General features: G+C 72.7%; 208 protein-coding genes, 1 tRNA gene, 1 rRNA gene and 4 pseudogenes. 137 read left to right on the top strand and 77 right to left on the bottom strand.

All coding sequences use genetic code 11. From position 1 onward, the window contains the following. The first annotated feature begins 143 nt into the window (after positions 1 to 143). Positions 144 to 260: ribosomal RNA gene (rrf, locus tag IE118_RS26515) — 5S ribosomal RNA — on the top strand. Between the two features lie 86 nt (positions 261 to 346). Here the strand turns inward: rrf and IE118_RS33895 are convergent. Continuing rightward, positions 347 to 880, bottom strand: a complete 534-nt coding sequence (locus IE118_RS33895) for a hypothetical protein (protein ID WP_194545919.1) — start codon at positions 878 to 880, stop codon at positions 347 to 349. Between IE118_RS33895 and IE118_RS33890 the strand changes: the two genes are divergently transcribed. Both IE118_RS33890 and IE118_RS33885 read left to right on the top strand, forming a co-directional pair. Then, on the top strand, positions 870 to 1,670 hold the full coding sequence (locus IE118_RS33890; protein ID WP_194532080.1) for a hypothetical protein: 801 nt from the start codon (positions 870 to 872) through the stop codon (positions 1,668 to 1,670). The two genes, IE118_RS33895 and IE118_RS33890, sit on opposite strands and share 11 nt — an antisense overlap. After that, the gene (locus IE118_RS33885; protein ID WP_194545918.1) at positions 1,562 to 2,341 is read left to right on the top strand and encodes a tetratricopeptide repeat protein; all 780 of its coding nucleotides are present in this window, start codon (positions 1,562 to 1,564) and stop codon (positions 2,339 to 2,341) included. Before IE118_RS33890 ends, IE118_RS33885 begins: the two co-directional genes overlap by 109 nt. A 59-nt stretch (positions 2,342 to 2,400) precedes the next feature. Here IE118_RS33885 and IE118_RS26505 read toward each other — a convergent pair whose 3' ends face one another. Then, positions 2,401 to 3,690, bottom strand: a complete 1,290-nt coding sequence (locus IE118_RS26505; protein ID WP_189560560.1) for a DUF1015 domain-containing protein — start codon at positions 3,688 to 3,690, stop codon at positions 2,401 to 2,403. A gap of 72 nt (positions 3,691 to 3,762) precedes the next feature. On the opposite strand from IE118_RS26505, the gene IE118_RS26500 reads away from it, so the two are divergent. The 4 genes from IE118_RS26500 (at position 3,763) to IE118_RS26485 (ending at position 7,818) form a co-directional block, all read left to right on the top strand. After that, positions 3,763 to 4,791: an HAD hydrolase-like protein gene (locus IE118_RS26500; protein WP_189560559.1), complete on the top strand. Its 1,029-nt coding sequence runs from the start codon at positions 3,763 to 3,765 to the stop codon at positions 4,789 to 4,791. A gap of 71 nt (positions 4,792 to 4,862) precedes the next feature. Then, positions 4,863 to 5,906 (top strand): FecCD family ABC transporter permease, encoded by a 1,044-nt coding sequence (locus IE118_RS26495; protein WP_189560558.1) that lies wholly within the window; start codon positions 4,863 to 4,865, stop codon positions 5,904 to 5,906. Then, positions 5,903 to 6,940, top strand: coding sequence for a FecCD family ABC transporter permease (locus IE118_RS26490; RefSeq protein WP_189560557.1), 1,038 nt, complete (start codon positions 5,903 to 5,905; stop codon positions 6,938 to 6,940). The genes IE118_RS26495 and IE118_RS26490 overlap by 4 nt, the downstream gene beginning before the upstream one ends. After that, positions 6,937 to 7,818, top strand: coding sequence for an ABC transporter ATP-binding protein (locus tag IE118_RS26485; RefSeq protein ID WP_189560556.1), 882 nt, complete (start codon positions 6,937 to 6,939; stop codon positions 7,816 to 7,818). The genes IE118_RS26490 and IE118_RS26485 overlap by 4 nt, the downstream gene beginning before the upstream one ends. Here the strand turns inward: IE118_RS26485 and IE118_RS26480 are convergent. Beyond that, positions 7,802 to 8,149: a sterol-binding protein gene (locus IE118_RS26480; RefSeq protein WP_189560555.1), complete on the bottom strand. Its 348-nt coding sequence runs from the start codon at positions 8,147 to 8,149 to the stop codon at positions 7,802 to 7,804. The genes IE118_RS26485 and IE118_RS26480 overlap by 17 nt on opposite strands. Positions 8,150 to 8,191: 42 nt before the next feature. Between IE118_RS26480 and IE118_RS26475 the strand changes: the two genes are divergently transcribed. The 5 genes from IE118_RS26475 (at position 8,192) to IE118_RS26455 (ending at position 13,485) form a co-directional block, all read left to right on the top strand. Continuing rightward, the gene (locus IE118_RS26475; RefSeq protein ID WP_189560554.1) at positions 8,192 to 8,488 is read left to right on the top strand and encodes a hypothetical protein; all 297 of its coding nucleotides are present in this window, start codon (positions 8,192 to 8,194) and stop codon (positions 8,486 to 8,488) included. A 7-nt stretch (positions 8,489 to 8,495) separates the two neighbouring features. Further along, positions 8,496 to 9,311 carry a TlyA family RNA methyltransferase gene (locus IE118_RS26470; protein WP_189560553.1) on the top strand — a complete coding sequence of 272 codons (816 nt, stop codon included), beginning with the start codon at positions 8,496 to 8,498 and terminating at the stop codon, positions 9,309 to 9,311. Further along, the gene (locus IE118_RS26465) at positions 9,308 to 10,213 is read left to right on the top strand and encodes an NAD kinase (protein ID WP_189560552.1); all 906 of its coding nucleotides are present in this window, start codon (positions 9,308 to 9,310) and stop codon (positions 10,211 to 10,213) included. The genes IE118_RS26470 and IE118_RS26465 overlap by 4 nt, the downstream gene beginning before the upstream one ends. Positions 10,214 to 10,372: 159 nt before the next feature. Beyond that, on the top strand, positions 10,373 to 12,091 hold the full coding sequence (gene recN, locus IE118_RS26460) for a DNA repair protein RecN (protein WP_189560576.1): 1,719 nt from the start codon (positions 10,373 to 10,375) through the stop codon (positions 12,089 to 12,091). 272 nt (positions 12,092 to 12,363) lie between these two features. Continuing rightward, entirely contained in the window at positions 12,364 to 13,485 is a 1,122-nt protein-coding gene (locus IE118_RS26455) for a glycosyltransferase family 4 protein (RefSeq protein ID WP_189560551.1), read from the top strand. Between the two features lie 16 nt (positions 13,486 to 13,501). On the opposite strand, the gene IE118_RS26450 is transcribed toward IE118_RS26455, so the two are convergent. Together IE118_RS26450 and IE118_RS26445 are read right to left on the bottom strand one after the other, a co-directional pair. Beyond that, positions 13,502 to 15,130, bottom strand: a complete 1,629-nt coding sequence (locus IE118_RS26450) for a PucR family transcriptional regulator (protein WP_189560550.1) — start codon at positions 15,128 to 15,130, stop codon at positions 13,502 to 13,504. A gap of 37 nt (positions 15,131 to 15,167) precedes the next feature. After that, entirely contained in the window at positions 15,168 to 16,970 is a 1,803-nt protein-coding gene (locus IE118_RS26445; RefSeq protein ID WP_189560575.1) for a glycoside hydrolase family 15 protein, read from the bottom strand. A 460-nt stretch (positions 16,971 to 17,430) separates the two neighbouring features. Between IE118_RS26445 and pyrG the strand changes: the two genes are divergently transcribed. From pyrG to IE118_RS26390, 11 genes are all read left to right on the top strand, one after another. Further along, a complete protein-coding gene (gene pyrG / locus IE118_RS26440; protein ID WP_189560549.1) occupies positions 17,431 to 19,080 on the top strand; it encodes a CTP synthase in 1,650 nt (549 codons plus the stop codon). A gap of 110 nt (positions 19,081 to 19,190) precedes the next feature. Then, positions 19,191 to 19,817 carry an NUDIX domain-containing protein gene (locus IE118_RS26435; RefSeq protein WP_189560548.1) on the top strand — a complete coding sequence of 209 codons (627 nt, stop codon included), beginning with the start codon at positions 19,191 to 19,193 and terminating at the stop codon, positions 19,815 to 19,817. Between the two features lie 243 nt (positions 19,818 to 20,060). Continuing rightward, positions 20,061 to 22,118 (top strand): tetratricopeptide repeat protein, encoded by a 2,058-nt coding sequence (locus IE118_RS26430; RefSeq protein ID WP_189560547.1) that lies wholly within the window; start codon positions 20,061 to 20,063, stop codon positions 22,116 to 22,118. Between the two features lie 136 nt (positions 22,119 to 22,254). Then, on the top strand, positions 22,255 to 23,379 hold the full coding sequence (gene ald / locus IE118_RS26425) for an alanine dehydrogenase (protein ID WP_229846943.1): 1,125 nt from the start codon (positions 22,255 to 22,257) through the stop codon (positions 23,377 to 23,379). A gap of 412 nt (positions 23,380 to 23,791) precedes the next feature. After that, on the top strand, positions 23,792 to 24,928 hold the full coding sequence (locus IE118_RS26420; protein ID WP_189560546.1) for a ParA family protein: 1,137 nt from the start codon (positions 23,792 to 23,794) through the stop codon (positions 24,926 to 24,928). After that, positions 24,913 to 25,455 (top strand): hypothetical protein, encoded by a 543-nt coding sequence (locus tag IE118_RS26415; RefSeq protein ID WP_229846942.1) that lies wholly within the window; start codon positions 24,913 to 24,915, stop codon positions 25,453 to 25,455. Before IE118_RS26420 ends, IE118_RS26415 begins: the two co-directional genes overlap by 16 nt. Positions 25,456 to 25,473: 18 nt before the next feature. Beyond that, complete coding sequence (locus IE118_RS26410; RefSeq protein WP_189560545.1) at positions 25,474 to 26,700, top strand: segregation and condensation protein A; 1,227 nt, start codon at positions 25,474 to 25,476, stop codon at positions 26,698 to 26,700. Continuing rightward, positions 26,697 to 27,347: an SMC-Scp complex subunit ScpB gene (scpB, locus tag IE118_RS26405; protein WP_189560544.1), complete on the top strand. Its 651-nt coding sequence runs from the start codon at positions 26,697 to 26,699 to the stop codon at positions 27,345 to 27,347. The genes IE118_RS26410 and scpB overlap by 4 nt, the downstream gene beginning before the upstream one ends. Next, complete coding sequence (locus IE118_RS26400) at positions 27,347 to 28,462, top strand: pseudouridine synthase (RefSeq protein WP_189560543.1); 1,116 nt, start codon at positions 27,347 to 27,349, stop codon at positions 28,460 to 28,462. Before scpB ends, IE118_RS26400 begins: the two co-directional genes overlap by 1 nt. Before the next feature lie 74 nt (positions 28,463 to 28,536). Beyond that, positions 28,537 to 29,256, top strand: coding sequence for an NUDIX hydrolase (locus IE118_RS26395; protein WP_189560542.1), 720 nt, complete (start codon positions 28,537 to 28,539; stop codon positions 29,254 to 29,256). Then, positions 29,253 to 30,278, top strand: coding sequence for an ADP-ribosylglycohydrolase family protein (locus IE118_RS26390; protein WP_189560541.1), 1,026 nt, complete (start codon positions 29,253 to 29,255; stop codon positions 30,276 to 30,278). The genes IE118_RS26395 and IE118_RS26390 overlap by 4 nt, the downstream gene beginning before the upstream one ends. Here the strand turns inward: IE118_RS26390 and IE118_RS26385 are convergent. Continuing rightward, entirely contained in the window at positions 30,275 to 30,964 is a 690-nt protein-coding gene (locus IE118_RS26385) for a nucleotidyltransferase domain-containing protein (RefSeq protein WP_189560540.1), read from the bottom strand. The two genes, IE118_RS26390 and IE118_RS26385, sit on opposite strands and share 4 nt — an antisense overlap. Before the next feature lie 22 nt (positions 30,965 to 30,986). After that, complete coding sequence (locus tag IE118_RS26380; protein WP_189560539.1) at positions 30,987 to 31,388, bottom strand: Rieske (2Fe-2S) protein; 402 nt, start codon at positions 31,386 to 31,388, stop codon at positions 30,987 to 30,989. Between the two features lie 207 nt (positions 31,389 to 31,595). Here IE118_RS26380 and aroH point away from each other — a divergent pair, with 207 nt between their 5' ends. From aroH to der, 5 genes are all read left to right on the top strand, one after another. Further along, positions 31,596 to 31,958 (top strand): chorismate mutase, encoded by a 363-nt coding sequence (aroH, locus tag IE118_RS26375; RefSeq protein WP_189560538.1) that lies wholly within the window; start codon positions 31,596 to 31,598, stop codon positions 31,956 to 31,958. Further along, positions 31,955 to 33,040: a prephenate dehydrogenase gene (locus IE118_RS26370; RefSeq protein ID WP_189560537.1), complete on the top strand. Its 1,086-nt coding sequence runs from the start codon at positions 31,955 to 31,957 to the stop codon at positions 33,038 to 33,040. The genes aroH and IE118_RS26370 overlap by 4 nt, the downstream gene beginning before the upstream one ends. Positions 33,041 to 33,205: 165 nt before the next feature. After that, complete coding sequence (gene cmk, locus IE118_RS26365; protein WP_189560536.1) at positions 33,206 to 33,892, top strand: (d)CMP kinase; 687 nt, start codon at positions 33,206 to 33,208, stop codon at positions 33,890 to 33,892. Further along, a complete protein-coding gene (locus tag IE118_RS26360; RefSeq protein WP_189560535.1) occupies positions 33,889 to 34,536 on the top strand; it encodes a lysophospholipid acyltransferase family protein in 648 nt (215 codons plus the stop codon). Before cmk ends, IE118_RS26360 begins: the two co-directional genes overlap by 4 nt. Before the next feature lie 75 nt (positions 34,537 to 34,611). Next, positions 34,612 to 36,102 (top strand): ribosome biogenesis GTPase Der, encoded by a 1,491-nt coding sequence (der, locus tag IE118_RS26355; protein WP_189560534.1) that lies wholly within the window; start codon positions 34,612 to 34,614, stop codon positions 36,100 to 36,102. Between the two features lie 69 nt (positions 36,103 to 36,171). Here the strand turns inward: der and IE118_RS26350 are convergent, their stop codons facing one another. Beyond that, positions 36,172 to 36,582 (bottom strand): hypothetical protein, encoded by a 411-nt coding sequence (locus tag IE118_RS26350; RefSeq protein ID WP_189560533.1) that lies wholly within the window; start codon positions 36,580 to 36,582, stop codon positions 36,172 to 36,174. 98 nt (positions 36,583 to 36,680) lie between these two features. Continuing rightward, on the bottom strand, positions 36,681 to 37,463 hold the full coding sequence (locus IE118_RS26345; protein ID WP_189560532.1) for a DUF8842 C-terminal domain-containing protein: 783 nt from the start codon (positions 37,461 to 37,463) through the stop codon (positions 36,681 to 36,683). 406 nt (positions 37,464 to 37,869) lie between these two features. Between IE118_RS26345 and IE118_RS26340 the strand changes: the two genes are divergently transcribed. Next, the gene (locus IE118_RS26340; protein ID WP_229846941.1) at positions 37,870 to 38,910 is read left to right on the top strand and encodes a helix-turn-helix transcriptional regulator; all 1,041 of its coding nucleotides are present in this window, start codon (positions 37,870 to 37,872) and stop codon (positions 38,908 to 38,910) included. On the opposite strand, the pseudogene ctaD reads toward IE118_RS26340, so the two are convergent. Beyond that, a pseudogene (gene ctaD, locus IE118_RS26335) lies at positions 38,795 to 40,477 on the bottom strand (aa3-type cytochrome oxidase subunit I); the annotation flags it as partial. The gene IE118_RS26340 and the pseudogene ctaD overlap by 116 nt on opposite strands. 422 nt (positions 40,478 to 40,899) lie before the next feature. Between ctaD and IE118_RS26330 the strand changes: the two are divergent. Then, positions 40,900 to 41,115 carry an I78 family peptidase inhibitor gene (locus IE118_RS26330; RefSeq protein WP_189560530.1) on the top strand — a complete coding sequence of 72 codons (216 nt, stop codon included), beginning with the start codon at positions 40,900 to 40,902 and terminating at the stop codon, positions 41,113 to 41,115. An 81-nt stretch (positions 41,116 to 41,196) separates the two neighbouring features. On the opposite strand, the gene IE118_RS26325 is transcribed toward IE118_RS26330, so the two are convergent. Together IE118_RS26325 and IE118_RS26320 are read right to left on the bottom strand one after the other, a co-directional pair. Further along, entirely contained in the window at positions 41,197 to 42,198 is a 1,002-nt protein-coding gene (locus tag IE118_RS26325) for a phosphatase PAP2 family protein (protein ID WP_189560529.1), read from the bottom strand. Positions 42,199 to 42,423: 225 nt separating this feature from the next. Continuing rightward, positions 42,424 to 43,731 (bottom strand): glycosyltransferase family 39 protein, encoded by a 1,308-nt coding sequence (locus IE118_RS26320; RefSeq protein ID WP_189560528.1) that lies wholly within the window; start codon positions 43,729 to 43,731, stop codon positions 42,424 to 42,426. A gap of 264 nt (positions 43,732 to 43,995) precedes the next feature. Between IE118_RS26320 and IE118_RS26315 the strand changes: the two genes are divergently transcribed. Beyond that, entirely contained in the window at positions 43,996 to 45,606 is a 1,611-nt protein-coding gene (locus IE118_RS26315; protein ID WP_189560527.1) for an MFS transporter, read from the top strand. Positions 45,607 to 45,726: 120 nt separating this feature from the next. After that, the gene (locus IE118_RS26310) at positions 45,727 to 46,917 is read left to right on the top strand and encodes an acyl-CoA dehydrogenase family protein (RefSeq protein ID WP_189560526.1); all 1,191 of its coding nucleotides are present in this window, start codon (positions 45,727 to 45,729) and stop codon (positions 46,915 to 46,917) included. A gap of 52 nt (positions 46,918 to 46,969) precedes the next feature. Here IE118_RS26310 and IE118_RS26305 read toward each other — a convergent pair whose 3' ends face one another. Continuing rightward, the gene (locus IE118_RS26305; RefSeq protein WP_037941105.1) at positions 46,970 to 47,407 is read right to left on the bottom strand and encodes a cell division protein SepF; all 438 of its coding nucleotides are present in this window, start codon (positions 47,405 to 47,407) and stop codon (positions 46,970 to 46,972) included. A gap of 288 nt (positions 47,408 to 47,695) precedes the next feature. On the opposite strand from IE118_RS26305, the gene IE118_RS26300 reads away from it, so the two are divergent. The 5 genes from IE118_RS26300 to IE118_RS26280 all read left to right on the top strand — a co-directional run bounded on the left by IE118_RS26300 (position 47,696) and on the right by IE118_RS26280 (position 56,512). Next, on the top strand, positions 47,696 to 48,925 hold the full coding sequence (locus IE118_RS26300; protein ID WP_189560525.1) for a DUF5685 family protein: 1,230 nt from the start codon (positions 47,696 to 47,698) through the stop codon (positions 48,923 to 48,925). Between the two features lie 297 nt (positions 48,926 to 49,222). Beyond that, positions 49,223 to 50,128 carry a S1 family peptidase gene (locus tag IE118_RS26295; protein ID WP_189560524.1) on the top strand — a complete coding sequence of 302 codons (906 nt, stop codon included), beginning with the start codon at positions 49,223 to 49,225 and terminating at the stop codon, positions 50,126 to 50,128. 482 nt (positions 50,129 to 50,610) lie between these two features. Beyond that, entirely contained in the window at positions 50,611 to 51,693 is a 1,083-nt protein-coding gene (locus IE118_RS26290; protein WP_189560523.1) for a S1 family peptidase, read from the top strand. Positions 51,694 to 51,887: 194 nt separating this feature from the next. Beyond that, positions 51,888 to 55,475, top strand: a complete 3,588-nt coding sequence (locus IE118_RS26285; protein WP_189560522.1) for a DNA polymerase III subunit alpha — start codon at positions 51,888 to 51,890, stop codon at positions 55,473 to 55,475. Further along, a complete protein-coding gene (locus IE118_RS26280; RefSeq protein ID WP_189560521.1) occupies positions 55,472 to 56,512 on the top strand; it encodes a DNA polymerase Y family protein in 1,041 nt (346 codons plus the stop codon). Before IE118_RS26285 ends, IE118_RS26280 begins: the two co-directional genes overlap by 4 nt. 2 nt (positions 56,513 to 56,514) lie before the next feature. Here the strand turns inward: IE118_RS26280 and IE118_RS26275 are convergent, their stop codons facing one another. Beyond that, positions 56,515 to 56,889 (bottom strand): cupin domain-containing protein, encoded by a 375-nt coding sequence (locus tag IE118_RS26275; protein ID WP_189560520.1) that lies wholly within the window; start codon positions 56,887 to 56,889, stop codon positions 56,515 to 56,517. An 81-nt stretch (positions 56,890 to 56,970) separates the two neighbouring features. Here IE118_RS26275 and IE118_RS26270 point away from each other — a divergent pair, with 81 nt between their 5' ends. Beyond that, positions 56,971 to 57,417: a MarR family winged helix-turn-helix transcriptional regulator gene (locus IE118_RS26270; RefSeq protein ID WP_189560572.1), complete on the top strand. Its 447-nt coding sequence runs from the start codon at positions 56,971 to 56,973 to the stop codon at positions 57,415 to 57,417. Between the two features lie 175 nt (positions 57,418 to 57,592). Next, complete coding sequence (locus IE118_RS26265; RefSeq protein ID WP_189560519.1) at positions 57,593 to 58,456, top strand: esterase/lipase family protein; 864 nt, start codon at positions 57,593 to 57,595, stop codon at positions 58,454 to 58,456. 53 nt (positions 58,457 to 58,509) lie between these two features. Here IE118_RS26265 and IE118_RS26260 read toward each other — a convergent pair whose 3' ends face one another. Further along, a complete protein-coding gene (locus tag IE118_RS26260) occupies positions 58,510 to 59,568 on the bottom strand; it encodes a lytic polysaccharide monooxygenase auxiliary activity family 9 protein (protein WP_189560518.1) in 1,059 nt (352 codons plus the stop codon). A gap of 127 nt (positions 59,569 to 59,695) precedes the next feature. Between IE118_RS26260 and IE118_RS26255 the strand changes: the two are divergent. Both IE118_RS26255 and IE118_RS26250 read left to right on the top strand, forming a co-directional pair. Beyond that, a pseudogene (locus tag IE118_RS26255) lies at positions 59,696 to 60,216 on the top strand (GNAT family N-acetyltransferase); the annotation flags it as partial. 295 nt (positions 60,217 to 60,511) lie between these two features. Continuing rightward, positions 60,512 to 61,132: a class I SAM-dependent methyltransferase gene (locus IE118_RS26250; RefSeq protein ID WP_189560517.1), complete on the top strand. Its 621-nt coding sequence runs from the start codon at positions 60,512 to 60,514 to the stop codon at positions 61,130 to 61,132. A gap of 10 nt (positions 61,133 to 61,142) precedes the next feature. Here IE118_RS26250 and IE118_RS26245 read toward each other — a convergent pair whose 3' ends face one another. Continuing rightward, the gene (locus IE118_RS26245; RefSeq protein ID WP_189560516.1) at positions 61,143 to 61,643 is read right to left on the bottom strand and encodes a ribonuclease FAU-1 family protein; all 501 of its coding nucleotides are present in this window, start codon (positions 61,641 to 61,643) and stop codon (positions 61,143 to 61,145) included. Continuing rightward, positions 61,624 to 62,553 (bottom strand): GNAT family N-acetyltransferase, encoded by a 930-nt coding sequence (locus tag IE118_RS26240; protein WP_189560515.1) that lies wholly within the window; start codon positions 62,551 to 62,553, stop codon positions 61,624 to 61,626. Before IE118_RS26240 ends, IE118_RS26245 begins: the two co-directional genes overlap by 20 nt. Before the next feature lie 107 nt (positions 62,554 to 62,660). Here IE118_RS26240 and IE118_RS26235 point away from each other — a divergent pair, with 107 nt between their 5' ends. Next, positions 62,661 to 63,026: a GntR family transcriptional regulator gene (locus IE118_RS26235; RefSeq protein ID WP_189560514.1), complete on the top strand. Its 366-nt coding sequence runs from the start codon at positions 62,661 to 62,663 to the stop codon at positions 63,024 to 63,026. Positions 63,027 to 63,111: 85 nt separating this feature from the next. Here IE118_RS26235 and IE118_RS26230 read toward each other — a convergent pair whose 3' ends face one another. From IE118_RS26230 to IE118_RS26210, 5 genes are all read right to left on the bottom strand, one after another. Continuing rightward, the gene (locus tag IE118_RS26230) at positions 63,112 to 63,888 is read right to left on the bottom strand and encodes a DUF72 domain-containing protein (RefSeq protein ID WP_189560513.1); all 777 of its coding nucleotides are present in this window, start codon (positions 63,886 to 63,888) and stop codon (positions 63,112 to 63,114) included. A gap of 16 nt (positions 63,889 to 63,904) precedes the next feature. Next, positions 63,905 to 64,999, bottom strand: a complete 1,095-nt coding sequence (locus tag IE118_RS26225) for a DUF5925 domain-containing protein (protein ID WP_189560512.1) — start codon at positions 64,997 to 64,999, stop codon at positions 63,905 to 63,907. Between the two features lie 87 nt (positions 65,000 to 65,086). Further along, complete coding sequence (locus IE118_RS26220; RefSeq protein WP_229846940.1) at positions 65,087 to 65,887, bottom strand: polysaccharide deacetylase family protein; 801 nt, start codon at positions 65,885 to 65,887, stop codon at positions 65,087 to 65,089. Then, on the bottom strand, positions 65,880 to 66,890 hold the full coding sequence (locus tag IE118_RS26215; RefSeq protein ID WP_189560511.1) for a glycosyltransferase family 2 protein: 1,011 nt from the start codon (positions 66,888 to 66,890) through the stop codon (positions 65,880 to 65,882). Before IE118_RS26215 ends, IE118_RS26220 begins: the two co-directional genes overlap by 8 nt. After that, positions 66,887 to 67,708 carry a glycosyltransferase family 2 protein gene (locus IE118_RS26210; RefSeq protein WP_189560510.1) on the bottom strand — a complete coding sequence of 274 codons (822 nt, stop codon included), beginning with the start codon at positions 67,706 to 67,708 and terminating at the stop codon, positions 66,887 to 66,889. Before IE118_RS26210 ends, IE118_RS26215 begins: the two co-directional genes overlap by 4 nt. 601 nt (positions 67,709 to 68,309) lie before the next feature. Here IE118_RS26210 and IE118_RS26205 point away from each other — a divergent pair. Continuing rightward, positions 68,310 to 69,116, top strand: a complete 807-nt coding sequence (locus IE118_RS26205; protein ID WP_189560509.1) for an SGNH/GDSL hydrolase family protein — start codon at positions 68,310 to 68,312, stop codon at positions 69,114 to 69,116. 8 nt (positions 69,117 to 69,124) lie between these two features. Here the strand turns inward: IE118_RS26205 and IE118_RS26200 are convergent, their stop codons facing one another. The 4 genes from IE118_RS26200 to IE118_RS26185 form a co-directional block, all read right to left on the bottom strand. Continuing rightward, the gene (locus IE118_RS26200) at positions 69,125 to 70,753 is read right to left on the bottom strand and encodes a serine/threonine-protein kinase (protein ID WP_189560508.1); all 1,629 of its coding nucleotides are present in this window, start codon (positions 70,751 to 70,753) and stop codon (positions 69,125 to 69,127) included. Between the two features lie 39 nt (positions 70,754 to 70,792). Further along, positions 70,793 to 72,394, bottom strand: a complete 1,602-nt coding sequence (locus IE118_RS26195) for a HoxN/HupN/NixA family nickel/cobalt transporter (RefSeq protein ID WP_189560507.1) — start codon at positions 72,392 to 72,394, stop codon at positions 70,793 to 70,795. Next, on the bottom strand, positions 72,391 to 73,926 hold the full coding sequence (locus IE118_RS26190) for a tetratricopeptide repeat protein (RefSeq protein ID WP_189560506.1): 1,536 nt from the start codon (positions 73,924 to 73,926) through the stop codon (positions 72,391 to 72,393). The genes IE118_RS26195 and IE118_RS26190 overlap by 4 nt, the downstream gene beginning before the upstream one ends. A gap of 100 nt (positions 73,927 to 74,026) precedes the next feature. Next, on the bottom strand, positions 74,027 to 75,559 hold the full coding sequence (locus IE118_RS26185) for a DUF4331 domain-containing protein (RefSeq protein ID WP_189560505.1): 1,533 nt from the start codon (positions 75,557 to 75,559) through the stop codon (positions 74,027 to 74,029). Positions 75,560 to 75,760: 201 nt separating this feature from the next. Between IE118_RS26185 and IE118_RS26180 the strand changes: the two genes are divergently transcribed. From IE118_RS26180 to IE118_RS34515, 4 genes are all read left to right on the top strand, one after another. After that, on the top strand, positions 75,761 to 76,345 hold the full coding sequence (locus IE118_RS26180) for a sigma-70 family RNA polymerase sigma factor (protein WP_189560570.1): 585 nt from the start codon (positions 75,761 to 75,763) through the stop codon (positions 76,343 to 76,345). Continuing rightward, positions 76,342 to 77,160: an anti-sigma factor gene (locus IE118_RS26175; protein WP_189560504.1), complete on the top strand. Its 819-nt coding sequence runs from the start codon at positions 76,342 to 76,344 to the stop codon at positions 77,158 to 77,160. The genes IE118_RS26180 and IE118_RS26175 overlap by 4 nt, the downstream gene beginning before the upstream one ends. A 126-nt stretch (positions 77,161 to 77,286) precedes the next feature. Further along, positions 77,287 to 77,562 (top strand): hypothetical protein, encoded by a 276-nt coding sequence (locus IE118_RS26170; protein WP_189560503.1) that lies wholly within the window; start codon positions 77,287 to 77,289, stop codon positions 77,560 to 77,562. A 233-nt stretch (positions 77,563 to 77,795) separates the two neighbouring features. Then, positions 77,796 to 77,921, top strand: coding sequence for a hypothetical protein (locus IE118_RS34515; protein ID WP_268248970.1), 126 nt, complete (start codon positions 77,796 to 77,798; stop codon positions 77,919 to 77,921). 57 nt (positions 77,922 to 77,978) lie between these two features. Here IE118_RS34515 and IE118_RS26165 read toward each other — a convergent pair whose 3' ends face one another. The 3 genes from IE118_RS26165 to hmgA all read right to left on the bottom strand — a co-directional run bounded on the left by IE118_RS26165 (position 77,979) and on the right by hmgA (position 81,373). Then, the gene (locus IE118_RS26165; protein ID WP_189560502.1) at positions 77,979 to 79,178 is read right to left on the bottom strand and encodes a type ISP restriction/modification enzyme; all 1,200 of its coding nucleotides are present in this window, start codon (positions 79,176 to 79,178) and stop codon (positions 77,979 to 77,981) included. Between the two features lie 65 nt (positions 79,179 to 79,243). Continuing rightward, positions 79,244 to 79,993: a GntR family transcriptional regulator gene (locus IE118_RS26160; protein ID WP_189560501.1), complete on the bottom strand. Its 750-nt coding sequence runs from the start codon at positions 79,991 to 79,993 to the stop codon at positions 79,244 to 79,246. Between the two features lie 27 nt (positions 79,994 to 80,020). Then, entirely contained in the window at positions 80,021 to 81,373 is a 1,353-nt protein-coding gene (gene hmgA, locus IE118_RS26155) for a homogentisate 1,2-dioxygenase (RefSeq protein WP_189560500.1), read from the bottom strand. A gap of 176 nt (positions 81,374 to 81,549) precedes the next feature. Between hmgA and IE118_RS26150 the strand changes: the two genes are divergently transcribed. The 8 genes from IE118_RS26150 to IE118_RS26115 all read left to right on the top strand — a co-directional run bounded on the left by IE118_RS26150 (position 81,550) and on the right by IE118_RS26115 (position 92,394). Next, positions 81,550 to 82,227, top strand: a complete 678-nt coding sequence (locus IE118_RS26150) for a hypothetical protein (RefSeq protein WP_189560499.1) — start codon at positions 81,550 to 81,552, stop codon at positions 82,225 to 82,227. Next, a complete protein-coding gene (locus IE118_RS26145) occupies positions 82,227 to 82,844 on the top strand; it encodes a TetR/AcrR family transcriptional regulator (RefSeq protein ID WP_189560569.1) in 618 nt (205 codons plus the stop codon). The genes IE118_RS26150 and IE118_RS26145 overlap by 1 nt, the downstream gene beginning before the upstream one ends. 87 nt (positions 82,845 to 82,931) lie before the next feature. Continuing rightward, positions 82,932 to 85,196 (top strand): molybdopterin oxidoreductase family protein, encoded by a 2,265-nt coding sequence (locus IE118_RS26140; protein ID WP_189560498.1) that lies wholly within the window; start codon positions 82,932 to 82,934, stop codon positions 85,194 to 85,196. Between the two features lie 133 nt (positions 85,197 to 85,329). Further along, complete coding sequence (locus IE118_RS26135) at positions 85,330 to 86,817, top strand: CitMHS family transporter (protein ID WP_189560497.1); 1,488 nt, start codon at positions 85,330 to 85,332, stop codon at positions 86,815 to 86,817. A 29-nt stretch (positions 86,818 to 86,846) separates the two neighbouring features. Further along, on the top strand, positions 86,847 to 88,076 hold the full coding sequence (locus IE118_RS26130; protein ID WP_189560496.1) for an MFS transporter: 1,230 nt from the start codon (positions 86,847 to 86,849) through the stop codon (positions 88,074 to 88,076). Between the two features lie 365 nt (positions 88,077 to 88,441). Continuing rightward, positions 88,442 to 89,797 carry an ABC transporter ATP-binding protein gene (locus IE118_RS26125; RefSeq protein WP_189560495.1) on the top strand — a complete coding sequence of 452 codons (1,356 nt, stop codon included), beginning with the start codon at positions 88,442 to 88,444 and terminating at the stop codon, positions 89,795 to 89,797. Positions 89,798 to 89,903: 106 nt separating this feature from the next. Then, the gene (locus tag IE118_RS26120; protein WP_189560494.1) at positions 89,904 to 91,292 is read left to right on the top strand and encodes an aldehyde dehydrogenase family protein; all 1,389 of its coding nucleotides are present in this window, start codon (positions 89,904 to 89,906) and stop codon (positions 91,290 to 91,292) included. 16 nt (positions 91,293 to 91,308) lie between these two features. Beyond that, positions 91,309 to 92,394 (top strand): Zn-dependent alcohol dehydrogenase, encoded by a 1,086-nt coding sequence (locus IE118_RS26115; RefSeq protein ID WP_189560493.1) that lies wholly within the window; start codon positions 91,309 to 91,311, stop codon positions 92,392 to 92,394. Positions 92,395 to 92,422: 28 nt separating this feature from the next. Here the strand turns inward: IE118_RS26115 and IE118_RS26110 are convergent, their stop codons facing one another. The 3 genes from IE118_RS26110 to IE118_RS26100 all read right to left on the bottom strand — a co-directional run bounded on the left by IE118_RS26110 (position 92,423) and on the right by IE118_RS26100 (position 94,875). Continuing rightward, the gene (locus tag IE118_RS26110; RefSeq protein ID WP_189560492.1) at positions 92,423 to 93,379 is read right to left on the bottom strand and encodes a DMT family transporter; all 957 of its coding nucleotides are present in this window, start codon (positions 93,377 to 93,379) and stop codon (positions 92,423 to 92,425) included. A 56-nt stretch (positions 93,380 to 93,435) separates the two neighbouring features. Beyond that, positions 93,436 to 94,146 carry an ArsR/SmtB family transcription factor gene (locus IE118_RS26105; RefSeq protein WP_373303229.1) on the bottom strand — a complete coding sequence of 237 codons (711 nt, stop codon included), beginning with the start codon at positions 94,144 to 94,146 and terminating at the stop codon, positions 93,436 to 93,438. A gap of 87 nt (positions 94,147 to 94,233) precedes the next feature. Further along, the gene (locus IE118_RS26100) at positions 94,234 to 94,875 is read right to left on the bottom strand and encodes a TetR/AcrR family transcriptional regulator (RefSeq protein ID WP_189560490.1); all 642 of its coding nucleotides are present in this window, start codon (positions 94,873 to 94,875) and stop codon (positions 94,234 to 94,236) included. Between the two features lie 103 nt (positions 94,876 to 94,978). Between IE118_RS26100 and IE118_RS26095 the strand changes: the two genes are divergently transcribed. The 3 genes from IE118_RS26095 (at position 94,979) to IE118_RS26085 (ending at position 97,226) form a co-directional block, all read left to right on the top strand. Further along, entirely contained in the window at positions 94,979 to 96,130 is a 1,152-nt protein-coding gene (locus tag IE118_RS26095) for an acyl-CoA dehydrogenase family protein (protein WP_189560489.1), read from the top strand. Between the two features lie 60 nt (positions 96,131 to 96,190). After that, on the top strand, positions 96,191 to 96,478 hold the full coding sequence (locus tag IE118_RS26090; RefSeq protein ID WP_189560488.1) for a YiaA/YiaB family inner membrane protein: 288 nt from the start codon (positions 96,191 to 96,193) through the stop codon (positions 96,476 to 96,478). 109 nt (positions 96,479 to 96,587) lie between these two features. Then, positions 96,588 to 97,226, top strand: coding sequence for a TetR/AcrR family transcriptional regulator (locus tag IE118_RS26085; protein ID WP_189560487.1), 639 nt, complete (start codon positions 96,588 to 96,590; stop codon positions 97,224 to 97,226). On the opposite strand, the gene IE118_RS26080 is transcribed toward IE118_RS26085, so the two are convergent. Further along, positions 97,223 to 97,684 (bottom strand): MaoC family dehydratase, encoded by a 462-nt coding sequence (locus IE118_RS26080; protein ID WP_189560486.1) that lies wholly within the window; start codon positions 97,682 to 97,684, stop codon positions 97,223 to 97,225. The genes IE118_RS26085 and IE118_RS26080 overlap by 4 nt on opposite strands. 130 nt (positions 97,685 to 97,814) lie before the next feature. On the opposite strand from IE118_RS26080, the gene soxR reads away from it, so the two are divergent. Beyond that, a complete protein-coding gene (soxR, locus tag IE118_RS26075; protein WP_189560485.1) occupies positions 97,815 to 98,291 on the top strand; it encodes a redox-sensitive transcriptional activator SoxR in 477 nt (158 codons plus the stop codon). 82 nt (positions 98,292 to 98,373) lie between these two features. Here soxR and IE118_RS26070 read toward each other — a convergent pair whose 3' ends face one another. The 3 genes from IE118_RS26070 to IE118_RS26060 all read right to left on the bottom strand — a co-directional run bounded on the left by IE118_RS26070 (position 98,374) and on the right by IE118_RS26060 (position 101,915). Beyond that, positions 98,374 to 99,441 carry an RNA ligase (ATP) gene (locus IE118_RS26070; protein WP_189560484.1) on the bottom strand — a complete coding sequence of 356 codons (1,068 nt, stop codon included), beginning with the start codon at positions 99,439 to 99,441 and terminating at the stop codon, positions 98,374 to 98,376. 163 nt (positions 99,442 to 99,604) lie between these two features. Continuing rightward, on the bottom strand, positions 99,605 to 100,207 hold the full coding sequence (locus tag IE118_RS26065) for a hypothetical protein (protein WP_189560483.1): 603 nt from the start codon (positions 100,205 to 100,207) through the stop codon (positions 99,605 to 99,607). A gap of 454 nt (positions 100,208 to 100,661) precedes the next feature. After that, a complete protein-coding gene (locus IE118_RS26060) occupies positions 100,662 to 101,915 on the bottom strand; it encodes an exo-beta-N-acetylmuramidase NamZ family protein (RefSeq protein ID WP_189560482.1) in 1,254 nt (417 codons plus the stop codon). A 169-nt stretch (positions 101,916 to 102,084) separates the two neighbouring features. On the opposite strand from IE118_RS26060, the gene IE118_RS26055 reads away from it, so the two are divergent. Both IE118_RS26055 and IE118_RS26050 read left to right on the top strand, forming a co-directional pair. After that, positions 102,085 to 102,858 (top strand): SDR family oxidoreductase, encoded by a 774-nt coding sequence (locus tag IE118_RS26055; protein ID WP_189560481.1) that lies wholly within the window; start codon positions 102,085 to 102,087, stop codon positions 102,856 to 102,858. A 195-nt stretch (positions 102,859 to 103,053) separates the two neighbouring features. Then, positions 103,054 to 103,647, top strand: a complete 594-nt coding sequence (locus IE118_RS26050) for a TetR/AcrR family transcriptional regulator (protein WP_189560568.1) — start codon at positions 103,054 to 103,056, stop codon at positions 103,645 to 103,647. Between the two features lie 159 nt (positions 103,648 to 103,806). Here IE118_RS26050 and IE118_RS26045 read toward each other — a convergent pair whose 3' ends face one another. Next, positions 103,807 to 105,021: an acyl-CoA dehydrogenase family protein gene (locus IE118_RS26045; RefSeq protein ID WP_189560480.1), complete on the bottom strand. Its 1,215-nt coding sequence runs from the start codon at positions 105,019 to 105,021 to the stop codon at positions 103,807 to 103,809. Between the two features lie 6 nt (positions 105,022 to 105,027). Then, the gene (locus IE118_RS26040; protein WP_189560479.1) at positions 105,028 to 106,050 is read right to left on the bottom strand and encodes a phosphotransferase family protein; all 1,023 of its coding nucleotides are present in this window, start codon (positions 106,048 to 106,050) and stop codon (positions 105,028 to 105,030) included. A gap of 197 nt (positions 106,051 to 106,247) precedes the next feature. Here IE118_RS26040 and IE118_RS26035 point away from each other — a divergent pair, with 197 nt between their 5' ends. After that, positions 106,248 to 107,177 carry an NADP-dependent oxidoreductase gene (locus IE118_RS26035; RefSeq protein WP_189560478.1) on the top strand — a complete coding sequence of 310 codons (930 nt, stop codon included), beginning with the start codon at positions 106,248 to 106,250 and terminating at the stop codon, positions 107,175 to 107,177. Positions 107,178 to 107,235: 58 nt separating this feature from the next. Here the strand turns inward: IE118_RS26035 and IE118_RS26030 are convergent, their stop codons facing one another. The 3 genes from IE118_RS26030 to IE118_RS26020 form a co-directional block, all read right to left on the bottom strand. Continuing rightward, positions 107,236 to 107,571: a DUF202 domain-containing protein gene (locus IE118_RS26030; protein WP_189560477.1), complete on the bottom strand. Its 336-nt coding sequence runs from the start codon at positions 107,569 to 107,571 to the stop codon at positions 107,236 to 107,238. Continuing rightward, positions 107,568 to 107,960, bottom strand: coding sequence for a YidH family protein (locus IE118_RS26025; protein WP_189560476.1), 393 nt, complete (start codon positions 107,958 to 107,960; stop codon positions 107,568 to 107,570). Before IE118_RS26025 ends, IE118_RS26030 begins: the two co-directional genes overlap by 4 nt. A gap of 89 nt (positions 107,961 to 108,049) precedes the next feature. Beyond that, entirely contained in the window at positions 108,050 to 108,580 is a 531-nt protein-coding gene (locus IE118_RS26020; protein ID WP_189560475.1) for an NUDIX domain-containing protein, read from the bottom strand. Between the two features lie 300 nt (positions 108,581 to 108,880). Here IE118_RS26020 and IE118_RS26015 point away from each other — a divergent pair, with 300 nt between their 5' ends. Further along, positions 108,881 to 109,831: a hypothetical protein gene (locus IE118_RS26015; protein ID WP_189560474.1), complete on the top strand. Its 951-nt coding sequence runs from the start codon at positions 108,881 to 108,883 to the stop codon at positions 109,829 to 109,831. Between the two features lie 65 nt (positions 109,832 to 109,896). Then, entirely contained in the window at positions 109,897 to 111,438 is a 1,542-nt protein-coding gene (locus IE118_RS26010; protein ID WP_189560473.1) for an APC family permease, read from the top strand. A 104-nt stretch (positions 111,439 to 111,542) separates the two neighbouring features. Here IE118_RS26010 and IE118_RS26005 read toward each other — a convergent pair whose 3' ends face one another. Continuing rightward, positions 111,543 to 112,940: a GntP family permease gene (locus IE118_RS26005; protein ID WP_189560472.1), complete on the bottom strand. Its 1,398-nt coding sequence runs from the start codon at positions 112,938 to 112,940 to the stop codon at positions 111,543 to 111,545. A gap of 74 nt (positions 112,941 to 113,014) precedes the next feature. Beyond that, positions 113,015 to 113,521 (bottom strand): gluconokinase, encoded by a 507-nt coding sequence (locus IE118_RS26000; protein ID WP_189560471.1) that lies wholly within the window; start codon positions 113,519 to 113,521, stop codon positions 113,015 to 113,017. 137 nt (positions 113,522 to 113,658) lie between these two features. Between IE118_RS26000 and IE118_RS25995 the strand changes: the two genes are divergently transcribed. Continuing rightward, positions 113,659 to 114,360 carry a FadR/GntR family transcriptional regulator gene (locus IE118_RS25995; RefSeq protein ID WP_189560470.1) on the top strand — a complete coding sequence of 234 codons (702 nt, stop codon included), beginning with the start codon at positions 113,659 to 113,661 and terminating at the stop codon, positions 114,358 to 114,360. Here the strand turns inward: IE118_RS25995 and IE118_RS25990 are convergent. Together IE118_RS25990 and IE118_RS25985 are read right to left on the bottom strand one after the other, a co-directional pair. Next, complete coding sequence (locus IE118_RS25990; protein ID WP_189560469.1) at positions 114,357 to 114,728, bottom strand: YchJ family protein; 372 nt, start codon at positions 114,726 to 114,728, stop codon at positions 114,357 to 114,359. The genes IE118_RS25995 and IE118_RS25990 overlap by 4 nt on opposite strands. A gap of 65 nt (positions 114,729 to 114,793) precedes the next feature. Continuing rightward, positions 114,794 to 114,878 (bottom strand) — tRNA-Leu (locus IE118_RS25985). A 200-nt stretch (positions 114,879 to 115,078) separates the two neighbouring features. Between IE118_RS25985 and IE118_RS25980 the strand changes: the two genes are divergently transcribed. From IE118_RS25980 to IE118_RS34635, 3 genes are all read left to right on the top strand, one after another. Further along, the gene (locus tag IE118_RS25980; RefSeq protein WP_189560468.1) at positions 115,079 to 116,404 is read left to right on the top strand and encodes a M20/M25/M40 family metallo-hydrolase; all 1,326 of its coding nucleotides are present in this window, start codon (positions 115,079 to 115,081) and stop codon (positions 116,402 to 116,404) included. Positions 116,405 to 116,556: 152 nt separating this feature from the next. After that, positions 116,557 to 116,790, top strand: a complete 234-nt coding sequence (gene chpH / locus IE118_RS25975) for a chaplin ChpH (protein ID WP_189560467.1) — start codon at positions 116,557 to 116,559, stop codon at positions 116,788 to 116,790. A 164-nt stretch (positions 116,791 to 116,954) separates the two neighbouring features. Further along, complete coding sequence (locus IE118_RS34635) at positions 116,955 to 117,680, top strand: chaplin (protein WP_189560466.1); 726 nt, start codon at positions 116,955 to 116,957, stop codon at positions 117,678 to 117,680. A gap of 74 nt (positions 117,681 to 117,754) precedes the next feature. On the opposite strand, the gene IE118_RS25965 is transcribed toward IE118_RS34635, so the two are convergent. Next, positions 117,755 to 117,943 (bottom strand): DUF5703 family protein, encoded by a 189-nt coding sequence (locus IE118_RS25965; protein ID WP_004933366.1) that lies wholly within the window; start codon positions 117,941 to 117,943, stop codon positions 117,755 to 117,757. A 47-nt stretch (positions 117,944 to 117,990) separates the two neighbouring features. On the opposite strand from IE118_RS25965, the gene IE118_RS25960 reads away from it, so the two are divergent. Beyond that, complete coding sequence (locus IE118_RS25960; protein ID WP_189560465.1) at positions 117,991 to 118,683, top strand: hypothetical protein; 693 nt, start codon at positions 117,991 to 117,993, stop codon at positions 118,681 to 118,683. A gap of 64 nt (positions 118,684 to 118,747) precedes the next feature. Here IE118_RS25960 and IE118_RS25955 read toward each other — a convergent pair whose 3' ends face one another. Together IE118_RS25955 and IE118_RS25950 are read right to left on the bottom strand one after the other, a co-directional pair. After that, positions 118,748 to 120,790 (bottom strand): ATP-dependent DNA helicase, encoded by a 2,043-nt coding sequence (locus IE118_RS25955; RefSeq protein WP_189560464.1) that lies wholly within the window; start codon positions 120,788 to 120,790, stop codon positions 118,748 to 118,750. Continuing rightward, the gene (locus IE118_RS25950) at positions 120,787 to 121,773 is read right to left on the bottom strand and encodes an aldo/keto reductase (protein WP_189560463.1); all 987 of its coding nucleotides are present in this window, start codon (positions 121,771 to 121,773) and stop codon (positions 120,787 to 120,789) included. Before IE118_RS25950 ends, IE118_RS25955 begins: the two co-directional genes overlap by 4 nt. A 297-nt stretch (positions 121,774 to 122,070) precedes the next feature. Here IE118_RS25950 and IE118_RS25945 point away from each other — a divergent pair, with 297 nt between their 5' ends. Both IE118_RS25945 and IE118_RS25940 read left to right on the top strand, forming a co-directional pair. Next, on the top strand, positions 122,071 to 123,126 hold the full coding sequence (locus IE118_RS25945; protein WP_189560462.1) for an LLM class F420-dependent oxidoreductase: 1,056 nt from the start codon (positions 122,071 to 122,073) through the stop codon (positions 123,124 to 123,126). 217 nt (positions 123,127 to 123,343) lie between these two features. Continuing rightward, entirely contained in the window at positions 123,344 to 124,132 is a 789-nt protein-coding gene (locus IE118_RS25940; protein WP_189560461.1) for a ferritin-like domain-containing protein, read from the top strand. Between the two features lie 44 nt (positions 124,133 to 124,176). Here the strand turns inward: IE118_RS25940 and IE118_RS25935 are convergent, their stop codons facing one another. Continuing rightward, the gene (locus IE118_RS25935; RefSeq protein WP_189560460.1) at positions 124,177 to 125,172 is read right to left on the bottom strand and encodes a magnesium and cobalt transport protein CorA; all 996 of its coding nucleotides are present in this window, start codon (positions 125,170 to 125,172) and stop codon (positions 124,177 to 124,179) included. 84 nt (positions 125,173 to 125,256) lie between these two features. Here IE118_RS25935 and IE118_RS25930 point away from each other — a divergent pair, with 84 nt between their 5' ends. From IE118_RS25930 to mshC, 4 genes are all read left to right on the top strand, one after another. Further along, positions 125,257 to 125,943 carry a histidine phosphatase family protein gene (locus IE118_RS25930; RefSeq protein WP_189560459.1) on the top strand — a complete coding sequence of 229 codons (687 nt, stop codon included), beginning with the start codon at positions 125,257 to 125,259 and terminating at the stop codon, positions 125,941 to 125,943. 100 nt (positions 125,944 to 126,043) lie between these two features. Further along, the gene (locus tag IE118_RS25925; RefSeq protein ID WP_189560458.1) at positions 126,044 to 126,634 is read left to right on the top strand and encodes a DUF3090 domain-containing protein; all 591 of its coding nucleotides are present in this window, start codon (positions 126,044 to 126,046) and stop codon (positions 126,632 to 126,634) included. Next, positions 126,598 to 127,431: an SCO1664 family protein gene (locus IE118_RS25920; RefSeq protein ID WP_189560457.1), complete on the top strand. Its 834-nt coding sequence runs from the start codon at positions 126,598 to 126,600 to the stop codon at positions 127,429 to 127,431. Before IE118_RS25925 ends, IE118_RS25920 begins: the two co-directional genes overlap by 37 nt. 141 nt (positions 127,432 to 127,572) lie before the next feature. Continuing rightward, positions 127,573 to 128,802, top strand: coding sequence for a cysteine--1-D-myo-inosityl 2-amino-2-deoxy-alpha-D-glucopyranoside ligase (mshC, locus tag IE118_RS25915; RefSeq protein ID WP_189560456.1), 1,230 nt, complete (start codon positions 127,573 to 127,575; stop codon positions 128,800 to 128,802). A gap of 109 nt (positions 128,803 to 128,911) precedes the next feature. Here the strand turns inward: mshC and IE118_RS25910 are convergent, their stop codons facing one another. The 6 genes from IE118_RS25910 to IE118_RS25885 all read right to left on the bottom strand — a co-directional run bounded on the left by IE118_RS25910 (position 128,912) and on the right by IE118_RS25885 (position 136,262). Continuing rightward, the gene (locus IE118_RS25910; protein ID WP_189560455.1) at positions 128,912 to 129,898 is read right to left on the bottom strand and encodes a PAC2 family protein; all 987 of its coding nucleotides are present in this window, start codon (positions 129,896 to 129,898) and stop codon (positions 128,912 to 128,914) included. A gap of 162 nt (positions 129,899 to 130,060) precedes the next feature. Beyond that, entirely contained in the window at positions 130,061 to 130,732 is a 672-nt protein-coding gene (locus tag IE118_RS25905) for a FadR/GntR family transcriptional regulator (RefSeq protein WP_189560454.1), read from the bottom strand. 337 nt (positions 130,733 to 131,069) lie between these two features. After that, complete coding sequence (locus tag IE118_RS25900) at positions 131,070 to 132,686, bottom strand: glycerol-3-phosphate dehydrogenase/oxidase (RefSeq protein ID WP_189560453.1); 1,617 nt, start codon at positions 132,684 to 132,686, stop codon at positions 131,070 to 131,072. An 8-nt stretch (positions 132,687 to 132,694) separates the two neighbouring features. Next, positions 132,695 to 134,233 carry a glycerol kinase GlpK gene (gene glpK / locus IE118_RS25895; protein WP_189560452.1) on the bottom strand — a complete coding sequence of 513 codons (1,539 nt, stop codon included), beginning with the start codon at positions 134,231 to 134,233 and terminating at the stop codon, positions 132,695 to 132,697. A gap of 84 nt (positions 134,234 to 134,317) precedes the next feature. After that, on the bottom strand, positions 134,318 to 135,112 hold the full coding sequence (locus tag IE118_RS25890) for an MIP/aquaporin family protein (protein WP_189560451.1): 795 nt from the start codon (positions 135,110 to 135,112) through the stop codon (positions 134,318 to 134,320). Between the two features lie 385 nt (positions 135,113 to 135,497). Continuing rightward, positions 135,498 to 136,262, bottom strand: a complete 765-nt coding sequence (locus IE118_RS25885; protein WP_189560450.1) for an IclR family transcriptional regulator — start codon at positions 136,260 to 136,262, stop codon at positions 135,498 to 135,500. Between the two features lie 295 nt (positions 136,263 to 136,557). Here IE118_RS25885 and metH point away from each other — a divergent pair, with 295 nt between their 5' ends. From metH to IE118_RS25865, 4 genes are all read left to right on the top strand, one after another. Continuing rightward, positions 136,558 to 140,070: a methionine synthase gene (metH, locus tag IE118_RS25880; protein WP_189560449.1), complete on the top strand. Its 3,513-nt coding sequence runs from the start codon at positions 136,558 to 136,560 to the stop codon at positions 140,068 to 140,070. 118 nt (positions 140,071 to 140,188) lie between these two features. Continuing rightward, positions 140,189 to 140,890 (top strand): HAD family hydrolase, encoded by a 702-nt coding sequence (locus IE118_RS25875; protein WP_189560448.1) that lies wholly within the window; start codon positions 140,189 to 140,191, stop codon positions 140,888 to 140,890. Between the two features lie 444 nt (positions 140,891 to 141,334). After that, positions 141,335 to 142,942 (top strand): ABC transporter substrate-binding protein, encoded by a 1,608-nt coding sequence (locus IE118_RS25870; protein ID WP_189560447.1) that lies wholly within the window; start codon positions 141,335 to 141,337, stop codon positions 142,940 to 142,942. A gap of 64 nt (positions 142,943 to 143,006) precedes the next feature. Further along, complete coding sequence (locus IE118_RS25865; protein WP_189560446.1) at positions 143,007 to 144,593, top strand: ABC transporter substrate-binding protein; 1,587 nt, start codon at positions 143,007 to 143,009, stop codon at positions 144,591 to 144,593. A gap of 70 nt (positions 144,594 to 144,663) precedes the next feature. Here IE118_RS25865 and IE118_RS25860 read toward each other — a convergent pair whose 3' ends face one another. Continuing rightward, complete coding sequence (locus tag IE118_RS25860; RefSeq protein WP_189560445.1) at positions 144,664 to 145,335, bottom strand: response regulator; 672 nt, start codon at positions 145,333 to 145,335, stop codon at positions 144,664 to 144,666. Between the two features lie 14 nt (positions 145,336 to 145,349). Continuing rightward, positions 145,350 to 146,291 carry a RecB family exonuclease gene (locus IE118_RS25855; RefSeq protein ID WP_189560444.1) on the bottom strand — a complete coding sequence of 314 codons (942 nt, stop codon included), beginning with the start codon at positions 146,289 to 146,291 and terminating at the stop codon, positions 145,350 to 145,352. A 185-nt stretch (positions 146,292 to 146,476) separates the two neighbouring features. On the opposite strand from IE118_RS25855, the gene IE118_RS25850 reads away from it, so the two are divergent. The 3 genes from IE118_RS25850 (at position 146,477) to IE118_RS25840 (ending at position 149,854) form a co-directional block, all read left to right on the top strand. Further along, positions 146,477 to 148,093: a site-2 protease family protein gene (locus tag IE118_RS25850; protein WP_189560443.1), complete on the top strand. Its 1,617-nt coding sequence runs from the start codon at positions 146,477 to 146,479 to the stop codon at positions 148,091 to 148,093. Positions 148,094 to 148,143: 50 nt separating this feature from the next. Continuing rightward, entirely contained in the window at positions 148,144 to 149,046 is a 903-nt protein-coding gene (locus tag IE118_RS25845) for a tRNA (adenine-N1)-methyltransferase (RefSeq protein ID WP_189560442.1), read from the top strand. A gap of 229 nt (positions 149,047 to 149,275) precedes the next feature. After that, the gene (locus tag IE118_RS25840) at positions 149,276 to 149,854 is read left to right on the top strand and encodes a hypothetical protein (protein WP_189560441.1); all 579 of its coding nucleotides are present in this window, start codon (positions 149,276 to 149,278) and stop codon (positions 149,852 to 149,854) included. 81 nt (positions 149,855 to 149,935) lie between these two features. Here IE118_RS25840 and IE118_RS25835 read toward each other — a convergent pair whose 3' ends face one another. After that, on the bottom strand, positions 149,936 to 150,241 hold the full coding sequence (locus IE118_RS25835) for a ferredoxin (RefSeq protein WP_189560440.1): 306 nt from the start codon (positions 150,239 to 150,241) through the stop codon (positions 149,936 to 149,938). A 245-nt stretch (positions 150,242 to 150,486) separates the two neighbouring features. On the opposite strand from IE118_RS25835, the gene arc reads away from it, so the two are divergent. The 6 genes and pseudogenes from arc (at position 150,487) to prcA (ending at position 156,495) form a co-directional block, all read left to right on the top strand. Continuing rightward, positions 150,487 to 152,253: a proteasome ATPase gene (gene arc / locus IE118_RS25830; RefSeq protein WP_189560439.1), complete on the top strand. Its 1,767-nt coding sequence runs from the start codon at positions 150,487 to 150,489 to the stop codon at positions 152,251 to 152,253. 233 nt (positions 152,254 to 152,486) lie between these two features. Beyond that, on the top strand, positions 152,487 to 153,998 hold the full coding sequence (gene dop, locus IE118_RS25825) for a depupylase/deamidase Dop (RefSeq protein WP_351806586.1): 1,512 nt from the start codon (positions 152,487 to 152,489) through the stop codon (positions 153,996 to 153,998). 178 nt (positions 153,999 to 154,176) lie between these two features. Then, on the top strand, positions 154,177 to 154,395 hold the full coding sequence (locus tag IE118_RS25820) for a ubiquitin-like protein Pup (RefSeq protein WP_189560438.1): 219 nt from the start codon (positions 154,177 to 154,179) through the stop codon (positions 154,393 to 154,395). Positions 154,396 to 154,652: 257 nt separating this feature from the next. Then, positions 154,653 to 154,868: pseudogene (locus tag IE118_RS34770) on the top strand (endonuclease domain-containing protein); the annotation flags it as partial. Next, complete coding sequence (prcB, locus tag IE118_RS25810; protein WP_189560437.1) at positions 154,820 to 155,665, top strand: proteasome subunit beta; 846 nt, start codon at positions 154,820 to 154,822, stop codon at positions 155,663 to 155,665. The pseudogene IE118_RS34770 and the gene prcB, both read left to right, overlap by 49 nt. A gap of 59 nt (positions 155,666 to 155,724) precedes the next feature. Beyond that, positions 155,725 to 156,495: a proteasome subunit alpha gene (gene prcA, locus IE118_RS25805; protein WP_189560436.1), complete on the top strand. Its 771-nt coding sequence runs from the start codon at positions 155,725 to 155,727 to the stop codon at positions 156,493 to 156,495. A gap of 170 nt (positions 156,496 to 156,665) precedes the next feature. Here the strand turns inward: prcA and IE118_RS25800 are convergent, their stop codons facing one another. Next, positions 156,666 to 157,685, bottom strand: coding sequence for a LacI family DNA-binding transcriptional regulator (locus tag IE118_RS25800; RefSeq protein WP_189560435.1), 1,020 nt, complete (start codon positions 157,683 to 157,685; stop codon positions 156,666 to 156,668). A gap of 94 nt (positions 157,686 to 157,779) precedes the next feature. Between IE118_RS25800 and IE118_RS25795 the strand changes: the two genes are divergently transcribed. The 17 genes from IE118_RS25795 (at position 157,780) to IE118_RS25715 (ending at position 175,178) form a co-directional block, all read left to right on the top strand. Then, positions 157,780 to 159,039 carry an MFS transporter gene (locus tag IE118_RS25795; protein WP_189560434.1) on the top strand — a complete coding sequence of 420 codons (1,260 nt, stop codon included), beginning with the start codon at positions 157,780 to 157,782 and terminating at the stop codon, positions 159,037 to 159,039. 9 nt (positions 159,040 to 159,048) lie between these two features. Further along, entirely contained in the window at positions 159,049 to 160,410 is a 1,362-nt protein-coding gene (gene pafA / locus IE118_RS25790; RefSeq protein WP_189560433.1) for a Pup--protein ligase, read from the top strand. Between the two features lie 140 nt (positions 160,411 to 160,550). Then, positions 160,551 to 161,552 carry an FKBP-type peptidyl-prolyl cis-trans isomerase gene (locus tag IE118_RS25785; protein ID WP_189560432.1) on the top strand — a complete coding sequence of 334 codons (1,002 nt, stop codon included), beginning with the start codon at positions 160,551 to 160,553 and terminating at the stop codon, positions 161,550 to 161,552. 61 nt (positions 161,553 to 161,613) lie between these two features. Beyond that, a complete protein-coding gene (locus IE118_RS25780) occupies positions 161,614 to 161,985 on the top strand; it encodes an FKBP-type peptidyl-prolyl cis-trans isomerase (RefSeq protein WP_030835713.1) in 372 nt (123 codons plus the stop codon). A gap of 123 nt (positions 161,986 to 162,108) precedes the next feature. Next, a complete protein-coding gene (locus IE118_RS25775) occupies positions 162,109 to 163,062 on the top strand; it encodes a helix-turn-helix transcriptional regulator (RefSeq protein WP_189560431.1) in 954 nt (317 codons plus the stop codon). Positions 163,063 to 163,080: 18 nt separating this feature from the next. Beyond that, the gene (locus IE118_RS25770) at positions 163,081 to 164,076 is read left to right on the top strand and encodes a helix-turn-helix transcriptional regulator (protein ID WP_189560430.1); all 996 of its coding nucleotides are present in this window, start codon (positions 163,081 to 163,083) and stop codon (positions 164,074 to 164,076) included. 89 nt (positions 164,077 to 164,165) lie between these two features. Continuing rightward, positions 164,166 to 164,426 (top strand): hypothetical protein, encoded by a 261-nt coding sequence (locus IE118_RS25765; RefSeq protein ID WP_189560429.1) that lies wholly within the window; start codon positions 164,166 to 164,168, stop codon positions 164,424 to 164,426. 9 nt (positions 164,427 to 164,435) lie between these two features. Further along, entirely contained in the window at positions 164,436 to 164,630 is a 195-nt protein-coding gene (locus IE118_RS25760; protein WP_189560428.1) for a hypothetical protein, read from the top strand. A gap of 443 nt (positions 164,631 to 165,073) precedes the next feature. After that, positions 165,074 to 165,358 carry a Sec-independent protein translocase subunit TatA gene (gene tatA / locus IE118_RS25755; RefSeq protein ID WP_189560427.1) on the top strand — a complete coding sequence of 95 codons (285 nt, stop codon included), beginning with the start codon at positions 165,074 to 165,076 and terminating at the stop codon, positions 165,356 to 165,358. A 47-nt stretch (positions 165,359 to 165,405) separates the two neighbouring features. After that, positions 165,406 to 166,350, top strand: coding sequence for a twin-arginine translocase subunit TatC (gene tatC / locus IE118_RS25750; protein WP_189560426.1), 945 nt, complete (start codon positions 165,406 to 165,408; stop codon positions 166,348 to 166,350). Between the two features lie 31 nt (positions 166,351 to 166,381). Next, positions 166,382 to 167,272, top strand: coding sequence for a diacylglycerol kinase (locus IE118_RS25745; protein WP_189560425.1), 891 nt, complete (start codon positions 166,382 to 166,384; stop codon positions 167,270 to 167,272). 39 nt (positions 167,273 to 167,311) lie between these two features. Continuing rightward, positions 167,312 to 170,170 (top strand): DEAD/DEAH box helicase, encoded by a 2,859-nt coding sequence (locus tag IE118_RS25740; protein WP_189560424.1) that lies wholly within the window; start codon positions 167,312 to 167,314, stop codon positions 170,168 to 170,170. A gap of 419 nt (positions 170,171 to 170,589) precedes the next feature. After that, positions 170,590 to 172,200 (top strand): sensor histidine kinase, encoded by a 1,611-nt coding sequence (locus IE118_RS25735; RefSeq protein ID WP_189560423.1) that lies wholly within the window; start codon positions 170,590 to 170,592, stop codon positions 172,198 to 172,200. After that, positions 172,197 to 172,604, top strand: coding sequence for a roadblock/LC7 domain-containing protein (locus IE118_RS25730; RefSeq protein ID WP_189560422.1), 408 nt, complete (start codon positions 172,197 to 172,199; stop codon positions 172,602 to 172,604). Before IE118_RS25735 ends, IE118_RS25730 begins: the two co-directional genes overlap by 4 nt. After that, positions 172,601 to 173,011, top strand: coding sequence for a DUF742 domain-containing protein (locus IE118_RS25725; RefSeq protein ID WP_189560421.1), 411 nt, complete (start codon positions 172,601 to 172,603; stop codon positions 173,009 to 173,011). The genes IE118_RS25730 and IE118_RS25725 overlap by 4 nt, the downstream gene beginning before the upstream one ends. Beyond that, on the top strand, positions 172,992 to 173,612 hold the full coding sequence (locus tag IE118_RS25720) for a GTP-binding protein (protein ID WP_189560420.1): 621 nt from the start codon (positions 172,992 to 172,994) through the stop codon (positions 173,610 to 173,612). Before IE118_RS25725 ends, IE118_RS25720 begins: the two co-directional genes overlap by 20 nt. Before the next feature lie 57 nt (positions 173,613 to 173,669). Continuing rightward, on the top strand, positions 173,670 to 175,178 hold the full coding sequence (locus IE118_RS25715) for a cytochrome P450 (RefSeq protein ID WP_189560419.1): 1,509 nt from the start codon (positions 173,670 to 173,672) through the stop codon (positions 175,176 to 175,178). Here IE118_RS25715 and IE118_RS25710 read toward each other — a convergent pair. The 4 genes from IE118_RS25710 to IE118_RS25695 form a co-directional block, all read right to left on the bottom strand. Then, the gene (locus IE118_RS25710) at positions 175,172 to 176,122 is read right to left on the bottom strand and encodes an RluA family pseudouridine synthase (protein WP_189560418.1); all 951 of its coding nucleotides are present in this window, start codon (positions 176,120 to 176,122) and stop codon (positions 175,172 to 175,174) included. The genes IE118_RS25715 and IE118_RS25710 overlap by 7 nt on opposite strands. A 71-nt stretch (positions 176,123 to 176,193) precedes the next feature. Further along, on the bottom strand, positions 176,194 to 176,481 hold the full coding sequence (locus tag IE118_RS25705) for a hypothetical protein (RefSeq protein ID WP_189560417.1): 288 nt from the start codon (positions 176,479 to 176,481) through the stop codon (positions 176,194 to 176,196). A 91-nt stretch (positions 176,482 to 176,572) separates the two neighbouring features. Then, positions 176,573 to 177,418: a siderophore-interacting protein gene (locus tag IE118_RS25700; RefSeq protein ID WP_189560416.1), complete on the bottom strand. Its 846-nt coding sequence runs from the start codon at positions 177,416 to 177,418 to the stop codon at positions 176,573 to 176,575. A gap of 94 nt (positions 177,419 to 177,512) precedes the next feature. Further along, a complete protein-coding gene (locus tag IE118_RS25695; RefSeq protein ID WP_229846945.1) occupies positions 177,513 to 178,442 on the bottom strand; it encodes a 5'-3' exonuclease in 930 nt (309 codons plus the stop codon). 231 nt (positions 178,443 to 178,673) lie between these two features. On the opposite strand from IE118_RS25695, the gene IE118_RS25690 reads away from it, so the two are divergent. The 5 genes from IE118_RS25690 (at position 178,674) to IE118_RS25670 (ending at position 185,055) form a co-directional block, all read left to right on the top strand. Beyond that, the gene (locus IE118_RS25690; protein ID WP_189560414.1) at positions 178,674 to 179,765 is read left to right on the top strand and encodes a quaternary amine ABC transporter ATP-binding protein; all 1,092 of its coding nucleotides are present in this window, start codon (positions 178,674 to 178,676) and stop codon (positions 179,763 to 179,765) included. After that, complete coding sequence (locus IE118_RS25685) at positions 179,758 to 182,373, top strand: ABC transporter permease/substrate binding protein (protein ID WP_189560413.1); 2,616 nt, start codon at positions 179,758 to 179,760, stop codon at positions 182,371 to 182,373. The genes IE118_RS25690 and IE118_RS25685 overlap by 8 nt, the downstream gene beginning before the upstream one ends. A 439-nt stretch (positions 182,374 to 182,812) precedes the next feature. Continuing rightward, on the top strand, positions 182,813 to 183,382 hold the full coding sequence (locus tag IE118_RS25680; protein ID WP_189560412.1) for a helix-turn-helix domain-containing protein: 570 nt from the start codon (positions 182,813 to 182,815) through the stop codon (positions 183,380 to 183,382). Continuing rightward, positions 183,379 to 184,110: a helical backbone metal receptor gene (locus IE118_RS25675; protein ID WP_189560411.1), complete on the top strand. Its 732-nt coding sequence runs from the start codon at positions 183,379 to 183,381 to the stop codon at positions 184,108 to 184,110. Before IE118_RS25680 ends, IE118_RS25675 begins: the two co-directional genes overlap by 4 nt. Before the next feature lie 9 nt (positions 184,111 to 184,119). Continuing rightward, positions 184,120 to 185,055: a LysR family transcriptional regulator gene (locus IE118_RS25670; RefSeq protein WP_189560410.1), complete on the top strand. Its 936-nt coding sequence runs from the start codon at positions 184,120 to 184,122 to the stop codon at positions 185,053 to 185,055. A gap of 13 nt (positions 185,056 to 185,068) precedes the next feature. On the opposite strand, the gene IE118_RS25665 is transcribed toward IE118_RS25670, so the two are convergent. From IE118_RS25665 to IE118_RS25655, 3 genes are all read right to left on the bottom strand, one after another. Continuing rightward, positions 185,069 to 185,755, bottom strand: coding sequence for a gamma-glutamyl-gamma-aminobutyrate hydrolase family protein (locus IE118_RS25665; protein WP_189560409.1), 687 nt, complete (start codon positions 185,753 to 185,755; stop codon positions 185,069 to 185,071). Between the two features lie 5 nt (positions 185,756 to 185,760). Then, entirely contained in the window at positions 185,761 to 187,275 is a 1,515-nt protein-coding gene (eat, locus tag IE118_RS25660; RefSeq protein ID WP_229846937.1) for an ethanolamine permease, read from the bottom strand. A 96-nt stretch (positions 187,276 to 187,371) separates the two neighbouring features. Next, positions 187,372 to 188,106, bottom strand: a complete 735-nt coding sequence (locus IE118_RS25655) for a FadR/GntR family transcriptional regulator (protein WP_189560407.1) — start codon at positions 188,104 to 188,106, stop codon at positions 187,372 to 187,374. 85 nt (positions 188,107 to 188,191) lie between these two features. On the opposite strand from IE118_RS25655, the gene IE118_RS25650 reads away from it, so the two are divergent. Genes IE118_RS25650 through IE118_RS25635 form a run of 4 tightly spaced genes read left to right on the top strand, consistent with a single transcriptional unit; the run spans position 188,192 to position 192,681 of the window. Continuing rightward, positions 188,192 to 189,562, top strand: a complete 1,371-nt coding sequence (locus IE118_RS25650; protein WP_189560406.1) for a glutamine synthetase family protein — start codon at positions 188,192 to 188,194, stop codon at positions 189,560 to 189,562. A gap of 8 nt (positions 189,563 to 189,570) precedes the next feature. Then, on the top strand, positions 189,571 to 190,944 hold the full coding sequence (locus IE118_RS25645; protein ID WP_189560405.1) for an aldehyde dehydrogenase family protein: 1,374 nt from the start codon (positions 189,571 to 189,573) through the stop codon (positions 190,942 to 190,944). Between the two features lie 6 nt (positions 190,945 to 190,950). Beyond that, positions 190,951 to 191,733: a 3-oxoacyl-ACP reductase gene (locus IE118_RS25640; RefSeq protein WP_189560404.1), complete on the top strand. Its 783-nt coding sequence runs from the start codon at positions 190,951 to 190,953 to the stop codon at positions 191,731 to 191,733. Positions 191,734 to 191,760: 27 nt separating this feature from the next. Then, positions 191,761 to 192,681: a DUF2510 domain-containing protein gene (locus tag IE118_RS25635; protein WP_189560566.1), complete on the top strand. Its 921-nt coding sequence runs from the start codon at positions 191,761 to 191,763 to the stop codon at positions 192,679 to 192,681. A 4-nt stretch (positions 192,682 to 192,685) separates the two neighbouring features. Here the strand turns inward: IE118_RS25635 and IE118_RS25630 are convergent, their stop codons facing one another. After that, a complete protein-coding gene (locus IE118_RS25630) occupies positions 192,686 to 193,888 on the bottom strand; it encodes an amino acid deaminase/aldolase (RefSeq protein ID WP_189560403.1) in 1,203 nt (400 codons plus the stop codon). 1,108 nt (positions 193,889 to 194,996) lie between these two features. Between IE118_RS25630 and IE118_RS25625 the strand changes: the two genes are divergently transcribed. Both IE118_RS25625 and mycP read left to right on the top strand, forming a co-directional pair. Then, the gene (locus tag IE118_RS25625) at positions 194,997 to 195,971 is read left to right on the top strand and encodes a hypothetical protein (protein WP_229846936.1); all 975 of its coding nucleotides are present in this window, start codon (positions 194,997 to 194,999) and stop codon (positions 195,969 to 195,971) included. After that, on the top strand, positions 195,968 to 197,161 hold the full coding sequence (gene mycP, locus IE118_RS25620) for a type VII secretion-associated serine protease mycosin (protein ID WP_189560402.1): 1,194 nt from the start codon (positions 195,968 to 195,970) through the stop codon (positions 197,159 to 197,161). Before IE118_RS25625 ends, mycP begins: the two co-directional genes overlap by 4 nt. Here mycP and IE118_RS25615 read toward each other — a convergent pair. Further along, on the bottom strand, positions 197,158 to 197,892 hold the full coding sequence (locus IE118_RS25615; protein WP_373303227.1) for a serine hydrolase: 735 nt from the start codon (positions 197,890 to 197,892) through the stop codon (positions 197,158 to 197,160). The genes mycP and IE118_RS25615 overlap by 4 nt on opposite strands. A 158-nt stretch (positions 197,893 to 198,050) precedes the next feature. Here IE118_RS25615 and IE118_RS25610 point away from each other — a divergent pair, with 158 nt between their 5' ends. After that, positions 198,051 to 198,782, top strand: coding sequence for an SseB family protein (locus tag IE118_RS25610; RefSeq protein WP_189560401.1), 732 nt, complete (start codon positions 198,051 to 198,053; stop codon positions 198,780 to 198,782). A gap of 30 nt (positions 198,783 to 198,812) precedes the next feature. Here the strand turns inward: IE118_RS25610 and IE118_RS25605 are convergent, their stop codons facing one another. After that, the gene (locus IE118_RS25605) at positions 198,813 to 199,190 is read right to left on the bottom strand and encodes a DUF1844 domain-containing protein (protein ID WP_189560400.1); all 378 of its coding nucleotides are present in this window, start codon (positions 199,188 to 199,190) and stop codon (positions 198,813 to 198,815) included. A 393-nt stretch (positions 199,191 to 199,583) separates the two neighbouring features. Here IE118_RS25605 and infC point away from each other — a divergent pair, with 393 nt between their 5' ends. From infC to IE118_RS25560, 9 genes are all read left to right on the top strand, one after another. After that, positions 199,584 to 200,228 (top strand): translation initiation factor IF-3, encoded by a 645-nt coding sequence (gene infC, locus IE118_RS25600; RefSeq protein WP_189560563.1) that lies wholly within the window; start codon positions 199,584 to 199,586, stop codon positions 200,226 to 200,228. A 112-nt stretch (positions 200,229 to 200,340) separates the two neighbouring features. Then, complete coding sequence (gene rpmI / locus IE118_RS25595; RefSeq protein ID WP_003977225.1) at positions 200,341 to 200,535, top strand: 50S ribosomal protein L35; 195 nt, start codon at positions 200,341 to 200,343, stop codon at positions 200,533 to 200,535. Between the two features lie 96 nt (positions 200,536 to 200,631). Then, positions 200,632 to 201,015: a 50S ribosomal protein L20 gene (gene rplT, locus IE118_RS25590; protein ID WP_004933571.1), complete on the top strand. Its 384-nt coding sequence runs from the start codon at positions 200,632 to 200,634 to the stop codon at positions 201,013 to 201,015. Positions 201,016 to 201,264: 249 nt separating this feature from the next. Continuing rightward, on the top strand, positions 201,265 to 202,125 hold the full coding sequence (locus IE118_RS25585; protein WP_189560399.1) for a TrmH family RNA methyltransferase: 861 nt from the start codon (positions 201,265 to 201,267) through the stop codon (positions 202,123 to 202,125). A gap of 92 nt (positions 202,126 to 202,217) precedes the next feature. After that, a complete protein-coding gene (locus IE118_RS25580) occupies positions 202,218 to 203,354 on the top strand; it encodes a sensor histidine kinase (protein ID WP_189560398.1) in 1,137 nt (378 codons plus the stop codon). 163 nt (positions 203,355 to 203,517) lie between these two features. Continuing rightward, positions 203,518 to 204,639 (top strand): phenylalanine--tRNA ligase subunit alpha, encoded by a 1,122-nt coding sequence (gene pheS / locus IE118_RS25575; protein WP_189560397.1) that lies wholly within the window; start codon positions 203,518 to 203,520, stop codon positions 204,637 to 204,639. Then, positions 204,639 to 207,152, top strand: coding sequence for a phenylalanine--tRNA ligase subunit beta (gene pheT, locus IE118_RS25570; RefSeq protein ID WP_189560396.1), 2,514 nt, complete (start codon positions 204,639 to 204,641; stop codon positions 207,150 to 207,152). The genes pheS and pheT overlap by 1 nt, the downstream gene beginning before the upstream one ends. A gap of 198 nt (positions 207,153 to 207,350) precedes the next feature. Continuing rightward, positions 207,351 to 208,403, top strand: coding sequence for a PP2C family protein-serine/threonine phosphatase (locus IE118_RS25565; protein ID WP_189560395.1), 1,053 nt, complete (start codon positions 207,351 to 207,353; stop codon positions 208,401 to 208,403). A gap of 266 nt (positions 208,404 to 208,669) precedes the next feature. Further along, on the top strand, positions 208,670 to 210,010 hold the full coding sequence (locus tag IE118_RS25560; protein ID WP_189560394.1) for an NsdA family TPR-like regulatory protein: 1,341 nt from the start codon (positions 208,670 to 208,672) through the stop codon (positions 210,008 to 210,010). Between the two features lie 84 nt (positions 210,011 to 210,094). Here the strand turns inward: IE118_RS25560 and IE118_RS25555 are convergent, their stop codons facing one another. Further along, positions 210,095 to 211,150, bottom strand: coding sequence for a porin PorA family protein (locus tag IE118_RS25555; RefSeq protein WP_189560393.1), 1,056 nt, complete (start codon positions 211,148 to 211,150; stop codon positions 210,095 to 210,097). A gap of 339 nt (positions 211,151 to 211,489) precedes the next feature. On the opposite strand from IE118_RS25555, the gene IE118_RS25550 reads away from it, so the two are divergent. Beyond that, on the top strand, positions 211,490 to 212,035 hold the full coding sequence (locus IE118_RS25550) for an NUDIX hydrolase (protein WP_189560392.1): 546 nt from the start codon (positions 211,490 to 211,492) through the stop codon (positions 212,033 to 212,035). A 56-nt stretch (positions 212,036 to 212,091) separates the two neighbouring features. Here IE118_RS25550 and IE118_RS25545 read toward each other — a convergent pair whose 3' ends face one another. Further along, positions 212,092 to 212,952: a 3-hydroxybutyryl-CoA dehydrogenase gene (locus IE118_RS25545; RefSeq protein WP_189560391.1), complete on the bottom strand. Its 861-nt coding sequence runs from the start codon at positions 212,950 to 212,952 to the stop codon at positions 212,092 to 212,094. 167 nt (positions 212,953 to 213,119) lie between these two features. Between IE118_RS25545 and IE118_RS25540 the strand changes: the two genes are divergently transcribed. Beyond that, positions 213,120 to 214,367, top strand: a complete 1,248-nt coding sequence (locus tag IE118_RS25540) for a glycoside hydrolase family 10-like protein (protein WP_189560390.1) — start codon at positions 213,120 to 213,122, stop codon at positions 214,365 to 214,367. A 1-nt stretch (position 214,368) separates the two neighbouring features. On the opposite strand, the gene IE118_RS25535 is transcribed toward IE118_RS25540, so the two are convergent. Both IE118_RS25535 and IE118_RS25530 read right to left on the bottom strand, forming a co-directional pair. After that, positions 214,369 to 214,569 (bottom strand): DUF1918 domain-containing protein, encoded by a 201-nt coding sequence (locus IE118_RS25535; protein ID WP_189560389.1) that lies wholly within the window; start codon positions 214,567 to 214,569, stop codon positions 214,369 to 214,371. A gap of 12 nt (positions 214,570 to 214,581) precedes the next feature. Then, positions 214,582 to 215,499, bottom strand: a complete 918-nt coding sequence (locus tag IE118_RS25530; protein ID WP_189560388.1) for a DMT family transporter — start codon at positions 215,497 to 215,499, stop codon at positions 214,582 to 214,584. On the opposite strand from IE118_RS25530, the gene IE118_RS25525 reads away from it, so the two are divergent. The 3 genes from IE118_RS25525 (at position 215,498) to IE118_RS25515 (ending at position 218,125) form a co-directional block, all read left to right on the top strand. Continuing rightward, positions 215,498 to 216,934: an aminotransferase-like domain-containing protein gene (locus IE118_RS25525; protein WP_189560387.1), complete on the top strand. Its 1,437-nt coding sequence runs from the start codon at positions 215,498 to 215,500 to the stop codon at positions 216,932 to 216,934. The genes IE118_RS25530 and IE118_RS25525 overlap by 2 nt on opposite strands. A gap of 39 nt (positions 216,935 to 216,973) precedes the next feature. Further along, entirely contained in the window at positions 216,974 to 217,411 is a 438-nt protein-coding gene (locus IE118_RS25520; RefSeq protein ID WP_189560386.1) for a GNAT family N-acetyltransferase, read from the top strand. 120 nt (positions 217,412 to 217,531) lie between these two features. Further along, a complete protein-coding gene (locus IE118_RS25515; RefSeq protein ID WP_189560385.1) occupies positions 217,532 to 218,125 on the top strand; it encodes a histidine phosphatase family protein in 594 nt (197 codons plus the stop codon). Here the strand turns inward: IE118_RS25515 and IE118_RS25510 are convergent. Beyond that, a complete protein-coding gene (locus tag IE118_RS25510) occupies positions 218,107 to 218,550 on the bottom strand; it encodes a DUF6314 family protein (RefSeq protein WP_189560384.1) in 444 nt (147 codons plus the stop codon). The genes IE118_RS25515 and IE118_RS25510 overlap by 19 nt on opposite strands. A gap of 322 nt (positions 218,551 to 218,872) precedes the next feature. Next, on the bottom strand, positions 218,873 to 219,427 hold the full coding sequence (locus tag IE118_RS25505) for a DoxX family protein (protein ID WP_189560383.1): 555 nt from the start codon (positions 219,425 to 219,427) through the stop codon (positions 218,873 to 218,875). A 280-nt stretch (positions 219,428 to 219,707) separates the two neighbouring features. Between IE118_RS25505 and IE118_RS25500 the strand changes: the two genes are divergently transcribed. The 5 genes and pseudogenes from IE118_RS25500 (at position 219,708) to IE118_RS25480 (ending at position 226,609) form a co-directional block, all read left to right on the top strand. Continuing rightward, a complete protein-coding gene (locus IE118_RS25500; RefSeq protein WP_189560382.1) occupies positions 219,708 to 220,529 on the top strand; it encodes a TnsA-like heteromeric transposase endonuclease subunit in 822 nt (273 codons plus the stop codon). Continuing rightward, complete coding sequence (locus IE118_RS25495; RefSeq protein ID WP_189560562.1) at positions 220,529 to 222,817, top strand: transposase; 2,289 nt, start codon at positions 220,529 to 220,531, stop codon at positions 222,815 to 222,817. The genes IE118_RS25500 and IE118_RS25495 overlap by 1 nt, the downstream gene beginning before the upstream one ends. Beyond that, the gene (locus tag IE118_RS25490) at positions 222,814 to 224,097 is read left to right on the top strand and encodes a TniB family NTP-binding protein (protein WP_189560381.1); all 1,284 of its coding nucleotides are present in this window, start codon (positions 222,814 to 222,816) and stop codon (positions 224,095 to 224,097) included. Before IE118_RS25495 ends, IE118_RS25490 begins: the two co-directional genes overlap by 4 nt. A gap of 14 nt (positions 224,098 to 224,111) precedes the next feature. After that, entirely contained in the window at positions 224,112 to 225,929 is a 1,818-nt protein-coding gene (locus IE118_RS25485) for a TniQ family protein (protein ID WP_189560380.1), read from the top strand. 42 nt (positions 225,930 to 225,971) lie between these two features. After that, a pseudogene (locus IE118_RS25480) lies at positions 225,972 to 226,609 on the top strand (transposase). Here the strand turns inward: IE118_RS25480 and IE118_RS34830 are convergent. Together IE118_RS34830 and IE118_RS25475 are read right to left on the bottom strand one after the other, a co-directional pair. Beyond that, entirely contained in the window at positions 226,599 to 226,766 is a 168-nt protein-coding gene (locus IE118_RS34830; RefSeq protein WP_434100249.1) for a DUF7677 family protein, read from the bottom strand. The pseudogene IE118_RS25480 and the gene IE118_RS34830 overlap by 11 nt on opposite strands. A gap of 27 nt (positions 226,767 to 226,793) precedes the next feature. Further along, positions 226,794 to 227,213: a VOC family protein gene (locus IE118_RS25475; protein ID WP_189560379.1), complete on the bottom strand. Its 420-nt coding sequence runs from the start codon at positions 227,211 to 227,213 to the stop codon at positions 226,794 to 226,796. Between the two features lie 356 nt (positions 227,214 to 227,569). Between IE118_RS25475 and IE118_RS25470 the strand changes: the two genes are divergently transcribed. Continuing rightward, a complete protein-coding gene (locus IE118_RS25470; RefSeq protein ID WP_189560378.1) occupies positions 227,570 to 228,193 on the top strand; it encodes a hypothetical protein in 624 nt (207 codons plus the stop codon). Positions 228,194 to 228,272 lie beyond the last annotated feature (79 nt).

Below are 228,272 nucleotides of genomic sequence, written 5' to 3'. Positions count from 1 at the left end.
TGGAGTTGACCGGTACTAATAGGCCGAGGGCTTGTCCTCAGTTGCTCGCGTCCACTGTGTTAGTTCTGAGACAACGACCGTTGTCGGCTTTGAGCAGAACAGACAATAGAAGAGTGTGCTTGTTCGCTCGAAACCATTAGGGTTTCGGTGGTCATAGCGTAGGGGAAACGCCCGGTTACATTCCGAACCCGGAAGCTAAGCCTTACAGCGCCGATGGTACTGCAGGGGGGACCCTGTGGGAGAGTAGGACGCCGCCGAACAATCTTTGGAAGGACCCCTGGTCACCAGCGTTCAGCTGGGACCAGGGGTCCTTTTTTATTTATGCTTGCGGTACCGAAGACAGGAGTCACCGATGTCCACCAACTCTCCCGACGACCGACCGGAGCGCGACCAGCGGCGACGGGAGAGTGGCGAACGCTCGGACCGTGCTGATCGTGGCGGCCAGCGCGGTGGCCCTCGTCGAGGCAATGACCGCGACCGCGGCTTCCGCAGGGACGGTGACCGTCCGGCCTTCCGTCGCGACGACCGGGACCGTGGCGGCGACCGGGACCGCAGTGGAGACCGCGACCGTGGCGGCGACCGCGACCGCGGTTTCCGCAGGGACGACCGAGCCGGTGGCCGGCCGGAGCGCGGCGGCTTCCGCGGCCGCGAGGACAACCGCGGTGGCGAGCGCGGTGGTTACCGCGGTCGTGACGACCGCAGGGACGACCGCCGGGACGGTGATCGTGAGCGCGGAGACTTCCGTCGCGACGACAGCCGTGTCGGCGACCGGGACCGTGGCGGCTACCGCCGCGACGACAACCGCGGCGGCGACCGCGGTGGTTACCGCGGCCGTGATGACGACAACCGTGGTGGTGGCTACCGCGGTCGTGACGACCATCGTGGTGACCGGGGTGGCTACCGCGGCCGGGACGACCGCGACGACCGCGGTGGCTTCCGGCGCGACGACGACCGTGGCTACGGACGCCGTGACGACCGCCGTGATGACCGTCGTGACGACAGCCGTGGTGGTGACCGTGGTGGCTTCCGTCGTGATGACAGCCGTACCGGCGACCGCACCGACAGCCGTGGTGAACGCGGGGGTTTCCGCCGCGACGACCGACGTGACGACCGCGGCGACCGGGGCGGGTTCCGCCGTGACGACCGACGTGACGACCGCGGTGACCGGGGCGGGTTCCGACGTGACGACCGACGTGACGACCGGGGTGACCGGGGCGGGTTCCGTCGTGACGACAGCCGTGGTGGTGACCGTGGTGGCTTCCGTCGTGATGACAGCCGTACCGGCGACCGCACCGACAGCCGTGGCGAACGCGGGGGTTTCCGGCGCGACGACCGACGTGACGACCGGGGCGGCTTCCGCCGTGACGACCGGCGCGACGACCGGCGCGACGACCGCGGTGACCGGGGCGGGTTCCGTGGGCGTGACGACCGGGACCGTGGCCGTGGCCCGCGCCGTGACGACCGGGGCGGACGACCCGGCGGCTACCGTGGACGGGACGACCGGCCCGCCGGCGGACGCTTCCGCGACGACCGGGACCGCGACCGCGAGCCGATCAAGCGGCTGCCGATCCCCGAGGACGTCACCGGCGAGGAGATCGACAAGGACGTACGGCAGGAACTGCAGAGCCTGCCCAAGACCCTCGCGGAGGACGTCGCCAAGAACCTGGTGATGGTCGCCCGGCTCATCGACGAGGACCCCGAGGGCGCGTACGGCTACTCCAGGGTGGCCCTGCGGCTCGCCTCGCGTGTCGCCGCCGTGCGGGAGGCCGCCGGATTCGCCGCCTACGCCAACCAGAAGTACGCCGAGGCGCTCGCCGAGTTCCGGGCGGCTCGGCGGATGACCGGGACGGTGGAGCTGTGGCCCCTCATGGCCGACTGCGAGCGCGGGCTCGGACGGCCGGAGAAGGCGCTCGACATGGCCGGGGCGCCCGAGGTGCAGAAGCTCGACAAGGCGGGACAGGTCGAGATGCGGCTCGTCGCGGCCGGCGCCCGGCGTGACATGGGGCAGCTGGACGCGGCGATCGTGACCCTGCAGAGCTCCGAACTGGCCTCCCACTCCATCCAGCCGTGGACCGCGCGGCTGCGCTACGCCTACGCGGACGCGCTGCTCGCGGCCGGCCGGAGCGGTGAGGCACGGGAGTGGTTCGCCAAGGCCGTGGAGGCCGACCGCGACGGCAGCACCGACGCCTCCGACCGGCTCGCCGAGATCGACGGTGTGGAGTTCACGGACGCCCTCGACGAGGACGAGCCCGCCGAGGACACCCACACCCCCACCCGGCAGGACACGCAGGACGAGCAGGACACGCAGGACGAGCAGGACGCGCGGGACGACAGGGACTGACGTCCGCGACACCGATCGACGACGAAGGGGCGGGCCTCACCGGGAGGCCCGCCCCTTCGTCACAGGTCGAGCGCCCGCAGCACCAGACCCGACGCCGGCTTGGGACCGAACGACGTCGACTTGCGCGGCATCGTGACACCCTGCCGGGCCAGCTCGCGGACGACGTCCTCGTGCACCGGATGCATCAGCACCGCCGTGCCGCCGTCCCGTTCCGCCTTCTCGACCGTCGCCGCCGTGTCGTGGATGTACGCGATGTGCGCGGGGGAGTCGGGGACGCGCCAGACGTGGTCGAGGAGCGTCGCGTGCAGGACCGTGGCGTCCAGGGTGCGCCAGGCCACCGGGCGGTCAGCCGGGACCGTGCGGGCCAGCAGTGCCGGATCCGGCCGGTCCACGAGGTGGAAGGAACCGTCACCGGCGAGGAGGAAGGCATTGCCCTCCCGGGCCGCCTCGGCCAGGGCGTCCATCGCCCCGGACAGCGGCACGTCGAGACGCCGGACGCGGAAGCGGCCGTCGAGCGCCGCCACGGCGTCCGGGACCGGCAGGTCGTGCAGCAGACGGTGGATGGCACGGACCCGCAGCGGGTAGCGGGCCGTGTCGACGAGAAGCACCAGGCCGTGGTCCCAGGGACCGGGGGAGGCGTGCTCGGCGCGCAGGCGCCGGTAGGTCGCCCAGCGGTGGTGGCCGTCGGCGATGAGCGCCTGGTGTCCGGCGAGTTCCTCCCGGACCGCCGTCAGGTCGGCGGGATCGGTGACGGACCACAGGCGGTGGTGGAAACCGTCCTCCGTGGTGGTCGCCAGCACGGGCCGCTGCCCGGCGGTGCGTTCGATGAGTTCGGCCGTGGCGGTCGCCGTGCCGTCGCCGCGGTAGGTGAGCAGCAGCGGTTCCAGGTTGGCGGACGTGGCCCGCATGAGGTCGGCGCGGTCGGCGACGATGTGCGGCATGACGTCCTCGTGCGGCAGCACGAGCTGCTCGCCGGGGTCGGACACCCGCAGCAGGCCGATGATGCCGCGCTGCACCATGCCGTCCCCGTCACGCTGTTCGTAGACGTACAGGCCGGGGGCGGGGTCGGCGGTGAGGACGCCCTCGGCACGCCAGCGGCGCAGCGTCTCGGCCGCCTGGGCGTTGCGGGCCACGGGCGTGGCGGCTTCGGGAAGAATCAGCCGGACGATGTTGTACGGGTCGGCGGACTGGAGATGGTGCAGGCCGTCGGGGCGGACCACGACGTCGTACGGCGGGGATGTCACGGCGGCCAGGCTGCCGACCCGGTCGGGGTCGTAACGAAGGCCTCGGAACGGGGTGAGTTCCAGGCCCCGGGGCGTCCTTGCCTTCGAGTGACCTGCAGTGTTCATCCCGGCATCGTACGGGTGTCGGTGGCATGGGGGATGATCGGGGGAAAGCCGTCGAACGAGGAGCGATGCGGAATGAGCCGGAGCGTCAGGACGAGGCCCGCGAGCAGTGGGCAGGCCCTGAACGAGGCGTACGACACGGCGCTGCTCGACCTCGACGGTGTGGTCTACGCGGGCGGGACCGCGATCGTCCACGCGGTCGAGTCGCTCGCCACGGCCCGCGACGGCGGCATGCGCCTCGCCTACGTGACCAACAACGCCCTGCGCACCCCTGACGCCGTGGCGGCGCACCTGACCGAGCTGGGGATACCGGCGGAGGCCGGCGACGTCATCACCTCCGCCCAGGCGGTGGCGCGGCTGATCAGCGAGCAGGTGCCGCAGGGCTCCCGGGTGCTGGTGGTCGGGGGCGAGGGACTGCGGGTGGCGCTGCGCGAACGCGGGCTGGTGCCCGTGGAGTCGGCGGACGACGACCCGGTGGCCGTCGTGCAGGGGTACGGCGGGCCCGAGCTGCCGTGGGGCCGGTTCGCGGAGGCGTCGTACGCCGTCGCGCGCGGACTGCCCTGGTTCGCGTCCAACACCGACCTGACCATTCCCAGCGGGCGCGGCATCGCCCCGGGCAACGGCGCGGCGGTGGAGGTCGTCCGCATCGCCACCGGCGCCGAACCGCAGATCGCGGGCAAGCCGCTGCCGCCGATGCACCGGGAGACCATCCTGCGGACCGGTGCGGAGCGGCCCCTGGTGGTGGGGGACCGGCTGGACACGGACATCGAGGGGGCGTTCAACGGCGAGGTGGACTCGCTGCTGGTGCTCACCGGGGTGACGGACGGGGCGCTGCTGCTCGCCGCGCCGCCGCGGCACCGGCCGACGTACGTCGACGGCGACCTGCGCGGGATGCTCACCGGGCAGCCGGAGGTCACCCCGGCCGGCGACGGGTTCCGGTGCGGTGGCTGGACGGCGACCGCCGCGGCCGCGGAGCTGGACCTCGACGGTGAGGGTGCGGCACTGGACGGGCTGCGGGCGCTGTGCGCGGCGGCGTGGACGGACGCCGGTGCCGGGGTGTGCGAGCTGGACGGCCGGAAGGCACTGGCCAGGCTGGGACTGTGAAACCCCTGCGTCACCTGGGAGATGACGCCCACGGATCGTGATCCCATGCCAGGGTAGGCTAACCTAACCGGGTGTTGGTCGAGAGTCCCACCGAACAGCGCGCGGAGACCGCCCCCGCGCCACCGAACCGCCGGGCGATACGCGTCGCCGGGCTGCTCGTCTCCGTCGTGATCCTGGCGCTCGTCGCCCTGGCGAGCATCGCGGTCGGGGCGAAGGAGCTGACCCTGGAGCAGGTGTGGCACGGCCTGTTCCACGCGTCGGGCACCTTCGGCGACGTCGTCGTGGCGGACCGGCTGTCCCGTACCGTCCTGGGGCTGCTGGCCGGCGCCGCGCTCGGTCTGGCGGGTGCGGTGCTCCAGGCACTGACCCGCAATCCGCTGGCGGACCCCGGACTGCTCGGCATCAACGCGGGCGCGTCCGCGGCCGTGGTCACCGCCATCACCTTCTTCGGCGTCACCTCCCTGTCCGGGTACGTGTGGTTCGCGTTCTTCGGTGCCGCGGCGGTCGGCGCGCTGGTGTGGTTCCTCGGCGGCAGCAGGGGCGCGACGCCGGTGCGGCTCGTGCTCGCCGGCACGGCCATCAGCGCGGCCCTGTTCGGCTACCTCCAGGCCATCATGATCCTGGACGAGGCGGCGCTCGGCCGGATGCGGTTCTGGACGGTGGGCTCCCTGGCCTCCGGGAGCGACGAGGCCATCAAGCAGGTGGTCCCGTTCCTGCTGGCCGGTTCGCTGCTCGCGCTGGCGCTCGCCCGGCCGCTGAACGCCATGGCCATGGGCGACGACACCGCCAAGGCCCTCGGCGCCGACCTCAACCGCACCCGGGCGCTGTCCATGCTGGCCGCGACCGTGCTGTGCGGGGCTGCTACCGCCGCCTGCGGGCCGATCATGTTCGTCGGCCTGATGGTGCCGCACGTGGTGCGTTCCTTCACCGGCCCCGACCTGCGCTGGATCCTGCCGTACGCGGCGATCCTGTCGCCCGTGCTGCTGCTCGGCGCCGACGTCCTCGGCCGGATCGTGGCCCGGCCCGCCGAGCTCCAGGTCGGCATCGTCACCGCGATCCTCGGCGGGCCGGTCTTCATCTTTCTCGTACGACGGCGGAGGACGGCCCAGCTGTGAAGACCAACCGCGCGGTGCGGACCCCCGGCGGCCTGTCGGTCCGGCTGGACGTGCGTGCCTTCGCCGTCACCGTCCTGCTGCTGGCCGTGGCGCTCACCGCGAGCGTCGTGCTGATCGGCACCGGCGACTTCCCCATCCCCGCCGCCGACGTGATCAGGACCCTTCTCGGCGAGGGCGACGCCGGGCAGGAGTTCATCGTCAACGAACTGCGGCTGCCGCGGGTGCTGGTCGGGCTGCTGGTCGGAGCCTCCCTCGGCCTGGGGGGCGCCCTGTTCCAGGCCATCTCCCGCAACCCGCTGGGCAGCCCCGACGTGCTCGGCCTCGGCCAGGGCGCGACGGCCGGCGCCCTCACGGTGATCGTGCTGTTCTCCGGCAGCGCCAACGAGGTCGCCCTCGGCGCGCTCGCCGGCGGACTGGTGACCGGGTTCGCCATCTACGTCCTCGCCTGGAAGCGGGGCGTGCACGGCTACCGGCTGGTCCTGGTCGGCATCGGCGTCTCCGCGATCGTCACCGCGGTCAACGGCTACCTGCTCACCAAGTCCGACATCGTCGACGCCGCCCGCGCCGTCGTGTGGATGACCGGTTCCCTCGACGGCCGCGACTGGGACCAGGTGTGGCCGCTGCTCGCCCTGTGCGCCGTGCTCCTACCGCTGGTCCTCGCCAACTCCCGCGGGCTGAAGATGATGGAGATGGGCGACGACGTCTCCTACGCCCTCGGCGTGCGCGTGGAGCGCGTACGGCTGGTGCTGATGCTGTCGGCCGTGCTGCTCACCGCGTCCGCCACCGCCGCCGCCGGGCCGGTCAGCTTCGTCGCGCTCACCGCACCGCAGCTCGCCCGGCGGCTGACCCGCTCGCCGGGCCCGAACCTGGTCGCGTCGCTGTGCATGGGCGCGGCCCTCCTGGTCAGCGCCGACTGGGTCTCGCAGCGGGCCTTCGGCGCCGACCAGCTGCCCGTGGGCGTCGTCACGGGCGTGCTCGGCGGCGTCTACCTGCTGTGGCTCCTGGTCACCGAGCGCAGGGCGGGCCGGATATGAGCGACGGCAGCACCCGCGGCAGCGGGACGAACCACCGAAGGAGCACCGTGAACCGACTGTCCGCAGAGAACGTCACCCTGGCCTACGACCAGCGGGTCATCGCCGAACAGCTGTCGGTGGAGATACCGGACAACTCCTTCACCGTGATCGTCGGCCCCAACGCCTGCGGCAAGTCCACCCTGCTGCGCGCCCTGTCGAGGATGCTGAAGCCGAACGAGGGGCGGGTGCTGCTCGACGGGCAGGTCATCCAGTCGCTGCCCGCCAAGAAGGTCGCCCGCACCCTGGGCCTGCTGCCCCAGTCGTCGATCGCCCCCGACGGCATCACGGTCGGCGACCTGGTCGGCCGCGGCCGCTACCCGCACCAGGGCCTGCTGCGCCAGTGGTCCGCCGAGGACGAACGCGTCGTCCAGGAGTCCATGGCCCGCACCGGCGTCGCCGAGCTGGCCGAACGCTACGTCGACGAACTCTCCGGCGGCCAGCGCCAGCGCGTGTGGATCGCCATGGCCCTCGCCCAGCAGACACCGCTGCTGCTGCTCGACGAGCCCACCACCTTCCTGGACATCCAGCACCAGATCGACGTCCTCGACCTCTGTGCCGACCTGCACGAGGAACACGGGCGCACCCTCGTCGCCGTCCTGCACGACCTCAATCACGCCGCCCGCTACGCCACCCACCTCATCGCCCTGCGCGGGGGGAAGGTCATCGCCCAGGGCGCACCGAACGACATCGTCACCGCGGGACTGGTGGAAGAGGTCTTCGGACTGCGCTGCCAGGTCATCGACGACCCCGAGACCGGTACCCCGCTGGTGGTGCCGGCGGCCCGCACGGCACGCACGCGGCACACGGCGCAGAAGGTCGCAGCTACAGGAGCTTCCTGAGGTGGAACAGGTCACGCAGTCCCGCCTCCAGCCGGACCCGGCCCGCCCCCCACGCCCGGGCGAAGTGCAGCTCGCCGTCGACCAGCGCCACCAGGTCGTCGCCCGTCATCGCGAGCCGTATCTGCGCCCTCTCGCGCGGCGCCCCGGCGAACGTGTCGTGCACGTGGATCCGGCCGTCCTCGAGCCGGCCGGCGAAGGTGACGTCCAGGTCGGTGATGTGGCAGCTCACCGAACGGTCCATCGCCGCGGCCGCGCGGACGTTCCCCTCGGCGCCGCGCATGCTGTCCGAAAGCTTGTCGAGTGCGGCACGGCACTCCTCGATCGTGGCCATCGCGGACGACGGTACCGCAGCCGTACGCGGTAGCGTCGGGGCATGAACGACGCAGCGCCCGGGGTCGGGACCCCGCAGCCGGACACCGGGGAGCCGGAGCACACCGGGCCGCGGGCGCCCGACGACGCCCCCGCCCCGCCCGCTCCCCTGGACGTGCCGCGCACCCCCACCGGCCACCCGGAGGTCGACGCGCACGTGGAGCGGCTGGCCGACGCCGACCACCTCGCCACCGACGGCCATCTCGAGGTGTACGAGGATGTACACCGGGGACTGCGCGACGCGCTCACCGCGCTCGACGCCCGCCCGGGGCCCCCGCCGGAACACGCACACAGGAGCTGAACCCACCGTGGCAGGAGTCGCACGCCGCCGTCTCGACGCGGAGCTGGTCCGCCGTAAGCTCGCACGCTCACGCGAGCACGCCAGCCAGCTGATCGCCGCCGGGCGGGTCAGCGTCGGCAGGACGGTCGCGACCAAACCCGCCACGCAGGTCGAGACCGCCGCCGCGATCGTCGTCGCCGAGGACAGCGGCGACCCGGACTACGTCTCGCGCGGCGGCCACAAGCTGGCCGGCGCCCTGGAGGCGTTCGTGCCCCGCGGGCTGGTCGTCGGGGGACGGCGGGCGCTCGACGCCGGCGCCTCCACCGGCGGTTTCACCGACGTGCTGCTGCGGGCCGGGGCCGCGCACGTGGTCGCCGTGGACGTCGGATACGGACAACTCGCCTGGTCTCTCCGCAACGATGAACGCGTCACCGTCAAGGACCGTACGAACGTACGGGAGTTGACGCTCGAGGTCATCGATGGGGAGCCTGTGGATCTTGTCGTGGGGGATCTGTCCTTCATTCCGCTCGGGCTGGTACTGCCCGCCCTGAAGCGGTGCGTGAAGCCGGACGCCGACCTGGTGATGATGGTGAAACCGCAGTTCGAGGTGGGCAAGGAGCGGCTCGGCAGCGGCGGGGTCGTGCGCAGCCCGCAGCTGCGGGCCGAGGCCGTGCGGGGCGTGGCCGAGCGGGCCTGGGAGCTGGGACTGGGGGCGCGGGGCGTGACGGCGAGTCCGCTGCCCGGCCCGTCCGGGAATGTCGAATACTTTCTGTGGCTGCGGGCCGGCGCTCCGGAACTGGACCCGGCCGATGTTGACCGTGCTGTGGCGGAGGGGCCGAGTTGACCCAGAACCGAGCTCGTACTGTTTTCCTGCTGGCGCACACCGGACGGCCCGCGGCCATCCGCAGCGCCGAGCTCGTGGTCAGGGGCCTGCTGCGCTCCGGCCTGCAGGTGCGGGTCCTGGAGGACGAGGCCCGCGACCTGCCGCTGCCGGAGGACGTGGAGACCGTCAAGGAGGGCACCCCGGAGTGCCTGGACGACTGTGAGCTGCTGATCGTGCTGGGCGGCGACGGCACGCTGCTGCGCGGCGCCGAGTTCGCCCGTGCCTCCGGGGTGCCCATGCTGGGCGTCAACCTCGGTCGGGTCGGCTTCCTCGCCGAGGCCGAGCGGGACGACCTCGACAAGGTCGTCGACCGGGTGGTGAACCGGGCCTACGAGGTCGAGGAGCGGATGACCGTCGACGTGGTCGTGCACCGCAACGGCGACATCGTGCACACCGACTGGGCGCTGAACGAGGCGGCCGTGCAGAAGGTGTCCGCCGAGCGGATGCTGGAGGTCGTGCTGGAGATCGACGGGCGGCCGGTGACCGGGTTCGGCTGTGACGGGATCGTCTGCGCCACCCCGACCGGATCCACCGCGTACGCGTTCTCCGCGGGCGGGCCCGTGGTGTGGCCGGAGGTCGAGGCGCTGCTGATGGTGCCGATCAGCGCCCACGCGCTGTTCGCGAAGCCGCTGGTGACCTCGCCGGACTCGGTGCTGGCGGTGGAGATGCTGCCGCACGTCCCTCCGGGGGTGCTCTGGTGCGACGGGCGGCGGACCGTGGAGCTGCCGGTCGGGGCGCGGGTGGAGGTGCGGAGGGGCGCCGTGCCGGTGCGGCTGGCCCGCTTGCACCACGCCTCGTTCACCGACCGGCTGGTCGCGAAATTCGCTCTGCCGGTGTCGGGGTGGCGGGGCGCGCCGCACTAGCGGTCCCGGAGGGATGGTGTCGTGGCGTCGGCGGGCCGTTCGTGGCCGTCCGCGCGGTTCTCCGCGTCCCTGAGGTGCGCCCACTCCGGTGGGTGACACAGGCGGGCCGGTCGCACTCGCGGGCTTGGACCTCGTAAGGTCGGGTGCGTGCTTGAGGAGATGCGGATACGGTCGCTCGGGGTCATCGACGACGCTGTGGTCGAGCTTTCGCCCGGGTTCACCGCCGTCACCGGGGAGACGGGCGCGGGCAAGACCATGGTGGTCACCAGCCTGGGCCTGCTGCTGGGCGGACGCGCGGACGCGGCGCTCGTGCGGATGGGGGCGAAGAACGCGGTCGTCGAGGGACGGATCGCCGTGCCCGAGGGCGCCGCGGCCGTCGCACGCGCCGAGGAGGCCGGGGCCGAGCTGGACGACGGGACCCTGCTGGTCAGCCGGACCGTCTCCGCCGAGGGGCGCTCACGGGCGCACCTCGGCGGGCGGAGCGTGCCGGTGGGGCTGCTCGCGGAACTCGCCGACGACCTCGTGGCCGTGCACGGGCAGACCGACCAGCAGGGGCTGCTGAAGCTGTCCCGGCAGCGGCAGGCGCTCGACCGGTACGCCGGGTACGCGGTCGCCGTGCCGCTCGGCAAGTACGGCGAGGCCTACAAGCGGCTGCGGGCGGTCGGCGCCGAGCTGGAGCAGATCACCACCCGGGCGCGCGAGCGGGCCCAGGAGGCCGACCTGCTGCGCTTCGGGCTGGAGGAGATCGCCGCCGTGGAACCCCGCGAGGGCGAGGACGTGGAGCTGGCGGAGGAGGCGGAGCGGCTCGGGCACGCCGAGGCGCTGGCGTCCGCCGCCGCGCTCGCCCACTCGGCGCTCGCCGGGAATCCCGAGGATCCCGAGAGCGTGGACGCCGGGACGCTCGTCGCGGGCGCCCAGCGGGCCCTGGACGCCGTACGGGCGCACGATCCGGTGCTGGCCGCGCTGACCGACCGGATCGGTGAGATCGGCATCCTGCTGCGCGACGTCGCCGGGGAACTGGCGGGGTACGCCGACGACCTCGACGCCGATCCGCTGCGGCTCGCGGCGGTCGAGGAGCGGCGGGCCGCGCTCACCGGCCTCGTGCGCAAGTACGGCGAGGACGTCTCCGCCGTACTGGCGTGGGCCGAGCGCGGTGCCGCGCGGCTGACCGAACTGGACGGCGACGACGAGCGGATCGGGGAGCTGACCGCCGAACGCGACGCGCTCCGCGCCGAGCTGGGCGTGCTCGCCCAGGAGCTGACCGACGCGCGCACGGAGGCGGCGGAGCGGTTCGCGGCGGCCGTGACCGCGGAGCTGGCCTCGCTCGCGATGCCGCACGCGCGGGTGTCCTTCGACATCCGGCAGACCGAGGACCCCGAGGGCGTCGAGGTCGGCGGGCGCACCGTCGCCTACGGGCCGTCGGGGGCCGACGAGGTCGAGCTGCTGCTCGCCCCGCACCCGGGTGCGCCGCCCCGGCCCATCGCCAAGGGAGCGTCCGGCGGTGAGCTGTCGCGCGTGATGCTGGCCGTCGAGGTCGTGTTCGCCGGGACCGACCCGGTGCCGACGTACCTCTTCGACGAGGTCGACGCCGGAGTGGGCGGCAAGGCCGCGGTGGAGATCGGGCGGCGGCTCGCGCGGCTGGCGAGGACCGCGCAGGTCGTGGTCGTCACGCACCTGCCGCAGGTGGCGGCGTTCGCCGACCGTCAGCTGCTGGTGGAGAAGACCAACGACGGGTCGGTGACCCGGTCCGGTGTGAAGGTCCTCGAAGGCGAGGACCGCATCCGGGAGTTGTCCCGCATGCTGGCCGGCCAGGAGAACTCGGAGACCGCCCGCGCCCACGCGGAGGAACTGCTGGCGACGGCCCGCGCGGACGCCTGACCGGAACCGTGCCGCACGGGGTTCGCTCCGTGCGGCGGTCCGCCGGCGGCCACCGGCGCCGGCCAGGAAACGGAATCGGCCTCTCCGTCACTCGTACGGGTGATTCGGGGGTGCGGGTGGATTCGGATCCCCGTTTCGGTGGTTCACGTAACCCGCGCGCACCCTGGCATGCTTGACGGAGTACGCGTAGGAAACCGCGCGGTACACCCCCACCGCGCGATCCTTCTGTACGTTCTTCGTGACCGCCCGACCCGAACCAGGAGCCCGGCCACGTGACCCCCGTGAGCAGCCACTCGTCCCTGCGCACCGTGCAGGTGCTGGGCGGTGGCAACGCCGCCGGCGTCGCCCATGTGCGCTCGCTGGCCGCGGGGCTCGTCGCCAGGGGCGTGCGGGTCACGGTGTGCGCCCCCGTGGAGGCGGAACACACCTACGACTTCACCGCGGTGGGCGCCGAGCACGTCCACGTGCCGCGCAGCAGCGACCCCGGATCGGTGGCCGCGCTGCGGGCCGCCTGCACCGGCGCCGACCTGGTCCACGCCCACGGGCTGCACGCCTCCTTCCGCACCGCCCTCGCGCTCGGCGGGCGGCGGACACCCCTGATCGTCACCTGGCACGACCGGGCGCACGCCGACGGGCCCCGCGCGCACTTCCTGCGCGTACTGGAGCGGCGGGTCGTCAGGGCGGCCACCGTGGTGCTCGGCACGACGTCCGCCCTTGTCGACCGGGCGCGCCGCGCGGGAGCCCGCGACGCGCGGCTGGCCGCCGTCTCCCTGCCCGGCCCCCGCACGTCCCCCGCCCCGGACGACCCGGACCGGCTGCGGTCCAAGATCCGGGCCGAACTCGGCGCCATGGGGCGCCCGTTGCTCATCGCCGTCGGCGCGCTGGAACGCCACCGGGGCTACGACGTGCTGCTGGACGCCACCCACGCGTGGCGCCGGCGCGACCCGGCGCCGCTGGTGGTGCTCGCGGGCGAGGGGCCGCTGCGCGCCGAACTCCAGCGCAGGATCGAGGACGAGGAGCTGCCGGTGCGGCTGATCGGCCGGCGCGAGGACGTCGGCGAGCTGCTCGCCGCCGCCGACGTCGCGCTGCTGCCCAGCCGTTGGGAGGCGCGCTCCCCGCTCGCCCAGGAAGCCCTCCACGCGCGGGTGCCGCTCGTCGCGACCCGGGTCGGCGGCATCCCCGAACTCGTCGGTGACGCCGCCGAACTCGTCCCGTACGGCAACGCGCGGGCGCTCGCCGACGCCGTCACGGGGCTGCTGGACGACCCCGGGCGCCGCGAACTGCTCAGGGAGCGGGGCGTGCGGCAGGCGGCCACCTGGCCGACCGAGGACGAGACGGTCACCCAGGTGCTCAGCGTGTACGACGAGCTGACGCGGCCCCGGCCGCTGATCTGACGCCGGGACCGGGCCCTCACGGCACGTGCCGGCGGGCGCGCAGGGCGAGGCCCAGTGCCAGGACCGTCTGCGGGTCGTCGAGGTCGGTGCCCAGCAACTCACCGATGCGGGCGAGCCGGTTGTAGAGCGTCTGCCGGTTCAGGTGCAGTTCGCGGGCCGTCTCCGCCTTGCGTCCCGCGTGGGCCAGATACGTCTCCAGGGTGGGCAGCAGCGGCGGCCTGGAGCGCCGGTCGTGGTCCAGGACCGGCCCGATCGCGCGCTCCACGAACGCCGCCAGGTCCGGATGGTCCCGCAGCCGCCACAGCAGCAGGTCGATGTCCAGCCGGCGGGCGTCGTACCAGGGACGGTCGGGCAGGCCCTGGGCGGCTGTCGCCGTCTCCGCCGCGTGCCGCAGCCCCGTCGACGCCGCCGCCCAGTCGCCGGCCGGACCGACCACCACGACGGGCGGCCCGCCCCCGGGCCGCAGCAGCCCCGCCCGCTCCACCCCGGCCCGCAGCGCGGCCGCCACCCGGCCGGCGACGGCCGGCCGGTCCGCCTCCGCCCGCAGCCCGAGCAGCAGCGGCACCCGCCCCTCCACCGGCCGCACACCGAGCAGCACGGGCACCCCGAGCACGGCCAGTTCCTCGCCCACCGCCCGGGCCAGCACCGCCCAGCCGCCCCCCTGCGGGGACAACGCGTCACCGAGCCGCATCACCACCGGCAGCAGCGGCCCCCCGCCCGGCCGGAAACCCAGCACCCGCGCCTGGGCGGGCGCGTCCGACGCGCCGACGCGGCCCTCGGCGAGGTCGGTGAGGAAGTCACCCCGGCCGCGCGCCGCCAGCTCCTCCTCCTGCCGCGCCTGCATCAGCACCACGGCGAGGATGCCCGCCGCCCGCTCGGCCGCCATCCGGTGCACCGGCTCCGGCGCGCTGCGCACCGGGAGCAGCACCAGCCGCGCCCGCACCCCGCCGCTGCCGGGACCCCCGCCGGGCACGTCCACCAGGACCGAACCGGCCGGCGGATCGTCCCGGTGCCGGTCGCGCAGCCCCTCCCACACCTGGAGCGGATCCGCGCCCTCGGGGCCCTCGCCCGCCGCGTACAGCAGCTGCCCGTCGGTCGTCTCCAGGAACACCGGGTTGCCGCTGAACCCGGCGAGGATCTCCAGGACCTGCGGGACCCCGCCACCGCCGAGCAGCGCCTCGGTGCAGCGGCGGTGCACCTCCTCCGCGCGCTGCAGCAGGGCGTAGTGCCCGTTGACGATCTCGGTGTGGACCTCCTCGGTGACCGTCACGAAGGGCACCTCGCGGTGCAGCTGGACCAGCGGCAGCCCCGCCGCCCTGGCCCCGTCGACGAGGGCCGCGGGCAGCCGGCTGAAACGCGGCCCCAGCTCCACCACGAGCGCCGCGATGCCCCGCTCGGCCAGGGTGCGCACGAACGCCCGCTGCTCCGCCGGGCGGGTGCCGAGCCCGTACCCGGTGGTCAGCAACAGCTCGCCGCCCTTGAGCAGCGAGGCGATGTTGGGCACCTCGCCCGCGTGCACCCAGCGCACCGTGCGATCCAGCCGGTCGGCGCCGGTGAGGATCTCCGGTAGGCCGCTGCGCAGGCCGGGGAGGTCCAGGGCGCGCTGCACGGTGATGCCCGTGGGAGGGGGTGCGCTGGTGTTCATGCAGCGGACGGTACCCGGGGCGCGGGCAGGCCGGCTCTCAGCCCCCGTACGCCCCGGAGGCCGTCAGCCGCAGGGCGGTGTCGATGAGCGGGACGTGGCTGAAGGCCTGCGGGAAGTTGCCCACCTGGCGCTGCAGGTGCGGGTCCCACTCCTCCGCCAGCAGACCGAGGTCGTTGCGCAGGGCGAGCAGCTTCTCGAACAGCCGGCGCGCCTCGTCCACCCGGCCGATCATCGCCAGGTCGTCGGCCATCCAGAACGAGCAGGCGAGGAACGCCCCCTCGTCGCCCGGCAGGCCGTCCACGCCCTCGTCCTTGCCCTCCGTCGGGTAGCGCAGGATGAACCCGTCGGAGGTGGACAGCTCGCGCTGGATCGCCTCGACGGTGCCGATCACGCGCTTGTCGTCCGGCGGCAGGAAACCCACCTGCGGGATCAGCAGCAGGGAGGCGTCCAGTTCCTTGGAGCCGTAGGACTGGGTGAAGGTGTTGCGCTCCTTGTCGTAGCCCTTCTCGCACACGTCCCGGTGGATGTCCTCGCGCAGCTGCTTCCACCGCTCCAGCGGGCCGTCGGCGTCGCCGGACTCGATGAGCTTGATGGTGCGGTCGACGGCCACCCACGCCATCACCTTGGAGTGCACGAAGTGGCGGCGCGGACCGCGCACCTCCCAGATGCCCTCGTCCGGCTCCGTCCAGTGCTTCTCCAGGTAGCGGATCAGCTTCAGCTGGAGCAGCGAGGCGTAGTCGTTGCGCGCCAGACCCGTCATGTGGGCCAGGTGGAGGGCCTCGGTGACCTCGCCGTACACGTCCAGCTGGAGCTGGTGCGCCGCGCCGTTGCCCACCCGGACCGGGGCGGAGTTCTCGTAGCCGGGCAGCCAGTCCAGCTCCGCCTCGCCGAGCTCGCGCTCCCCGGCGATGCCGTACATGATCTGCAGGTTCTCCGGGTCGCCCGCCACCGCGCGCAGCAGCCACTCGCGCCAGGCGCGGGCCTCCTCGCGGTAGCCGGTGCGCAGCAGCGACGACAGGGTGATCGCCGCGTCGCGCAGCCAGGTGTAGCGGTAGTCCCAGTTGCGGACGCCCCCGATGTCCTCCGGCAGGGAGGTGGTGGGCGCGGCGACGATGCCGCCGGTGGGGGCGTACGTCAGGGCCTTCAGCGTGATCAGGGAGCGGATCACGGCCTCACGGTAGGGGCCGTGGTACGTGCAGTGCTCGACCCACTCGCGCCAGAAGTCCTCCGTCGCCGTCAGGGACTGCTCCGGCTCCGGCAGCGGGGGCGGCTCCTTGTGGGACGGCTCCCAGGAAAGGGTGAACGCGATCCGCTCGCCCTGCGCGACGGTGAAGTCGGAGTACGTGGTCAGCGACTCGCCGTAGGTCTCGGCGGGGGTGTCGTACCAGACCGAGTCCGGCCCGGCGACGGCGACCGTGCGCCCCTCGTGCCGGTGCACCCACGGGACGATCCTGCCGTAGGAGAAGCGCATCCGCAGCGCCGAGCGCATGGGCACGCGGCCCGAGACGCCCTCCACGATGCGGATCAGCTGCGGTGCGCCGTCGCGCGGGGGCATGAAGTCCGTCACCCGGACCGTGCCGCGCGGCGTCTCCCACTCCGACTCCAGGATCAGCGAGTCGCCGCGGTACCCGCGCCGGGTGGCGCTCGGCGGTTCGGCGTCGTCGGCGTGGGCGGGACCCAGCCGCCAGAAGCCATGATCCTCGGTGCCCAGCAGGCCGGCGAAGATGGCGTGCGAGTCGAAGCGGGGCAGGCACAGCCAGTCCACCGTGCCGTCCCGGCAGACCAGCGCCGCTGTCTGCATGTCTCCGATGAGTGCGTAGTCCTCGATGCGCCCGGCCACGTGCATCTCCAGTCGAACGGCCACGTCACCCCGCGAGGGGGTTGTCGCTAGTGCGGTCAGGGTTTTCTTGCGATCGTCGTCGAGCTTCCAGCACATCAGTCACTCGGCCGTGATGGCAAAGCGTCAATTGTTGCTCAACGAACTGACGAGCTCACGTTTTTCCGGAACTTACGGGCGGGGGTGGTGCCGTTCGGCCGGCCGGGCTCGGCAGCGAGTGTCCGAGCAGGATACGACGCACGTAGATGATCTGTGTGCCGCTCGGGGCAACCCGGCTCCGCCGAACGGGTGACCAGGAGGTGAGGGCCCGGTGCACGGTGCCTACCCTGTGCCGGCGCGTGCGCGGAGCGTGGCCGTGAGCCATCACCGCGCGGCGCTGTTACGCTGGTAGCCCGTGGACCGGTGGGCGAGAAACCCCGGAACCGCACCCTCAGACCGCGACCACGGGAGCCCCCTCTTGGCCATGCCGCCCAAATCTTCGACGACCAAGCACATCTTCGTCACCGGGGGTGTCGCCTCCTCTCTCGGCAAGGGCCTGACCGCCTCCAGCCTGGGAATGCTCCTCAAGGCCCGCGGTCTGCGCGTCGTCATGCAGAAGCTCGACCCGTACCTCAACGTCGACCCGGGCACGATGAACCCCTTCCAGCACGGTGAGGTGTTCGTCACCAACGACGGCGCCGAGACCGACCTGGACATCGGGCACTACGAGCGCTTCCTGGACCGCGACCTCGACGGCTCCGCCAACGTCACCACGGGCCAGATCTACTCCACCGTGATCGCCAAGGAGCGGCGCGGCGAGTACCTCGGCGACACGGTGCAGGTCATCCCGCACATCACCAACGAGATCAAGCACCGGATCCGCCGCATGGCGACCGACGAGGTCGACGTGGTGATCACGGAGGTCGGCGGCACGGTCGGCGACATCGAGTCGCTGCCGTTCCTGGAGACCGTCCGCCAGGTCCGGCACGAGGTCGGGCGCGACAACGTGTTCGTGGTCCATATCTCTCTTCTTCCCTACATCGGCCCCTCGGGCGAGCTCAAGACGAAGCCCACCCAGCACTCGGTCGCGGCACTGCGCAACATCGGTATCCAGCCGGACGCGATCGTGCTGCGCTGCGACCGCGAGGTGCCCACCGCGATCAAGCGGAAGATCTCGCTGATGTGTGACGTCGACGAGGACGCCGTCGTCGCCTGTCCCGACGCCCGCTCGATCTACGACATCCCGAAGACCGTGCACGGCGAGGGCCTGGACGCCTACGTGGTGCGCAAGCTCGACCTGCCGTTCCGGGACGTGGACTGGACGACCTGGGACGACCTGCTCGACCGGGTCCACAACCCCGACCACGAGATCACCCTCGCCCTGGTCGGCAAGTACATCGACCTGCCCGACGCCTACCTCTCGGTCACCGAGGCGCTGCGCGCGGGCGGCTTCGCCAACAAGGCCCGGGTGAAGATCAAGTGGGTCACCTCGGACGACTGCAAGACCCCGGCCGGCGCCCAGGCGCAGCTCGGTGACGTCGACGGCATCTGCATCCCGGGCGGCTTCGGCGACCGCGGTGTGCTCGGCAAGGTCGGCGCGATCAAGTTCGCCCGCGAGAACCGGATCCCGCTGCTCGGCCTCTGCCTCGGTCTGCAGTGCATCGTGATCGAGGCCGCGCGCAGCCTCGCGGACATCTCCGACGCCAACTCCACCGAGTTCGACCCGGCCACCTCCCACCCGGTCATCTCCACGATGGCCGAGCAGCTCGACATCGTGGCCGGTGAGGGCGACATGGGCGGCACCATGCGGCTCGGCATGTACCCGGCCAAGCTGGCCGAGGGCTCGATCGTGCGCGAGGTGTACGACGGCAAGGAGTACGTCGAGGAGCGCCACCGGCACCGCTACGAGGTGAACAACGCCTACCGCGCGGAGCTGGAGAAGAAGGCCGGCATCCTGTTCTCCGGCACCTCCCCGGACGGCAAGCTCGTCGAGTACGTCGAGTACCCGCGCGACGTCCACCCGTACCTGGTCGCGACGCAGGCGCACCCCGAGCTGCGCTCGCGCCCGACCCGTCCGCACCCGCTCTTCGCCGGCCTGGTGAAGGCCTCGGTCGAGCGGAAGATCTCGAAGTAACACACCCGGTTGTACGGTTGCCGGGGTGCGAACCTTCAAGGAGGGGCGCACCCCGGCCGCTTTTTTACCCAGGCACCGCGCACCAGAGCAGTACGTCGGGAAGGACAGGCATGACGATCAAGGACGCCCCGGAAGAGTGGGAGATCCGCGGGACCGAGACCCCGTTCACGGGCAACAAGACCTCCGTCCGCACGGACGAGGTGGTCATGCCCGGCGGTGCCGTGGTCCGGCGCGACTACCAGGTCCACCCCGGGTCCGTGGCCGTCCTCGCCCTCGACGACGCCGACCGGGCCCTGGTGCTGCGCCAGTACCGGCATCCGGTGCGCCAGAAGCTGTGGGAGATCCCGGCCGGCCTGCTCGACGTGGTCGGCGAGAACCCGCTGCACGCGGCCCAGCGGGAGCTGTACGAGGAGGCGCACGTCAAGGCGGAGGACTGGCGGGTGCTGACCGACGTCTACACGACGCCCGGCGGCTGCGACGAAGCCGTACGGATCTTCCTGGCGCGCGGGCTGTCCGAGGCCGAGGGCGACCGCTTCGCCGTCGAGGACGAGGAGGCCGACATGGAGCTCGCCCGGGTCCCCCTCGACGAGCTGGTGCGCGGGGTGCTGGCCGGGGATCTGCACAACAACTGCCTGGTGGTGGGCGTCCTGTCGGTCGTCGCCGCGCGGAGCGGTGACGGACTGGACGCGCTGCGTCCCGCGCAGGCCCCGTGGCCGGCGCGGCCCTTCGAGGCGTGAGCCGACGGGGTCGCCGCGCCGCCCGGTCGCCCGCCCGCCGGGACCGGCCGCGCGGCGTCCCGCGTCCCTCGTACCGCCCCCTCGACACCATCGGTCCTACGATCTGCTGATCCGATCGGGGGAGTCTCGCCCCCCGTGCCGCGCTCCTCACGGAACGTCGCAGAGAGTGAACTAGGCTCTGCGAAAAGCCCGGTCCGGAAGACCCGGCGGGCCTGCGCGTGCGGTGGGACGGGAGTGTGGCCCGTGACGGATCAGGCGGTGGACCCCGATGGTGTGCGGCTCCTCGAGGACGCTGCCCCGGAAGGTCGATTCCTGGGCCGCACCAGGGAGTTGAAGGAGCTGCGCGCGGACATCGAGCGCGCAGGACTGGACACGCTCTCCGGCCGCAAGGCACCCCGCGCGCGCGTCCTGCTGATCGCGGGCCGGCCCGGATCCGGGCGGACGGCCCTCGCCGAGGAACTCGTGCGCCAGGTCGCCGGACGCTACCCCGACGGGGTGCTGCGCGCCCGCCTCAGCGAACCGGACGGCACCCGCGTGCCCGTCGGGCGCGCGGCCCGGGAACTGCTCGACGTCCTGGAGACGCCCGTCCCGGCCGGAGCCCCCGAGGACGAGCTGACCGAGGCGCTGCGCACCGCCCTCGCCGACCGCCGTGCGGTGCTGCTGCTGGACGACGCGGCCGACGCGGAGCAGGTCGACGCGCTGCTCCCCGACAACCCGGACTGCCTCGCCGTCACCGTCTCCTCCGGACCGCTCACCGGCATCGCCGACGTCCGCCCCTGCACCCTGGGCGGCCTCGACACCAAGTCCGGGGTGGAGCTGCTGTCCCGGCTGACCGGATCGGTGCGCGTCACGGTCGACCCCCGGGCCGCCGAGCGGCTCGCCGAGCAGTGCCAGGGCCTGCCCGCCGCGCTGGTGCTGGCCGGCGGCTGGCTGGCCGCCCGGCCCAAGGCCGCCGTCGCCGACCTCGCCAGGCAACTGCACACCGACCCCGGACAGGACGGCGCCGTCACCCGGGTGGGACGGCTGGTGCACGACTCGCTGCCCACGACCGCCGCCCGGATGCTGCGCCTGCTCAGCCTCGCCCCGGGGGGCCTGGTCGACCCGCACACCGCCGCCGCGCTCACCGGCTGCCCGGTGGAGGCCGCCCGCACCACCCTGGACGGCTTCGCCGTCCACGGCCTGCTGCACTCGGTGGGCTCCGCCCAGCCGCAGTACCGGGTGCCCCGCTGCCTGCACCCGCTGCTGCGCGACCTCGCGGCGGAGCACGAGAAGCCCGGCGAGCTCCAGCTGGCCCGCGCCCGCATGCTGGAGCGGACCGTACGGCTGCTCCAGTCGTGCCGGGCGATCACCGAGACCGACAGCCCCCAGGCGCGCGAGAGGCTCCTCGGCATGCCGCGCGCCCTGCGCTTCCCCAGCCCCCGGGCCGCCGCCGACTGGCTGCGGCTGCGCCGGCCCGCCCTGCTGGCCGCCGCCCGGCTCGCGGTCGCGGACGGGGAACTGGACACCCTCGCCAGGCGCCTGATGTCCCAGCTGGTGCGCGCCATGGCCGCCCACTTCGGCACCCAGGCCGCCGCGAGCGACCTGTACGACATCCACGGGCTGGTCCTCGACGTCGCCGAGCGCCGCGCGCTGCCCCGGGAGCGGGCGGCGGCCCTGCTCAACCTGGGCGACCTCGACGCCCACACCGGGCGCACGGCGGACGCCCTCACGCGCTACCGGGCCGCGCTGGACGCCGGACGCGAGGCGAACGACCCGTACGCGACCGGCCGCGCGATGGAATCCGTAGGCGGCGCCCACCTGGAACTTGGGGACTTCGACCGGGCCGCCGACTGGTTCGGCCGGGCCCTCGCCGAGCGGCTGGCCCGGGGCGAGCACGCGGAGGCCGCCCGGCTCTACGGCCGCATCGGCGCCGCCCACACCTACGCCGGCCGGTACGGCGACGCGCTGCGCGACTGGCGCGCGTCCGTCGCCGGGCACCGCAGGCAGGGCGACACGGCCGCCCAGGCGCGGGCCCTGAGCGAACTGGCCCGGGTGCAGGAGTACGCGGGCCGGCTCGACGAGTCGCTGCGCACCTGCCGGGAGGCCGTGGAGTGGGCGCGCCGGGCCGAGGACACCCGCCTGCAGGCCGCACTGCACCTGCGCCTCGCCGACTCCTTCGAGCACCTCGGCGACGCCGCGTCCGCCGCGCTGCACCGGGGCACGGCCGAGCGGATGCTGGCCGAGGAGGACCCGGAAGGCGACTCCACACCGGAACACGGCCCTAACGCCTGCGAAATCCGTAGCGCATCCGCTGAAGATTGAAGCATTGAAAGGCTAGACAGCGGGAACGCCTTCATTAAACTGGCTCTGCCGCGCCATCTTCTGCGGTCTCTCCCGGTGTGCCCGTGTGTGCCCGGGTATGTGTAGTGATACCCCCATACCCTCTGAGCCAAGGACCGTGATCCACGTGAAGGTCGGCATCCCCCGCGAGGTCAAGAACAACGAGTTCCGGGTGGCCATCACCCCCGCCGGCGTGCACGAGCTCGTGCGCCATGGTCACCAGGTCGTCATCGAGCGCGGCGCAGGCGTCGGCTCCTCCATCCCGGACGGCGAGTACATCGCCGCGGGCGGGCAGATCCTGGACACCGCCGACGAGGTCTGGGCCGCCGCCGACCTGCTGCTGAAGGTCAAGGAACCCGTCGCGGAGGAGTACCACCGCCTGCGCAAGGACCAGACCCTCTTCACCTACCTGCACCTGGCCGCGTCCAAGGAGTGCACGGACGCCCTGCTGGAGTCCGGCACCACCGCCATCGCCTACGAGACCGTCGAGCTGCCCAACCGCGCGCTGCCGCTGCTCGCCCCGATGTCCGAGGTCGCGGGCCGGCTCTCCACCCAGGTCGGCGCCTACCACCTGATGCGCGCCCACGGCGGCCGGGGTGTGCTCCCCGGTGGTGTCCCCGGCGTCCTGGCCGGCCGCGCCGTGGTCATCGGCGGCGGCGTCTCCGGCTGGAACGCCGCGCAGATCGCCATCGGCATGGGCTTCCACGTGACCCTGCTCGACAAGGACATCAACAAGCTCAAGGAGGCCGACAAGGTCTTCGGCACGAAGATCCAGACCGTCGTCTCCAACGCCTTCGAGCTGGAGAAGGCCTGCCTGGAGGCCGACCTGGTGATCGGCGCGGTGCTGGTCCCCGGCGCCAAGGCCCCGAAGCTGGTCACCAACGAGCTGGTCTCGCGGATGAAGGCGGGAAGTGTCCTTGTCGACATCGCGATCGACCAGGGCGGCTGCTTCGAGGACTCCCACCCGACCACGCACGCCGAGCCGACCTTCAAGGTCCACGAGTCGGTCTTCTACTGCGTCGCCAACATGCCCGGCGCCGTGCCCAACACCTCGACGTACGCGCTGACCAACGCCACGCTGCCGTACATCGTCGAACTCGCCAACCGCGGCTGGGCGGACGCGCTGCGCCGCGACCCCGCGCTCGCCAAGGGCCTCAACACGCATGACGGCAAGGTCGTTTACCGGGAGGTCGCCGAGGCGCACGGCCTCGAGCACGTCGACCCGGCCTCGCTGCTCGGCTGAGCCGCCAGGACGGTAAGTCGACCAAGTCACCGATCAGCAAAGGCGACACGTCAACTCGGGTCGTCAACGCCACGCGCCCGGCCGGACCTTGTCCCACGAGGTCCGGCCGGATGTGTGTATGGTCACTTCCTGATTCCTGTACAACTCGCCTCGAACGTAACCCTTCTACCGATTCGCACACCCGTGAAACCTGCCGTACGACGGCCGTACGCCCTTGACAGAGGGATGTTTCATTGCCGACACATCGGGCCGGGTCCGGCGGATTGTGTTGCTGCGGACGGCCGACACGCCATAGAGTCGCCAGTCGTCGGCATGGTGCCACGCTGACCTGTCTAGAAGTTTCCTGGTCACCAAGGAGGTAAGACGACTTGTGAATGAGTCGACATTTACTCCCGGGGGTGGTCAACCAGGAATGCCTGCGCCGGACCAGGAGCCCGCGGGATTCGCTGCTGTCGGCTCCGTCGCTGTGCGCACCTTCGCAGCCCACCGGAGTCACCGGACCTCCGGGGTGACTCACCCAGCACACCAGAGCATGGATGGCCATCACGTGAACGCCATGGCCGGCGACGGAAGTGGCGCGCCCCACAACCAGCTCGCCGACTACGACGACCTGCCCGAGGGGCACTTCTACGACCCCGACGCCGAGTACGAGCCCGATCCGGAGTACGCGGCCACGCTCGCGCCCGACGCGGCGCGCCAGCGCCGTGAGCGCGTCGGCCCGACCGGGCGCCCGCTGCCGTACTTCCCGATCCCGGGCCCGCTGACCGACCACGGACCCGCGAAGATCATCGCGATGTGCAACCAGAAGGGCGGCGTCGGGAAGACCACGTCGACCATCAACCTGGGTGCCGCGCTCGCGGAGTACGGACGCCGGGTGCTGCTCGTCGACTTCGACCCGCAGGGCGCGCTGTCGGTCGGACTCGGCGTCAACCCGATGGAACTCGACCTCACCGTCTACAACCTGCTCATGGAGCGGGGCATGGCGGCCGACGAGGTGCTGCTGAAGACCGCGGTCCCCAACATGGACCTGCTGCCCAGCAACATCGACCTGTCGGCGGCCGAGGTGCAGCTGGTGAGCGAGGTCGCGCGCGAGTCGACGCTGCAGCGCGCGCTGAAGCCGCTGATGGACGACTACGACTACATCGTGATCGACTGCCAGCCCTCGCTCGGCCTGCTCACGGTCAACGCGCTGACCGCCGCCCACAAGGTGATCGTGCCGCTGGAGTGCGAGTTCTTCGCGCTGCGCGGGGTGGCGCTGCTGACCGAGACCATCGAGAAGGTCCAGGAGCGGCTCAACCCCGACCTGGAGCTCGACGGCATCCTCGCCACCATGTACGACTCGCGCACGGTGCACAGCCGTGAGGTGCTCGCGCGGGTGGTCGAGGCGTTCGACGACCACGTGTACCACACGGTCATCGGCCGCACGGTCCGCTTCCCGGAGACCACGGTCGCCGGTGAGCCGATCACCACGTACGCGTCCAACTCCGTCGGTGCCGCCGCCTACCGCCAGCTCGCCAGGGAGGTGCTCGCCCGGTGTCACGCCGAGTGAGTCTGCCGGGGGCCGACGAACTCTTCCGTACGACAGGGGGGACGGCGCTCCAGGCGTCCACTCCCCGGCGCGCCAACGGCGACGCCCGTGTTCCCGCTCCCGCGGGGGAGGGCGACGCGGCGGCCGCGCAGGAGGACGCGCCGCAGTCGGTGCCCGCGCAGGGCGGCGAGGGCGCGGAGCACGTCGCGGCGGACGCGGAGCAGGACGGGGCCGGGGAGTCCCGCAGCCGCGGTGCGGCGGGCTCCGGGCGGAGTCAGGCCGCCCAGGAGGGCGCGGCCCCGCGCAAGCGGGGGAGAGCGGCCGCACGGCGGCCCAGCGGCCGTGAACGGCACGACGAGAAGATCACCGTGTACGTCTCCGCCGAGGAGCTGATGGACCTCGAACACGCGCGGCTCGTCCTGCGCGGCGAGCACGGCCTCGCCGTCGACCGCGGACGCATCGTCCGCGAGGCGGTGGCGGTGGTCCTCGCCGACCTGGAGAGCCGTGGGGACGCCAGCATCCTCGTACGGCGTCTCCGCGGGCGGTAGCGGTAGCCTGCGGAGGCCATGACCTCGAACGACACACCCGCCTCCGGCGGCCGGCCGCCCCGCCGGCGCGCCCTGGGCCGGGGCCCGGCCGCTGCCCCGGGCGCGGGCGTGCCGGATGCCGCTCCGCCGGGGAACGGGGTGTCCGGGCCGGAGGACCCGGACCCGGACGGCACGAGCCCCGGGCGCACCGCGCCCCCGGCCGGAGCACCCGGAGAGCCGGACCGCGCGGCCACCCCCGCCCGGGACACGGCGGACACCCCGCGGGGCGACGGCCGGGCGCCCGCGCGGCCCGTGCGGACCGAGGCGTCGGAGACGGAGCCGGGGGACTCCCTCGCCGATCCCGGAGCTCCGCTCCCCGCGCACACAACCACGACACCGCCGCACACACCCGGACCCGCCGCGCCGGCGGGGGAGGAAGCGTTCGCGGGCGAGGGGGACGGGCGGTTCAAGGTCCGGCTGGCGAACTTCGAGGGGCCGTTCGACCTGCTGCTTCAGCTGATCGCCAAGCACAAGCTGGACGTCACCGAGGTCGCGCTGTCGAAGGTGACCGACGAGTTCATGGCGCACATCCGGGCGCTCGGGCCGGACTGGGACCTGGACGAGACGACGGAGTTCCTGGTCGTGGCGGCCACGCTGCTCGACCTCAAGGCGGCCCGGCTGCTGCCCGCCGCCGAGGTGGAGGACGAGGCCGACCTGGCCCTGCTGGAGGCCCGCGACCTGCTGTTCGCCCGGCTGCTGCAGTACCGCGCGTACAAGCGGATCGCCGAGATCCTCGACCGGCGGCTCGACGACGAGGGCCGGCGCTACCCCCGTACCGTGGGTCTCGAACCGCAGCACGCCGAGCTGCTGCCCGAGGTGGTCATCAGCATCGGTGCCGAGGGCTTCGCCCGGCTCGCCGTCAAGGCGATGCAGCCCAGGCCCACACCGCAGGTGTACGTCGACCACATCCACGCGCCGCTGGTCAGCGTGCAGGAGCAGGCGGGGATCGTCGTCGCACGGCTCAGGGAACTGGGCGAGGCGAGCTTCCGGGCGCTCGTCGAGGACACGGACGACACCCTGACCGTCGTGGCCCGGTTCCTCGCCCTGCTGGAGCTGTACCGCGAGAAGGCGGTCGCCCTCGACCAGGAGACCGCGCTCGGCGAGCTGACCGTGCGCTGGACCGGCGGGGACGGGGGCCCCGCCCCGACGGTCACCGACGAGTTCGACCGGCCCCCCGAGCGGCCCGACGAGGAGAAGAGGACATGAGCGAGACCACCGGCGTGCCCGCCGGGCCGCGCGCCGTCGCGGACCTCGACCTCAGGCCCGCCCTGGAGGCGGTCCTCATGGTCGTGGACGAGCCCGCGACCGAGGAACACCTGGCGAAGACGCTGGAGCGGCCCGCACGCCAGGTCGCGGACGCGCTGCGCGAGCTGGCCGACGAGTACACCCGCCAGGGCCGTGGCTTCGAGCTGCGGCTCGTGGCGGGCGGCTGGCGCTTCTACACCCGCCCCGAGTACGCCGCGGCCGTCGAGCGGTTCGTCCTGGACGGCCAGCAGGCCCGTCTCACGCAGGCCGCCCTGGAGACCCTCGCGGTGGTCGCCTACCGGCAGCCGGTCAGCCGCAGCCGCGTCTCCGCCGTGCGCGGAGTCAACTGCGACGGCGTGATGCGCACCCTCCTGCAGCGCGGGCTGATCGAGGAGGCGGGCACGGAACCCGAAACAGGTGCGATCCTGTACACGACGACGCACTACTTCCTGGAGCGGATGGGCCTGCGCGGTCTGGACGAGCTCCCGGAGCTCGCGCCCTTCCTCCCGGAGGCGGAGGCGATCGAGGCCGAGACCCAGGAAGGCGTGCCGTCGTTCGATCCGGACGCCCCGGATTCCGAGGACGCAGACGACAAGACGGAACTTTGATGCGAAGCAGCAGCGGCAGGAACAGCAGCGGAAACAACGGCGGGAGCCGTGGTGGCAACAGCGGCGGCCGCGGCGGGAGCGGCGGTGGCCGCGGTGGTCACCGCGGCACCGGCAACAACCGCGACGACAGGCAGGGCGGTCGTCCGAAGAAGCCGCGCCCGGAGGAGCGGCGCTACGACGTGGGCCCCGGCGCCACCCAGGAGGGCCCCAAGTCGGGCCGCGGGCCCACGGCCCGCGGAGGCGCCAAGGGCGGGCCGAAGAAGCCCCTGCAGCGGGGGCGCTCGGTCCCGGCCACGTCCCGCGAGTACGAGGCGCGGGCCGAGGAGCGCAACCGGGAGCGGTACGCGGGCAGGAAGGACGTGAAGCTCCCCAAGACCTTCCCCGGCGCCGAGCAGGAGGGCGAGCGGCTGCAGAAGGTGCTCGCGCGCGCGGGCTACGGCTCCCGGCGCGCCTGCGAGGAACTGATCGAGCAGGCGCGGGTCGAGATCAACGGCGAGATCGTGCTGGAGCAGGGCCGCCGGGTGGACCCGGAGAAGGACGAGGTCAAGGTCGACGGCCTGACCGTCGCCACGCAGTCGTACCAGTTCTTCTCGCTGAACAAGCCCGCCGGGGTCGTCTCGACCATGGAGGACCCGGAGGGGCGCCAGTGCCTCGGTGACTACGTCACCAACCGCGAGACGCGCCTCTTCCACGTCGGCCGGCTCGACACCGAGACCGAGGGCGTCATCCTGCTCACCAACCACGGGGAGCTGGCCCACCGCCTGACCCACCCCCGGTACGGCGTGAAGAAGACCTACCTGGCGCACATCGTCGGCCCGATCCCGCGCGACCTGGGCAAGCGGCTGAAGGACGGCATCCAGCTCGAGGACGGCTACGCGCGCGCCGACCACTTCCGGGTGGTGGAGCAGACCGGCAAGAACTACCTCGTCGAGGTGACGCTGCACGAGGGGCGCAAGCACATCGTGCGCCGCATGCTCGCGGAGGCCGGTTTCCCGGTCGACAAGCTGGTGCGCACCGCGTTCGGCCCGATCACCCTGGGCGACCAGAAGTCGGGCTGGCTGCGCCGGCTGTCCAACACCGAGGTCGGGATGCTGATGCAGGAGGTCGAGCTCTAGGAGCCCCCGCCGGGCTTGTGCCTCACCCGCACCCCCTTTTATAGTCGCACTGACTATAAAAGGGGGTGCAGGTCATGGACGGCTACGACAAGTACGCCTACGAACCCTTCGCCGTCACCGCCGACCTCGCCGTGTTCACCCTGCGCGCGGGCGCACTGCACGTGCTGCTCGTCGAGCGCGGGGAGGAACCGTACGCCGGGCGGTGGGCGCTGCCCGGCGGTTTCGTCCGGCCGGACGAGTCGGCGGAGAGCGCCGCCCGGCGCGAACTGGGCGAGGAGACCGGGCTGACGGACGTCTCCGGGTTGCACCTGGAGCAGCTGCGGACCTACAGCGAACCCGGCCGCGACCCCCGGATGCGGGTCGTCTCCGTCGCCTTCGCCGCCCTGCTGCCCGACGCGCCGGAGGCGCACGGCGGCAGCGACGCGGCCCGGGCCCGCTGGACACCGTACGACGCGGCGCGGCAGCTGGCCTTCGACCACGACCGGATCCTCGCCGACGCACGGGGTCGTGTCGGCGCCAAGCTCGAGTACACCGGGCTCGCCACCGCCTTCTGCCCGCCCGAGTTCACCCTCGGCGAGCTCCAGCAGGTCTACGAGACCGTCTGGGGCGCCGAGCTCGACCGGCCCAACTTCCGGCGCAAGGTCCTCGCCACCCCGGGATTCGTCGAAGCCGTCCCCGGCGCCGCGCGCCTCACCGGCGGCCGGGGCAAACCCGCGGCCCTCTACCGCGCGGGCACCGCCGCCGCCCTCCACCCGCCGCTGCTCCGGCCGACCCCGGAAGGACCTCCCGCATGACCACCACCGTCACCAAGCGCGCCGCCACCGGCGCGCTCACCGGACTCGCCCTCGGGGACGCGCTGGGCCTCCCGACCGAGTTCGACGACGTCCCCTCGATCCTCGCCAAGTGCGGGCCCTGGCGGGAGATGGACTTGCCGCGGCCGGCGGTCGTCACCGACGACACCCAGATGACGCTCGCCCTCGGCCATGGACTGCGCACGGCCATGGACCGGGGACCGCTCACCCCGGAGCGGCTGCAGCGACCGGTGCGCGAGGAGTTCGTGGAGTGGTGGCGCTCGCCCGAGAACAACCGCGCCCCCGGCAGCACCTGCCTCAAGGCGTGCCACCTGCTGTCCCGTGAGGACCTCCCCTGGCAGGACGCCAGTCAGGTCCACTCCAAGGGCTGCGGCGCGAACATGCGGGTCGCGCCGATAGGTCTGGCCCCCGGTCTGACCGACGAACAGCGCGCGGGCGCCGCGCAGTTGCAGGCGGCCCTCACACACGGGCACCCCACCGCCCTCGCCGCCTCCGACCTCACCGCGCACGCCGTGCGGCTGCTCGCCGAGGGCGCCGAACCGACCGGACTGATCGGCCTGCTGCGCTCGTACGCCTATGACAACCGCACCCGCTACCACGAGTTCTGGCTCGGCGACCTGTGGACCCGCGCCCAGGACCCCACCCCCGGGCACTTCATCGCCCGCGGCTGGGACGCATGCCTGGACGTCCTCGGCCGCCTCCGCGAGGCCGTGCGCACCGTCTCCCCGGAGACCGACCCCTGTCTGGCGACCGGCGAGGGCTGGATCGCCGAGGAGGCCCTCGCGACCGGTCTGCTCTGCTTCCTCCTCTTCGTCGACGAACCCCTCACCGCCCTGCGCCGGGCCGCCTGCACCTCGGGCGACTCCGACTCCATCGCCTGCCTGACGGGCGCCTTCGCCGGCGCGCACCTGGGCGCGGACGCCTGGCCGGCCGGGTGGGCCGACCGCGTCGAGTACCGGGACGACCTGCTGGCCCTAGGCACGCTCTGGGACGTCCGTCCCTAGGACGGCCGGAGGGCCGAGGCGCGGCGGGTGCGGACGAGGAAGTCCTCCACCCGCCGGCGGTCCGGTTCCGCCGGGAGCGGGCTCCGGTGGACCGCCGCCGCGGCCTCCCGCTCCAGGCACGCCATCCGCGCCTCGACCTCCGGCCAGGGCACCTCGCCGCGCTTCACCGCGAGCAGCGGCTCGCGGTGATCACCCGCGTCGACCGTGAGGGTGCCGGTGCGCAGCAGGTCACGGGCGCTGGTGAGGAGGCGGAGGAGGTGCATGGCGTGCTTCCAGCGCGGGGCGCCGTGGGTGCGGACGTCGGCGTCCAGCTTGCGGCGCTGGCCCAGGGCGTACCGGGTGAACGTCTCGTGCGTCCTGCGGGAGAGGAACGCCTCGCGCAGGGACAGCAGTTCACGGCCGGTGGCGTCGGCGTACTCCACCAGCGGGGAGTGCAGGCACTCCAGGATGTTCGGATTGGCGCGCAGGGCCAGCTCGCAGAAGCGCTCCAGCTCCCAGCTGAACTGCTCCTCGGCCGGTCCCTCGACGTGCGTGGGCGGCTTCTCGAACCGCCAGAACAGGGGAGTGGGCGCGAGGAAGACGCCTCTGCGGTCGGTGTCGCTGCCCTCCGTGGCCAGACCGAAGGCACGGGAGCCCATGACGCAGGCGTAGATCGTGTGGTCCTCGACCAGGCTCTCGGGGCGCATGCCGGGGAGCGTACGCGGCGGATCACGCCAGGCGGACCGAATTTCCCTCCACCGTGATCCGCTCCTCGGGCAGGGGCCTGGTCGCCGGGCCCTGCACCACCGAACCGTCGGTGATCCTGAACCGGCTGCCGTGGCAGGGGCAGTGGATCGTGCCGTCCGCGACCTCGGCCACCAGGCAGTTCTGGTGGGTGCAGATCGCCGAGAAGGCCTTGAAGTCACCCTCCCCGGGCTGCGTGACCACGATCTTCGCCTCCTTGAGGACCGTGCCCCCGCCCACCGGGACGTCGGCGGTCGAGGTCAGCTCCTGGCCGGCGGAGTCCGGCGAGGAGGCGGTCCCGTCGCCGCCGTCCGAGCCGCAGCCGGCGGTCAGGGCCGCCGCACCGGTCGCCAGCAGGACCGTGCGGCGCGTCGCGCGAGGGGACATGGCGTCACTCCCGGGAGGGAAAAACGGCGGGGCAGAGTCCCTGCATCTTGGCACTGAAAGCGACACAGCCGCAGCAATTCGGGTCAAGTGGTGGCAACCGCGCATTCCGCACCGTCTCAGCGGATGAGCGCCCGGCGCCGCCCGGCACGTGCCTGGCTAGGCTGGGTGACCGAACAGCACAGACGCACGTCAGCAAGGAGCATCGTCGTGGCGGTACGCGCGGTCCGGGGGGCCGTCCAGCTGGAACGGGACGAGTCCGGTCACATGGAGGAGCGGGTGGGCGAGCTGCTCACCGCCGTCCTGGTCCGCAACGACCTGCGCACCGACGACCTGATCAGCCTCTGGTTCACGGCCACGCCCGACCTGCACTGCGACTTCCCCGCGGCCGCCGCCCGCAAGCTCGGCATCGTCGACGTCCCCCTCCTCTGCGCCCAGGAACTCGACGTCGAGGGCGCCATGCCCCGCGTCGTCCGGGTCCTCGCGCACATCGAGTCCGACCGGCCCCGTGCGGAGATCGTGCACGTGTACCTCGGTGCCGCGGCCGCCCTGCGCAAGGACATCGCCCAGTGAGAACCGCGCTCGTCATCGGCACCGGACTCATCGGTACCTCCGCCGCCCTCGCCCTCACCCGGCGGGGCGTCGTCGTCCACCTCGCCGACCACGACCCGGAGCAGGCGCGTACCGCCGCCGCGCTCGGCGCCGGCACGGACGAGGCCCCCGGCGGGCCGGTGGACCTGGCGGTCGTCGCCGCCCCGCCCGCCCACGTGGCCGACGTGCTCGCCGACGCGATGCGGCGCGGCCTGGCCCGCGGCTACATCGACGTGGCCAGCGTCAAGGGCGGACCCCGCCGGGAACTGCAGGCGCGCGGGCTGGACCTGGCGTCCTACATCGGCACCCACCCCATGTCCGGCCGGGAGAAGTCCGGACCGCTGGCCGCCGGCGCCGACCTCTTCGAGGGCCGCCCCTGGGTGCTCACCCCGACCCGGGACACCGACACCGAGGTGCTGAACCTCGCCCTGGAACTGGTCTCGCACTGCGGTGCCGTGCCCGTCGTCATGGACGCCGACGCCCACGACCGGGCCGTCGCCCTCGTCTCCCACATGCCGCACCTCGTCTCCAGCATGGTCGCCGCCCGGCTGGAGCACGCCGAGGAGGCCGCCGTACGGCTGTGCGGGCAGGGCATCCGGGACGTCACCAGGATCGCCGCCTCGGACCCCCGGATGTGGATCGACATCCTGTCGGCCAACCCGGGACCCGTCGCCGACCTGCTCACCGAGGTCGCCGGCGACCTGGAGGAGACCGTACGGGCCCTGCGCGCCCTGCAGTCCTCCGACGAGGACAAACGCCGCGCGGGCAGCACCGGCATCGAGGACGTGCTGCGGCGCGGCAACGCCGGACAGGTCCGCGTCCCCGGCAAGCACGGCTCCGCGCCGCGCGTCTACGAGACCGTGGCCGTCCTCATCGACGACCAGCCCGGCCAGCTCGCCCGCATCTTCGCCGACGCGGGCAGCGTGGGGGTCAACATCGAGGACGTCCGCATCGAGCACGCCACCGGGCAGCAGACCGGTCTGGTGCAGCTGATGGTGGAGCCCAAGGCGGTCCCGGTCCTCACCGCCGGGCTGCGGGAGCGGGGCTGGGCGATCCGGCAGTGACCGTACGGTGGTGCCGCGGCGACCGCGGGGCACCACCCACAGGCCCCGCCCCCGAAGGGCCGGATCGTCCGCTTGTCGGAAGGGTTCCGGGGGGCCGGTAACCTGGTGCGGGGCGTGTGCGCGTCCCGCACACCCCACCCCACCGCACCAGGAAGGTGTTCCCCCGTGGAAAACGGCGCCGCCAAGCCCGTGATTGTCGCCATCGACGGTCCCTCCGGCACGGGCAAGTCGAGCACGTCGAAGGCCGTGGCGGCGCAGCTCGGGCTGAGCTACCTGGACACCGGCGCCCAGTACCGGGCGATCACCTGGTGGATGGTGAACAACGGCATCGACACGGACGACCCGTCCGCGGTCGCCGCCGTCACGGGCAAGCCGGAGATCGTCTCGGGCACCGACCCGAAGAGCCCCACCATCACCGTCGACGGCGTCGACGTGGCCGGACCGATCCGTGAGCAGGACGTCACCTCCAGGGTCAGCGCGGTCAGCGCGGTCCCCGAGGTGCGCACCCGGATCACCGAGCTTCAGCGCACCATCGCCTCCGCCGCCGTCACCGGCATCGTCGTGGAGGGCCGTGACATCGGCACCACCGTGCTGCCCGGCGCCGACCTGAAGATCTTCCTCACCGCCTCCCCCGAGGCGCGTGCCGCCCGCCGCAGCGGCGAGCTCAAGGGCGCCGACCTGAACACCACCCGCGAGGCGCTGATCAGGCGGGACGCGGCCGACTCCGGGCGCAAGACCTCCCCGCTGGCCAAGGCCGGCGACGCGGTCGAGGTGGACACCACCGAGCTGACCCTCCAGCAGGTCGTCGAGTGCGTCGTCACCCTCGTCGAGGAGAAGCGGGCGGGGAAGTGACCGACGTACCGTCGGCGCGGGGCGCCGAGGTCGGGCGGCGCATCGGCGTCGGCCTGATGTACGGGCTGTGGAAGCCGCGCGTGCTGGGGTCCTGGCGGGTGCCCGCCACCGGCCCGCTGATCTTCGCCGTGAACCACTCGCACAACATCGACGGCCCCATGGTCATGGGCGTCGCCCCCCGGCCGACGCACTTCCTGATCAAGAAGGAGGCGTTCGTCGGACCGCTCGACCCCTTCCTGACCGGCATCGGCCAGCTCAAGGTCGACCGGCACACCACCGACCGCACGGCGATCTCCCGGGCCCTCGGCGTCCTGGAGCAGGGCGGCGTCCTCGGCATCTTCCCGGAGGGCACCCGCGGCGAGGGCGACTTCGCCTCGCTCCGCGCGGGCCTCGCGTACTTCGCCGTCCGCGGCGGCGCGCCGATCGTGCCGGTGGCCGTGCTGGGAAGTTCGGAGCGGCCCGGGCGGTTGATAAAGGCGCTGCCCCCGCTGCGCTCCGGCGTCGACGTCGTCTTCGGCGACCCCTTCGACGCGGGTGACGGCAGCGGCAGACGGACCCGCAAGGCGCTCGACGAGGCGACCGAACGCATCCAGAAGCAGCTCACCGCGCACCTGGAAAACGCCAGGCGCCTCACCGGGCGCTAGGCGAGACTGAGTAGTGGACCGCCCCCGACGGGGCGGTCCACCGATCACCACGATGAACGACGAGGTACGGACTTCATGAACGACCACATCCAGCCCGACGGCTCGGACGCGTACGAGGGTGCGCACGAGCACGACCACGGGGCGCTGGGCGATGCCGAGTTCGCGGAGTTCATGGAGCTCGCCGCGGAGGAGGGCTTCGACCTCGAGGACGTCGAGGGCGCCATCGAGGCGGCGGGACACGGCCCGCTGCCGGTGCTCGCCGTCGTCGGCCGGCCCAATGTCGGCAAGTCGACCCTGGTGAACCGCATCATCGGCCGCCGTGAGGCGGTCGTCGAGGACAAGCCGGGCGTCACCCGCGACCGTGTCACCTACGAGGCCGAGTGGGCGGGCCGCCGCTTCAAGGTCGTCGACACCGGCGGCTGGGAGCAGGACGTCCTGGGCATCGACGCGTCCGTCGCCGCGCAGGCCGAGTACGCCATCGAGGCCGCCGACGCGGTCGTCTTCGTGGTGGACGCCAAGGTCGGCGCCACCGACACCGACGAGGCCGTCGTCCGGCTGCTGCGCAAGGCCGGCAAGCCGGTCGTGCTGTGCGCCAACAAGGTGGACGGGCCGAGCGCCGAGGCCGACGCGGCCTACCTGTGGTCCCTGGGCCTCGGCGAGCCGCACCCGGTGTCCGCGCTGCACGGCCGCGGTACCGGCGACATGCTGGACAAGGTCCTGGAGGCGCTGCCGGAGGCCCCGGCGCAGACCTTCGGCACCGCGGTCGGCGGCCCGCGCCGGGTCGCCCTGATCGGCCGGCCCAACGTCGGCAAGTCCTCCCTGCTGAACAAGGTGGCGGGCGAGGAGCGGGTCGTCGTCAACGAACTCGCCGGCACCACCCGCGACCCGGTCGACGAGCTGATCGAACTGGGCGGCAAGACCTGGAAGTTCGTCGACACGGCGGGCATCCGCAAGCGCGTGCACCTCCAGCAGGGCGCCGACTACTACGCCTCGCTGCGCACCGCCGCCGCCGTCGAGAAGGCGGAGGTGGCCGTCGTCCTCATCGACGCCGCCGACTCCATCTCGGTGCAGGACCAGCGCATCGTCACCATGGCGGTGGAGGCGGGCCGCGCGCTCGTCCTCGCGTACAACAAGTGGGACACCCTCGACGAGGAGCGCCGCTACTACCTGGAGCGGGAGATCGAGACCGAGCTCGGCCAGGTCGCCTGGGCGCCGCGGGTGAACGTCTCGGCGCAGACCGGACGGCACATGGAGAAGCTGGTCCCGGCCATCGAGACCGCCCTCGCGGGCTGGGAGACCCGGGTGCCGACCGGCAGGCTGAACGCCTTCCTCGGCGAGCTGGTCGCGGCCCACCCGCACCCCGTGCGGGGCGGCAAGCAGCCGCGCATCCTCTTCGGCACCCAGGCGGGCACCAAGCCGCCGCGGTTCGTGCTCTTCGCCTCCGGATTCATCGAGGCCGGCTACCGGCGCTTCATCGAGCGCCGGCTGCGCGAGGAGTTCGGTTTCGAGGGGACGCCGATCCACATCTCGGTGCGGGTGCGCGAGAAGCGCGGCCGGAAGAAGTGACGAGGTAGCGCACCTCGGGCACGGTGAAGGGGCGGTCCCGGCCGGGACCGCCCCTTAACCGTGCCCAGGTCAGGCGCCTCTGCGCGGGGCCGGTGGCAGTCCGGCCGGCACGTGGTGCATCCCGGCGGCGTTCCGGCCGACCGTGGCGACCCGCTGCCACTGCGGCTGCTCGCCGTCGTCCTGTCGGGCGCCGTCCGCCGCTCCGTAGGCGCCGCCGAACAGGGAGGCGCCGAACGAGCCGGGACTGTGGCCGCCGTACGTGCCCGTACTGCTGTGCGGGATGTTCCCGAAGGCGGTGAAGCCCAGGTCCTCCTCGCCGCTGCGGTCGCCCGGCAGCGAGCGGAAGGACTTGACGTACTCGGTGTAGAGGGCGTCGTAGATCGGCGTGGCCGAGTGGCCGCTCCGGGAGTCCTGCGCCGGGCGCACGGGTGCGGGTACCGAGGCGAGGGACTGGCGGCGGGGAACGTCGTATGCGTGCACGTATGTCCAAACGACCCCGCCCCGCAAGGGATGCGGCCCTTTCGGGGCTTTCGGCGGCCGGGTCGTGGGGCGGCTCCGGCGGCGCTCCGCAGGTCCGGTCAGATGCCCGCGAGCGGCATGGCGGCGGCGACCAGCTTGCCGTTCGCCGCCGCCTTGTCCAGCGCGTCGCGCAGCAGGTCCTCGCGCGGCTGCCGGCCGATGGAGCCGACCGGGGCCGCGAACAGCAGTACCTGCTGGTGCTTGTTGGCGGCCTGTCGCCAGCCGTCGGTGACCTGGAGCGGCTGGTGGGCCTGCCACCAGGCCACCGGGCGGCCGCCGGCGGGGTTCGGCTGGAGCACGGCGTGCAACTGGCCCGCGGCGAGCAGCACCGACCAGCCGTGCAGCACCGGCGGTACGGCCGACAGCTCGGTGAGCGGCATGAAGCCCTGCTCGATGAGGAGTGGCAGGAAGTCGTCGCCGGCCCCGAGCGAACCGGGCCGGGCGACCGGCGAGGTCGGCTCGACGACCAGCGCCGGGTGCAGCTCCCCGGCGATCAGGGCCAGCCCGCTGGTCACTCCCAGCACGGCCTGCTCGGGGGTCGCCTGCGGGGCCTCCGGCTCCGGGGTGTGGCCGCCGATGGCCCGCACGGCGCCCTGGAGCTGCTCCTCGGTGACCTGGACGACCTGCGAGGGCAGGCAGGTGGCGTGGGCGAAGGCCAGCACGGCGGTCTCGTCGCCGACGAACAGGACGGTGCTGGTGCGCTCCTGCTCGGGGTCGCCCTGGGTGCGGCAGGAGGTGCAGTCGTAACTGCCCGGGGCGGACTCTCCGGCGAGCAGGCGGGCTGCTTCTTCGTCGCCGATCTCGGCGCGTACCTCGTCGCTGACGTCGAGCATGCGCGGCACGGGTGGCTCCCTCGGGATGCGGTGCGTGGCGAGGCCGGGTGGCTCCCGGCCCGTGGTCCGGGCAGGTCCCCGGCTCATGAAGAAGACAACGGGCGATCCGTGGCGGGAGTAACGCCCCGGCGCGAACCGAATCGAACCATCCGGCGCGTAGGCACACGGTGGGCGCGGAATCCCGCGTTCACTGTCAAGTTCCCTTGTAAGGAGGCTTGTTGACGGGTGAGGGTGACCCGTGGACCGTCGCATGCACGGGTCGACAAATCCGGAAATCAGCGAATGAAGCGGGTGGCCGGAAATCGATGGTGTCCGTGGCGTGCGGCGACCGGCCCGGCCCGGCCGGGGGATCGCCGGTCCGGACCCGCGCCCCTTCAGGACCGGAGCTGTCCGCAAGGCCTGGCAGACTCGCCCCATGTTGGAGACCTCGGCACGCCTGCTGCGCCTGCTGTCCCTGCTCCAGGCCCACCGTGAGTGGTCCGGCGCCGATCTGGCCGGCCGGCTGGGCGTCAGCGCCCGGACGCTGCGGCGGGACGTGGACCGGCTGCGCGAACTCGGCTACCCCGTCAACGCCAGCCCGGGCACCGGCGGCGGCTACCGGCTGGGTGCCGGTGCCGAACTGCCGCCGCTGCTGCTGGACGACGAGGAGGCCGTCGCCGTCGCCGTCGGGCTGCGCACCGCCGCCGGGCAGGGCGTCGAGGGCATCGGCGAGACCTCGGTACGGGCCCTCGCCAAACTGGAGCAGGTGCTGCCGGAGCGGCTGCGCCGCCGTGTGAGCGCGCTGAACGCCTACACCGTGCCGATGCTGCGCGGTTCCGGCGCCGACTCCGTCGACCCGGCCGTGCTGACCGAACTGGCGCACCTCTGCCGGGACGCCGAACGGTTGCGGTTCGACTACCGGGGCCACGACGGCACGCCGAGCCGCCGCACCGTCGAGCCGCACCGCCTGGTGTGCTCCGAGCGCCGCTGGTACCTGGTCGCCTGGGACCTCGACCGCGAGGACTGGCGCACCTTCCGCGCCGACCGCGTCACGCCCAGGCCCCCGCACGGGCCCCGCTTCGTCCCGCGCGAGCCGCCCGCCGAGGACCTCGCCGCCTACGTCTCCCGGGGCGTCTCCACCCACGTGTACGCCACGCACGCCGTGATCCGTCTGCTGGTGCCCCTGGAGGAGGCCGCGGAGCGGATCTCGCCCTCCACGGGGACCCTCGAGGCGGAGGGCCCGGACAGCTGCCTGCTGCGCACCGGGGCCGGGAGCCTGGACGTCATGGTGGTGCACGTGATGCTGCTGGGCCTGGAGTTCGAGGTGCTGGAGCCCACCGAGCTGATCGGCGCGGTCAGTGCGGCTCATGGCCGGCTTGCTCGCTCCGTGGCTCGGGCTGGGGCGTCACGGCCGCGTACTCCGGATGGTGCAGGTCGAAGGCCGGCGACTCCGAACGGATCCGGGGCAGCGTCGTGAAGTTGTGCCGCGGCGGCGGGCACGAGGTCGCCCACTCCAGGGAGCGCCCGTAGCCCCAGGGGTCGTCGACCTCGACCTTCTCGCCGTACCTGGCCGTCTTCCAGAGGTTGTAGAGGAACGGCAGCGTGGACAGGCCGAGCAGGAAGGAGCCGATGGTCGACACGGTGTTGAGGGCGGTGAAGCCGTCCGCCGCCAGGTAGTCGGCGTACCGGCGCGGCATGCCCTCCGCGCCCAGCCAGTGCTGCACCAGGAACGTGGCGTGGAAGCCGGTGAACAGCGTCCAGAACTGGATTTTGCCGAGCCGCTCGTCGAGCATCTTCCCGGTGAACTTGGGCCACCAGAAGAAGAACCCGGCGAAGGTCGCGAAGACGACGGTGCCGAAGACCACGTAGTGGAAGTGCGCGACGACGAAGTACGAGTCCGTCACGTGGAAGTCCAGGGGCGGCGACGCGAGCAGCACCCCGGTCAGGCCGCCGAACAGGAACGACACCAGGAACCCGGTCGCCCACAGCATCGGCGTCTCGAAGGACAGCGATCCCTTGATCATGGTGCCGGTCCAGTTGAAGAACTTCACGCCCGTCGGCACGGCGATGAGGAAGCTCATGAAGGAGAAGAACGGCAGCAGCACCGCCCCGGTGGCGAACATGTGGTGCGCCCACACCACGACCGACAGACCCGTGATGGCCATGGTGGCGCCCACCAGCGTGAGGTAGCCGAACAGCGGCTTGCGGCTGAAGACCGGGATGATCTCCGTGACGATGCCGAAGAACGGCAGCGCGATGATGTAGACCTCGGGATGGCCGAAGAACCAGAACAGGTGCTGCCACAGGACCGCCCCGCCGTTGGCCGCCTCGAAGATCTGCGAGCCGAACCGCCGGTCCGCCTCCAGCACCAGCAGGGCCGCCGCGAGCACCGGGAACGCCAGCAGGATCAGGATCGACGTGAACAGGGTGTTCCAGGTGAACAGCGGCATCCGGAACATCGTCATGCCGGGGGCGCGCATCCCGATGATGGTGGTGAGGAAGTTGACCGCACCGAGGATCGTGCCGAAGCCCGCCAGCGCCAGACCCATGATCCACAGGTCGGGGCCGACGCCGGGGGAGTACTCCACGCTGTTCAGCGGCGCGTAGGCGAACCAGCCGAAGGCGGCCGGGCCCCCGGTCACCACCAGCGACCCGAGCACGATCAGCCCGCCGAAGAGGAACAGCCAGTACGAGAGCATGTTCAGCCGGGGGAAGGCCACGTCGGGTGCGCCGATCTGCAGCGGCATCAGCTCGTTGGCGAACCCGGCGAACGTGGGGGTCGCGAACAGCAGCAGCATGATCGTGCCGTGCATCGTGAACAGCTGGTTGAACTGCTGGTTGTCGACGATCTGCAGCCCGGGCCTGGCCAGCTCGGCGCGCATCAGCAGCGCCATCGCCCCGGCGACCAGGAAGAACGCGAACGATGTGATCAGGTAGAGGTGCCCGATCTTCTTGTGGTCGGTGGTGGTCAGCCAGTCGATCACCACCCGCCCGCGCCGCCCGCGCGCCGGCCGCTCCGCCGCCTGAACGGTCTGCGTCCCCATCGCTCGCCCCTTCGCTCCTCGCGCGCCGGGCCCGCCGGAGCCCGCGCCACATGTACCCCGGGCCCACGCCGTGATGCTCGCCCCGCGCGCCCCGGCCGGGGGCGGGCGTGGCGGGTCCTGTGACGAGAACGAGTATTTTTTGTGCGGACGGGTTTACGCGGTCCCGCGTGGCGCTGAAAAGGAATGGCGTCCGGGTGCACTTCCCCCGGCACTTTCCGCCGGGCTTTGTCCCGGCGGGGTGTGACACGCGGGAATTACGTTCGAATACCTGCGGAAGGCGTACGGATCCGTCCATCCGGGTGAAGGCGGCCGCCCGGGACGTCTGTCGTGATCCTGTGACACAAGTGTGACCGCCGGCGGACGGTGTCCGTCGTTCCCGGGGCGGACTTCCCCGGTCCCGGGCCAGGGCATAGCGTGGCCGTATGGCACCCACTCCGACGCCTCCGGCGGACCCCCAGGACAGTCCGGACGCCTACGTCGGCCTCGCCGCCGACCGGGCCGAGCACCTCGCGCGCGAGCGCGGCTGGTCGACGGTGCGGGCCCTGGCGCCGGGGACGATCATCACCATGGAGTACCGCGCCGGCCGGCTGAACTTCGAGGTGAAGGACGGCCGGGTGGCACGCGCCTGGAAGGGCTGAGACACGACGACGGCCCCGGTGTCCCTTCGTGGGGACCGGGGCCGTCGCCATGGGTGCGGGGGCCGGTGCGGGCGCCGTCCGTCAGGGACGGGTCGCGGACGTCGTGCCGCGCGGATGGCGCTCCGGGTGCGGTGGGCGGCGGCTGCCCGCCGGCGTGACCGGGGAGCGTTCCGCGCGCGTGGTGTGCGGGCCGGGTGCCAGATAGGCCGGCGTCCGGGCCGGGCGCCCGGTCGGGACCGGCCCCGGCGCGGGGTCCGCGCGGTCGGTGAGCGGCCTGAGCACGACGGGCCGGCCGACCGGTCCCGCCACCGCCGCCGGACGGCGCCGGCGCGCCCGCCAGTGGTCGCGCAGGGCGAAGAGGCGGTTCTCGGTGCGGGCGATCAGCGGCTCGAACCAGGGCAGCGCGAGCAGGATCAGCAGGCCCGCGGCCCAGCCCAGGACCACGTCGCTCAGCCAGTGCGTCCCGATGTAGACGGTGGACAGCCCCACGCCGAGCGAGGTCACCGCGGACACGGCGGACAGCCAGCGCCGGGCTCTCGGGGTGGAGGCCAGATAGGCCAGGATGCCCCAGGTCACCACGGCGTTGGCGGTGTGGCCGCTGGGAAATATATCGCCGCCGAGCCACATCTCGTTCGAACCGATCTCGGTCGCGTAGTGCGGACCGAGACGCCCCATGCCGTACTTCGCGGCACCCACGGTGACGTTGAGCAGCAGCAGGGAGACGCCCAGGGCGAGCAGCGGACGCAGGGTGTGCTGCCGCCAGGACCGCCACCCCAGCCAGGCCGTGACCATCACGGCGGTGGGGCCGCGCTGGCCGAGGACCACGTAGTAGTCCACGAAGGCGTGGAGCTCCGGCCACTGCTGGTAGGGGCGGAAGAACATGACCTGCCAGTCCAGCCGGACCAGCCAGGAGGTGATCAGGACGGCCCACACGATCGCCACGTAGAAGGCCAGGGTGGCGCCGAAGAGCACCGTCCGGTGCCGGCTCATTCGCGGCATGCCGATGTGGGCCGGTCGTTCCGGCTCACGGTCCAGCCTCGCGAACACCCGGTCCAGACGGGTGTGTTTCCGTTCGGTACGCACCCAATCGACGTTACAGCGAGTGAGCGGGGAACCCCGACGAATCGGCCTGTTTGTGATGACGATGTGATGTGGGATTGCTCTCAGGAGAACCCTTATTTCCGGCGAATCCACGCTCCGGACTTCAATTCTTTTGATCATTCGGGGCGGGGGTTTTATCGCGCTTTTGAATTCGTTCACCACGGCCTGGTGCCGAATTCCCCCGGCGCTCGTCGGCCGTCCGGGCGGTCAGGGCGGGCCGGAACCGTTCAGCCAGAAGGCCCCGTACACGGCGGAGGCGACCGCGATCGCGCCCACCACCAGCACCGGCCGGGGCGGCCGTGCCCGGGCCAGGGCCGCCGCGAGGGGCAGCAGCAGGGGGAAGGCGGGCAGCAGCAGCCGCGGCTTGGAGCCGAAGTAGCTCGAGGCGCAGAGGGCGAGCGCGGTGACGACCCCGGCGTACACCAGCAGGGGCAGGGGCTGGCGCTGCCGTACGCAGACCACGTACAGCCACACCACGAGGGCGACGCCGAGCACCAGCGCGAGCCCGGCCAGGGCGGACGGGAAGGACGTGAACCTGCCCGCGACGAAGCGGGCGAAGGCGTATCCGCCGTCGAACCCGTTCCGCCATCCGGCCTGCACCTCCAGATACCCCAGCGGTCCCTCCCCGGTCCGGTGCCCCACCCACAGGACGTAACCGGCGGCTCCCAGGGGCGCGAGGAGCATGCCGGCGATCCGGCGCGGGCGGTCACCGGGGGCGCCCGGTGGGAGCGGGGCGCCGTCCGGCACGGGCGCGCGCGGGGCGGTCGCGGGGACACCGGCGCGTTCCCCGGCCCGCGCGCCGTCCGGCACCGGCGCGCTGCGACCGTGCCCGAAGGGGGTGCCCCCGCGTTCGCCGTCGCGCCCCGAACCGGCGCGTTCGCGCAGGAAGGCGGCGACGCCCGCCGCCCACACGGCCGCGACCACCGCCATCCCCACCGGCCGGGTCAGGCCCGCCAGACCCGCGAGGAGGCCCGCGGTCACCCAGCGGCCGGTCAGCACGGCGTACAGCGACCACGCGGCGAGTGCGGTGAACAGGGACTCGCTGTACGCCATCGACTGCACGATCCCGACCGGCAGCACCGCCCACAGCAGCACCGCGTACATCCCGGCCCGGGGCCCGTACACGTGGTCGGCCACGGCGAAGATCCCCCAGGCCGCGGCGAGCGAGGCCAGGACGGCGACCAGGAACCCCGCGTCGGCGTACGACAGCGGGGAGACGGCCGCCACCAGCCGCTCCAGCCACGGCAGCAGCGGGAAGAACGCCAGGTTGGAGTGCACGTCTCCGTTCGGCAGCCGCACCTCGTAGCCGTAGCCCAGCTCGGCGACGCGCGTGTACCAGAGCGCGTCCCAGCGGGCGGTCAGCAGGGTGTACGCGCTCTTCCCGCGCGCCTCGCTCCACAGGGCCAGCACGACCAGGCCCAGGGCGCGCACGGCGGCGTACCCGAGGAGGGCGGGAGCGGCCCGCCGCAGTGCTCCGGGGCGGGCCGGGAGGGCGCGCGTGTCGAGATCGTTCACGGGCCCGATTATCGACCCGGCGCGGAACCGGTCCGCCCGCCCGGCGTGCGCGGCGGGGCAGGGGAGTGGTGCACGCCACACCCGTCGGCCGGAACTGTGAGAGGCCCGTCACTCGACCCCGGCGTCCACTCGCGTACTCTGACGTGTCACTCGCCGTTCGCTGCGCGGGCCGGGGACCACCGCTCCTCCCCGGCCGAGTCACGGGGGAGTCCCCCACCCCGTGAGCCCGCCGATCGCGAGGGAACATCTGGGAGGTACGTGTACATGTCCGGGACGACCACGGCCGCCGCCGCGCTGCGCCGTCGGGCGGCCGGGGCCGGTGCCAACCGCTGGGTGGTGCTCGTCGTCCTCTGCGTCAGCCTGCTGCTGGTCGCCGTCGACGCCACCGTGCTGCACGTGGCGGTCCCCGCCGTCACCGAGGACCTCAGGCCCGGCGCGGTGGAGCTGCTCTGGATCGTTGACGCCTACCCCTTGGTCTGCGCCTCGCTGCTGATCCTCTTCGGCACCCTGGGCGACCGGGTCGGCCGCAGACGGGTCCTCCTGCTCGGCTACGCCCTGTTCGGTGTCGCCTCCGGTATGGCCGCCCTCGCGGACAGCGCCCAGACGCTGATCCTGGCGCGGGCGCTGCTCGGCGTCGGCGGCGCGATGATCATGCCCGCCACGCTCTCGATCCTGCGCCAGGTCTTCCCGGACCGGCGCGAGAGGGCGCTGGCCATCGGCATCTGGAGCGCCGTCGCCGCCGTGGGCGCGGCGGCCGGGCCGCTGGTCGGGGGCTTCCTGCTGGAGCACTTCTGGTGGGGCTCGGTGTTCCTGGTCAACATCCCGCTGATGCTGGTCAGTCTCCCGGTGGGACGGCTCGTGCTGCCGGAGTCCAGGGGCGAGGGCCGGGTCCCCTGGGACGTGGCCGGCGCGCTGATGGCCGCCGCCGGGCTGTTCGCCCTGGTCCTCGGCGTGAAGCGGCTCGGCGGCGGTGACCCCGCCGCCGGCGTCTGGACCGTCCTGCCGCTCGTCGCCGGCGCCGGACTGCTCACCGCCTTCGTGCGCCGGCAGCGGCGCCGCGCGCATCCGCTGGTCGACCTGCGGATGTTCACCCGGCCGGCGTTCAGCACCTCGGTGGGCTGCATCGTGCTGGCCATGCTCGCCCTGGTGGGCCTGGAACTGATCGCCGCCCAGTACCTCCAGCTGGTGCTGGGCCTCTCCCCGCTGGAGACCGGGCTGCGCCTGGTGCCGCTGACCGTCGCGGCGATGGCCGCGGGACTGGCGGGCGCGCGCATGCTGCGCCGGTTCGGCCCGCGCCGCATGGTCAGCGCCGGCTTCTGCCTCACGGCGGCGGCGGTGGTGCTGCTGACCGCGATGGGCGGGCAGGACAACGCCCCGCTGCTGCTTACCGGCTTCGTCCTGCTCGGCTTCGGCCTGGAGACCACCCTGTTCGGCGCCTACGAGTCGATGCTCAGCGAGGCCCCGCCGCAGCAGGCCGGCGGGGCGGCGGCGATCGGCGAGACCTCCTACCAGCTCGGCGCCGGGATCGGGATCGCGCTCCTCGGCAGCGTCATGAACGCGGCCTACGCGCCCGGCGTCGCCGGTGTGCCCGGGGTGCCCGACGGGGCCTCCGCCGCGGCGGCGCACTCGCTCGGTGAGGCGCACGAGGTGGCGGCCGGGCTCGGCGGGCCCGCCGGTCAGGCCCTGCGGCAGGCGGCCCGCGACTCCTTCGTGCACGGGCTGCACGTGACCCTGCTGGTCAGCGCGGGCCTGCTGCTGCTCGGGGCGGCGATCGCGCTCAGGCTGCCGCGGGCGATGAGCGGTGAGACGGCGCCCGTCGAGGTGCCCGCGCCGCGGGAGGCCCTGGAGCCGCGCGGCGCCGGGGTGAAGGTGTGAGCCGCGCCCGCCCGGCCGGGGTGGACGTGCGGGGGGCCGCGTCGTAACGTCGCCCCGAGCCGTGACTAGCAGTGCTAGTTGATGTCCCGGAGTTCCCGGATCAGCCCCGGAGGGTGTCCCATGTCCGCGTCCGCGAAGTTGCCTCCCTTCGACCCCGCCGACCCCCTTGGCCTCGACGACCTGCTGGAGCCGGAGGACCTGGCGGTCCGGGACACGGTGCGTGACTGGGCCGCGGACCGGGTGCTGCCGTACGTCGCCGACTGGTACGAGAAGGGCGAGCTGCCCGGCATCCGGGAGCTGGCCCGGGAGCTCGGCGGGATCGGCGCGCTCGGCATGTCCCTCGACGGCTACGGCTGCGCGGGCGCGAGCGCCGTGCAGTACGGGCTCGCCTGTCTGGAACTGGAGGCGGCCGACTCCGGGATCCGCTCCCTGGTCTCCGTGCAGGGCTCGCTCGCCATGTACGCCATCCACCGCTTCGGCAGTGAGGAGCAGAAGCGGCAGTGGCTGCCCCGGATGGCGTCCGGCGAGGTCATCGGCTGCTTCGGGCTCACCGAACCCGACATCGGCTCCGACCCGGGCTCGATGCGCACCCACGCCAGGAGGGACGGCACCGACTGGGTGCTGAACGGGCGCAAGATGTGGATCACCAACGGATCCGTGGCCGGGGTCGCGGTGGTGTGGGCGCGGACCGACGAGGGGATCCGCGGCTTCGCCGTGCCCACCGACAGCGCCGGGTTCTCGGCGCCGGAGATCAGGCACAAGTGGTCCCTGCGCGCCTCCGTCACCAGCGAGCTGGTCATGGACGACGTACGGCTGCCGGCCGACGCGGTGCTGCCGGGGGTGACCGGGCTCAAGGGCCCGCTGAGCTGTCTCTCGCACGCCCGGTACGGGATCGTCTGGGGTGCGATGGGCGCCGCGCGGAGCTCCTTCGAGGCGGCGGTCGACTACGCGAGGACGCGGGAGCAGTTCGGGCGGCCCATCGGCGGGTTCCAGCTCACCCAGGCCAAGCTCGCCGACATGGCGGTCGAACTGCACAAGGGGATTCTGCTCGCCCACCACCTGGGGCGGCGCATGGACGCCGGCCGCCTGCGTCCCGAGCAGGTCAGCTTCGGCAAGCTCAACAACGTCCGCGAGGCCATCGACATCTGCCGCACGGCCCGCACGATCCTCGGCGCCAACGGGATCTCGCTCGAGTACCCGGTGATGCGGCACGCGACGAACCTGGAATCGGTGCTCACCTACGAGGGCACCGTCGAGATGCACCAACTGGTGCTGGGCAAGGCGCTCACCGGAATCGACGCCTTCCGGTAGACCCGGCCGCGGAGGACCTCACGCGGAGGCGGGGCCGGCGCGCGGCCCCGCCTCAGCTCTGGTTGAAGAAGCCGTCGGAACGGTGCGCGGCCGGCTCGCCGCTGACGACCTCGGTGTCGGCCGGGCTGAGCAGGAACACCCGGTTGGAGACCCGCTCGATGGAACCGCGCAGGCCGAAGATGAGGCCCGCCGCGAAGTCGACGACGCGCTTGGCGTCACCGGCGTCCATGGCCGTGAGGTTCATGATGACGGGAACGCCCTCGCGGAACAGCTCGCCGATGGCGCGGGCGTCCCGGAAGCTGTCCGGGGTCACCGTGCCGATCCGGCGGCCCTTCTCCTCGGCGACGTCCGAGGCGACCTTGACCCGCGGATCGGTGACCCAGGCCTCCCCGGTCTCGGGCCCGTCGGAGTAGTCGTCGTCGTAGTAACGCTCGTCTTCGTTGTCGTCGACGAGGCCAAGCCAGGCACTTGCCTTGCGTACCGATCCCATGGACGCCTCCTCTCACAGCGGTCCTTCTGCTTTCCGCACCCCTATGGTCGTCCATGATGCGGATGGCGCGCCAAGTGGATAGACGCCGCGCGGGGGGTTTGTGACGCTACTGGTGCACAGCGGATCCGTCGAGAGTCCGTGTTTCCCAAGGGTCGTGACGCAAACGGCTGCTGACTGTGAGTGAAATATGATTCTTCTCGGCGTCCGGGTGATGAGGGGTACGGACGGGTGAACGCGTCGGCCGGTACGATGCGGCGGCTTTGTCGTACAACTGCACGGGGGAACGTCGTGTTCGGAATGGTCAGGCCGTGTCGGCACCGGCTCGGGGAGAAGCTCACCGCCCAGTGGACGGCCCATTTGTGCGGGCTGTGCCTCGCGTTGCGCGGGGACCACGGTCAGCTCGCGCGCATCGTCACCAATTACGACGGGCTGCTGATATCCGTCCTGACGGAGGCTCAGTCCGGTGCCGCGGAGGCGGGACGGCGCACCGCGGGACCCTGCCCGCTGCGCGGCATGCGCACCGCGTCCGTCGCACACGGTGAGGGGGCGCGGCTCGCGGCAGCGGTCTCCCTCGTGCTGGCCTCCGCCAAGATGCGCGACCATGTCGCCGACGGTGACGGACTGCTGGCGCGCGGGCCGGTGGCGCTCGCCGCGCGCCGGGTCGCGGCGGGCTGGGACCGGGCCGGGGCGCGGACCGGTTCGGACGTCGGCTTCGACACGGCCGTGCTGCTCGACGCCGTGGACCGGCAGACCGGGATCGAGACGCTCGCCGGGCCCGGCACCCCGGTGCTCACCGTGACCGAACCCACCGAGACCGCGACCGCGGCGGCCTTCGCGCACACCGCCGTGCTCGCCGGCCGGCCGCGCAACGCCGCACCGCTCGCGGAGGCCGGGCGTCTCTTCGGGCGCCTCGCGCACCTGCTGGACGCGGTGGAGGACCGGCAGGCCGACGCCGCCTCCGGAGCCTGGAACCCGCTCACCGCCACCGGCACCTCGCTCGTGGAGGCCCGCCGGCTCGCCGACGACGCGGTGCACGGCATCCGGCTCGCCCTGCGCGAGGTGGAGTTCGCGGACGCCGGGCTCGCGCACCTGCTGCTCGTGCACGAGGTGCGGCGGTCGGTGGACCGGGCGTTCGGCACGGTGCCCGTCTGCGCCTCGCACGGGCCCGGGCCCCACGACCCGCCGCCGCAGCCTCCGTACGGTGGCGGGAACCCGTACGCCGGCGCTCCGTACGGTGGCGGGAACCCGTACGCCGGTGGTGGGGGAGTGCCCGGCGGGGGGAGCGGTGGCGGGGGTGGCGGCTTCGGGGACTCCGGCCCCGGTCCGGCCGCGCAGCCCCCGCGCGGGCGGCGTGGATTCTGGGCCGGGTGCGGGATGTTCTGGCTGCTGTGCTGCACCTGCAAGCTGTGCTGCGCCACGGAGTACGAGGGGCCGTGGTCCCGTAAGCAGCGTGAAGGCTGTTGCCACAAGTGCGACTGCGACGGGTGCGACTGCTGCTGCCCCTGCGACGGCTGCTAGCGGACGCCGGGCAAGCGGAGGGGCGACTTCCGGACACCGCGCGGCCGTTCGGCCGGTCGTCAGAAGCCTGTGACCGCTGGTAACGCGCTTCCGCGCGTGGGTCAAATCTCCTACATGGTTCAAAGGTTGACGGCCGAAAGGCACTCTTGCGCCGAACGGTCGGTCGGCCGAATACTCACGTCCAGCGCTTGTCAGGGGCACGACGTGTTCGGAATCCGGACGCGTGGCCGGCTGACTGCGCCTCACGGGCCCACAACCCCACGAGGGCCCCCTACTTCCTTTGTGGAGGAACGAGAAGTGAGGATCAAGCGCACCACCCCCCGCAGCGGCATCTCGAGACGGACTCGGCTGATCGCCGTATCCACCGGCCTCGTGGCCGCTGCCGCGATCGCGATCCCCAGCGCGAACGCGGCCGAAGCCCCCAGTACCTTCAGTTCCGCCGAGCTCAAGGGCGTCAGCGGCTCGGTGCTGGAGGCCGACATCCCGGGCACCGCCTGGGCCGTCGACAGCAAGACCAACCGGGTCGTCGTCACCGTCGACAGCACCGTCTCCCAGGCCGAGATCAACAAGATCAAGCAGCAGGCCGGGGACGACGCCGGGGCGATCAGCGTCAAGCGCACCCCGGGCAAGTTCACCAAGCTCATCCAGGGCGGCGACGCCATCTACTCGAACAGCGGCCGCTGCTCCCTCGGCTTCAACGTCCGCTCCAGCAGCGGCGCCGAGTACTTCCTGACGGCCGGTCACTGCACCGAGGGTGCGGGCACCTGGTACGGCAACTCCAGCCGGACCACGGTCCTCGGCTCGACCGCCGGCACCAGCTTCCCGGGCAACGACTACGGCATCGTGCGCTACACCGGTTCCGTCAGCCGTCCCGGCACCGCGAACGGCGTGGACATCACCCGTGCGGCCACCCCGAGCGTGGGCACCACCGTCATCCGTGACGGCTCCACCACGGGCACGCGCAGCGGCCGGGTGACCGCCCTGAACGCCACCGTCAACTACGGCGGCGGCGACGTCGTCTCCGGCCTCATCCAGACCACGGTCTGCGCCGAGCCGGGCGACTCCGGCGGCTCGCTCTACGGCAGCAACGGCACCGCGTACGGTCTGACCTCCGGCGGCAGCGGCAACTGCTCCTCCGGCGGCACGACCTTCTTCCAGCCGGTGACCGAGGCCCTGAGCGCCTACGGGGTCAGCCTCTACTAGGACGCGCCCCGCTCCGCCGGCCCCACGGCGGCTGTACGACGACGAGCCCCCGCACGCGACTCCGCGTGCGGGGGCTCGCTCCTGTCAGGCCCCCCGCGGGCCGCCCCCGGCGGCCGTCGCGCCAGGGGCGCGGACCCAACTACCGGCCCTCCGCGGCCGTGTGCGACGAGGCCACGAAGGGGCGATTTCAAGCCAACGGTCGATCTTATGGTCTGGACCGGCGGCCCCTCCTTCGCAGCGTTCGCAGTGCGAACCCCGCCCGCGTGTCCATGACCAGTCAGGACATAGAGGGCGCAGGGTCGTTGCCGTGCGCGCGTCCGGAAGTCGACCTTGTGTGCCCCCTGTGAGGTTCGGAAGAGTGGGCGCCGTTCGACCGGCACGGGCGTGGCTTCTTTCGTGTTCTGCCCCCGTCGCCGTACGCCTTCCGGTCCGGTGAGGTCCCCACAACCCTCCGGACCGTCCCCCCCACAGGAGGACGTAAGTTGAAGCACCGACGCATACCCGGGCGACGTGCGGTCGTGGCGGGTGCGGGCATCGCCGCGCTGGCCGCGGGCGCTGTCACCTTCCAGACCGCGAACGCCAGCGAGGTCCCGGCGGACGCGGAGCCCCGGACGCTCTCGGTCCAGGCGGCCGGAAAGCTCGCCTCGACCCTCGCCCGGGACCTGGGCGCCGACGCGGCGGGAACGTACTACGACGCCAAGAGCAAGAGCCTCGTGGTGAACGTGCTCGACGAGGACGCCGCCGAGACCGTCGAGTCGGCCGGCGCCAGGGCGAGAGTCGTGGCGCACTCCCTGGCCGAGCTGAAGAGCGCGCACACCGCACTGAAGCAGGACGCCACCATCCCGGGCACCGCCTGGGTGACCGACCCCACCACGAACAAGGTCGTCGTCACCGCGGACCGCACCGTCTCCGAGGCGGAGTGGGCCGAGCTGGGGAAGGTCGTCGACTCGCTGGGCGCCAAGGCCGAACTCCGGCGCACCGAGGGGGAGTACAAGCCCTTCGTCGCGGGCGGTGACGCCATCACCGGAGGCGGCGGGCGCTGCTCGCTCGGCTTCAACGTGACCAAGGGCGGCGAGCCGCACTTCCTCACCGCCGGCCACTGCACCGACTCCGTCTCCACCTGGTCGGACTCCTCGGGCGGCGTGATCGGCGAGAACGCGGCGTCCAGCTTCCCGGGCGACGACTACGGGCTGGTCAAGTACACCGCCGACGTGGACCACCCGAGCGAGGTGAACCTCTACGACGGCTCCACGCAGGCGATCTCCGGCGCCGCGGAGGCCACCGTCGGCATGCAGGTCACCCGCAGCGGCTCCACGACCCAGGTGCACTCCGGCACGGTCACCGGTCTGGACGCCACCGTGAACTACGGCAACGGCGACATCGTCAACGGTCTGATCCAGACCGACGTGTGCGCCGAGCCCGGCGACAGCGGCGGCTCGCTCTTCTCGGGCAGCAGCGCGGTCGGTCTCACCTCGGGCGGCAGCGGCGACTGCGCCTCGGGCGGCACGACCTTCTTCCAGCCGGTGACGGAGGCCCTGTCGGCCACCGGTACGCAGATCGGCTGAGCACGCCTCGTCACGACGTCCCGCCCCTCCGTCACGGAGGGGCGGGATTTTCGTGCGTTCCGGGGTGTTCGGGCAGGTGGGAGGGGTGGCACGGATGTCGCACACGTATTCGAGAATTGGTCTATGGTGGGGGTGAGGTAGCTGGGAACAATTGTTCGAGAGTCGATCGTGGCTCACGAGTGCGGGAGGTGCGTGTGCCGGGGTTCACGCATCTGCACACCGTCTCCGGGTTCTCCCTGCGCTACGGCGCCTCCCACCCGGAGCGGCTGGCCGAGCGCGCCTCGGAGCGGGGCATGGACGCCCTCGCCCTCACCGACCGCGACACCCTGGCCGGATCCGTCCGCTTCGCCAAGGCCTGCGCGAAGGCCGGGGTCCGCCCGCTGTTCGGCGCGGAACTGGCGGTCGCGGCCCCCGCGGCCACCCCGGACGTACGCGGGGCCGGGGCCGTGCGGCAGGACCGGCGCCGCACCCCGGTGCGCGGGGGCGCCTTCATCGACGAGTCGGCCCCGCGGGTCACCTTCCTCGCCCGGGACGGCGCCCGCGGCTGGGCCGGCCTGTGCCGCCTGGTCTCCGCCGCCCACACCCACGAAGGGCTCCCGCTGCTGTCCTGGGAGGACAACCACGCCGACGGCCTGACCGTCCTGCTCGGCCCCGACTCCGACATCGGCCGCGCCCTCGCCGCGGGCCGCCCCGACCGCGCCGCCCGGCTGCTCGCCCCCTGGCGGGAGCGCTACGGTGACGCCCTGCGCCTGGAAGCCGTCTGGCACGGACGCCGGGGCACCGGCCCCGGCTCCCTGCGGCTGGCCGCCCGCACCCTGGGCTTCGCCGCCGAACAGGGCGTCCGGCCCGTGCTGAGCAACGCCGTCCGCTACGCCGACCCCGGCCTCGGTCCGGTCGCCGACGTGCTGGACGCCGCCCGGCGGCTGGTCCCCGTCGACCCGGCCGGAGGCCTGGACTCCGGCGAGGCATGGATCAAGGACCAGGGCGCCATGCTGGAGGCGGCCGGGCGGATCGTCGAGGCCGCGGGCTTCCGGCGCGAGACCGCCCTCAGGCTGCTGGAGCAGACACAGGCCACGGCCGCCGAGTGCCTGGTCGACCCCGAGGACGACCTCGGCATGGGCAGCGTCCACTTCCCCGAACCGCACCTCGTCGGCGCCGGCCGCCGCACCGCCCAGCGGGCGCTGGCCTCCCGCGCGGCGGCGGGCATGGTGCTGCGCGGGTACGCGGGCCGCCGGGAGTACTGGGAGCGTATGCACCAGGAGCTGGACATCATCGCCCACCACGGCTTCGCCTCCTACTTCCTCACCGTCTCCCAGGTCGTCGACGACATCCGGCACATGGGCATCCGGGTGGCCGCGCGCGGATCCGGCGCCGGCTCCCTGGTCAACCACGTCCTCGGCATCGCGCACGCCGACCCGGTCGAGCACGGGCTGCTGATGGAACGCTTCCTGTCCAAGGAACGGGTCGTGCTGCCCGACATCGACATCGACGTGGAGTCGGCGCGCCGTCTCGAGGTCTACCGCGCGATCATCGGCCGGTTCGGCACCGAGCGGGTCGCCACCATCGCCATGCCGGAGACGTACCGGGTGCGGCACGCCATCCGTGACGTCGGGGCGGCGCTGTCCATGGACCCGGCCGAGATCGACCGGGTCGCCAAGTCCTTCCCGCACATCCGCGCCCGCGACGCCCGCGCGGCGCTCGACGAGCTGCCGGAACTGCGGGAGCTGGCGGGGGAGAAGGAGAGGTACGGCAGGCTGTGGGAGCTGGTCGAGGCCCTCGACGCGCTCCCGCGCGGTGTCGCCATGCACCCCTGCGGCGTCCTGCTGTCCGACGCCTCCCTCCTCACCCGTACGCCGGTCATGCCGACCAGCGGGGAGGGCTTCCCCATGGCGCAGTTCGACAAGGACGACGTGGAGGACCTCGGACTGCTCAAGCTCGACGTGCTGGGCGTGCGGATGCAGTCGGCGATGGCGCACGCGGTCACCGAGGTGCGGCGGGCGACGGGGGAGCGGATCGACCTGGACGCGGTGCCGGAGGGCGACCCGGAGACGTACGGGCTCATCCGGTCCACCGAGACGCTCGGCTGCTTCCAGATCGAGTCCCCGGGACAGCGGGACCTGGTCGGGCGGCTCCAGCCGTCGACCTTCCACGACCTGGTCGTCGACATCTCCCTCTTCCGGCCCGGACCGGTCGCCGCCGACATGGTGCGGCCGTTCATCGAGGCCCGGCACGGACGGGCGCCGGTGCGCTACCCGCACCCGGACCTGGAGGAGACGCTGAAGGGGACCTACGGGGTCGTCGTCTTCCACGAGCAGGTCATCGACATCGTCTCGGTGCTGACCGGCTGCGGGCGCGGCGAGGCGGACCGGGTGCGGCGCGGGCTGTCCGACCCGGAGTCGCAGGGGCGGATCAAGGTGTGGTTCGCCCAGCACGCGGCGGCCCGGGGCTACGACGCGGAGACGATTCAGCGGACCTGGGAGATCGTCGAGGCCTTCGGTTCCTACGGATTCTGCAAGGCGCACGCGGTCGCCTTCGCCGTGCCGACGTACCAGTCGGCGTGGCTGAAGGCGCACCACCCGGCCGCCTTCTACGCGGGACTGCTCACCCACGACCCCGGGATGTACCCGAAGCGGCTGCTGCTGGCGGACGCGCGGCGGCGCGGTGTCCCGGTGCTGCCGCTGGACGTGAACAAGTCGGGGGTCGCACACCGGATCGAACTGGTGTCTGAATCGAAGGAGCCGAAGGAGCCGAAGGAGCTGAAGGGACCGCAGGGGCCGAAGGAACCGGAGGGGGCGCGGGAGGTGTGGGGACTGCGGCTGGCGCTCTCCGACGTGCACGGCATCAGCGAGGCCGAGGCCACCCGGATCGCCGAGGGGCAGCCGTACGCCTCCCTGCTCGACTTCTGGGAGCGGGCCCGCCCCAGCCGCCCGCTCGCCGGACGCCTGGCCCAGGTCGGCGCGCTGGACGCGTTCGGCGCCAACCGCCGTGACCTGCAACTGCACCTGACCGAACTGCACCGGGGCGCCCGCGGCGGACGCGGCGACCAGCTCCCCCTGTCCGGTGGCCGGAGGACCGCCCCGGCGGGGCTGCCCGACCTCACCGAGCCGGAGAAGCTCAGCGCCGAACTGGGCGTGCTGTCCATGGACGCCTCCCGCCATCTGATGGACGACCACGGGACCTTCCTCCAGGAACTGGGCGTGGTCTCCGCGCGGCGGCTGCGCGAGGCACGGCACGGGGACACCGTGCTGGTCGCGGGCGCCAAGGCGGCCACCCAGACCCCGCCCATCCGCTCCGGCAAGCGGGTCATCTTCTCCACCCTGGACGACGGCACCGGCCTGGTCGACCTCGCCTTCTTCGACGACTCCCACGACACCTGCGCCCACACCGTCTTCCACTCCTGGCTGCTGCTGGTGCGCGGGGTGGTGCAGCGCCGGGGCCCGCGCAGTTTCAGCGTGGTGGGCTCCGCCGCCTGGAACCTCGCCGACCTGCTGGAGGTCCGCCGGGAGGAGGGTCTGGAGGGGGTCGCCGCGCGGCTCGCCGGGCCGGCCGGCGCGGGTTCCGGGGCCGCCGACGACGAGGAGGGCCCGGCCCGCAGGCGGCTCGCCGGGTCGGACGGACGGCCCGCGCCGGCCGGTTCCGCGGCCCGGGACCCGATGGAGGACAGAACCATCCGCATGCCCACGGGGTACGAGATGCACCCCTGGGCCGATCTGCGCCCCGCGGGCGAAGGGTCCGCGGTGGGAAGGAAGTTGTGGCACCGGAGTCCGGGAAGTGCGGGATGACCGTTCTCTGCGTACGTTTCCAGCTGCCTCCGATGTACGAGACGGCCCTGCCGGGGCTGCTCGGCCTGCTGGAGGGGTTCACCCCCGTCGTGCAGGCCCTGCCGCCGGACGGGGCGCTGGCCGATCTGCGCGGCGCCGAACGGTACTTCGGACGCACCGCCCTCGAACTGGCCTCGGTGATCCGGGTGCGTGCCCTCGCCCTGCACGGCGTCGACTGCGTGATCGGCGCCGGGCCGGGCCCGATGCTGGCCCGCATGGCCCAGCGGGACGCCCGGCCGGGGCGGACCCGCGCGGTGGCCGCGGAGGAGGTGCGGGAGTTCCTCGCCGGCCAGCCCGTCGTCGCGCTGCCCGGCGTCGGCACCAGGACCGCCCGCACCCTGTGCGAGTACGGCCTCGACACCCTCGGCCGGGTCGCCGCCGCCCCGCTGTCCACGCTCCAGCGGCTGGTGGGCGCGAGGGCCGGGCGGGAACTGCACGAGAAGGCGAACGGCATGGACCGCGGCCGGGTCGTCCCCGACGCCGTCTCCCTCCCCCACTCCCGGCTCCGCCCGGGCGGGGGCACCACCCTCCTGGCGACCGAACGCCCCTTCACCCGCGACGAACTGGACCCCGGCCGGCACCGCCGGGCCCTGCTCTCCGCCGCGGAGGAACTGGGCGGCCGGCTGCGCGCCCTCGACCAGGTCTGCCGGAGCCTCACGCTCACCGTGCGCTACGCCGGCCTCCCGCACTCCCGGCCGGGCCCGAGCGGGGGGACCCCCGACGCCACCACCCGCACCCGCACCCTCCCCGAACCGACCGCCCACTCGCCCGCGCTCACCACGGTGGCGTACGGCATGTACGAGGCGCTCGGCCTCCAGCGCGCCCGGGTCCGCGCGATCGCGTTGCGCGCGGAGGGCCTCGCCCCCGCCGAGCGGGCCTCCCACCAGCTCACCTTCGACCCGGTGGACGAGAAGGTGCGCAGGATCGAGGAGGTCGCGGACCGGGCGCGGGCGAAGTTCGGCCCCCGCGCCGTGATGCCGGGCACGCTGGCCGCCTAGCCTCAGCCGGCCCACGGCGGCACGATGCGCGTGCCGTCGGCCAGGGTCGCCTCCAGGCCGTGGGAGGTGGTGACCCAGGAGACGGCGATCTCGTCGGCCGGGTTCTCGACGGCGAGGGTCGCGCCGGGGTGGACGATCACCGTGTCGCCGGCGGTGACCCGGTGCCGCGTGCCGTCGAGGGTGATCAGCAGTTCGCCGTCGAGCAGGTGGAGGATCTCCTCCCGGCTGACGGTGTGCGCGGGCGCCCGGGTCCCGCCGGGAATCTCGCCCCGCCAGGCGCACAGCTCCCTGCTGCCGGTCGAGGGGGCGGCGTGCGAGACGAAGCGGACGCCGTGCATCTCGTGGACGACGGCTTCGGACGGGCGGACGACGGGCATGAGGGCTCCTCCTGATGGTCAAGTAGGTTGACCATATACTCAAGCAGCTTGACCATTTCGTCAAGGTGCTTGAATGTGCTGGTGCAGAACTCCGAGGCCATGGCCCTGTCCGCCGCCCTGCTCGCCGTCGCCGGAGACCTCACCCGGCGCATCCATGAGGGGGTGGCCGCCCGCGGGTTCGAGGGGCTGCGGCCCGCGCACGGCTTCGCCTTCACCCGGCTCGCCCCGGACGGTGCGACGGTCACCGACCTGGCGGCCCATTTGGGGGTGACCAAACAGGCCGCGAGCCAGCTCGTCGACGAGCTGGTGCGCAAGGGGTACGCCGAGCGGCGCCCGCACCCCGGGGACGCGCGGGCGCGGCTGGTGGTGCTGACCGAGGAGGGGTGGGCCTGCACCCGGGCGGCCGAGGAGGCGGCGGCGGAGGCGGTGCGGGCCTGGGGTGAGGTGCTGGGGGAGCCGGAACTGCGGGCGCTGCGCGCGTCGTTGCCGCGCATCGTCCCCGGCGGGCCGATTCGTCCCGCTTGGTGACGCACTATCACCCGGCGGTGGCCGGGTGTGGGGGAGTGTCGGAAGTTTTTGCCGACCCGTAACTTACTCCGGCGGCTACTCGCCCGTAACTTGACGAGTGAACAGCATCCTCGTGATCCGGATCACAGGGCGTAGGACCCCACCCTTCCCCCTTGACCCGCAAGGAGATCACACGATGCTGCACTGGAAGCGGGTGCTCAGACCGCTGGCGGCGTTCCTCCTGGCCGCCGCGGCCGTCACCGTCCCCTCCGCCGCGAGCGCCCGGGCCGCCGCCGCACCCAGCTCGGGCTGGAACGACTACACGTGCGTGCCCTCCGCCGCCCACCCCCGCCCCGTCGTCCTGGTCCACGGCACCCTCGGCAACTCCGTCGACAACTGGCTGGGCCTCGCGCCTTACCTGAAGCACCGCGGCTACTGCGTCTACTCCCTCGACTACGGGCAGCTCCCCGGTGTCCCCTTCTTCCACGGTCTCGGCCCCGTCGAAAAGTCCGCCGAACAGCTCGACGCCTTCGTCGACAAGGTGCTCGCCGCGACCGGTGCCGACGAGGCCGACCTCGTGGGCCACTCCCAGGGCGGCATGATGCCGCGCCACTACCTCAAGTTCCTCGGCGGAGCGGCCGAGGTGAACGCCCTGGTCGGCATCGCGCCCAGCAACCACGGCACCACGCTCGGCGGACTCACCGCGCTGCTGCCGTACTTCCCCGGCGCCGAGGACCTGCTGAGCGAGGCCACCCCCGCCCTCGCCGACCAGGTCGCCGGCTCCGACTTCCTCACCCGGCTCAACGCGGGCGGCGACACCGTGCCCGGTGTCCGCTACACCGTCATCGCCACCCGCTACGACCAGGTCGTCACCCCGTACCGCAGCTCCTTCCTGACCGGGCCGAACGTGCGCAACGTGCTGCTCCAGGACCTATGTCCGGTCGACCTGTCCGAGCACCTGGCGGTCGGGCTGTTCGACCGGATCGTCTTCCACGAGGTGGCCAACGCCCTCGATCCGGCCCGCGCGAAACCCACCACCTGCGCCTCGGTGTTCAGCTGACACGTGCGGGGGCCCTGTCCGGCCTGAGCCGCCGGACAGGGCCCCCGAGTCCGTCAGCGGCCGTGCCGCGCGGCCGCCGTGCGCCGCCGCCCGGAGGCGAACAGCGCCGCGGAGCCCAGCGCGAGCGCCGCGGCACCGCCGATCATCAGGTAGGGCGTGCGGGAGTCACCACCGGTCTCCGCGAGGTTCTGCGAGGCCCCGGCCGCCTTGGGCTGGTTGGGGGTGTCCGTGTCCCCGGTGGCGTCCTGGGCCGGCCCGCCGCCCGCCGCCACCGGCTTCGCCGAGGTGCCGGGGTCGTCGTCGCCGTGCCCGTGGTTCTCGATGGTCGACTTCCCTGCGCCGTCCTTGATCTGCTCCTCGGACGGGGCGGAGGCCGTCGGCGCCGGGACCGCCGCCTCCCCGGGGGTGTCGCCGGAGCCGGAGGTCTCACCGCCGGCCGCGTCCCCGCCCGCCGGGGACCCGCCGCCCGCCTGGGACCCGCCGCCGAAGGTGACGTCCGAGCACGAGTAGAACGCCTCCGGGCTGTCCGACCGCTGCCACACCGCGTACAGCAGCTGCTTGCCGGAGCGCTCGGGGAGGGTCCCGCCGAACGTGTAGAAGCCGCCCGACGCGGCCGGGTCGGTGGAGGTCGCCACCGGGTTCGCCAGGTCCAGGTCGTCCCAGGCCAGGGGCTGCGACGGGTCGTAGCCGGGCTTGGTGATGTACACCTTGAACGTCCCCTTGTGCGGGGCCGTCACACGGTACTTGAAGGTGTACGAGCCGCTGCTCACGCTCGTCGCCGGCCAGTCGGCGCGGGCCAGGTCGAGGCCCTTGAACGCCTCGTTGCCGGCGCTGCACAGCCTGCCGTCGGCGATGAGCTCCTGGTGGCGTCCGCCCGCGTCACCGATACGGACGCCGTTCCAGTCGTAGAGCGCCTGGGTACCACCGGCCGCGACCGCCGCCCTGCACGCCGCCGAGGCGGGGCTCTCCGGGCCCTCGGCGTAGCACTGCGCGACCCGGCTGACCGGGTCGCCCATCGAACCGTGCGCGGACGCCGGCGTGGCGGACAGCCCGGTCAGGGCGAGCGGGACGAGACCGACGGCGGCGACAGCGGCCTTGCGGCGTGCGGACATGGGGCAGCAACTCCTCGACAGCGGTGGTCCCCGGAAGATGTCCGGGGGTGGATCCCGTGGGGTGGCTCAGAAACTAGCCGCGGGGAACCGTGGAATCGCCTGCCGAAGGCCCCGGAGGGAGATCCTTATGGCCGCGTTAAGGGAGTGCTCAGGCTGGGATCAGGTAGGTACCGTGCGCGGCACGACAGACGTGCGGATCCGCCCGGCCGTCCCCGCCGGCGTCCCCGGCGTGCGGAAGGTGGTCGACGCGGCCTTCCGGCCCCACATCGCGCGCATCGGGCTGGTATCCGTGCCCATGGAGGCGGACCACGCGGCGAACGTGGCCGCGGGCCGGGTGTTCGGGCGGAGACGCCGACGGGAGACGCGGCGGGCCCCGCGCGGGTGACCGGCCTGGTCGTGGTCGAGCCGCGCGGGGACCACCTGTACCTGGACACCGTCGCCGTCCTCCCCGAGGCGCGGGGCACCGGGGCGGGACGGCGGCTGCTGGAGTTCGTGGAGGCCCGCGCCCGCGCGCTCCGGCTGCCCGAGGTCAGGCTCTTCACGAACGCGCTGATGGGGGAGAACCAGCGGATCCACCCGAAGTCCGGCCACGAGGCCGTCGAGCGCGGGGCCACCGGGCCCCACGACCGGATCCACTACCGCAAGCGGACCGAGGCCGGCGCGGGGGCGGTCAGCCGTCGGGCCACCAGGTGCGGGCGACGTCCCTGCGAACCTCGGGTCGTCCCGCGGGACGCTCGTCGGCCTCCTCACGGACCCGGCGGGTATCCGTCTTCCCCGGGGGCTTCTGCACGGTGACACGGCGCATGACTGCCTCCTTCGGGGTCCACCGGGTTCCGCGTTCTCACGGAGGCAGACCTTTCGGGGGAGAGTTCCTCATCGGCCCCCGGCTGTCTGTGGCGGCGGTCACGAATCGATTGTCAGTGGCAGGTGTCACCGTGGACCCATGACCACGATCGGCAGTGACGGTACGGGCACGGACGGTGTCGACTGGGACGCGCGGGCCGCGGCCTTCGACGAGGAGCCGGACCACGGGCTGCGCGACCCGCGGGTGCGCGCCGCCTGGGCCGCGCGCCTGCGCGCCTGGCTGCCCGGACCGCCCGGGGACGTCCTCGACCTCGGCTGCGGCACCGGCAGTCTGTCGCTGCTGGCGGCCGAGCAGGGGCACCGGGTCACCGGCGTCGACCGGTCCCCGGCGATGGTGGCGCTGGCCCGGCGGAAGCTCGCCGGACGGGACGCGGTGTTCCTCCTCGGTGACGCCGCCGCCCCGCCGGTCGGCGAGGAGCGCTACGACGCCGTCCTCGTCCGGCACGTGCTGTGGACCCTGCCCGAGCCGGGACGGGCGCTGCGGCACTGGCGGGACCTGCTGCGGCCGGGCGGGCGGCTCGTCCTGGTCGAGGGCGTGTGGGGGACGGTGAGCCCCGCCGGCATACCGGCGGACCTGCTCACCGCCCTCCTCGCGCCGCTCGGCGGACGGGTGGGCGTGGAGCGCCTGTCCGGGGACGCGGCGCTGTGGGGCCGGGAGGTGGACGACGAGCGGTACGCGGTGCTCGCGGTCCCCGGGTGAGCCGCCGCCCTCAGGCGAGCAGCGTGCCAATCCCGTCCTCGCGGGCCCGGGCGTCCAGCTCGTCGAGGGCGGCCACCGCGGCGGCCGCCGCCTCGGGATCCGTGGTGAGCAGACCGCTCGCCGCGAACTCGTCCTCGTCCAGCCGCCGCACGTCCGTGCCGTCCGCGGAGACCCACAGGTCCAGGTCGAGGTCCTCCACGACCAGCCGGCCGCCGGAGAGCTCCGCCGGGCGGGTGATGTCGCAGTAGTGCCCCTTGAGGGCGCCGCCGGAGGTCCGGACCTCCTTCACGGAGTACCACCGGTCGCGCCAGTAGTGCTCCGTGAAGACGTCACCGGGCTCGAAGCGCACGAAACCGAAGTCGCGCACGCCCTGTCCCGCCCAGGGGGCGCGCACGCTGACGCGTGTGCCGTCGTCGCCGAGCAGCTCGGCCGGGTAGCGGATCTTCATCCGTCCCGCCTTGACGAGGACGACCTCCACCCGCGCCGGTCCGTCAGCCGGGTTCGCGGACATACCGCACCTCCGTCCCGCAGATCTCGTAGCCGAACCACCGGTTGATCGCGATCATCGGCCCGTTCCCGGTGTCGTTGCCCGTGAACGCCTCCGTGTACCCGGCCGCGCGGGCCCGATGCAGGGAGTCGTTCTTGGCGAGCTTGGCCAGGCCCCGGCCCCGGTGCGCGCGGGCGGTGCCGGTCATGCCCGTGGCGTACCGGGTGCCGCCGTCCGTCCGGGCCGCGGAGAACGCGGCGGGCCGGCCGTCGACCAGCGCCACCGTGGTCAGCTCGGCGCTGAACAGCGGGTGCCGCCAGGTCTCCGCCAGCCAGGCCTCGTAGTCGGTGAACTCGGTGTCCACGTCGCTCGGCTCGTCCGCCGTCGTCTCCGCGTCCAGCTCGAACAGCGGGCGCGGATCGGCGGCGAAGGCCGACGCCGGGCGCAGCTCCACACCCGGCGGCGGGTCCTGGAGCGGGGGCAGGGTGCCGTTCGCCAGGTCCAGGCGGAGGAAGTGGGCGGAGCGGCTCGCCCGGTATCCGTGCGCCTCGGCGAAGGCGCGGTTGCCCGGCTGGTCCAGCACCCACGCGAACAGCTTCGTCGCCCCGTGCGCGGCCAGGTGCTCCTCGGCGGCGCGGACCAGCAGCGTCCCGGCACCCCGGCGGGTGTGCCCGGGATGGACGTACACGTTGAGGTTGCCCTGGCCCGGCTCGGAGCTCTCGTGGGCCAGGTGCACCTGCGCGGTGCCGATCACCTCGCCGCCGGCCACGGCCACGAGGGGCCGGTAGTGGGCGTCGGGGTGCAGCTGGGTCAGGTCGTGCGCCAGGGAACCGGGGGTGACGAGGATGAACGGCAGCGCGGCCTGCCGGACGCGGGCGAAGCCCGCGAGGTCGGCGGGCGCGTCGGAGCGCAGATCGCGGACGGTCACTGTCATGTGGGCGCACGCTACGGGGGACGCGGCCGGGGACGCCTCCCATTTTCCGGCCGGTGGGGGCGTTCCGGGCGGTGCGCCGGCGGGGTGCGGTGCGGGACAATCGGGCCGTGACCTTGAAGATCCGGATCGATGACGGCGCGCCGCCGTACGAGCAGGTGCGGGCGCAGATCTCCGAGCAGGCCCGCGCGGGCGTCCTGCCGGTGGGGTACCGGCTGCCGACGGTGCGGGGGCTGGCCGGGACGCTCGGCCTGGCGGCGAACACGGTGGCGAAGGCCTACCGGGCGCTGGAGGCGGACGGGGTGATCGAGACGCGCGGCCGCAACGGGACGTTCGTCGCCGCGGCGGGGGCGGGAGCGGAGCGGGAGCTGGCGTCCGCGGGGCAGGAGTACGCGGCGCGGGCGCGGCGGCTGGGGTGCTCGGAGGAGGAGGCGCTGGCCGCTGTGCGGGACGCCCTGCGGGCTGCTTACCCGTGAGCGCGGTCGCGGCGGGGGCCTGACCCCGGGCGCCGGTCCGCGGGGGCCGGGTCGCGCGGTTCCCGGCGGCCCCGCGGTGCGGTCGTCAGGCCGGTCGCGCGGTTCCCCGCGCCCCCGGGGGTGCGGTCGTCAGGCCCGTCGAGTGGGCCAGGTGGGTGAAGGTTTTGGCGTTGGTGACGGCTGCCGCGTTCGGGTCGTTGTTGAAGTACGCGTGGACGTCCTCGTCCGCGGGCCAGGCCGTGGCGATGCGGTGGAGCCAGGTGCGCAGGGACTGGCGGCCGTAGAGGGGCCAGGGACGGGCCCGCCCCTGGTGGAAGCGGACGTAGCCCCAGTCGGCGGTGCGCCACAGCGGGGTCGCGGGACGGGACAGCACGTCGGCCCAGCACAGGGCGGCGCCCCGGGACTCCAGCACGGCGCGCACCTGCGGGGTCCACCAGGACGGGTGGCGCGGCTCGACCGCGACCCGGACCGACTCCGGGAAGCGGCGCAGACACGCGTGCAGCAGCGCCGGGTCGGCGCGGAGCGTGGGCGGGAGCTGGAGGAGGACCGGACCGAGCCGGTCGCCCAGTCCGGCCGCCCGGCTCATCAGGCGCTCCACCGGCTCCTCCGGTTCGCGCAGCCGTTTGACGTGCGTCAGGTAGCGGCTCGCCTTGACCGCGACGACGAACCCCGGCGGGGTGCGCTCACGCCAGGACTCGAAGGTCTCCCGGGACGGCAGCCGGTAGAAGGCGTTGTTGATCTCGACCGTGGCGAAGTGCGCCGTGTACTCCTCCAGCCAGAGCCGCACCGGAAGACCGGCCGGATACAGCGCCCCGCGCCAGTCCTTGTACTGCCACCCCGACGTCCCGACGAACAGGGTCATACCGCCATCCAAGCACCTACAGGTACAGGCCCGCGTCCGCGTCCCCGCGCGGTTCCGGGAGCGCCGTCGGGGAGGTGCCCCGGCGCAGGGCGTACAGCTCGGCCAGCGTCGCGCCCTCGCGTCCGACGCCCTCCTCACGGCCCAGCCAGCGCACCGCCTCGGTACGGGTCAGCCGGTCGACCTCGATCCGGGCGAGGCAGCGGCCGGGGCGGACCACGGCCGGGTGCAGGCGTTCCAGGTCCTCGTTGGTGGTGACCCCCACCAGGACGTTGCGGCCCTGGCCGAGCAGACCGTCCGTCAGGTTCAGCAGCCGGGACAGGGCCTGCCCGGCGGTGTGCTTGGCCTCGCCGCGGATCAGCTCGTCACAGTCCTCCAGGAGCAGCAGCCGCCAGCGGCCCTTGCCCGCCGCGTCCTCCTCGCCGATCGCGATGTCCATCAGGTAGCCGACGTCGGAGAAGAGCCGCTCGGGGTCCAGGACACAGTCCACCTGGCACCACTCGCGCCAGGACCGGGCCAGCGTGCGCAGCGCGGAGGTCTTGCCGGTGCCCGGCGGGCCGTGCAGCAGGAGCAGCCGGCCCGAGATGTCCTCGGGTGTGGTCTTCATCAGGCGGTCCATGGCGTCCGCCACCGGCGCGGTGTAGTTGGGCCGGATCTCCTCCCAGGTGCCCGCCGAGATCTGCCGGGTGGTGCGGTGCGGGCCGCGGCGCGGTGAGACGTACCAGAAGCCCATGGTGACGTTGTCCGGCTGCGGTTCGGGCTCGTCGGCGGCCCCCTCGGTGGCCTCCTCCAGGACCAGCGCCGCCAGTTCGTCGCTGATCGCGGTGACCGTGACGTCGGCGCCCCGGTTCCAGCGGGAGACCAGCAGCGTCCAGCCGTCGCCCTCGGCCAGCGTGGCGCTGCGGTCGTCGTCCCTGGCCAGCCGCAGCACCCGCGCCCCCGCGGGCAGCAGGGTCGCGCCGGAGCGCACCCGGTCGATGTTGACGGCGTGCGAGTACGGCTGCTCGCCCGTCGCGAAGCGGCCGAGGAACAGCGCGTCGACGACATCGGACGGGGAGTCGCTGTCGTCGACGTTGAGCCGGATCGGCAGGGCGTCGTGCGGTTGCGCGGACATGCCGCCATGATCGGTCACCGGGGCGCCGCGTGCACCCGATTTCCCCCGGTGCGCGCACCCCGGCCGCCCCGCCGCGACCGGGTGCGTTCAGTCCCGCGGACGGCCGGTCGGCCGTGCGGCCTGCCGGGCGCGGCGCACCACCGCGTAGCCCTTGGTCAGCGCGCGGTCCCGGGCGAAGACGCGGGCGAGGGACCGCCCCTCGACCAGCCGTGCGAAGTCGGCGGCGGACGTGGACCGGCGCACCGTCACCCGCCGCAGGGCGTACGGCCCCTGGGCGCGCCGGGCGAGGCCGTTGCCGACGGCGAGGGCCTGGGCGTACCCGGTCTCCCGCACCGCCTCGCGCACCCGGCGGCTGGAGTAGCCGTAGGGGTACGCGAACGAGGCGGGTACGGTGCCCAGCAGGTCGGAGACGATCTCCTTGCACAGGATCAGCTCGGACCGCAGCCGGTCCTCGTCCAGCCGGTCGAGCTGGGGATGGCTGTGGCTGTGCCCGCCGATCTCCACACCCGCGCCGGCGAGTTCGCGCACCTGGTCCCAGTCGAGCATGGTGTCCAAAGCGCCGCCGTTGTCGTGCGGCCCCCGCAGCCAGCCGGTGGAGACGAACACGGTGGCCGGGAAGCCGTGCGCGGCCAGCACCGGCAGGGCGTGGCGGTGCACCCCCTCGTAGCCGTCGTCGAACGTGACCAGGACCGGCCGCGCGGGCAGCGGACGGCCCGAGCGCCAGTGGGCGGCCAGCTCCGCGGTGGTGACGGGGGTGAGGCCCCGGCCGGCGATCGCCGCCATCTGCCCGGCGAACGCCTTAGGGGTCACGGACAGGGCACGGGTCGCCTCGTTCGGACGGTCCGACACGGCGTGGTACATGAGGATCGGCACGCGTACGTCATTCACGGGCGCCCTCCTCGCCGGCGGCCACCACGGAGAAGGTGCTTCCGCTCCGCCCGGCCCGCACGCTCCCCACCAGGTAGCCGCCCGCCGCCGTGAGCACCCCGGTGACGATCGCCCCCGCGCGGCCCGCGCCGCCGGGGCGGCCGAGCAGCGCGTCGCGCAGTCCCCGCACCACCCCGGCCGGCAGGACACGCGTGGTGTACCGGCGTTCGGACTCCAGGCCCCGGTCCGCGCCGACGCTGCGGGCGACCAGCGCCTTGGACAGGCCCTCGGCGTAGGTCCGGGTACGGAAGTAGCGGAACCGCTCGCGCACTCCGGGCACCCGGTGGTGGATCACCGCGCGGTCGTCGATCAGCAGGACCGCGTCGGGCCGGGCGCGGCTGAGGCGGATGCACAGTTCCGTCTCCTCCCCGCCCAGCGGACGTCTGCTCCCGTCGCGTCCGATGCCGGTGGCGAAGCCGCCCGCCGCGTCGAAGGCCTCGCGCCGGAAGGAGGCGTTGCCGCCGAGCACGTTGCGCACCCGCACCCGGCCGGGGGGCAGGCCCCGGTAGGTGCAGCCCACCACCCAGTCGAACTCCTCGGGGAACCAGCGGGGCCGCCGGCCCGACGCCCAGACCGGCTCGGTGCGCCCGCCGACCGCCAGCACGCGCGGGTCGGCGTACGCCTCGGCGAAGTACCTCAGCCAGTCGCGTTCGGCCACGGCGTCGTCGTCGAGGAAGGCGACGACCTCCCCGCGCGAGGCGGCGATCCCGGTGTTGCGGCCGGCGGACAGGCCGCGGGGGCCCGCGTTGGCGAGCACCCGCACGACGGCGCCGTCCGGGGGATCCTTGTACTCCTCGCCCAGACGGTCCAGGAGGGCCCGGTTGTGGTCGACGACCAGCAGGGTCTCCAGGGCCGGCCGGGACTGCGCCCGCACGGAGGCGACGGCCGCGAGGACGTCCTCCCAGCGGTCCTCGGTGTAGGCGCAGATCACGACCGAGACGTCCGGGGTGCCGGGACCGCTCACGACACCTTTTCCCGGCCCGCGTCGAGCAGCGGGGAGCGGTGCGGGCGGCGGCGCAGCGCACGCCGGTTGGAGCGCTCCTGGAGGATCACTCCCAGCACCCGGAACCCGTCGCGCACGGCCCGCAGATTGCTGGTGCCGTGGATGCGCAGGTACTCGTGGCTGGGGATCTCCTGCACCTTCAGACCGGCCTTGACGACCCGGATGTTCATCAGGGTCTCGACCTCGAAACCGGTGCAGTCGAGATCGATCTTGTCCAGGCAGTGTCTCCAGAAGGCGTTGTAGCCGTAGCAGAGGTCGGTGTACCGCGCGCCGAACTTGCGGTTGACGACGGCGCACAGCACCCGGTTGCCGAGCTTGCGGATGAAGGTCATGTCGTCGGTGCCGCCGCCGTTGGCGAAGCGGGAGCCCTTGGCGAAGTCCGCGCCGGAGACCAGCGCGGAGACGTAGCTGACGATCTCGTTGCCGTCCGCCGAGCCGTCCGCGTCGACCATCACGACGATGTCGCCGGTGCAGGCCTCGAACCCGGCGCGCAGCGCGTCCCCCTTCCCCTTGCCGCGCTGTCCGACGACCTTCACGTCCCGCCACAGTGCGCGGGCCACCTCGACGGTGCCGTCGGTGGAGTTGCCGTCGACCAGGACCACTTCGTGGATCCAGTCGGGAAGCGTCTTGAAGACGTACGGCAGGTTCTCCGCCTCGTTCATGGCCGGTATCACCACGCTCACCGGTGGCGCGATGGCCAGGTGCGAGGAGACGGGCCGGTACTTCCGGGCGGCCGGCGGATCCTGGTCCGCGGTCGCCGGCTGCAGTACGGAGCTCATGAGTTCGGTCCCTCTCGTCCGGCGGACCGCCCGCCCCTCGGGCGGCCCGGCTGTTCGTCCGGTTCGAAAGGGGGGTTGTTCCCACCCCGCGGCACGACGGACGGAACCGTCGTGCACGCCGGGCGAGCTGGCAGAACTGATCGGCCACGGACATCGTGGCCGTCCGCGCGGCACGGCCCGGCCACCGTTGCGGCCACCGGGCACGGCACCCCCCTACCGCGCTCCGCGCCGGTACCTCGCGGTTCCGAGCCCTCCCCTGAAGCCGCGTACTGACGGACCGATGCGGGTGAGATGTATGACGGTATTGCCGATTGAGGCCGTATCGCAAGACCTGGGACGTAACCGCAGGCTTTCGCCGAATTGGCCGTCACCGGTGTCGTTTGTCCTTATTCGCCTGTCTGCATAGCCGACTTTGCCCCCTGAAGCGTCGGATGCCGGGCTTCAATGTGGCGTACCCCGTTGGGGGCGTCAAGGGCCGAAAATCCCTACGGCCAGATTTCGTCCAGGATTGAATGAGTAACAGTTTTGGCATGAACACTTCCAGTCAACACGCGTAGTTGGTACGACGGTTGCGGCAGAGATCCTGCTAAAGGGAGGTTCCATGAGACGTTCCCGACTTCCGCTCTTCCTCGGCACGCTCCTCCTCGCCGTCAGCACCGCCCTCACCGGGGCCACCGCGGCCCAGGCGTCCCAACAAGCCGCCGCCGACGGCTACGTGGCGCTGGGTGACTCCTACTCCTCCGGCGTCGGAGCCGGCAGCTACACCGCCGAGAGCGGCGACTGCAAGCGCAGCACGAAGGCCTACCCCTACCTCTGGCAGGCCGCCAACCAGCCCTCGTCCTTCGCCTTCACGGCCTGCTCGGGCGCCCGGACGGGTGATGTTCTCTCCGGGCAGCTCGGCCCGCTCTCCACCACCACCGGCCTGGTCTCGATCAGTGTCGGCGGCAACGACGCCGGATTCGCCGACGTCATGACGACCTGTGTGCTCCAGTCCGACAGTTCCTGCCTCAACCGGATCGCCACCGCGCGGGCGTACGTCGAGTCGACGCTGCCCGGCAGGCTCGACAGCGTCTACTCGGCGATCCGCGACCGCGCGCCGAACGCCGAGGTCGTGGTGCTCGGCTACCCCCGCTTCTACCAGCTCGGCACCTTCTGCGTCGGTCTCTCCGAGACCAAACGGAAGGCGATCAACGACGCCGCCGACCTGCTCGACAACGCCATCGCCCAGCGCGCCGGGGCGCACGGCTTCACCTTCGGCGACGTCCGCACCACCTTCACCGGCCACGAGATCTGCTCCGGCAACTCCTGGCTGCACAGCGTGGACTGGCTCAACATCGGCAACTCGTACCACCCGAAGGCCGCCGGCCAGTCGGGCGGCTACCTGCCGGTGCTCGAAGCGGTGGCCTGACCCCTCCGCTACCCGTCGTCGTCCGGAACAGAGGGAGAAGCGGAGGCCCCGCCCGTCGGGGTCTCCGTCTCGCACCTCACGGAGAACGGCACCGTCTCCGAGGTGGCGCGCACCGGCGCGCGGACCTCCACGCCGATCCCGCTCTCGAAGGTCCCGCCCTCCGCGTACGTCGTCACGGTCACCGTGTCCCGCCCCACGCGCCCGCCTCCTTCGGGGAACGACAGCGTCCGCCAGCCCGGATCGGTCACCGACCCGTCCTCGGCCACCCACCGGTAGGACACCTCGGCGGGCAACCGGCCCACGGTGAACGTCGCCGTGAACGCGGGCGCCCGCCCGCCCGGCGGGGGACAGCCGCCCGAGTACTCCGTCCGCGTGCCGGTCACGGTGACGGACACGGTCTGCGGCGGGGGAGCGCTCTCCTTCCCGCCCTCGTCGCCCGCGGTGGCGGAAGGCGCCGGTCCGTCCTCCGTCTCCCGGGCGCCGCCGGCGTCCTCCGTGCCGCCGGTCCGCGCGGACGAACTCGTCCCGCCGCCGGTGTTCTTGGCCTCGGGACCGCCGTCCCCCCGGTTCAGCAGCGCGTACGCCAGCCCGGCCACCGCCAGGGCCAGGACGAGCACGCCCACGATCAGGACGACGGCACTGCGCCGGTCGCGCGCCGGGCGGGTGTCCGTGGTGGCGGGCGGCCCCGTGACCGGTGCCGGGGGAGCGGACGCGAACGCCGCCCCCGGGTGCGGCCGGACGGGCGTGGCCACCGTGGGGGCGTACGGTCCCGGACGCGCCGGTTCCGCGCGGGGCGCGCCCCCCGCGCCGACGACCCGCAGGTCCTCCAGCGCCCGCTCCGCCGGCAGCCGCTCGGCCGGCTCCTTGCGCAACAGGCCCTCGATCACCGGGGCGAGCGGGCCGGCCCGGCGCGGTGGCGGCAGTTCCTCGTCCACGATCGCCCGCAGGGTGCTCAGCGGGGTGTCGTGCCGGAAGGGCGAGAAGCCCTCCACCGCCGCGTACAGCAGCACGCCGAGCGACCACAGATCCGATGCGGGCCCCGGGGTGCGCCCCAGCGCGCGCTCCGGGGCGAGGAACTCGGGCGACCCGACGACCTCCCCCGTCATGGTCAGCGCGGAGCTGCCCTCGACCATGGCGATCCCGAAGTCGGTGAGCACGACCCGCCCGTCGTTCGCGATCAGGACGTTCGCCGGTTTCACGTCGCGGTGCAGCACGCCCGCGCCGTGCGCCGCCCGCAGCGCGGCGAGCACCTCCGCCCCGATGTGCGCGGCCCGCCGCGGCGGCAGGGGGCCCTCGGCCTCCAGCACCTCGGCGAGGGAGAGACCGCGGACCAGCTCCATGACGATCCACGGGCGCCCGTCCTCGGTCGCCACGTCGTACACCGTCACCACGCCGCGGTCCGCGATCCGGGCCGCCGCCCACGCCTCCCGCTCCAGGCGGGCGTACATCCGCTCGACGTCCGGCGCCGGCAGTCCGGCCGGGGCGCGCACCTCCTTGACGGCGACCTCGCGGTGCAGCAGTTCGTCGCGGGCCCGCCACACCGTTCCCATCCCGCCCTCACCCAGCGGCGACAGCAGCCGGTAGCGGCCCGCGATCAGCCGCTCACTGCCCGGTTCTTCGGACACCGCGCCCCCCATCGCATCCGGGCGAAGTCACCCTTTCCTCATGAAAGTAGCTCAGCCGAGTGCGGATGCCGCCCCCCTGAACACCAATCCGGCTCCCAGGGCCACGACGACGAACGCCGACCCGAGGGGCGCGCTCCGGCGCACCAGTGCGGCCCAGGGTGCCGCCGTCCAGCGGGGGCGCCGGTCCAGCAGCCGGGTCATGCCGCTGCCGGCCCTGACGACCGCGTACCCGGCGGCGGTGAGGGTGAGGGCGAGTCCGGCGCCGTACGCGACGACGAGCAGCAGCCCGAACCAGGCCTGTCCGAGGGCGGCGGCGCCGACCAGCACCACGACGGCGGACGGACTGGGCACCAGCCCGCCGGCGAAACCGAGCAGGATCGTGCCGCGCAGGGTGGGCGCCGTGGGGTGGGTGTGGGTGTGACCGCCGTGGGTGTGCTCGACGTGACCGTGCGGGTGGTCGTGCGGGTGCGGGTGCGAGTCCGAGCGCGGGTGGGCGTGGGGGTGCGCGTGGTCGTGCCCGTGCGGAGGGGTGTGGGGGTGCGCGTGGTCGTGCGCGTGCGGAGGGGCGTGGGGGTGCGCGTCGTCGTGCGGGGAAGCGGGCGCGGGACGGGGCGCCCGTTCGCGGTGGCGCAGGGCACGGCGTACGAGGCTCGCGCCGGCCAGGGTGACCAGGACGCCGCTCGCGAGGCCCAGCCAGGCGATCACCGAGGGCGCGGCGGCCGAACCGGCGGTGACCAGCAGCCCCAGGGCGACCACGCCGAGGGTGTGGGTGACGGTGACCGAGGCGGCCATCGGCAGCACGTCCCGGAGCCGGGCCCTGCCCCCGCGTGCCGCCGCCGTCGCCGCCATCAGGGTCTTGCCGTGGCCCGGGGCGAGCGCGTGCATCGCCCCGAGGAACACGGCGATCAGCAGGGCGGACGCGGCGAGGCCCGCGGACAGGTCCTGCCGGGCGACCAGGTCGTCGAGCGCGCGGGTCCAGCGGTCGGCGCCGCGCGGCAGCACCGAGGACGCCGGTGCGTCCGCCTCCTCCTCCGCCAGGGCGGGCCCGCCGGGGCGGATGCGCAGCTCCGCCGTCCTCGTGTCGGCGGGGGAGGAGAGCAGCTTCTCCGGATATCGCGTCAGTTCGCGGGAGAGCGATTCCGTGGGGACGTCCGAGGCGGTGAGCGTCGTACGGTCGCCCCGGGCGGTGATCTCCCGCCAGCCCGGCCCGGACCGCGCGCCCGCCCCCCGGAAGCGGATGTCCACCGGCCCGCCCTCCGGCAGCGGTGCGGTCAGCCCGCACTCCACGCGCAGCGTGTCGAGCCCCGCCTGGCCGGGCCGCACCCGCGCGCGGGCGTCGCGCACGGTCAGCGCGACGGCGCGGCCGTCGACCCGCACCTCGCTGTCCCGCGCGGCGGCGGCACAGCGCTGTCGGGCCCAGGCGCCGCGGCCCAGCCGTTCGATGTCGGGACCCGCCTGTGTCGCCGGGATCTCGGCGAGGTCCTCGACGTGGTGGACGCGCAGTTCACCGGGCGCGGCCACCAGCCCGTCGTAGCGGTTCACGGTGAAGTTGCCGAGCGGGTGCGCCTCCGCCGACCCGGCCGGGACCAGCGCGAGCGTGCAGGCGGCGGTGAGGACGGCGGCACCGCGGGCCACGGAACGGAGGAGGTTCAACGCGCCGCCTCCAGTTCCTCGAGCGCGGCACGGGCCGCGGCGGCGCCCACCGGTGAGAAGCCGGGATTCAGCTCCAGCGCGGCGGTCAGGGAGTCACGGGCGGCGCGGTCCTGCCCGGCGGCCTTCTCGATCATGCCCCGGTGGTAGAGGAAGACGGCGTTGCGGTAGCCCGTGGCCGTGGCGCGGCGGGCCAGGGGAAGGGCCTCCTGGTGACGGCCGTTGACGTACAGCGCCCAGGCGAGGGCGTCCGCGGTGTGCACGCTGCGCCGCCCGTCCCACTCCGCGCGGGCCGCGCGCAGCGCCTCGCCCGCGTCGCCGTGGTCGGCGGCGGCGAGCGCGGTGTCCAGGTCGACGTCGACCCCGCCGACGCGGGCCAGGGAGGTCCAGGCGTCGACGAGGGCGTACTGGTCGCGTGCCTTCGCACGGTCCCCCTCGCCGCCGCGCGCCTCGTACAACTCGCCGAGGGCGACCAGCGGGCCGGGCAGCGGTGAGCGGGCCACCACCTGCTCCAGCGTCCTCACGGCACCCGCGCGGTCACCGCTTGCGGCCTGCGCGCGCGCCCGGCCCTCGAGCGCGGGGAGATGGTCCTCGTCGGCGGCGAGCGCACGCGCGTAGTGCGTGAGGGCCGTCCCGTACTCGCCCTGGTTCCAGGCGAGCTGCCCCAGGGCGGTGGCGACGTACGCCACGTCGGCGGGCGAGGAGGCGCTCTCCAGGGCCCGCCCCAGGACCTCCCGCGCCAAGCGCACGTCGCCGCGCAACTCCCGCACGTAGGCGTACCGCGTGAACACGGGCACCCCGGGCCGCCTGCGGTCGGCGGTGACGGCGGCCCGCGCGGCCTCCTCGTACCGGCCGAGTTCGACCAGGGCGTCGACGCGGGTGCACAGGGCGCGCTCGCTGTACGGGTTCTGCTCCAGGGCCCGGTCGGCGTGCTCCAGGGCGCCGGTGAAGTCGTGCCGGGCGGCGGCGAGGGCGGCCCGCCCGGCGAGCGCCGGCTCGTTGTCCGGTTCGAGGGCGAGGGAGCGGGCGAGCGCGCGCTCGGCCTGCGGATAGCGCGATGGGTCCCCATCCGTCCGCGCCTGCTCCACGTACGCGGTCCCCAGGGTGGCCCATCCGCCGTGGTCACGGGGCTGGATCCGCAGGTGCTCCTGCAACGACCGTATCCCCGCCCCGAGATCGCCCCCGGTCAGCGCGCCGGCCGCGAACGCCCCGCCCGCCGGCGCGGCGTCCCGCCCGCCGTCCCGGCCGCCCCCGGCCGCGATGCTCCCGGCGGTCAGCGCGACCGCCAGCAGGACGGCGCAGGAGGCGATGTGCGGTCCCCGCCCGTGCCGCGCGGCCGCGGCGAACCGCCGCACCACCGCGCCGCGCCCGGCCCCGCCGCCGGGAGGCCCTCCCGGTGACCGGCCCGCCGCTTCCTCCGCGTCGGCGGCGGGGGTGCGCGCCGGCCGGCCGCCGGTGGCGGGCGGGCGCGGGGCGTGCGCCGGTCCTTCGGGTCGGGGTGTCACCTGTTCGCTGTCGTTCGTGCGCGCGGCCATGGCCTCTCCTCGGTGGTCGGCGGCGCGGCCCGTGCCGTGGGGGCGGATGGGACGGGCCGCGCCTGCTGTGGGGGACGGGCCGGAGTACCGGCCGCCGGGGTCAGTACGCCCGGCTCCGCATCCGGCGCCACCACATCAGCGCCGTGCCGATCAGCAGCAGCCCGCCGGCGCCCGCACCCGCGGACGCGGCGATCAGGGTGGTGTCGTCCCCGCCCTCCGCGCCCGCCGGGCGCAGCGCGTCACCGAGCTGGTTGCGCACGTCGTTCCCGCCGTCCACGCCCTTCGCGAGCGGTCCGCGCGACCCCTCCGTCGGGTTCGCCAGATAGGGGAAGGCGGCACCGAACTTCTTGTCGTTGGCGTCGACCGCGTCTCCCAGGTCGTTCTCCGCGCCGACCAGTTCGCCCTCGACGACCTGGAGCGCCGCGTCGATCACGTCGTCCGTCAGCCGGCGCCCGTTGGGGAAGCCGGCCTTGTCCCCGTCCAGGACGCCCAGCCGCTTCGGCTCGGCCGCCGGTTCGACCGAGGTGTTGAGGCGCAGCATCTCCGACGGCGTCACGTGCGGGGGCTGGTTGAGCCCTTCCACGCCCTTCAGGAACACGTCCACCAGGTCGTTGCGGGGCTCGTCCGGCGCGGGGATCTTGTAGATCGCCTCGATGAGCTTCGGCAGCTCCGGCTCGGTGACGTTCTTCAGGAACTGCGCGTCGTCCCACGGCCCGGACGCGTTGAAGGTGTCCTTGTCCTTCAGCGGGTTGACGACCTCGTTCACCAGCGGGTTGCCCAGCCGGGACACCTGCACGAAGTGCCCCTCGGCGTTCTTGCGCTGCGTCGTCGACCAGATGCCGACCACCGGCTGCTCCGCCGACTCGGTGATCATCTCGGTGGGGACCTGGAGGGCGAGCGAGTTGACGTTGTAGCCCTTCAGGGTGTCGTTGCCGACCTCGGTGAGGTTCCCGCCGTAGAGCAGGTCGAAGACCCGCAGGTCGAGGAAGAACGGGTCGTCGGCCTGTCCGGCGAACGTCGTCGCGCCGCCCGCCAGTTCGTGCACCGCCTGTCCCCGCAGCGTGTCGTAGTCCGGCATGGAGGCCTTGCCGACGTTCGACGGGGCGACCGGCACGTCGTCGGCGATCTTCGTGCGCGACACCGCCTTCTGGTTTTTCAGCTTCAGCAGCTCGATGTCGTAGGTCTGCGTGATGTTGAGGTCCGGGTCGTCCAGGGCGGTGACCGGGCCCGTGTTGTAGAGGAACGTCCGGTCGTTCTTCACATGGGTCCTGAAGGTGTAGCGGAAGAGCAGCTCGCCCTGCGCGTCCCCGTCGTTGTCGACGTGGATGTCGTACTGGGCGTCCTCGGCGAACGTGAAGAAGTTCGGTCCGCCGGCCGGCTCCTCGAAGGGGATCCAGTTCGCGATGATGGTCGTCGTGTCCGGCTTGTCGGGGCTGACGAACGCGTACAGGTCCGTGTTGTCGTACTGCGGGGTGCCCGAGATCAGCGGGGCCTCCCGGTGCGAGGAGGCGGAGGCCGCCTCGGGTTCCAGCGCGGTCACGCCGGCGGCCGCGAGGCCCCCGGCGGCCAGCGCACCGCAGATCAGGGTCGCGAGACTCCTGCGCCCCGCACCGGTCCTGGAGTTAGGTGTCATGCCGTCCGTCCTCAGTGCCAACTTGCCTGACGCACTGGCATTCGGAGCGTCCGCCGGGCCGGATTGGTGGACTTCACGAATTCTCTCCGGCCCCCTTCCGCCGCTCCGGGGCGTCCGTAGCATTTCTCGCTGCCGACCCGCGTTTTCGGCCCGGTGATCCGTACTTCCCGTCCGGGGGCACGCTCGCCGCGCGTGCTCCGAGTGAACCGGGCGGCCCGGCGGGCCGGGAGAGGGGGACGCGCGTTGGAGGCGGACGAGCTGCTGGTGCTGGTGGCCGGGGGTGACCAGAAGGCGTTCGAGGACCTGTACGGGCTGGTCTCCGGCCCCGTGTACGGGCTGGTGCGGCGCGTGGTGCGCGACCCCGCCCAGTCCGAGGAGGTGGCTCAGGAGGTGCTGCTGGAACTCTGGCGCTCCGCCGCGCGGTTCGACCCGGGCCGGGGCAGCGCGCTGTCCTGGGTGCTCACCCTCGCCCACCGCCGTGCCGTCGACCGGGTGCGCAGCGCCCGCGCGGCCGGTGAACGCGAGCAGCGCGAGGCCCGGCGCGGTCACGGCCCCGCCTTCGACCAGGTCGCCGAGGAGGTCGAGGCCGGCCTCGAACGCGAGTGGGTACGCCGCTGCCTGGACCGTCTCACCGCCCTCCAGCGGCAGTCGGTCACCCTCGCCTACTACGACGGCTACACCTACCGGGAGGTGGCCGAGCGGCTGTCGCTGCCGCTGGGCACGGTCAAGACCCGGATGCGGGACGGTCTCACCCGCCTGCGCGAGTGCCTGGGAGGCGCGGCATGAGCCTGTTCGGCCGACTGGGGTCCCGCGGCGACCTGCACTCGCTGGCCGCCCCCTACGCCCTCGACGCCCTCGAACCCGCCGAGCGCGTCCGCTTCGAGAAGCACCTGAAGTCCTGCGGCCGCTGCACCGAGGAGGTGCGCGACCTCGCCGAGGACGCCGTCCGCCTCGCCTGGTCCACGGCGGCCCCCGCGCCGCCCGCACTGCGGGACCGGGTGCTGGCGGCCGTACGGACCACCGCGCAGGAGCCCGCGCCCCGGGACGGAGTCCGCGCGCGGGCACCGCAACTGCCGCCCCACGTCTGGGGCGCCGCTCCGCCGCCGCGCGTCCGGGAGCGGCGCCGGTCACCCCTGTTCGTGCCGTTCGCGACCGCCACCGCCGCGGCGGCGCTCGTCGTCGCCTCGCTCTTCGCCGTCCAGGCCGGCCGTACCCAGGACCGGCTGGACGCCGAACGGGACCGGGCACGTGAGATCGCCCACGTTCTCGCCGCCCCCGACGCCCGCGCGAGCAGTGGCCGGGATCCGGGCGGCGGCACCATCGGAGTGGTCGCCTCCGCATCGACGCGCAGCGCGGTCGTCACTCTGGGCGGATACGACGAGCCTCCGAACGGACGTGTGCACCAGCTCTGGCTCATGGGATCGGGGGAACAACCGCTTTCTCTCGGGCTTTTCGAAGGCGACACGCCCTTGGTGGCCTCCGGTCTCGACCCCGCCGCGACGTCACTCGCGGTGACCGTCGAACCCGGCGGCGGCTCACCGCAGCCCACCGGCCAGCCCATCATTCAACTCGCCCTGAAAACGGTCGGATTCGGAGAGTAGTCGTCGTGGGTTCGTCAACACCCTTACAGGGAAGGTGAATCCTGTGACCTCGATACACGGGAGCTCGTACGGGGCGATAGGGTTACCCTGCCCGGGCCGGGTGGACTCGTACGGGTGGGGAGTGACATGGAACAGATAACAGTGCGCAGCAGGGCGAGGGTCCCTGCGATCACCTGCGGCAGCAGCGCCAGCAGTTCGCGTCTCGACCGGCATCTCTCGGTTCTCGGGGGGCCGGCGGTCCCGCAGCGCGAGACCGCCGAGGCGACCTCGCTGATGCGTGAACTGACCGCGCGTGAGCCCGTGCACGGCCGTGGCGCCAGGAGCGCGCGGGCCCGGGCGAGCCGCGTCTCGCTCTTCGCCCCGCTGCGTCGACTGCGCCGCTCCCTGTTCGGCAGCCGGTAGCGCCCGCGCCGGACGGGCCCACCGTCCCGGCGCGGCGCCCCGCCCCCGCCGTCATCCCCGCGGCACCACGAGGGCACCCCGCGCACCGGAGTTCCCTCGTACGTTTCCTCGCCGGAGCCCCCGGTCCCACCCACCCGGCAGTGCTACCGGGGCCCGCCGGCCCCCCTCCCCGCGCCTCAGCGCTCGCCCCGCGCGTACTGCCGCACCGCGAGTGGCACGAACCCGGCGACGGGATGCGCCACCGGCCACGCCGCACCCGCCAGCCGACCGCGAGCCCCACCAGCAGGAACGGCACCGTCCCGGCGGCGGTGGAGGAGGTGTTCGGGCGCGTTCTCGACGGGTTCGACCCCGGCGACTGAAGCCGGCCGCCGTCCGGGCCGGCCGTCAGGGCCTGGCCGGCCCGCGTGGTGCGGTCCTCAGATCAGGGCGAGCTGGCCCTCCGGACCCTCCTCGCGGGTGTCCAGGACGGAGGCGGGGCGCCGGGCCGCGTCCGGGACCGGCAGGACGCCGGCCGTGCGCAGGGCGGCCGGCGTGATCGGGGCGGGCAGCGGATCCGCCGTCAGCTCCCGCTGACCCTCCCGTACCTCCGCGAGCAGGGCGAGCACCGTGATCAGTTCCAGGAGCTCGGAGGTCCAGGCCTGCGGCCAGGCGGGCGGCCGGATCGCGGCCAGCGTGCCCGCTTCGGGCACCTCCGTGCGGGCCGCGAACCACTGCTCGATCACCCGCACCCCGCCCGCCTCGAAGTCCCAGGCCTCCGGCGGCACCGGGGCGACGCGGCCCTCGTCGACGTGCAGGGCCTCCTCCTCCCGGTCGTAGCGCACGGTCAGCGGCCGGGAGGGCAGGGGCGCCCGCACGTAGGGGCGGCGGCCGCCCGGCAGCCTGGGCCGCTCCCCGTCGCGGCGCATCAGCCACAGCATCCGGCGGCCCACCGCGACCCCCCGCTCCCAGACGTCCGGATCCCCGGTGAGCGGCACCGCGAGGCCCGCGCGCGCGGGGCGCGCCACGGCCGTCGCCCAGGCGAGGACGTCCAGGGGAGCGGGGGACCGCCCGTACCGTGCGGCGAGGTGTTCCGTCAGACCGGGGGCGAGGTTCGGCTCGGCGGCCCCCGGACGGCGGTACAGCGGGCGGACGCGCCCTGCGCGGAGCACGGGCAGCAGGGAGGTGGCGAGCAGCGGCGGTCCGGCGGTGCCGGCCGCGGCGGGCCCCCGCGCGGGCACCGTCTCGACGGCGAACACCTGCCGCTCGTCCGCCACCCGCCACAACTCGGGCCGGGCCGCGTCGATCAGGCGCTGGTCGGGGATCAGCCACTGCTCGTCGAACGGGGCGTACAGGACCCGCACGGGTTCGGGGCACGGACCCGAGGCGCGGGCCAGTCGCTCCGTGCCGCCGCTCCGCCCGGGCAGCTGCCCGACCGCGGAGGACGGGGTCCGGGAGCGCGTCGGCCGGAACAGCGCCTCGCGGTCCGGTCCCCGGGCCTTCAGCAGGGCGTCCCAACGGGCTTTCAGGGACGCCGCGTCGGGGGCCGCCGGCCACCCCCGGCCGAGCCGCGGCGGTGCGACGGACCACGGCATGAGGTCCGCCAGCAGCGGAGCGTCGTCGTGCGTCACGCAGGGCATGGTACGGCCTGGGCCCGGCCGGCGGGCTCCCGCCCGCTCCGCCCGGCGCACGGGCGGATCCGGGATCAGGTGGCGTCCAGCGTCACCGTGAAGGAGAAGCGGTCGCCCCGGTAGTTGATGACCGCCGCGTCCAGGACCCGGCCGCCGGTGTCATAGGTGATGCCCGTGTAGTGCAGGATCGGGCTGAGCAGCGGGACCCGGAGCAGGCGGGCCGTCTCCGGGTCCGCGAGCCGCGCCTCCACCGTGTCCGTGATCCGGCTGATGTCCGCCCCGACGACGTCCCGCAGCACCTTGGTCATCGGCCACCGCACCAGGTCGTCCAGGTCGATGAGGGCCGCCAGTTCGGGGCGGACGTAGTTGCGGGCGTGGTTGGTCGGCTCGCCCGTCTTCTCGTCGCTGCGCAGCCGGTGGTACGCCGCGGCCTCGCTCAGGTCCGGGAAGTACTCGGCGATCTCCCCCGGCACCGGCGCCGGACCGTGCTCCAGCAGTTCGGTCGTCATGCCGGACTGCTGGGCCACGATCGCGTCCACCGAGCCCAGCAGCCGGACCGGGGCGCCCCGCCGGACACCGGGCTCGATGAAGGTGCCGCGCCGGCGGTGCCGGGTGATCAGCCCCTCGTCCTCCAGCTCCTTCAGCGCCTGCCGCATGGTCAGCACGCTCACCCCGTAGTGCCCGGCCAGCTGTTCCTCGGTGGGCAGACGCAGGGGGTCCTGCGGCGAGCGGCCGAGGATCGAGGCGCGCAGCGACTGCGACACCTGGTACCAGAGCGGCAACTTGCGGTTCAGGACGATCGAATCCGGAGCGAAGGAGGTCACGGGCTATCCGTACCGGTCGGAGAACGTTCAGTGCAACGGCTGGAAGTGACGTTCGAGCCCCTCCCACACGTCGTCGTAGCCCTGTTGCAGGTGGTCCGCCCGTGACGCCTGGGGGGTCAGGGAGAGCGGCCAGCGGGTCTCGAACATGAACGCGAGACCGTCGTCGATCTTCTGCGGACGCAGCTCGGCGGCGCTCGCCCGCTCGAAGGTCTCCCGGTCCGGGCCGTGCGCCGACATCATGTTGTGCAGCGAGCCCCCGCCCGGCACGAAGCCCTCCGCCTTCGCGTCGTAGGCCCCTTCGATCAGACCCATGTACTCGCTCATCACGTTCCGGTGGAAGTAGGGCGGACGGAAGGTGTCCTCGCCCACCAGCCAGCGCGGGGCGAAGACCACGAAGTCCACTCCGGCGAGGCCGGGGGTGTCGCTCGGGGACGTCAGCACCGTGAAGATCGACGGGTCCGGGTGGTCGTAGGAGATGGTGCCCATCACGTTGAAGCGGCGCAGGTCGTAGGCGTACGGCACGTGGTTGCCGTGCCAGGCCACGACGTCCAGCGGGGAGTGGCCGTAGGTGGCCGACCAGAGGTTGCCGCAGTACTTGTTCACCACCTCCACCGGGCCCTCGACGTCCTCGTACGCCGCGACCGGCGCCCGGAAGTCCCGGGCGTTGGCCAGCCCGTTGGCGCCGATCGGGCCGAGGTCGGGGAGCCGGAACGGCGCTCCGTAGTTCTCGCACACGTATCCACGGGCGGACCCGTCCAGGAGGTCCACGCGGAACCGCACCCCGCGGGGAACCAGCGCGATGTGCCCCGGCTCCACGTGCAGCAGCCCGAACTCCGTGCGCAGCAGCAGCCCGCCCCGCTCGGGGACGATCAGCAGCTCGCCGTCGGAGTCGCTGAACACGCGGTCCATCGAGGCGTTGGCGTGGTACAGGTGCACCGCCATGCCGGTGCGCTGGGTGGCGTCCCCGTTGCCGCCCAGGGTCCACAGGCCGGCCAGGAAGTCGGTGCCCTCGGCCGGCTCCGGCAGCGGGTTCCAGCGCAGCCGGTTGGGGTCGGGGACCGTCTGGGTGAAGGGCGCGGTACGCAGTGCCCCGTTGCCCGAGCGCGTGAACGCCGGGTGGGCGGCCGACGGACGGATCCGGTACAGCCACGAGCGGCGGTTCTCCGCACGCGGTTCGGTGAACGCCGAGCCGCTCAGCTGCTCCGCGTACAGCCCGAGCGGTGCCCGCTGCGGCGAGTTGCGGCCCACGGGCAGGGCGCCCGGGACGGCCTCGGAGCTGTGCTCGTTGCCGAAACCGGAGAGGTGCTCCAGTGCCTCGGCGACCTTGCGCGCTCCACCGTGCTCGAATGCGCCGGCGCGGGCGGTGCCCCCATCGCTCATGTTCGCTGCTCCCTTGAGGGTCCGATTCCTATGGCACACCGTAGGATTGCGATTTCCCCGGCGCAAGAGGGGCGCGCGATCCCGGTCCCCCTCCTTCGTCCTCCTCTCGACGGAGGACCCCAAACCCGACTTCAGGGGGATACGCGGACTCGTACCGGTGTTCTACGCTCCCGGACATGACGTGGACGCGGAGACTGATCACCGCGCTCGCGGTCTGTGTCGTCCTGGTGGCCGGATCCGCGGGCTGTGTTTCCGGGACCGCCCAGGGAGAGGGCGGGGCGTCGCCCTCACCGGCCGGCCGGCTCCTCGACGAGCGCGACCAGGAGGGGCGCCCCTACCGCGAGGTGGACGCCGAGAACGCGCCCGAGGTCGGTGTCGAGGTCGTCCCCGACGCCGAGGGCGGCTGGGACGTGCGGCTGCGGGTGCGCAACTTCCGCTTCTCCCCGGACGGGACGGGGGAGCGGGCGGTGGCGGGCCGCGGTCTGGCGCACCTCGAGGTGAACGGACGCCGGGTCGCCCAGCTGCGCACCCCCGAGTACCACCTGGCCGGCGGCCTCGTCCCGCGCGGCACGCACCAGGTCACCGCGCGCCTGTACGCCGACGACGGCTCGGTGTGGGCCGTCGACGGGGAGCCGGTGGAGAGCACGGCCGACATCACGGTGTCGGAGGACGGCCCGAGCCCGGACCCCAGCGCCGAGCCGATCGCGGGGGCGGCCGTGCGGGAACCGGTCGCCGGGGCGGCCGTGTCGGAACCGGTCGCCGGCGCGGGTCCGCCGCAGCCGGTCTCCGGCGGGCCGGACGGCCGGAGCCGTGGCACGGGGCGAGGTTCACCGGACGGTGCCGGGCGGGCATGATGAAGCCCGTGCCCCCAGCGACATCGCTCCGCCGAGCGCCCGTACAGCGGCGCAGCGCCGAACGGCTGGCCAGGATCCTCGACGCCTGCGCCGAACTCCTCGACGAGGCCGGTTACGACGACCTCAGCACCCGCGCCGTCGCCGAACGCGCCCAGGTGCCCATCGGCTCCGTCTACCGCTTCTTCGGCAACAAGCGCCAGATGGCCGACGCCCTGGCCCGGCGCAACCTCGAACGCTTCACGGACCGGGTCACCGAGCGGCTGCGGGCCGCCGACGACCGGGGCTGGCGACGGGCCATGGACGTGGTGCTCGACACCTACCTGGACATGAAGCGCACCGCCCCCGGCTTCTCCCTCGTCGACTTCGGCAACCAGATCCCCGTCGGCACCCGGGCCGAGCCCAACCGCCGGGTCGCCGACCGGCTCACCGGACTGCTCGCCGCCCATCTGGAGCGCGAGCCCGACGACGACCTGCGCCGCACCTTCCTCGTCGCCGTCGAGACCGCCGACGCCCTCGTCCAGCTGGCCTTCCGGATGGAGCCCGAGGGGGACGAGAAGGTCATCGGGGAACTGCGCGAGATGCTGCGCGCCTATCTGGCCCGGGTGCTGGACCGGTAACAGCTCCCCGACACCCCTCCCCGGCATGCGTACCGGTCGGTATGCTCGGCCCGTCCGTGCGTCACCGCCGCCGTACCGGGAGGACCCGTGTCCCGCACCGCCCTGCGTATCTGCCCCCTGTGCGAGGCCACCTGCGGCCTGACGCTCACCATCGACGACGGCCGCGTCACCGGCGCCCGCGGTGACCGGGACGACGTCTTCAGCAAGGGGTTCATCTGCCCCAAGGGCGCCGCCTTCGGTGCCGTGGACTCCGACCCCGACCGGCTGCGCACCCCGCTCGTCCGCGTCGACGGCGAACTGCGCGAGGCCACCTGGGAGGAGGCCTTCGACGCCGTGGCCGCCGGGATACGGCCCGTCGTCGAGCGGTACGGACCGCACGCCGTCGGCGTCGTCCTCGGCAACCCCAACGTCCACACCATGGCCGGGGCCCTCTACCCGCCCCTGCTGATCGCCGGGCTCGGCACCCGCAGCCTGTTCACCGCCTCGACCCTGGACCAGATGCCCAAGCACGTGTCCAGCGGACTGCTCTTCGGCGACGCCAACCTCATCCCCGTACCCGACCTGGACCGCACCGACCACCTGCTGCTGATCGGCGCGAACCCGCTGGAGTCCAACGGCAGCCTGTGCACCGCCCCCGACTTCCCCGGGCGGCTCAGGGCGCTGAAGGCACGGGGCGGCACCCTCACCGTCGTCGACCCGCGCCGCACCCGCACCGCCCGCCTCGCCGACCGCCACCTCGCCGTGCGCCCCGGCACCGACGCGCTGCTCCTCGCGGCGATGGCCCACACCCTGTTCGACGAGGACCTCGTCGACCTCGGCGGGTGCGCCCCGTACGTCGACGGCCTGGACGAACTCGGCGCCGCACTGCGGGACTTCACCCCCGAAGCCGTCTCCGGTGCCTGCGACGTCGACGCGGAGACCGTCCGCGCCCTCGCCAGGGAACTCGCCGCCGCCCCCACCGCCGCCGTCTACGGCCGCATCGGCAGCTGCACCGTCCCGCACGGCACCCTCGCCAGCTGGCTCGTCGACGTCCTCAACGTCCTCACCGGCAACCTCGACCGCCCCGGCGGCGCCCTCTTCCCGCAGGCCGCCACCGACCGCACCCCGCGACCTGCGGGGCCCGGCCGCGGTTTCGCCCTCGGACGCTGGCACTCCCGGGTGCGGCGCCACCCCGAGGCCAAGGGCGAACTCCCCATGTCCGCCCTCGCCGAGGAGATCGACACCCCCACCGACGAGGGCGAGCCGGTGCGCGCCCTCGTCGCCGTCGCCGCCAACCCGGTGCTCTCCGCCCCGGACGGCGACCGCCTCGACAAGGCGCTCGGCTCCCTCGACTTCATGGTGAGCGTCGACCCGTACCTCAACGAGACCTCCCGCCACGCCGACGTCGTCCTGCCGCCGCCGCCGCCCGCGCAGAGCCCGCACCACGACTTCGCCTTCAACACCCTCGCCGTACGCAACCAGGTGCGTTACACCCGCCCCGCCGTTCCCCTGGAGCCCGGCAGGATGGCGGAGACCGAGATCCTCGCCCGGCTCGTCCTCGCCGCGACCGGCATGCACGGGGCCGACCCCGCCGCCGTGGACGACCTGGTCGTCGGCCGGACCCTCGGCAAGGCGGCCGGCGACCCGCACTCCCCGGTGCACGGCCGCGACCCGAAGGAACTCGCCGCCCTGCTCGGCGGCGGCAGCGGCCCGGAACGGCGCCTGGACATGATGCTGCGCCTCGGCCCGTACGGCGACGGCTTCGGCGCCGAACCCGGCGGACTCACCCTGGAGAAGCTGCTCGCCCACCCGCACGGCATCGACCTCGGCCCGCTGCGCCCGCGCCTGCCCCAGCCGCTGAAGACCCGCAGCGGCAAGGTCGAGCTGCTGCCGGCCCCGATCGCGGCCGACCTCCCGCGGCTGCGCGCCGCCCTCGCCGACCGCCCCGGCGGACTCGTCCTCGTCGGCCGCCGCCACCTGCGCTCCAACAACAGCTGGATGCACAACGTGCCCGCCCTCACCGGCGGCTCCAACCGCTGCACCCTGCACGTGCACCCCGACGACGCCGGACGCCTCGGCGTACGGGACGGGCAGCCGGTCCGCGTCAGGGGCGCCGGGGGAGAGGTGACCGCCCCCGCCGAGGTCACCGACGCCGTGCGCCCGGGTGTGGTGAGCCTGCCGCACGGCTGGGGCCACGACCGCCCCGGCACCCGCACGCGGCACGCCGCGACCGACCCCGGCGTCAACGTCAACCAGCTCCTCGACGGCAGCCTCCTGGACCCGCTGTCCGGCAACGCCGTCCTCAACGGGGTGCCCGTCGAGGTGGCCCCGGTGGCCGAAGCCGTCACCGAAACGAGCGGCGCTCTGACCTGAGCAAAGCTGTGACCTGGAGTTTTGCGCTTATTGCTCGCACGTCAACGTCTTGTTAACGCCACTTCACGACACCTAACGTCGTCGCACCGCCGGCCCTGGTGGGAGTTCAAGGGCGAACGTTAGGTGTCCACTCATGCTGACCATCCTCGGCTTCGCCATGATCGCGACCTTCCTGGTCCTGATCATGATGAAGAAGATGTCGCCGATCGCGGCGCTCGTGCTGATCCCCGCGCTGTTCTGCGTGATCGTCGGCAAGGGCGCGCACCTCGGTGACTACGTCATCGACGGCGTGTCCAGCCTCGCGCCCACCGCGGCGATGCTCATGTTCGCGATCGTCTACTTCGGAGTGATGATCGACGTCGGGCTCTTCGACCCGATCGTCCGGGGGATCCTCAGGTTCTGCAAGGCGGACCCGATGCGGATCGTCGTCGGCACCGCGCTGCTCGCCGCGATCGTGTCGCTCGACGGCGACGGATCCACCACCTTCATGATCACCGTCTCGGCGATGTACCCGCTGTACAAGCGCCTGAAGATGAGCCTGGTCGTGATGACCGGCGTCGCCGCCATGGCCAACGGCGTGATGAACACCCTCCCCTGGGGCGGCCCGACGGCCCGCGCGGCGACCGCGCTCGAACTCGACGCCGGCGACATCTTCGTCCCGATGATCCCCGCGCTGCTGGTCGGCCTGCTGGGCGTCGTCGTCCTCGCGTACGTGCTCGGCCTGCGCGAGCGCAGGCGGCTGGGCGTGCTGACGCTGGACGAGGCACTGGTGAAGGAGGAGGCCGAGGAGACGGAGACCGTACTGGTCGGCTCGGGTTCCGCCGGCGGTTCCGGCAAGGGCGCCCGGCCCGCCGGCGGCTCCGGCGCCGGCCCGGACGCCGGTGCGGAGGACGGCGGTGCGGAGGACGGCGGTGCGAAGGCCGGGGCGGAGGACGACGGCGCGAAGGCCGGAGCGGAGGGTGCGGAGGACGACGACGACTTCCAGGGCCTCGACCCGAACCGCCCCACCCTGCGGCCCGGCCTCTACTGGTTCAACGCGCTGCTCACGGTCGTCCTGCTCACCGCCATGATCATGGAACTGCTGCCGATCCCGGTGCTGTTCCTGCTCGGCGCCGCCCTCGCGCTCTCCGTCAACTTCCCGCACATCCCCGACCAGAAGGCCCGTATCGCGGCCCACGCCGACAACGTCCTCAACGTCTCCGGCATGGTCTTCGCCGCCGCCGTCTTCACCGGCGTCCTCCAGGGCACCGGCATGGTCGACAGCATGGCCACCTGGCTGGTGGACGTCGTCCCCGACGGCATGGGCCCGCACATGGCCCTGGTCACCGGAGTGCTGAGCCTGCCGCTCACCTACTTCATGTCCAACGACGGCTTCTACTTCGGAGTCCTGCCCGTGCTCGCCGAAGCCGGAGCCGCGCACGGCGTCTCCCCGCTGGAGATGGCCCGCGCCTCCCTGGTCGGCCAGCCGCTGCACATGTCGAGCCCGCTCGTCCCCGCCGTGTACGTCCTCGTCGGCATGGCCAGGGTCGAGTTCGGCGACCACACGCGGTTCGTGGTGAAGTGGGCGGCCCTGATCTGTCTGCTGATCCTCGCCGCCGGATTCCTGTTCGGCATCGTCTGACCCCGCCCGGCCCCAGGAAGGAACCGATCATGACGCCCGGTGGGAACCGCGGCTGGCTGCTCCGCCTCGTCATCGCCTTCGGCTTCGCCCAGGCGGCGGTGTCCATGGCCCGGCCCGCCGTCTCCTACCGGGCGCTGGCCCTCGGCGCGGACGACAGGGCCATCGGCGTCATCGCCGGCGTGTACGCGCTGCTGCCGCTGTTCGCCGCCGTGCCGCTCGGCCGGCGCACCGACCGCGGCCGCTGCGCACCCCTGCTGCCGGCCGGCGTGGTGCTCATATCCGGCGGCTGCGCCCTGAGCGGCCTCACCGGCTCCCTGTGGACCATGGCGTTGTGGAGCGGGGTGATGGGCCTCGGCCACCTCTGCTTCGTCATCGGCGCGCAGTCCCTCGTCGCCCGCCGGTCCGCGCCGCACGAACAGGACCGCAACTTCGGGCACTTCACCATCGGCGCCTCGATCGGGCAGCTCGTCGGGCCGATCGCGGCGGGCGCGCTGATCGGCGCGGACATGGCCCGCACCAGCGCGCTCGCCCTGCTCGCGGCGGGGGCGGGCGGAGCGGTCGCCCTCACCTCCCTGTGGCGCATCGAACAGCCCGGGCCCCTCGCGTCCCCCGCGGCACGGGGCGAGCGGGTGCCGGTGCGCGGCATCCTGCGGTCCCGGGGTGTCCCCGGGGGCATCCTCATCAGCATGGCCGTGCTGTCCGCGACCGACATCCTCACCGCCTACCTGCCGGTGGTCGGCGAGGACCGCGGCATCGACCCGGCCGTCGTCGGCCTGCTGCTCAGCCTCCGCGCGGCGGCCACCATCGCCTGCCGGCTGGTGCTCACGCCCCTGCTGCGGCTGCTCGGCCGCACCGCGCTGCTCACGGTGACCTGTCTGCTGGCGGCGCTGCTGTGCGCGGGGGTCGCGCTGCCGGTACCGGTGTGGGCGCTGGCGGTGATCCTCGCGGTCCTCGGGTTCTGCCTGGGCGTCGGACAGCCGCTGTCGATGACGACGGTGGTCCGGGCCGCCCCCGCCGGGGCCCGTTCCACCGCCCTCGCGCTGCGGCTGACCGGCAACCGCCTCGGCCAGGTCGCCGCACCCGCCACTGCGGGCCTGGTCGCCGGGGCGGCGGGCGTGGCGGCGCCGTTCGTGATGCTGGGCGTCCTGCTCCTGCTCTCCTCGGGCGTCGCCCTGCGCACCCCCTCGGACCCATCGGGGGACCGGCCGTCCGGCCGTGAGCCCGCGCCCGACCGCCCCCGGTGCCGTACGACCCGGTGAGCGGGGGACCGGGCGCGCCCCGCCGGGGGCACCCACGCCACCGTGTCCCGGGGCCGCCCCGCCCGCGAGGACACGCGGCGGACGACGGCACGGCCCGCCCCCGGTGCCGTCCCGGCACCCCCCGGGCCGCCTCCTCTCCGGGGCCCGGCCCGGAGGGCGGCCGACGCCCCGGACGAGCGCACCACGTCACTGAATACGGACGTTCGCTTTCTCACGGATCGGACGAAGGGCCGGGATTCCGTCCCGCGTCTTCCCCCGGGCGCCTACTTTCCGTTAGCTTCCGTGACTCACACGCCCCGTACGACCCGCACGAGGCGTCCGACCGCGGAGCACCAGCGCCCTGACGAGCCCCCGGGGGCACCCTCATGACACGCGCCATCTCCCTGCACGACGTGAGCAAGGCATACACGCGGGGCACCCGCGTGGTGGACCGGCTGTCGCTGGACATCGCGCCCGGCGAGTTCCTCGTCCTGCTCGGCCCCTCCGGCTGCGGCAAGTCAACGGTGCTCCGGATGATCGCCGGACTGGAGGACATCGACGAGGGGCGGCTGTTCCTCGACGGCGAGTACGGCAACGATCTGCCCCCGTCCGACCGTGACATGGCGATGGTGTTCCAGAACTTCGCCCTCTACCCGAGCATGACCGGCCGCGACAACATCGGCTTCCCGCTGCGCATCGAGGCGCCCGGCACCGACCCGGCGCCGCGGGTCGACGCCACCGCCCGCATGCTCGGCATCGAGGACCTGCTCGACCGCTTCCCCGCGCAGCTCTCCGGCGGGGAGCGCCAGCGCGTCGCGATGGGGCGGGCCATCGCCCGCCACCCCTCCGCCTTCCTGATGGACGAGCCGCTGTCCAACCTCGACGCCAAGCTCCGCAACCACCTGCGCGCCGAGATCTCCCAGCTCACCCGCGAACTGGGCGTGACCACCGTCTACGTCACCCACGACCAGTCCGAGGCGATGTCGCTGGGGGACCGGGTCGCCGTACTGCGCGGTGGCGTCCTCCAGCAGGTCGGCAGCCCCCGCACGGTGTACGCACTGCCGGAGAACGTGTTCGTCGCCGCGTTCATCGGCACCCCGCGCATCAACCTGCTGCGCGGTCTGGTGCGGGCCCCGCTGGACGGGGCGATGACCATCAGCCTGGGCAAGCAGTTCCTGAGGCTGCCCGAACCGCTGTCCCTCGACCACCAGCTGCTGCGCGTGCAGCAGGGCCGCGAGGTGATCGTCGGCCTGCGCTCCGAGGCCGTGCGGATCGCCAAACCGGCCGCCGCCCGCACCGGCGAGGTGGCGCTCACCGGCCTGGTGGAGCACCTGGAGTTCCAGGGCCACGAAGTGCTCGTCCACTTCGACACCGGCTCCCGACCCGCCCTCGTCCCCGAACTGGAGGCCCCGCGCCCCGCGCCCGGCCGCCCCGCCCGGCGCCGCCGCCGCGAGGGCGGAACGGTCCTGGAACGGCTGCGGGAACGGGCGGGCGCCCTGCGGGCGGGCCCCGTGGCCACGGCCGAGGCACCCGGCCGGCCGGACCCGGACCCGGGCCCGGCCACCGCCACCGCGGAACCGCGTCTTCCCGGTGACCTCATCGTCCGCACCACCCCCGACATCCGGCTCCGGCACGGCATGCAGGTGCCCCTCCTCGTCGACCTCGCGCACCTGTTCGTCTTCGACCAGCACGGCCGGCGGATCTGCCCCAGCCCCGACCGGCTGCCCGACCTGGAGGAGTGACACGGGCGGGCGGCCTCCCCCTGGCGCCCGAAAACTATCATCGCTAGTTTAGGTGGCGGACGACTCGAGCAGTCGTACACCTGACGCCCGCCCCGGAGGAAGCGCGATGAAGGCACACGACGGCATGTACATCGACGGCACCTGGCGCCCCGCCGCGGGATCCGGCGTGATCGAGGTCGTGAACCCGGCCGACGAAGAGGTGATCGCCACCGTCCCCGCGGGCACCGTGGAGGACGTCGACGCCGCCGTCCGCGCGGCCCGCGCCGCCCTCCCGGCCTGGGCGGCCACCCCGCCCGCCGAGCGTGCCGCCCGCCTCGCCGCGCTCCGGGACGTGCTCCTCGCCCGCCGGGAGGAGATCGCCGAGACGGTGACCGCCGAACTCGGCTCGCCCCTGAAGCTCTCGCAGACCGTCCACGCGGGCGTGCCGGTCGCCGTCGCGGGCTCGTACGCGGAACTCGCCGCGACGTACGCCTTCGAGGAGCGGGTGGGCAACTCGACGGTCCTCCACGAGCCGGTCGGAGTGGTCGGCGCGATCACCCCCTGGAACTACCCCCTCCACCAGATCGTCGCCAAGACCGCGCCCGCCCTCGCGGCCGGCTGCACCCTCGTCGTCAAGCCCGCCGAGGACACCCCCCTGGTCGCCCGGCTGTTCGCCGACGCCGTGCACGAGGCCGGGATCCCCGCCGGTGTGTTCAACCTCGTCACCGGTCTGGGCCCGGTGGCCGGCCAGGCCCTCGCCGAACACCCGGACGTCGACCTGGTCTCCTTCACCGGCTCCACCGCCGTCGGCCGGCGCATCGGCGCGATCGCCACCGGGATGGTCAAGCGGGTCGCCCTCGAACTCGGCGGCAAGTCCGCCAACGTCATCCTGCCGAGCGCCGACCTGTCCCGCGCGGTCAACGTCGGCGTCGCCAACGTGATGTCCAACTCCGGCCAGACGTGCAGCGCCTGGACCCGCATGCTGGTGCACCGGGACCGGTACGAGGAGGCCGTGGAGCTCGCCGCGGCCGCCGCCGGCAAGTACGGCGACCGCATCGGCCCCGTGGTCAACGCCAGACAGCGCGACCGGGTGCGCGGCTACATCGAGAAGGGCACCGCCGAGGGCGCCCGGATCGTCGCGGGAGGCCCCGACGCCCCCCGCGAGAAGGGCTACTGGGTGCGCCCCACCGTCTTCGCCGACGTCACCCCGGAGATGACCGTCGCCCAGGAGGAGATCTTCGGCCCCGTCCTGTCCGTCCTGCGCTACGACGACGAGGACGACGCCCTGCGCATCGCCAACGGCACCGTCTACGGCCTCGCCGGCGCCGTCTGGGCGGGGGACGAGGCCGAGGCGGTCGCCTTCGCCCGCCGGATGGACACCGGGCAGGTCGACATCAACGGCGGCCGCTTCAACCCCCTCGCCCCCTTCGGCGGTTACAAGCAGTCCGGGGTGGGCCGGGAGCTCGGCGCGCACGGGCTGACCGAGTACCTCCAGACCAAGTCCCTCCAGTTCTAGGGGAGTCGTCACCATCATGGCCGTACGTGCCGCCGTCCTGCCCGCCGTCGACGCCCCGCTGGAGATCATCGGGATCGACCTGCCCGAACCCGGCCCCGGCCGGGTCCGCGTCCGGCTCGCCGCCGCCGGCGTCTGCCACTCCGACCTGTCCCTGTCCAACGGCACCATGCGCCTGCCGGTCCCCGCCGTCCTCGGACACGAGGGCTCCGGCACGGTCGTCGCGGTGGGCGAGGGCGTCGGCCGGGTCGCGCCCGGCGACCCGGTGGTCCTCAACTGGGCCCCGTCCTGCGGCGCCTGCCCCGCCTGCGCACGCGGCGAGGTCTGGCTCTGCGCCAACGCCCTGGCCGGCGCGGCCGAGGTGCACGCCCGCCGCGCCGACGACGGCACCGACCTGTACCCCGGGCTGAACGTCGCCGCGTTCGCCGAGGAGACGGTGGTGCCCGCCTCCTGCGTGCTGCCCGCCCCGGACGGCGTCCCGCTCACCGACGCCGCCCTGCTGGGCTGCGCCGTGCTCACCGGCTACGGCGCCGTCCACCACTCCGCCCGGGTGCGGTCCGGCGAGACGGTCGCCGTGTTCGGAGTCGGGGGAGTGGGCCTGGCAGCCCTCCAGTCCGCCCGCATCGCGGGCGCGTCCACCATCGTCGCGGTCGACGTCTCCCCGGCGAAGGAGGAACTCGCCCGGTCCGCCGGGGCCACCGACTACCTCGTCGCCTCCGACACCACCGCCCGCGAGATCCGCGCCCTCACCGGCAAGGAGGGCGTGGACGTGGCCGTGGAGTGCGTCGGCCGCGCGACCACCATCCGCACGGCCTGGGAATCCACCCGGCGCGGCGGCCGCACCACGGTCGTCGGCATCGGTGGCAAGGACCAGCAGGTCACCTTCAACGCCCTGGAGATCTTCCACTGGGGCCGCACCCTCTCCGGCTGCGTCTACGGCAACTCCGACCCGGCCCGCGACCTGCCGGTCCTCGCCGAGCACATCCGGGCGGGCCGCCTCGACCCGGGCGCCCTGGTCACCGAACGCATCACCCTGGACGACATCCCGGCCGCCTTCGACACCATGACGGCGGGCAAGGGGGGACGGGCCCTGGTCGTCTACTGAGGCCGTCCGACCGCTCCCGGCCGCGGGCTCACACCGCGTCCCGTGCCCGGTCCGGCTCCCCGGCCCCCTCCCGGGGAGCCGGGGCCGCGACCGCCCGTGGCCTCGACCGCGACACCGCCACTCCCGCGAGGCACAGCCCGCCGCCCGCCAGCGTGAGCACGCCCGGCACCTCACCGAGCGCCAGCCACGACATCAGCACGACCAGCGCGGGAACCGCGTAGGTGGTGGCGCCCATCCGGCTCGCCGTCGTCCGGGACAGCGCGTAGGCCCAGGTGGTGAAGGCGAGCGCGGTGGGGAAGACGCCGAGGTAGACCATGTTGAGCGTGGCGGCGAGGGGCGCGTCGGCGGCCTCCCCGGCGAGCTGCCCGGCGAACGGCAGACAGGCCACCGCCCCCACCAGGCACCCGTACGTCGTCACCTGGAGCGGGCTCGCCGTGCTCAGCGCCGGCTTCTGCGCCACGACGCCCGCCGCGTACGCCACGGCCGCCAGCAGGCACAGCACCACCCCCAGCACCGACGACCCACCCCCGCCGGACATCGACAGCCCCACGGCCACGGCGCCGGCGAACGACACGGCCATCCCTGCCAGCAGCCGGGGCGGCATCGCGTCCCCGAGCAGCCGGGCGCCGAGCAGGGCGATCAGGACGGGCCCGATGTTCACCACCAGCGCGGCCGTACCGGCGTCGACCTGCTGCTCGCCCCAGTTGAGGGCCACCATGTAGAAACCGAACCAGAGCAGCCCCGATATCAGGATCCCCGGCCACGCAGCCCGGGGCGGGAGCCCCTCCCGCCGCAGCAGGCTGATCGCCCCCAGTGTCAGTGCCCCGGCCAGCAGCCGCCCGAGCGCGAGCGCCCCCGGCGAGTACGCCGCCCCCGCGCTGCGGATCGACACGAACGCGGAGGCCCACAGGACGACGGTCACGGCGGCCGCACCGGCCGCGAGGAGCCCGGCGCGGGAGGAGGGACGGGAAGGGACGTTCATCATGCTCCCGAGGCTAGGAGAGGAGGGGGAGGGATGCTCGCGGATTCCGGACGCCCCGGTCACCGCAGGGCCGCCGCTTCGATGCCGAGCAGCTCCGACAGCGCGCGCTCGCCGGTCTCCGTGACCTTCACCGCCCGCTCGGAGCCGATGCGCACGCACCAGCCCGCGCCCAGCGCGTGCCGGCACAGGGCCGCGCCCGCCACCCCGGCGAGGTGGGGACGGCGTTCCGTCCAGTCCAGGCAGGCACGGGCCAGCGGGCGGCGCCCCTGGCGGTCGAGGGCGATGCCGGCCGCCGGGAACCAGCGCAGCCCCGCGTCGGTGAGCGCGAACCCGGTGTCCTGACGCAGCAGCCCCCGCGCGGTGAGCGCGTCGGTGACGGCGATGCCGAGCCGTCCGGCGAGGTGGTCGTAGCAGGTGCGTCCGCGGGCCATCGCGGACCCGGCGCCCGACTGCCGCAGCGTGCGCGGCCGTGCGGCGGCGTCCGGGGCGACCAGCGCCGCCAGGTCCTCCACCAGCTGGGCGGCGCGGGCGTCGGCCAGGCGTACGTACCGGTGCCGCCCCTGCCGCTCCTCGGCGAGGAGCCCGCCCGCGACCAGCTTGCCCAGGTGCTCGCTCAGCGTGGACGCGGCCACCCGGCAGTGCCGGGCCAGCTCGCCCGCGGTCCAGGCCCGACCGTCCAGCAGCGCCAGCAGGCACGCGGCCCGGGTCTCGTCGGCGGCCAGGGAGGCGAGCCGCGCCAGTCCCGCCGCCCGGGGGTCCTTCGTACTCATGCGTCCCAGCATGCGGCACGCACACTTCGGCGCTCACCGAAACGTCCGGTGGGTGGCGCGGCCCGCCGGTCGGCGGGGCAGGACCCCTCAGGCGCCGGCGCGCAGCCGCTCGTACTGCTGGGCCAGCCCGTCCAGCAGTGCGGCCAGCCCCGTCTCGAAGGCCCGCTCGTCGATCTTCTCCTGCTTGTCGGCGAGCAGATGGGCCTGCCCGAGGTGGGGGTAGTCGGCGGGGTCGTAGGCGCTGGCGTCGCCGACGAAGCCGCCCGCGAAGGAGCCCAGCGCGGAGCCCATGATGAAGTACCGCATCAGCGCGCCGATGGAGGTGGCCTGCGCGGGCGGCCAGCCCGCCTCGACCATCGCGCCGTAGGCCGCGTCGGCCAGCCGCAGGGCCGCCGGGCGGCGGCCCGGCCCGCGGGCCAGGACCGGCACGATGTTCGGGTGGTCGCGCAGCGCGCCGCGGTAGGAGACCGCCCAGTCGTGCAGCGCGGTCCGCCAGTCCCTGCCGTCCTCGAACATCGACAGGTCGACCAGCGCGCTCACCGAGTCGGCGACCGCTTCGAGGATCTCGTCCTTGGTGCGGAAGTGGTTGTACAGCGAGGGGCCGCTCACCCCCAGCTCGGCGGCGAGCCGGCGGGTGGAGACGGCGGCCAGCCCCTCCGCGTCCACCAGCGCACGGGCCGTCTCGACGATCCGGTCGGTGCTGAGCAAGGGCTTGCGCGGTCGGGCCATGGCGCACATAGTAGGACCGCGACAAGAAACTAGCACTGCTAATTAAACGGTGCACGGTCTGATGGCGTGCACGGCAAGCGGATCTCACATGGGGTGACTCGGAATGGACCTGGAGCTGAGTGACGAGCAGGAGGCCGTCCGCCGGCTCGCCCGGGACTTCGTGGAGCGCGAGGTCGCGCCCCACGCCGCCGCCTGGGACCGTGCCGAGGAGGTCGACCGCGGCATCGTCGCCAAGCTCGGCGAGGTCGGCTTCCTCGGGCTGACGGTCGACGAGGAGTACGGCGGCTCCGGCGGCGACCACCTCGCCTACTGCCTGGTCACCGAGGAACTCGGGCGCGGCGACTCCGCCGTGCGCGGCATCGTCTCCGTCTCCCTCGGCCTGGTCGCCAAGACCGTCGCCGCCTGGGGGAGCGAGGAGCAGAAGCGCGCCTGGCTGCCGGGGCTCACCTCCGGCGCGTACGTCGGGTGCTTCGGCCTCACCGAGCCGGGCACCGGCTCCGACGCCGGCAGCCTGACCACCCGCGCGGTGCGCGACGGCGACGCGTACGTCATCAACGGCACCAAGATGTTCATCACCAACGGCACCTGGGCCGACGTCGTCCTGCTCTTCGCCCGCTCCACCGACGCCCCCGGCCACAAGGGCGTCTCCGCCTTCCTCGTCCCCGCCGACACCCCCGGCCTGACCCGCCGCGCCGTCCACGGCAAGCTCGGCCTGCGCGGCCAGGCCACCGCCGAACTCGTCCTGGAGGACGTGCGGGTCCCCGCCTCGGCGCTGCTGGGGGAGGAGGGCAAGGGCTTCTCCGTCGCCATGTCCGCCCTGGCCAAGGGGCGGATGTCGGTCGCGGCCGGCTGCGTCGGCATAGCCCAGGCCGCCCTGGACGCGGCGGTGCGCTACGCGGGGGAGCGCGAGCAGTTCGGGAAGCCCATCGCCCGGCACCAGCTGGTGCAGGAGCTGATCAGCGACATCGCCGTGGACGTCGACGCCGCCCGGCTGCTCACCTGGCGGGTCGCCGACCTGATCGACCGGGGCCGGCCGTTCGCCGTGGAGTCCTCCCAGGCCAAGCTCTTCGCCTCCGAGGCGGCCGTCCGCGCCGCGAACAACGCCCTCCAGGTCTTCGGCGGTTACGGTTACATCGACGAGTACCCGGCGGGCAAACTCCTGCGCGACGCCCGCGTGATGACCCTCTACGAGGGCACCAGCCAGATCCAGAAACTGGTCATCGGCCGCGCCCTGACCGGGGTTTCGGCCTTCTGAGTACCTGCCTGAGTATCCGGACGGATGTGGCCCCGGCCACATCCGCCGATTCTTGTCGGCATGAGCGACACACCGGTCAAGCAGCAGAGCACGGCCGCCTTCTACGGTCAGGCAGTGGCGTCCTTCGGAGTGGCCATGGGCGCCACCGCGGTCGGCATCTTCAACCTGGAGACCGACGCCTGGGTCCGCGCCTTCCTCGGCATCGCGGTCCTCTACCTCGTCACGTCCGCCTTCACCCTGGCCAAGGTCATCCGGGACCGCCAGGAGGCCGGCCAGATCGTCAACCGGGTCGACCAGGCCCGCCTGGAGAAGCTCCTCGCCGAGCACGACCCGCTGCAGAAGCTGTGATCCGCCGGCCGTCCCCTCCCGCCCGCGGCACGATCCACCGCACCCGGCGCTAAGCGCCCGCTCACCCTTGCCGGTATGGTGTTGTCCCTGCAAGCGAATGGGGTGAGCGATGAGTACGGCGGAGGAAACGGCCGGCGGTGAGGCGCAGCCGTGGGGTGAGGTGACGCCCGACGCGGCCCGACGGCTGCTGCTCGCCGCCGTGGAGGCGTTCGCGGAGCGCGGCTACCACGCCACGACGACCCGCGACATCGCGGGCCGCGCCGGGATGAGCCCGGCCGCGCTCTACATCCACTACAAGACCAAGGAAGAGCTGCTCCACCGCATCAGCAGGATCGGCCACGAGAAGGCCGTGGACATCCTGCGCACGGCGGCCCGCGCCGAGGGCACCCCGGCCGAGCGGCTCGCGGACGCGGTCAGCTCCTTCGTCCGCTGGCACGCGGGCGGCCGGACCACCGCCCGGGTCGTGCAGTACGAGCTGGACTCGCTCGGACCCGGCGCCCGCGCGGAGATCCTCGCCCTGCGGCGCCAGGTCGACGCCGAGGTGCGCGGGATCATCGAGGAAGGGGTGCGCTCGGGCGACTTCGACGTCCCCGACGTCCGCGGCACCACGCTCGCCGTGCTCTCCCTGTGCATCGACGTCGCCCGCTGGTTCAACGTCGACGGACCCCGCACCCCCGAGGAGGTCGGCGAGCTGTACGCCGACCTCGTGCTCAGGATGGTGGGGGCCCGGGGGACGGGCGCCGCCTAGAGGTAGTAGCGGGCCACCGACTCGGCCACGCACACCGGCTTGTCGCCGCCCTCGCGCTCCACGGTGAACGCCGTGGTCACCTGGACGCCGCCCGCCACCTCGTCCACGCCGGTGATCGTCGCGGTGGCGCGCACCCGGGAGCCGACCGGCACCGGAGCGGGGAAGCGCACCTTGTTGGTGCCGTAGTTGACGCCCATCCTCACGCCCTCGACGGAGATCAGCTGCGGGCCGAACAGCGGCAGCAGCGACAGCGTCAGATAGCCGTGCGCGATGGTCGTCCCGAACGGCCCGGCCGCTGCCTTCTCGGGGTCGACGTGGATCCACTGGTGGTCCCCGGTGGCGTCGGCGAACAGGTCGATCCGCTTCTGGTCGACCTCCAGCCAGTCGGTGTGTCCCAGCTGCTCGCCCACCGCCGCCTTCAGGTCGTCGACGGACGTGAAGATCCTCGGCTCTGCCATGTCCCGGCCTCTCGCGTCACGTAGTCGCAGGCGCATCCGCGTGCGCATGCCTAAGCAACTGCTTAGCATGGTCGGCCCGGGGGTCCCTGTCAACGGCACCGGGCGCGAGGAGGGTGGGTAGGGTCGAGGAGTGCAACGGATTCCAGAGAAGATCCACGAGCTCACGGTCGGCCAGCTCTCCGCCCGCAGCGGCGCCGCCGTATCGGCCCTGCACTTCTACGAGTCCAAGGGCCTGATCAGCAGCCGCCGCACCCCCGGCAACCAGCGCCGCTACAGCCGCGACACGCTGCGCCGGGTGGCCTTCATCCGCGCCGCCCAGCGTGTCGGCATTCCCCTCGCCACGATCCGCGCGGCGCTCGCCGAACTGCCCGAGGAGCGCACGCCCACCCGGGACGACTGGGCGCACCTGTCCGAGACCTGGCGCTCCGAGCTCGACGAGCGCATCCGGCAGCTCAACCGCCTGCGCGACCACCTCACCGACTGCATCGGCTGCGGCTGCCTCTCCCTGGACAGCTGCGTCCTGTCCAACCCGGACGACATCGCGGGCGAGCGCCGCGCCGGGTCGCGGCTCATGGCCGAGAGGGCCGGGCGGAAGGAGGACTCCTAGGACCGGAAGGAGGACTCTTGGGACCGGACGCGGGTGCGCGGGCGGCGTCCCCCGCCGCCGCCCGCGCACCCGCCTGTGCCGCTCACTCGTACTCGGTGCCGCCCTTGCGGGTCAGATAGGCCGGGCTCACGGCCTTGGCTATCGCGCGGCCGCCGGTGACCGGACTGTGCCGCTCGACCGCCGGCCGGATCACCACGCCCTCCCGCAGGTGCAGCCCCCGCCCGGACACCGTCTCCCGGCCACTGGCGATCTCCAGCACCCGCTCACCGTCGTACGGGCCGGAGAACAGCCGCGGCACCAGCGGCAGCCGGCCCTCCAGCAGCGCGGCCGCGTCCAGCCAGCGCACCCGGCCGTCGATCTCCGCGGACACGTCGAACACCGCGTACCCGAGGGTGTCGCGCCGCCCGTCCGCGCCGTAGGCCAGGTCCTGGACGCCCGCGCCGTACACCTCGCCGAAGACACCGACCCGCCGCGCGCCCAGCCGGGCGGCGAGCTCCGCGGCGGCCTCGGCCACACCGTGGGCACGCACCGCACGCCAGTACAGGTTGCGCGGGTCCTCCCGCAGCGCCAGCGACCTGGCACCGAACCCCTTGGAGGAGACGTGCACCCGGTCCTCCGCGGCGCAATACGTCAGCAGACAGGCCGTGCCGTGCAGCTTCTCGGTGAGCACCACGGGCTCCCCGGGGGCGAAGATGTCCGGGTGGCGCCGGATGTTCTCGATGTCGACCCACGGCAGCAGATCCGGCGCCGACTCCACGTCGCCGCTCATGCTCGGCGGGACCGGCGGCACCCACTTGGTGATGCCCAGCAGCTCCGCGAAGTCGGTGCCGTCGGCGGCGGCCCGTACCAGGTCGGTGTCCGCGAGCGCCTTCGGCCGGCACACGATGCCCTGCGACAGCTCTCCGCGCAGCCGGACCGCCTTGACCCGGTCGCGGTCCTTGCCCGCCAGGCGCCCGGTCAGTCCCAGCTCCTCGATCAGTCCGGCCGGCAGCACGGACTGCTCGGGGATGTACACCGCCACGTCGCCGGTGCGGTAGGCGCCGCTGGCGACGACGGCCCGGTACAGGCCCACCTGGGCCAGTTCGAGGGCGTCGGCGCCCGGGTGATCGTGGACGGTCAGGACTTCGGCGGTGACGCGCAGCGTCGACATCGGACAGCTCCCAGGGCTCTCAGGTGCGTTTCATCGCCCCCCACTGTCCGCATCACAAAGCCCTGGAACGACCCGTTTACCGCCTGCTACGGTCCCGGGAGCCGTCGAGGGTGCGGCATCCCCTGCGCACCCCGACGCCTTCCGCTGCCCGCTCCGCTCCTCGTCAGGCCGACACCAGCTGCCTCACCCGGCGGGAGTCCGCCAGAGCACCCGGGGTGAGCACGGGGCGCGGCACCAGGATCCCGCAGTCCGCGCACACCGGGCCCGCCGAGGGCTCGTGATCCAGGTCGTGGCGCCACACGAGCCGTTCCCCCCGGCACACGGGGCAGACCGTACCCGGCTCGCGCTCCAGCGCGGCGATCAGCCGCCGCAGCACCTCGGCCAGCGGCTCGCGCGGATGCACCCGCGGATCGTCGCACCAGGCCACACCGAAACCGCCCCAGGTCAGCCGGTGCCAGTCGTCCACGCTGCCCGGCCTGCGCAGCCCGTCGTGCTTCTCCCTCCTGCGCCGCTTCGCGAACTCCCTCTCATAGGCCAGCCAGACCGCCCGGGCCTCCTCCAGCTCGTCCAGCGCGGCCACGAGCCGCACCGGGTCGACGGAGCGGTCCTCGGGATCGAACCCGGCTCGCGCACACAGATGGTCCCAGGTCGCCCTGTGCCCGTAGGGAGCGAACCGCTCGAGGCACTTGCGCAGCGAGTAGCGCCGCAGCGCGAGATCACACCGCGGATCTCGGACCTGTCTCGCCAGACTCCGGAAACCGGCCATCGTCCTGCACCTCCGTCACACCTGCACCTGTAATCCGGTCACTTCGGCGTCGTCGAACGGACGTCGCCGAGTAGACGTATCGACACGCGAATCGGCTCCATCCCTTTTCCGATGGCCCCCATCAGCCGGCCACGGGGCTCGCGGGCCAACTCCCCCGGCGCGCACTTCAGTTGTGGTCGTCCACGGGGACGCCGGCGGCTCCGCGCCGCGCGCCCTCCCGCAGGGGAGGAGCTCTCCCTCGTCAGCCTGAGAACTCCCCGCGGCCTCCACGGGTTCCTGAAGAACCGGCCGATATGCACACCGCTCTCCGATCCGCCGGACCCGGCGCTCCGGAAGGCACCGTCCGCAGCGGTGACACCGCAGGTCACCAGGGGTGCCGGCGGTTTCGCGCCAGATGCGACGGCGGCGGGTCGCCGTCCGCGACCCGCCGCCGTCCGCACCACCGTCCCGCCGCTCAGCGGTAGAGCAGGTACTCCCGCCGCGTCCTCCGAAACTCCGCCAGCTCCTCCTGCCAGCCGCCGGCCACCTCGTCGGTGTCCGCCCCCGCGTCGATCATCGTGCGCACGAGCGTGGAGCCGGTGAGCTTGTCGATCCAGTGGTCCGGGCGCCAGGCGAAGCCGCTCCACGACCGCTTGGCGGTGATCAGCAGCCCGATCCCGGTGCGCACCGGGTCGAACGCCTCCCGGTCGTGCACGTGAAGCTGCACGCCCCCGATCGTCCTGCCCTGGAACTTGGAGAACGTCGGCGCGAAGTACGCCTCACGGAAGCGGACCCCGGCCAGGCCCAGCCCGTTCGCCGCCGCCGCCCAGCCCCCGTCGATCCCGTCCGCGCCCAGCAGCTCGAACGGCCGGGTGGTGCCGCGCCCCTCCGACAGGTTCGTCCCCTCGAACAGGCACGTGCCGGAGTACACCAGCGCCGTCTCCGGCGTCGGCATGTTCGGGCTCGGCGGCACCCACGGCAGCCCCGAGGCGTCGTAGAAGTCCGAGCGCCTCCAGCCCGACATCCCCACCGTCTCCAGCGCCACCGGTGCCTCGAGGAACTCCCCGTTGAACAGCCGCGCCAGCTCCGCCACGGTCATCCCGTGCGCCTGGGAGATCGGCCGCCGTCCGACGAAGGTCGCGAACTCCTCGTGCAGCACCGGACCCAGCGCGGCCCGCCCGGACACCGGGTTGGGCCGGTCCAGGACCACGAACGACGTGCCCGCGAGCCGTGCCGACTCCATGCAGTCGAACAGGGTCCAGATGTAGGTGTAGAAGCGCGCGCCGGCGTCCTGGATGTCGAAGACCACCGTGTCCACGCCGGAGGCGGTGAAGATGTCGGCGAGTTCCTGACCCCTCTTCAGGTACGTGTCGTAGACCGGAAGGCCGGTCGCCGGGTCGTCGTGGCGGCCCTCGGAGCCGCCCGCCTGCGCGGTGCCCCGGAACCCGTGCTCGGGGCCGAAGACGGCGATCAGGTCGACCCGGTCGTCGGCGTGCATGACGTCGACGATGTGCCGCACGTCCCGGGTGACGCCGGTCGGGTTGGTGACCACGCCCACGCGCCGCCCGGCGAGCAGCGCGTAACCGTCCGCCGCGAGCCGCTCGAACCCGGTGCGCAGCCTGCGGCCCGCCCCGTGCCGCGCTCGCGCGGACGCGGCGGCCGCCGGTGCGGCGGAGGCCGCGACCGCGGCCGTGGTGGTGGCGAGCAGGCTCCGTCTGGACAGCTTCATACGGCGACCTCCGTGATCGCGGCGGGTGTCATGCACACGCACGCTAGCGCGCGTGACCGGCCCGGGGAACGCACCGCACCGGTCCCCCGCCGAAGACCTCTTCCACCGGGCATACCGACCGGTTAGTCTGGCGCCCGGAAACCGCTGGGAGCCGCGTCGAAGGAGTCCGATGGTGCAAGCCGAGCAGGGTGCGAAGGTGGTCGTCACGGGAGCCGGGGGCGGCATCGGGGCGGCCGTCGCCCGCCGCTTCGCCGACCGGGGCGCGCAGGTCGTGGTCAACGACCTGGACGCCGGCCGGGCGAAGAGCGTCGCCGACGAGATCGGCGGCGTCGCGGTCCCGGGCGACGCCTCCTCGGTCGTCGAGGAGGCCCGCGAGGCACTCGGCGGGACGATCGACGTCTACTGCGCCAACGCGGGCGTCGGCCGCGACGGCGGGCGGCCCGGAGAACCCCTCGACGAGCAGGGCTGGGCCCTCTCCTGGGACGTCAACGTCATGGCGCACGTCCGCGCGGCCCACGCGCTGCTGCCGGACTGGCTGGAACGCGGCAGCGGCCGCTTCGTCTCCACCGTCTCCGCCGCCGGACTCCTCACCATGATCGGCACCGCGCCCTACAGCGTCACCAAGCACGGCGCGTACGCCTTCGCCGAGTGGCTGTCCCTCACCTACCGCCACCGCGGGGTGAAGGTGCACGCGATCTGCCCGCAGGGCGTGCGCACGGACATGCTCGACGCCAGCGGCAGCGCGGGCGACCTGGTCCTCAGGCCGACCGCCATCGAACCCGACGACGTCGCCGACGCCCTCTTCCGCGGCATCGAGGAGGACCGCTTCCTGATCCTCCCGCACCCGGAGGTCGCCGAGTACTACCGGGCCCGCGCCGCCGAGCCGGACCGCTGGCTCTCCGGCATGAACCGCATCCAGCAGCAGTGGGAGGCGACCGGCTGACGGGCCGGCCCGGCGCCGGAGGGGACCCGGTCGCGCCCGCCGCGCGGGGCGGCGGCAGACTGGCCCTCCGCGCGCGGCCGCGCCCCGCGCAGGTCCTGCCGCACGCGGCGGGAGCGGACAGTGGGAAGATCCTCCGTCGGGAAACGCGTTCCCCGACCGACGACTGACAGCGACACGGAAAGGCGGGTGGCGACAGTGCCCAGGACGACGGACGGCGACGGGACTCCCGTGCCGCGGCGGCTCCTGGCCGCCGCCACCCGGCTCTTCGCCGAGCAGGGCTACGACCGCACCTCGGTCCAGGAGATCGTCGAGGCGGCCGGCGTCACCAAAGGGGCGCTGTACCACTACTTCGGTTCCAAGGACGACCTGCTGCACGAGGTGTACGCGCGCGTGCTGCGCCTCCAGCAGGAGCGCCTGGACCACTTCGCGGGCGCCGACGAGCCGATCGACCAGCGGCTGCGCGGCGCGGCGGCCGACGTCGTCGTCACCACGATCGAGAACCTCGACGACGCGTCGATCTTCTTCCGCTCCATGCACCACCTCAGCCCGGAGAAGAACAAGCAGGTCCGCGCCGAGCGCCGGCGTTACCACGAACGCTTCCGCGCGCTGATCGAGGAGGGCCAGCGGGAGGGCGTCTTCTCCACGGCCACCCCGGCCGACCTCGTGGTCGACTACCACTTCGGCTCCGTGCACCACCTGTCGACCTGGTACCGCCCCGACGGCCCGCTCAGCCCCCAGCAGGTGGCCGACCACCTGGCCGACCTGCTGCTGCGCGCGCTGCGCCCCTGACCCCCGGCCCGGGCCCCCCGCCCGGCGCGGGCGGCCCACGCGGGACCGGGTCCGTGTACCGCGGCCGTCCGAGGTCCTCCGGGACGGGGTGCGTGTCGGCCCGGCCGGCGGCCCGACGGCACCGTTCCCGGCCCCGTCGGGCGCCGTGCCCTCCAGGTGCTACAGGTACTTCTTCAGCTCCCGGCGCGCCAGCGACCGCTGGTGCACCTCGTCCGGCCCGTCGGCGATCATCAGCGTGCGGGCACCGGCGTACAGCTCGGCCAGCGGGAAGTCCTGGCTGACCCCGCCCGCCCCGTACAGCTGGATCGCGCGGTCCAGGATGCCGACGACCGTGCGCGGGGTGGCGATCTTGATGGCCTGGATCTCGGTGTGCGCGCCCCGGTTGCCGACGGTGTCCATCATCCAGGCCGTCTTCAGCACCAGCAGCCGCAGCTGTTCGACCGCCACCCGCGCGTCGGCGATCCAGTTCTGCACCACGCCCTGCTGCGCCAGCGCCTTGCCGAACGCGTCCCGGGACGCCGCGCGGCGGCACATCAGCTCGATGGCCCGTTCGGCCATGCCGATCAGCCGCATGCAGTGGTGGATCCGGCCCGGACCGAGGCGGGCCTGGGCGATGGCGAAACCGCCGCCCTCCTCGCCGATCAGGTTCGACACCGGCACCCGCGCCCCGTCGAAGATCACCTCGGCGTGTCCGCCGTGGTAGTGGTCCTCGTACCCGAACACCTGCATCGCGCGCTCGATCCGGACGCCCGGGGTGTCGCGCGGGACGAGGACCATGGACTGCTGGCGGCGGATGTCCGCCCCGTCCGGGTCGGTCTTGCCCATCACGATGAAGATCCGGCAGTCCGGGTGCATCGCCCCGGAGATGTACCACTTGCGCCCGCTGACGACGTACTCGTCGCCGTCCCGCTCGATGTGGGTGGTGATGTTGGTGGCGTCCGAGGAGGCCACGTCCGGCTCGGTCATCGCGAACGCCGAGCGGATCTCACCGGCCAGCAGCGGCTGGAGCCACTGCTTGCGCTGCTGCTCGTCGCCGAACTGCGTCAGCACCTCCATGTTCCCGGTGTCCGGGGCCGCGCAGTTGGTCACCGTCGGCGCGATCTGCGGCGAACGGCCCATGATCTCGGCGAGCGGGGCGTACTGGAGGTTGGTGAGGCCGGCGCCGTACTCGGAGTCGGGCAGGAACAGGTTCCACAACCCCTGCCTGCGGGCCTCGGCCTTCAGCTCCTCCACTACGGGGACGTTCTCCCACGGCGAGTCCAGCGCGGCGCGCTGCTCGTGGGCGACCTGCTCGGCCGGGTAGACGTACTCGTCCATGAAGGCGAGGAGCCTGGCGCGCAGCTCCTCCGTGCGCGCGTCGAACGCGAAGTCCATCTCGGATCAGCCTTCCTGAAGAGTGGTCAGACCGTGCTCGATGAAGACCGGCACCAGGTCGCCGATGCGGTCGAAACCGCGCCCGACCGTCTGGCCCAGCGTGTAGCGGTAGTGGATGCCCTCGAGGATCACGGCGAGCTTGAACCAGGCGAACGCCGTGTACCAGGACACCGCGGAGACGTCGCGTCCCGACCGCGCGGCGTACCGCTCGATCAGTTCGCCCGGGGTGGGGTGCCCCGGGGCCTCGGCGGTGGTGGAGACGGGGGAGTCCGGCATGCCCAGCGGGCTGCTGTACATCACCAGCAGTCCGAGGTCGGTCAGCGGATCGCCGAGGGTGGACATCTCCCAGTCGAGGACGGCCTTGATCCGGTCGTCCTCGCCGATCAGCGCGTTGTCCAGGCGGTAGTCGCCGTGCACCACGGTCGGCGCGGGAGAACCGGGCAGCTCGCGTCCGAGCGCGGCGTGCAGCTCGTCGATCCCGGCCAGCTCCCGGTTGCGGGAGGCGTCCAGCTGCTTGCCCCAGCGCCGCAACTGCCGGTCCAGGAAGCCCTCGGGGCGGCCGAAGTCGGCCAGTCCCACCTCGCCGGGGTCCACGGCGTGCAGCTCGACGAGCGTGTCCACCAGGTTCAGCACGGTGTCCCGGGTGCGCCCGGCTCCCAGCGGGGCGAGCTGCCCGGCCGTGCGGTACGGGGTGCCCTCGACGAACTCCATCACGTAGAAGGGCGCCCCGAGCACCTCCTCGTCCTCGCACAGCAGCACCGGACGGGGCACGGGTACGGCGGTCGGGTGCAGCGCGCTGATCACCCGGTGCTCGCGCTTCATGTCGTGGGCGGTGGCCAGGACATGACCCAGCGGAGGACGGCGTACGACCCACCTCCGGTGACCGTCCGAGACCGCGTACGTGAGGTTCGACCTGCCGCCCTCGATCAGCCGGCCGGAGAGCGGGCCGTTCACCAGGCCGGGCCGCTCCCGTTCGAGCAGGCCGCGCAGCCGGTCGAGATCGAGTCCGGGCGGGTGGTCGGGGCTCATCGTCGCTCCTCCGGGCGGGAAACAGTATCCGCCCATGATGCCGACCGGTCGGTATGTCGTCCAGAGCGGCGACGAAACGTGACCGGGCCCACGATAGGCGTTCACGGCACGCACCGGGCGTCCCGCGCGCCACGCGAATGGCGCATATCGCGCGGTACGGCTTGCACGGCCCGGTCCGACCCCGGAGGGTCGGACCCATGAAGGCGATCAGCTACGCACGGTACGGCGGCCCCGAGGTGCTCGAACTCGGCGAGGTCGACGATCCCAAGGTAGGTCCCGACGCGGTCCTGGTGAAGGTGCGGGCGGCGGCCGTCAACCCGGTCGACTGGAAGTGCCGCGAGGGCTACCTCGACGCCGTCCTCCCGGCCGTCTTCCCGGTGGTCCCGGGCTGGGACGTCTCGGGCGTGGTGGTCCAGCCGGGCCCGGCCGTGCCGGAGTTCTCCGTCGGCGACGAGGTGATCGGATACGTGCGCGCCGACGTCCTCTCCGGGGGCACCTTCGCCGAGTACGTGGCCGCCCCGGTGCGCACCCTCGCGCGCAAGCCGGGGAGCATGTCCTTCGAGGAGGCGGCCGGCCTCCCCCTGGCGGGCCTGACGGCCCTGCAGATGCTGGACCGCGTCCTCGGGGTGAAGCGGGGCGAGACGGTTCTGGTGCACGCCGCGGCGGGCGGGGTCGGGTCCATCGCCGTCCAGCTCGCCGTCCACCTCGGCGCCCGCGTCGTCGGCACGGCGAGCGAACGCAACCACGACTTCGTCCGCGGACTCGGCGGGGAGCCGGTGAGCTACGGCGAGGGCCTGGCGGAGCGGGTGCGGGAACTGGCCCCCGGCGGCGTGGACGCGGTGTTCGACTCGGTGGGCGGGGAGGCCCTGCGGGCGTCCGTCAACCTCCTCGCTCCCGAGGGCCGCATGGCCTCGATCGCGGACCCGGAGGTGGTGAGCCTCGGCGGCCGGTACTGGTTCGTCCGCCCCGACCCCCAGGACCTCCAGCACCTGTCCGACCTGGCGGACCAGGGCGTGGTCACCATCCATGTCTCGGAGACCTTCCCCCTGGAGCGCGCGGCGGACGCCCACCGCCTGAACCAGGAGGGCCGCACCCGCGGCAAGATCGTGGTCAGGGTGAGCGAATAGTCCGTCCGGGGGAGAGGCGGCGGGGGCGGCCACCCGCCGGGCCCTCCGCCCGCCCCCCTCACCCCGCCCCGACCAGCACCGCCCCGCACAGCGCCAGGGCCACCGTGCAGATCACCGCCCCCACCGCGTACGGCATCGCCGGCGCCCCCGGCGCACTCACCGCCGCCAGCCCCCGGATCCGCCGGTGGGCGATCCACAGGAACCCGAGCCACCAGGCGCAGCACAGCGCGCACGCGACCACCCCGGCCGCCGGCATGCCGTCCGCCGACGCCGCCCGCAGGGCCAGCGCGACCACCACCGTGCCCGACAGCGTCGTGCGCCGCCACGCCAGCCGCGTCCGCTCGGGCTGCAGCCCGGGATCCCTCCCGGCCCCCGGGGCGACCGCCCCGCTCACCCCTCCCACCCGAACAGCACCACCACGACCATCGCCACGGCGACCACCGCCACCACCGCGCTCAGCAGCGCAGGGAACCGCGACACCGGCAGGTCCTCGCCCCGCCGCATCGCCCGCTCGCACCGCACCCAGTGACTGACCGCCCGCAGCGCGCACAACGCGCCCGCGGCGAGCAGGGCGAGCGCGAGCCCGACCCGCCACCCCCACCGCAGGTCCGGCAGGAACTGATCCACGGCGAACCCGCCGCCGATCAGTGCGAGCGCGGTGCGCAACCAGGCGAGGAACGTCCGCTCGTTCGCCAGCGAGAACCGGTAGTCGGGCGTCGTTCCCTCCTGCCGTACCTCCGCCGGCGCGAACCACAGCCGGACGTTCCGCGCGAAATCGATCACACCCGAAACCCTACCGATCGCCCGGCCCGTCCGGCCCGTCCGGCCCGTCCGGCCCGTCCGGCCCGTCCGGCCCTACCGACCGTGCGGCCCTACCGACCCGCCGGCCCGTCCGCCCGCCACCGCCTGAGCCGCTCGTACGCCTCCAGCCCGTCCGGCACCCACTCCCACCCGCCGGGGCACAGCCGCCGCTCCACCTCGTCCTCCGGGAGGAAGGCGTGCCAGGCCACCTCCTCCGCCTGCGGCCGCACCGGCAGCTCGCAACGCACCTCGTACACCGCCGACCACCAGGTCCGCCCCGCCCCGTCGTCGTACAGGAACTTGAACAGGTACGCGGGGCGCGGCAGTCCGCTCACCCCCAGCTCCTCCCCGGCCTCCCTCAGCGCCGCCTCGTCGTAGCCCTCGCCCGCGCCGACCACCCCGCCGACGAACATGTCGTACAGCGAGGGGAAAACCGCTTTGGTGGCCGTGCGGCGGTGGACGAAGAGCCTTCCCCCGGCGTCCCGGGCCAGGACGAAGACGCAGCGGTGGCGCAGCCCCCGCGCGTAGGCCTCACCGCGCGGTGACCGCCCGACCACCCGGTCGTCCGCGTCGACGATGTCGATGATCTCCTCAGCACTCATCGGGCCATCCAAGCAGCGCGCCGACCGTCGGCCGGCGGCGCGGCCGGGGCATCCGGCGATCCGCGGCCGGCGGCGGCGCCGCACCCCGTGCCCACCGCGACCGCCTCCCGGGAAGTAACACAAGTTGCCTCTTCGTGACCGGAGTTGACGCGTGTAACACCTCGGACGCCCTTGACGTGATCCGATGGCTGGCGGTTTGCTGTCCGTGATCAGCCCATGGCTGTCGGCAGCCGACCACTGCCGCACCCGACCACCCGCCATGGGCCGAGCCACAAGAAGAGCGCGTGAGGAAGTCCCGCGGTGCCCCCACCCCCGCCTCCCCTCGGCCGTGCCCGCAAACGCGCGGCGCAGGCTTTCGACGAAGCTCTCGACGACGCCGGACTCGCCGCCGCGCGGACGGCACTCGCGCAGGGCCGCTGGCAGACCACCCGCTCACTGCTCGGCCGGACGGGGGACGACTGGGACCGCCGGGGCCACCGGATCACGGTGCTGGCCCGCGAGCCGTACTGCGCCGCATGGGCCCGTGAATGGCTGCTCGCCGAGCCCGGCTCCGCCGACGCCACCCTGCTGCTCGCCCTCGCCGGGGTGCGGCGCGCGCTGCGGGGCAAGGAGAAGCCCGCCCGCGTCCGCGAGGACTGCCTCGCGGCCGCGGAGCTGCGGCCCGCCGACCCCACCCCGTGGCTCGGGCTGCTCCTGCTGGAGTGCGCCCGGGGCGCGGAAGGGGACGTCGTCCGGATCTTCGAGCAGGTCCGCACCCGGCACCCGGACCACCACCACGCCCACCACCTGATGGTCGGCTGGCTCGCGGAGCGTCGCGTGGAGGCCGGCCCCGACCCGCTGCACGAGGTGTACGACTTCGCCAACTGGGCCGCCGAGCAGGCACCCGCCGACTCACCGCTGGCGATCCTGCCGGTCATCGCGCACGCCGAGCGCTACCGCACCCTGGCCGCCGCCGGGCACGTGCCCGCCGACCCGGTCGCCTCCGGCCACTGGGTCGGCCGCCGCGCCCGCCAGGTGATGAAGGCCGCCTTCGACTGGTGGCTGGAGTGGGAGCACGAGGAGCATCCGCGCCGGCTGGTCGACCTGAACTTCCTCGCCCACGCCAAGGTGTGCGAGGGGCGGGGCGCCGAGGCCGCCGCCCTGTTCCACCGCATCGGCGACCACGCCGCACCGGCCCCCTGGTCCTACCCCGACCGCGACCCCCTGACCGCCTTCCGTACCGCCCGCGCCGCCGCACTGGGCAGGGGCTGACCCGGTTCCCGCCGCGACACCCCGCACCCGCCGACACCCACCACCGACCCGAGGACGGATCAGAGATGACGACGGACAGTTCGAGCAGGAACAGAGCCACGGCCGACGGCATCAGTACGTTCAAGGGGCAGGAGCGTGCGCTGCGCGCCGACCGCCTCGGCACCGGGGGGCTGCTGCTCTCCGTGCTGGCCGCGACCGCTCCCCTCATGGTGGTCGCTGGTGTCATGCCCACCACATTCGCGGTGATGGGCATCGTCGGCCAGCCGCTGCTCTTCGTGCTCCTCGGCGCCGTACTGGTCCTCTTCAGCCTCGGGTACGCGGAGATGAGCCGGCACGTCCACAACGCGGGCGCCTTCTACGCCTACATCTCCCGCGGACTCGGCGGAACCGCCGGCGCGGGAGCCGCCATGGTCGCGCTCGTCGCCTACAACGCCCTCCAGGTCGGCATCTACGGCATCTTCGGCTTCGAGGTCGCCGGCCTCTTCGCCACCTACGCCGACCTGGAGATCGCCTGGTGGATACCCTCGCTCGTGGCCGTCCTCGCCGTCGGCGCGCTGGGCTGGCTGAAGATCGACGTCAACGCCCGCGTCCTCGGCGTCCTGCTGGTCGTCGAGGTGCTGCTGGTCGTCGTCTTCGACATCGCCGCCGTCGCCGACCCCGGCGAGGAGGGCCTGTCGCTGCACGCCTTCAACCCGGACACGCTCACCGGCGCCGGCGTCGGCACCGCCCTGTGCTTCTGCATCGCGGCCTTCCTCGGCTTCGAACAGGCCCCCGTGTACGCGGAGGAGACCAGCAGGCCGCACGTGCTCGTGCCGCGCGTGATGTTCCTCGCCGTGACCGGGGTCGCGGTGTTCTTCGCCCTCAGCAGCTGGGCGCTGACCGTCGCCACCGGTCCGGCCGCGATCGTCGGCACCTCCCAGGAGCAGAGCGCCGGCCTGCTGTTCTTCCTCACCGAGGAACGGCTCGGCGGCACCTTCACCGACGTCCTGCACGTCCTCTTCGTGACCGGCATGTTCGCGGCGATGCTCAGCTTCCACAACGTCGTCGCCCGGTACGCCTTCGCCATGGGCCGCGAGGGCCTGCTGCCCGCCGCCTTCGGCCGCACCACCGGCACCAGCGGCGCCCCCGGCACCGGCTCGCTGCTGCAGACCGTCATCGCCGCCGTGCTGGTCCTCGTCTTCGCGCTGACCGACGACAAGCCCGCCGGCGACCCCACCGCCCCGGTCCTGCACCTGTTCACCTGGGGCGGCAACATCGGCGCGCTCGGCGTGATCGTGCTGATGGCCATCGCCTCCCTGTCCGTCGTCGTCTTCTTCGTCCGGCGCGGAGCGGCCGGCGCACAGGCCTGGCGCCTGGTCACCTCGGCCCTGGCGGGCATCGCCCTGACGGTGATCGCGGGCTACACCGTCAGGGACTTCGACGTCCTGGTCGGGGCCGGCCCCGGCTCGTCCCTGAGCTGGGTGCTGCCCGGTGTCATCGGGCTCGCCCTCGTCGTCGGCCTGGTGCAGGGAGCGCTCCTGCGCGCCCGTGCACCCGAGACCCACGCCCGCATCGGACTGGGCAACGAGGCCTTCCGGCTCGACCAGGAGGCCGGACGCACGCCCTAGTCCTCCGCCGTCCGGGCAGCGCGCCTCCCGGCACGACGAGCGGGCCCCCGCCCCTCATGAAGGAGGAGCGGGGGCCCGTACGCGGGGAGGGAGGCCGGGGCCGGCTAAATGATCAGCGACAGCAGCAGGACCAGAGCACCGGCGACCACCGAGATGATGGTCTCCATGATCGACCAGGTCTTGATCGTCTGGCCGACGTTCAGTCCGAAGTACTCCTTCACCAGCCAGAAACCGGCGTCGTTGACGTGGCTGAAGAACAGCGAACCCGCTCCGATGGCCAGCACAAGCAGGGCGGCGTGCGTGGTCGACATGTCGGCCGCCAGCGGCGCCACCAGACCGGCCGCCGAGACGGTCGCCACGGTCGCCGAACCGGTCGCCAGCCGGATCGCCACCGCGATCAGCCAGGCCAGCAGCAGCGCCGGGATGGACCAGTCCTCGGAGATGTCCAGGATCATCTGGCCCACACCGGTGTCGATCAGCGTCTGCTTGAAGCCACCGCCCGCGCCGACGATCAGCAGGATGCCGGCGATCGGCGCCAGGGACTTCTCCACCAGGGAGGAGATCCGCTCCCGGCTGAACCCGGCGGGCACGCCGAGCGTGAAGATGCCGACGAGGATCGCCGCCAGCAGGGCGATCAGCGGGGAGCCGACCACGTCGAACACCCGCTGCACCGAGTTCTCGGGATCGTCGACCACGATGTCCACCAGCGCCTTGGCCAGCATCAGCACGACCGGCAGCAGGATCGTGGCCAGCGTCGGGCCGAAGCCGGGACGCTTCTCCAGCTCCTCCGAGGGCCGCTGCGGGATCATCCGCTCGGGCGCCGGGACGTCCACCCAGCGGGCGGCGTACTTCGAGAACAGCGGACCGGCGATGACCACCGTCGGTATGGCGATCAGCACGCCCAGCGCCAGCGTCACACCGAGGTTGGCGCCGACCGCGTCGATCGCGACCAGCGGGCCGGGGTGCGGCGGCACCAGACCGTGCATCACGGACAGACCGGCGAGCGCCGGGATGCCGATGCGCATGAGGGAGTAGTTGCCGCGCTTGGCGACCATCAGCACCACCGGGATCAGCAGTACCACGCCGACCTCGAAGAACAGCGGCAGGCCGATGACCGAGGCGATCAGCACCATCGCCCACGGCATCGTGCGGCCGCTCGCCCGTTCGAGGATCGTGTCGACGATCTGGTCGGCGCCCCCGGAGTCGGCGAGCATCTTGCCGAGGATCGCGCCGAGCGCGATCAGCACGCCCACACCGGCGACGGTGGAGCCGAGCCCGGCACTGAAGCTGGTGATCACCTTGTCCAGGGGCGCCCCGGCGAAGGCGCCGAGCGCCAGTGAGCCGATGGTCAGGGACAGGAAGGCGTGCAGCTTGAACTTGGTGATGAGCAGGACGATGACGGCGATGCCCGCCAGGACGGCGATGCCCAGCTGAGCGTGTCCGGCCGAGGTGATCGCCTCGGGTGCGTCCGCTGCCAGCATCTCGACGCTGAGTCTGGTCACGGTGGTTCCCTTGCGTGTACGGGGGTGGGGAGGAGCCGGGGCCGGGGGCGCCCCGGAGGGTGGGGACCGGGAGGTCAGGGGAGGACGTCGAGGGCGGCGGCCGCCCGTTCGGTGATCTCCTCGGGGCTGCCCGTCACGTCCACGGCGACCCCGGACTCGTCCCGCTCCAGCGGCTGGAGCGTGGCGAACTGGGAGTCGAGCAGCGCCGTGGGCATGAAGTGTCCCTGCCGGTGCGACATCCGGTCCTCGACGAGCGCGCGGTCACCCGTGAGGTGGACGAAGACCACGCCGGGCGCGGCGGCCCGCAGCCGGTCGCGGTACGACCGCTTCAGTGCCGAGCAGCTGACCACCCCGCCCCGGCCCGCCCGCCCGTGCGCCCAGGCGCCGATGGCGTCCAGCCAGGGCCACCGGTCGTCGTCGGTGAGCGGGGTGCCGGCCGTCATCTTGTCGATGTTCGCCCGCGGGTGGAAGTCGTCGCCCTCGGCGTAGGGGACGCCGTACCGGGCGGCGAGCAAGGGACCGATGGTCGTCTTGCCGGTGCCCGCGACGCCCATGACCACGACGACATGGGGGGTCTTCATCGCTGCCTCGCTGTCTGCTGTCTCCGTCGACACGTGATGTCGACGCAACTGAAGCGCATTAGATACGACGAATTCAAGAGTGTGTGACATATAAGTCTGACTTTTTGCTCGGGTGATCCGCCCCGTACTCTGAGTGCATGAGCACCACGGGCCGAGGGCTGCACGGCCGGGTACTGGACACCCTCGGCCCCGAGATCACCGCAGGCGATCATCCGCCCGGCAGCGTGCTGCGCACCGACGAGCTCGCCCAGCGCTTCGACGTGTCGCGCTCCGTGATGCGCGAGGTGGTCCGCGTCCTGGAGTCCATGCACCTGGTGGAGTCCCGGCGCCGCGTCGGAGTGACGGTCCTGCCGGCCCACGAGTGGAACGTGTACGACCCCCAGGTCATCCGCTGGCGCCTGGCGGGCGCGGACCGCCCCCGGCAGCTGCGCTCCCTCACGGTCCTGCGCTCGGCGATCGAGCCGGTCGCGGCCGGTCTGGCCGCGCGCAACGCCACCGCCGAGCAGTGCGCCGAACTCACCGAGTGCGCGCTCGGCATGGTCGCCCACTCGCGCGGTCACCAGCTGGAGGGCTACCTCTTCCACGACATGGCGTTCCACCGCGTCGTCCTGGCCGCCTCCGGCAACGAGATGTTCGCGCGCCTCGGTGACGTGGTCGCCGAGGTCCTGGCCGGCCGCACCCACCACGACGTGATGTTCGAGGACCCCGACCCGGCCGCCGTCACCCTGCACGTCCAGCTCGCCGAGGCGGTCCGCGCCCGCGACGCCGCCCGCGCGGAACGGCTCACCCGCGAGATCACCGAGGGCGCCCTCCAGGAACTGGACATCCTCGCGCCCTAGTCCAGGAACTCCCCGTCGACGTACACCCACGCACCGCCGACCCGCTCGAACCGGCTGCGCTCGTGCAGGGAACCGCCCCGGTAGGAGGCCCGGAAGGTCACCGTCCCGGTTTCGTGGAACGCCGACCCGGCGCCGGTCTCCAGGATCTCCAGCCCCGTCCAGCGCGTCCCGGGATCGAAGTCGATCCGCTCAGGCCGCGTCCTCGGATGCCAGGTCCGCAGCAGGTAGGCGCCGTCCTGCCGGACGAACGCGCTGTACCGCGAGCGCATCAGCCGCTCGGCGGTGGGCGCGGCGGCGCCGGCGTGGAAGCGGCCGCAGCACGCCCCGTACGTCTCGGGCAGTCCGCAGGGACAGGAACGAGCGGTCATGGGCACCCTCCGCCGACAACGCCGTGAGGGTCGCGACCTCGCGGTCGCGACCCTCACGCTTCATGTGTCCGAGGGGGGACTTGAACCCCCACGCCCGATAAAGGGCACTAGCACCTCAAGCTAGCGCGTCTGCCATTCCGCCACCCGGACAAGGTGTCTGTCGCGCGGGTTTCCCCCCGCGGCGACGAAGTAAACATTACCAGGTGTTCCGGGGTGGCCGATCACCCCGTCCGGCCGCGTCGTCGTGTGAACGGCGGATGACGGGCCGGACCGGGTCTTGGGGCGCGCCCGCGGGGGAGAGAGGATGAGGGCGACCCACCAGCGCGAACACCAGCAGCGGGAGGAAGCACGTGAGCGAGACGGACACGGCCAGGAGCGTCACCGGTGAGGACGAGGTCGTGGACCTCTGCCGCGAGCTGATCCGGATCGACACCAGCAACTACGGCGACCACTCGGGACCCGGCGAGCGCAAGGCGGCCGAGTACGTCGCCGAGAAGCTCGCCGAGGTGGGCCTGGAACCGCGGATCTTCGAGTCGCACCCGGGGCGCGCCTCGACGGTGGCCAGGATCGAGGGCGAGGACCCGTCGCGGCCCGCGCTGCTCATCCACGGCCACACCGACGTCGTACCGGCCAACGCGGACGACTGGACCCACCACCCCTTCTCCGGCGAGATCGCCGACGGATGCGTGTGGGGACGCGGGGCCGTCGACATGAAGGACATGGACGCGATGACCCTCGCGGTCGTCCGTGACCGGCTGCGCAGCGGACGCAAGCCGCCCCGGGACATCGTGCTGGCGTTCCTCGCCGACGAGGAGGCGGGCGGCACGTACGGCGCCCGCCACCTGGTCGACCGCCACCCGGAGCTCTTCGAAGGTGTCACCGAGGCGATCAGCGAGGTGGGCGGCTTCTCGTTCACCGTCAGCGAGCAGCGCCGCCTGTATCTGATCCAGACGGCCGAGAAGGGCATGCACTGGATGAAGCTGAGCGTGGCCGGCACCGCCGGGCACGGGTCGATGATCCACCGCGACAACGCCATCACCGAACTGTCGGAGGCTGTCGCACGCCTCGGCCGGCACCGGTTCCCCGTCCGCGTCACGAAGACGACCCGGGCCTTCCTCGACGAGCTGGGTGACGCCCTCGGGACCGAGCTCGATCCGGAGAACATGGAGGGGACCCTCGCGAAGCTGGGCGGCATCGCCAAGCTCATCGGCGCGACGCTGAGCAACACCGCCAATCCCACCCAGCTGGGCGCGGGTTACAAGGTGAACGTCATCCCGGGTGAGGCGACCGCGCACGTGGACGGCCGCTTCCTGCCCGGACACGAGGAGGAGTTCCTCGCCGACCTCGACCGGATCCTCGGGCCGAAGGTGCGGCGCGAGGACGTCCACTCCGACAAGGCCGTCGAGACCACCTTCGACGGAGCCCTCGTGGACGCGATGCAGTCCGCGCTGGTGGCCGAGGACCCGGCCGCGAAGGCCATCCCGTACATGCTGTCCGGTGGGACGGACGCCAAGTCGTTCGACGACCTCGGCATCCGGGGCTTCGGCTTCGCGCCCCTCAAGCTGCCCCCGGAGCTGGACTTCGCGGGCATGTTCCACGGTGTCGACGAGCGGGTGCCGGTGGACGGCCTGAAGTTCGGTGTGCGGGTGCTCGACCGTTTCCTGGACGCCTCCTGAGGCGGCGGTCCGACGTGCCCAAGAATCGGGCAGGCGTGCGGAGTTGACCGGGAAGAGTGAATGCGACCATAAGCTCGTAGCCTCATTAGTTCCTCCTCGTTACCCGTGATGTGATCCGCGACTTTGGATCGCTTTGCCAACGAGGAGGAACAATGCTCAAGAAGGTCGTCGCCGTCGCCGCTGCCACCGGTGGTCTGGTTCTCGCGGGCGCGGGCATGGCCGCCGCCGACTCGGGTGCCCAGGGTGCCGCCGTGCACTCCCCGGGTGTCCTTTCCGGCAACGTCATCCAGGCCCCGATCCACATCCCGGTGAACGTGTGCGGCAACACGATCTCCGTGATCGGTCTGCTGAACCCCACCTTCGGCAACACCTGCGTCAACGCGTGACGTCGTGTCTCGCCCTCTAGGGCACGCCCACTGAGGGCTCGAGCCCGTCGGCCCCGGAGCGCGTGCCATGCGCTCCGGGGCCGACCGGTCCCGGAAACGTCGGAACACCGGGAATCCGGCCACCTCCGCTTCCCGGCACCAGGTCGAAGGCAGGAAATCATCACATGCGACAGGTCACCCGCAAGGGCTTGATGACCATGGCGGCCGCCACGGGCGTGCTCGCCGCCGCGGGCGGGGCCGCCCACGCCCACTCCGGGCCGACGGGCGCCGCCACCGGCTCGCCCGGCGTGCTGTCCGGCAACACGGTGCAGGCCCCGGTGCACGTGCCGGTCAACGTCTGCGGCAACACGGTCAACGTGGTCGGTGCCCTCAACCCGTCCGTGGGCAACTCCTGCGCCAACGAGGGCGGCGCCTCCGCCACGGGCGGCGGCCGCGGCGGCCCGGGCGGCCACGGCGGCTCCACCGCCGACGCGCAGACGAGCGACTCGCCCGGCGTGGGCTCCGGAAACCAGATCCAGGTCCCGGTGCACGTCCCGGTGAACGTCTGCGGCAACACCGTCGACGTCGTCGGCGCGGGCAACGCCGCCGCGGACAACGACTGCGCGAACGGCGACACCGGTCCCGGGACGCCGGAGCGGCCCGGCGACCCGGGCGACCCCGGCAGCCCCGAACGGCCGGACACCCCCGGCGACGAGCCGGACACCCCGGGCGACCGGACCCCGCCCGGCTCCCCGGACGGCAACCAGCCGGACACCCACTCCGGGACCCGGCCCGACGCGGAGCTGGCCAGGACCGGCAGCGAGCTGCCCCTGGGCCTCACCCTCCCGGTCGGCGCGGGCGCCCTGCTCGCCGGCGCGGTCCTCTACCGCAAGGCCCGCACCGCGGCGTGACACCGGACACACGGAGCGGGCCCCGCGATCACGGGGCCCGCTCCGTCGTGTGATTCCGGCCGGGAGCGGTGAGCTCACCAGGTGGCGCGCACCTGTCGGATGATCCGCCGCCGCAGCCGCACCCTGCGGCTGCCGTCACGCATCAGCGTCAGGCGGTACAACTCCCAGTGACCGTACTCGGCGTGGTCCGTCAGCAGACGTGCCGTCTCCTTGCGGGAGACCCCGCGCGGTACGTACACGTCGACAAATTCGTATTCCGGCATCGCATCTATTGTGCGGGCCGGGCCCCGGTACGGATAGCGTCTGCACTATGTCTGATGCTGCGCAGCCCACCGCTGCCGAGGTACGCGCCGCCGCCGAGGCGGTGAAGACCGCGCTCGACCGCCACCTGGCCGCGGTCGAAAGCCGGTCGGGGGATGAGGACCCGGCCGTCTACGAGGCGTTCAACCAGCTGGCCGCGGCCGCGGAGGCGTACGACGAACTGCTCTACGACCGCTACGACGAGGTCACGCCCTTCGAGATTCCCAGCGCCGGGGACGCTCCGCCGTACACCGGCCCCGAGGAGCCGAGCGCGGTCAGTGTGCTGATCCGCCGCGACTACGCCGTGGCGGAACCGCAGCGGCTGCGCGCGCACGCCCAGCGGATCGAGGCGGCGGACGACGAGGGGGCGGGAGCCTCCGGCACCGTCCACGGGGCTCTCGGCCTGCTGTTCGGCGAGTTCGAGCCGGACGAGATCGCCTCCCGGCACGCGGAGTTCGGCCTGGAGGAGGGCGACTCGACCCTCTGGGTGACCGCGTCGGACGAACCGGCGGAACCCGGTGAGTGGCTGGAGGCCCCGTTCGAGCAGGTGGACACGCAGCAGGTGGTCTGCCGCTTCGACGTCAGCGCCGTCTTCGACGACGACGAGGACCTGGACGACGACGGGGACGACGAGCTGGAGGAGATGCCGGCCCTGGTGCTCGACGAGGACGAGGACCTGGAACCCCTCGACGCTGACCGCTGACCGCTGCCGTGCGGCGGCGGACCCTACGGGTGCCGCCGCCGCACGGACGCGAATCCGGCCCGTCTCAGACGCCGGTGCCCGCCGGCACCTGCGGCGCCAGCAGCACCGGCAGCCGTGTCGTCCGCGGCTTCGCCGTCACCTCGGCCACCGCGCGCGGCAGCGCCTGTTCCACCCCGTGCACCACGGACAGGTGCCGTCCGGCCCGGCCGAACGCCGTGTACACCCAGGGGCGGCTCAGCGCCGGCACGGCGTCACCGGGCAGCACCACGACCACCGCGGGCCACCGGCAGCCGACCGCCTGGTGCGCGGTCAGCGCCCACCCGTGCCGCAGGGCCGACTCCACCCGCTCCCTCGGCACGACGACGTCCTCGCCCGCGCACTCCAGGTGCAGTCCCTCGCCGTCGGCCCTCACCACGCGGCCCGGCAGGGTGCGTCCGGGAGCGGGGGAGTAGGCCACGCGGTCGCCCGGGTCGAACCCGCCGAACCGCCCCGGCCCCGGATTCAGCCGCTCCTTCAGCGCTGCGTTCAGCACCCGCGTGCCCACCGCGCCCCCGTGCCCCGGGGTGATCACCTGGGTGTCCTCGGCCGGCACGCCGATGGCGCGCGGCACCGAGTCCACCACCAGCTGCACGGTCCGGTGCACGGCCTCTCCCGCGTCCCGCACCGGCACGATCACGACCTCCTTGCCGGGCGCCGCCACCTGGTTCAGCTCGCCGACGCCGATCCCGGAGACCAGCTCGCCGAGCGGCCCCGGGTCGGGCCGCCGGGAGGCGACCTGCGGGCACACCCGCGCCGCCAGCAGATCCGCGAACACCCGTCCGGGTCCCACCGACCACAGCACGCCGGGGTCACCGGAGAGCACCAGCCGCGCCCCGTCCGGCAGCGACTCCGTCAGCAGGGCGGCGGCCTCGACGTCCAGCTGCGGGGCGTCGAGCACCACCAGCAGGTCCACGTCCCAGGCGCCGTCGGCGTCCCGCCCGGGCCCCTCGGCCCCGGACAGCAGCCCGCCGACCGTCGCGACGCCGGGCCCTTCCACGAGCGCCGCGAGCCGCGCCCGGCCGAGCGGACCGTGCGCGGCGGCCCAGGCCCGCAGCCCCAGCGCGTGCGCCGCGTCCAGCAGGGCCGCGGGCTCCACCGACGAGGCCTCCCCGCCGGTGTGCAGCACCAGCCCGTGCCCGGCGACGGCCCGGATCAGCTCACCGGCGGACCCCTCCGCCGAGGCGGCCGCACGCTCCCACTCCTCACCGGCGCCGTTCCGCTCGGTCGCGGAGTTCATCAGCCGGGCCAGTCCGTCGGCGAGGCTCTCCTCGGCCATCGCGTACCGCTCCAGACCGACCAGCACCCGAACCGGCCGCTCGCCATCCTCCCCGGCTTCGCCGAGTGCGTCCTGGAAGACGAGGACGTCCCCCTCCGCGATGGCGTCCTGCACGGCTTCCTCGGGCTCGGCCACGCCCTGCCGCCCCAGGGCGTCGGCCAGCGCGGCCGGCTCCAGCACGGTGTGCCCGGCCGTCGCGGCCTGCTCCAGCAGCCACACGGCGACCGAACGGCCCCGCCGCCCGTCGCCCGGGTCCGCCCCGGTGTCGAGCAGCGCCCGGGCGAAGGCGTCGGCCTGTTCGGGCCGCACTCCGGCGATGCGCAGCAACTGCCACGGATCGGAGCGCAGCACCTCGGCGGCCCCCTCGCCCCACACGGCGGCGGCCTGCACGGCCAGCCCCTCCGGGGCGCCCCCCTGTGCCAGCACTCCTCGCACACCCTCCACGGCACCGGCCGCGGGAACGGCCGGAGCCACGGCCGGCGTCCGCCGCACCGGCTCGGGGGCGGGCCGCCGCGGGGCGGGCCGCTCCTCCTCGAACACGGTGGCGGCCGGCTTCCGACCGCTCTCCACGGCCCGCACGGCGGCCAACAGATCGGCCGCCGTACCGCTCAGCTTGCCCCCGGCCTCGACCGGCGCCTGCCGCTCCGCCTTGCGCCGCTCGATGCGCTCCCGCTCCAGCCGCTGCGCGGCCAGCTCGGCCTCGGCCTCGGACACCTGCGCACCCTCGGCGGGTGTGCCGTCCGCGCTCCCCGGCTCGGCGTCCTCCGGCGTCTCGGGCGGCTCGGTGCTCACAGCGTGCTCCAGTCGTGATCGGGATAGCGGTGCACGGGCGCCGACACGTCGTCCAGCGCCCGGCAGATCTCGTCAGGAAGACTAAGGGCCTCCACTGACAACGCCGCCGTGAGCTGCTGCGCGTTGCGCGCGCCGATGATGGGAGCGGCCACCCCCGGCCGGTCCCGGACCCAGGCGAGCGCCACCTGCAGCGCCGTCACGGCGAGCCCGTCCGCCGCCGTGGTCACGGCGTCCACGATGCGGCTCGCCGTGTCGTCCAGGTACGGCTCGACGAACGGCGCGAGGTGGTCCGAGGCGCCCCGGGAGTCCGCCGGGGTGGCGTCGCCCCGGTACTTGCCGCTGAGCACGCCCCGCCCCAGCGGTGAGGACGGCAGGAGCCCGATGCCGAGGTCGACGGCGGCGGGCAGGACTTCCCGCTCGACACCGCGCTGCAGCAGCGAGTACTCCATCTGCGTGCTCGCCAGCCGTGTCCGCGTGCCCGGCGCGGCCAGCTGCCAGGTCGCCGCCTTGGCGAGCTGCCAGCCGCAGAAGTTGGAGACACCGGCGTACCGCACCCGGCCGCTGCCGACCGCGATGTCGAGCGCCTGGAGCGTCTCGTCCAGCGGGGTTGCCGGGTCGTAGGCGTGGATGTGCCACACGTCGACGTAGTCGGTGCCCAGCCGGGCGAGCGAGGCGTCGAGTGCCGCGAGCAGGTGCCCCCGGGAGCCGTCGACGCGGCGCTCCGGGTCGGGCACGCTGCCGGCCTTCGTCGAGATGACCAGATCGCGGCGCGGTACGAGCCCGTCCATCAGCCGTCCGAGCAGGTACTCGGCCTCTCCGTCGCCGTACACGTCGGCGGTGTCGACGAGGGTGCCGCCGGCGTCCCAGAACGTCTTCAGCAGGTCCGCCGCGTCGTGCTCGTCGACGTCCCGGCCCCAGGTCAGCGTCCCGAGCCCGATCCGGGACACACGCAGGCCGGTACGGCCGAGATGCCTCTGCTCCATGGACGCCGAGATTACTGGCCGCGGACGCGGGCGTGGGCCCCTGTGGACGACCGTTTTCCCCGCGGCCCCGACCGGCCGCGGAGAGCGGGCGGACGGCGTGTGCGGCCGCCCGCCCCGGCTCCGCGCCACCCGCCCGCCGCGGGCGCCGCGCGCACCCCCACCGAAGGGAGAGCGGCGCCGCAGGCGTCCCGCTCACCGCGCCGCGGGCACCCTCGCCGCAGACACTGCCCGACCGCCGGAGGTATAGGGTCTGCGCACAAGCGACGTTACTCATCGGTACGGCAAGGGGAGTCGGTCATGCAGCTAGGGATCAACCTCGGCTACTGGGGCGCCGGAATGGACGCGGACAACCTCGCCGTGGCCCAGGAGGCCGACCGCCTCGGCTACGCGGTCTGCTGGGCCGCGGAGGCCTACGGCTCCGACGCCGCCACCGTCCTCACCTGGGTGGCCGCCCAGACCGAGCGCATCGACGTCGGCTCCGCCATCTTCCAGATCCCCGCCCGCCAGCCCGCCATGACGGCGATGACCGCGGCCACCCTCGACTCCCTCTCCGGCGGCCGTTTCCGCCTGGGCCTCGGCGTCTCGGGCCCCCAGGTCTCCGAGGGCTGGTACGGCGTCAAGTTCGACAAGCCCCTCGCCCGCACCCGCGAGTACGTCGAGATCGTCCGCAAGGCCATGACCCGCGAGCGCCTGTCGTACGAGGGCGAGCACTGGACCCTGCCCCTCCCGGGCGGCCCCGGCAAGCCCATCAAGCTCACCGTGCACCCCGAGCGCGAGCACATCCCCCTCTACATCGCCGCGATCGGCCCGAAGAACCTCGAGCAGACCGGCGAGATCGCCGACGGCGCCCTGCTGATCTTCCCCTCGGCCGACCACCTCGAGGACACCGCCGTCAGGCACCTGCGCGCCGGCCGCGAGAAGGCGGGCAAGACCCTCGACGGCTTCGACATCTGCCCCACCGTCCCCCTCGCCGTCGGCGACGACAAGGACGCCACCACCCTCGCCGACACCTTCCGTCCGTACACCGCGCTGTACGTCGGCGGCATGGGCAGCCGCAAGCAGAACTTCTACAACCAGCTCGCCCAGCGCATGGGCTACGAGCGGGAGGCCGCCGAGATCCAGGACAAGTACCTGTCCGGCGACAAGCAGGGCGCCGCCGCCGCGGTCCCGCACGACCTGATCGACCGGACGACCCTGCTCGGCTCGGTCGACCGCATCGCCGACCGCATGAAGGCCTACGCCGCCGCGGGGGTCACCACCCTCACCCTGGCGCCGGCCGGCTTCACGCTCGACGAGCGCCTCGCCTCCCTGCGCGCCGGCACCGAGGCCCTGGAGCGCGCGGGCCTGGCCTGACACGTCCGCGGCCGTGGCGGGGGCCCGGGGGCCACCCCGCCATGGCCGTCACCCCCGGCAACACCCCCGCACACCCGCGGTCACGCCCTCACGCGTACTCCTTTCGGCGCAGTTGTCCGGCCCGCCGGTTGCCGCACCCGCCTCCTCGCACTTGACTCCTTCTTTGCGGAACTGCGGCAGTGCAGCACCGCGAGAGCCCGCGGAGAGGTGGTCCACCATGCTGTCGGCACGGAGCCTGTTCCAGGAGATCCTCGACCACGACGAGTCGTTCGCACTGTTCTGCTCGATCGCCGCCAGCGGCGAGTCGCAGGGCGGCTGGGAGAACGCCCGCATCGCGGCGCTGGTCCCCGAGACCCAGCGCGACCTCGCTCCCAAGATCACCAGGCACGGCGCCGACGAGGACAAGCACGGCCGCATCTTCGACGCGCTGCTCAAGAAGCGCGGCCTCGACCCCGTCCCCGTGCCCCCGGACACCGACTACACGATGCTCCTGGAGCGGAACGGCATCGGCCTGGCCCACGACAAGCTCAGGCGCGACGAGCCGCTCACCGTGCAGGACATCGTGACCTACCTCGCGCACAGCAGGGTCACCGAACAGCGCGCCTCGGAGCAGATGGCACTGCTCCGCAAGCACTTCGCCGACCACCCGGACCTCGGCCGCGCGGTGAAGATGATCTCCAACGACGAGGACGACCACCTCGCCTACTGCCACGAGGAACTGCTGCGCTTCGCGTACGCCGGCCACGGACGGGCCATCCAGCGCACCCTGCGCGCGTGCGCGCTGGCGGAGATCCGCGTCTACCGGGACGTCAGCCTCGCCGTGATGGCCCACATGGGCCGCATCCTGAACTGGCCGAGACCCAAGGCGGCGCTCCTGGCGGCGGGCATCCACGCGGTCTACGCCTACGAACGCCTGGGGGGCTGGCGCCGCATGGTCTCCCTCCGCATGCCCGAGCGCCGGAACGCGCTGTCCGGCCCGGCGGCCCCCGAACCGGAAGCGGCCTGATCCATCCCCCGCCCCGCCCCGCGTCCGGCCCCGCCCCGCACGTCCTACATCCAGCCCCGCCGCTTGAACATCCGGTACAGCAGCACCTCCAGCATCCCCATCCCCGTGATGACCACCGGGTACGACCACTCCCACCGCAGCTCCGGCATGTGCTCGAAGTTCATCCCGTAGATCCCGGCGATCATCGTCGGGACCACGGCCATGGCCGCCCACGCGGAGATCTTCCGCATGTCGTCGTTCTGCTGCACGCCCACCTGCGCGAGATGCGCCGAGAGCACGTCCGAGACCAGCCGGTCCAGACCTTCCACGGACTCGTTGACCCGGGTGAGGTGATCGTGCACGTCACGGAAGAAGGGCCGCGCCCCGTCCTCCACGAACGGCACCTTCCCCCCGTACGTGCCGACTCCCGCGAGCCGGGCCATCGGCGGTGTCAGTGGCCCGGTGGCCCGGCGGAACTCCAGGATCTGCCGCTTGAAGTTGTAGATCCGGGACGCCGTGCCCCGCGAGTCGCCGGCATCGGGGGTGAAGACCTCGGTCTCCAGCTCCTCCAGGTCGGTCTGCAGCTCGGTCGCCACGTCGAGGTAGTGGTCGACCACGGCGTCGGCGACCGCGTAGAGCACGGACGTCGCCCCCTCGCCCAGCAGCTCGGCCTCCCGTTCGAGCCGGTCGCGCACGGCGTCCAGCGGGGCGCCCTCCCCGTGCCGCACGGTCACCGCGAACGAGTCCCCGAGGAAGATCATGATCTCGCCGGAGGAGACGGTGTCGGTCCGCGGCTCGTACGTGACGGGCTTGAGGACCACGAAGAGGGAGTCGTCGTAGACCTCCAGCTTGGGCCGCTGATGGGCCTTGAGGGCGTCCTCCACCGCCAGCGGGTGCAGCCCGAACTCCTGGGCCACCAGGTCGAACTCCTCCGCCGACGGCTCGTGCAGCCCGATCCAGACGAAACCCCCCGCCGACCGCGCCTCGTCCAGCGCGTCGGAGAAGTCGTGGGGCCCCGCCGACCGGCGTCCCTCCCGGTAGATGGCACAGTCGACGATCACGAAGCGCGTTCTCCTCTCTCCTCACGGACACGGCGCATCCCGCCTCACGGACACCGCGCACACCCGTACGCCTACCCTGGCCGCATGCCCACGTTGCTTCTGGTCCGGCACGGACGTTCCACCGCCAACACCGAGGGACTGCTCGCCGGGCGGACGCCCGGCGTGGCCCTCGACGACCGCGGGGCCGCCCAGGCCGCCGCACTGCCCGGACGGCTCGCCGAGCTGCCGCTGGCCGAGATCGTCACCAGCCCGCTCCGGCGCTGCCAGGAGACGGTCCGGCCGCTGCTCGACGCCCGTCCCGGTCTCACCGCGCACACCGACGAGCGTGTCAACGAGTGCGACTACGGCGACTGGACGGGCCGCAAGCTCGCCGACCTCAAGGACGAGCCCCTCATGGACGTCGTCCAGGCGCACCCCTCCGCGGCGGCGTTCCCCGGCGGGGAGTCCATGCGGGCGATGCAGACGCGCGCCGCCGAAGCGGTGCGCGAGTGGAACGCACGCGTGGAGCGTGATCACGGCCCCGACGCCGTCTACCTCATGTGCTCGCACGGCGACGTCATCAAGTCGCTCGTCGCGGAGGCACTCGGACTTCATCTCGACCTCTTCCAGCGCATTGCCGTCGAACCGTGTTCCATCACCGCGATCCGCTACACCCGGCTGCGTCCGTTCCTCGTCCGGCTCGGGGACACCGGTGACTTCGCGTCCCTCGCGCCGCGCGAGGAGGCGCCCGCCGACGACGCCACGGTCGGGGGCGACGCGGGCGCACCGTGATCGTCGGCCGCAGTAGGGTGAAGCGATCGCAGCAGTGCGGTCCGTCCGGACCGCCCGTGCACAGCCCGCCCGTTCCCACGACTCTCAATGGAGACAGGACGTGTCCCGTCAGGTGTTCCTCTACGACCAGCCGGAACGTTTCGTGGCCGGTACGGTCGGACTGCCAGGGCGCCGTACGTTCTTCCTCCAGGCTTCCGCCGGCTCCCGGGTGACCAGCGTGGCCCTGGAGAAGACCCAGGTCGCCGCGCTCGCCGAGCGCATGGACGAACTGCTCGACGAGGTCGTGCGCCGCAGCGGCGGCAGCGCCGCGGTGCCCGCGATGGTGCCGGCCGAGGTCGCCGACACCGCCCCGCTGGACACCCCCGTGGAGGAGGAGTTCCGGGTCGGCACGATGGCGCTGGCCTGGGACGGCGAGGACCAGCGCATGGTCGTCGAGGCGCAGGCGCTGGTCGAGCTGGACGCCGAATCCGAGGAGGACCTCGCCGAGGCCGAGGAGCGGCTGCTCCAGGACGAGGAGAACGGTCCTCCGATGCTGCGCGTCCGCCTCACCGGCACGCAGGCCCGCGCCTTCGCCAAGCGGGCCCTGGACGTCGTCAACGCGGGGCGGCCGCCGTGTCCGCTGTGCAGTCTCCCGCTCGACCCGGAGGGACACGTATGTCCGCGCCAGAACGGATACCGTCGCGGAGCGTGACGATCCCCGACCCGGCCGCCGCCGTGCTGCTCGCCCGGGGCGAGCTGACGGTGCGCGGGCGCATCCGTGAAGCGTCCAACGCGGCGCTGTACTGCACCGTCACCCACGAGGGACGCGAGGCGGCCTGCGTCTACAAGCCGGTCGCGGGGGAGCGGCCCCTGTGGGACTTCCCCGACGGGACGCTCGCCGGACGCGAGGTCGCCGCGTACGCGGTCTCGGAGGCGACCGGCTGGGGGCTCGTGCCGCCCACCGTGCTGCGGGACGGACCCTACGGCGAGGGCATGTGCCAGCTGTGGATCGAGACGGCCCCGGGCGCGGAACTCCTCGCCCTGGTGGACGGAGAGGAGCCCGGGCCCGGCTGGAAGGCGATCGGGCTCGCGGAGGCGGAGGAGGGCCGCACCGCGCTGCTGGTGCACGCCGACGACGAGCGGCTGCGCCGGCTGGCCGTCCTCGACGCGGTGATCAACAACGCCGACCGCAAGGGCGGACACCTGCTGCCCACCGCCGGGGGGCGGCTGTACGGCATCGACCACGGGGTCACCTTCAACGCCGAGGACAAGCTGCGCACGCTGCTGTGGGGCTGGGCGGGGGAGCCCCTGACCGACGAGGCCGTGGACGTCCTTCAGGCCCTCAGGGAGGCGCTGACGGCCACGGGCCCGCTCACCGCGGCCCTGGCCCCCCTGATCACTCCCGCGGAGATCCGGGCGACCCGGGCCCGCGTCGAGTCCCTGCTCGCCACGGGCGTCCACCCGCAGCCCGGAAGCGCGTGGCCGGCCATTCCCTGGCCACCGGTCTGAGCGCGGACCGGTCTGAGCACGGCGGAACGACCGCGGGGACCGGCGGGACGCACACCGGGCGGGAGCGCGCAAGAGCGCCTTCCCGGTCATCCGGGCCGCTCCGGTTCGTATCCGGAACTCCGGTCCGGTTACGCTCATGGCATGCATGCCTGGCCCGCTTCCGAGGTCCCCGCCCTGCCTGGTCAGGGCCGCGACCTGAGGATCCACGACACCGCGACCGGTGGTCTGACCGCCCTGGACCCCGGTCCCGTCGCCCGCATCTACGTCTGCGGCATCACCCCCTACGACGCCACCCACATCGGACACGCGGCGACCTACAACGCGTTCGATCTCGTGCAACGCGTGTGGCTCGACACCAAGCGGCAGGTGCACTACGTCCAGAACGTCACCGACGTCGACGATCCGCTGCTGGAGCGGGCCGAACGGGACGGCATCGACTGGACCGCGCTCGCCGAGCGCGAGACCGCGCTGTTCCGCGAGGACATGACGGCCCTGCGCATGCTGCCCCCGCGGCACTACACGGGCGCCGTGGAGGCCATACCCGGCATCGTCCCGATCGTCGAACGGCTGCGCGAGCTCGGCGCGACCTACGAGATCGACGGCGACATCTACTTCTCCGTCGAGTCCGACCGGAACTTCGGCCAGGTCTCGCACCTCGACGCCGCCGCCATGCGGCTGCTGTCCGCCGAACGCGGCGGCGACCCGGACCGCCCGGGCAAGAAGAACCCCGTCGACCCGATGCTCTGGACGGCCGCGCGTGAGGGCGAGCCGAGCTGGGACGGCGGCTCGCTCGGCCGGGGCCGCCCCGGCTGGCACATCGAGTGCGTGGCCATCGCCCTCGACCACCTCGGCATGGGCTTCGACATCCAGGGCGGCGGCTCCGACCTGGTCTTCCCGCACCACGAGATGGGCGCCTCCCACGCCCAGGTGCTCACCGGCGAGTTCCCCATGGCCAAGGCGTACGTCCACGCCGGCATGGTGGCCCTGCACGGGGAGAAGATGTCGAAGTCCAAGGGCAACCTCGTCTTCGTGTCCCGCCTGCGGCGCGACGGTGTGGACCCGGCGGCGATCCGGCTGGCGCTGCTCGCCCACCACTACCGCGCGGACTGGGAGTGGACCGACCAGGTCCTCCAGGACGCCGTGACCCGTCTGGAGCACTGGCGGGCCGCGGTCTCCCGCCCCGACGGCCCGCCCGCCGACGCCCTGGTCGACGAGATCCGCGAAGCCCTGGCCAACGACCTGGACGCCCCGGCGGCGCTGGCCGCCGTCGACCGCTGGACGGTGCTCCAGGAGGAGAGCGGCGGCACGGACGCCGGCGCGCCCGGCGTCGTCTCCCGCGCGGTGGACGCGCTGCTCGGCGTGGCGCTGTAGGACGGCGCCGAGCCCGCGCAGCACGCGGAGCATGCGAAGGGCGCCCCTCCCGAACGGGAGGGGCGCCCTTCGCATGCTCCGCGTGCTGCGCCCCGCAGTCCTCAGCCGCTCAGTCCTCCGACGACTCGTCGCCGTCCGAGTCCGCCTCCGGCTTCGGCGGCTTCGCCGGCCGGGCCCGGCCGCCGGGAGCGTCCCGCCGGAAGGACGGACCGTCCGAGCCGTCCGCCGTCGCGTGCCCGCCGGGCGGCCCCGACGCCCCGTCACGCCGCCGCAGGTAGCGCTCGAACTCGCGGGCGATCGCCTCGCCGGACGCCTCCGGCAGCTCGGCGGTGTCCCGGGCCTCCTCCAACGTCTGCACGTACTCGGCCACCTCGCTGTCCTCGGCGGCCAGTTGGTCCACGCCCACCTGCCAGGCACGCGCGTCCTCGGGCAGCTCACCGAGCGGGATCCGCACGTCGATCAGGTCCTCCAGGCGGTTGAGGAGGGCCAGCGTGGCCTTCGGGTTGGGCGGCTGCGACACGTAGTGCGGCACCGCCGCCCACAGCGACACCGCGGGCACACCGGCGTGGGTGCACGCCTCCTGGAGGATGCCGACGATGCCCGTGGGGCCCTCGTACTTGGTCTCCTCCAGGTCCATGCGGCGGGCCAGGTCCGGATCGGACGTGGTTCCGCTGATCGGCACCGGACGGGTGTGCGGGGTGTCACCGAGCAGCGCGCCCAGGACGACCACGAGCTCCACGCCCAGCTCGTGCGCGAAACCGAGGATCTCGTTGCAGAACGACCGCCACCGCATGGAGGGTTCGATGCCGCGCACCAGCACCAGGTCGCGCGGCTTGTCGCCGCCGACCCGGACCACCGACAGCCGTGTCGTGGGCCAGGTGATCTTGCGGACCCCGCCGTCCATGAACACCGTGGGCCGGTTCACCTGGAAGTCGTAGTAGTCCTCGGCGTCCAGCGCCGCGAACACCTCGCCCTTCCACTCCCTGTCCAGGTGCGCGACCGCGGTGGACGCGGCGTCACCGGCATCGTTCCAGCCCTCGAACGCGGCCACCATGACCGGGTCGACCAGCTCGGGAACCCCCTCGAGCTCGATCACCCAGCGCCTCCTTCCGACGTGCCCTCGCGTACGTCCCAACCTTACGGCGTGCCCGTGAGGACGCCCGCAGCCCCCCGCACGGGGGAGTGCCCCATCACTGCCCCTGTCCGACACCGGGAAACACCCCGGGTGCCCCGCGGACCCGGGTGCGCGGGGCTCGGTTCACAGGGTGGAGCGCAGCCACTGCTCCACGCTCGCGATGTGCACCGTCGCCCACGACCGTGCCGCCTCCGCGTCCCGGTCCCGCAGGGCGGCGAGGATCGCCCGGTGCTCGCGCAGGGTCCGGCCGACCGCGTCCTCCTGGGTGAGGCCCCGCCAGATCCGGGCCCGCGTGGTGGGACCGGAGAGGCCGTCGAGCAGGGAGCACAGCACGGAGTTGCCGGCGCCGCTCACGATGCCCCGGTGGAACTCCAGATCGGCGGCGACCAGGTCCTCCACGGACGGCTCGTCCCCCAGCTCGTCCAACTGCCGGGACAGGGCGTCCAGCTGTTCCTCGCTGATCCGGGTCGCCGCGGCGGCCGTCGCGGCCGGTTCCAGGATCCGGCGCACGGCGAGGAACTCGAGCACCGTGTCGTCGCGGTGGAAGTCGACGACGAAACTCAGCGCCTCCAGCAGGAGTTGCGGATCCAGGCTGGTCACATAGGTGCCGTCGCCCTGCCGCACGTCCAGGATGCGGATCAGCGACAGCGCCCGCACCGCCTCGCGCAGGGAGTTGCGGGACAGCCCCAGCTCGGCGGCGAGTTCGCTCTCCCTGGGCAGACGGTCACCGGGACGCAGCGCACCCGAGACGATCATTGCCTTGATCTTCTCGATCGCCTCGTCGGTGACTGCCATGACCGGCCTCCCGCGGCTCAGACGTCCGATGTATCCCGCCATTATGCGTCCCCGCCCCACCCCGCCCGCCCCGGCCCCCGGGCCGACGGCTCGCGGGCCGGAGGCCGTGCGGGAGTGCGGACGGCGGGTGTGCCGGAGGCTGGGACGAGGGGGCGGGCAGCGCCGGGACCGGGCCCGGGGATTCCGGCCGCCGGGCGAGCCGGGCCGGCCGCGCGGGCGGGCCGCACGGGCGGCGGTGCCGGTGGCGGGCCGCATGCGGGAGGGGCGGCCCCGTCGGCGCGGAGCCGCCCCTCGTCCCGCTACCGGCTCCCGTGCGGGGGAGCCGGGGGAGCGGCGGTCACTTCTTGTCGAGCAGGTCCTGGACGTTCGCGCGGACCTCGTCCGTGGCCAGGCCGCGGATCGTCAGCGTGGTGCGGCGGCGCAGCACGTCGTCCGCGGTCTCGGCCCACTCGTGGTCCCGGGCCCAGACGACCTGCGCCCAGATCTCCGGGGCGTCCGGGTGGACGCGCCGGCCCAGCGCCGGATCCTCGTTCGCCAGGCGGGCGATGTCGAAGGCCAGCGAGCCGTAGTGGGTGGCCAGGTGCCTGGCGGTGTCCGCCGCCATGCGCGGGCCGGGTGCCGGGCCGTCCACCAGCAGCCGGTGCGCCACGGCGCGGGGGTTGGCCACACCCGGCAGCGGCAGCTTCCGCGGCAGCGAGGAGATCGGCTCGAGGTCCTCGCCCAGCGGGTGCCCGGGCAGTTCCTGGAGCTTCTGCATCACCGTGCGCCCGATGTGACGGAACGTGGTCCACTTGCCGCCCGCGACGGACAGCATCCCGCCCCGGCCCTCGGTGACGACCGTCTCCCGCTTCGCCTTGGCGGTGTCGCCGGGACCGCCCGGGAGCACCCGCAGACCGGCGAACGCGTACGTGATCAGGTCACGGTCGAGCTGCTGGTCGCGGATGGAGAACGCGGCCTCGTCGAGTATCTGCGCGGTGTCCTTCTCGGTGACCGCGACGTCCGCCGGGTCGCCCTCGAACTCCTCGTCGGTGGTGCCCAGCAGGAGCATGTCCTCCCAGGGGAGGGCGAAGGTGATCCGGTACTTGTCGATCGGCGTGGCCAGCGCGGCCTTCCACGGGGAGGTCCGCTTCAGGACCAGGTGCGCCCCCTTCGACAGGCGGATGGACGGCGCGGCCCCGGCGTCCTCCATGCGGCGCAGGTGGTCGACCCAGGGACCGGTCGCGTTCAGCACCAGGCGGGCGTTGACGCCGAACTCGTCGCCCGAGAGGCGGTCGCGCAGCTCGGCGCCGGTGACCCGGCCCCGGGTGAAGCGCAGACCCGTCACCTCGGCGTGGTTGAGGACGACGGCGCCCGACTCGGCCGCCGCGCGGACCGTCATCAGCGCCATGCGCGCGTCGTTCATCTGGTCGTCGCCGTACACGGCCACGGCCTTGAGGTTGTCGGTGCGCAGCTCCGGGACCTCCCGCGCGGCCTTGGCCGGGGAGAGCAGGTGGCCGACGCCGTCGCCGAAGGCGGACAGCGCCGAGTACGCGAAGACACCGGCCCCGAGCTTCGCCGCGCCGTGCGGCCCGCCCTTGTACACGGGGAGGTAGAAGGTGAGCGGGTTCGCCAGGTGGGGGGCCACCTGACGGGAGACCGCACGGCGCTCGAAGTGGTTCTCCGCCACCAGCTTCACCGCACCGGTCTGCAGGTAGCGCAGACCGCCGTGGAGCAGCTTGGAGGAGGCGGAGGAGGTGGCGCCGGCGAAGTCACCGGCGTCCACCAGAGCCACCCTGAGGCCGGACTGCGCGGCGTGCCAGGCGGTGGAGATGCCCAGGATGCCGCCGCCGATCACGAGAAGGTCGTACGACGCCTTGGAAAGCTGCTCCCGGGTCTCGGCGCGGCTCGGGTTGGAGCCGGACGCCGGGTGCGTCCCCAGGGCAGGCACGGACTGCAGGGTGGACTGGGTGGTCATGGCGGTTCTTACTCCTCGTCCTCGAGCCAGCCCATGGTCCGCTCGACGGCCTTGAGCCAGCTCTTGTACTCACGGTCGCGGGTCTCCGCGTCCATGCGGGGGGTCCACTCGGCGGCCCGCCGCCAGTTGGCGCGCAGGTCGTCGGTGCTGTTCCAGAAGCCGACGGCCAGGCCGGCGGCGTAGGCGGCGCCGAGGCAGGTGGTCTCGGCGACCATGGGGCGCACCACGGGGGCGTCCAGGAAGTCCGAGAGCGTCTGCATCAGCAGGTTGTTGGAGGTCATGCCGCCGTCGACCTTGAGGGCGGTGAGCTCCACGCCGGAGTCCTTCGTCATGGCGTCCGCGATCTCCCGCGTCTGCCAGGCGGTGGCCTCCAGCACGGCGCGCGCGAGGTGCGCCTTGGTCACGTACCGGGTGAGGCCGGCGATCACACCGCGGGCGTCGGAACGCCAGTACGGGGCGAACAGGCCGGAGAAGGCCGGTACGAAGTAGGCGCCGCCGTTGTCCTCGACGGAGAGCGCGAGGGTCTCGATCTCGGCGGCGGTGGAGATCAGGCCCATCTGGTCGCGCATCCACTGCACCAGCGAACCGGTGACGGCGATCGAGCCCTCCAGGGCGTAGACCGTGTCCTGGTCGCCGATCTTGTAACCGACCGTGGTCAGCAGGCCGCTGTAGGAGTTGATGATCTTGTCGCCGGTGTTCATGACCATGAACGTGCCGGTGCCGTACGTGGACTTCGTCTCGCCCTCGGCGAAGCAGGTCTGGCCGAACAGGGCGGCCTGCTGGTCGCCCAGCGCCGAGGCGACCGGGATGCCGCCGAGCAGGTCGCCCAGCTTGCCGCCCCTGATCTCGCCGTAGACCTCGGCGGAGGAGCGGATCTCCGGCAGCATCGCGGTGGGCACGCCGATGGACTCGGCGATTCTCTCGTCCCACTCCATGGTGTGCAGGTTCATCAGCATGGTGCGGGAGGCGTTGGTGACGTCGGTGACGTGGTGGCCGCCGTCCACGCCGCCGGTGAGGTTCCAGATGACCCATGTGTCCATGGTGCCGAAGAGGATGTCGCCCGCCTCGGCGCGCTCCTTGAGGCCGTCGACGTTGTCCAGCAGCCAGCGGGCCTTCGGGCCGGCGAAGTAGGAGGCGAGGGGGAGCCCGGTCTCGCGGCGGAAGCGGTCCTGGCCGACGTTGCGGCCGAGCTCGCGGCAGAGGGCGTCGGTGCGGGTGTCCTGCCAGACGATGGCGTTGTGGACGGGCTCACCGGTGTTCCTGTCCCACAGCACGGTGGTCTCGCGCTGGTTGGTGATGCCGATGGCCTTGATGTCGTCGCGGGTGATGCCGGCCTTCTCGACGGCCCCGGCGACGACCTCCTGCACGTTGGTCCAGATCTCGGTGGCGTCGTGCTCGACCCAGCCCGGCTTCGGGAAGATCTGCTCGTGCTCCTTCTGGTCGACGGAGACGATGCGGCCGTCGCGGTCGAAGACGATGCAGCGGGACGACGTGGTGCCCTGGTCGATGGCGGCGATGAAGGGGCCGGCGGTGTGGGCGTCGGTCACTGTGTGCTCCTGGGGTGTTCCATGGGTACGGGGCTGTATGTGCGGCGCTTCTACAAGGTTCGCGCCTCGCGGCGATCCGGTCACCTATGCGATGGCGAGGTTGTAGAAACCGGCCGCGAGGGCACCGCCGACCAGCGGGCCGGCCACCGGGATCCACGCGTAGGACCAGTCCGAGCCGCCCTTGTTGGGCAGCGGCAGCAGCGCGTGCACGATGCGCGGACCGAGGTCACGGGCCGGGTTGATCGCGTAACCGGTCGGGCCGCCCAGCGACAGACCGATCGAGACGACCACGAGCGCCGTGATCAGGCCGCCGAGCACACCGAGGCCGTTGCCCGCGTCGTTCAGGCCCTGGGTGAGGATCGCGAGCAGCAGCACGAACGTGCCGATGATCTCCGTGGCGAGGTTCTGCACCGTGTGCCGGATCTCCGGACCGGTGGAGAAGACGCCGAGGACGGGGCCCGCGCCCTTCTCCTGCGCCTCCACGGACTTCGCGGCGGTGTCCTGTGCGCCCGGACCGCCGACGATCTCCCTGTCGGTGAGGTGGGCCTGGAACTGGCCGTAGTAGGCGATCCAGACGAGCGTCGCGCCGATCATCGCGCCGAGGAGCTCGCCGGCGAAGTAGGTCGGAACGTTGCTCCACTCGCCGTCCTTGACGGCGAGCGCCACGGTCACGGCCGGGTTGAGGTGGGCGCCGGAAAGCGGCCCCGCTATGTACACCGCCGTCATGACGGCGAAGCCCCACCCGAAGGCGATGGCGAGCCAGCCGGCGTTACGGGCCTTGGAGGCCTTGAGCGTCACGGCGGCACACACACCGCCGCCGAGCAGGATGAGTATGGCGGTACCGATGGTCTCGCCGATGAAGATGTCGGAGCTGGACACCCGCGACTCCTTTGTCCTTCGTCCAGGGAAGCCGACCCCCGGTCCCGCCGGGGATTGGCGCCCTCAGGGGTGAGAGCGATGCCGGCCCTTGGCGTTGTCACACTCTAGCGCGTATTGCCGGTAGGTGTTCGACAATGCCGACCGATGGACGGGAGTCTTGTCCGGCGTCACGTAGGCGTCAAGGGTTTGGTTGCCGGAAGCGCGATCGTTATGGAGCGTCCCGTGCTGTCGATCTTCGTGGCGGTTCCGCCGCCTCACGTCCGGTATGGCGGGCAGGGGAGAGGGGCTGTGACCGGCGCCGGGGAACGGCTGTGGCCGGCAGGGGGAACAGCTTGACCGGAACGCCGAGCGGCGCCCCGGTCCTCGTTCTCCCCGTTCCCCCGGTTCAGAACCGTCCGGCGCCCAGGTCCCGCGACACCGCGCGGGCGCAGTCGCGCACCGCCGCGATCAGCTCGGGCCGCAGCTCGCCGTCCCGGCGCAGCCGCTCCACCGCCCCCGCGATGCCGACCGCGCCGACCGGCATGCGGCGCCGGTCGTGGATCGGGGCGGCCAGGGACGCGACGCCCTCCCAGGTCTCCTCCACGTCGGCCGCGTACCCGCGGGCGCGGGTGAGGTCGAGGAGGTGCTCGAAGGCGTCGAGGTCGCACACGGTGCGGTCGGTGAAGGCCTTGCGGTCGGCCTCCAGGGCCTCGCTGTGGGCCACCGGGTCGTAGGCCGAGAGCACCTTGCCCAGGGCCGTGGAGTGCAGCGGCTGCATGGCCCCGATCTCCAGGACCTGCCGGCTGTCGTCGGGCCGGAAGACGTGGTGCACGATCAGCACGCCCTGCTGGTGCAGCACCCCCAGGTAGACGCTCTCGCCGCTGGAGCGGGCCAGGTCGTCCGTCCACACCAGGGCGCGCGCCCGCAGCTCGTGCACGTCGAGGTAGGTGGTGCCCAGCCGCAGCAGCTCGGCGCCCAGCTGATAGCGCCCGGAGGCGTCGTCCTGCTCCACGAAGCCCTCCTGCTGGAGGGTGCGCAGGATGCCGTGGGCGGTGCCCTTGGCGAGGCCCAGCGAGGAGGCGATGTCCGACAGGCCGAGCCGTCGCTCGCCGCCCGCGAGCAGCCGCAGCATGGCTGCCGCCCGCTCGAGCGACTGGATGTTCCGTGCCATCGCCGTTCTGCCTCCGTCCCCTACGACCGCCGACTGGCGACGCCGTGCCGCTGTTCGGCAATGCCGAACACTACCGGTCGATGTCGACCTCTCGCTAACGGTCGGCCGTGATCGATTCCCCGACTCCCGCCCCGCGCACCGCGTTCAGGCCATCATCGTCCGCCCCGTGGACTCCCTGAACATCAGGGCGCGGTCCCGGCTACCCTGACGGCGTGCGCCCTGCCGGGAAGCGCGAACAGAAGCTTTCCGGACAGCCGCAAAGCCGACAGCCGTCGCACCTGAGGGAGCCCCTTTCATGGCCTCGTTGCCGCTGACCCCTTCCGCCGACAGCCGGACCCGTGCGTCCGCGCTCCGTGAGGCCCTCGCCACCCGCGTGGTGGTCGCCGACGGAGCGATGGGCACCATGCTCCAGGCCCAGGACCCCACCCTCGAGGACTTCCAGAACCTCGAGGGCTGCAACGAGATCCTGAACCTGACCCGCCCGGACATCGTCCGTTCGGTCCATTCCGAGTACTTCGCCGCCGGAGTCGACTGCGTCGAGACCAACACCTTCGGCGCCAACCTCACCGCCCTGGGCGAGTACGACATCGCCGAACGCGTCACCGAACTGTCCGAGGCGGGTGCCCGCATCGCCCGTGAGGCGGCGGACGAGTTCGCCGCGCGGGACGGACGGCCCCGGTGGGTCCTCGGCTCCATGGGCCCGGGCACCAAGCTGCCCACCCTCGGCCACACCACCTTCACCGCCATCCGCGACGCCTACCAGCAGAACGCCGAGGGCCTGCTCGCCGGCGGCGCGGACGCGCTGCTGGTGGAGACGACGCAGGACCTGCTGCAGACCAAGGCGTCCGTCGTCGCCGCCCGGCGCGCGATGGAGACCGCCGGCTTCGAGGTACCGCTGATCGTGTCGGTCACGGTCGAGACGACGGGCACCATGCTGCTCGGCTCCGAGATCGGCGCGGCGCTGACCGCCCTGGAACCCCTCGGCATCGACATGATCGGCCTGAACTGCGCGACCGGGCCGGCCGAGATGAGCGAGCACCTGCGCTACCTGGCCCGCAACTCCCGCGTCCGGCTCTCGTGCATGCCGAACGCCGGCCTGCCCCAGCTCACCAAGGACGGCGCCCACTACCCGCTGTCCCCGGCCGAGCTGGCGGACGCCCAGGAGACCTTCGTACGCGACTACGGCCTGTCCCTGGTCGGCGGCTGCTGCGGCACCACCCCCGAGCACCTGCGCCGGCTCGTGGAGCGGGTGCACGGCCTGTCCCCGGCCGCGCGCGACCCGCGCCCGGAGCCGGGCGCCGCCTCTCTCTACCAGACGGTCCCCTTCCGGCAGGACACCTCGTACCTGGCGATCGGCGAGCGGACCAACGCCAACGGGTCGAAGAAGTTCCGTGAGGCGATGCTGGAGGGCCGCTGGGACGACTGCGTGGAGATGGCCCGCGACCAGATCCGCGAGGGCGCGCACATGCTCGACCTGTGCGTCGACTACGTCGGCCGGGACGGCGTGGCCGACATGGCGGAGCTCGCCGGCCGGTTCGCGACCGCCTCCACGCTGCCCATCGTGCTGGACTCCACCGAGGTCGACGTCCTGCGGGCCGGTCTCGAGAAGCTCGGCGGCCGTGCCGTGATCAACTCGGTGAACTACGAGGACGGGGACGGCCCCGATTCCCGCTTCGCCCGGGTGACGCGGCTGGCCCGGGAGCACGGGGCAGCCCTGATCGCGCTGACCATCGACGAGGAGGGACAGGCCCGCACCGCCGAGAAGAAGGTGGAGATCGCCGAGCGGCTGATCGACGACCTGACCGGCAACTGGGGCATCCGTGAGGAGGACATCCTCGTCGACTGCCTGACCTTCACGATCTGCACCGGTCAGGAGGAGTCCCGCAAGGACGGCCTGGCCACCATCGAGGGCATCCGCCTGCTGAAGGAACGCCACCCGAAGGTGCAGACCACCCTCGGTCTGTCCAACATCTCCTTCGGCCTGAACCCGGCCGCCCGCATCCTGCTGAACTCCGTCTTCCTGGACGAGTGCGTCAAGGCGGGCCTGGACTCGGCGATCGTGCACGCCTCGAAGATCCTGCCCATCGCCCGGTTCAGCGAGGAGGAGGTCACCACGGCCCTCGACCTGATCCACGACCGGCGCCGCGAGGGCTACGACCCGCTGCAGAAGCTCATGCAGCTCTTCGAGGGCGCCACCGCCAAGTCGCTGAAGGCGGGCAAGGCCGAGGAACTGGCCGCGCTGCCGCTGGAGGAGCGTCTCAAGCGCCGCATCATCGACGGCGAGCGCAACGGTCTGGAGGCGGACCTGGACGAGGCCCTGCGGACCCGCAAGGCCCTGGACATCGTCAACGACACCCTCCTGGACGGCATGAAGGTGGTCGGCGAGCTGTTCGGCTCCGGCCAGATGCAGCTGCCCTTCGTGCTCCAGTCCGCCGAGGTGATGAAGAACGCGGTGGCGCACCTCGAACCGCACATGGAGAAGACCGACGAGGCCGGCAAGGGCACCATCGTGCTGGCCACCGTCCGCGGCGACGTGCACGACATCGGCAAGAACCTCGTCGACATCATCCTGTCGAACAACGGCTACAACGTGGTCAACCTGGGCATCAAGCAGCCCGTCTCCGCCATCCTGGACGCCGCCGACCAGCACAAGGCCGACGTCATCGGGATGTCCGGCCTCCTGGTCAAGTCGACCGTGATCATGAAGGAGAACCTCGAGGAGCTCAACCAGCGCGGACTCGCCGCCGACTACCCGGTCATCCTCGGCGGCGCCGCCCTCACCCGCGCCTACGTCGAACAGGACCTCCATGAGATCTACCAGGGCGAGGTCCGCTACGCCCGCGACGCCTTCGAGGGCCTGCGTCTGATGGACGCCCTCATCGGCATCAAGCGCGGGGTGCCCGGCGCCCGGCTGCCCGAACTCAGGCAGCGCCGGGTCCGCGCGGCCGCGGTGGAGATCGAGGACCGTCCCGAGGAGGGGCACGTCCGCTCCGACGTGGCCACCGACAACCCGGTCCCCGCCCCGCCCTTCTGGGGCACCCGGGTGATCAAGGGCATCCAGCTGAAGGAGTACGCGAGCTGGCTCGACGAGGGCGCCCTGTTCAAGGGCCAGTGGGGTCTGAGGCAGGCCCGCACCGGCGACGGGCCGACGTACGAGGAGCTCGTCGAGACCGACGGCCGGCCGAGGCTGCGCGGGCTGCTGGACCGGCTCCAGACGGACAACCTGCTGGAGGCGGCCGTGGTCTACGGCTACTTCCCGTGCGTCTCCAAGGACGACGACCTGATCGTCCTGGACGAGCAGGGCAACGAGCGCACCCGCTTCACCTTCCCGCGCCAGCGCCGCGGCCGCCGGCTGTGCCTGGCGGACTTCTTCCGCCCGGAGGAGTCCGGCGAGACCGACGTCGTGGGCTTCCAGGTCGTCACCGTCGGCTCCCGCATCGGCGAGGAGACCGCGCGGATGTTCGCGGCCGACGCCTACCGCGACTACCTCGAACTGCACGGTCTGTCCGTGCAGCTGGCCGAGGCGCTCGCCGAGTACTGGCACGCGCGGGTGCGCTCCGAGCTGGGCTTCGCCGGCGAGGACCCGGCCGCCATGGAGGACATGTTCGCCCTGAAGTACCGGGGCGCCCGCTTCTCCCTCGGCTACGGTGCCTGTCCGGACCTGGAGGACCGCGCCAAGATCGCCGCTCTGCTCGAGCCGGAGCGCATCGGCGTCCAGCTCTCGGAGGAGTTCCAGCTGCACCCCGAGCAGTCCACGGACGCCATCGTGATCCACCACCCCGAGGCGAAGTACTTCAACGCCCGCTGAGGCGCCGCACACGCCACATCAGGCGTTCCGCGACCGCACGACGTACACTGGTCGGTCCACCGCAGGCCGGTTCCCCTTGTGGGAACCGGCCTGATCGTCCCTTCAAGGAGGTATGTGGATGACCAGTACGGTCCCCGCGCTCGGAACTCTTACGGCCGAAGGCTCGGCCCTCCAGGCCGTGCTCCTCGACATGGACGGCACGCTCGTCGACACCGAGGGCTTCTGGTGGGACGTCGAGAAGGAGGTCTTCGCCTCCCTCGGCCACACCCTCGACGACGCCTGGCGCCACGTCGTGGTCGGCGGCCCCATGTCCCGCAGTGCGGGGTTCCTCATCGAGGCGACCGGTGCCGACATCCCGATCGCCGAGCTGACGGTGCTGCTCAACGACGGCTTCGAGGAGCGGCTCGACGGCGGCCTGCCGCTGATGCCGGGCGCCGCGCGGCTGCTCGCCGAACTGTCCGAGTACGAGATCCCCACGGCGCTCGTCTCCGCCTCCCACCGGCGCATCATCGACCGGGTGCTGCAGACGCTGGGCGCGCGGTACTTCGCGCTGTCCGTCGCGGGCGACGAGGTCCCGCGCACGAAACCGCACCCCGATCCCTATCTCGCTGCCGCGGCCGGACTCGGGGCGGACCCCGTGCGGTGTGCCGTCGTCGAGGACACCGTCACCGGGGTCACCGCCGCCGAGGCGGCGGGCTGCCAGGTCGTCGCGGTGCCCTCGGTGGGGCCGATCACGCCGGCCGCCCGGCGGACGGTGGTCCCTTCTCTGGAAGTCGTGGACCTGACATTCCTGCACGGTCTGATGACGCACGCGGGTTAGGACTTCACTCAGCGTGCGGCGGTGCGGAACAGGAAATCGACGCACCCCGGCCCCCGGTGGGGCGCCGTCGCCCCGAAAGACTTCGATCCGGTCGCCGACGGTCGAATCACGCCTCCACCGGGCTCCTTTCACATGTGAGCTTCGACACATGAAAGGGGGTCGACAACGATGTCCGGGTGTGCCGTCCGTCCGATTTCGGACGTCACGGCAACGCCCTTGTGTCCCGATTGGTGAGAGGTCGCACTAATCATTCCCCTGTCACCTTCTCCGATCCGTTCACACCCGGTTCCACTGCGTGATGAGCCCCCAACTCCGGCTGTCGCGAGCCCTCCTGCGGGCGCGGACTAATGTCGTCGCGAGAACCTCGCCCCCATCCCCGTGATTCGCCGCGACAACCCCTGCGTGCCGGATACACGGAGTCGACAGTCCTGGAGAAACCCGAGCATGAACCGCAAGACTTTGGTGCTGGCGGCCGCGATGGGCCTGCTCGCCCCGGTGCTGGCCGCTTGCGGCGACACCGACGGCGGGAGCGGTGGCGGCGATGCGATCGTCGTCGGCACCACGGACCGGTTCACCGCCTCCGAGGAGGACGGCAACGCGCCCCTCGACCCGGCCATGGCCTACGACGTCGGCACGTGGAACATCCTGCGGCAGACCGTGCAGACCCTGATGGTCCAGCCCCGGGGCGACGGCGAGCCCGTGCCCGACGCCGCCGAGTCCTGCGGCTTCACCGACGCGGGCAACGAGCGGTACAGCTGCAAGCTGCGCGACGGCCTGAAGTTCTCCAACGGCGACGCGGTCACCGCGGCCGATGTGAAGTACTCCATCGACCGCGCCCTCGCCATCAAGCACGACAGCGGTGTGTTCGCGCTGCTGTCCACCATCGACACCGTGGAGACGCAGGGCGACCAGGAGGTGATCTTCCACCTCAAGGCCGCCGACGCCACCTTCCCGTACAAGCTGTCCACCCCCGTCGCGGGCATCATCAACCCGGACGACTACGAGAAGACCAAGCTGCGCGAGGGCTTCGAGATCAGCGGCTCCGGGCCGTACACGCTCGACGCCGAGGTCGAGGACAACGGAATCGTCCGGGCCACCTTCACCAGGAACGGGTCCTACAAGGGCGCGCTGGAGGTGAACAACGAGAAGGTCGACCTGGTCTCCTTCGAGAGCTCCGAGGCCATGGGCGAGGCGCTCGAGAAGGGCGACATCCAGGTCATGACCCGCAGCATGTCGCCGGATCAGGTCCGTGAGCTCGCCAAGGGCACCGACAGCTCCATCGAACTGGTCGAGTCACCGGGTCTGGAGATCCGGTACCTGGCCTTCAACACCGAGGCCGAGACCGTCGAGGACAAGGCCGTCCGCCAGGCGATGGCCCAGGTCGTCGACCGCGGCGCGCTGGTCGGCAACGTCTACGGCACCCAGGCGGAGCCGCTGTTCTCGCTGGTCCCCGCCGGCGTCACCGGCCACAACAACGCCTTCTTCAACACGTACGGCGACCCGGACGTGGCCAAGGCCCGTGAGCTGCTCGAGGACGCCGGCGTGAGCACGCCGGTGAAGCTGACGCTGCACTACACGACCGACCACTACGGGCCCGCGACCAAGGCCGAGTTCGAGCAGCTGAGCAAGCAGCTCAACGACAGCGGACTGTTCGCGACCGACATCCAGGGCGTGCCCTGGAAGGAGTTCAGCCCCGGCGGGCGCAAGGGCAAGTACGACGTCTACGGCATGGGCTGGTTCCCCGACTACCCGGACGCCGACGCCTTCATCGCGCCCTTCCTCGACGCGGACAACTTCCTCAACTCGCCCTACGCCAACACCAAGATCCGCAAGGACCTGATCCCGGAGTCGCGCCGCCAGGCCGACCGGCTGACCGCCGCCAACACCTTCACGGAGATCCAGAACATCGTCGCCGACGACGTCCCGGTGCTCCCGCTGTGGCAGGGCAAGCAGTACATCGCGACCCGCGACGGCATCACCGGCACGGCCTACGCCCTCAACTCGTCCTCGACTCTCCAGCTGTGGGAGCTCGGACGCGGGGCCAGCGGCTGACGGACCCGCACGGGGCCCGGGCCGCCGACACGGCCCGGGCACGAAGAACGACAAGGCACAACACGTGAACCTGCGTAACCAGTGGCCGGTCCTGCCCATCGTGGCGGGGCTGGCCTCCGGCCTGTTGACCGGCTGTGGCACCGAGAACGGCGGCGGCGCGTCCGGCGGCTCCGGCGTCGTGGTGGGGATGTCCGACGACGTCCTGGCCATCGACCCGGCCTCGGGCTACGACCCCGGCTCCTGGCTGCTGTTCAACAACGTCTTCCAGTCGCTGCTCAGCTTCCCCAAGGGAGCCACCGAGCCGCGGCCGGACGCCGCGGAGAGCTGCGGCTTCTCGGACACCGCGACCAGGACCTACACCTGCACCCTGCGCGAGGGACTCAAGTTCAGCAACGGCGAGTCGCTGACCTCGAAGGACGTGAAGTTCTCCTTCGACCGCATGCTGAAGATCAACGACGCCGACGGGCCCGCGGTCATGTTCTCCACGCTGGAGGAGGTCAGCACCCCCGACGACAGGACGGTCGTCTTCCGGCTCAACACGGCCGACGCCACCTTCCCCAGCAAGATCGCCTCCGGTGCCGGCTCCATCGTCGACCACCGGTCGTACGACGCCGGGGGACTGCGCGAGGACGGCGAAGCGGTCGGCTCGGGACCGTACAAGCTGGACTCGTACGAGAACGACCGGGCCGTGTTCTCCGTGAACGAGCACTACCAGGGGAGCGCCGAGCACCGGAACTCCGGCGTGACGCTGGAGTTCTACCACGGCGACCAGAACGCGCTGAAGAACGCCCTGCGCGACGGCGAGGTGGACGTCGCCTACCGCGGCCTCACCGCCGAGGCCATCACCGACATCGAGAAGGCCGACCGCGGCGGCTCCGGCGGCATCCAGGTCGTCGAGGGCAGCAGCGCCGAGGTCCAGCACCTGGTCTTCAACATGGACGACCCGGTCGCCGGGAAGCTCGGCGTGCGCAAGGCCATCGCCCACCTGATCGACCGCGAAGCCCTCATCCACGACGTCTACGAGGGCACCGCCACGCCGCTGTACTCGATCGTCCCGGCCGGGATCGCCGGCCACAACACGGCCTTCTTCGACACCTACGGCGCCCGCCCCTCCAGGGCCGCGGCCGCCGAGGCGCTGGCGGAGGAGGGCGTCGGCGGCAAGGTGAAGCTGACCCTGTGGTCCACCCCGTCCCGCTACGGCCCGGCCACGGACCAGGAACTGAAGGCGATCGCCGGCCAGCTCAACGCCAGCGGACTCTTCGACGCCGACGTCAGGTCCGTCCCCTTCGCCCAGTACGAGAAGGACATCGCGGCCGGCAAGTACGGCGTCTACGTCAAGGGCTGGGTGCCCGACTACCCCGACGCCGACAACTTCACCGGGCCCTTCTTCGGCGAGGGCAACGTGCTGGACAACAACTACGACAACCCCGCCATCACCGGGAAGCTCCTGCCGCGCACGGCCGCCCAGAGCGACCGCGCCGCCACCGACAGGGAGTTCGGGCGGATCCAGGACATCGTCGCCGAGGAGGTCCCCGTCCTCCCGGTCTGGCAGGCCAAGCAGTACGCGGTCGTCCAGGACGGCGTCTACGGCCTGGAGTACTGCCTCGACGCCTCGACGGTGTTCCGGTTCTGGGAACTGTCCAAGGGCTGAGCCGTACACGGCCGAGGGCGCCCTCCCCGGGTCGGGGGAGGGCGCCCTCGATTGTGCCGCGACCGTCGCGCTACTGCGCGCCGGGGCGCACCAGCCCGCTCTCGTAGGCGTACACCGCCGCCTGCACCCGGTCGCGCAGGCCCAGCTTGGTCAGCACGTGTCCCACGTGCGTCTTGACCGTGGTCTCGCTGACGAACAGGTCGGCGGCGATCTCCGCGTTGGACAGGCCGCGCGCCACCAGCTTCAGCACCTCGACCTCACGGTCCGTCAGCGTGTGCAGCGTGTCCGGGACGGGCTCGTCACCGGACGGCAGATGCGTGGCGTACTTGTCCAGCAGCCGGCGCGTGATGCTCGGCGCGAGCATCGCCTCACCGGCGGCCACCACGCGGATCGCCTGCACCAGCTCGTTGGCCGGGGCGTCCTTCAGCAGGAAGCCGCTGGCGCCCGCCTTCAGCGCCTCCACCACGTACTCGTCGAGATCGAACGTCGTCAGCACCAGCACCTTCGCCGGCCCGTCCCGCTCGGGCCCGGTGATCTGCCGGGTCGCCTCCACCCCGTCCATCCGCGGCATGCGGATGTCCATCAGCACCACGTCGGGCTGCAGCGCCCGCACCTGGTCCAGGGCCTGGAGGCCGTCTCCGGCCTCGCCGACGACCGCGAGGTCCTGCTCGGCCTCCAGAATCATCCGGAACCCGGTGCGCAGCAGGGGCTGGTCGTCGACCAGTAGGACGCGGATGGCCACGTAAGTCTCCTTCGCTAGTCCGGCCCCATTCTGCCCTGACGGCCCCCGTCCGACTCAGCCGCCCTCGACGGGGGCACCGGGAGGGGGTACGGCGGGGGAGTGCCGCCGAACTCCGGGCAGTGCGCCCGGTGGTCGCACCAGCCGCACAGCTTCGTCGGCCGCGGACGCCAGTCGCCCGTCTCGGTCGCCAGCCGGATCGCGTCCCACAGCGCGAGCAGTTTGCGCTCCACCCGCTCCAGATCGGCGACGACCGGGTCGTACGTCAGCACGTCACCGCTGCCCAGATATACGAGCTGGAGGCGGCGCGGGACCACCTGCTTGAGCCGCCACACCACCAGCGCGTAGAACTTCATCTGGAACAGCGCGCCCTCGGCGTACTCCGGGCGGGGCGCCTTGCCCGTCTTGTAGTCGACGATGCGCACCTCCCCGGTGGGCGCCACGTCCACCCGGTCGATGATGCCGCGCAGCCGCAGCCCCGACTCCAGCTCCGCCTCGACGAACAGCTCCCGCTCGGCGGGCTCCAGCCGGCTCGGGTCCTCCAGCGCGAACCAGCGCTCGACCAGTGCCTCCGCCTCCGCCAGCCAGCGCGCGAGCCGCTCTCCCTCCGGGTCGTCGGCGAACAGCTCCACCACCTCAGGGCGCGTCTCGCGCAGCCGGTCCCACTGGCCCGGCACCAGCGCCTTCGCCCGCGGCGCGGTGCGCTCGGCCGCGGGGGCGTCGAAAAGCCGCTCCAGCACCGCGTGCACCAGCGTGCCCCGGGTCGCCGCCTCACTGGGCTTCTCCGGCAGCCGGTCGATCACCCGGAACCGGTACAGCAGCGGGCACTGCATGAAGTCGCTCGCACGCGAGGGGGACAGCGAAGCGGGCGGTACGGCCGACGGACCGCCCGCCACCGCCGTGTCCGCCGTGACCGCGCTGCTGTCGGGCCGCGCCGTGCCCTCGGTGCTCGTCTCCATGCCCACAGACCTTACGGCCCGCCACCGACAGCGTGATGTGACGGAAGGGAGAGGAAGGGAGAGATGGGGAAGGAGGGGGTAGGGACAAGGGTGCCGGGGCGGAACGGGCGGCGGGCGCCGCATACCATCGACGGGAGACCTCCCGTCCGGCAGGCGCGGGATACGCAGCGAACGAGGGGACACCGGTGGACGTAAGCGGCGGGCGCGGGCAGCCGCGGCCGGGCAACGACGAGTCGGCCGACCACACAGGGCCCGAGGCCCCGGCGGCCGACGGTGGCGTCCCCGAACCCGGCGACCGCCCCGCGCACCCCGCCGGCGACCGCCCCGGCGAACCCGCGCCGCCCCCCGCCGCACCCGACGGCGGCGCCCCGGCGAACGCCGGTGACCAGCACGAGCAGCGCCCCGCCGCCGCACCCGGTGCGCAGCGGGACGACACGGCGTCCGGCCCCCCGAGCCCGCCCGCCGTACCTCCCGCCGGGCCCCGGGCTCACGAGGAGCGGCCGGCGGCCGGGGCGGGCCGTCACGACGCGCCCGCCGCCGGCGGGCCGGAGACCGGTGAGCAGCACGGCGGCCCCACCGCGCACCACGCCGACCGCCCGTTCGCCCACTCCGGCGACGCCGGGGGCAAGGCACCGCGGCGGCCCGAGGAGCGGCAGCGGGGCGGACTGCTCATGGGCCGTCCCTTCGGCGTGCCCGTGTACGTGGCGCCCAGCTGGTTCCTCGTCGCCATCCTGATCACCTGGGTGTTCGGCGGGCAGATCGACCGCGTGCTGCCCGAGCTCGGCGCCGCCAGCTATCTGGTCTCCCTGTTCTTCGCGGTCGCCTTCTACGCCTCCGTCCTGGTCCACGAGCTCGCCCACACCCTCGCCGCCCTCCGCTTCAAACTGCCGGTGCGCCGCATCCAGCTCCAGTTCTTCGGCGGGGTCTCCGAGATCGAGAAGGAGGCCGAGACACCCGGCCGGGAGTTCGTGCTGGCCTTCGTCGGCCCGCTGCTCTCGCTGGTGCTGTCGGGCATCTTCTACCTGGCCCTGCTGGCCGTCGACCCGAGCAGCGTCCCCGGCGTCCTGCTGGCCGGCCTGATGATCTCCAACCTCATCGTCGCCGTCTTCAACCTCCTGCCCGGACTCCCGCTCGACGGCGGCCGCATGCTCCGCGCCGTGGTCTGGGCGATCACCGGCAAACCCATGACCGGCACCGTCGCCGCCGCCTGGGTCGGCCGCGCCCTCGCCGTCTCCGTCCTGATCGGCCTCCCGCTGCTCACCCAGTCAGGAGTGCTCGGCTCCGACGCCGTCGACAACGTCGGCATGGACACCGTCCTGGACGCCCTGCTCGCCGCCATCCTCGCCGCGATCATCTGGACCGGTGCCGGCAACAGCCTGCGCATGGCCCGCCTGCGCGAACACCTCCCCGAGCTGCGCGCCCGCAACCTCACGCGCCGCGCGGTGCCGGTCGAGGGCGACACCCCCCTCTCCGAGGCCCTGCGCCGCGCCAACGCCGCCGGGGCCCGCGCCCTGGTCGTCGTCGACCCCGACGGTGTCCCCGTCTCGCTGGTCCGCGAGGCCGCCATCGTCGGCGTCCCGGAACACCGCCGCCCCTGGGTCGCGGTCAGCGGACTCGCCCAGGACCTCACCGACGGGATGCGCGTCTCCGCCGAGCTCGCCGGGGAGGACCTGCTGGACGCCCTGCGCGCGTCCCCCGCCACCGAGTACCTCGTGGTCGAGGAGACGGGCGAGATCTACGGCGTCCTGTCCGCGGCCGACGTGGAACGGGCCTTCGTCAAGGCCATGGCCAGGCCCAGCTGAACCACCCGCCGCCGGTCGGAGCCGCGCCGGGGAACCGGTAGGCTGGTCACATGTCCGAACCGACCGGTGCCGCCCGCAGGCGCGGGCCCTTCAAGGTCGGGGACCAGGTTCAGCTGACCGACCCCAAGGGCCGCCACTACACGTTCACGCTCGAGTCCGGGAAGAACTTCCACACCCACAAGGGTTCCTTCCCGCACGACGAACTGATCGGTGCTCCCGAGGGCAGCGTTGTCCGCACCACCGGGAACGTCGCCTACCTCGCGCTGCGCCCCCTGCTCCCCGACTACGTCCTGTCCATGCCCCGCGGGGCGGCTGTCGTCTACCCGAAGGACGCGGGGCAGATCCTCGCCTTCGCCGACATCTTCCCCGGCGCACGCGTCGTGGAAGCGGGCGTGGGCTCCGGCTCGCTGAGCAGCTTCCTGCTGCGCGCCATCGGCGACCAGGGCATGTTGCACTCCTACGAGCGCCGCGAGGACTTCGCCGACATCGCCCGGCAGAACGTCGAGCGGTACTTCGGCGGCCCGCACCCCGCCTGGCAGCTCACCGTGGGCGACCTCCAGGACAACCTGTCCGACGCCGACGTCGACCGGGTCATCCTCGACATGCTCGCCCCCTGGGAGTGCCTGGACGCCGTCTCCAAGGCGCTCGTCCCCGGCGGCATCCTCTGCTGCTACGTCGCCACCACCACCCAGCTCGCCCGGACCGTCGAGTCCATCCGCGAGATCGGCTGCTTCAACGAGCCGACCGCCTGGGAGACGATGATCCGCAACTGGCACATCGAGGGCCTCGCCGTCCGTCCGGACCACCGCATGATCGGCCACACCGGCTTCCTGCTGACCGCCCGCCGCCTCGCCGACGGCGTCGAGCCGCCCATGCGCCGCCGCCGTCCCGCCAAGGGCGCCTACGGCGAGGACTACTCCGGCCCCAACGCCGACGGGGGCACCGCCCGCTGACCCGCCCCCGGGTCCGCAACAGACGGGCGCCGTGGCGCAGTTCCCCGCTCATGCCCGGGAACTGCGCCACGGCGCTCTCGCGTTGACCGGGTGACACGACGGCGAGGGCGCGACCCGTCCCGGTTCCCCCGCGCCGGGACCGCACACCCCCCGCCGTTCCCTCCGTACTGTGACGTGTGGCACGATGCTGGCCACCCCACCGGCACAGCCCTCACAGGAGACACTCCTCGTGCAGCCTTCCGCCGTCCCGGAGCTCGCCCACACGCACGCGCGGCCGATCCACTGGGTCGCCACCGCCACGGCCCTCGCCGGAGTCGTGGCCCTGTCCTCGGTCCTGGGCCCCGACGCCGCGACCGCGGCCCCGACACCCGGGCCGCAGACCAGGAGCGCGCCGGCGCAGCTCGCCCCGCCCGATCCCGCCGCCGTCGAGTTCCCGCTCCAGTGCGGCCCGGTGAAGCGCGTGGTCAGGAAGCAGGCCTCCGGCGACCTCGATGGCGACGGACGGCCGGAAACGGTGGCCGTGGTGCGCTGCGACGCCCCGATGGGCACCCCGCCCGACGGCGTCTACGTCGTCACCCGGGCCGCCGGCAGCGCCGAACCGCGCGTGGTCGCCACCCTCGTCGACCCCGGGGACCGCACCAACGTCGACGACTTCGCCGTACGCGACGGAGAGGTCCGCGCCGGCCTGCTCGGCTACTCGTCCGCCGACGTGCCCAGTTGCTGCCCCGACGTGCGCGAGAGCGTGAAGTGGCGGTGGACGGACGGCGCGTTCGTACGGTCCGCTCCCTCCACCGCCAAGAGCGTGTGACCCGAGCGCGCGGGCGTGCGGCGCGGCGCGCACGCCGGTGCGGGGACGGTCAGACGCCCATGACGGGCCGTGCCGCGGCGGTCACCCCGCGTCCGGCCCGTACACCTCGGTCCTGTCCGAAACCCGGCGGACGTGGATGCACTCGCCCGGGCACTCCTTCGCGGAGTCGATCACGTCGGTGAGGAGGGGCAGCGGTACGGGCGTTGTCGCTCCCTGTTCCTGCAGCAACTCGTCCTGCGGGCTCTTCACGTAGGCCAGACCGTCGATGTCCAGCTCGAACACCTCGGGCGCGTACTGGGCGCAGATGCCGTCGCCGGTACACAGGTCCTGGTCGATCCAGACCTCCAGGGCCTCGCCGACGACTCCGGCCTCCTGCTGCACGCTCATCTCTCCTGCCGTTTCCAGCGTCGAACCGAACGGGAATCCGGCCAGCTCTGACGGGTGTTGAACACTTCGACCCTACCCCCGCCTGGGTTCCAATCATCTTCGGTGGGTATTCCCCTGGCGTGAGGGAGAGCGCAAGGGTGAAGATCGGACACACCCCGACCGTCTTTGTGATCTAGGGGTTTCAATCGACACCCGCCCAGGTAGGGTCTGGAAGCGTCCAGCTCCCCTTGGAGGAGGTGAGGACCGTGGCAGCCCACGACGACGACATGAACCGCGGCATCCGCCCGGGACGCGGGTCCGACGACCCGGCCGGGCAGATTGCCTACCTTGAGCAGGAGATCGCCGTCCTGCGACGTAAGCTCGCCGACTCTCCGCGACACACGAGGATTCTCGAAGAGCGGATCGTCGAGCTGCAGACCAACCTGGCCGGCGTGTCCGCCCAGAACGAACGACTCGCGGGCACGCTCCGTGAGGCCCGCGACCAGATCGTGGCCCTCAAGGAGGAGGTCGACCGGCTCGCGCAGCCCCCGGCCGGTTTCGGTGTGTTCCTCACGGCGAACGAGGACGGCACGGCCGACATCTTCACCGGCGGCCGCAAGCTGCGGGTGAACGTCAGCCCCGGCGTCGAGCTCGACGAGCTCCGGCGCGGCCAGGAAGTGATGCTCAACGAAGCGCTCAACGTGGTCGAGGCCATGACCTACGAGCGCGTCGGCGACATCGTCACCCTCAAGGAGATCCTCGAGGACGGCGAGCGGGCCCTGGTGGTCGGGCACACCGACGAGGAGCGGGTGGTGCGGCTCGCCGAGCCGCTGCTGGACGTCACCATCCGCCCCGGCGACGCCCTGCTGCTGGAGCCCCGCTCGGGCTACGTCTACGAGGTCGTCCCCAAGAGCGAGGTCGAGGAACTCGTCCTCGAGGAAGTCCCCGACATCGGCTACGAGCAGATCGGCGGTCTCGGCGGCCAGATCGAGGCCATCCGCGACGCGGTCGAGCTGCCGTACCTCTACCCCGACCTGTTCAAGGAGCACGAACTGCGGCCCCCCAAGGGTGTGCTGCTGTACGGGCCTCCCGGATGCGGCAAGACGCTGATCGCCAAGGCCGTCGCCAACTCACTGGCCAAGAAGGTCGCGGAGGTCACCGGTGTGGCCGCGGGGAAGAGCTTCTTCCTCAACATCAAGGGCCCCGAGCTGCTGAACAAGTACGTCGGCGAGACCGAGCGGCAGATCCGCCTGGTCTTCCAGCGGGCCCGTGAGAAGGCCAGCGAGGGCACCCCCGTCATCGTCTTCTTCGACGAGATGGAGTCCCTCTTCCGCACCCGCGGCTCCGGTGTCAGCTCGGACGTGGAGAACACCATCGTCCCGCAGCTGCTCGCCGAGATCGACGGCGTGGAGGGCCTGCAGAACGTGGTCGTGATCGGTGCCTCCAACCGCGAGGACATGATCGACCCCGCCATCCTCCGGCCCGGCCGGCTGGACGTGAAGATCAAGATCGAGCGTCCGGACGCCGAGGCGGCCAAGGACATCTTCGGCAAGTACCTCACGGAACGCCTCCCGCTGCACGGCGACGACCTCACCGAGCACGGCGGCGACAAGTCCATGACGGTCCAGAGCATGATCCAGACCGCCGTGGAACAGATGTACGCCGAATCCGAGGAGAACCGCTTCCTGGAAGTCACGTACGCCAATGGCGACAAGGAAGTCCTCTACTTCAAGGACTTCAATTCCGGTGCCATGATCGAGAACATCGTGGGCCGTGCCAAGAAGATGGCGATCAAGGACTTCCTGGAGAAGAACCAGAAGGGCCTCCGCGTCTCCCACCTGCTCCAGGCCTGCGTGGACGAGTTCAAGGAGAACGAGGACCTGCCCAACACCACCAACCCGGACGACTGGGCCCGCATCTCCGGAAAGAAGGGCGAGCGGATCGTGTACATCCGTACGCTCATCACCGGAAAGCAGGGCGCGGACACGGGACGCTCCATCGACACCGTGGCGAACACAGGCCAGTACCTGTAAAAGCCAGGGCGGCTGCGGGTGCCCTCTGCGGGTACCCGCAGCCGACTGTTTTTTCGGGCCACCTCCGGAGCACAGCAATTGACGCAAATGATCTCCCCACCAGGGCGAAGGCGTTCTAGGCTCGTCCGTACCGCCGAGTCGCGCAGTGCGGGGACGGGCACCGCACACGCACCGGAGCGCCAGCGGTACAGCAGCGCCCCCGACCGGGGACGCCGCCGGGCAAGGAGGGCCGCATGACCGTACGGCGAGTAATGGGCATCGAGACGGAGTACGGGATCTCCGTGCCCGGTCATCCCAACGCCAATGCCATGCTCACCTCGTCCCAGATCGTGAACGCCTACGCGGCGGCGATGCACCGGGCCCGCCGGGCCCGCTGGGACTTCGAGGAGGAGAATCCGCTGCGGGACGCGCGAGGCTTCGACCTCGCCCGTGAGGCCGCCGACTCCAGCCAGCTCACCGACGAGGACATCGGCCTGGCCAACGTCATCCTGACCAACGGCGCGCGGCTCTACGTGGACCACGCCCATCCTGAGTACAGCGCCCCCGAGGTCACCAACCCGCGCGACGCCGTGCTCTGGGACAAGGCCGGCGAGCGGATCATGGCCGAGGCGGCCGAACGGGCCGCGCAGCTCCCCGGCGCCCAGCCGATCCACCTCTACAAGAACAACACCGACAACAAGGGCGCCTCCTACGGGACGCACGAGAACTACCTGATGAAGCGGGAGACCGCCTTCTCGGACATCGTGCGCCACCTGACGCCGTTCTTCGTCTCCCGGCAGGTCTTCACCGGCGCCGGCCGCGTCGGCATCGGCCAGGACGGCCACGAGCACGGCTTCCAGCTCAGTCAGCGGGCCGACTACTTCGAGGTCGAAGTGGGACTCGAGACCACGCTGAAGCGCCCGATCATCAACACCCGGGACGAGCCGCACGCCGACGCGGAGAAGTACCGGCGACTGCATGTCATCATCGGTGACGCGAACCTGTCGGAGATCTCGACCTATCTCAAGCTGGGGACCACGGCCCTGGTCCTGTCGATGATCGAGGACGGGTTCATCGCGGTGGACCTGGCGGTGGACCAGCCGGTGCGCACCCTGCACCAGGTGTCGCACGACCCGTCCCTGAAGCGGCTCGTCACGCTGCGCAGCGGGCGGACGCTGACCGCCGTGCAGCTCCAGATGGAGTACTTCGAGCTTGCCCGCAAGTACGTCGAGGAGCGGTTCGGGGCGGACGCGGACGAGCAGACCAAGGACGTGCTGCTGCGCTGGGAGGACACCCTCACCCGGCTGGAGAACGACCCGATGAGCCTGGCCGGCGAGCTGGACTGGGTCGCCAAGCGGGAGCTCATGGAGGGGTACCGGCGCAGGGACGGACTGGACTGGGACGCCGCCCGGCTGCACCTGGTCGACCTGCAGTACGCCGACGTCCGCCCCGACAAGGGCCTCTACAACCGTCTGGTGGCCCGCGGACGGATGAAGCGGCTGCTGGACGAGGGAGAGGTCGAGCGGGCCCGCACGGCCCCTCCGGAGGACACCCGCGCGTACTTCCGCGGGCGGTGTCTGGAGCAGTACGCGGACGACGTCGCGGCGGCCTCCTGGGACTCGGTGATCTTCGATCTGCCGGGCCGGGACTCGCTCCAGCGGGTGCCAACCCTGGAACCGCTTCGCGGAACGCGTAATCACGTCAAGGAGCTCCTGGACCGCTGCCGCACGGCGGAAGACCTGGTCAGGGTGTTGTCGGGGCACTGAGCGGGTACCGAGGACACCCGGGGAGATCCGGCCGGACAGGGTGGAAGACGCCCGGTCCGGGAATCATCGAGGTGGTCCCCGTACGTTGGAGCAACTGCGGGGGCATTGTCGGACCCGGCCTATAGGGTCTGATCTTGACCGAGCAAGTGTGTCGGGCGAACCGAGCGGGGTGAGGGTGATGGCGACCAAGGACACCGGCGGCGGACAGCAGAAGGCCACCCGGTCCACGGAGGAGGTCGAGGAGCAGGCGGCGGAGACGCAGGCTTCCGAGGACCTCAAGGACCGTCAGGAGAAGCTGAGCGAGGACGTGGACGACGTCCTCGACGAGATCGACGACGTGCTCGAGGCCAACGCCGAGGACTTCGTGAGGTCCTTCGTCCAGAAGGGCGGGGAGTGATTCCCCCTCGGTCTCGAGGTGGGATCGGGCGGGATCCGGTTTCCTCGGAGCCGGTTGAGTCGACGAGCCGATGAGCCGGACGGCTCGGATGTGAGGCGCCGACCGCGTTGCCGGCCGGCGCCCGCCGGGTGCGGCGTCCGGGAGTGACAGGGCCACGCCCGAGGGTGGCCGGGCGTACTGCCGGGAGTGCTCCGCCGAGTGCTCCCGGCAGTAGTCGGGAGGCCGGGACGGGAGCGCGGCGCGCGCCGCGGCCGCAAGGCGTCTGCCGGGCATGCCGAGTTGCCCCCGCCGAGCATGTGGATCACCGCCACGGGACGGGTAGGGTCCGTGGCGTACTGTGCTTCAGCCGCCACGCGGCGCTGGGGCAGTTCAAGGACCGGCCCGATGCCATAAGGCGGGCTGCCGCATACGTGGAAGGAATCGCGTGGAAGCCAACACTCGTAGCACCGGGCGTCTGCCGGCTGCCTTCCTGACGCCGGGCTCCTCCTCCTTCATGGACTTCCTCTCCGATCACCAGCCGGAGCTGCTGCCCGGCAAGAGGTCGCTGCCGCCCGTGCAGGGTGTGATCGAGGCGCCGCACGGCACGACGATCGTCGCCGTCACGTTCCCCGGCGGTGTCGTGCTCGCCGGTGACCGCCGGGCCACCATGGGGAACGTCATCGCGCAGCGGGACATCGAGAAGGTGTTCCCCGCCGACGAGTACTCGGCGGTCGGGATCGCCGGCACGGCGGGGCTGGCCGTGGAGATGGTGAAGCTGTTCCAGCTGGAGCTGGAGCACTTCGAGAAGGTCGAGGGCACACAGCTGTCGCTGGAGGGCAAGGCGAACCGGCTGTCGACGATGATCCGCTCGAACCTGGGCATGGCCATGCAGGGACTCGCCGTGGTCCCGCTGTTCGCGGGATACGACGTGGACCGGGAGAAGGGGCGGATCTTCTCCTACGACGTCACCGGCGGGCGTTCCGAGGAGCAGGGGTACGCCGCCACCGGCTCCGGGTCGGTGTTCGCGCGCGGCGCGATGAAGAAGCTGTTCCGGGGCGACCTGAGTGAGGCCGAGGCCACCACACTGGTGGTGCAGGCCCTGTACGACGCGGCAGACGACGACTCGGCGACCGGTGGTCCCGATGTCGCCCGCCGGATTTATCCGATCATCACCGTGATCACCGAGGACGGTTTCCGCCGGCTCACCGAGGACGAGGCGTCCGACATCGCCCGCTCCGTGCTGGAGCGGCGGCTGCAGCAGCCGGACGGGCCGCGGGCCTCGCTGCTGTAGCGGGCGGCTCGCTTGTTCAGGGTGGTCCAGTGACATCTACAGAAAGGGACGGATAACCGGTGTCGACGCCGTTCTATGTCTCACCTCAGCAGGCGATGGCCGACCGGGCGGAGTACGCCCGCAAAGGCATCGCCCGTGGTCGCAGCCTTGTCGTGCTGCAGTACGCCGACGGCATCGTGTTCGTCGGCGAGAACCCGTCCCGTGCGCTGCACAAGTTCAGCGAGATCTACGACCGGATCGGCTTCGCCGCGGCCGGTAAGTACAACGAGTACGAGAACCTGCGGATCGGGGGCGTGCGCTACGCCGACCTGCGGGGCTACACCTACGACCGGGACGACGTGACCGCCCGGGGCCTGGCGAACGTGTACGCCCAGACGCTGGGGACGATCTTCTCCAGCGTGGGGGAGAAGCCGTACGAGGTGGAGCTGGTGGTGGCCGAGGTCGGCGAGACCCCGGAGCAGGACCAGATCTACCGGCTGCCGCACGACGGGTCCATCGTGGACGAGCACGGCTCGGTGGCGGTGGGCGGCAACGCGGAGCAGATCAGCGGCTACCTGGACCAGCGGCACCGGGACGGGATGACGCTGGCGGAGGCGCTGGAGCTGGCGGTGCAGTCGCTGTCGCGGGACACCAACGGCAGCGAGCGGGAGATCCCCGCGGAGCGGCTGGAGGTGGCGGTGCTGGACCGCACCCGGCCGCAGCAGCGGAAGTTCAGGCGGATCGGCGGCCGGCAGCTGGCACGCCTGCTGGAGGCGGGCGGCGCGGAGACGGCGGCGGAGGCGGAGTCGCAGGCCGAGGCCGAGGCCGAGTCCGGCGGCGACGTGGAGTAGTCCGGAGTCCGGTTGACGGTGGCCGGTCGTGTGCCTGCGGCTGCGGGCGGCCACCCCACTCCGTCCCACCCCGCTTCCCGCTCTCCGCGGGCAGTCGTGCCTCCACCGGTGCCGTGAAGGGCGACCGGGCAAGCGCCCGGCGTCGGTATGGGCGGGGGCAGCCACCCCGGCTACACCGACGCGCCCCGCGCCGGTGCGGTGGAGCCGCGGACCACCAGTTCGACGGGGATGTCGTCGGCCAGCGGCGCGCGGCCCTCCAGGACCGCCAGCAGCGCCCCCATCCCGCGCTCCCCGAACAGCTCCGCGTCCAGCCGGACGGTCGTCAGCTCCGGATCGATCGCCGTCGCCACCGCCAGATCGTCCACCCCCGTCACCGACAGGTCCTCCGGCACCCGCACCCCCAGCCGCCGCGCCGCCTTGTACACCCCCGCCGCCAGCTGGTCGTCGTCGCAGACCACCGCCGTCGGCCCGTCGCGGAAGGCCAGCGCGGCCTCCGCCGCGGCCTCCGCGCCCCTGATCGAGATCGGGGACCGTGCCGTGCGCAGCGAGGTGCCCGGAACCTCCCGCAGCCGTGCCGCCAGCTCCCGCGCGCGTACCTCGAAGGTCCAGGACGGCACATCCGCCGCCAGGTGCAGGAAGCGACGGTGGCCCAGGCCGAGCAGATGGTCCGTGACCTGACGGACACCCCCCGCGATGTCCAGGTTGACCGTGGCCGCGCCCACACTGCCCCGGGGGTCGCTGTCCAGCATCACCAGCGGCAGCTGGTCGCCGCGGATCGCCGTCAGGGCCTCCGCGGCCATGGACGAGGCGATCACCCCGTCCAGGGCGGCCTCAGCGGAGGCGAAGGGGTCGCGGGCGGGACCGATGCCCTCGGGGGAGGGGTACAGCACCACGCCGAAGCCGTGCTGGGAGGCGACCCGGGCCGCCCCGGTGTAGACACCCGCGAAGAACTCCGTGGTCAGCGCGGGCACCACCAGCAGGACCGTACGGGTGCGGCCCAGCCGCAGATTGCGGGCGGCCAGGTTCGGGCGGTAGCCCAGCGTGCGCGCGGCCTCGCGGACGCGCTCCGCCGTCGCCTCCGAGACCCGGCCGCGCCACTTGTCGCCGAGGACCAGGGAGACCGCGGCCTGGGAGACGCCGGCGGCCCGCGCGACGTCCCGGCTCGTGGGGCGGGTACCGGCTCGGGCCATCGTCGGGCCGCTCCTTCGTCTGGACTGGTGAACAGCCGACATGGTACGTATGAACACGGTAGTTATACGTACAACGTCCAGTGGGAGGGGTCGCATGGCCACGGGATACCTGGAGCTGCTCCGGGCACGGCACGCCGCCCGGCTGCTCGTCGGCACGCTCGTGGGGCGCCTCCCCAACGCCACCGCTCCCATCGCGATCGTGCTCTTCGTGCGGGCGGAGGGCGGGAGCTACAGCCTGGCCGGCGCCCTGGCGGCGGTGTACGGCGTCGCCAACGCCGTCGGACAGCCGGTCCTGGGCAGACTCGTGGACCTGCGGGGACAGCCGCGGGTGCAGCTGCCCGCCGCCGTGCTCTCGGCGCTCGCGATGGCCCTGTTCGCCTTCGCCGGGATCGGGCAGCCGGCGGTGGCCTGTGCCGCGGTCGGCGCGGCGGGACTCTTCACACCGCCCCTGGAGGGCGGTCTGCGGGCGCTGTGGTCCTCCGTGCTGCACAAGGAGGAGCACGTCCACCGCGCCTACGCCATGGACGCCGTGGCCCAGGAGGTGATGTTCACCGTCGGGCCGCTGCTCGTCACGCTGTGCGCCTCGCTGTGGTCGGCGGGGGCCGCGCTGCTCGTGCTGAACGGCCTCGGCGTGCTGGGCGCCCTCTCCGTCGTGGTGTCGCCGCCCTCGCGCGCTTGGCGGTCGGCGCCGCGTGAGGCGCACTGGCTGGGCGCGCTGCGCTCGCGCGGCCTGCTCGCGCTGCTCGGGGCCTTCCTGGCCGTGGGCATGGCGCTCGGGTCCATCACCGTGGCCGCCATGACGTACGCGGACGAGCACGGCGGCGACCAGGTGTACGGCTGGCTGATGGCGGGGATCGGCCTGGGTGCCCTCGTCGGCGGTGTGGTCTACGGGGCGCGGCAGTGGGCCGGTGAGCCCGCGCGGCGGCTCCAGGTGCTCGTGGCCCTGCTGGCGGTGTGTTACCTGCCGCTGATGCTGATGCCGGACGCGGTGGCCATGACGTTGCTCGCCGTGGTCGCCGGGATCTTCCTGGCGCCGGCCATCGCGTGTGCGTTCGTGCTGGTGGACCGGCACGCCCCGCGCGGGACGGTCACGGAGGCGTTCTCCTGGCTGGTGACGACCTTCACCGTCGGCGCGTCGCTCGGGACGGGGCTGGCGGGTCCGGTCGTCGAGGCGGGCGGGGCGCTGTGGGGGTTCGCCGTACCGGGTGTCGCAGGCGGCGTGTCGCTGCTGGTTTTGGTCGCCACAGGACGGGTATTGGCAGCTCCCGCCGGGAGAGCGGTCGTCGCGGCCCGTTCGGAAAATGATCCAAATCGTGCTGTCGAACCTCGTTTCAGCTCGGGGGATCGGGCGTAATGTTCCCTCATGGACCGCCGCATTTTCGGGCTGGAGAACGAGTACGGCGTCACGTGCACGTTCAGGGGACAGCGCCGCCTGTCGCCTGACGAGGTGGCGCGGTACCTCTTCCGCCGTGTCGTGTCATGGGGCCGAAGCAGCAACGTCTTTCTGCGGAACGGCGCCCGCCTCTATCTCGACGTGGGGTCACATCCGGAATACGCGACGCCGGAATGTGACAACGTGACCGAGCTGGTCACCCACGACAAGGCCGGCGAGCGCATTCTCGAAGGACTCCTGGTGGACGCCGAACGACGCCTGCACGAGGAAGGAATCGCGGGCGACGTCTACCTCTTCAAGAACAACACCGACTCCGCCGGCAACTCCTACGGCTGCCACGAGAATTACCTGGTGGCCCGGCACGGGGAGTTCTCGCGGCTCGCGGACATCCTCATTCCCTTCCTGGTGACCAGGCAGCTGCTGTGCGGCGCGGGCAAGGTGCTGCAGACACCGCGCGGCGCCGTGTACTGCGTCAGCCAGCGGGCCGAGCACATCTGGGAGGGCGTGTCCTCCGCGACGACCCGCTCCCGGCCGATCATCAACACCCGCGACGAGCCGCACGCGGATGCCGAGCGCTACCGCCGGCTGCACGTCATCGTGGGCGACTCGAACATGTCCGAGACGACCATGCTGCTCAAGGTCGGCGCCACCGACCTGGTGCTGCGCATGATCGAGGCGGGCACGGTCATGCGCGACCTCACCCTGGAGAACCCGATCCGGGCGATCCGCGAGGTCAGCCACGACATCACCGGGCGCCGCAAGGTGCGCCTGGCCAGCGGCCGGGAGGCCTCCGCGCTGGAGGTGCAGCGCGAGTACTACGAGAAGGCGGTGGACTTCGTCGAGCGCCGCGGCATCCGCACCGGCACCGTGGAGCAGGTGCTGGAGCTGTGGGGCCGGACGCTGGACTCCATCGAGTCCGAGGACCTCGACCGCATCGGCACCGAGATCGACTGGGTCATGAAGTACAAGCTCCTGGAGCGGTACCGGGCCAAGCACAACATGACCATGTCGCACCCGCGGGTCGCGCAGATAGACCTCGCCTACCACGACATCCACCGCCGTCGTGGTCTGTACTACCTGCTGGAGAAGAAGGGACAAGCCGCGCGGATCTGCAATGATTTGAAGATCTTCGAGGGGAAGTCCGTACCGCCGCAGACCACTCGGGCCCGGCTGCGGGGCGACTTCATCCGGCGCGCCCAGGAGCAGCGCCGCGACTTCACCGTCGACTGGGTGCACCTCAAGCTCAACGACCAGGCCCAGCGCACCGTGTTGTGCAAGGACCCGTTCCGTTCGGTGGACGAGCGGGTGGAGAAGCTGATCGCCGGTATGTGAGCGAGGCGTTCCCGGCGGGGATTCCCGAAAGACCCGGAACGTCACACGGGCGCCGTACGTTACACCGTGCGGCGCCCTCCTCACGCCGTAGAGTTGCGCGGACGCCATCCACCAAGATCGATGATTACGAGGCCCCCACCGTGCGCCGACGCTCACTCCTCATTGCCGTTCCCGCTGGACTGGCCACCCTCGCCGCGTGCGGCGACGACAAGTCCGACTCGGGCAATACCGGCGACAGCGCGTCGCCCTCGGCACCCGAGACGTCCGCGGCACCGCCGCCGAAGATCGTCGACGGCCCGCTGCCGGCGATCACGGCGGGGACGAAGTTCGGCGAGAAGCCGACGGTCGCCAAGGGCAGCGGCGACCCCTCGAAGGACCTCGCGGTCAAGACGGTCATCGCGGGCGGCGGCAAGACGATCGCCGAGAACGACTTCGTCGTCGCCAACTACCTCGGGCAGGTGTGGAGCACCGCGAAGGTGTTCGACAACTCCTACGACCGGGGGACGCCGCTGGCGATCCAGCTCGCCCAGGGCACCATCATCGACGGCTGGCGGTACGGGCTCACCGGCAAGAAGACCGGCAGCCGCGTCCAGATGGCCGTCCCGCCCACCTGGGGCTACGGCGAGCAGGGCAACGAGCAGGCGGGCATCAAGGGCACCGACACGCTGGTGTTCGTGGTCGACGTCGAGGACACGTTCAACGCCAAGAGCTCAGCCAAGGGCAGCGAGGTCGCGCAGGACAACAAGGACCTGCCCAAGGTCGGCACCAACACCGACGGCAAGGCGCCCTCCATCGAGGTGCCGGACACCGACCCGCCGGCGAAGCTCGTCTCCAGCTACGTCATCGAGGGCGACGGCGAGGAGGTCGGCGCCGACAACAGCGTCCTGGTGCAGTACAAGGGCGTCCTGTGGGACGGCGGCGAGGAGTTCGACTCCACGTACGCCCGGGGCCAGCTGACGTCGTTCTCGCTCCAGCAGGTCGTCAAGGGCTGGGCGCAGGGGCTCACCGGCAAGAAGGTCGGCAGCCGGGTCCTCATCGTCATCCCGCCGGAGCTGGGCTACGGCGACAACCCGCCGCAGGGCAGCCCCATCAAGAAGGACTCCACGCTGGTCTTCTCGGTGGACATCCTCGCGAAGCTGTGAGGCCGCGGGGATGTAAGACTGTGCGTGTTCGCCTTTCCGCAGACAAGCAGGAGCGTTAGACGTGAGCATCGACAAGCCCGAGATCGACTTCCCGGGCGGCGAGCCCCCGGCGGACCTCGAGATCAAGGACATCTGGGAGGGCGACGGCGAGGTGGCGCAGGCGGGCCAGACCGTCACCGTGCACTACGTCGGCGTGGCCTTCAGCACGGGCGAGGAGTTCGACGCCAGCTGGAACCGCGGCACCCCCTTCCGCTTCCCGCTGGGCGGCGGCCGGGTCATCAAGGGCTGGGACCAGGGCGTGCAGGGCATGAAGGTCGGCGGCCGGCGTCAGCTGACCATCCCCGCCCACCTCGCCTACGGCAACCAGAGCCCCACCCCGGCGATCAAGCCCGGTGAGACCCTGATCTTCGTGGTCGACCTGCTCGGCGTCTGATCCGACCGGAGTCGATCGTGAAGGGCCCATGCCTGTCCGGGCATGGGCCCTCGGCTTTTACCGCGCCACCGCGGGACGGTACGGTCATCGCTCGTAAGCACCATAGGGAGGCGAAGCGCGTCGATGGCCATTGCCAAGGCCGAGCGGCTGATGAACCTGGCGCTGTGTCTGCTCGGGACACGGCGGCCGCTCAGCAAGCGTGAGCTGCGCGAGTCCATCGAGGCCTACCTGGAAGCCGGGTCCGACGACTCCTTCAACCGGATGTTCGAGCGCGACAAGGACGACCTGCGCGAACTCGGACTGGTCATCGAGACCGTCGAGAACCTCGACGGCGAGACCGGCTACCTCGCCCGCCGCGACAGCAACCGGCTGCCGCCCATCACCCTCGACGCCGAGGAGGCCGCCGCCCTCGGGCTGGCCGCCAAGGTGTGGCAGCAGGCCCGGCTCGCCGGAGCGGCCAGCGGGGCCCTGCAGAAACTGCGCGCGGCCGGTCTCCCCGAGGACGTGGACCCCTATGGCGCCCACGGCGCCCTGGAGCCCCGCATCCCCGTGCACGAGGCCGCGTTCGAGCCGCTCATGCTGGCCTGCCGCGACCGCCGCCCGGTCGTCTTCGACTACCGCAAGGCGAACGCCGCCCAGCCCGGGCAGCGGCACGTCGAGCCCTGGGCGCTGGAGTGCTGGCGCGGCCACTGGTACCTGGCCGGCTGGGACCGCGACCGGGGTGCCGAGCGGGTCTTCCGGCTCTCCAGGATCACCGGCAAGGTGCGCTCGCGCAGCGGCCGTTTCACCGTCCCGGTGCCCGACGTCGTCACCGTGCGCGAGACCGTGGCGAGCTGGGCCGGGGAGACCGCCGACCGCTCGGCACGCATCCGGCTGCGCTCCGACGCCGGTTACCCCCTTCGGGCGAAGGCCACGACGGTGCGGGAACTCGGCGACGGATGGGACGAGTTGGAGATTCCGTACGGACACGGGCTGGATGCCTGGCTGGTGGAGTTCGGCCCCGACGTGGTGGTCCTGGAGCCCGCCGAGCTGCGGGCCGACGTGGTGGACCGGCTGCGCGCCGTGGCCAAGGGCTGAGGGGGAGCGGACAAGAACGTGGCAGGCAAACCGGTCAGGCCCGTGAACGCCATCGACCAGACCCGGCGGATGCTGTCCCTGGTGACGTATCTGCGCGAACGCCCCGGCGCCCGGATCGAGGACGTGGCGCGCGCGTTCGGCATCACCGAGGACGAACTGGTCTCCGACCTCGACGTGCTGCCCATGTGCGGCACCAGCTTCCGCGGCGGCGACCTGCTCGACATCGACACCGACGGCGAGCGCATCTGGTGGCACAACCCGGCCGCCCTCGGCGCGGACGCCGCCGAGCCGCTGCGGCTCGCCGCCGACGAGGCGACCGCCCTGCTGGTCGCCGCCCGCGCGGTGGCCACGCTGCCCGGGCTGCGCGAGAGCGACCGGCAGGCACTGCTGCGCGCCACCGCCAAGGTGGAGACGGCGGCCGGTGAGGCGGCCGGCGCCAGTTCCCGCCTGTCGGTGACCTTCGAGTCCGAGGGCGGTGTCTTCGCGGACGTCGACCGGGCCATCGCCGAGCGCCGCAGACTGTGGATCCGCTACTACTCGCCCGCACGTGACGAGGTCACCGAGCGGGAGATCGACCCCATCCGCCTGGTCAGCGTCGGCCACACCTACGTCGAGGCCTGGTGCCGCCGCTCGGAGGCGCGCCGCACCTTCCGGCTCGACCGGGTCGCCGAGATCAGGATCCTGGACGAGCCGTCCGCGCCGCCGGAGGTCGAGCTGCGCGACCTGTCGGAAGGGCTGGTACAGCCCTCGGCCGAGGATCCCGAGGTCGTGGTCGAGGTCGGTCCGGGGGGCCGCTGGGTCGCCGAGTACTACCCGCACGACAGCGCGGATGAGCTTCCCGACGGCGGGCTGCGTATCACCCTGCGCACCCCCGACCCGGCCTCCCTCAGGCGGCTGGCCCTGCGGCTCGGCCGCGACGGCCGCATCGTCGAGCCGGCCGCCCTCGCGGAGAGCGCCCGGCAGGCGGCGCGCGAGGCGCTGGCGGCGTACGACGGGGTCGAGGCGGCCGGATGACCGGCCCGCGGCCGGGCGGTACGGGACGGGCAGGACGACAGTCAGGAGCGAGGGCTTTGAGCGAGTCGGCGACCCCTGGGACGCGGGGCATGACGGCGGCGTCCGCGTTCGCCGGGATGACCGGTGTGGCCCCGGTGATGTTCCGTGCGGGCTGCCCCGACTGCCGGGAGCGCTTCGAGCTCGCCGCGAGCGCCCTGCGCCTGGCCATCGGGGCGAGCAGCCGCACCACCTTCTACTCCTTCACCTGCCCGCGCTGCGGGGCCGCCGTGCGCAAGCCGGCGGGGGAGCGGATCGTGGAGTTGCTGACCGGGGGCGGGGTGCGGACGCTGCGGCTGCACTCGACCGTCTAGGCTCGCCTCATGTTCTGGCCGATGTTCGCGATAGCTGTGGGGTTCCTGGGGCTGGTGGTGCTCGGGGTGCTCGCCGTCCGGGTGTTCGTCGAGGCGGAGCGGCTGGGCAGGCAGGTCGCGGACTCGGCCCGCCGGATCAGCAGGGCGGCGGAGGAACTGGAGCGGGCCGCCGACGGCGCGGCGCGGTCCGCCGAGGCGCTCTGAGCCGTTCGGCGCCGCGCGCCGCACCGGCACACGCGTGGACCAAGGGGGCGACGCGGCTCACGGCACCGCCGGCCGGCGAAGGCCGGCCCGGCGACGACGGCTCGTGGCACCCGGCGCCCGGCGGACGCCCCGCGGCGCGGGAGCGCTTCCCGCTCCGGCCACGACCACCTGCGGGAGCCCGGTCCGGCGGGCGTCCGGGGGCGGGCACGGGGGAGGAAGCGGCGACGGCACGGGCCGCCGCGGCCTGTCGAGCCACGGGGCGCGGCAGGTACGCTGCTGGGGCGCGGACCGGAGAACGAGGCCCGGACCGCGGACCGGAGTACGCACGGGGATTGCCTCGCGTTCACCCCTGAGCGTTACGATCGCTGTCAGCACGATCGTTCGGACGCCTGTCCGGCCGGTCGGTCAGCACCCCCGCAGCCTCGGTGAGAAGGTAAAGACTTATGTTCGGTGGCAAGATCGGCGCTCCCGAGATCATTCTCATCCTCGTCGTCGTCATCCTGTTGTTCGGCGCGAAGAAGCTTCCGGACATGGCGCGGTCGCTCGGCAAGTCGGCCCGCATTCTCAAGAGCGAGGCCAAGGCGATGAAGGAGGACAAGTCCTCCGCCCCCGCCGACCCGCCGGCCCCCGGCGAGGAGTCCTCGGCGCAGCGCACCATCCAGGCCGCCCCTGGCGACGTGACCAGCTCCCGCCCGGTGGCGGAGCCGACGGACACGACCAAGCGCTGACGCAGGGCCGGTGACCACCGGCCCGCCGCACGAGATGGGAACGTGGGTTGCTGAAGTCTGCCCGCAAACAGGAGAAGGATCCGGAGGGGCGGATGCCCCTGGCGGAGCACCTTCGTGAGCTCCGCAACCGGCTCGCGAAGGCCTTGCTGGCCATCGTCCTGGTGACGGTCGTCGCAGCCTTCTTCTACAACGACATCATCAACTTCTTCACCGACCCGGTGCTCAAGTCGGTCGGCTGCGGCCAGTCCTTCGAGGAACTGTCCCGAGCGACGCGGGACGACGCGCAGCCGTGCGCGATGATCACGATCAACGGCCTGCTCACGCCGTTCACCCTGGCGCTGAAGGTCTCCCTGATGGCCGGCATCGTGTTCGCCGCCCCGGTCTGGCTGTACCAGCTGTGGGCCTTCGTCGCCCCCGGTCTGCACCGGCACGAGAAGAAGTACGCCTACGCGTTCGTCGCCACCGGCTTCCCGCTGTTCCTCGGCGGCGCCTACTTCGCGTACCGGGTGCTGCCGACCACGGCCAAGGTGCTCATCGAGTTCACGCCGGGCAACGTCGACAACCTGCTGCCGCTGGACGACCTGCTCGACCTCGTCACCCGCATGGTGGTCGTCTTCGGTCTCTCCTTCGAGCTGCCGCTGCTGCTGATCATGCTCAACCTCTCCGGGGCGCTGTCCGGCAAGCGGATGCTCGGCTGGTGGCGCGGCATGATCATGGGCATCACGCTGTTCGCGGCCATCGCCACGCCGAGCACCGACCCGCTGACGATGATCGCGCTCGCCGGACCGATCTGGATCCTCTACTTCGCCGCCGTCTGCGTGGCCCTGCTCAACGACCGCCGCAAGCGCCGCATCGAGGCCCTGGGCCCCGCCGACGACGAGGCGTCCGAGCTGGACCTGACGCCCGAGGCCATCGACCCCGTGGAGCCCGTGGCCGCGCTGCCCGAGCCGACGACCAGGGACCGGGTCAACGGTTATGACGACGTGACCTGAGGACGCACCCGCAGCTCATAGGGTCACTCCCGTGACCAGCGAGATCACCCTCTTCGTCAACCCCACCGCGGGCCGCGGCCGGGGCGCCCGCGCGGCGCTGCCGGCCGCTTCCGCCCTCCGGGACGCCGGCTTCTCGGTGCGGACCGTCCTCGGCGACGACTCCGGGGACGCCCTCGCCCGGGTGCGCGCCGCCATCGACGAGGGCACCGGCGCCCTGATCGCCGTGGGGGGCGACGGGATGGCGAACCTCGCCCTGCAGGCCGTCGTCGGCACCGGCACCCCGTTCGGTCTGGTCGCCGCCGGAACCGGCAACGACTTCGCCCGCGCGCTCGGCATGCCGCTGCGGGAACCGGCGGCGGCCGGAAGGATGATCGCCGACGCCCTCAAGTGCGGCCGGGTCCGCGACATCGACCTCGGCCGGATCGGCGACCACTGGTTCGGCGCCGTCCTCGCCTCCGGCTTCGACTCACGGGTCAACGACCGCGGCAACCGGATGCGGCTGCCGCTCGGGCGCCTGAAGTACGACGTCGCCATGGTCGCCGAGCTGGCCGCCTTCCGCCCGCTGCCGTACCGGATCACGCTCGACGGGGGCGAGGTCCGCGAGGTCGAGGCGACCCTGGTGGCCGTCGGCAACGGGCCGTCGTACGGCGGCGGTATGCGGATATGCCCCGGCGCCGACCTCACCGACGGGCTGTTCGACATCACGGTGGTCGGCGAGTGCAGCCGCGCCACCCTGCTGCGGGTGTTCCCGCGGGTCTACCGGGGCACGCACGTCGGCCACCCCGCGATCACCGTGCTGCGGGCCGCGAGCGTCGAGCTGGCCGCCGAGCAGGTCACCGGGTACGCGGACGGGGAGCCGGTCGGGCCGCTGCCGCTGACCGCGCGGTGCGTACCGGGCGCCCTGCGGGTCGTCGGCCCCTGATCCGGCGGTCCGCAACGCCCGCGGGCGCGGGCCCCGGTAATGATCGTCCTGTTGTCGGTGCGGCCCGGTACGCTCGAAAGCACGATGACAGAGGATCTCTCACCGGCCGAGCGGTACGCGGCAGCACGCAGGCGCGCTGCCGAGCAGGCCACGGCGCTCGCGTCCTTCCGCGAGATGTATGACTTCGGCCTCGACCCCTTCCAGATCGAGGCCTGCCAGGCGCTCGAGGCGGGCAAGGGCGTGCTGGTCGCCGCGCCCACCGGCTCCGGCAAGACGATCGTGGGCGAGTTCGCCGTCCACCTCGCCCTCCAGCAGGGCAAGAAGTGCTTCTACACGACCCCCATCAAGGCGCTGTCGAACCAGAAGTACGCCGACCTGTGCCGTCGCTACGGCACGGACAAGGTGGGCCTGCTCACCGGCGACAACAGCGTCAACTCCGAAGCCCCCGTGGTCGTGATGACCACCGAGGTGCTGCGGAACATGCTGTACGCCGGATCGCAGACCCTCCTCGGCCTCGGCTACGTGGTGATGGACGAGGTGCACTACCTCTCCGACCGGTTCCGCGGTGCCGTCTGGGAGGAAGTGATCATCCACCTCCCCGAATCGGTGACCCTGGTCTCCCTGTCGGCGACGGTGTCGAACGCGGAGGAGTTCGGCGACTGGCTGGACACCGTCCGCGGCGACACCCAGGTGATCGTCTCCGAGCACCGGCCCGTGCCGCTGTTCCAGCACGTCCTCGCCGGCCGCCGGATCTACGACCTGTTCGAGGAGGGCGAGGGCCACAAGAAGGCCGTCAACCCCGACCTCACGCGCATGGCACGCCTGGAGGCCAGCCGCCCCTCCTGGGGGGACCGCCGCCGCGGGCGGGGCACCCTGCGCGAGGCCGACCGGGAGCGGGAGCGCAGGCAGCGCTCGCGCGTGTGGACCCCGAGCCGGCCCGAAGTCATCGAGCGGCTCGATTCCGAGGGCCTGCTGCCCGCCATCACCTTCATCTTCAGCCGCGCCGCCTGCGAGGCCGCCGTCCAGCAGTGCCTGTACGCCGGGCTGAGGCTCAACGACGAGGAGGCGCGGGCGAAGGTCCGTTCCCTGGTCGAGGAGCGCACCTCCTCCATCCCGGCCGAGGACCTGCACGTCCTCGGCTACTACGAGTGGCTGGAGGGCCTGGAGCGCGGCATCGCGGCCCACCACGCGGGCATGCTGCCGACGTTCAAGGAGGTCGTGGAGGAACTGTTCGTCCGCGGCCTGGTGAAGGCCGTGTTCGCCACCGAGACCCTCGCCCTCGGCATCAACATGCCCGCCCGCTCGGTGGTGCTGGAGAAGCTCGTCAAGTGGAACGGCGAGCAGCACGCCGACATCACCCCCGGCGAGTACACCCAGCTGACCGGCCGGGCCGGCCGGCGCGGCATCGACGTCGAGGGCCACGCCGTCGTGCTGTGGCAGCGCGGCATGAACCCCGAGCACCTCGCCGGACTGGCCGGCACGCGCACGTACCCGCTGCGCTCCAGCTTCAAGCCGTCGTACAACATGGCGGTCAACCTGGTCGAGCAGTTCGGCAGGCACCGCTCGCGCGAACTGCTCGAGACGTCCTTCGCCCAGTTCCAGGCGGACAAGTCGGTCGTCGGCATCTCGCGCCAGGTGCAGCGCAACGAGGAGGGGCTCGAGGGCTACAAGGCCTCCATGACCTGCCACCTCGGCGACTTCGAGGAGTACGCGCGACTGCGCCGCGAGCTGAAGGACCGGGAGACCGAGCTGGCCCGGCAGGGCGCCTCGCAGCGCCGTGCGGAGGCCGCCGTGGCGCTGGAGAGGCTCAAGCCCGGCGACATCATCCACGTGCCCACCGGCAAGTACGCGGGGCTGGCCCTGGTGCTGGACCCGGGGCTGCCCGCGGGGCGTTCGGGCGGGCACCGCGGCGTGGAGTACCACGACGGTCCGCGCCCGCTGGTGCTGACCTCCGAGCGGCAGGTCAAGCGGCTGGCGTCGATCGACTTCCCGGTGCCGGTCGAGGCGCTGGAGCGGATGCGGATCCCGAAGTCCTTCAACGCCCGTTCGCCGCAGTCCCGCCGGGACCTCGCCTCGGCGCTGCGCACCAAGGCCGGGCACATCGCTCCGGAGCGGCACCGCAAGAAGCGGTCCCAGGCGGCCGACGACCGGGAGATCGCGCGGCTGCGCAAGGAGCTGCGGGCGCACCCGTGCCACGGCTGCCAGGACCGCGAGGACCACGCCCGCTGGGCCGAGCGCTACCACCGGCTGATGCGCGACACCTCGCAGCTGGAGCGCCGCATCGAGGGCCGGACGAACACCATCGCCCGTACCTTCGACCGGATCGTCGCGCTGCTGACCGAGATGGACTACCTGCGCGGTGACGAGGTCACCGAGCACGGCAAGCGGCTGGCCCGGCTGTACGGCGAACTCGACCTGCTGGCCAGCGAATGCCTGCGCGAGGGCGTCTGGGAGGGGCTCGCCCCCGCCGAACTCGCCGCGTGCGTGTCGGCGTTGGTGTTCGAGGCCCGGGCGGCCGACGACGCGATGGCGCCGAAGCTGCCCTCGGGCAGGGCCAAGGCGGCCCTCGGCGAGATGGTCCGCATCTGGGGCCGGCTGGACGCCCTGGAGGAGGACTTCCGGATCAGCCAGACCGAGGGCGTGGGCCAGCGCGAGCCCGACCTCGGCTTCGCCTGGGCCGCCTACATGTGGGCCTCGGGCAAGGGGCTGGACGAGGTGCTGCGCGAGGCGGAGATGCCGGCCGGTGACTTCGTGCGCTGGTGCAAGCAGGTCATCGACGTGCTCGGCCAGATCTCGGCCGCGGCTCCGGCCTTCGAGGGGTCGACGGTCGCCAGGAACGCCCGCAAGGCGGTCGAGGGCCTGCTGCGCGGCGTCGTCGCGTACTCCTCCGTGGGCTGACCGCCGTGAGTGCCTGATCTCACGTGAGCGCCGGTGCGGAGTCCGGCGCCCCACCGCCCGAAGCCCGGTGCGCCCCGTGCGCGCCGGGCTCGTGCGTTCCGCGCGCCCTCGACGCGCGCATCACCGGCCCGGCCGGCGGGCAGGATCCGGGCACCGCGGCCTTCCTCACCCGTGACGGTGAGTGTTCTTCGTACGCCCGCACGCCGTGACGCAGTGTGTTCGAAAAGAAGCCGAGCGTGCAAATGTCCTGAGCGTACTCCTGCCGCAGAGGCCGTTTCCGGCACTTGCCGAATATGACATGGCGATGATCCCGCCGGACTAGGCTCGCCCGCAGCGCACCGAGTTGAGGTGAATTCGTGCGCTTGTTCCCCTATGTGCACGTTCCCCGGTCTTTCGTCGATTCGCTTCAGAGGGCTCACATGGCGAGTGTCCAACTACCCTACGCACGCGTGTTGTTGCTGCCGGCCATAGTGATGGCCGCGGCGACCGGAGCCGCCGTCGCCCTGGTGACGGAGCCCGCCCGTACCGCCGTCGGTGTGTGCGGCGCCCTGGCGACCCTGCTCGTCACCGCCGCCTCGGCGGAGGCGGTACGCCGCGGCCGCGTGCTGCGGGAGGCCCGCGCCGGGTACGACCGTCACCGTGCGTATCTGGAGGCGCGGATCGCCGCCCACGACACGGAGACGCAGTACTTCACCGAGCGGGTCGTCCCCGCGGCCCTCGACCACCTGCACGCCGGGAACGATCCCGACGAGGTGATCCGCGGCCTGCCCGGGCTCGACCCGTCCTGGCGGGACCTCCCCAAGTACCAGATCGTGCTGCTCAGGACGATGCTGAAGATCATCGACGACGAGGAGAACCTGCGCGACTCCTCCCAGCGCTCCTTCGTCAGCATCGCCCGCCGCGTCCAGGCGATCGTGCACCAGCAGGCCAAGGAACTCCGCGAGATGGAGGAGGACCACGGCCGCAACCCCGAGGTCTTCGACGACCTGCTGCGCATCGACCACGGCACCGCGCTGATCGGCCGCCTCGCCGACTCCATCTCGGTCCTCGGCGGCGGCCGGCCCGGGCGCCAGTGGCCCCAGCCCGTCGCGCTCTACAGCGTGCTGCGCGGCGCCATGTCCCGCATCCTCGAGTACCGCCGCATCGACCTGAAGTCGATCGCCAAGATCAACATCAAGGGGATCCACGTCGAGCCGGTCATCCACGCCGCCGCCGAACTCCTCGACAACGCCACCCGCTACTCGCCCCCCACCTCCAAGGTCAGTGTCACCGCCACGGAGGTGCAGACCGGCGTCGCCATCGAGATCGAGGACGCCGGAGTCAGCCTCGACGAGCAGGCCAGGGCCCGGATCGAAGGCATCCTGGAGCAGGCCCAGCGGGGCGTCGACCTCCAGGAGATCGGCGGCAACCCGCGCCTCGGGCTCGCCGTCGTCGGCCGGCTGTGCACCGCGTTCAACATGAAGGTGTCGCTGCGCGCGTCCGCCTACGGCGGGGTCCGCGCCGTCCTCGTCGTGCCGAGCGAGATGATCACCGACGAGCCGGGCGTGGGCCTCGCCCACGGCATCGGCGCGACCGCGGTGCCCCGCCCGGTCGACGCCCTCCCCGGGCCGGAGCGCGCACCCAAGAGGCGCCGCCCCACCAGCCCCCGTATCCCCGCCACGGTCCCGATGGAGGACGACGTCCCCGAGGTCACCGAGTGGACCGCGGGCGGGCTGCCGCAGCGCCGCAGCCGGGTCAAGACCCCGCTCGCCCAGCGGTACGCCGAACAGGCGGCCGCCGAACGGGCCGAGCGGGAGGCCCGGGAGCGGGGCGAGGAGTACCACGACATCTGGGCCACTCCCGAGCCGGAGAAGAAGAAGCAGAACGACCGCGAACCCGGGCTGTGGGTCGACGCCTTCTGGGAGGGCCTGAAGAAGGACCTCGACCCGGGCGTCCACCCCACCGACTTCACCCGCAACCCGACCGCCTACCTGCATCTCATCAACGAACCGGCCCGCACCGAGGCCGAGGACGAGGGGGACCTCACGTGATCCAGCAGCGAGCCAACTTCGACTGGATGCTCAAGGAGCTCGCCGACGGCGTACCGGGCGTCGAGATGATCGTGGTGCTCTCCGCCGACGGCCTGCGCATCGCCCGCTACGGCGGTGAGCCCGACGCCGCCGACCGGGTCGCCGCGGCCTGTGCGGGCGTCCAGAGCCTCGCCGGGGCCGTCGCCCAGGAACTCCCGCACGGGGACGGCGAGATGAAGATGGTGCTCATCGAGATCAACCAGGGCTACTTCTACCTCATGGCGGCCGGTGCCAACGCCTATCTCGCGGTCCTGTCCGACATGACGTGCGAGCCCGGCCGGATGGGCGGCATGATGCGCGACCTCGTCGTCCGCATCGGCGCCCATCTGACCAGCCCGCCGCGACGCAACGGGCAGACCGTATGACTCCTCCGAAACGCCTCAGGCGCACCCCCCTGGACGGCCCCCCTCCGCAGCCGGCCGCACCGGCCGGCAGGAAGGGCGGGGGCGGCAACCCCGAGCGGCTGTACGTCGTGGCCGGGCCGGACGGCGAACGGGCCGACCTCGACCTGGTGACGCTGATCGTGGCCCGCTCCCCGGACCCCCCGCCGTCCGCCACCCCCGAGCAGGCGGCGCTGCTCCGGCTCTGCGTCGCCCCCCTGTCCGTGGCCGAACTGTCGGCCTACCTCAACCTGCCGTTCGGCGTGGTGACCGTGCTGCTCACCGAGATGCTGACGGCGGAACTGGTCCAGGCGCGCTCCTCGATCGTCCGCGAGGCGCTCCCCGACCGTTCCCTTCTCGAAGCGGTGATGCATGGACTTCAAAGGCTCTGACACCGTCCCGGGACCCCGGGCCGAGGACCAGTTGCCGCACACGGCCCAGGCCGCGGTGAAGATCGTCGTCGTCGGCGGATTCGGCGTCGGCAAGACGACCATGGTCGGCTCGGTCAGCGAGATCAAACCGCTGACCACCGAGGAGACCATGACGCAGGCCGGCATCGGGGTCGACGACAACTACGGCTCGGCGTCCAAGACGGCCACCACCGTCGCCATGGACTTCGGCCGCATCAGGATCACGGACCAACTGGTGCTGTACCTGTTCGGCACCCCGGGCCAGGAGCGCTTCTGGTTCCTGTGGAACGGGCTGTTCGAGGGGGCGCTCGGCGCGGTCGTCCTGGTCGACACCCGCCGTCTCGAAGTCAGCTTCGACGTCATGGGGCGCCTGGAGGAACGCGGCGTGCCGTTCGTCGTCGCCGTCAACTCCTTCCCGGACGGACCGCGTTACCCCGTCGCGGACCTGCGCTCCGCCCTCGACCTGTCCGAGCAGATCCCCATCGTGGAGTGCGACGTGCGGCGCCGAGCCTCCAGCCGTGACGTCCTGATGACCCTGATGCGGTTCCTGCACTCCCTCGCCATGACGGGCTCACGCGCCTGACCCCGGCGCTCGTCCACCCACCCCAGCCTCCTGTTCTCCCCCTCCGGAGCGACCACTGTGACGCCTGAACCCCCCTCCCCGACGGGAGCGACCCCGACCGGCACGGACGGCTCCCGGCCCGAGCCGCCCCCCGGCTGCCCCGCGCACGGCCTGGGCCCCGGCGGGCTCGCCCGGCTGCACGAGTCGGAGGACCTGCGCAAGCTGTACGAGGACCTGCGCGCCGAACACGGCGCGGTGGCGCCCGTCCTGGTCCACGACGACGTGCCGATGTGGGTGGTGCTCGGCCATGCCGAGAGCCAGCAACTGGTCCGCACTCCGGCGCAGTTCTGCAAGGACAGCCGGATCTGGTCCGCGCTCGAGGAGGGCCTGGTCAAGCCCGACCATCCGCTGATGCCGCACATCGCCTGGCAGCCGATGTGCGCGCACGCCGAGGGCGACGAGCACAAGCGGCTGCGCGGCGCCATCGACGCCGCCGTGGCGTCGACCGACTTCCGCGGGCTGCGCCGGCACGTCAACCGCAGCGTCCAGCGGGTCGTCAACCGGTTCTGCGAGGCGGGCGAGGCCGACCTGGTGAGCCAGTACGCCGAGCACCTGCCGATGGCCGTGATGTGCCACGTCCTCGGCATGCCCGACGAGTACAACGACCGAATCGTCGAGGCCGCCCGCGACATGCTCAGGGGCACCGAGACCGCCATCGCCAGCAACGCGTACATCATGGGAGCCCTGGAACGCCTCACCGTCCGGCGCCGGGCCGAGCCGCTGGGCGACTTCACCGGCCGTCTCATCGCCCACCCGGCCGGGCTGACCGACGAGGAGGTCAGCCAGCACCTCAGGGTGGTGCTGATCGCCGCCTGCGAGGCCACCGCCAACCTCCTCGCCAACGTGCTGCGCCAGGTGCTGATCGACCCGCGCTTCCGCTCCCAGCTCAACGGCGGCCAGATGACCGTGCCCCAGGCGGTGGAGCAACTGCTGTGGGACGAGCCGCCGTTCAGCACCATCTTCGCCTACTACGCCAAGCAGGAGACGGAGCTCGGCGGCCGGCGCATCCGCAGGGGGGACGCGCTGCTGTTCGCGCCCGCCCCGGCCAACGTCGACCCACGCGTGCGCCCCGACCCGACGGCGGACATGCAGGGCAACCGCTCGCACCTGGCCTTCGGCGGGGGCCCGCACGAGTGCCCGGGACAGGACATCGGCCGCACCATCGCCGAAGTCGGCGTCGACGCCCTGCTGATGCGGCTGCCCGACGTGGAGCTCAGCGTCGGCGAGGAGGAGCTGTCCTTCACCGAGTCCATCGCCTCGCGCCACCTCGTGTCCCTGCCCGTCCACTTCACGCCCCGGCCGCAGCAGGACGTGACACAGCGGCCCAGCCACGAGAACGACGCGCCCCCGCGGCAGGACTGGCACATCGACGGGAGCCGGCCGGGGACGGCGACGGTCGCCGGGCCGCAGCCGGCCGCGACACGCGTCGAGCCGCCCGTGCCCGTGCCGCCGCCCCCGCCGGTGAGCGAACCCGCCCCGCCGCGCAACGCCTGGCAGCGCTTCCTGTGCTGGTGGCGCGGCTACTGACCGGCCGCCCACGCCTCCCGCGAGGTCCAGGCGGCCAGGCTCCGGCCGCTGCTGAACCGGTGCTCCACGCCCGTCACCGGGTCGGTGAACTCCAGTGTCCGCGCGAGCAGTTGCAGCGGGCGCCGGAAGTCACCGGCCGGGACGGGACCGGTCACCACGGGGTACAGCGGATCGCCCAGGATGGGCACGCCGAGGGCGTTCATGTGGACCCGCAGCTGGTGGGTCTGCCCGGTGCGGGGCAGCAGCCGGTACCGGCCCAGACCGTCCGGGCGGTGGCCGAGGAGTTCCACGCGGGTCACCGCGTTCGGTTCGCCCTCGACCTCCCCGGCGGTCAGCACCCCGCGCTCCTTCACGATCCTGCTGCGCACGGTGCGGGGCAGCTCCAGCGCCGGGTCGTACGGGGCGACGGCCTCGTACTCCTTGCGCACCCGCCGGTCGCGGAACAGCGTCTGGTAGGCGCCGCGCTCCGCGGGCCGCACCGTGAACAGCACCAGACCCGCGGTGAGCCGGTCGAGGCGGTGCGCGGCGCCCAGCTCCGGGACGCCGAGCTCACGGCGGAGCCGGGCGAGCGCGGTCTGGGTGACGTGGCTGCCCCGCGGGATGGTGGCGAGGAAGTGGGGCTTGTCGACGACGACGATGTGCTCGTCCCGGTGCACGACCTCCAGCGGGAACGGCACCGGCACCTCGTCGGGCAGCTCCCGGTGGAACCAGAGGTACATGCCGGGCGCGTACGGCGTCCCGGCCGGTACGGGACGTCCGTCCGCCCCGACGATCAGCCCCGCGGCGAACATCCCGTCGACCACGCCGGCACCGGCGGCCAGGCGCCGCACCAGATGCTCCCGCACCGTGGCCCACTGCTGACCGGCGGGCAGCCGCACCCGCACGGGATCCACCCCGTCCCGCTGCGGCAACGGAGAGGGCGGCACCGACCGTCTGCGTCTCACACCGGCCAAGCCTACGGTCGCCCCGCGCACGGAGACGCACCGCTCCCGTCCCGGCCGGGCCCGCCCGTGACTCAGCCGCCCGGCTCTCCTCGCTCATCGGTACGTACCGCCCGGGTCAGTTCCGCCTCGACCTCCAGGAGCGGCCGGCCCTCGGCGCGGGCGAAGTCGGTCACCGCGACGCGGACGTCGCGGGCGAGGTCGCGCCAGGCCCGCCAGGCCGTTTCCCACGTCGCCCGCTGGTGCGCGCTCCAGCGGGCGCGGGTGCGCGGGTCGTAGGCCTCCCGCAGTTGCCGTACCCGGTTGTGTGCCTCGTCCGCCGCGCGCTGCTTGGCCACGAGTTCGTCGAAGGTGTGTGCCACGCGCCCGGATCCTGGGCCAGCGATCCGCCCCGGGACGGTCGCCACGCCGCCGGGGGCCGGCCGGCGTGCCGCGGTTCACCCGGCCGGAGGGTCAGGCGGAGGCCGCGGTCCTCTCCTGCTCCGCCTCGATGCGCGCGTTCCAGTCCCGCTTGGAGGCCTGCCAGCCGTCCTCGTTGTGGCCGAGCCGCCAGTACCCGGAGATCGAGAGGTCCTCGCGGGCGATGCCGCGCTCCACCCGCAGCAGCCCGCGCAGCTCCTTCACGAAGTGCGCCTCGCCGTGCACGAAGGCGTGCACCCGGCCCTCGGGGAAGTCGAGGCCCCGCACCGCCGCCACCAGCGCCTCGCCGACCGGGCGGCCGCCGCGGTGCAGCCACCGCACCTCCACGTCGGAGTCGATCTTCTGCTCCTCCTCGGGGCCGGAGACCTCCACGAAGGCGTAGGCCCTGGCACCGCGGGGCAGCGCCTCCAGTGAGCGGGCGATCGCGGGCAGCGCGCTCTCGTCACCGACGAGGAGGTGCCAGTCGGCCGCCGGATCCGGGGTGTAGGCGCCGCCGGGGCCGAGGAACCGGACGAGCTCACCCGGCCGGACGGCCGTCGCCCAGGGCCCGGCCAGTCCCGCGTCCCCGTGGACGACGAAGTCCAGGGTGATCTCCCGGTGCTCGGCGTCCCACTGCCGCACGGTGTAGGTGCGGGTCACCGGCCACTGGTCGCGCGGGAACTCCTCGCGGATGCGCTCGAGGTCGAAGGGCTCCGGGTAGGTCACCCCCGCGGGCGGGAAGAGCAGCTTGACGTAGTGATCGGTGCAGGTGTCCGCCGCCAGGCCGGCGAGGCCCTCGCCGCCGAGCACCACGCGCTGCATGTGCGGGGTCAGCCGCTCGGTGCGGATCACCTCGGCGGTGTGCGGGGTGCGCGCCGCGCGTACCGGTCGCTCTGCCATGAGGTGCCTCCCAGCTTTCACGGTTAGGTTTACCTAAGTTAGCACCTCGGACCCGGCCGGCGGGCCGGAGCGCGGCACCGGCGGGACGCACCCCTCACGCCGACAGCGTCGTCAGCAGCCGCTGCAGCGAGCCTCCCAGCCCCCACCGGGCGGCCAGCGACTCCACCCCGGCCGGGTCGCGCGGAGCACGCGGCAGCGCCGTGTCGACGTCCGGCAGGGGGACGTCGTCCGCCACCCGGACGACCTTGGGAGCGACCGCGAGGTACGGCCGTGCCGCGTCCAGGCGCCCCCGCTGCGTCGGCGTGAGCCCGGCCTGCCGGTCGTCCACGGCCGCCAGGATCCCGGCCAGGTCGCCGAACTGGGCCAGCAGCTTCGCCGCCGTCTTCTCCCCGACGCCGGGAACGCCCGGCAGTCCGTCGCTCGGATCGCCGCGCAGCAGCGCCAGATCCGCGTACCCCTTGCCGTCCACCCCATACTTCTCGCGCAGCGTCGCCTCGTCGGTGAGCTGGAGCGTGCCGACGCCCTTGAGCGGATACAGCACCCGCACCCCGCGGGCGTCGTCCACGAGCTGGTACAGATCACGGTCGCCGGTGACGATGTCGACCGGCCCGGCGGCCCGGGCCGTGAACGTGCCGATCACGTCGTCCGCCTCGTACCCGGCGACCCCCACCCGTGCGATGCCCACCGCGTCGAGCACGTCCTCGATGACCGGCACCTGCGGCGAGAGGGTGTCGGGCACCTCCTCCTCGTCGGGACCCTGGGCGCGCTCCTCGGCGACCCGGTGGGCCTTGTAGCTGGGGATCAGGTCCACCCGCCACTGCGGGCGCCAGTCGGCGTCCATGCAGGCCACCAGGTGGTCCGGCCGGTGGTCCTTCACCAGGCGGTCGATGAAGTCGAGCAGCCCGCGCACGGCGTTCACCGGCGAGCCGTCCGGAGCCCGGACGGAATCCGGGACGCCGAAGTAGGCGCGGAAGTACAGGGAGGCGGTGTCGAGGAGCATCAGTCGTCCGGTCACGTCCCGCATCATGCCGCACGGCACCGACACCGCCGGGCAGGAAGCGCCCGCCGTCGTGCTGCGCAACGGGTTGCGTCATGCGCCTCGGCTGTGAGGCGGCGCACGAAGGAGTTTGCCCCCGGCGGAAGCGGGGAGGCGCGGGCCCGGAGCGATGCCGGTTACAGATTCAACTGTTGTGGGCCGCGTGAGCCGCCTGCCGGGCATCGCTCCTGTCCTTTGCCGTCGAGACAAGAGGTACGCGTGTCATCCAGGCTTGAGGCCGAGCATCTGTTCAAGGTGTTCGGCAGACGACCGGACCAGGCGGTCGAACGACTGCGCCAGAAGAAGGCCGACCGGGAGGAGCTCCGCGCCGACGGCGTCACCGCGGCCGTCATCGACGCCTCGTTCACGGTGGAGCCCGGCGAGATCTTCGTCGTCATGGGCCTGTCCGGCTCGGGCAAGTCCACCCTCCTGCGCATGCTGAACGGTCTGCTGGAGCCCACCGCCGGACACGTGCGCTTCGACGGTGAGGACCTGACCGCGCTGCCCGACCGGGAACTGCGCCAGGTCCGCTCCAGGAAGATCAGCATGGTCTTCCAGCACTTCGCGTTGTTCCCGCACCGCAGCGTCCGTGACAACGCTGCCTACGGTCTTGAAGTGCAGGGCGTGCCCCGCGCCGAGCGCGAACGCCGCGCCGACGAGGCGCTCGCCCTGTGTGGCCTGGCCGGCTGGGAGAAGTCGTGGCCCGACGAGCTGTCGGGCGGTATGCAGCAGCGCGTGGGCCTGGCCCGCGCCCTCGCCACCGACGCCGACCTGCTGCTGATGGACGAGTCCTTCAGCGCCCTCGACCCGCTGATCCGCCGCGACATGCAGGACCAGCTGATCGAACTGCAGAAGAAGCTGAAGAAGACGATCGTCTTCATCACCCACGACCTCAACGAGGCCATGCGCCTGGGCGACCGGATCGCGGTGATGCGCGACGGCCGCATCGTGCAGATCGGCACCGCGCAGGACATCCTGATCCGCCCGGCCAACGACTACGTCGCCTCCTTCACCCAGGACGTCGACCGCTCCCGGGTGCTCACCGCCGGGGCCGTGATGGACCGTGAGGTACGCGGCGACGAGGCCGACTGCGGCTGCGAGACCGCCACGCCCGACACACCGTTCACCGACCTGTGCGCGATCAGCGCGCGCGTCCCCCACCCGGTGGCGGTGCTCGACCGGGGCGACGCCCTCGTCGGCGTCGTGCCCCGGCAGCGCCTCGTCGGCTTCCTCGGCGACGAGGAGTCCGATCCCGGAGTCTGCGACACCCCCCGGGACAAGGGCGGCGAGAAGGTGATGGCCCGTGCCTAGGATTCCGCTCGGCGACTGGGTCAACACCACCGTCGACTGGCTGCTCGACAACGTCAGCTGGCTGTTCGACTTCTTCAAGGCCGTCTTCACCGGCGCCTACGACGGGGTCAACGCCGTCCTCCAGGCGCCCGAACCGCTGATCCTCTGCGGGATCTTCGCGGTGATCGCCTTCTGGCTGCGCGGCACCTTCGCCGGTCTCCTCACCTTCGTGGGCTTCGCCTTCCTCGACTCCATGGAGTTGTGGGAGGACTCGATGGTGACGCTGGCACTGGTCGTCGTCGCCACCGTCATCGCCCTGGTCGTCTCGGTGCCGGTGGGCATCTGGGCGGCCCGCTCCGACCGGGTCAGCGCCTTCGTCCGGCCGATCCTCGACTTCATGCAGACCCTGCCGGCGATGATCTACCTCATCCCGGCGATCCTGTTCTTCGGGACCGGCCCCGCCCCGGGCATCGTCGCCACGCTGATCTTCGCGCTCGCCCCGGGCGTGCGCATGACCGAGCTGGGCATCCGCCAGGTCGACAAGGAACTGGTCGAGGCCGCCGAGGCGTTCGGCACCACGCCCCGCAACACCCTGATGCGCGTCCAGCTCCCGCTGGCCCTGCCCACGGTGATGGCGGGCGTCAACCAGGTCATCATGCTCGGCCTGTCCATGGCGGCGATCGCCGGCATGGTCGGCACCGGCGGCCTCGGCGGCGCCGTCATCGAGGCCATCGGGCAGCTGAACATCGGCCTCGGCGCCGAGTCCGGTCTCGCCATCGTCATCCTGGCGATCTACCTGGACCGCATGACCAGCGCCCTGGGCACCCACGTCTCCCCGCTCGGCCGGCGCGCCGCCGCCAAGGCGCGCGCCGCACAGGGACTGAGGATCTGGTCCTACCGGCCCCGCCCGCAGGTCGCCGTGATCGGCATCGTCGTCCTCGCCCTGGTCGCCGGCGGCATGGGTCTGTTCGGCGGCGCCGGCTCCGCGGACACCACCGCCGACGACGAGAACGTCGGCGGCGGCAAGAAGATCAGCATCGGCTACATCCCGTGGGACGAGGGCGTCGCCTCCACCTTCCTGTGGAAGGAGATCCTCGAGCGGCGCGGTTTCGAGGTCGAGGCCAAGCAGCTCGACGCCGGGCCGCTCTACACCGCGCTCGCCCAGGGCGACGTCGACTTCCAGACCGACGCCTGGCTGCCCACCACGCACGCCGAGTACTGGAAGAAGTACGGCAAGCAGCTCGAGGACCTCGGCACCTGGTACGAGGAGACGACGCTGGAGCTGACCGTCCCGGCGTACATGGAGGACGTCGACTCGCTGGAGGACCTGAAGGGCAAGGCCTCCGTCTTCGGCGGGAAGATCACCGGCATCGAGTCCAGCGCCGGCATGATGGGCCTGCTGAAGAGCAAGGTCCTGGGCGCCTACGGCCTGGACAAGGAGTACAAGGTCGTCGACAGCTCCACCCCGGCGATGCTGGCCGAGCTCAAGCGCGCCTACAGCAAGAAGGAACCGGTCGTCGTCACGCTCTGGTCCCCGCACTGGGCGTACAGCGACTACGACCTGAAGAAGCTGAAGGACCCCAAGGGCTCCTGGGGCGAGGGCGACGCCGTGCACCTGGTGTCCCGCAAGGGCTTCGCCGGCGAGAACCCGGTCGTCGGCCAGTGGCTGAAGGACTTCTCGATGACCGAGGAGCAACTCACCGGCCTGGAGGCCGAGATCAACAAGGCCGGCAAGGGCCGGCAGCAGGACGCCGTCCGCGCCTGGCTCGGGGAGAACCCGGGCGTCGTGGACGAGCTGGCCCCGGTCGGCTCCGGTTCCGGCGACACCCCCGCCGAGGCGGAGCGGACGCTGGACGTGGCGTGGTTCCCCTGGGAGGAGGACGTCGCCATCACCTACCTGTGGAAGAACGTCCTGGAACGGCGCGGCTACAAGCTGAACCTCAAGCAGATGGAGGTCGGCCCGGTCTACACCGGTCTCGCCTCCGGGGACCTCGACCTCAACTTCGACGCCTGGCTCCCGCACTCGCAGAAGAACTTCTACGAGCCGAACAAGGACAGGCTCACCGACCTCGGCACCTGGTACGAACCGGTCTCCCTGGAGATCTCCGTCCCCTCCTACGTCAAGGACGTCAAGTCCCTGGCGGACCTGAAGGGCAAGGCGGACCTGTTCGACGGGCGGATCGTCGGCATCGAACCGGGCACCGGCCAGATGGACCTCCTCAAGAACAAGGTCCTGCCCGCCTACGGCCTGGACGAGGAGTACGAGGTCGTCGACGGCTCCTCGCCGGCGATGCTGGCCGAGCTGAAGCGGGCCTACGCCAAGAAGGAGCCGGTCGCGGTCACCCTCTGGTCGCCGCACTGGTCGTACAGCGAGTACGAGCTCACCAAGCTGCAGGACCCGAAGCGCGCCTGGGGCGAGAGCAACACCATCCACACCATCGCGAGCAAGAAGTTCCCCGAGCAGTACCCGCGGCTCACGAAGTGGATCAAGGGCTTCACGATGAGCGAGGACGAGCTCGGCACCCTGGAGAAGGAGATCAAGGACCGCGGCCAGGGCAAGGAGGAGGAAGCCGTCGCCGCCTGGCTCGAGGAGCACCCGGACATCGTGGGGCGGATGACCCCGCGGTAGGCGAGCGCACCACGGGAGCGCGCTCCCGTGGCCGCCCGCCGTGCCGGCCGCCCCGGGGGCGGGCCCGGACCCGCGCCCGACGGCGCGGTCCGGCCCGCCCCCGGGGCGTGTCCGCACCCTGCGCCGACACGGTAGGAATTCGGCCAACCGCGGAGCGTGATGCCCTGCCCGAACCTTCCGGGTCCTCCTGGTGACCTTCCGCCGGGCGCGGGTGACAATGGCGTGAACACCCCCTTTTCGTGGACACGGAGAACCGAGGGGCCGGCCGGGCGGCTGGCGCGAACTGTGAGGTCGGCGCCGGCCGCGCGGGACGGCGACGCGGCAGGCGCCTGAAACGCTTCGCCGAACATGCGTAGGGTGCAGACAACTCCACAGCAGGAGTGCGCCGCGACGGTGGCGCGCGGGGTGCGGGACGATCGGCGAGGAGGGAGCCGGAGCGATGGGCGACCACAAGGAACAGCCTTTGCGGGTGGGCGCGGCCGTACGGCGCCGCCGCCGCACGCTGGAGCTCACCCTCGCCGTCGTGGCCGAGCGCAGCGGCCTGTCGGTGCCGTTCCTGAGCCAGATCGAGAACGAGCGGGCCCGTCCCAGCCAGAGCTCCCTGGAGAAGGTCGCCGACGCCCTGCGCACCACCGCGGTGGAACTGCTCGCCGCCGCCGACCCGGCCTGCAGCGTGGACGTCGTCCGCGCCGAGGGCGCCGTGCCGTGGGTGGAGCCCCGGGCGCGCTCCCTGGTCCGCGGTCACCATCAGATGCACGCCTCGGAGTTCACCGGCGACCATGACGCGGGCCGTGAACTGCAGTACCGCAACGACCAGTTGATGTACGTGGCCGACGGCGCCGTGGAGATCGAGGCGGAGGGCCGTGCCTACCGTCTCGGCCGTGGCGACACCCTGTACCTGACCGGGGGCGTCCGGCACCGCTGGCGGGCCACCGTCGCGGAGACCCGGCTGCTGGTCGTCGCGGTCGCCGAGGACATCGAGGCGCTGCGGGACAAGCCGCAGCGGTGAACCGTCCCCGGGTCGTCTCCCTGGTCCCCTCGCTCACCGAGGCGGTGGCGTGCTCCGCCCCCGGCGCCCTGGTCGGCGCCACCGACTGGTGCACGCACCCCGCCGGACTGGACGTGGTGCGTATCGGGGGCACGAAGAACCCGGAGGTGGCGCGGATCGCCGCCCTCGCACCCGACCTGGTGATCGCCAACGAGGAGGAGAACCGCGAGCCGGACCTCGCGGCCCTGCGGGCGGCCGGCCTCCATGTGCTGGTGACGGAGGTGCGGACGCTGCCGGGGGCCTTCGGCGAGCTGGACCGGGTGCTCACCGCCTGCGGGGTGACGGCACGGCCCCGGTGGCTGGACGAGGCCGAGACCGCCTGGGACGCCGTGCCCCCGCCCCGCGCGCCCCTGACGGCCGTCGTGCCGGTCTGGCGGCGCCCCTGGATGGTGCTGGGCCGGGACACCTTCGCCGGCGACCTGCTCGCCCGGCTGGGCGTCCGTCACCTCCACGCCGGCCACCCCGAGCGCTATCCGCGCATCCCGCTCGACGAACTGCGCGCCGCACGGCCGGACCTCGTCGTGCTCCCCGACGAGCCGTACCGCTTCACCGCCGACGACGGTCCCGAGGCCTTCCCCGGACTGCCCTGCGCGCTGGTCGGCGGCCGGCACCTCACCTGGTACGGGCCGTCGCTGGCCGAGGCGCCGGCCGTGCTGGCCCAGGCTCTGCAGGCGGCGCGCACCCCATAAGCTGGTCTTATGAGCGGCACGCACGACGACACCGACGACCGACACAGGACCGCAGGGTCCCTGGCCCACCGGGTACCGGACCTCGGAGGGCTCGAACTGCTGCTGGCGGTGGCCCGGCTGGGAAGCCTGGGCGGCGCCGCGCGGGAGCTGGGCATCACCCAGCCCGCGGCGAGCAGCCGGGTCCGGTCGATGGAACGGCAGCTCGGGGTGGCCCTGGTCGACCGCTCGCCCCGGGGGTCACGGCTGACCGGCGCGGGCGCGCTGGTCACCGACTGGGCCCGGCGGATCGTCGAGGCGGCGGAGGCGTTCGACGCGGGCGCGCAGGCGCTGCGGGATCGCCGGGACTCACGGCTGCGGGTGGCGGCGAGCATGACGATCGCCGAGTACCTGCTGCCGGGATGGCTGCTCGCGCTGCGCGCGGAGCGCCCGGACACGGCGGTGTCCCTGCTCGCCGGGAACTCGGCCGCGGTCGCCGAGCGGCTGGTGTCCGGGGAGGCGGACGTCGGGTTCGTGGAAGGGCTGACGGTGCCCGCGGGGCTGGACTCGGCGGTGATCGCGCACGACCGGCTGATCGTGGTCACCGCGCCGTCCCACGCCTGGGCGCGCCGGCGGCGGCCGCTGGCGGCGGAGGAACTGGCGGCGACCCCTCTGATCCTGCGGGAGGAGGGGTCGGGGACACGGCAGGTGCTGGACGCGGCACTGGGCGGACTGGCCCGGCCGTTGATCGAGGTGTCCTCGACGACCGCGGTGAAGGCGGCGGTGGTGGCCGGGGCGGGGCCCGCGGTGCTGAGCGAACTGGCGGTGGGGGAGGAGCTGGCGATGCGGCGGCTGGTGCGCATCCCCGTGGACGGGGCGGCGCTGGCCCGCGACCTGCGCGCGGTGTGGCGGGCGGGGCACCTGCCCGCCGGACCGGCCCGGGACCTGCTGTCGCTGACGCGGGGGTGAGGCGCGGCCCGCCTCACCGCCTCGCCGCGGTGACCAGGGCGCGCACGACGCGGAGGTCCTCGGCCATCTCGGGGTGCCATTGGACGCCCACGGTCCAGGGCCCGGTGGGCAGTTCGACGGCCTCGACCGTGCCGTCCTCCGCGTAGGCGGAGGGGATCAGACCCCTGCCCAGGCGGTCGACCGCCTGGTGGTGGAAGGCCGGTACGTCGGCCCGCTCCGGGACGGCGGCGGCGTAGCGCGTGCCCGGGACCGGCTTGACCGGATGGCTGCCGAAGGCGCCCGGGACCTCCGCATGGCCCTCGACGTGCTGGACGAGCGTCCCGCCGAGGGCGACGTTCAGCAGTTGCATGCCCCGGCAGATGCCCAGCAGCGGGATGCCCCGCTCCAGCGCGGCGCCGATCAGGGCCAGCTCCCACGCGTCCCGCACCCGGGCGGGCGGCCCGGTGCGCGGGTCGGGCTCGGCGCCGTAGCGCACGGTCTCCACGTCCGGGCCGCCCGCGACGACCAGGCCGTCGAGCCGCGCCACGGTGTCCGCCGCCCGCTCCGGCGCGTCCGGCGGGAGCATCACGGCCAGTCCGCCCGCCCGCTGCACCAGCCGCGGGTAGCCGGCCGGCAGCAGCACGGCGTCGAGCCGCCACACCCCCCAGCGCACACCGGACTCCGCGTACGTGCTGATGCCGATGAGTGGTCCGGCCGCCATGCGGGTCACCTTTCCTCGATCCGTTCCCGGGACAACTCTGCCTCGGCGGCCGCCAGCGCCGCGAACTCCTCCTCCGGTGCCTTCGCCACCAGGTGCCTGCGGCTGTACAGGCCGAAGTACGCCAGCGCCACGCAGTACACCGCCAGCGCGATGAACGCGGCCGTCACATCCACCAGGAACGTCGCCACCAGCGCCGCGCACGCCAGCACCAGGGCCACCGACGAGGTCAGCACACCGCCCGGCGTCCGGTAGGGCCGCGGCAGCTCCGGCTCCCGGCGGCGCAGCACGATGTGGGACAGCGACATCAGCGCGTACGAGATCGTCGCGCCGAAGACGGCGATGTTCAGCATGCGGGCCCCGTTGCCCGTCCCGGCGGCCAGCGCGAAGCCGATCGCACCCGGGACGAGCAGACCGAGGTACGGCGCCCGCCGACGGCTGGTGAGGGAGAGGAACCTCGGCAGATAGCCCGCCCGGGACAGCGCGAACAGCTGGCGCGAACCGGCGTAGATCAGCGAGAAGAACGACGCGACCAGCCCCGCGAGGCCCGCGTAGTTCACGATCCGGCTCAGCACCGTCGCCTCGCCGTCCGGCTGGAGCGCCTCCACCAGCGGATTGCCCGCGTCCTGGACGGCGGCCGAGCCCCGCGCCCCGGCCGCCGCGACGAAGGTCACCACGGCCAGCACCACCAGGATGCCCATCGACCAGCGGATCGCCTTCGGCAGCGTACGGGCCGGCTCCCGGGTCTCCTCGGCGGCGAGCGGCACGCCCTCCACGCCCAGGAAGAACCACATGCCGAACGGGAACGCCGCCCAGATGCCCAGCAGCCCCATCGGCAGCCACGAACTCGCCCCGAACGCCGAGGAGTCAACCGGGATGTCGTCGAGGGACGCGGCGTCGAACTCGGGCAGCGCGGCCAGCGCGAAGACCACCAGCGCCGCCACCGCGATGCCCGTGACGACGAAGCTGAACCGCAGTGCCTCGCCCACGCCCCACAGGTGGATGCCGATGAAGACGACGAAGCACGCCAGGTACACCGGCCAGCCGGACTCCAGGCCGAACAGGCCCAGCGACTCGACGTAGTCGCCGATGAAGATGGAGATCGCGGCGGGGGCGAGGACGTACTCGATGAGGATCGCGGTCCCGGTGAGGAACCCGCCCCACGGGCCGAGCGCCCGGCGGGCGAAGCCGTAGCCGCCGCCCGCCGTGGGCAGGACCGAGGACAGCTCGGCGAGGGCGAAGACCATGCAGGTGTACATGGCGCCCATCAGCACCATGGCGATCGCCAGGCCGCCGAAACCGCCCTCCGCCAGGCCGAAGTTCCAGCCCGAGTAGTCGCCGGAGACGACGTAGGCGACGCCGAGGCCGGTCAGCAGCAGCCAGCCGGCGCTGCCGCGCCGCAGCTTCCTGCGTTCGAGGTAGTCGTCCGCCTCACCGGCGGTCTCACGGGACGAGGACGGAAGGCTCACGGGGCGGCTCCCCAGGGGCGAGGGCGAGGAAGGCAGGCAATGGAGCACAGTCATACCTTTGTGGGCCCATACCTTCGCGGCGTGACCACCGGCAGCGCAACCCCCTTGCGTCAAGCCGGGGTGAACCCCCCCCACGCGAGGGCGGCGCCCTCACGCCAGGAACCCGCGCAGCAGCGCCGCCGTCCCCGCGCAGTGCTCGCGCATCACCTCCCGCGCCGCGTCCGCGTCCGCCTCCAGCACCGCCTCGACCAGCGCCACGTGCTGCCGCTGGGAGTGCTCCAGGTTGCGCACCAGCAGCGGGATGCAGTCCAGCAGGTCGTTCACCGTGGCCCGCACGGCCGCGTACTGCGCGGTCAGCGTCGGCGAGCCGCACAGCTCCGCCAGCGTGAGGTGGAACAGCGTGTCGAGGCGCCGGTAACCGGCCAGCGGCGCCTCCCGCGTGCCGGTCAGCGCCCCGCGCAGCCGCTCCGCCTGCCGGTCCGTCAGCCCGTGCGCCGCGCACAGGCCCGCCGCGCCCACCTCCAGCACCTCCCGGAAGCGCAGCACGTCCTCGATGTCCACCCCGGCGATCCGCCGGCGCAGCTCCTCCTCGCCCGTGTCCGTGGGACGGGGCAGCACGAACGTGCCGCCGTACCGGCCGCGCCGCGACTCCACCAGCCCCTGGTCCTGGAGCACCTTCAGCACCTCGCGCAGCGTCACCCGGCTGATGCCCAGCCGCTCCGCCAGCTCCCGCTCGGCCGGCAGCCGCTCCCCGCCTGGCACCAGGCCCAGCCGCACCACCTGGAGGATCTGCTCCAGCGCCTCCTCGAAGCCGTTGCCCGCGCGGACCTGCCGCAGCACCGGCGCCAACCGGTCCCCGACCGCGCCGACCGCATCGTCCGGCATCTCGCCGTGCCCCCTTCCCAAGCAATGGTCCCCAGCAATACCTTATGGCTCCCGGCTCGACCGCAGAAGCCCGAGGAGGCCCTCCGTGGCAGACCGCACACCCCCGCTCGCCGTCGAGGAGCTGCGCACCCTCGTCGCCGCCGGTGGGATCGACACCGTCGTCCTGGCCTTCCCCGACATGCAGGGACGGCTCCAGGGCAAGCGCTTCGCCGCGCGCTTCTTCCTCGACGAGGTGCTCCGGCACGGCACCGAGGGCTGCAACTACCTGCTCGCCGTCGACGCCGAGATGAACACCGTCGACGGCTACGCCATGTCCTCCTGGGAGACCGGCTACGGCGACTTCGCGATGTTCCCCGACCTCGACACCCTGCGCCGGGTGCCCTGGAACGAGGGCACCGCCCTGGTCGTCGCCGACCTCGCCTGGGCCGACGGCTCCCCGGTCGTCGCCGCTCCCCGGCAGATACTGCGCCGCCAGCTGGACCGCCTCGCCGCCCTCGGCCTCACCGCCCAGGTCGGCACCGAGCTGGAGTTCATCGTCTTCAGGAACACCTACGAACAGGCCTGGGACGCCGGCTACCGCGGACTGACCCCCGCCAACCAGTACAACGTCGACTACTCGGTGCTCGGCACCGGCCGCGTCGAGCCCCTGCTGCGCCGCATCCGCAACGAGATGGCCGCCGCCGGGCTCACCGTCGAGTCCGCCAAGGGCGAGTGCAACCCCGGCCAGCACGAGATCGCCTTCCGCTACGACGAGGCCCTGGTCACCTGCGACCAGCACGCCGTCTACAAGACCGGGGCCAAGGAGATCGCCGCCCAGGAGGGCGTCTCCCTCACCTTCATGGCCAAGTACGACGAACGCGAGGGCAACTCCTGCCACATCCACCTCTCCCTCGCCGACGCCGCGGGCGACAGCGCCATGCCGGGCTCCGCCGGGGAACCGGACTCCATGTCCGCGGTGATGCGCCACTTCCTGGCCGGACAGCTCGCCGCGCTCCGCGAGTTCTCCCTGCTCTACGCCCCGCACATCAACTCCTACAAGCGCTTCCAGCCAGGCTCCTTCGCCCCGACGGCCGTCGCCTGGGGCCGCGACAACCGCACCTGCGCCCTGCGCGTGGTCGGCCACGGCCGCTCCCTGCGCTTCGAGAACCGGCTGCCCGGCGGCGACGTCAACCCGTACCTCGCCGTGGCCGGCATGGTCGCCGCCGGCCTGTACGGCGTCGAACAGAAGCTGGAACTGCCCGAACCCTGCGCCGGGAACGCCTACGCGGCCGACTACGAGCACGTCCCCACCACCCTGCGCGAGGCCGCCGAACTGTGGGAGACCAGCGCGATCGCGAAGGCGGCCTTCGGCGAGGAGGTCGTCGCGCACTACCGCAACATGGCGCGCGTCGAGACTGACGCCTTCGACGCCGCGGTCACCGACTGGGAGCTGCGCCGCTCCTTCGAACGCATGTGAGGCCCTCCGTGTCCGACCAGCCCACCGAGCTCCAGGTCCGCAACCCCGCCACCGAGGAGGTCGTCGCCACCGTCCCCGCCGCCACGGCGGCCGACGTCGACGCCGCCGTGGTACGCGCCGCCCGCGCGCAGACCGCCTGGGCCGCCCTCGCACCCGGTGACCGGGCCCGGCTGCTGCGCCGGTTCGCCGCCACGGTCGACGCACACGTCGAGGAACTGGCCCGGCTGGAGGTCCGCGAGGCAGGCCACACCCTCGGCAACGCCCGCTGGGAGGCCGGCAACGTCCGCGACCTGCTCGACTACGCGGCCGGGGGAGTGGAACGCCTGACCGGCCGCCAGATCCCCGTCCCGGGCGGCGTCGACGTCACCTTCCTCGAACCCCTCGGCGTCGTCGGTGTGATCGCCCCCTGGAACTTCCCGATGCCCATCGCGGCCTGGGGCACCGCCCCCGCCCTCGCCGCCGGCAACGCGGTGCTCCTCAAACCCGCCGAGACCACCCCCCTCACCGCCCTGCGCCTGGCCGAACTCGCCCTGACGGCGGGCCTGCCCGAGGACGTGTTCCAGGTGCTCCCCGGACACGGGCCGGTCGCGGGGAATGCCCTCGTCGAACACCCCGGCGTCGCCAAGATCGTGTTCACCGGGTCGACGGCCGTCGGCAAACAGGTATGGGCCAGGAGCGCCGACCGCCTCAAGCGCCTCACCCTCGAACTCGGCGGCAAGAGCCCCAACATCGTCTTCGCCGACGCCGACCTGGAGGCCGCCGCGGCCGCCACCCCCATGTCCTTCCTCGACAACGCGGGACAGGACTGCTGCGCCCGCAGCCGCATCCTCGTCGAGCGCTCCGTCCACGACCGGTTCCTGGACCTGCTCGCCCCCGCGATCGAGGCGGTCCGGGTGGGCGACCCGGCCGACGAGAGCGTGGACATGGGGCCGCTGATCTCCCGCGCCCAGCTGGACCGGGTCCGCTCCTACGGCACCGACGCCCTCGACGGCATCCGCGGCAAGGCCCCCGAGGGCCCCGGCCACTGGTTCCCGCCGACCGTCCTCACCGGCGTCGACCCCCGCGCCCGCGTCGCCGTCGAGGAGGTCTTCGGCCCCGTCGCCGTCGTCCTCCCCTTCGACGACGAGGCCGACGCCGTACGCCTGGCCAACGCCACCGAGTACGGCCTCTCCGGCTCCCTGTGGACCCGTGACGTCGGCCGCGCCCTGCGCGTCTCCCGGGCCGTCCGGGCCGGCAACCTGTCCGTCAACTCCCACTCCAGCGTCCGCTACTGGACGCCCTTCGGCGGGTTCAAGCAGTCCGGTCTCGGGCGCGAGCTCGGCCCGGACGCGCTGGCCGCCTTCACCGAGACCAAGAACGTCTTCATCAGCACGGAGGCCTGAGCGCACATGAGCGAAGACACCATCTGCCGCCGACTGGTCGGCCGCACCGCCGTCGTCACCGGAGCCGGCAGCGGCATCGGCCTCGCCGCGGCCCGCCGGCTCGCCTCCGAGGGCGCCCACGTCGTCTGCGGCGACGTGGACGACGCCCGGGGCAAGGCCGCCGCCGAGGAGACCGGCGGCACCTTCGTCAAGGTCGACGTCACCGAGCCCGAGCAGGTCGAGGCGCTCTTCCTGACCGCGTACGACACGTACGGCAGCGTCGACGTCGCCTTCAACAACGCCGGCATCTCCCCGCCCGACGACGACTCCATCCTGGAGACCCGCCTCGACGCCTGGAAGCGCGTCCAGGAGGTCAACCTCACCTCCGTCTACCTGTGCTGCAAGGCCGCCCTGCCCTACATGCGGCGCCAGGGCAGGGGCTCCATCATCAACACCGCCTCCTTCGTGGCCCGGATGGGGGCGGCCACCAGTCAGATCTCGTACACCGCCTCCAAGGGCGGCGTCCTCGCCATGTCCCGCGAACTCGGCGTGCAGTTCGCCCGCGAGGGCATCCGCGTCAACGCCCTGTGCCCCGGCCCGGTCAACACCCCGCTGCTGCGCGAGCTGTTCGCCAAGGACCCCGAGCGCGCCGCCCGCCGCCTGGTGCACATCCCGCTCGGCCGGTTCGCCGAGGCCGAGGAGATCGCCGCCGCCGTCGCCTTCCTGGCCAGCGACGACTCCTCCTTCGTCAACGCCACCGACTTCCTCGTGGACGGCGGGATCTCGGGGGCGTACGTCACGCCCCTCTAGCGGGCGTCCTACAGTGCCGGGATGAGCATGACGCCGCCGCCCGGCTGGTACCGCGACCCGCACGCCCCGCACCTGGAGCGCTGGTGGGACGGCACGGCCTGGACCGAGCACCGGCGCGCGCCGGGGGCTCCGTCCGCGCCGCCCGTCCCGACCGCGGGCGGCACGGGCGGTTCCGGCCGGGCCAAGGCGGTCGCCCTCACCACCGCGGCGGCCGTGCTCGTCGCCGCGATCGTCACCGGCGCGGTGGTCCTCGGCGGCGACGACGGCGCCCCGGAGACGCGCACCGGCCCGACCACCGGCACCACCGCCCCGACCGGCCCGCCCGCTCCGTCACCGTCCGCGCCGGAACCGTCCGCGCCGGAACCGTCCGCAGAGGATCCGGACGTGGTCGAGGACGAACTCAACGGCATCACCTTCCCCCTCCTCGACGGCTGGGTCAGGCCCCGGCACGTCGCCGACGAGGACGTCGTCATGACCACCGACGGCACCTACGACTGCCCCGGCGAGGGCTCCGTCTGCCGTCACGGCCTCGTCGTCTCCCGCACCGTCACCGCCCGGGACACGGTCTCGCCCGAGGCGCTCGCCAAGGACGACATCTCCGACGCGGCCGACGCCGCCTTCGACGAGGACAGCCTCGGCCAACGCCCCTACGGGGGCCTCGAGTCCCACGAGGTCGTGAAGTCCGGCCCGGTCGCGGTGGCGGGCCGCGCCGGATACCTGGTGCGCTGGCGCGTCACCACCGCCGAGGGCCCCGGCGGCTACGTGCAGTCGATGGTGTTCCCCTCCAGCGTCGGCACCGAGTCACCGGTCCTCGTCCGGTACGTCTTCGACGCGGGGGAGGACGGCCCGCCCCTGGCCGACATGGACCGCATCACCCGGGGCATCCGCCCGGTCACCGACGGGGTCACCGGCGGCGGAGTCGGCAGCAGTGTCGGCCCGCCCGGGTGAACCGTCACAGGAACGTGCGCCCCTCGCCCCGGTACGTCGGCACCGTCGCCGCCACCGTGTCGCCCTCCACCAGGTGCAGGACGTCGAACCGTTCGCACAGCTCGCCCGCCTTGGCGTGCCGGAACCACACCCGGTCGCCGATCAGCAGGTCGTCGGCGGGGGAGCCCAGCAGCGGGGTCTGCACCTCGCCGGCCCCTTCCTGGGGGTCGTACCGGAGGCCCTCGGGCAGGTACGGCACCGGCAGCCGGTCGGCACCGGGAGCACCGGACGCCGGATATCCCCCGCCGAGCACGGTCACCACCCCGACGCCCGGCCGCCGCACCACGGGCAGGGCGAAGAGCGCCGCCGGACGTCCGCTGAACGACGTGTAGTTGTCGAACAGCCGCGGCACGTACAGCCCGGAACCGGCCGCGATCTCGGTGACCGCGTCCTCCGCGGCGGTGTGCTGCACGCTGCCCGTGCCGCCGCCGTTGACGAACTCCAGGTCCGGCACGACCTCCCGTACCGCCCGCACCACCGCCGCACGCCGCTCGGCGAGCTCCCGGCGCGCGGCGGACTGCATCAGCCGCACCGCGCGGGACCGCAGTGGCCGCCCGGCCACCGCGTCGCCCACGCCGGCCACGTGCCCCTCGTACGCCATGATCCCCACGACCCTGAACCCCGGCCGCCGGGACACCGCGCGCGCGAGCTCGGCGACCTCCGCGGGGGAGTGCAGCGGCGAACGCCGGGCACCGACCCGCACCCGCCCGCCGAGCAGCCTGAGCGCGGTGTCCAGCTCCAGGCACACCCGCACGACCTCCTCGCCGCCCGCCCGGGAGGCGTCGATCAGGTCCAGCTGCGCCGGATCGTCGACCATGACCGTCACGGCGGCGGCGAGCTTGGGGTCGCCGGCCAGCTCCGCGTAGCCGGCCCGGTCGGCGGACGGATAGGCGAGGAGGACGTCGTCGAACCCCGAACGCGCCAGCCACAGGGACTCGGCGAGCGTGAACGACATGACACCCGCGAACCCGTCACGGGCCAGCACCCGTTCCAGCAGCGCGCGGCAGCGTACGGACTTGCTGGCGACCCGGACCGGCTTGCCCCCTGCCCTGCGGACCAGGTCGTCCGCGTTGGCGTCGAAGGCGTCCAGGTCCACGATCGCGAGAGGGGCTTCGAGCGGGGCGGTGGCCCTGTCGTAACGGGCCCGGTCGGCGGCGCGCGCAGTCATGACCGCAGCCTGCCAGACAGGATTACCGCAGGGTAGGGGGACGTTCCGGGCAGATGCCGCGGGCCTGCGGACTGGTTCCCGTTCGACGCGGATCACGCCGTAGAGTGACGCGCACGCACGGCGGACAGGGGCCGGCCCGGTGGTCCGGGCGGGATGACGCGCCGTCCGTGCGGGTATCTGTGCCCGGGACGAGTCCGTGCCGGGCCCCTGGCAGCGAGATCGCCGGCCCGCGCAGGCAGGAACGGCCCGGGCACGAGGAAACGGGGGGTGCATGAGCACGGAAGCGCGCCGCGCCTCCCTCCCGCCGCGCCCCGCCGTGCCCCCGCGCCCCGCCCACCCCCCGGCCCCCCAGAGCAGGACCTCCGGCGGCCCGGGAGCCTTCGACACCCGCGAGCCGGCCCATGACGCCGCCGCACCCTCCGACGGACCGGCGCCCGCTCCCGGCGGCGGCACCGCCGGCCCGGGCGAGCGGACCGGCACCGGGCCGACACCTCCGCCGGCGACCGGACCCGAAGCGGCCGGACGGGACGGCGCCGCTCCCGCGGCCGCTCCCCCCGGCTGGCCGCCGCGCACACCGGGTTCCGGCGGCGCCGGGCCGTCGCGGCCGTCGACGGGTGGCACCGGGCCTGCCGGACCCGGCGGCCCGGGCGCCGCGGCGCACCCGTCCGCCGGCGGCGCTTCCGGCACCGGCCCGGAGGGGCGCCGCGGGGCCGCGGGCACGGCCCCCGGCGACGGCGACCGTCGTACGGAAGAGGCGGCCACCGGCCGCCGGGGAGGCACGACCGACGCCTCCCGGGCGGGACTTCGCGCCTTCGAGGCCGGTGCGCCGGGCCCCGTCGGGCCTCCGCCGCCGCCGCGCGCCTCCGCCCGGTTCCCGGACGCCCCGCCGAGCGTCGGCCGTGGCCTGAGGTCCCCGGACGCCCCGCCGAGCGTCGGCCGTGGCCTGAGGTCGCCCGACGCCCCGCCCGCCGTACCGCCGCAGCCCACCCACCGGCCCGCCGCACGAGGGGCCGGCGCTCCCCCGGAGACCGCTTCGGAGACCACCACCCGCCTGCGTCCCGTCCCCGCGCACCCCGCGCACCCCGTGGACCGCCCGGGCACGCCCCCCATGACGACGCCCGGCCCGCGACCGGGCGACGGCGGACAGCGCCGTGCCGGGACGGCCGCCGGCACCGGCGGAACGCCCCCCGGCGGAGCCCCCGACCCCGCGCTGTCCTGGAGCGCGCCCATGGCACCGGGCGGTGTGCCCGGACCCGCGCGGCCCGCCGTCGTGTCGTTCGGCGAGCCGGAGGGATACGACGGGAACGCTCGGCCACGGCCCCTCGGACGCCGCAGCCGGTCGCAGCTCGTGGCGGCGGCGGCCTGCTTCGTCCTCGGGACGGGCCTCATCAGCGGTGCGGTCACCGGCAGTTGGCTCACGGACGGCTCAGAGGGCACCGGCACCCGCAGCGGCTTCGCCGCCGCCGGCGCCCTGTGGCACAACGTGCCCGTCGACCAGTTGTTCCCGCCCACCCTCCAGGGCAAGGGCGCCGGCCCCGGCAACGCCGACCGCACCTGGACGCGCATCGCCGTGGCCCCCGACAGCGGATGCAAGGGCGCCTTCGACCCCCTGCTGCGCAAGGTCCTCGACCCCGTCGGCTGCGCACGCCTGCTGCGCGCCACCTACACCGACGCCACCCAGAGCCATGTCACCACCGTCGGCCTGCTGTTCACCGAGGCCGACGCCGCCGGCATGAGCGCCCTCGCCCGCCGCTTCGGCACCGAACGCCTGGACCGCCGTACCGACCTGGTGCCCCTGCCGTACGCGGCGAAGGGCACCGCCGCCGAGGGCTTCGGCCCCGGACAGCGCGCCTCCTGGGCGATGTCCGTCCTCACCGACGCCCCCGTCGTCGTCTACGCCGTCACCGGCTGGGCCGACGGCCGGACCGCCGGGCCCCCGCAACCCGCCCGGGACGCCGTTGAGTCCACGGCCGGCACCGGCCCCGCCCAGGCAGGTCTCGGCCACGAGGCACGAGGGCTCGCCGACCGCATCGAGCGGGGCCTGCGCAAGAGGGCGGGCACCGCGACGGAGCGGCCGTCATGAGCCCCCGCACCGGCAGGCGCCCCGCCGCGGCCCTCGGCGCCCTCCTCGCCGCGACGTTCGTCCTGCTGCCCGCCGCCCCCGCGCACGCCGACGGCATCCGCGTCCGGCAGTGGGGACTGGAGGCCATGCGCACCGAGGAGGCGTGGCAGACCACCAAGGGCGCCGGCGTCACCGTCGCCGTCCTGGACACCGGCGTCGAGGCCGACCATCCCGACCTCGACGGCAACGTGCTCCCCGGCAAGGACCTCGTCGGCTTCGGAGCGCGCGAGGGCGACCGCGCCTGGGCCCGCCACGGCACCGCCATGGCCGGCATCATCGCCGGTCACGGCCACGGCCCCGGCGACGCCGAGGGCGTCATGGGCATCGCGCCCGAGGCACGGATCCTCCCCGTCCGGGTCATCCTGGAGGACGGCGACCCCTCCCGCGCCAAGGCCCGCAGCACCCGCGGCAACGCCCTCGCCGAGGGCATCCGCTGGGCCGCCGACAACGGCGCCGACATCATCAACCTCTCCCTCGGCGACGACTCCGCCTCCGCCCACCCCGAACCCGGCGAGGACGAGGCCATCCAGTACGCCCTGCGCAAGGGCGTGGTCGTGGTCGCCTCGGCGGGGAACGGCGGCGAGAAGGGCGACCGCGTGTCCTACCCGGCCGCCTACCCCGGCGTCATCGCCGTGACCGCGGTCGACCGCTACGGCACCCGCGCCCCCTTCTCCACCCGCCGCTGGTACGCGACGGTCAGCGCCCCCGGCGTCGACGTGATCATCGCCGACCCCGACCACAAGTACTACGAAGGCTGGGGCACCAGTGCCGCCGCCGCGTTCGTCTCCGGCGCCGTCGCCCTGGTCGAGGCGGCCCACCCGGGCCTCACCCCGGCCCAGATCAAGCGGCTCCTGGAGGACACCGCCCGCAACGCCCCCGACGGCGGCCGCGACGACTCCCGGGGCTTCGGCTTCGTCGACCCGGCCGCCGCCATCGAGGCCGCCGCCCGGCTGAAGCCGGACGGCCTGCGGTCGGCCGCCCACGGCGAGAAGTACTTCGGGCCCGGCCCGGACACCGAGGAGTCCGGCGACGGCACCGCCGACTGGGCCGCGCCCCTCGCGGGCGGAGCCGGTGGCGTCCTGCTGGTCGCCACGGTCGTCCTGTGGCGCGGCCGCCGCGCGGAGCGGCAGGACACCTGGGGCACGCCCTAGCCGGGCGGTCCCGGCCGGGGGGCCGGACGGGACGGTCCGGTGCCGCGCCGGTGTGCGGCGCCCGCGGTCCGGACGGCCGCCCGTACCGCATGCTCCACGCGGATCACCCCCCGCTCCTTCGTCGGGTTGCCGTCGGACAGCGCCGCCACCAGGTACGCGCGCCCGCCGGCCGTGACGCGGCCGACGCTGTTCACCACCCACAGACCCGTCGCGTCCCGCGGCAGCCAGCCGTTCTTCACGGCCCACCCGGTGCCGTCGTCCGCCACCGACGGCACGCCCCACGCCTGCTCCAGGACCACCCCCTCCATCAGCCCCCGCACGTAAGCCCGCGAGGCCCCGTCCAGCAGCGAGTCCGCGCCGAACACCTGGCGGAGCAGCACCAGCCGGTCCACGGCAGTGGTGCGGGTCAGGCCCCACAGCGGGCCGTCGCCCCCCACGGTCTCCGTGAGCCCGAGGCGGGCGTTGGCGGCGTCGAGTCCCGGCGCCCGCCCGATGACACCCCACAGGGCCGACGCCGCGTCGTTGTCACTGCGCACGATCATCGCCGCCGCGCACGACCGTTCCGTCCGGTCGAGTCCCCGTCCCGCCTCCCGCGCCCGCAGCAGCAGCGCCGCCAGGATGTCCAGCTTCACGACGCTGGCCGTGACGAACACGCCCGCGCCGCCGTACGAGACGGTCTCCCCGGACTCCGGGTCCAGCACCGCCACGGACACCCGCGCCCCGTCCGCCACCGCCGTCTCCCTCCACCGAAGCCGAAACCGAATGAAGCCGAAGCCGGAACCGAAGCCGGAACCGAAACCGAAGCCGGAACCGGCAGCCCGGTCCGCGCCCGCGCACGCGGCCCGGCCGCGTCCGAGCCTGTCACGGGTGGCCGATAGGCTCGGTGCCCGTGGCGAACAAGAACATCCCCGACTCCCCGTTCCGCGACGACGACGGCACCGCCGACCCCCGGCTGAGCGCCGCGCTCGCCGCCTGGGCCGAGGACGGCAACGCGGTCGCTCCGGTCCTCGAGGCGCTCAAGGGCGCCCGGCTCCTCGTCCCCGTCGTCGCCCTGCTCGGTGAGGCAGAGGAGGACGAGAACGGGCTGCGGCGCGAGAAGACCAGCGACATGGCCGTACCCACCCTCAAGGCAGGCGGCCGCACCGCGCTCCCCGCCTTCACGTCCACCGAGTCGCTCGCCCGCTGGGACCCGGCGGCCCGCCCCGTCGCCGTACCGCTGCACCAGGCACTGCAGGCCGCCGCGCACGAGAAGGCGGACACCCTCCTGCTGGACATCTCCGGACCGGTGCCCTTCGAACTGACCGGCCCCGCCCTGCTCGCGCTCGCCGAGGGCCGCACCAGCACCGACCCGCTCGCCGACCCGGCCGTCGTCGAAGCCGTACGGGCCGCCGTGGCCGCGGAACCCGCCGTGCTGCGCGCCCACCTCGGGCCCGGACAGGCCGACGGCACGCTCGCCCTGGTCCTCGACCCGGCCGTCCCCGCCGCCGAGGCCGCCCGTGCCGTCGCCCAGCGGCTCGCCGCCGACGAAACGCTGAGGGCCCGCCTGGTGCGCGGCCTCGACCTGGCAGTCCTGCCGGCCGAGGTGACGCCACCGGGCGAGCCCCTGTACGTACGTCCCTGAGACGTCCCCGGGGACGTCCCGCGGCGCGGGCTAGCCGTAGACGGCGCCCGTGTACTTCTCGCCCGGCCCCTTGCCCGGCTCGTCCGCCACCAGCGAGGCCTCGCGGAAGGCCAGCTGGAGCGACTTCAGGCCGTCGCGCAGGGGGGCGGCGTGGAAGGAGCTGATCTCGGTCGCCGAGGCGTCCAGCAGACCGGCGAGCGCGTGCACCAGCTTGCGCGCCTCGTCCAGGTCCTTGAACGCGTCGCCCTCCTCGGTCAGACCGAGCTTCACGGCGGCGGCGCTCATCAGGTTGACGGCGACCGTCACGATCACCTCGACCGCCGGGACCTCGGCGATGTCGCGGGCCATGGCGTCGAAGTCGGGGTTGCCGGAGGTCTCGGGCGTGTCCGAGGGGGAGGTGTCACTCATGCCCCACACGATAGGCGCAGACGCGTGTCCCCTTGACAGCAGGAGGCGGGGGACACGTGGTTAGCGCACGCCCTCCGGAGCTGCTAACCTTGTGTAACGACCGGTCGGACCCGTATGCCTCGCGGCTCGCGAGTCCGGCCCACAAGTGGAGGCTCCGAACTCCCACCTGTCGCCCTCAGGGCGGCGGGTCACCGGTCAGGCGGTCCCGTCCCCGAGGCGGTGTCCGCCCGATGACGCGCCCCGCGGTCCCCGTGGCGGTGTTCCGGTAGTTCCAGGAGCCCCGCCCGTGATCGTCCGGGGCGTTTCGCATGTTCCGGCGCGGTCAGGTCCAACGAACACAGACGTTACGCGGCTGTCCGCCAGACCGTCGCGTGGTGCTACCGAGGAGGATCCATCAGCGCCGAGCCCCGCATCAACGACCGGATTCGCGTTCCCGAGGTGCGACTTGTCGGTCCCAGCGGCGAGCAGGTCGGGATTGTTCCGCTTGCCAAGGCCCTGGAGCTTGCGCAGGAGTACGACCTCGACCTCGTCGAGGTCGCGGCGAACGCCCGTCCGCCCGTGTGCAAGCTCATGGACTACGGGAAGTTCAAGTACGAGTCGGCCATGAAGGCCCGTGAGGCGCGCAAGAACCAGGCGCACACGGTCATCAAGGAGATGAAGCTCCGGCCGAAGATCGACCCGCACGACTACGACACCAAGAAGGGTCACGTCGTCCGGTTCCTCAAGCAGGGCGACAAGGTCAAGATCACGATCATGTTCCGTGGTCGCGAGCAGTCCCGGCCGGAGCTCGGCTACCGACTGCTGCAGCGTCTCGCGGAGGACGTGGCCGACCTCGGGTTCGTGGAGTCGAACCCGAAGCAGGACGGCCGCAACATGATCATGGTCCTCGGTCCGCACAAGAAGAAGACCGAGGCGATGGCCGAGGCCCGCCAGGCGCAGGAAGCCCGCAAGGCGGACGCGAAGGCCAACCCCGGCAAGTCGCAGAACGCCGCGGAGACCGAGGCCGCCCCGGCGGCCGAGGAGCCTGCCGACGCGTGACTCCCCGGGGCGCGAGCCCCAGGAAGCAACCGAAACAAGTACGACGCTCCCACCCGTGCCCGGTTTTCGTGACCGGGCACCGGAGCGCCACCGACGAGGAGAGAACGGCGCTATGCCGAAGAACAAGTCGCACAGCGGTGCCAGCAAGCGCTTCAAGATCACCGGCTCCGGCAAGGTGCTCCGCGAGCGCGCCGGCAAGCGCCACCTGCTCGAGCACAAGTCGTCCCGCGTGACGCGTCGCCTCACCGGCAACGCCGAGATGGCCCCGGGCGACGCCGCGAAGATCAAGAAGCTTCTCGGCAAGTGAGGTCGGGCGCCCAGCGCCTGATCCACCGACACCGGGACCCAATCGTTTCCGGGCCGTGTGGCGACCACCACGGCCCCGCTACAAGGAGTTAAACAAGTGGCACGCGTCAAGCGGGCAGTCAACGCCCACAAGAAGCGCCGGGCGATCCTCGAGCAGGCCTCCGGCTACCGCGGTCAGCGTTCGCGCCTGTACCGCAAGGCCAAGGAGCAGGTCACCCACTCGCTGGTCTACAACTACAACGACCGCAAGAAGCGCAAGGGTGACTTCCGCCAGCTGTGGATCCAGCGCATCAACGCCGCTGCCCGCGCCAACGGCATCACGTACAACCGCTTCATCCAGGGTCTGAAGGCCGCGAACGTCGAGGTCGACCGCAAGATCCTGGCCGAGCTGGCCGTCAACGACGCGACCGCCTTCGCGGCGCTCGTCGAGGTCGCGCAGAAGGCGCTGCCGGCGGACGTGAACGCCCCCAAGGCGGCGTGAGCACTGCGTTGGCTTGAAGCCGACGTGAATTCAGGACCCGCAGGCTCCAGGGCTTGCGGGTCCTGCTGTTGCTGTTCGGCGGCGGGTCTCTCCGGCCGCGGGCCCTTCGTCGCCGGTCGCGCGGTTCCCCGCGCCCCCCGGGTGCCGCGGTGCGGCCCGACAGCGGCACCGCCCGCGCCGGGGACCCCTCGCCGCCACCGCCCCGCACGCACACCGCACATCGCGATTCCCCCGAAGGTGAACAAGACCATGGCCCCCGTCAGCCCCGAGCTGATCTCCCCCCGGTCCTCCCGCGTCGCCGCCGCCCGGCGGCTCGCCCGGCGGAACTTCCGGGGGAAGGAGCGGCTGTTCCTCGCCGAGGGGCCGCAGGCCGTGCGGGAGGCCGCCGCGCACCGCGGCGGTGACGGCGCCCCGCTCGTCGAACTCTTCGCCACCGTCGAGGCGGCCGAGCGCTACGCCGACATCGTCGGCACGGCCCGGGACGCCGGGGCCCGGCTGCACCTCGCCTCCGAGGACGTCATCGCCGACATCTCCACCACCGTCACCCCGCAGGGACTCGTCGGAGTGTGCCGCTTCCTGGACACGCCCTTCGAGGAGATCCTCACCGCCCGGCCCCGCCTCGTCGCCGTCCTCGCCCACGTGCGCGACCCCGGCAACGCCGGCACCGTACTGCGCTGCGCCGACGCCGCGGGAGCCGACGCCGTCGTCCTCACCGACGCCTCCGTCGACCTGTACAACCCCAAGGCCGTACGCGCCTCCGTCGGCTCCCTGTTCCACCTGCCCGTCGCCGTCGGCGTCCCCGTCGAACAGGCCGTGACCGGCCTGCGGGACGCGGGCGTACGCCTGCTCGCCGCCGACGGGGCGGGCGACCGGGACCTCGACGACGAGCTCGACAAGGGCACCATGGGCGGCCCGACCGCCTGGGTCTTCGGCAACGAGGCCTGGGGCCTGCCGGAGGAGACCCGCGCGCTCACCGACGCCGTGGTGCGGGTCCCGATCCACGGAAAAGCCGAGAGCCTGAACCTCGCCACCGCCGCCGCCGTATGTCTCTACGCGTCGGCGCGTGCACAGCGCGCCGTCGGAGGGTGCCGCTCCGTCACCGACAGCTAGTAGGCTGACCAGCTCGGGGACCCTCCCCCAAGCTCTCGGCCGGTCCCGAGCACGGGGCGCCCCGAGGAAGTTCCGAGAGGTGGGGTACGGGGATGAGCGTCGGCACGAGCAGCGCACCGGGAGCACAGCGGGTCGCGCGCCCGCCCGCGCCCCGGCCCGGTGACCTCGCCGAACTCGGCATCGACCCCGACCAGCTGCCCGACGGACTCGTCGTCGCCGACGAACACGGCCGGGTGATCTGCTTCAACGCCGCCGCCGCCCGCATCACCGCCGTACCCGCCGAGCGGGCCCTCGGCCGGCCGCTGGAGACGGCGCTGCCGTTAGAGGACCTGGAGGGCCGCCGCTGGTGGCAGCTCACCGACCCGTACGGCGGCCTCGCCATCCGGGTGCGCCAGCCCGAGCGCAACCTCCTGCTCCCCGGCGGCCGCGAGATCCTCGTCTCCGCCCGCTACGTCCGCACCCGACCCACCGGCCCCGTCCGCCGCGTCGTCGTCACCCTGCGCGACACCGAGGCCCGGCGCCGCACCGAGCGCAGCCACGCCGAACTGATCGCCACCGTCGCCCACGAACTGCGCTCCCCCCTCACCTCCGTCAAGGGCTTCACCGCCACCCTGCTCGCCAAGTGGGAGCGGTTCACCGACGACCAGAAGCGGCTGATGCTGGAGACCGTCGACGCCGACGCCGACCGTGTCACCCGGCTCATCGCCGAGCTGCTCGACATATCCCGCATCGACTCCGGACGCCTGGAGGTGCGCCGCCAGCCCGTCGACATCGGTGCCGCCGTCGGCCGCCACATCCAGGCCCACGTCGCCGCCGGGCAGCGGCCCGACCGGTTCCTGCTGCGGGTGCAGCACCCGCTGCCCGACCTGTGGGCCGACCCCGACAAGATCGACCAGGTGCTCAGCAACCTGCTGGAAAATGCCGTGCGCCACGGCGAGGGAACCGTCACCATCGACATCACGCCCTCGGCGTCCCCCCGCGAACGGGAGGAGGCCGGCACGTCGGTCACGGTGAGCGACGAGGGGCCCGGCATTCCGGAGGAGTCCATGAACCGCGTGTTCACCCGCTTCTGGCGGGGCAGCAAGCGCGGCGGGACGGGCCTCGGGCTGTACATCGTCAAGGGCATCGTCGAGGCCCACGGCGGCACCATCACGGTCGGACGCGCCCCCGCCGGCGGCGCCGAGTTCCGATTTACGTTGCCCGTGGCGGCACCGGCGTATCTCACCTGAGACGTCCGACGGCCCCCACGGGCGCATTCGCGTTCCCTCACCCCGTTAGACTCGGCTTTTGGCACCTTTGCGTCCCGAGGACGAGAGACGAGACGTCACCAGGGATTCGTCCACGAGTCGATGACGGGGACCACTAGCCAGCCAACCGGAAGCACGGGAAGAGATGTCGGCACCGAATAAGTCGTACGACCCTGTCGAGGTCGAGGCGTTGAAACCGGAAGAGATCGAGCGCATGCGGGACGAGGCGCTCGCCGCCTTCGCCGCCGCGGACTCCCTCGACGCGCTCCAGGAGGCGAAGGTCGCCCACACCGGCGGCACCTCCCCGCTCGCCCTGGCCAACCGCGAGATCGGCGCGCTGCCGCCGCACGCGAAGGCCGACGCCGGCAAGCGCGTCGGCCAGGCCCGCGGTGCCGTGAACAAGGGACTCGCCGCGCGCCAGGCCGAGCTGGAGGCCGAGCGCGACGCCCGCGTCCTGGTCGAGGAGGCCGTGGACGTCACGCTGCCCCACGACCGCGTACCGGCCGGCGCCCGCCACCCGCTCACCACGCTCTCCGAGCGCATCGAGGACGTCTTCGTGGCCATGGGCTACGAGGTCGCCGAGGGCCCCGAGGTCGAGACCGAGTGGTTCAACTTCGACGCCCTGAACATCGGCCCGGACCACCCGGCGCGCGGCGAGGCCGACACCTTCTTCGTCGAGGGACCGCAGGGCGGCACCGAGTCCGGCGTCGTCCTGCGCACCCACACCTCGCCCGTGCAGATCCGCTCCCTGCTCGACCGTGAGCTGCCGGTCTACGTGATCTGCCCCGGCCGCGTGTACCGCACCGACGAGCTGGACGCCACCCACACCCCCGTCTTCCACCAGGTCGAGCTGCTCGCGGTGGACGAGGGCCTGACCATGGCGGACCTCAAGGGCACCCTGGACCACATGGTCCAGGCGCTGTTCGGCGCCGAGATGAAGACCCGGCTGCGGCCGAACTTCTTCCCCTTCACCGAGCCGAGCGCCGAGATGGACATGCTCTGCTACGTGTGCAGGGGCGCGTCCGTGGGCAACCCCGACCGGCCCTGCCGCACCTGCTCCAGCGAGGGCTGGATCGAACTCGGCGGCTGCGGCATGGTCAACCCGCGGGTGCTCACCGCCTGCGGCGTCGACCCCGAGAAGTACAGCGGCTTCGCCTTCGGGTTCGGCATCGAGCGGATGCTGATGTTCCGCCACAACGTCGAGGACATGCGAGACATGGTCGAGGGTGACGTCCGGTTCACCCGGCCGTTCGGGATGGAGATCTGATGCGGATCCCGCTTTCTTGGCTGCGGGAGTACGTCGACCTGCCGGCGACGGAGACCGGCCGTGACGTACAGGCCAAGCTCATCGCGGCCGGACTCGAGGTCGAGACCGTCGAGCACCTCGGCGCCGACCTCAAGGGCCCCCTCGTCGTCGGCCAGGTGCTGACCATCGAGGAACTGGAGGGCTTCAAGAAGCCGATCCGCTTCTGCACCGTCGACGTCGGCCGGGCCAACGGCACCGGTGAGCCCCAGGAGATCGTCTGCGGCGCCCGCAACTTCGCCGTCGGCGACAAGGTCGTCGTGGTCCTCCCCGGCGCCACGCTCCCCGGCGGCTTCTCGATCAGCGCCCGCAAGACCTACGGCAAGACGTCCCACGGCATGATCTGCTCCAGCGACGAGCTGGGCATGGGCGACGACGGCACCCACGGCATCATCGTGCTGCCGCCGGAGACCGAGGTCGGCAAGGACGCCATCGAGCTGCTGGAACTGGTCGACGAGGTCCTGGACATCGCCGTCACCGCCAACCGCGGCGACTGCCTGTCCATCCGCGGCGTCGCCCGCGAGACCGCCATCGCCTACGGCCTGCCGCTGCGCGACCCGGCCCTGCTCGACGTCCCGGGACCGAACGCCTTCGGCTACCCGGTGAAGGTCGCCGACCCGGCCGGCTGCGACCGCTTCACCGCCCGCACGGTGACCGGCCTCAGCCCCGAGGCACGCTCCCCGATCTGGCTGAAGCGCAGGCTCCAGAAGGTCGGCATGCGCCCGATCTCGCTCGCCGTCGACGTCACCAACTACGTGATGATGGAGCTCGGCCAGCCGCTGCACGCCTACGACCGGAACCTGGTGCAGGGCACCATCGGCGTACGCCGCGCCGAGGAGGGCGAGAAGATCGTCACCCTCGACGGCGTCGAGCGGAAGCTGCACGCCGAGGACCTGGTCATCACCGACGACCGCGGCCCCATCGGCCTGGCCGGTGTGATGGGCGGGGCCGACACGGAGATCGCGGACCACGACGACCTGGAGAAGTCGACGGGCGACGTCGTCATCGAGGCCGCCCACTTCGACCAGGTGTCCATCGCGCGCACCGCCCGCCGCCACAAGCTGTCCTCCGAGGCGTCGCGCCGCTTCGAGCGCGGCGTGGACCCGCAGGCCGCCGCCGCTGCCGCCCAGCGCACCGTCGACCTGCTGGTGCTGCTCGCCGGCGGCACCGCCGAGGCGGGTGTCACCGAGGTCGTCGCCCCGGGCGCACCGCACACCGTCACCGTCGCCGCCGACCACCCCGACAAGGTCGCCGGTGTGGCCTACGGCCGGGAGACCGTCGTGCGCCGCCTCCAGGAGGTGGGCTGTGACGTGTACGGGCAGGACGAGCTGATCGTCACGGTGCCGTCCTGGCGGCCCGACCTGACCGACGCCAACGACCTGGCCGAGGAGGTCATCCGGCTGGAGGGCTACGAGAACCTGCCCTCCACGCTGCCCAGGCCGCCCGCCGGCCGCGGCCTGACCGCCCGCCAGCGGCTGCACCGCCGGGTCGGCCGCGCACTCGCCGGGGCCGGTTATGTCGAGGCGCCGAACTACCCCTTCGTCAGCGAGCGGGTCTTCGACCGGATCGGCCTGGAGGCCGGCGACCCGGCCCGCCGCGTCGTCAAGCTGGTCAACCCGCTGAGCGACGAGGAGCCCGCCCTGCGGACCACGCTGCTGCCGGGCCTGCTCGGCGCGCTGCGCCGCAACGACGGCCGGGGCTCGCACGACCTCGCGCTGTTCGAGACGGGCCTGGTCTTCCGGCCGGGCGAGGAGCGCAGGACCGCCGCGAACCTCTCCGTCGACCGCCGGCCCAGCGCGGACGACATCGCCGCGCTGAACGCCGCACTGCCCGACCAGCCCCGGCACGTCGCCGTCGTCCTGGCCGGCGCCCGCGAGCAGGCCGGCTGGTGGGGCAAGGGCCGCCCGGCCGACTGGGCCGACGCGGTCGAGGCCGCCCGGACCGTCGCCCGTGAGGCCGGTGCCGAACTGGGCATCCGCAAGGGTCAGTACGGGCCCTGGCACCCCGGCCGCTGCGCCGAGCTGACCGTCACCGTCGACGGCGCCGAGCGCGTCATCGGCCACGCCGGTGAGCTGCACCCGCGCGTCCTGAAGACCCTGGGCCTGCCCGCGCGCAGCTGCGCGATGGAGCTGGACCTGGACGCCCTGGAGCGGGACGGCACGGGGGCCCCGCAGGCACCGGGCATCTCCACCTTCCCGGTCGCCACGCAGGACGTCGCACTGGTCGTCGACGCGTTCGTGCCGGCCGCGGAGGTCGAGGCCGCCCTGCGCGAGGGCGCCGGTCCGCTGCTGGAGTCCATCCGCCTGTTCGACGTGTACGACAACGCCGAGCAGCTGGGTGAGGGCCGCAAGTCGCTGGCGTACGCGCTGCGCTTCCGGGCGGCCGACCGCACGCTGACCGTCGACGAGGCGTCGGCGGCGCGCGAGGCGGCGGTGGCGGTCGCGGCCGACCGCACCGGAGCGGTGCTGCGGGGCTGAGTTCCACCAGGTCACCGGCTGTGGGGGGCGTGCGCGTCGGCGCACGCCCCCCACAGCCCTGTGAGTCCGCCGGTCACCTCACTCGTTCGAGTGACTGTGCCGGGTGATGCATCAGGATCAGGCCATATGGTCGACAGAATCGGACCGGCCTCTCGGGGCCGGTCTGCGCTGTCCGGGCCTATATGGGGGGCCATCGGCATGATCCGCTTCAAGCCCGGGGCTTCCCGCTGGGCGCCGCCCCGGTTGCTCTCACGGGCGTTCAGTCTGTCGGTGCCCGTCGCCTGGGGGGCCACCGCGGTCGCCTACCGGATGACCTGCCCGCTCGCCCGGGACGACGCCCTCGGCGCGCGTCTGGTCAGCAGCGCCGTCCTGTGCACGGTCGTCACCGGCCTCGTGATGCACGTCAGGGGCGGACTGCTGCGCGAACTGCGCCGGGCCCGCTCGATCGCGGAGGCCGCCCGGAGCGCGCTGCTGCGCCCACCGCCGCCCCGGGTCGACGGGCTGGCCGTCGCCGCGGTCCACCTCTCCGCCGACCGCGAGGCCGGCATCGGCGGCGACCTGTACGAGGTGATCGCCACCGAGCACGGCGTACGGGTGGTCATCGGCGACGTCCGGGGGCACGGGCCCGGTGCCGTACGGACCGTGGCCGCCGTCCTCGGCTGCTTCCGGGAGGCGGCCCACGACGAGGCCGAACTGGCCGGTGTGCTGCGCCGGCTGGAGCGGGCGATGGCCCGGCACCTGCGGGAGCGGGCCACCGCCGAGTCCGACCCGGCGGTGACGGAGGAGTTCGTCACTGTCCTGCTGCTGGAGATCCTCCCGGACGGCGAGGTACGGGCGCTGAACTGCGGCCACCCCTGGCCGCACCTGCTGACCGGGGCGCGCGCCGAACCGCTCGCCGGCACCGATCCGCTGCCTCCCCTCGGTCCGTTCCCGCTGCCCGCCGAACTGCCCCCGGTGCCCTGCGGGCACCTGCTGCCCGGCGACGCGCTCGTGCTGCACACGGACGGTGCCGAGGAGGCCCGCGACCGGGAGGGCCGCTTCTTCCCGCTCCGGGACGTCCTCGCCGAGGCGGCGCGCACCCGTCCGACCGCGCCTGGACCGGTCCTGCACACGGTGCTCACCGCCCTGCTCCGGCATTCGGCCGACCCGCCGAAGGACGACGTGGCCCTCCTGGTCCTCAGGAACGAGCGCCACACCTGCCGCCCCGCCCCGGACCTTCCGGAGAAGGCACGCCTGCGCGCACCGCGGTAGGTGCCCCGGGCCGCCGGTGGCCGGCGGGCCGTCCGCCCCGCCACGGAGTGTCGGGCAGGCAGCCGGGCGGACGGCGCGGAGACGGACCGCCGCACTGTACGAGGGGGAGCCGGCGGTCCGGCCGGCCTCTTTCGAGGCATTTCAGTCAACCGGCCGGACACGCTCCGCGACAGTGCGCGCACACTGAGGATGCGGGCACTGCGTTCACACCCCGTGTGAACGTCCGGCCACTAGTCTGTCCGCACCGAGCCAACCGGGGGGCCCGCATGCAGCCCAACACTCTGCTCGACGCCATCCTGGACGAGGCCGGCGTCTCGCACGCCGGGCTGGCCGCGCACGTCAACCAGGCCGGACGGGCGCGCGGTCTGACCCTGAGGTACGAGCACACCGCCGTCGCCCGCTGGCTGAAGGGGCAGCGGCCGCGGGGCCAGGTGCCCGACCTGATCTGCGAGGTGCTCGCCGCCCGGCTGCGGCGCCCGGTCACCCTCGACGACATCGGCCTGGGCGTGCCCGGCGAACCGGCCGCCCCGCACACCGGCTCGCTCTCCGGGTTCGTCGAGCGGGCCACCGCGCTGTGGCGCTCCGACCAGCAGCGCCGCCCGCACCTGCGCGACGCCCCCGCCGTCACCGGAACGCCCGCCGTGATGCCCGTGTGGGAGTGGGAGAACCCGCCCGAGGACGTCGACGTCTCCCGCGGAGGCCGGCACCGGGTCACCCCGACCGACCTCGACATGCTGCGCGCCGCCCGCAGCCACTACGAGCAGCTGTACCGCAAGGCGGGCGGCGTGGCGACCCGCACCCGGATCGTCGGGTTCCTCAACAGCGAGGCCGCCCCGCTGCTGCGCGGCGGCTACACCGACGCCACCGGCCGTCAGCTGCACCGGGCCACCGGCGGCCTGGTCGCGGTCGCCGGCATCTGCGCGTACGACTCCGACGCGCACGGCCTCGCCCAGCGCTACTTCCACCAGGCGCTCCGGCTGGCGAAGGCCAGCGGGGACCGGGGCCTCGGCGCGTACGTGATCGCGCTGCTCGTCAACCAGTCGCTGTTCATGCGGGAGTACCGGCAGGCCGTGGCCTTCGCGGAGGCCGCGCTGCGCGCCGCCGGCACCCGCCTCACCCCGGCCCTGGCCTCCGACCTGTACGCGATGCAGGCCAAGGCGTACGCGCACCTGGGGGACGGCACGAGCGCGCTGTCCTGCATCCGGCGGGCCGAGCAGTCCGCCGAGCGCATCCGGCGCGGACACGAACCCGACGAGACCGGCTACGTCCAGCCGGGCCTGGTCAACGTCCAGGTGGCGGAGGCGTTGCTGAGCCTCGGTGAGCTGGCGGCGGCCGGGGAGCACGCCGCGGCCGCCGTGGACACCCCCGCGCACGACCGGGGCCGGGTGCACCGGCTGGCCATGCTGAGCACCGTCGAACTGCGCCAGGGCAATGCCGACCGGGCGGTCGCCATCGCCGTGCAGATGGCCGAACAGGCCCGCGGGATGGAGTCGCAGCGGTTGCGCGACCGACTCCGCGCGGTGCGCGACCGCCTCGTGCGCAGTGGCTGCGCCGGCACCACCGAGGCGGCCGAACTCATCGACGGCGCCCTGCGGGTACCGCTCTGACCGTCCCGGAAGGTCCGGGCACCGGTGCGGGAGCGGCGACCGGGGCGGAGCGGCGACCGGGGCGGAGGGCCGCCGGGCGTTCCGCTACCGGGGCTGCGGCGTCTGCGGTTCGGCGGACGGTGCCGTACCGGTCCGGCGGTCGCCGTCGCCGTCGCCGGTCCGGCGGCGGGCGCCGCGCAGGGCGAGGAACCCCAGGAGCAGGCCCAGCACGAGCAGGCCGATCGGGCCGCCGGTGCTCACCAGCCACAACAGGCGCGCGGTGGTGGCGGCTTCGTCGGCCTGCTTCTCCACCGACGCCTCCGCTCCCCGGACGCTGACGTCGGTCACCGGGAACAGCGTCACCGGCCCGTTCCCGCCCGTGGTCCGGGCGAGCACGGTCTGGTGCAGCGCGCCGTCCAGGGACAGGCCGGTGTCCGCGTCGACCCAGGCGCGCCGCTCGGTGGTGGAGGTGTAGGTGAGCGGCACGGTCTCCGGCAGGGCCGCCAGCACGGCCGCGTCCGGGCGCCGGTCGGTGGGCAGGGCGGCGGCGAGGCCCGCCACCACCTGCCGGGGCAGCGCGGGGGGCAGCGCCTTCGCGGTGGACGGGTCGGCGAGCGCTCCGTCGGCCTCGACGACGTAGACGTACGCCTCGCGGCCGGACACGGACTCCGTCCGGTCGTAGCGGGCGGGCACCGCCTTGCGGGTGCCGGTGTCCCAGAACCGGTAGTCGCGCCGCTCGGGCTCCAGGGGCCAGGAGATGACCAGGCCCTCGTGCTCTTCGGCGCCGGAGCCCGCGGGGACCGGACGCTCCGTCAGGTCGCGGCGGTCCACCGCCCAGACGTCCTCGGAGGAGTTCAGCTCCGTGCCGTCGCGCCCGCGCAGGACGACGCCGTCCGAGACGACGGCGGTCCGGCCGCTGGTGTCCCGCACCTCGACGCTGCGGTCCAGGACCACCGGCAGGTCCGCCAGGAACGCCTTCGAGAAGTCACCGGCCTCCAGTGCCGCCGGATTCAGCAGCGTGGCGCTGCCCTCGAAGCGGAACGTGGTGCGGGTGTCGTCGGGCACCTGGTGCAGGGCGGGGTGGAGGGAGAACCGGGTGAGGGCCGAGGCGGTCACCAGGACCACGGCCGATCCGGTCAGGATCCAGCTGCTCTTGCGCATGGCTTCTCCTTGGTGCGGTGTCCGGCTCGTACCCGCAGGCCGCCCGCTGCTTAGCGAGCGATAGGTCAACCTAGGAGGGAGGGGTGAGGCCGTCAACACATAAGAAGCAAGGGGAATGACTGCCTCTCAGTTGCTTAGCGAGCGCTAGGTCAGTCTGGCCGGACGGCGGTCAGCGCCTCGCCGTCGCGGTTCCACGGGACACCGCAGACCAGGGGCCCGCACGGTCGCCGTGCGCCGCCGCCGCGCCCGCCGCTGCCCCACGGGTGGCCCCCGTGCGCCTCCTGCGGGAGCGGTCGGTGCTGCGATATTGCCACTCACCGATCGGAAGGTGGCAGAACCGTGCAATGGACGAAACGGAACGAACAGCCCGTGTACGCGAACCGCTGGTTCAGCGTGAACCTGGCGGATGTGGAACTCCCGGACCGCCGGCACCTCGACCACTTCCTCATACGGCTGCGTCCCGTCGCCGTCGCCACGGTGGTGAACCGGGCCAACGAGGTCCTGCTGCTGTGGCGGCACCGCTTCATCACCGACAGCTGGGGCTGGGAACTCGCGGCCGGCGTGGTCGAGGACGGAGAGGACGTCGCCGGGGCCGCGGCGCGGGAACTGGAGGAGGAGACAGGCTGGCGGCCGGGCCCCCTGCGCCACCTCATGAGCGCGGAGCCGTCCAACGGCCTCACCGACGCACGGCACCACGTCTACTGGGCCGACGAGGGCGAGTACGTCGGACACCCCGTGGACGACTTCGAGTCGGACCGCCGCGAGTGGGTGTCCCTCAAACTCGTCCCCGACATGGTCGCCCGCGGAGAGGTCCCGGCCGCCACCATGGCCGCCGCGTTACTCCTGCTGCACCACCTCAGGCTCGGCCAGGACGGGCGGCCCTGACGCACGGGGGCCCGGCACCCCCGTCGAGGTGCCGGGCCCCTGGGGCGTCCCCGGGCTCAGCCGTAGGTGTAGAAGCCCGAGCCGCTCTTGCGGCCCAGCCGGCCCGCGTCGACCATGCGCTGGAGCAGCGGGGGAGCGGCGTACAGCGGCTCCTTGTACTCCTCGTACATCGAGTACGCGACCGACGCCACCGTGTCCAGACCGATCAGGTCGGACAGCTTCAGCGGGCCCATCGGGTGGGCGCAGCCCATCTCCATGCCGTTGTCGATGTCCTCACGGCTGGCGATGCCCGACTCGAACATCCGGATCGCGGACAGCAGGTACGGGATCAGCAGCGCGTTCACCACGAAGCCGGAGCGGTCCTGGGCGCGGATCGCGTGCTTGCCCAGCACCTTCTCGGTGAAGACCTGGGCGCGGCTGAGCGTGCCCTCGGAGGTGGTGAGCGCCGGGATCAGCTCGACCAGCTTCTGCACCGGGGCCGGGTTGAAGAAGTGGACGCCGATGACATGGTCCGGCCGCGAGGTGGCGACCGCCAGCTTCACCAGCGGGATGGAGGAGGTGTTGGAGGCCAGGATCGCGTCCGGCCGGGTCACGACCTGGTCCAGCACCTGGAAGATCTCGGTCTTGACCTGCTCGTTCTCGACGACGGCCTCGATCACGAGGTCACGGTCGGCGAACTCGCCGAGGTCGGTGGTGAAGCTCAGCCGGGCCTGGGTGGCCGCCAGCTCCTCCGCGGAGATCTTGCCGCGCTCGGCCGCCTTCGACAGGGAGCTGAACAGCCGGGTGCGGCCGATCTCCAGGGCTTCGCCGGTGGTCTCGGCGACCATCACGTCCAGTCCGGCGCGGGCGCACACCTCGGCGATACCCGCGCCCATCTGACCGCAGCCCACCACTCCGACGCGTTCGATGTCGGTCACATCGTCCCTTTCGCTTCTGCTTACGGCTGTGGCAGGGTGCCGGGTCCCGGGTCCTGCTCCGTTCGTGCACGTTACTCCGAAGTATCGATGATCGATCGCGCGGGTGGGGCATCCTGGCCGGGAGACGCTGCCCGACCAGCAGGTCCGGCGAAGTACGAGGGGGCGCGATGGGGCGGGTGTCACGCAGGGGATTCGCGGCGCTGGCGCTGGCCGGACTGGCGTCCGTGCCCCGGGCGTCCGCCGCCCCGCGGCGTGCCCCGGAGGCGGCCGGGGGCGGCGGCGCGGCGGCCGGCGAGATGCGCGGCATGTGGGTGGCCACCGTGACCAACCGGGACTGGCCCTCCCGGCCGGGCCTGAGCGCCGCCCGGCAGCGGGCCGAGCTGACCGCCCACCTCGACGCGGCCGTGCGCGCCCGGCTCAACACCGTCGTCCTCCAGGTGCGGCCCACGGCCGACGCCCTGTGGCCCTCGCCCCACGAGCCCTGGTCCCAGTACCTCACCGGCACCCAGGGCCGGGACCCCGGCTGGGACCCGCTCGGCACCGCCGTCGAGGAGGCCCACGCCCGCGGGCTGCAGCTGCACGCCTGGTTCAACCCCTACCGCGTGGCCGTGCACGCCGACCCCGGCCGGCTGGCCGCCTCGCACCCGGCCCGCCGCAATCCCGGCTGGGTGGTCGCGTACGGGGGCAAGCTCTACTACGACCCGGGGCTGCCCGAGGTCCGTGCGTTCGTGCGGGAGGCGATGCTCGACGCGGTGCGCCGCTACCCCGTCGACGCGGTCCACTTCGACGACTACTTCTACCCGTACCCGGTGGCCGGCCAGACCTTCGGCGACGACCGCTCCTACGACACCCACGGCGGCGCCTTCCCGGACCGCGCGGCCTGGCGGCGGGACAACGTCGACCGCCTGGTGCGCGAGACGGCCGCCGGGATCAGGGCGATCCGGCCCGGCACCCGCTTCGGCATCAGCCCGTTCGGCGTGTGGCGCAACGCGGAGACGGACGAGCGGGGCTCCGCCACCCGCGCGGGCGTGCAGACGTACGACGACCTGCACGCGGACACCCGCACCTGGGCGCGCGAGAACTGGATCGACTACATCTGTCCGCAGCTCTACTGGAACATCGGCTTCGCCCCCGCCGACTACGCGGAGCTGCTGCGCTGGTGGTCCGGCGTCGTCGAGGGCTCCGGCACCCGGCTGTACGCGGGGGAGGCGCTCTACAAGGCGGGCGACCCCGCGCAGCCCGCGGCCTGGCAGGACCCCGCCGAGCTGTCCCGCCACCTCACGCTGGCGCGGAAGCACCCGCAGGTGGGCGGGCACGTCTTCTTCGCCGCGCGTGAGGTGACGGCCGACCGGAACGGGGCGATGGCACGGGTGGTCGCCGACCACTACGGGAAGCCGGCCCGGCCCGCGCGCTGACCTACCGCTGCGAGGTCGTGGTCCGGTGCCGGATCTCGGTGTCGGGGCCGGGTGAGCACACGCCTTCGTGTCCGTCCTCGAAGCGGACGCGGTAGGGCGGGGTGCCCTCCTCGCCCATCACTTCGACGATCTCACCGATCTTGTCGTGCTGGCCGACCACCCTGCCGTGCTGGACAAGCTGGTCACCCGTGGTTGCGCGCATCGGGGCCTCCTCTCAACCGCGTGCCCTCTGGGTGACGGCGATGCACACCAGCACCGCCGCCGCCGTCAGCGGGGCGGCCACCGTCAGGTGCTCGTTCAGCAGCAGCACCGACCACACCAGTGTGAGCAGCGGCTGGGCGAGCTGCAACTGGCTGGCCTTGGGGATGCCGATGGCGGCCATGCCCCGGTACCAGACGATCAGCCCGAGGAACTGCGAACCCGCCGCCACCCACAGCAGACCGGTCACGCTGTGTGCGGTCAGCCGCACCGGCTCGGCACTCAGCGCGAGCGCCGCGACGGGCACGGTGAGCGGCAGGCACAGGACCAGCGCCCACCCGATCACCTGCCAGCCCGGCATCACCCGGGCCAGCCTGCCGCCCTCGGTGTATCCGGCCGCGCACACCAGCAGCGCCGCGAAGAGGTACACGTCGGCCGTGGTCAGCGCCCCGCCGCTCTGCTGCACGGTGAAGGCCAGCACGGCGGCGGCTCCGGCGAGGGCCGCCGTCCAGAAGGTGCGCGAGGGGCGGGAGCCGACCCGCAGGGCGGACATCAGCGCGGTGGTCAGCGGGAGCAGCCCCACCACGACGGCCGCGTGCGCGGTCGTCGAGGTCCGCAGCGCCAGGGTCGTCAGCAGCGGGAAGCCGAGCACCACTCCGCCGCCGACCACCGCGAGCCCCGTCCAGTGCCGGCGATCCGGCAGCGGAACGCGCAGCGCGAGCAGGCAGCCGCCCGCGATCACGGCCGCGAGCACGCTGCGCACGGCCACCAGCGACCAGGGCCCGAACCCCTCGAGACCCCAGGCGGTGGCCGGGAAGGTGAGGGAGAAGGCGATGACGCCGAGGGCGGCCTGCAGGGTGCCGAGGCCCCGGCCGTCCCGCCGGACGGGCACTGCTATCGACGGCGCGGCAGTAGCGCTACTCTGTGCTCTCATGCATGAGCGTAGCAGCGTGGGTGAACTGGCGGAACAGCTGCGAAGGGAGCTCGACCGCTACTCACCGGGCGGAAAGCTCCCTTCCAGCCGGGCCCTGGTGGAGCGGTTCAGGGTGAGCCCCGTGACCGTCTCCCGGGCGCTGGCGGTGCTCGCCGCCGAGGGCCTGGTGGTCACCCGGCCGGGCTCCGGAGCCTTCCGCGCCCAGCACCGCGCCCCGGCCGCCCCCGCGGGTGACACCTCCTGGCAGGAGGTCGCCCTCAGCGCCGACGGCGCCGCCGACCTGGTGCCGCGTTCGGTGGACGCCTCCGGCGTGCTGGTCTCGCTGGCCGCGCCGCCGCCCGGGGTGATCGAGTTCAACGGCGGCTATCTGCACCCCTCCCTCCAGCCCGAGCGGGCCATGGCGGCGGCGCTGTCCCGCGCCGGACGCCGGCCGGGCGCCTGGGGACGGCCCCCCATGGAAGGGCTGGCGGAACTGCGCGAGTGGTTCGCCCGGAGCATCGGCGGACCGGTCACGGCGGCCGGGGTGCTGGTCACGGCGGGCGGACAGTCCGCACTCACCACCGCCCTGCGCGCGCTCGCCCCGCCCGGCGCGCCCGTCCTCGTCGAGTCGCCCACCTACCCCGGCATGCTGGCCATCGCCCGGGCCGCCGGCCTGCGCCCGGTACCCGTCCCGGTGGACGCGGACGGCGTACGGCCCGCACTGCTCGCCGACGCGTTCCGGGCCACCGGCGCCCGGGTCTTCGTCTGCCAGCCGCTGTTCCAGAACCCCACCGGCGCCGTGCTCGCCCCCGAGCGGCGCGGAGAGGTGCTGCGCATCGCCCGCGAGGCGGGCGCGTTCGTCGTCGAGGACGACTTCGTCCGGCGGCTGGTGCACGAGGACGCGGGCCCCCTGCCCCGGCCGCTCGCCGCCGACGACCCCGACGGGGTGGTGGTGCACGTCTGCTCGCTCACCAAGGCCACCTCGCCCAGCTTCCGGGTGAGTGCCCTGGCCGCGCACGGTCCGGTGCTGGAGCGGCTGCGGGCGATCCAGGTCGTCGACACCTTCTTCGTGCCCCGTCCGCTCCAGGAGGCGACGCTGGAACTCGTCGGCTCGCCCGCCTGGCCGCGCCACCTGCGCGCGGTCTCGGCCGCCTTGCGGGCCCGCCGCGACGCCATGACCGCCGCGCTGCGCCTGCGGCTGCCCCGGCTGGCGCTGCCGCACATCCCGTCCGGCGGCTACCACCTGTGGCTGCGGCTGCCCGAGGGCACCGCGGAAACGGCCCTGACCGCCGCCGCCCTGCGGGCCGGCGTCGCCGTCACCCCGGGCCGCCCCTACTTCGCCGCCGAACCCACGGCCGGACACCTCCGGGTGAGCTTCGCGGCGGTGGCCGGCACCGGTGAGATCGCGGAAGGGGTACGGCGCCTGCGCACCGCCTGCGACGACCTGCCGGCATAAGGGTTCGACGCCGCCCGCCGGGCCTGACACCATCCCGCCATGACCGACACCCCACGCCTGCCCGAGGGCTACGAGATCTCCACCGACCCCGCCAGGATCGACGCGGCCCGTGTGCACGGATGGCTGTCGACCGACGCCTACTGGGCCCTGGGCCGCTCCCGGGAGAAGCAGGACGCGGCGATCGCCGGCTCCCTCAACTTCGGTGTCTTCGACGCCCTCTCGGACGAACAGGTGGCGTACGCCAGGGTGGTCACCGACCGGGCGACCTTCGCCTGGCTGTGCGACGTGTACGTCGACCCGTCGGTGCGGGGCAAGGGAGTCGGCACCGCCCTGGTCAGGGCCGTACGGGAGGAGCTGCGGTCCTGCGGAGTGAAACGCGCGATGCTGGCCACCCATGACGCGCACGGTGTCTACGCCAAGCTGGGGTTCCGCCCGCTGGAGCGGCCCGACCACTGGATGCTGCTCCACTTCGCGTGAGGCACCGTCCCGCCGGCCCGGCCCGTCCCGTTCCCACCCGTGAGCGACGGAGGGGATGCGCACGGTGACGGCGGGACGGCAACCCTTGACCAGTCGACCCCGGCGACTGACGATCGCGGCATGGCACTTCGGGTCACGTTCGTCGCCGCCGCGGGGAGCTCCTCGCTGCTCGCCGAGCGCTTCGAGGACGTCCGGCCGCTGGACCAGGCCGGATGGCACGAGGTGGAGCGGGCCGCGCACGAACTGCTGCCGCTCGCGGCGGCCGACCTGCGCTACTGCTCCCCGTCCCCGCGCAGCCGCGCCACGGGGGAGGGGCTGGGGTACGCGCCGCTGGTGCAGCTCGCCCTGCGCGACTGCGACATGGGCCGCTGGCGGGGGCTGACCCTGGGCGAGGCGATGGCCCGCGAACCGGGAGCTGTGGACGCCTGGCTGGCCGACCCGTGGGCCACCCCGTACGGCGGGGAGTCGCTGCCGGCCTTCATCGGCCGGGTGGGCGGCTGGCTCGACACCCGGCCGGCCGACGGCGACTGCGCGGTCGTCGCCGTGGCCGAGCCCTCCGTGATCCGGGCGGCCCTGGTCTACGTGCTCAAGGCGCCGCCCGCCACGTACTGGAGCATCGACGTGCGCTCGCTGTCCACGATCAGCGTGGCCGGCCGGGCGGGCCGCTGGAGCCTGCGGCTGGACGGGGCCCGCACTCAGCCGACGCGCGCGTAGCCGGTGTCGAGCTCCAGATCCTTGGCGGGCCCGCGCACCCGCCAGACCGTCCGCCAGTGGTCCGCGTCGCGCACGGTGAACTCGCCCCGGTAGAGATCCGCGGAGCAGGGGTGATCGGCGACGTACCGGCCCGTGGCGAGGTCCAGGTCGTGGAACGGGCGTCCGTCGGCGAACCGCACGTCGGCCGTGCCCCCGGGGCCCGGCAGGAAGCGCAGGGTCCGGACGGCGGGCCGGGTGACGCCCCGCCAGGTGAAATCGCCGGACTCCTCGTACAGCAGGCCGCCGCCGTCCAGCGGGCCGAGGACGGCAGCCCCCACGAAGCGCCCCCGGTCCCCGCTCGCCAGGTCCCGCACGGTCCGCTCGACCCGCCAGTCGCCGACCAGGTACGTCAGCACCTCGGGCACTGGCCAGTACTCGCCCCTCACGTCCCGTCCCCGCGCCTCTCCGCCGTAGCCCGCCCCATTGACGTGCCGCTGCCTCCTCCCTATCTTGCCGTTCGAAGTGCTGACCGAGGATCGACATACCGAACGCTCTGTGTCCCTCACATCCGAGAGAGCCGCGGAGTATCCATGTCACGCACCGCCCGCAGCCGTACCCGCCCCGGAGGCGGTCTCACCGCGATCGCGCTCCTGACGGCCGCCGCCCTCCTCCCCGCCCCCGCGCACGCCGATGCCGTCACCGACTACGGGCCGCCGTCACCGCGACGGCGGCCCGCAACCCGCGCCGGCGGGGGAACCGGCCGCAGTGTCAGTGGCGCAGCAGCAGGGTGGCGCCGGCCACCACCGCGCCGAGCACGACCGCGGCGACGCCGTACGTCAGACGGTGGGTGCGCAGCCCCGGGAGCAGCCGGTCCACGGCGATCCGGCCGGGACCGGTCAGGGCGAGCGCCACCGCGGCCAGGGTGATGAGGAGCTCGTACTCCACGCCCTCCGGGGCGAAGAAGCCGCCGCCCCACTTCACGGCGATCGCGTTGACCAGCGTGCCCGCGACGGCCGCCGCGGCGAGCGGGGTGAACAGACCGAGCGCGAGACCCAGCCCGCCGAGCGTCTCGGTGAGCCCGGCCACGACCGCGAACGCCTCCGGCGAGGGGTAGCCGAGGGACTGGAAGAACATCCCGGTGCCCTCCACGCCGCCTCCGCCGAACCAGCCGAACAGCTTCTGCGCTCCGTGCGCGGCCATGGTCAGGCCGAGCGCGAGACGCAGGACCAGCAGGCCGATGTCGTAGGCGCGGGCGGGAACGGCGGGTGCGTCCTGGCCGGCTGACGCGGTGGGGCGGGGGGACACGGTGGCGGGACTGGCCATGGGGGGACTCCTCGTGAGGGGACGGCGGGCCGGCACGGCGGGGCGCGACGGCCCGACAAACTTGAAGCTTCAAGCTAAACCACCCGGCGCCCTTACTTCAACTTTCAATCAGTAGTCCGGGCGCGGCCGGGGTCCTCCGGCGTCGGTGCCGGTTGCGACCGAGAATTTTAGTTGGCGGATGAGCACGTCTAGTTGGCGGATCTTGATTCCGTAACGCTGCGTAGCGATCAGATTCGAAGAATGACCCCCGCTGCCGGTCGGACAGTGCTGCTGTTGGCGTGTGAGTGAGACAGCGGGGGCGAAGATTCCGTCGGACTCAAGTCATCTGGACCAGCTCGTCACGGCCTACGACGTGGCTGCCCGGGTGCGGGATCGGCTGCTGCTCGGGGACGGCTGGTTGCGCCGGTGGAGCACGACGTGGCGTGTGGGTGCTGGCGAGGTCTGCTGGCCGGTCCGGGACATGGCTCACGTGCCGGTGCTGTCGTCCCAGCCGATGCGGGGGTTCACCTGGCGCGCGAAGCAGCGCCATCGCCCCGGGCTTGAGGTGATGACGTCAACGGGCAGGACGCACGGCTTCGAGTCGCTGGAGGAGATGCGGCTGCTGGTCGCGCTGGACTTCGTGGGTGCATCGGAGGTGCTGTCGCAGCCCTTCCGGCTGGACTTCGAGCATGTGGGCGGACGATCCTGGCACATCCCGGACTTCCTGGCCGTGATCGGCGGCGGGATGTGGTTGCTGGACGTCCGCCCGATGGAGTTGGTCAAGGACGACGACGCCCTGAAGTTCGCGGCGGCCAGGGAGACGGCGGCGGCATGCGGCTGGCGGTACTCGGTGGTCGCCGGCTGGCATCCGCATGTCTGGAGCGTCCTTGATCATTTGTCTTCGCGCCGGCGGCCGGCGAGAGATCTGCTCGGCATGCGGGACCAGCTACTCACGGCTGTCGGCGGCCGGGAGGGGCGAGTGATGGCGTTCTCCGAACTGGCGGAGGCGACCAGCATGCCTTCCGTCGGCCGGGCGAACATCGTCCGGCTGCTCTGGCAACGCGAGCTCGGCGTCGATCTGGGCAGCCCATTGCGCGACAGCTCGCTGATCTGGGCGGTGTGATGGCGGCGAGAGGGCTCCTGCAGGTCGCGCCGGGCAGGCGGGTCACACTCAACGGCGTCGAGTGGACGATCGAAGATGTCCAGGGCCAGCTCGGCCGGCTCGTCCTCGCAGATACCGACGGCCACACGGAGACCCGCTCGTTCCGCTGGCTCATCAACCATCCCGACCTGCGACTCCTGCCGACGGTCGAAGCATCAAAAGGACCGCTGCCGGCCTCCCGGCAGCCAAGGACACTCGCCGACCTGACCGAGGACCAGCTGGAGCGGGCCCGGCTACGGGCCTCGCACGTGCTGGAGGCTGAAACGGGGTTCCGGGAGGGGCACCCGGCTCGGGCCCGGCCAGGCGAACCTCGGCCTGCCTATGATCCGGACCGCACGACGCTGACCCAACGGCGTTACGCGAAGGCGGCGGAGACGAAAGCGATGCACCGTTCGGAGGCGGTCCGGCTCGGCCTGCAACACCTCAGTCTTCGGACCTTGGAGCGTCTGTCGGCCCTATCGGGCGACAGCCTTCTGTTGGCTTGCGCAGACGGACGCTGGACACGGCGACTCAGTGGGCACCGCAGCATCACCAATGAGGTACGGGAGGCAATCTTCGCGGTCAAGGCCGAGTGCGGCGAACGCGCCCGCCTGAGTCTGTCCGCCAAGCACCGGCTGATGCACCAGTACATGCGTGAGCGGTTCCCTGCTTTTCCGACCAGGAAGATTCCTTCCCGTGGGACGCTCGCGACCGTCTGGAAAGAGTGGTTCGGGTCCGATGGTGCCCAGCCGCGCTACGCGCGGACCGCCCAGGCCGCCGCTGAGGCCGGCGTCTCCGGCCGCATGGTGGTCCACCGGCCGGGCCAGGTGCTGGTGCTGGATTCGACACCGATGCCGGTGAAGCTGCGCGAGGCCGTGTTCGGCGAGGCAGTCACCGCGACACTGACCCTCGCGCTCGATCTCTACACGCACGGTCTGCCGGCTTTCCGGCTCACGCTGCAGTCCGACACCTCGGTCGACATCGCGATGCTGCTGCGGGACGTGATGCTGCCGCTTCCGATGAGGGACGGCTGGGGAGAGGACATGGAATGGCCCTACGCCGGGGTCCCGGCAGACGTGATCGCCGAGTTCACCGGGCACCGGGTCGCCGCTCTGCCGTTCTTCGCCCCGGAGACCGTCACCACCGACCACGGCGGCCCCTACAAGAACCACGACCTCGTGGAAGCCGAACGGGAGATCGGCTGCCGCATCCTTCCCGCACGCATTCTGCGGCAGACCGACAAGTTCGCGGTCGAGCGCCAGTTCCTCACCATCCAGACCATGCTCTTCGAGCATCTGCTGGGCTTCACGGGCGGCAACGTCGCAGACCGCGGTGCCGATCCGGAACGCGACGCGAGCCTCACGCTCGCGCAAGCCGAGCACATCATCGCGACTTGGATCGTTCAGATCTGGCAAAACCGCAAATTAGGTGAATACGCTCCGAGCTGGGCGCCAGGTGAGGACCACAGCCCCAACACCTTGTTCGCAGCGGCGATGGAACAGGGCGGGTTCGACCTGGACTTCCCTGAACCGAGCTTCTATTACAAGGTCCTTCGCAAGCACCAGGTGAAGATCCATGCACGGCGCGGAGTGAAGATCCTCGGGCTGTGGTACCACGCCCCGGTCCTCGACGAGCCGCGCTTCCTGCGGCCGTCCACCCGAGGCGGCAGGCACGCTGGCAAGTGGGTGGTCCGCAGTGACCGAAGGGACCGCCGGCAGGTGTTCTTTCAGGACCCTGTCGACCACGAGACCTGGCACATCCTGCGCTGGCGAGGGCTGCCGCCTGAAGGCGAGATCCCCGCCTTCTCGGACAAGACCGCCGACGCCCTCCTGACGCGCGTGAAGGCGAACAACATCAGGATCCACTCCGAGAGCGAGCTTTTGGAACATCTGCTCGGGATCCTCGGCTCGGTTACCCCCGTCGACCAATGGCCCAGCCAGGCCAAGAAGAAGGCCGGAAAGAAACGGCGCGTCGCCCAAGCCCGCGAGATTACCCGTGCACACGCTGCGGCCGCTGACCGCCCCGCCGCACCGGGCATCGCGGATGAGCCAGCTCCGGCTGAAATGCCCGCAGCCTGGGCCGAGCACGCCTGCACGATCGACCACGCGGTCGATGACGATCGCCGTCGGCGACGCGAAGAGGCTCTCGCCGACGTCAAGCCCGTGGCCCCGGCGACGCTGCACGAGGCCCTGAACCGGCGTCCCATGTTCCGGCTTCCGCCCCCCGACGGCTCGGAAGCCGATACACCTGTCCGGGAGGACGACACGTGACCCGAGCCCTCTCTTACGATGATCCGCTGGAGGGTCTGCCTTCACGAGCCAGGATCGCCGAGTTGATCCTGAGCAGTCGCCCACCACTCGATACCTACGTCGGCTGGCAGCACTACCGCACCCACTGCGGCCTACTAGTCCCCGCCGCGGCGATCTCGCCACAGCAGTGGTCGATGCTCCCTGATGGCCGCCAGTACGACTATGACCTCTACCGGGAGCTGACGAATGCGAACCTCCCGCTGCAGGACACCGCCATGCACGACAAGGTCGGCAAGCTGATCCGGCGCCGCTTGAGCGGCAACACGAGGAAGAAGAACGACCCGACCCGGGCCGGCGTGATGATCAGCGGCTGGGGCAACTACGGCAAGACCGCGTCTGTCTGCTCAGCCGGGGCCGTCTTCGAGAACCAGTGGCTGGAACTGCACAGCTACCTCAACCCCAAGGCTCGTCCAGGCACCCGCGATCTCCACGCGCCGGTTGTCTACGTCTCGACCCCGGTTACAGCGACTCCGAAGAGCCTTTGCACGTCGATCTTGGGGTTCTTCCGGGCCCCGACCCGCAAGTCGGCCACGCTGCCGGAACTCGTACGGCAGGTCGCCGACTCTCTGCATGACCATGGCGTCAAGGCACTGATTCTGGACGACATCAGCCGACTACGGATGCACAGAGCCGACGACCAGGACGTCCTGGACCTGATGCGAGCCTTCATGAGCCTGGACGTCACCCTGATCCTGACCGGCGTCAACATCCCCGGCATCGGGCTACTGCGTGAGGCCACGTGGAACAAGAAGACCCGGCAATGGGAGATGCCACAACTGGAGTCGACCCGCATCCACGGCTTGGAGATCACCCAGACAGAACACCGCTTCGAGCTCATCGAGATCGACCGGTTCCGCTACATCACCCCGAAACAGATCGCGGCCTTCGTCAATCACCTGGAGGGAATCGAGCAGCATCTGCGGCTGATGAACGCGAAGCAGGGCATGCTCACCGGCGGCACTATGCCGGAGTACTTGATGCGCCGCACCGGCGGTGTCATCGGCCTGCTGGGACGACTGCTCGAAGACGGCGCCCAGGAAGCCATGGAGTCCGGGAAGGAACTGATCGACGAGAGCCTGCTGGACGAGATCGTGCTCCGGCGCGACGCGCCAGAACAGCCGCCGGACGAACCGGTGATCCCGGCCGCCCCAAAGACCGCCGGCAAGAAGGCCACGCGGGCGAAACGACCCCGGAACACCGTTTTCGATGACCCTGGCCCGGCTGCCCGCGCGGGCGCCTGACGGATGGAGCAGTGATGCATCCATTGCCCCGGAGTCTCGAACCCTTGCCGGGAGAATCCCTGGTCAGCTATCTGCTTCGGCTTTCTCACCGACTCGGCCTTCCGCCTCTTCACCTGGCCCGCATGGCGGGCTTGGCCAACGGGTTTCACCGCACCCGCATCTCCCGCGAGCTGCTGTTGGACCTCACGCCGTCGCAGGTCGCGGGCTTCGCCCATCTGACAAGACTGTCCCCGCAAGAAGTCACTCAGTTGACCCTGTTGTCCTGGCGTGACCGCTATCCGCCGATCGCGCGTTCCCTCAATCAGTCCCAGCGCACATGGGCAGACACCTGGCTGTTCCTCAGCTCGCCGAGGTTCTGCACCTCTTGCCTGGCCGGCAATTCGACGGCTACCCAGCGTCTGCACGGGGGGCCCTGGCACAAGTCATGGCATTTGCCCGTCGTCTTCGCTTGCATCAGACATGAGCAGTTTCTGGAGCCGTGCTGCCCGCACTGTGGCCGGCCGAGTTCCGGATCCGAATTCCTGATCCCACGCGTCAACGACAACAGGCTTCATCCCGCGCAGTGCCGGTGGACGTCCGCTGAACCGCAGGCGAAGAAGCGGATGACCCGAGCCTGCGGCGGATGGCTGAACGAAGCCGGCCCGCATTGCATCCAGCCGCGGCCCACTGCGGCCTCCCTACAGTTCCAACAGGCCATCCTTACCCGTCTGTCTTCGTCGGCACCCGCGGCAGAGACCGCTGAATACTTCTCTGATCTGCGAATGGTTGCCACTCTCATCAGCACATCCTGGCCAGAAGCTCGATATCTGATGGACACAGCGTCGGTCGAGAAGGTCGATGTCTATGTCCGCGGTCGGCACGGGCCACACGAACGTCAGGCCCGCGACGCGCCTCCGCGAGATCCGATTGTCTGCGCCGCCGTTCTGCAGGCCGCAGACCGCGTTCTTGCTGCCGAGGACCTCTCCGGGGTTTTGTCACAGTTCATCCGAGCTGCCTTCCGAAGCAGCCCCAGCCACACACCGTGGGTGCGGCTCCTGGCCCGACACGAGCATGCATGTTCTGAGCGGTTGCAGGCAGCCGCTGAGCCTCTCACACGTGCCTTCCGCAAGGTTGGCGGCAGCCAGGGCATCCGGGCGCCGATTCGAGACGACTACCGGGCTGAGCACATCCCGGCGTTCCTGGAGCACGACTGGTATCAACGCCACCTCGCCCGCTTTTCGGGCCATGCTCCAAAGTTCCTTCGTCGGGCTGCCGCGGTCCAACTCGTTCAGTGGTCCGTGGGCGGCTCCCGGAGCGACGCGGCAGCGTTCCTCGGGATCAACCCCAACCGAGTCCAGTTCAAAGTTGCCAGCGAGCCCCGATTCTGGGCACAAGCGGGTTGCGATCCGACCGAGCTTGACGCGGCACTCAGGCAACTTGCTTCGGAACTGGGCGCGCACCCGCACCTCTTCGTCGACTACCGGCGCAGACGCGAGGCGCTTCGAGACTGGGCACTGGACCGGACCACCTGGATCGACCTGATCAACAAGATGCAGCCACTGCCGGGATCTATTCGACCCGACTTCGATGACCGTAAACGCCAGGAAGCCTCAGTCTTCGTCTGGGCCCAGGTGACACAGGGAGAACATCTCTTCGCCCCACGAACCATCGCAGCTAAACAGCCATCAAACGTGCGACGGAGGTGGGCGCAGCGCCGGAGCACCACGTGGTTCCAACTCACCCGCCCTGACCCACTCCCGCACTACGCTGAGCTGCGGAGAGTGCTTGACGATTACGCACGCCGGCTCGCCAGCGCCATCGACTCGGGGACCGCTTGCACCGGAGAATCCTAAGGGCTGTCCCGTAAGTGATCTTCCCTTACGATGATCTTGACCATGTCAGGCGTGATCACGTCGTCCGAGCCGTCCTGGATAGCCCCGTTCACCGGTCTGAGTCCCCGCGCCTTCGGCCTGGCCCCGCTGTTCGGGGTGTCGAAGTCGACCGCGGACCGGGTGATCGACGACCTCGGCCCGAGGTTTGCGCTGCGTCCCCGCCAGCGGTTCGCCAAAGAGGCGGTGCTGATCGTGGACGGCATCCTGGTGCCCACCCGGGACCAAAAGGTGGCCGAGCAGTCGAAGAACTATCGCTATTCCACCAATCATCAAGTGGTCATCGACGCCGACACCCGCCTGGTCGTGGTGGTCGGCCGGGCCGTTGCCGGCAATCGCAACGACTACCGGACCTGGGCGGAGTCTGGTGCGAAAGCCGCCGTCGGCAACACAACGACCATCGCCATGGCGGCTGCCCGGGTACCGGGCTCGTCATGCCGCACCGCCGCCGCAAGGGAGAGGATCTACCCGACTGGAAACAGGCACACAACAAGTCCCAATAGCAGGTTCGCGCCCGCGTCGAGCACGCCCACGCCCGGATGAAGACCTGGAAGATCCTGCGCGACTGCCGCCTGAGAGGCGATGGAGTGCAGCACGCGATGCATGGCATCGCCCGCCTGCACAACCTCGCCCTCACCGGATAGCGCCACTATGCAGGGGAGCGGGGTCGCGGGCGGGGCCAGCCTTACCCGGTGTGCAGTAACTGTAGAGATCGGTTGCAGCCCGGCGCTCCGCGTACTTCTCATTGACCGGTTCGCCGTGCTCGTCCAGTTCGAGGGCGTTGGCGAAGATCGCGAGCAATTGTCAATACTTGTGGATCAGTTGAGCTCACCGGCTCTGGGGTGAATTGATTGCGACAAGCTCGACCTCGAAGCCGTCGGCGTTTTCCAGGTAGGCCGCGTAGTGCTGCTTGCCGCCGGCGTGCGGGTGAAGCTCGGGGAACATCAGGCTCCAGCCGTGCTGGGCCGCGTCGGCGGCCAGCTTCTCGACAGTAGTGGCGTCCTCGACGTGAAAGGCCAGGTGGTTCAGCCCGGGGCGGCGGCGGTCATACCGGCCGGCGGTGAGGGCCGGGGACCGCTCGAGGACGAGGTAGGTCGGCCCGAGCAGCCAACTGCGGCCGGTGTCCCAGCTCTGCGAGACTGCGTAACCCAGCGTCTGAAGCAGCCAGCCGAGTGAGGCGACAGCGCGATCGAGATCGGGAACCCAGATCTCGACGTGGTGCAGTGCCCCGTGCGTCGGCCGGTTCACGCGGCCACCGCCTCCTCGCGCTCGACCAGGAAGCCGTTCTCGAACTTGGCGCCGACGCGGACAAGGGCGACGAGGTGTGCGCCGTGATGGTTACGGCCTTTAGCCGAGCTGCCCGGCACCGGCGCAATCGGTCGCGATCAGACCTCGTTCGGGTGAAGCGGCGCTGCTGATTCTGTGGCCAGCGGCTGCATCTGGTGATCCTCAGGTACGTCGGTCGGTGGCATCGAGAGGACTGGGGACTGCTCATGAGTCCGGATGTGCGTGTCGGCACAGGGACGGATACAGCCGATTCGCGAGGCCGCAGGCTGACGATCGCCGGCGGTCTCATGGTCGGGGGTTTCCTTCTCAATGTGATCATGACCGCTGGCTTCCATCCTTCGGGGGAGGAAGACGACCATCCGGCGATCTTCACCAAGTACGCGGACAGTGACCCCTGGATCGCCGTTCATCTCCTGCAGTTCATCGGCGTCTTGGTGACGCTGAGCGGCCTGCTCGTGCTCTACCGCGTCCTGCGCGGTGCCGATGGGCCTTCCCTGGTAGCGCAGCTGGGGGCAGCGGCAGCTGTTGCGACTGCCGCGATCTGGGCGGTTCTGCAGGGATTGGACGGCGTGGGACTGAAGCAGGCCGTCGACTCATGGGTCAGCGCGTCGGGCAGTGAGAAAGCGATCCGTTTCGCCAGCGCCGAGACCGTGCGCTGGCTGGAATGGGGGTTCCAGAGTTACTTCCGTATCCTGCTGGGGCTGACCCTCGCGCTCTTCGGGGCCGCGATCCTCGTTGGTCGCCGGGTTCCTGGTTGGCTGGGCTGGACGGCCCTTGTCGCAGGCGTGTGCTCTTTGATCTTCGGCGTCGATGTGGGCTACAGCGGCCTGGCCAGTGGTCTTCAGGACGTCCTCGGTATCGCCATTTTCATCCTTGTCCTGATCTTCGCCATCGGAGTGCTCGTCACCGGGGTGCGCGAGCGCGGTCGGCGCCACAGCTGAACGAAAACACGCGCGCTAAGAGGTCCTAACAGAAGTCGCTGATGGTGTGACTGTCGGCTCAGATGCTCGTTGCTCTGTT

This window comes from Streptomyces pilosus, from assembly GCF_014649835.1.
GTDB lineage: Bacteria > Actinomycetota > Actinomycetes > Streptomycetales > Streptomycetaceae > Streptomyces > Streptomyces pilosus.
The sequence above is the reverse complement of the archived record's forward strand: the minus strand, read 5'-3'. Positions and strand labels throughout refer to the sequence as shown.

Excerpts from the sequence above, each read along its gene's own strand:
- IE118_RS33895 (WP_194545919.1), bottom strand. The coding sequence starts at position 880 with ATGGTCGTCACGACCGCGGTAGCCACCACCACGGTTGTCGTCATCACG.
- IE118_RS26505 (WP_189560560.1), bottom strand. The coding sequence starts at position 3,690 with ATGAACACTGCAGGTCACTCGAAGGCAAGGACGCCCCGGGGCCTGGAA.
- IE118_RS26500 (WP_189560559.1), top strand. The coding sequence starts at position 3,763 with ATGAGCCGGAGCGTCAGGACGAGGCCCGCGAGCAGTGGGCAGGCCCTG.
- IE118_RS26485 (WP_189560556.1), top strand. The coding sequence starts at position 6,937 with ATGAGCGACGGCAGCACCCGCGGCAGCGGGACGAACCACCGAAGGAGC.
- IE118_RS26480 (WP_189560555.1), bottom strand. The coding sequence starts at position 8,149 with ATGGCCACGATCGAGGAGTGCCGTGCCGCACTCGACAAGCTTTCGGAC.
- IE118_RS26475 (WP_189560554.1), top strand. The coding sequence starts at position 8,192 with ATGAACGACGCAGCGCCCGGGGTCGGGACCCCGCAGCCGGACACCGGG.
- recN (WP_189560576.1), top strand. The coding sequence starts at position 10,373 with ATGCGGATACGGTCGCTCGGGGTCATCGACGACGCTGTGGTCGAGCTT.
- IE118_RS26450 (WP_189560550.1), bottom strand. The coding sequence starts at position 15,130 with ATGAACACCAGCGCACCCCCTCCCACGGGCATCACCGTGCAGCGCGCC.
- pyrG (WP_189560549.1), top strand. The coding sequence starts at position 17,431 with ATGCCGCCCAAATCTTCGACGACCAAGCACATCTTCGTCACCGGGGGT.
- IE118_RS26435 (WP_189560548.1), top strand. The coding sequence starts at position 19,191 with ATGACGATCAAGGACGCCCCGGAAGAGTGGGAGATCCGCGGGACCGAG.
- IE118_RS26420 (WP_189560546.1), top strand. The coding sequence starts at position 23,792 with ATGCCTGCGCCGGACCAGGAGCCCGCGGGATTCGCTGCTGTCGGCTCC.
- IE118_RS26410 (WP_189560545.1), top strand. The coding sequence starts at position 25,474 with ATGACCTCGAACGACACACCCGCCTCCGGCGGCCGGCCGCCCCGCCGG.
- scpB (WP_189560544.1), top strand. The coding sequence starts at position 26,697 with ATGAGCGAGACCACCGGCGTGCCCGCCGGGCCGCGCGCCGTCGCGGAC.
- IE118_RS26400 (WP_189560543.1), top strand. The coding sequence starts at position 27,347 with ATGCGAAGCAGCAGCGGCAGGAACAGCAGCGGAAACAACGGCGGGAGC.
- IE118_RS26395 (WP_189560542.1), top strand. The coding sequence starts at position 28,537 with ATGGACGGCTACGACAAGTACGCCTACGAACCCTTCGCCGTCACCGCC.
- IE118_RS26390 (WP_189560541.1), top strand. The coding sequence starts at position 29,253 with ATGACCACCACCGTCACCAAGCGCGCCGCCACCGGCGCGCTCACCGGA.
- IE118_RS26385 (WP_189560540.1), bottom strand. The coding sequence starts at position 30,964 with ATGCGCCCCGAGAGCCTGGTCGAGGACCACACGATCTACGCCTGCGTC.
- IE118_RS26380 (WP_189560539.1), bottom strand. The coding sequence starts at position 31,388 with ATGTCCCCTCGCGCGACGCGCCGCACGGTCCTGCTGGCGACCGGTGCG.
- der (WP_189560534.1), top strand. The coding sequence starts at position 34,612 with ATGAACGACCACATCCAGCCCGACGGCTCGGACGCGTACGAGGGTGCG.
- IE118_RS26340 (WP_229846941.1), top strand. The coding sequence starts at position 37,870 with ATGTTGGAGACCTCGGCACGCCTGCTGCGCCTGCTGTCCCTGCTCCAG.
- IE118_RS26330 (WP_189560530.1), top strand. The coding sequence starts at position 40,900 with ATGGCACCCACTCCGACGCCTCCGGCGGACCCCCAGGACAGTCCGGAC.
- IE118_RS26315 (WP_189560527.1), top strand. The coding sequence starts at position 43,996 with ATGTCCGGGACGACCACGGCCGCCGCCGCGCTGCGCCGTCGGGCGGCC.
- IE118_RS26310 (WP_189560526.1), top strand. The coding sequence starts at position 45,727 with ATGTCCGCGTCCGCGAAGTTGCCTCCCTTCGACCCCGCCGACCCCCTT.
- IE118_RS26305 (WP_037941105.1), bottom strand. The coding sequence starts at position 47,407 with ATGGGATCGGTACGCAAGGCAAGTGCCTGGCTTGGCCTCGTCGACGAC.
- IE118_RS26280 (WP_189560521.1), top strand. The coding sequence starts at position 55,472 with ATGACCGTTCTCTGCGTACGTTTCCAGCTGCCTCCGATGTACGAGACG.
- IE118_RS26275 (WP_189560520.1), bottom strand. The coding sequence starts at position 56,889 with ATGCCCGTCGTCCGCCCGTCCGAAGCCGTCGTCCACGAGATGCACGGC.
- IE118_RS26265 (WP_189560519.1), top strand. The coding sequence starts at position 57,593 with ATGCTGCACTGGAAGCGGGTGCTCAGACCGCTGGCGGCGTTCCTCCTG.
- IE118_RS26260 (WP_189560518.1), bottom strand. The coding sequence starts at position 59,568 with ATGTCCGCACGCCGCAAGGCCGCTGTCGCCGCCGTCGGTCTCGTCCCG.
- IE118_RS26250 (WP_189560517.1), top strand. The coding sequence starts at position 60,512 with ATGACCACGATCGGCAGTGACGGTACGGGCACGGACGGTGTCGACTGG.
- IE118_RS26245 (WP_189560516.1), bottom strand. The coding sequence starts at position 61,643 with ATGTCCGCGAACCCGGCTGACGGACCGGCGCGGGTGGAGGTCGTCCTC.
- IE118_RS26240 (WP_189560515.1), bottom strand. The coding sequence starts at position 62,553 with ATGACAGTGACCGTCCGCGATCTGCGCTCCGACGCGCCCGCCGACCTC.
- IE118_RS26230 (WP_189560513.1), bottom strand. The coding sequence starts at position 63,888 with ATGACCCTGTTCGTCGGGACGTCGGGGTGGCAGTACAAGGACTGGCGC.
- IE118_RS26225 (WP_189560512.1), bottom strand. The coding sequence starts at position 64,999 with ATGTCCGCGCAACCGCACGACGCCCTGCCGATCCGGCTCAACGTCGAC.
- IE118_RS26210 (WP_189560510.1), bottom strand. The coding sequence starts at position 67,708 with ATGAGCTCCGTACTGCAGCCGGCGACCGCGGACCAGGATCCGCCGGCC.
- IE118_RS26205 (WP_189560509.1), top strand. The coding sequence starts at position 68,310 with ATGAGACGTTCCCGACTTCCGCTCTTCCTCGGCACGCTCCTCCTCGCC.
- IE118_RS26200 (WP_189560508.1), bottom strand. The coding sequence starts at position 70,753 with ATGGGGGGCGCGGTGTCCGAAGAACCGGGCAGTGAGCGGCTGATCGCG.
- IE118_RS26190 (WP_189560506.1), bottom strand. The coding sequence starts at position 73,926 with ATGGCCGCGCGCACGAACGACAGCGAACAGGTGACACCCCGACCCGAA.
- IE118_RS26185 (WP_189560505.1), bottom strand. The coding sequence starts at position 75,559 with ATGACACCTAACTCCAGGACCGGTGCGGGGCGCAGGAGTCTCGCGACC.
- IE118_RS26175 (WP_189560504.1), top strand. The coding sequence starts at position 76,342 with ATGAGCCTGTTCGGCCGACTGGGGTCCCGCGGCGACCTGCACTCGCTG.
- IE118_RS26170 (WP_189560503.1), top strand. The coding sequence starts at position 77,287 with ATGGAACAGATAACAGTGCGCAGCAGGGCGAGGGTCCCTGCGATCACC.
- IE118_RS34515 (WP_268248970.1), top strand. The coding sequence starts at position 77,796 with ATGCGCCACCGGCCACGCCGCACCCGCCAGCCGACCGCGAGCCCCACC.
- IE118_RS26165 (WP_189560502.1), bottom strand. The coding sequence starts at position 79,178 with ATGCCCTGCGTGACGCACGACGACGCTCCGCTGCTGGCGGACCTCATG.
- hmgA (WP_189560500.1), bottom strand. The coding sequence starts at position 81,373 with ATGAGCGATGGGGGCACCGCCCGCGCCGGCGCATTCGAGCACGGTGGA.
- IE118_RS26150 (WP_189560499.1), top strand. The coding sequence starts at position 81,550 with ATGACGTGGACGCGGAGACTGATCACCGCGCTCGCGGTCTGTGTCGTC.
- IE118_RS26145 (WP_189560569.1), top strand. The coding sequence starts at position 82,227 with ATGAAGCCCGTGCCCCCAGCGACATCGCTCCGCCGAGCGCCCGTACAG.
- IE118_RS26135 (WP_189560497.1), top strand. The coding sequence starts at position 85,330 with ATGCTGACCATCCTCGGCTTCGCCATGATCGCGACCTTCCTGGTCCTG.
- IE118_RS26130 (WP_189560496.1), top strand. The coding sequence starts at position 86,847 with ATGACGCCCGGTGGGAACCGCGGCTGGCTGCTCCGCCTCGTCATCGCC.
- IE118_RS26125 (WP_189560495.1), top strand. The coding sequence starts at position 88,442 with ATGACACGCGCCATCTCCCTGCACGACGTGAGCAAGGCATACACGCGG.
- IE118_RS26120 (WP_189560494.1), top strand. The coding sequence starts at position 89,904 with ATGAAGGCACACGACGGCATGTACATCGACGGCACCTGGCGCCCCGCC.
- IE118_RS26115 (WP_189560493.1), top strand. The coding sequence starts at position 91,309 with ATGGCCGTACGTGCCGCCGTCCTGCCCGCCGTCGACGCCCCGCTGGAG.
- IE118_RS26110 (WP_189560492.1), bottom strand. The coding sequence starts at position 93,379 with ATGATGAACGTCCCTTCCCGTCCCTCCTCCCGCGCCGGGCTCCTCGCG.
- IE118_RS26105 (WP_373303229.1), bottom strand. The coding sequence starts at position 94,146 with ATGAGTACGAAGGACCCCCGGGCGGCGGGACTGGCGCGGCTCGCCTCC.
- IE118_RS26100 (WP_189560490.1), bottom strand. The coding sequence starts at position 94,875 with ATGGCCCGACCGCGCAAGCCCTTGCTCAGCACCGACCGGATCGTCGAG.
- IE118_RS26095 (WP_189560489.1), top strand. The coding sequence starts at position 94,979 with ATGGACCTGGAGCTGAGTGACGAGCAGGAGGCCGTCCGCCGGCTCGCC.
- IE118_RS26090 (WP_189560488.1), top strand. The coding sequence starts at position 96,191 with ATGAGCGACACACCGGTCAAGCAGCAGAGCACGGCCGCCTTCTACGGT.
- IE118_RS26085 (WP_189560487.1), top strand. The coding sequence starts at position 96,588 with ATGAGTACGGCGGAGGAAACGGCCGGCGGTGAGGCGCAGCCGTGGGGT.
- IE118_RS26080 (WP_189560486.1), bottom strand. The coding sequence starts at position 97,684 with ATGGCAGAGCCGAGGATCTTCACGTCCGTCGACGACCTGAAGGCGGCG.
- IE118_RS26070 (WP_189560484.1), bottom strand. The coding sequence starts at position 99,441 with ATGTCGACGCTGCGCGTCACCGCCGAAGTCCTGACCGTCCACGATCAC.
- IE118_RS26065 (WP_189560483.1), bottom strand. The coding sequence starts at position 100,207 with ATGGCCGGTTTCCGGAGTCTGGCGAGACAGGTCCGAGATCCGCGGTGT.
- IE118_RS26060 (WP_189560482.1), bottom strand. The coding sequence starts at position 101,915 with ATGAAGCTGTCCAGACGGAGCCTGCTCGCCACCACCACGGCCGCGGTC.
- IE118_RS26055 (WP_189560481.1), top strand. The coding sequence starts at position 102,085 with ATGGTGCAAGCCGAGCAGGGTGCGAAGGTGGTCGTCACGGGAGCCGGG.
- IE118_RS26045 (WP_189560480.1), bottom strand. The coding sequence starts at position 105,021 with ATGGACTTCGCGTTCGACGCGCGCACGGAGGAGCTGCGCGCCAGGCTC.
- IE118_RS26040 (WP_189560479.1), bottom strand. The coding sequence starts at position 106,050 with ATGAGCCCCGACCACCCGCCCGGACTCGATCTCGACCGGCTGCGCGGC.
- IE118_RS26035 (WP_189560478.1), top strand. The coding sequence starts at position 106,248 with ATGAAGGCGATCAGCTACGCACGGTACGGCGGCCCCGAGGTGCTCGAA.
- IE118_RS26020 (WP_189560475.1), bottom strand. The coding sequence starts at position 108,580 with ATGAGTGCTGAGGAGATCATCGACATCGTCGACGCGGACGACCGGGTG.
- IE118_RS26010 (WP_189560473.1), top strand. The coding sequence starts at position 109,897 with ATGACGACGGACAGTTCGAGCAGGAACAGAGCCACGGCCGACGGCATC.
- IE118_RS26000 (WP_189560471.1), bottom strand. The coding sequence starts at position 113,521 with ATGAAGACCCCCCATGTCGTCGTGGTCATGGGCGTCGCGGGCACCGGC.
- IE118_RS25995 (WP_189560470.1), top strand. The coding sequence starts at position 113,659 with ATGAGCACCACGGGCCGAGGGCTGCACGGCCGGGTACTGGACACCCTC.
- IE118_RS25990 (WP_189560469.1), bottom strand. The coding sequence starts at position 114,728 with ATGACCGCTCGTTCCTGTCCCTGCGGACTGCCCGAGACGTACGGGGCG.
- chpH (WP_189560467.1), top strand. The coding sequence starts at position 116,557 with ATGCTCAAGAAGGTCGTCGCCGTCGCCGCTGCCACCGGTGGTCTGGTT.
- IE118_RS34635 (WP_189560466.1), top strand. The coding sequence starts at position 116,955 with ATGCGACAGGTCACCCGCAAGGGCTTGATGACCATGGCGGCCGCCACG.
- IE118_RS25965 (WP_004933366.1), bottom strand. The coding sequence starts at position 117,943 with ATGCCGGAATACGAATTTGTCGACGTGTACGTACCGCGCGGGGTCTCC.
- IE118_RS25960 (WP_189560465.1), top strand. The coding sequence starts at position 117,991 with ATGTCTGATGCTGCGCAGCCCACCGCTGCCGAGGTACGCGCCGCCGCC.
- IE118_RS25950 (WP_189560463.1), bottom strand. The coding sequence starts at position 121,773 with ATGGAGCAGAGGCATCTCGGCCGTACCGGCCTGCGTGTGTCCCGGATC.
- IE118_RS25945 (WP_189560462.1), top strand. The coding sequence starts at position 122,071 with ATGCAGCTAGGGATCAACCTCGGCTACTGGGGCGCCGGAATGGACGCG.
- IE118_RS25940 (WP_189560461.1), top strand. The coding sequence starts at position 123,344 with ATGCTGTCGGCACGGAGCCTGTTCCAGGAGATCCTCGACCACGACGAG.
- IE118_RS25930 (WP_189560459.1), top strand. The coding sequence starts at position 125,257 with ATGCCCACGTTGCTTCTGGTCCGGCACGGACGTTCCACCGCCAACACC.
- IE118_RS25920 (WP_189560457.1), top strand. The coding sequence starts at position 126,598 with ATGTCCGCGCCAGAACGGATACCGTCGCGGAGCGTGACGATCCCCGAC.
- mshC (WP_189560456.1), top strand. The coding sequence starts at position 127,573 with ATGCATGCCTGGCCCGCTTCCGAGGTCCCCGCCCTGCCTGGTCAGGGC.
- IE118_RS25905 (WP_189560454.1), bottom strand. The coding sequence starts at position 130,732 with ATGGCAGTCACCGACGAGGCGATCGAGAAGATCAAGGCAATGATCGTC.
- IE118_RS25900 (WP_189560453.1), bottom strand. The coding sequence starts at position 132,686 with ATGACCACCCAGTCCACCCTGCAGTCCGTGCCTGCCCTGGGGACGCAC.
- IE118_RS25885 (WP_189560450.1), bottom strand. The coding sequence starts at position 136,262 with ATGGCACGGAACATCCAGTCGCTCGAGCGGGCGGCAGCCATGCTGCGG.
- metH (WP_189560449.1), top strand. The coding sequence starts at position 136,558 with ATGGCCTCGTTGCCGCTGACCCCTTCCGCCGACAGCCGGACCCGTGCG.
- IE118_RS25875 (WP_189560448.1), top strand. The coding sequence starts at position 140,189 with ATGACCAGTACGGTCCCCGCGCTCGGAACTCTTACGGCCGAAGGCTCG.
- IE118_RS25870 (WP_189560447.1), top strand. The coding sequence starts at position 141,335 with ATGAACCGCAAGACTTTGGTGCTGGCGGCCGCGATGGGCCTGCTCGCC.
- IE118_RS25855 (WP_189560444.1), bottom strand. The coding sequence starts at position 146,291 with ATGGAGACGAGCACCGAGGGCACGGCGCGGCCCGACAGCAGCGCGGTC.
- IE118_RS25845 (WP_189560442.1), top strand. The coding sequence starts at position 148,144 with ATGTCCGAACCGACCGGTGCCGCCCGCAGGCGCGGGCCCTTCAAGGTC.
- IE118_RS25835 (WP_189560440.1), bottom strand. The coding sequence starts at position 150,241 with ATGAGCGTGCAGCAGGAGGCCGGAGTCGTCGGCGAGGCCCTGGAGGTC.
- dop (WP_351806586.1), top strand. The coding sequence starts at position 152,487 with ATGACCGTACGGCGAGTAATGGGCATCGAGACGGAGTACGGGATCTCC.
- IE118_RS25820 (WP_189560438.1), top strand. The coding sequence starts at position 154,177 with ATGGCGACCAAGGACACCGGCGGCGGACAGCAGAAGGCCACCCGGTCC.
- IE118_RS25800 (WP_189560435.1), bottom strand. The coding sequence starts at position 157,685 with ATGGCCCGAGCCGGTACCCGCCCCACGAGCCGGGACGTCGCGCGGGCC.
- IE118_RS25795 (WP_189560434.1), top strand. The coding sequence starts at position 157,780 with ATGGCCACGGGATACCTGGAGCTGCTCCGGGCACGGCACGCCGCCCGG.
- pafA (WP_189560433.1), top strand. The coding sequence starts at position 159,049 with ATGGACCGCCGCATTTTCGGGCTGGAGAACGAGTACGGCGTCACGTGC.
- IE118_RS25775 (WP_189560431.1), top strand. The coding sequence starts at position 162,109 with ATGGCCATTGCCAAGGCCGAGCGGCTGATGAACCTGGCGCTGTGTCTG.
- IE118_RS25765 (WP_189560429.1), top strand. The coding sequence starts at position 164,166 with ATGACGGCGGCGTCCGCGTTCGCCGGGATGACCGGTGTGGCCCCGGTG.
- IE118_RS25760 (WP_189560428.1), top strand. The coding sequence starts at position 164,436 with ATGTTCTGGCCGATGTTCGCGATAGCTGTGGGGTTCCTGGGGCTGGTG.
- tatA (WP_189560427.1), top strand. The coding sequence starts at position 165,074 with ATGTTCGGTGGCAAGATCGGCGCTCCCGAGATCATTCTCATCCTCGTC.
- IE118_RS25740 (WP_189560424.1), top strand. The coding sequence starts at position 167,312 with ATGATCGTCCTGTTGTCGGTGCGGCCCGGTACGCTCGAAAGCACGATG.
- IE118_RS25735 (WP_189560423.1), top strand. The coding sequence starts at position 170,590 with ATGGCGAGTGTCCAACTACCCTACGCACGCGTGTTGTTGCTGCCGGCC.
- IE118_RS25725 (WP_189560421.1), top strand. The coding sequence starts at position 172,601 with ATGACTCCTCCGAAACGCCTCAGGCGCACCCCCCTGGACGGCCCCCCT.
- IE118_RS25720 (WP_189560420.1), top strand. The coding sequence starts at position 172,992 with ATGGACTTCAAAGGCTCTGACACCGTCCCGGGACCCCGGGCCGAGGAC.
- IE118_RS25700 (WP_189560416.1), bottom strand. The coding sequence starts at position 177,418 with ATGGCAGAGCGACCGGTACGCGCGGCGCGCACCCCGCACACCGCCGAG.
- IE118_RS25695 (WP_229846945.1), bottom strand. The coding sequence starts at position 178,442 with ATGCGGGACGTGACCGGACGACTGATGCTCCTCGACACCGCCTCCCTG.
- IE118_RS25680 (WP_189560412.1), top strand. The coding sequence starts at position 182,813 with ATGGGCGACCACAAGGAACAGCCTTTGCGGGTGGGCGCGGCCGTACGG.
- IE118_RS25670 (WP_189560410.1), top strand. The coding sequence starts at position 184,120 with ATGAGCGGCACGCACGACGACACCGACGACCGACACAGGACCGCAGGG.
- IE118_RS25665 (WP_189560409.1), bottom strand. The coding sequence starts at position 185,755 with ATGGCGGCCGGACCACTCATCGGCATCAGCACGTACGCGGAGTCCGGT.
- eat (WP_229846937.1), bottom strand. The coding sequence starts at position 187,275 with ATGACTGTGCTCCATTGCCTGCCTTCCTCGCCCTCGCCCCTGGGGAGC.
- IE118_RS25655 (WP_189560407.1), bottom strand. The coding sequence starts at position 188,106 with ATGCCGGACGATGCGGTCGGCGCGGTCGGGGACCGGTTGGCGCCGGTG.
- IE118_RS25640 (WP_189560404.1), top strand. The coding sequence starts at position 190,951 with ATGAGCGAAGACACCATCTGCCGCCGACTGGTCGGCCGCACCGCCGTC.
- IE118_RS25635 (WP_189560566.1), top strand. The coding sequence starts at position 191,761 with ATGACGCCGCCGCCCGGCTGGTACCGCGACCCGCACGCCCCGCACCTG.
- IE118_RS25630 (WP_189560403.1), bottom strand. The coding sequence starts at position 193,888 with ATGACTGCGCGCGCCGCCGACCGGGCCCGTTACGACAGGGCCACCGCC.
- IE118_RS25625 (WP_229846936.1), top strand. The coding sequence starts at position 194,997 with ATGACGACGCCCGGCCCGCGACCGGGCGACGGCGGACAGCGCCGTGCC.
- mycP (WP_189560402.1), top strand. The coding sequence starts at position 195,968 with ATGAGCCCCCGCACCGGCAGGCGCCCCGCCGCGGCCCTCGGCGCCCTC.
- IE118_RS25605 (WP_189560400.1), bottom strand. The coding sequence starts at position 199,190 with ATGAGTGACACCTCCCCCTCGGACACGCCCGAGACCTCCGGCAACCCC.
- rpmI (WP_003977225.1), top strand. The coding sequence starts at position 200,341 with ATGCCGAAGAACAAGTCGCACAGCGGTGCCAGCAAGCGCTTCAAGATC.
- IE118_RS25585 (WP_189560399.1), top strand. The coding sequence starts at position 201,265 with ATGGCCCCCGTCAGCCCCGAGCTGATCTCCCCCCGGTCCTCCCGCGTC.
- IE118_RS25580 (WP_189560398.1), top strand. The coding sequence starts at position 202,218 with ATGAGCGTCGGCACGAGCAGCGCACCGGGAGCACAGCGGGTCGCGCGC.
- pheS (WP_189560397.1), top strand. The coding sequence starts at position 203,518 with ATGTCGGCACCGAATAAGTCGTACGACCCTGTCGAGGTCGAGGCGTTG.
- pheT (WP_189560396.1), top strand. The coding sequence starts at position 204,639 with ATGCGGATCCCGCTTTCTTGGCTGCGGGAGTACGTCGACCTGCCGGCG.
- IE118_RS25565 (WP_189560395.1), top strand. The coding sequence starts at position 207,351 with ATGATCCGCTTCAAGCCCGGGGCTTCCCGCTGGGCGCCGCCCCGGTTG.
- IE118_RS25560 (WP_189560394.1), top strand. The coding sequence starts at position 208,670 with ATGCAGCCCAACACTCTGCTCGACGCCATCCTGGACGAGGCCGGCGTC.
- IE118_RS25555 (WP_189560393.1), bottom strand. The coding sequence starts at position 211,150 with ATGCGCAAGAGCAGCTGGATCCTGACCGGATCGGCCGTGGTCCTGGTG.
- IE118_RS25540 (WP_189560390.1), top strand. The coding sequence starts at position 213,120 with ATGGGGCGGGTGTCACGCAGGGGATTCGCGGCGCTGGCGCTGGCCGGA.
- IE118_RS25535 (WP_189560389.1), bottom strand. The coding sequence starts at position 214,569 with ATGCGCGCAACCACGGGTGACCAGCTTGTCCAGCACGGCAGGGTGGTC.
- IE118_RS25525 (WP_189560387.1), top strand. The coding sequence starts at position 215,498 with ATGCATGAGCGTAGCAGCGTGGGTGAACTGGCGGAACAGCTGCGAAGG.
- IE118_RS25530 (WP_189560388.1), bottom strand. The coding sequence starts at position 215,499 with ATGAGAGCACAGAGTAGCGCTACTGCCGCGCCGTCGATAGCAGTGCCC.
- IE118_RS25520 (WP_189560386.1), top strand. The coding sequence starts at position 216,974 with ATGACCGACACCCCACGCCTGCCCGAGGGCTACGAGATCTCCACCGAC.
- IE118_RS25515 (WP_189560385.1), top strand. The coding sequence starts at position 217,532 with ATGGCACTTCGGGTCACGTTCGTCGCCGCCGCGGGGAGCTCCTCGCTG.
- IE118_RS25505 (WP_189560383.1), bottom strand. The coding sequence starts at position 219,427 with ATGGCCAGTCCCGCCACCGTGTCCCCCCGCCCCACCGCGTCAGCCGGC.
- IE118_RS25495 (WP_189560562.1), top strand. The coding sequence starts at position 220,529 with ATGGCGGCGAGAGGGCTCCTGCAGGTCGCGCCGGGCAGGCGGGTCACA.
- IE118_RS25485 (WP_189560380.1), top strand. The coding sequence starts at position 224,112 with ATGCATCCATTGCCCCGGAGTCTCGAACCCTTGCCGGGAGAATCCCTG.
- IE118_RS25470 (WP_189560378.1), top strand. The coding sequence starts at position 227,570 with ATGACCGCTGGCTTCCATCCTTCGGGGGAGGAAGACGACCATCCGGCG.